The sequence below is a fragment of the Leclercia sp. LTM14 genome (assembly GCF_023736175.1).
In the GTDB taxonomy this organism is placed as follows: Bacteria; Pseudomonadota; Gammaproteobacteria; order Enterobacterales; family Enterobacteriaceae; genus Enterobacter; species Enterobacter barmai.
Genome location: NZ_JAIKTT010000002.1, coordinates 229,590 through 457,144, shown reverse-complemented (window position 1 = coordinate 457,144; position 227,555 = coordinate 229,590). Strand labels below are relative to the sequence as shown.

Annotated in this window: 223 protein-coding genes and 13 pseudogenes (1 of these 236 only partly in view); 113 read left to right on the top strand and 123 right to left on the bottom strand. The window is 57.0% G+C overall.

Annotated features, from left to right (window positions below):
- Positions 1–43: 43 nt before the first annotated feature.
- Positions 44–349: a DUF1161 domain-containing protein gene (locus K5I40_RS06630; RefSeq protein WP_103824474.1), complete on the bottom strand. Its 306-nt coding sequence runs from the start codon at positions 347–349 to the stop codon at positions 44–46.
- A gap of 100 nt (positions 350–449) precedes the next feature.
- Here K5I40_RS06630 and K5I40_RS06625 point away from each other — a divergent pair, with 100 nt between their 5' ends.
- Entirely contained in the window at positions 450–1,160 is a 711-nt protein-coding gene (locus K5I40_RS06625) for a YnfC family lipoprotein (protein ID WP_223074131.1), read from the top strand.
- A 39-nt stretch (positions 1,161–1,199) separates the two neighbouring features.
- Here K5I40_RS06625 and K5I40_RS06620 read toward each other — a convergent pair whose 3' ends face one another.
- On the bottom strand, positions 1,200–1,529 hold the full coding sequence (locus K5I40_RS06620; RefSeq protein WP_039029241.1) for a DUF1283 family protein: 330 nt from the start codon (positions 1,527–1,529) through the stop codon (positions 1,200–1,202).
- A gap of 147 nt (positions 1,530–1,676) precedes the next feature.
- Here K5I40_RS06620 and K5I40_RS06615 point away from each other — a divergent pair, with 147 nt between their 5' ends.
- The 7 genes and pseudogenes from K5I40_RS06615 to K5I40_RS06585 all read left to right on the top strand — a co-directional run bounded on the left by K5I40_RS06615 (position 1,677) and on the right by K5I40_RS06585 (position 9,724).
- Positions 1,677–2,003, top strand: coding sequence for a YnfA family protein (locus K5I40_RS06615; RefSeq protein WP_039029242.1), 327 nt, complete (start codon positions 1,677–1,679; stop codon positions 2,001–2,003).
- Between the two features lie 109 nt (positions 2,004–2,112).
- The gene (gene manD, locus K5I40_RS06610; protein ID WP_039029243.1) at positions 2,113–3,327 is read left to right on the top strand and encodes a D-mannonate dehydratase ManD; all 1,215 of its coding nucleotides are present in this window, start codon (positions 2,113–2,115) and stop codon (positions 3,325–3,327) included.
- 11 nt (positions 3,328–3,338) lie between these two features.
- Entirely contained in the window at positions 3,339–4,358 is a 1,020-nt protein-coding gene (locus K5I40_RS06605; protein WP_223074130.1) for a Zn-dependent oxidoreductase, read from the top strand.
- Positions 4,359–4,411: 53 nt separating this feature from the next.
- Positions 4,412–5,791 carry an MFS transporter gene (locus tag K5I40_RS06600; protein ID WP_223074129.1) on the top strand — a complete coding sequence of 460 codons (1,380 nt, stop codon included), beginning with the start codon at positions 4,412–4,414 and terminating at the stop codon, positions 5,789–5,791.
- A 119-nt stretch (positions 5,792–5,910) separates the two neighbouring features.
- Positions 5,911–7,454 (top strand): annotated as a pseudogene (locus tag K5I40_RS06595) (MFS transporter).
- 217 nt (positions 7,455–7,671) lie between these two features.
- Positions 7,672–9,135, top strand: coding sequence for a mannitol dehydrogenase family protein (locus K5I40_RS06590; RefSeq protein WP_223074128.1), 1,464 nt, complete (start codon positions 7,672–7,674; stop codon positions 9,133–9,135).
- 157 nt (positions 9,136–9,292) lie between these two features.
- Positions 9,293–9,724: a universal stress protein gene (locus K5I40_RS06585; protein WP_039029247.1), complete on the top strand. Its 432-nt coding sequence runs from the start codon at positions 9,293–9,295 to the stop codon at positions 9,722–9,724.
- Between the two features lie 46 nt (positions 9,725–9,770).
- On the opposite strand, the gene K5I40_RS06580 is transcribed toward K5I40_RS06585, so the two are convergent.
- Together K5I40_RS06580 and ydfG are read right to left on the bottom strand one after the other, a co-directional pair.
- Positions 9,771–10,457: a GntR family transcriptional regulator gene (locus K5I40_RS06580; RefSeq protein ID WP_039029248.1), complete on the bottom strand. Its 687-nt coding sequence runs from the start codon at positions 10,455–10,457 to the stop codon at positions 9,771–9,773.
- Positions 10,458–10,548: 91 nt separating this feature from the next.
- Positions 10,549–11,295 carry a bifunctional NADP-dependent 3-hydroxy acid dehydrogenase/3-hydroxypropionate dehydrogenase YdfG gene (gene ydfG / locus K5I40_RS06575; RefSeq protein WP_039029249.1) on the bottom strand — a complete coding sequence of 249 codons (747 nt, stop codon included), beginning with the start codon at positions 11,293–11,295 and terminating at the stop codon, positions 10,549–10,551.
- A gap of 153 nt (positions 11,296–11,448) precedes the next feature.
- On the opposite strand from ydfG, the gene dcp reads away from it, so the two are divergent.
- Positions 11,449–13,494: a peptidyl-dipeptidase Dcp gene (gene dcp, locus K5I40_RS06570; RefSeq protein ID WP_223074127.1), complete on the top strand. Its 2,046-nt coding sequence runs from the start codon at positions 11,449–11,451 to the stop codon at positions 13,492–13,494.
- Between the two features lie 46 nt (positions 13,495–13,540).
- Here dcp and K5I40_RS06565 read toward each other — a convergent pair whose 3' ends face one another.
- Positions 13,541–13,903 (bottom strand): hypothetical protein, encoded by a 363-nt coding sequence (locus K5I40_RS06565; RefSeq protein ID WP_251929561.1) that lies wholly within the window; start codon positions 13,901–13,903, stop codon positions 13,541–13,543.
- A 397-nt stretch (positions 13,904–14,300) separates the two neighbouring features.
- On the opposite strand from K5I40_RS06565, the gene K5I40_RS23905 reads away from it, so the two are divergent.
- The 9 genes from K5I40_RS23905 (at position 14,301) to zinT (ending at position 22,675) form a co-directional block, all read left to right on the top strand.
- Positions 14,301–14,435 carry a hypothetical protein gene (locus K5I40_RS23905; protein WP_255296466.1) on the top strand — a complete coding sequence of 45 codons (135 nt, stop codon included), beginning with the start codon at positions 14,301–14,303 and terminating at the stop codon, positions 14,433–14,435.
- Between the two features lie 137 nt (positions 14,436–14,572).
- Entirely contained in the window at positions 14,573–14,911 is a 339-nt protein-coding gene (locus K5I40_RS06560) for a hypothetical protein (protein WP_223074126.1), read from the top strand.
- Between the two features lie 298 nt (positions 14,912–15,209).
- On the top strand, positions 15,210–16,313 hold the full coding sequence (locus K5I40_RS06555) for a cobalamin-independent methionine synthase II family protein (RefSeq protein WP_223074125.1): 1,104 nt from the start codon (positions 15,210–15,212) through the stop codon (positions 16,311–16,313).
- Between the two features lie 203 nt (positions 16,314–16,516).
- The gene (urtA, locus tag K5I40_RS06550) at positions 16,517–17,788 is read left to right on the top strand and encodes an urea ABC transporter substrate-binding protein (RefSeq protein ID WP_039028836.1); all 1,272 of its coding nucleotides are present in this window, start codon (positions 16,517–16,519) and stop codon (positions 17,786–17,788) included.
- A gap of 25 nt (positions 17,789–17,813) precedes the next feature.
- On the top strand, positions 17,814–19,388 hold the full coding sequence (urtB, locus tag K5I40_RS06545) for an urea ABC transporter permease subunit UrtB (RefSeq protein ID WP_039028835.1): 1,575 nt from the start codon (positions 17,814–17,816) through the stop codon (positions 19,386–19,388).
- Complete coding sequence (gene urtC / locus K5I40_RS06540) at positions 19,388–20,461, top strand: urea ABC transporter permease subunit UrtC (RefSeq protein ID WP_138368896.1); 1,074 nt, start codon at positions 19,388–19,390, stop codon at positions 20,459–20,461. The genes urtB and urtC overlap by 1 nt, the downstream gene beginning before the upstream one ends.
- Positions 20,461–21,258 (top strand): urea ABC transporter ATP-binding protein UrtD, encoded by a 798-nt coding sequence (urtD, locus tag K5I40_RS06535; protein ID WP_039028833.1) that lies wholly within the window; start codon positions 20,461–20,463, stop codon positions 21,256–21,258. Before urtC ends, urtD begins: the two co-directional genes overlap by 1 nt.
- Positions 21,259–21,267: 9 nt before the next feature.
- The gene (gene urtE / locus K5I40_RS06530) at positions 21,268–21,966 is read left to right on the top strand and encodes an urea ABC transporter ATP-binding subunit UrtE (protein ID WP_223074124.1); all 699 of its coding nucleotides are present in this window, start codon (positions 21,268–21,270) and stop codon (positions 21,964–21,966) included.
- Positions 21,967–22,033: 67 nt separating this feature from the next.
- Complete coding sequence (gene zinT, locus K5I40_RS06525) at positions 22,034–22,675, top strand: metal-binding protein ZinT (RefSeq protein WP_223074123.1); 642 nt, start codon at positions 22,034–22,036, stop codon at positions 22,673–22,675.
- 161 nt (positions 22,676–22,836) lie between these two features.
- Here zinT and ydeE read toward each other — a convergent pair whose 3' ends face one another.
- On the bottom strand, positions 22,837–24,036 hold the full coding sequence (gene ydeE, locus K5I40_RS06520; RefSeq protein WP_039028830.1) for an efflux MFS transporter YdeE: 1,200 nt from the start codon (positions 24,034–24,036) through the stop codon (positions 22,837–22,839).
- Positions 24,037–24,229: 193 nt separating this feature from the next.
- Between ydeE and eamA the strand changes: the two genes are divergently transcribed.
- Positions 24,230–25,129: an O-acetylserine/cysteine exporter gene (gene eamA, locus K5I40_RS06515; RefSeq protein ID WP_223074122.1), complete on the top strand. Its 900-nt coding sequence runs from the start codon at positions 24,230–24,232 to the stop codon at positions 25,127–25,129.
- 32 nt (positions 25,130–25,161) lie between these two features.
- On the opposite strand, the gene marB is transcribed toward eamA, so the two are convergent.
- The 3 genes from marB to marR are packed head-to-tail and all read right to left on the bottom strand — an operon-like array spanning position 25,162 to position 26,243.
- Complete coding sequence (gene marB / locus K5I40_RS06510) at positions 25,162–25,377, bottom strand: multiple antibiotic resistance protein MarB (protein ID WP_039028829.1); 216 nt, start codon at positions 25,375–25,377, stop codon at positions 25,162–25,164.
- Positions 25,378–25,406: 29 nt separating this feature from the next.
- Positions 25,407–25,790, bottom strand: a complete 384-nt coding sequence (marA, locus tag K5I40_RS06505; protein WP_138369239.1) for an MDR efflux pump AcrAB transcriptional activator MarA — start codon at positions 25,788–25,790, stop codon at positions 25,407–25,409.
- Between the two features lie 18 nt (positions 25,791–25,808).
- A complete protein-coding gene (marR, locus tag K5I40_RS06500; protein ID WP_039028827.1) occupies positions 25,809–26,243 on the bottom strand; it encodes a multiple antibiotic resistance transcriptional regulator MarR in 435 nt (144 codons plus the stop codon).
- A 257-nt stretch (positions 26,244–26,500) separates the two neighbouring features.
- Between marR and K5I40_RS06495 the strand changes: the two genes are divergently transcribed.
- Positions 26,501–27,169, top strand: coding sequence for a MarC family NAAT transporter (locus K5I40_RS06495; protein WP_223074121.1), 669 nt, complete (start codon positions 26,501–26,503; stop codon positions 27,167–27,169).
- A gap of 36 nt (positions 27,170–27,205) precedes the next feature.
- Here the strand turns inward: K5I40_RS06495 and K5I40_RS06490 are convergent, their stop codons facing one another.
- Positions 27,206–28,402 carry a sugar transporter gene (locus tag K5I40_RS06490; protein ID WP_223074120.1) on the bottom strand — a complete coding sequence of 399 codons (1,197 nt, stop codon included), beginning with the start codon at positions 28,400–28,402 and terminating at the stop codon, positions 27,206–27,208.
- Between the two features lie 175 nt (positions 28,403–28,577).
- Here K5I40_RS06490 and K5I40_RS06485 point away from each other — a divergent pair, with 175 nt between their 5' ends.
- Positions 28,578–29,366, top strand: coding sequence for a PhzF family phenazine biosynthesis protein (locus K5I40_RS06485; protein WP_223074119.1), 789 nt, complete (start codon positions 28,578–28,580; stop codon positions 29,364–29,366).
- A gap of 15 nt (positions 29,367–29,381) precedes the next feature.
- Positions 29,382–30,176 carry a PhzF family phenazine biosynthesis protein gene (locus K5I40_RS06480; protein WP_223074118.1) on the top strand — a complete coding sequence of 265 codons (795 nt, stop codon included), beginning with the start codon at positions 29,382–29,384 and terminating at the stop codon, positions 30,174–30,176.
- 250 nt (positions 30,177–30,426) lie between these two features.
- On the opposite strand, the gene K5I40_RS06475 is transcribed toward K5I40_RS06480, so the two are convergent.
- The 6 genes from K5I40_RS06475 to K5I40_RS06450 all read right to left on the bottom strand — a co-directional run bounded on the left by K5I40_RS06475 (position 30,427) and on the right by K5I40_RS06450 (position 36,281).
- Positions 30,427–31,104 (bottom strand): SDR family NAD(P)-dependent oxidoreductase, encoded by a 678-nt coding sequence (locus tag K5I40_RS06475; protein ID WP_223074117.1) that lies wholly within the window; start codon positions 31,102–31,104, stop codon positions 30,427–30,429.
- 1 nt (position 31,105) lies between these two features.
- Complete coding sequence (locus tag K5I40_RS06470; protein WP_223074116.1) at positions 31,106–31,576, bottom strand: YhcH/YjgK/YiaL family protein; 471 nt, start codon at positions 31,574–31,576, stop codon at positions 31,106–31,108.
- Positions 31,573–32,742 carry an exo-alpha-sialidase gene (locus K5I40_RS06465; RefSeq protein ID WP_223074115.1) on the bottom strand — a complete coding sequence of 390 codons (1,170 nt, stop codon included), beginning with the start codon at positions 32,740–32,742 and terminating at the stop codon, positions 31,573–31,575. Before K5I40_RS06465 ends, K5I40_RS06470 begins: the two co-directional genes overlap by 4 nt.
- Before the next feature lies 1 nt (position 32,743).
- Complete coding sequence (locus K5I40_RS06460) at positions 32,744–34,156, bottom strand: sodium:solute symporter family protein (RefSeq protein ID WP_039028819.1); 1,413 nt, start codon at positions 34,154–34,156, stop codon at positions 32,744–32,746.
- A gap of 77 nt (positions 34,157–34,233) precedes the next feature.
- Positions 34,234–35,118, bottom strand: coding sequence for a dihydrodipicolinate synthase family protein (locus K5I40_RS06455; RefSeq protein ID WP_138368908.1), 885 nt, complete (start codon positions 35,116–35,118; stop codon positions 34,234–34,236).
- A 17-nt stretch (positions 35,119–35,135) separates the two neighbouring features.
- Positions 35,136–36,281, bottom strand: a complete 1,146-nt coding sequence (locus K5I40_RS06450; protein ID WP_223074114.1) for an iron-containing alcohol dehydrogenase — start codon at positions 36,279–36,281, stop codon at positions 35,136–35,138.
- Between the two features lie 169 nt (positions 36,282–36,450).
- Here K5I40_RS06450 and K5I40_RS06445 point away from each other — a divergent pair, with 169 nt between their 5' ends.
- From K5I40_RS06445 to K5I40_RS06430, 4 genes are all read left to right on the top strand, one after another.
- Positions 36,451–37,671: a D-threonate kinase gene (locus tag K5I40_RS06445; protein WP_223074113.1), complete on the top strand. Its 1,221-nt coding sequence runs from the start codon at positions 36,451–36,453 to the stop codon at positions 37,669–37,671.
- On the top strand, positions 37,664–38,650 hold the full coding sequence (locus K5I40_RS06440; protein ID WP_223074112.1) for a D-threonate 4-phosphate dehydrogenase: 987 nt from the start codon (positions 37,664–37,666) through the stop codon (positions 38,648–38,650). The genes K5I40_RS06445 and K5I40_RS06440 overlap by 8 nt, the downstream gene beginning before the upstream one ends.
- Position 38,651: 1 nt before the next feature.
- Entirely contained in the window at positions 38,652–39,413 is a 762-nt protein-coding gene (locus K5I40_RS06435; protein WP_139565045.1) for a DeoR/GlpR family DNA-binding transcription regulator, read from the top strand.
- Between the two features lie 95 nt (positions 39,414–39,508).
- Positions 39,509–39,991 (top strand): GNAT family N-acetyltransferase, encoded by a 483-nt coding sequence (locus tag K5I40_RS06430; RefSeq protein WP_039028814.1) that lies wholly within the window; start codon positions 39,509–39,511, stop codon positions 39,989–39,991.
- Here the strand turns inward: K5I40_RS06430 and K5I40_RS06425 are convergent.
- Positions 39,945–40,823: a putrescine utilization regulator PtrR gene (locus K5I40_RS06425; protein ID WP_039028813.1), complete on the bottom strand. Its 879-nt coding sequence runs from the start codon at positions 40,821–40,823 to the stop codon at positions 39,945–39,947. The genes K5I40_RS06430 and K5I40_RS06425 overlap by 47 nt on opposite strands.
- Before the next feature lie 99 nt (positions 40,824–40,922).
- Here K5I40_RS06425 and sad point away from each other — a divergent pair, with 99 nt between their 5' ends.
- The 13 genes and pseudogenes from sad to K5I40_RS06360 all read left to right on the top strand — a co-directional run bounded on the left by sad (position 40,923) and on the right by K5I40_RS06360 (position 57,070).
- Positions 40,923–42,305: a succinate-semialdehyde dehydrogenase gene (gene sad / locus K5I40_RS06420; RefSeq protein WP_223074111.1), complete on the top strand. Its 1,383-nt coding sequence runs from the start codon at positions 40,923–40,925 to the stop codon at positions 42,303–42,305.
- A gap of 277 nt (positions 42,306–42,582) precedes the next feature.
- Entirely contained in the window at positions 42,583–44,160 is a 1,578-nt protein-coding gene (locus K5I40_RS06415; protein ID WP_223074110.1) for a methyl-accepting chemotaxis protein, read from the top strand.
- Positions 44,161–44,223: 63 nt separating this feature from the next.
- Positions 44,224–45,150 (top strand): glutaminase B, encoded by a 927-nt coding sequence (glsB, locus tag K5I40_RS06410; RefSeq protein WP_223074109.1) that lies wholly within the window; start codon positions 44,224–44,226, stop codon positions 45,148–45,150.
- A gap of 158 nt (positions 45,151–45,308) precedes the next feature.
- Positions 45,309–46,759: pseudogene (locus tag K5I40_RS06405) on the top strand (diguanylate cyclase).
- 181 nt (positions 46,760–46,940) lie between these two features.
- Positions 46,941–47,933 carry a sensor domain-containing diguanylate cyclase gene (locus K5I40_RS06400; protein WP_039028808.1) on the top strand — a complete coding sequence of 331 codons (993 nt, stop codon included), beginning with the start codon at positions 46,941–46,943 and terminating at the stop codon, positions 47,931–47,933.
- Between the two features lie 55 nt (positions 47,934–47,988).
- Positions 47,989–48,954: a sensor domain-containing diguanylate cyclase gene (locus tag K5I40_RS06395; protein ID WP_223074107.1), complete on the top strand. Its 966-nt coding sequence runs from the start codon at positions 47,989–47,991 to the stop codon at positions 48,952–48,954.
- A gap of 84 nt (positions 48,955–49,038) precedes the next feature.
- Positions 49,039–49,563, top strand: a complete 525-nt coding sequence (locus K5I40_RS06390; RefSeq protein WP_223074106.1) for a GNAT family N-acetyltransferase — start codon at positions 49,039–49,041, stop codon at positions 49,561–49,563.
- Positions 49,564–49,681: 118 nt separating this feature from the next.
- Positions 49,682–51,133, top strand: coding sequence for a tagaturonate reductase (locus tag K5I40_RS06385; RefSeq protein ID WP_223074105.1), 1,452 nt, complete (start codon positions 49,682–49,684; stop codon positions 51,131–51,133).
- Between the two features lie 253 nt (positions 51,134–51,386).
- On the top strand, positions 51,387–52,301 hold the full coding sequence (locus K5I40_RS06380) for a bestrophin family protein (protein ID WP_039028876.1): 915 nt from the start codon (positions 51,387–51,389) through the stop codon (positions 52,299–52,301).
- A gap of 159 nt (positions 52,302–52,460) precedes the next feature.
- Positions 52,461–53,456 (top strand): alpha/beta fold hydrolase, encoded by a 996-nt coding sequence (locus tag K5I40_RS06375; protein ID WP_223074104.1) that lies wholly within the window; start codon positions 52,461–52,463, stop codon positions 53,454–53,456.
- 47 nt (positions 53,457–53,503) lie between these two features.
- Positions 53,504–54,244 (top strand): response regulator, encoded by a 741-nt coding sequence (locus K5I40_RS06370; RefSeq protein ID WP_138368920.1) that lies wholly within the window; start codon positions 53,504–53,506, stop codon positions 54,242–54,244.
- On the top strand, positions 54,241–55,542 hold the full coding sequence (locus tag K5I40_RS06365) for an ATP-binding protein (protein WP_223074103.1): 1,302 nt from the start codon (positions 54,241–54,243) through the stop codon (positions 55,540–55,542). The genes K5I40_RS06370 and K5I40_RS06365 overlap by 4 nt, the downstream gene beginning before the upstream one ends.
- A 337-nt stretch (positions 55,543–55,879) precedes the next feature.
- Positions 55,880–57,070 carry a cytochrome c biogenesis protein/redoxin gene (locus K5I40_RS06360; RefSeq protein WP_223074102.1) on the top strand — a complete coding sequence of 397 codons (1,191 nt, stop codon included), beginning with the start codon at positions 55,880–55,882 and terminating at the stop codon, positions 57,068–57,070.
- Here K5I40_RS06360 and tam read toward each other — a convergent pair whose 3' ends face one another.
- Positions 57,071–57,829 (bottom strand): trans-aconitate 2-methyltransferase, encoded by a 759-nt coding sequence (gene tam, locus K5I40_RS06355; protein WP_223074101.1) that lies wholly within the window; start codon positions 57,827–57,829, stop codon positions 57,071–57,073.
- Between the two features lie 86 nt (positions 57,830–57,915).
- On the bottom strand, positions 57,916–58,500 hold the full coding sequence (locus tag K5I40_RS06350; RefSeq protein ID WP_039028799.1) for an NUDIX domain-containing protein: 585 nt from the start codon (positions 58,498–58,500) through the stop codon (positions 57,916–57,918).
- Between the two features lie 87 nt (positions 58,501–58,587).
- Here K5I40_RS06350 and K5I40_RS06345 point away from each other — a divergent pair, with 87 nt between their 5' ends.
- The 6 genes and pseudogenes from K5I40_RS06345 to K5I40_RS06320 all read left to right on the top strand — a co-directional run bounded on the left by K5I40_RS06345 (position 58,588) and on the right by K5I40_RS06320 (position 62,401).
- Entirely contained in the window at positions 58,588–59,343 is a 756-nt protein-coding gene (locus K5I40_RS06345; protein WP_039028798.1) for a DeoR/GlpR family DNA-binding transcription regulator, read from the top strand.
- A 73-nt stretch (positions 59,344–59,416) separates the two neighbouring features.
- A pseudogene (locus K5I40_RS06340) lies at positions 59,417–59,730 on the top strand (helix-turn-helix domain-containing protein).
- A complete protein-coding gene (locus tag K5I40_RS06335) occupies positions 59,723–60,985 on the top strand; it encodes a type II toxin-antitoxin system HipA family toxin (RefSeq protein ID WP_223074100.1) in 1,263 nt (420 codons plus the stop codon). The pseudogene K5I40_RS06340 and the gene K5I40_RS06335 overlap by 8 nt, the downstream one beginning before the upstream one ends.
- Positions 60,986–61,053: 68 nt before the next feature.
- Positions 61,054–61,395 carry a hypothetical protein gene (locus tag K5I40_RS06330; protein WP_139565059.1) on the top strand — a complete coding sequence of 114 codons (342 nt, stop codon included), beginning with the start codon at positions 61,054–61,056 and terminating at the stop codon, positions 61,393–61,395.
- A gap of 160 nt (positions 61,396–61,555) precedes the next feature.
- A complete protein-coding gene (locus K5I40_RS06325; RefSeq protein ID WP_255588891.1) occupies positions 61,556–61,981 on the top strand; it encodes a YeeE/YedE family protein in 426 nt (141 codons plus the stop codon).
- A gap of 9 nt (positions 61,982–61,990) precedes the next feature.
- Entirely contained in the window at positions 61,991–62,401 is a 411-nt protein-coding gene (locus K5I40_RS06320; RefSeq protein WP_138368928.1) for a DUF6691 family protein, read from the top strand.
- Positions 62,402–62,411: 10 nt separating this feature from the next.
- On the opposite strand, the gene K5I40_RS06315 is transcribed toward K5I40_RS06320, so the two are convergent.
- Entirely contained in the window at positions 62,412–62,939 is a 528-nt protein-coding gene (locus tag K5I40_RS06315; protein ID WP_223074099.1) for an NlpC/P60 family protein, read from the bottom strand.
- A 229-nt stretch (positions 62,940–63,168) separates the two neighbouring features.
- Between K5I40_RS06315 and grxB the strand changes: the two genes are divergently transcribed.
- A complete protein-coding gene (grxB, locus tag K5I40_RS06310) occupies positions 63,169–63,804 on the top strand; it encodes a glutaredoxin 2 (protein ID WP_139565062.1) in 636 nt (211 codons plus the stop codon).
- Positions 63,805–63,853: 49 nt separating this feature from the next.
- Here grxB and K5I40_RS06305 read toward each other — a convergent pair whose 3' ends face one another.
- Positions 63,854–64,489 (bottom strand): helix-turn-helix domain-containing protein, encoded by a 636-nt coding sequence (locus tag K5I40_RS06305; protein ID WP_223074341.1) that lies wholly within the window; start codon positions 64,487–64,489, stop codon positions 63,854–63,856.
- 211 nt (positions 64,490–64,700) lie between these two features.
- Between K5I40_RS06305 and K5I40_RS06300 the strand changes: the two genes are divergently transcribed.
- Positions 64,701–66,677, top strand: coding sequence for an alkyl/aryl-sulfatase (locus K5I40_RS06300; protein WP_223074098.1), 1,977 nt, complete (start codon positions 64,701–64,703; stop codon positions 66,675–66,677).
- Positions 66,678–66,797: 120 nt separating this feature from the next.
- Complete coding sequence (locus K5I40_RS06295; RefSeq protein WP_223074097.1) at positions 66,798–67,724, top strand: LysR family transcriptional regulator; 927 nt, start codon at positions 66,798–66,800, stop codon at positions 67,722–67,724.
- Here K5I40_RS06295 and mdcH read toward each other — a convergent pair.
- The 8 genes from mdcH to mdcA all read right to left on the bottom strand — a co-directional run bounded on the left by mdcH (position 67,721) and on the right by mdcA (position 74,795).
- Entirely contained in the window at positions 67,721–68,629 is a 909-nt protein-coding gene (mdcH, locus tag K5I40_RS06290; RefSeq protein ID WP_223074096.1) for a malonate decarboxylase subunit epsilon, read from the bottom strand. The two genes, K5I40_RS06295 and mdcH, sit on opposite strands and share 4 nt — an antisense overlap.
- Entirely contained in the window at positions 68,626–69,246 is a 621-nt protein-coding gene (locus K5I40_RS06285) for a malonate decarboxylase holo-ACP synthase (protein ID WP_138368932.1), read from the bottom strand. Before K5I40_RS06285 ends, mdcH begins: the two co-directional genes overlap by 4 nt.
- Position 69,247: 1 nt before the next feature.
- Entirely contained in the window at positions 69,248–70,207 is a 960-nt protein-coding gene (locus K5I40_RS06280) for an AEC family transporter (RefSeq protein ID WP_223074095.1), read from the bottom strand.
- A 136-nt stretch (positions 70,208–70,343) separates the two neighbouring features.
- A complete protein-coding gene (gene mdcE / locus K5I40_RS06275; protein ID WP_223074340.1) occupies positions 70,344–71,144 on the bottom strand; it encodes a biotin-independent malonate decarboxylase subunit gamma in 801 nt (266 codons plus the stop codon).
- Positions 71,144–71,977 carry a biotin-independent malonate decarboxylase subunit beta gene (locus tag K5I40_RS06270; RefSeq protein ID WP_039028784.1) on the bottom strand — a complete coding sequence of 278 codons (834 nt, stop codon included), beginning with the start codon at positions 71,975–71,977 and terminating at the stop codon, positions 71,144–71,146. The genes mdcE and K5I40_RS06270 overlap by 1 nt, the downstream gene beginning before the upstream one ends.
- A complete protein-coding gene (gene mdcC, locus K5I40_RS06265; protein WP_039028783.1) occupies positions 71,970–72,269 on the bottom strand; it encodes a malonate decarboxylase acyl carrier protein in 300 nt (99 codons plus the stop codon). Before mdcC ends, K5I40_RS06270 begins: the two co-directional genes overlap by 8 nt.
- A 10-nt stretch (positions 72,270–72,279) precedes the next feature.
- Positions 72,280–73,140: a triphosphoribosyl-dephospho-CoA synthase gene (locus K5I40_RS06260; RefSeq protein WP_223074094.1), complete on the bottom strand. Its 861-nt coding sequence runs from the start codon at positions 73,138–73,140 to the stop codon at positions 72,280–72,282.
- A complete protein-coding gene (mdcA, locus tag K5I40_RS06255; RefSeq protein ID WP_039028781.1) occupies positions 73,140–74,795 on the bottom strand; it encodes a malonate decarboxylase subunit alpha in 1,656 nt (551 codons plus the stop codon). The genes K5I40_RS06260 and mdcA overlap by 1 nt, the downstream gene beginning before the upstream one ends.
- A gap of 232 nt (positions 74,796–75,027) precedes the next feature.
- On the opposite strand from mdcA, the gene K5I40_RS06250 reads away from it, so the two are divergent.
- The 3 genes from K5I40_RS06250 to K5I40_RS06240 all read left to right on the top strand — a co-directional run bounded on the left by K5I40_RS06250 (position 75,028) and on the right by K5I40_RS06240 (position 76,549).
- Positions 75,028–75,594 (top strand): TetR/AcrR family transcriptional regulator, encoded by a 567-nt coding sequence (locus tag K5I40_RS06250; protein ID WP_223074093.1) that lies wholly within the window; start codon positions 75,028–75,030, stop codon positions 75,592–75,594.
- 63 nt (positions 75,595–75,657) lie between these two features.
- Positions 75,658–76,134 (top strand): nuclear transport factor 2 family protein, encoded by a 477-nt coding sequence (locus tag K5I40_RS06245; RefSeq protein ID WP_223074092.1) that lies wholly within the window; start codon positions 75,658–75,660, stop codon positions 76,132–76,134.
- Positions 76,135–76,231: 97 nt separating this feature from the next.
- Positions 76,232–76,549, top strand: coding sequence for a YebG family protein (locus tag K5I40_RS06240; protein ID WP_039028778.1), 318 nt, complete (start codon positions 76,232–76,234; stop codon positions 76,547–76,549).
- Between the two features lie 100 nt (positions 76,550–76,649).
- On the opposite strand, the gene K5I40_RS06235 is transcribed toward K5I40_RS06240, so the two are convergent.
- The 24 genes from K5I40_RS06235 to K5I40_RS06120 form a co-directional block, all read right to left on the bottom strand.
- Complete coding sequence (locus tag K5I40_RS06235) at positions 76,650–76,934, bottom strand: type II toxin-antitoxin system RelE/ParE family toxin (RefSeq protein ID WP_223074091.1); 285 nt, start codon at positions 76,932–76,934, stop codon at positions 76,650–76,652.
- Positions 76,924–77,172, bottom strand: a complete 249-nt coding sequence (locus K5I40_RS06230; RefSeq protein WP_139565073.1) for a type II toxin-antitoxin system Phd/YefM family antitoxin — start codon at positions 77,170–77,172, stop codon at positions 76,924–76,926. Before K5I40_RS06230 ends, K5I40_RS06235 begins: the two co-directional genes overlap by 11 nt.
- Positions 77,173–77,545: 373 nt before the next feature.
- Complete coding sequence (locus tag K5I40_RS06225; protein ID WP_223074090.1) at positions 77,546–78,079, bottom strand: DUF2514 family protein; 534 nt, start codon at positions 78,077–78,079, stop codon at positions 77,546–77,548.
- The gene (locus K5I40_RS06220) at positions 78,076–78,576 is read right to left on the bottom strand and encodes a lysozyme (protein WP_223074339.1); all 501 of its coding nucleotides are present in this window, start codon (positions 78,574–78,576) and stop codon (positions 78,076–78,078) included. The genes K5I40_RS06225 and K5I40_RS06220 overlap by 4 nt, the downstream gene beginning before the upstream one ends.
- Positions 78,577–78,595: 19 nt before the next feature.
- A complete protein-coding gene (locus K5I40_RS06215; RefSeq protein WP_309241907.1) occupies positions 78,596–78,748 on the bottom strand; it encodes an HP1 family phage holin in 153 nt (50 codons plus the stop codon).
- A 33-nt stretch (positions 78,749–78,781) separates the two neighbouring features.
- Positions 78,782–79,120 carry a phage baseplate plug protein gene (locus tag K5I40_RS06210; protein ID WP_223074088.1) on the bottom strand — a complete coding sequence of 113 codons (339 nt, stop codon included), beginning with the start codon at positions 79,118–79,120 and terminating at the stop codon, positions 78,782–78,784.
- Positions 79,117–79,743, bottom strand: a complete 627-nt coding sequence (locus tag K5I40_RS06205; protein ID WP_223074087.1) for a phage baseplate protein — start codon at positions 79,741–79,743, stop codon at positions 79,117–79,119. The genes K5I40_RS06210 and K5I40_RS06205 overlap by 4 nt, the downstream gene beginning before the upstream one ends.
- A 238-nt stretch (positions 79,744–79,981) precedes the next feature.
- Positions 79,982–81,856 carry a tape measure protein gene (locus K5I40_RS06200; protein ID WP_223074086.1) on the bottom strand — a complete coding sequence of 625 codons (1,875 nt, stop codon included), beginning with the start codon at positions 81,854–81,856 and terminating at the stop codon, positions 79,982–79,984.
- Positions 81,853–82,467, bottom strand: a complete 615-nt coding sequence (locus K5I40_RS06195; RefSeq protein WP_251929559.1) for a hypothetical protein — start codon at positions 82,465–82,467, stop codon at positions 81,853–81,855. The genes K5I40_RS06200 and K5I40_RS06195 overlap by 4 nt, the downstream gene beginning before the upstream one ends.
- Complete coding sequence (locus tag K5I40_RS06190; RefSeq protein WP_223074084.1) at positions 82,467–82,886, bottom strand: phage protein; 420 nt, start codon at positions 82,884–82,886, stop codon at positions 82,467–82,469. Before K5I40_RS06190 ends, K5I40_RS06195 begins: the two co-directional genes overlap by 1 nt.
- 2 nt (positions 82,887–82,888) lie before the next feature.
- Entirely contained in the window at positions 82,889–84,256 is a 1,368-nt protein-coding gene (locus tag K5I40_RS06185; protein WP_223074083.1) for a DUF3383 family protein, read from the bottom strand.
- On the bottom strand, positions 84,257–85,042 hold the full coding sequence (locus tag K5I40_RS06180; protein WP_223074082.1) for a hypothetical protein: 786 nt from the start codon (positions 85,040–85,042) through the stop codon (positions 84,257–84,259).
- Positions 85,042–85,296, bottom strand: a complete 255-nt coding sequence (locus K5I40_RS06175) for a hypothetical protein (protein WP_182920033.1) — start codon at positions 85,294–85,296, stop codon at positions 85,042–85,044. Before K5I40_RS06175 ends, K5I40_RS06180 begins: the two co-directional genes overlap by 1 nt.
- A 101-nt stretch (positions 85,297–85,397) precedes the next feature.
- On the bottom strand, positions 85,398–85,871 hold the full coding sequence (locus K5I40_RS06170) for a hypothetical protein (protein WP_223074081.1): 474 nt from the start codon (positions 85,869–85,871) through the stop codon (positions 85,398–85,400).
- 58 nt (positions 85,872–85,929) lie between these two features.
- Positions 85,930–86,157, bottom strand: coding sequence for a hypothetical protein (locus K5I40_RS06165; protein WP_223074080.1), 228 nt, complete (start codon positions 86,155–86,157; stop codon positions 85,930–85,932).
- 121 nt (positions 86,158–86,278) lie between these two features.
- Positions 86,279–86,638, bottom strand: a complete 360-nt coding sequence (locus K5I40_RS06160; RefSeq protein ID WP_223074079.1) for a DUF4054 domain-containing protein — start codon at positions 86,636–86,638, stop codon at positions 86,279–86,281.
- A gap of 9 nt (positions 86,639–86,647) precedes the next feature.
- Complete coding sequence (locus K5I40_RS06155; RefSeq protein ID WP_223074078.1) at positions 86,648–86,902, bottom strand: hypothetical protein; 255 nt, start codon at positions 86,900–86,902, stop codon at positions 86,648–86,650.
- Positions 86,903–86,905: 3 nt separating this feature from the next.
- The gene (locus tag K5I40_RS06150; RefSeq protein WP_223074077.1) at positions 86,906–87,844 is read right to left on the bottom strand and encodes a major capsid family protein; all 939 of its coding nucleotides are present in this window, start codon (positions 87,842–87,844) and stop codon (positions 86,906–86,908) included.
- Between the two features lie 17 nt (positions 87,845–87,861).
- The gene (locus tag K5I40_RS06145) at positions 87,862–88,656 is read right to left on the bottom strand and encodes an Ig-like domain-containing protein (RefSeq protein WP_223074076.1); all 795 of its coding nucleotides are present in this window, start codon (positions 88,654–88,656) and stop codon (positions 87,862–87,864) included.
- On the bottom strand, positions 88,656–89,672 hold the full coding sequence (locus K5I40_RS06140; protein ID WP_223074075.1) for a DUF2213 domain-containing protein: 1,017 nt from the start codon (positions 89,670–89,672) through the stop codon (positions 88,656–88,658). Before K5I40_RS06140 ends, K5I40_RS06145 begins: the two co-directional genes overlap by 1 nt.
- Complete coding sequence (locus K5I40_RS06135) at positions 89,644–91,005, bottom strand: phage minor head protein (protein WP_223074074.1); 1,362 nt, start codon at positions 91,003–91,005, stop codon at positions 89,644–89,646. The genes K5I40_RS06140 and K5I40_RS06135 overlap by 29 nt, the downstream gene beginning before the upstream one ends.
- A complete protein-coding gene (locus K5I40_RS06130) occupies positions 90,992–92,371 on the bottom strand; it encodes an anti-CBASS protein Acb1 family protein (protein WP_223074073.1) in 1,380 nt (459 codons plus the stop codon). Before K5I40_RS06130 ends, K5I40_RS06135 begins: the two co-directional genes overlap by 14 nt.
- Positions 92,368–93,684: a PBSX family phage terminase large subunit gene (locus K5I40_RS06125; protein ID WP_251929557.1), complete on the bottom strand. Its 1,317-nt coding sequence runs from the start codon at positions 93,682–93,684 to the stop codon at positions 92,368–92,370. Before K5I40_RS06125 ends, K5I40_RS06130 begins: the two co-directional genes overlap by 4 nt.
- Before the next feature lie 78 nt (positions 93,685–93,762).
- Complete coding sequence (locus tag K5I40_RS06120) at positions 93,763–94,308, bottom strand: hypothetical protein (RefSeq protein WP_223074071.1); 546 nt, start codon at positions 94,306–94,308, stop codon at positions 93,763–93,765.
- 410 nt (positions 94,309–94,718) lie between these two features.
- Between K5I40_RS06120 and K5I40_RS06115 the strand changes: the two genes are divergently transcribed.
- From K5I40_RS06115 to K5I40_RS06095, 5 genes are all read left to right on the top strand, one after another.
- Positions 94,719–95,114 (top strand): hypothetical protein, encoded by a 396-nt coding sequence (locus K5I40_RS06115; protein ID WP_223074070.1) that lies wholly within the window; start codon positions 94,719–94,721, stop codon positions 95,112–95,114.
- 270 nt (positions 95,115–95,384) lie between these two features.
- Positions 95,385–96,935: an ERF family protein gene (locus K5I40_RS06110; RefSeq protein ID WP_223074069.1), complete on the top strand. Its 1,551-nt coding sequence runs from the start codon at positions 95,385–95,387 to the stop codon at positions 96,933–96,935.
- A gap of 17 nt (positions 96,936–96,952) precedes the next feature.
- Complete coding sequence (locus tag K5I40_RS06105; protein ID WP_223074068.1) at positions 96,953–97,471, top strand: Ref family recombination enhancement nuclease; 519 nt, start codon at positions 96,953–96,955, stop codon at positions 97,469–97,471.
- Positions 97,472–97,583: 112 nt separating this feature from the next.
- Entirely contained in the window at positions 97,584–99,692 is a 2,109-nt protein-coding gene (locus K5I40_RS06100; RefSeq protein WP_223074067.1) for a hypothetical protein, read from the top strand.
- Between the two features lie 2 nt (positions 99,693–99,694).
- Positions 99,695–99,901, top strand: a complete 207-nt coding sequence (locus tag K5I40_RS06095; protein WP_223074066.1) for a hypothetical protein — start codon at positions 99,695–99,697, stop codon at positions 99,899–99,901.
- 14 nt (positions 99,902–99,915) lie between these two features.
- On the opposite strand, the gene K5I40_RS06090 is transcribed toward K5I40_RS06095, so the two are convergent.
- The 23 genes from K5I40_RS06090 to K5I40_RS05980 form a co-directional block, all read right to left on the bottom strand.
- Positions 99,916–100,185, bottom strand: coding sequence for a hypothetical protein (locus K5I40_RS06090; RefSeq protein WP_223074065.1), 270 nt, complete (start codon positions 100,183–100,185; stop codon positions 99,916–99,918).
- An 85-nt stretch (positions 100,186–100,270) separates the two neighbouring features.
- The gene (locus K5I40_RS06085; RefSeq protein ID WP_223074064.1) at positions 100,271–100,903 is read right to left on the bottom strand and encodes a hypothetical protein; all 633 of its coding nucleotides are present in this window, start codon (positions 100,901–100,903) and stop codon (positions 100,271–100,273) included.
- Positions 100,903–101,139, bottom strand: coding sequence for a hypothetical protein (locus K5I40_RS06080; RefSeq protein WP_223074063.1), 237 nt, complete (start codon positions 101,137–101,139; stop codon positions 100,903–100,905). The genes K5I40_RS06085 and K5I40_RS06080 overlap by 1 nt, the downstream gene beginning before the upstream one ends.
- On the bottom strand, positions 101,136–101,369 hold the full coding sequence (locus tag K5I40_RS06075) for a phosphoglycolate phosphatase (protein ID WP_223074062.1): 234 nt from the start codon (positions 101,367–101,369) through the stop codon (positions 101,136–101,138). The genes K5I40_RS06080 and K5I40_RS06075 overlap by 4 nt, the downstream gene beginning before the upstream one ends.
- Complete coding sequence (locus tag K5I40_RS06070; RefSeq protein ID WP_223074061.1) at positions 101,362–102,117, bottom strand: hypothetical protein; 756 nt, start codon at positions 102,115–102,117, stop codon at positions 101,362–101,364. Before K5I40_RS06070 ends, K5I40_RS06075 begins: the two co-directional genes overlap by 8 nt.
- Positions 102,117–103,526 carry a baseplate protein gene (locus tag K5I40_RS06065; RefSeq protein ID WP_223074060.1) on the bottom strand — a complete coding sequence of 470 codons (1,410 nt, stop codon included), beginning with the start codon at positions 103,524–103,526 and terminating at the stop codon, positions 102,117–102,119. Before K5I40_RS06065 ends, K5I40_RS06070 begins: the two co-directional genes overlap by 1 nt.
- Positions 103,513–103,860 carry a hypothetical protein gene (locus K5I40_RS06060; protein WP_223074059.1) on the bottom strand — a complete coding sequence of 116 codons (348 nt, stop codon included), beginning with the start codon at positions 103,858–103,860 and terminating at the stop codon, positions 103,513–103,515. Before K5I40_RS06060 ends, K5I40_RS06065 begins: the two co-directional genes overlap by 14 nt.
- Before the next feature lie 214 nt (positions 103,861–104,074).
- Positions 104,075–104,455, bottom strand: coding sequence for a hypothetical protein (locus K5I40_RS06055; RefSeq protein WP_251929555.1), 381 nt, complete (start codon positions 104,453–104,455; stop codon positions 104,075–104,077).
- Between the two features lie 6 nt (positions 104,456–104,461).
- Complete coding sequence (locus K5I40_RS06050; protein ID WP_223074057.1) at positions 104,462–105,172, bottom strand: phage baseplate protein; 711 nt, start codon at positions 105,170–105,172, stop codon at positions 104,462–104,464.
- The gene (locus K5I40_RS06045) at positions 105,169–106,119 is read right to left on the bottom strand and encodes a hypothetical protein (RefSeq protein ID WP_223074056.1); all 951 of its coding nucleotides are present in this window, start codon (positions 106,117–106,119) and stop codon (positions 105,169–105,171) included. Before K5I40_RS06045 ends, K5I40_RS06050 begins: the two co-directional genes overlap by 4 nt.
- Positions 106,120–106,163: 44 nt before the next feature.
- On the bottom strand, positions 106,164–106,502 hold the full coding sequence (locus tag K5I40_RS06040) for a hypothetical protein (protein ID WP_223074055.1): 339 nt from the start codon (positions 106,500–106,502) through the stop codon (positions 106,164–106,166).
- A 700-nt stretch (positions 106,503–107,202) separates the two neighbouring features.
- Positions 107,203–107,460 carry a hypothetical protein gene (locus K5I40_RS06035; protein WP_182918398.1) on the bottom strand — a complete coding sequence of 86 codons (258 nt, stop codon included), beginning with the start codon at positions 107,458–107,460 and terminating at the stop codon, positions 107,203–107,205.
- Positions 107,457–108,341 (bottom strand): tyrosine-type recombinase/integrase, encoded by an 885-nt coding sequence (locus K5I40_RS06030; protein ID WP_223074054.1) that lies wholly within the window; start codon positions 108,339–108,341, stop codon positions 107,457–107,459. Before K5I40_RS06030 ends, K5I40_RS06035 begins: the two co-directional genes overlap by 4 nt.
- Positions 108,331–108,852 (bottom strand): hypothetical protein, encoded by a 522-nt coding sequence (locus K5I40_RS06025; protein ID WP_223074357.1) that lies wholly within the window; start codon positions 108,850–108,852, stop codon positions 108,331–108,333. The genes K5I40_RS06030 and K5I40_RS06025 overlap by 11 nt, the downstream gene beginning before the upstream one ends.
- A 2-nt stretch (positions 108,853–108,854) precedes the next feature.
- On the bottom strand, positions 108,855–109,013 hold the full coding sequence (locus K5I40_RS06020; RefSeq protein WP_223074053.1) for a hypothetical protein: 159 nt from the start codon (positions 109,011–109,013) through the stop codon (positions 108,855–108,857).
- 10 nt (positions 109,014–109,023) lie between these two features.
- Positions 109,024–109,290, bottom strand: coding sequence for a hypothetical protein (locus K5I40_RS06015; RefSeq protein WP_223074052.1), 267 nt, complete (start codon positions 109,288–109,290; stop codon positions 109,024–109,026).
- A 4-nt stretch (positions 109,291–109,294) separates the two neighbouring features.
- Entirely contained in the window at positions 109,295–109,549 is a 255-nt protein-coding gene (locus tag K5I40_RS06010; RefSeq protein ID WP_223074356.1) for a hypothetical protein, read from the bottom strand.
- The gene (locus tag K5I40_RS06005) at positions 109,549–109,917 is read right to left on the bottom strand and encodes a hypothetical protein (protein WP_223074051.1); all 369 of its coding nucleotides are present in this window, start codon (positions 109,915–109,917) and stop codon (positions 109,549–109,551) included. The genes K5I40_RS06010 and K5I40_RS06005 overlap by 1 nt, the downstream gene beginning before the upstream one ends.
- Complete coding sequence (locus K5I40_RS06000; protein ID WP_223074050.1) at positions 109,904–110,167, bottom strand: hypothetical protein; 264 nt, start codon at positions 110,165–110,167, stop codon at positions 109,904–109,906. The genes K5I40_RS06005 and K5I40_RS06000 overlap by 14 nt, the downstream gene beginning before the upstream one ends.
- Positions 110,167–110,448 carry a helix-turn-helix transcriptional regulator gene (locus tag K5I40_RS05995; protein ID WP_223074049.1) on the bottom strand — a complete coding sequence of 94 codons (282 nt, stop codon included), beginning with the start codon at positions 110,446–110,448 and terminating at the stop codon, positions 110,167–110,169. The genes K5I40_RS06000 and K5I40_RS05995 overlap by 1 nt, the downstream gene beginning before the upstream one ends.
- A gap of 11 nt (positions 110,449–110,459) precedes the next feature.
- Positions 110,460–111,182 carry a hypothetical protein gene (locus K5I40_RS05990; RefSeq protein WP_223074048.1) on the bottom strand — a complete coding sequence of 241 codons (723 nt, stop codon included), beginning with the start codon at positions 111,180–111,182 and terminating at the stop codon, positions 110,460–110,462.
- A 7-nt stretch (positions 111,183–111,189) separates the two neighbouring features.
- Positions 111,190–111,711, bottom strand: coding sequence for a hypothetical protein (locus K5I40_RS05985; protein ID WP_223074047.1), 522 nt, complete (start codon positions 111,709–111,711; stop codon positions 111,190–111,192).
- A gap of 8 nt (positions 111,712–111,719) precedes the next feature.
- A complete protein-coding gene (locus K5I40_RS05980) occupies positions 111,720–112,010 on the bottom strand; it encodes a hypothetical protein (protein ID WP_223074046.1) in 291 nt (96 codons plus the stop codon).
- Positions 112,011–112,366: 356 nt separating this feature from the next.
- On the opposite strand from K5I40_RS05980, the gene K5I40_RS05975 reads away from it, so the two are divergent.
- The 9 genes and pseudogenes from K5I40_RS05975 (at position 112,367) to K5I40_RS05930 (ending at position 119,701) form a co-directional block, all read left to right on the top strand.
- Positions 112,367–113,383, top strand: coding sequence for an HlyD family secretion protein (locus K5I40_RS05975; protein WP_223074045.1), 1,017 nt, complete (start codon positions 112,367–112,369; stop codon positions 113,381–113,383).
- Between the two features lie 10 nt (positions 113,384–113,393).
- On the top strand, positions 113,394–113,537 hold the full coding sequence (locus tag K5I40_RS05970; protein ID WP_223074044.1) for a hypothetical protein: 144 nt from the start codon (positions 113,394–113,396) through the stop codon (positions 113,535–113,537).
- A gap of 50 nt (positions 113,538–113,587) precedes the next feature.
- On the top strand, positions 113,588–113,920 hold the full coding sequence (locus K5I40_RS05965) for a hypothetical protein (RefSeq protein WP_251929554.1): 333 nt from the start codon (positions 113,588–113,590) through the stop codon (positions 113,918–113,920).
- On the top strand, positions 113,887–114,576 hold the full coding sequence (locus K5I40_RS05960; protein ID WP_251929553.1) for an MFS transporter: 690 nt from the start codon (positions 113,887–113,889) through the stop codon (positions 114,574–114,576). Before K5I40_RS05965 ends, K5I40_RS05960 begins: the two co-directional genes overlap by 34 nt.
- 141 nt (positions 114,577–114,717) lie before the next feature.
- The gene (locus K5I40_RS05955; protein ID WP_223074043.1) at positions 114,718–115,329 is read left to right on the top strand and encodes a fimbrial protein; all 612 of its coding nucleotides are present in this window, start codon (positions 114,718–114,720) and stop codon (positions 115,327–115,329) included.
- A gap of 54 nt (positions 115,330–115,383) precedes the next feature.
- A pseudogene (locus tag K5I40_RS24000) lies at positions 115,384–116,051 on the top strand (molecular chaperone).
- A gap of 53 nt (positions 116,052–116,104) precedes the next feature.
- On the top strand, positions 116,105–116,641 hold the full coding sequence (locus tag K5I40_RS05940) for a FimD/PapC N-terminal domain-containing protein (protein ID WP_251931007.1): 537 nt from the start codon (positions 116,105–116,107) through the stop codon (positions 116,639–116,641).
- Complete coding sequence (locus K5I40_RS05935) at positions 116,584–118,605, top strand: fimbria/pilus outer membrane usher protein (RefSeq protein ID WP_309487353.1); 2,022 nt, start codon at positions 116,584–116,586, stop codon at positions 118,603–118,605. The genes K5I40_RS05940 and K5I40_RS05935 overlap by 58 nt, the downstream gene beginning before the upstream one ends.
- A gap of 67 nt (positions 118,606–118,672) precedes the next feature.
- Positions 118,673–119,701 carry a fimbrial protein gene (locus tag K5I40_RS05930; protein WP_251931006.1) on the top strand — a complete coding sequence of 343 codons (1,029 nt, stop codon included), beginning with the start codon at positions 118,673–118,675 and terminating at the stop codon, positions 119,699–119,701.
- Between the two features lie 45 nt (positions 119,702–119,746).
- On the opposite strand, the gene K5I40_RS05925 is transcribed toward K5I40_RS05930, so the two are convergent.
- A complete protein-coding gene (locus K5I40_RS05925) occupies positions 119,747–120,652 on the bottom strand; it encodes a LysR family transcriptional regulator (protein WP_223074039.1) in 906 nt (301 codons plus the stop codon).
- 116 nt (positions 120,653–120,768) lie between these two features.
- On the opposite strand from K5I40_RS05925, the gene K5I40_RS05920 reads away from it, so the two are divergent.
- Together K5I40_RS05920 and K5I40_RS05915 are read left to right on the top strand one after the other, a co-directional pair.
- Positions 120,769–122,172: an MFS transporter gene (locus K5I40_RS05920; protein ID WP_223074338.1), complete on the top strand. Its 1,404-nt coding sequence runs from the start codon at positions 120,769–120,771 to the stop codon at positions 122,170–122,172.
- Positions 122,173–122,249: 77 nt separating this feature from the next.
- Positions 122,250–123,086: an alpha/beta fold hydrolase gene (locus K5I40_RS05915; RefSeq protein WP_223074038.1), complete on the top strand. Its 837-nt coding sequence runs from the start codon at positions 122,250–122,252 to the stop codon at positions 123,084–123,086.
- Positions 123,087–123,126: 40 nt separating this feature from the next.
- Here K5I40_RS05915 and K5I40_RS05910 read toward each other — a convergent pair whose 3' ends face one another.
- The 5 genes from K5I40_RS05910 to K5I40_RS05890 all read right to left on the bottom strand — a co-directional run bounded on the left by K5I40_RS05910 (position 123,127) and on the right by K5I40_RS05890 (position 129,175).
- On the bottom strand, positions 123,127–124,308 hold the full coding sequence (locus K5I40_RS05910) for a PLP-dependent aminotransferase family protein (RefSeq protein ID WP_039028768.1): 1,182 nt from the start codon (positions 124,306–124,308) through the stop codon (positions 123,127–123,129).
- 132 nt (positions 124,309–124,440) lie between these two features.
- Positions 124,441–126,435, bottom strand: a complete 1,995-nt coding sequence (locus tag K5I40_RS05905) for a TonB-dependent receptor domain-containing protein (RefSeq protein ID WP_223074037.1) — start codon at positions 126,433–126,435, stop codon at positions 124,441–124,443.
- Between the two features lie 10 nt (positions 126,436–126,445).
- Positions 126,446–127,507, bottom strand: a complete 1,062-nt coding sequence (locus tag K5I40_RS05900) for a YncE family protein (protein WP_223074036.1) — start codon at positions 127,505–127,507, stop codon at positions 126,446–126,448.
- A gap of 105 nt (positions 127,508–127,612) precedes the next feature.
- Positions 127,613–128,920, bottom strand: coding sequence for a type II toxin-antitoxin system HipA family toxin (locus tag K5I40_RS05895; protein WP_223074035.1), 1,308 nt, complete (start codon positions 128,918–128,920; stop codon positions 127,613–127,615).
- Positions 128,921–128,923: 3 nt separating this feature from the next.
- Positions 128,924–129,175, bottom strand: coding sequence for a helix-turn-helix domain-containing protein (locus K5I40_RS05890; RefSeq protein WP_138368950.1), 252 nt, complete (start codon positions 129,173–129,175; stop codon positions 128,924–128,926).
- Between the two features lie 827 nt (positions 129,176–130,002).
- Between K5I40_RS05890 and K5I40_RS05885 the strand changes: the two genes are divergently transcribed.
- The 3 genes from K5I40_RS05885 (at position 130,003) to iaaH (ending at position 136,053) form a co-directional block, all read left to right on the top strand.
- Positions 130,003–133,782 carry an NAD(P)-binding protein gene (locus K5I40_RS05885; protein ID WP_223074034.1) on the top strand — a complete coding sequence of 1,260 codons (3,780 nt, stop codon included), beginning with the start codon at positions 130,003–130,005 and terminating at the stop codon, positions 133,780–133,782.
- A 57-nt stretch (positions 133,783–133,839) separates the two neighbouring features.
- A complete protein-coding gene (locus tag K5I40_RS05880; protein WP_223074033.1) occupies positions 133,840–134,532 on the top strand; it encodes a LuxR C-terminal-related transcriptional regulator in 693 nt (230 codons plus the stop codon).
- 81 nt (positions 134,533–134,613) lie between these two features.
- Complete coding sequence (gene iaaH, locus K5I40_RS05875; RefSeq protein ID WP_223074032.1) at positions 134,614–136,053, top strand: indoleacetamide hydrolase; 1,440 nt, start codon at positions 134,614–134,616, stop codon at positions 136,051–136,053.
- Here iaaH and K5I40_RS05870 read toward each other — a convergent pair.
- Genes K5I40_RS05870 through K5I40_RS23995 form a run of 4 tightly spaced genes read right to left on the bottom strand, consistent with a single transcriptional unit; the run spans position 136,050 to position 140,803 of the window.
- Positions 136,050–137,033: a cytochrome d ubiquinol oxidase subunit II gene (locus K5I40_RS05870; protein ID WP_223074031.1), complete on the bottom strand. Its 984-nt coding sequence runs from the start codon at positions 137,031–137,033 to the stop codon at positions 136,050–136,052. The genes iaaH and K5I40_RS05870 overlap by 4 nt on opposite strands.
- A complete protein-coding gene (locus tag K5I40_RS05865; RefSeq protein WP_223074030.1) occupies positions 137,026–138,411 on the bottom strand; it encodes a cytochrome ubiquinol oxidase subunit I in 1,386 nt (461 codons plus the stop codon). Before K5I40_RS05865 ends, K5I40_RS05870 begins: the two co-directional genes overlap by 8 nt.
- Positions 138,408–140,327 carry a membrane-bound PQQ-dependent dehydrogenase, glucose/quinate/shikimate family gene (locus K5I40_RS05860; protein ID WP_251929599.1) on the bottom strand — a complete coding sequence of 640 codons (1,920 nt, stop codon included), beginning with the start codon at positions 140,325–140,327 and terminating at the stop codon, positions 138,408–138,410. Before K5I40_RS05860 ends, K5I40_RS05865 begins: the two co-directional genes overlap by 4 nt.
- On the bottom strand, positions 140,258–140,803 hold the full coding sequence (locus tag K5I40_RS23995; RefSeq protein ID WP_251929552.1) for a hypothetical protein: 546 nt from the start codon (positions 140,801–140,803) through the stop codon (positions 140,258–140,260). Before K5I40_RS23995 ends, K5I40_RS05860 begins: the two co-directional genes overlap by 70 nt.
- A gap of 305 nt (positions 140,804–141,108) precedes the next feature.
- Here K5I40_RS23995 and K5I40_RS05850 point away from each other — a divergent pair.
- Positions 141,109–142,385 (top strand): annotated as a pseudogene (locus K5I40_RS05850) (glycoside hydrolase family 10 protein).
- A gap of 10 nt (positions 142,386–142,395) precedes the next feature.
- On the opposite strand, the gene K5I40_RS05845 reads toward K5I40_RS05850, so the two are convergent.
- Together K5I40_RS05845 and K5I40_RS05840 are read right to left on the bottom strand one after the other, a co-directional pair.
- On the bottom strand, positions 142,396–142,956 hold the full coding sequence (locus K5I40_RS05845) for a nucleotidyltransferase family protein (RefSeq protein WP_223074027.1): 561 nt from the start codon (positions 142,954–142,956) through the stop codon (positions 142,396–142,398).
- Between the two features lie 23 nt (positions 142,957–142,979).
- Positions 142,980–143,390 carry an ASCH domain-containing protein gene (locus K5I40_RS05840; protein ID WP_223074026.1) on the bottom strand — a complete coding sequence of 137 codons (411 nt, stop codon included), beginning with the start codon at positions 143,388–143,390 and terminating at the stop codon, positions 142,980–142,982.
- 153 nt (positions 143,391–143,543) lie between these two features.
- Here K5I40_RS05840 and K5I40_RS05835 point away from each other — a divergent pair, with 153 nt between their 5' ends.
- The 3 genes from K5I40_RS05835 (at position 143,544) to K5I40_RS05825 (ending at position 144,554) form a co-directional block, all read left to right on the top strand.
- A complete protein-coding gene (locus K5I40_RS05835; RefSeq protein ID WP_039028757.1) occupies positions 143,544–143,771 on the top strand; it encodes a hypothetical protein in 228 nt (75 codons plus the stop codon).
- Between the two features lie 38 nt (positions 143,772–143,809).
- Complete coding sequence (locus tag K5I40_RS05830; protein ID WP_223074025.1) at positions 143,810–144,187, top strand: RidA family protein; 378 nt, start codon at positions 143,810–143,812, stop codon at positions 144,185–144,187.
- A gap of 82 nt (positions 144,188–144,269) precedes the next feature.
- Positions 144,270–144,554, top strand: a complete 285-nt coding sequence (locus tag K5I40_RS05825; protein WP_039028755.1) for a VF530 family DNA-binding protein — start codon at positions 144,270–144,272, stop codon at positions 144,552–144,554.
- Here the strand turns inward: K5I40_RS05825 and glgX are convergent.
- The 6 genes and pseudogenes from glgX to K5I40_RS05795 form a co-directional block, all read right to left on the bottom strand.
- Positions 144,551–146,626: a glycogen debranching protein GlgX gene (gene glgX, locus K5I40_RS05820; RefSeq protein ID WP_138368960.1), complete on the bottom strand. Its 2,076-nt coding sequence runs from the start codon at positions 146,624–146,626 to the stop codon at positions 144,551–144,553. The two genes, K5I40_RS05825 and glgX, sit on opposite strands and share 4 nt — an antisense overlap.
- Positions 146,627–146,653: 27 nt before the next feature.
- Positions 146,654–149,170, bottom strand: coding sequence for a malto-oligosyltrehalose synthase (gene treY / locus K5I40_RS05815; protein ID WP_223074024.1), 2,517 nt, complete (start codon positions 149,168–149,170; stop codon positions 146,654–146,656).
- Positions 149,170–150,954 carry a malto-oligosyltrehalose trehalohydrolase gene (gene treZ / locus K5I40_RS05810; RefSeq protein ID WP_223074023.1) on the bottom strand — a complete coding sequence of 595 codons (1,785 nt, stop codon included), beginning with the start codon at positions 150,952–150,954 and terminating at the stop codon, positions 149,170–149,172. The genes treY and treZ overlap by 1 nt, the downstream gene beginning before the upstream one ends.
- 293 nt (positions 150,955–151,247) lie before the next feature.
- Entirely contained in the window at positions 151,248–152,798 is a 1,551-nt protein-coding gene (locus tag K5I40_RS05805) for a methyl-accepting chemotaxis protein (protein ID WP_223074022.1), read from the bottom strand.
- Between the two features lie 198 nt (positions 152,799–152,996).
- Positions 152,997–154,228: pseudogene (locus K5I40_RS05800) on the bottom strand (diguanylate phosphodiesterase).
- Positions 154,229–154,427: 199 nt separating this feature from the next.
- On the bottom strand, positions 154,428–155,177 hold the full coding sequence (locus K5I40_RS05795; RefSeq protein ID WP_139565100.1) for an SDR family oxidoreductase: 750 nt from the start codon (positions 155,175–155,177) through the stop codon (positions 154,428–154,430).
- Positions 155,178–155,301: 124 nt separating this feature from the next.
- On the opposite strand from K5I40_RS05795, the gene K5I40_RS05790 reads away from it, so the two are divergent.
- Positions 155,302–156,207, top strand: coding sequence for a LysR family transcriptional regulator (locus tag K5I40_RS05790; RefSeq protein WP_251929551.1), 906 nt, complete (start codon positions 155,302–155,304; stop codon positions 156,205–156,207).
- 25 nt (positions 156,208–156,232) lie between these two features.
- Here the strand turns inward: K5I40_RS05790 and K5I40_RS05785 are convergent, their stop codons facing one another.
- A complete protein-coding gene (locus tag K5I40_RS05785; RefSeq protein WP_003857069.1) occupies positions 156,233–156,661 on the bottom strand; it encodes an OsmC family protein in 429 nt (142 codons plus the stop codon).
- A gap of 367 nt (positions 156,662–157,028) precedes the next feature.
- Here K5I40_RS05785 and bdm point away from each other — a divergent pair, with 367 nt between their 5' ends.
- The 3 genes from bdm to K5I40_RS05770 all read left to right on the top strand — a co-directional run bounded on the left by bdm (position 157,029) and on the right by K5I40_RS05770 (position 159,334).
- Entirely contained in the window at positions 157,029–157,244 is a 216-nt protein-coding gene (bdm, locus tag K5I40_RS05780; protein ID WP_039028747.1) for a biofilm-dependent modulation protein, read from the top strand.
- Positions 157,245–157,324: 80 nt separating this feature from the next.
- Positions 157,325–157,462, top strand: coding sequence for a stationary-phase-induced ribosome-associated protein (gene sra / locus K5I40_RS05775; RefSeq protein ID WP_039028746.1), 138 nt, complete (start codon positions 157,325–157,327; stop codon positions 157,460–157,462).
- Positions 157,463–157,636: 174 nt separating this feature from the next.
- Entirely contained in the window at positions 157,637–159,334 is a 1,698-nt protein-coding gene (locus K5I40_RS05770) for an NAD-dependent malic enzyme (protein ID WP_039028745.1), read from the top strand.
- A gap of 196 nt (positions 159,335–159,530) precedes the next feature.
- On the opposite strand, the gene K5I40_RS05765 is transcribed toward K5I40_RS05770, so the two are convergent.
- The gene (locus tag K5I40_RS05765) at positions 159,531–160,730 is read right to left on the bottom strand and encodes an MFS transporter (protein WP_223074021.1); all 1,200 of its coding nucleotides are present in this window, start codon (positions 160,728–160,730) and stop codon (positions 159,531–159,533) included.
- Between the two features lie 350 nt (positions 160,731–161,080).
- Between K5I40_RS05765 and K5I40_RS05760 the strand changes: the two genes are divergently transcribed.
- Positions 161,081–162,790 (top strand): ABC-F family ATP-binding cassette domain-containing protein, encoded by a 1,710-nt coding sequence (locus K5I40_RS05760; protein ID WP_223074020.1) that lies wholly within the window; start codon positions 161,081–161,083, stop codon positions 162,788–162,790.
- 37 nt (positions 162,791–162,827) lie between these two features.
- Here K5I40_RS05760 and K5I40_RS05755 read toward each other — a convergent pair whose 3' ends face one another.
- The gene (locus K5I40_RS05755; RefSeq protein WP_039028742.1) at positions 162,828–163,427 is read right to left on the bottom strand and encodes an inorganic diphosphatase; all 600 of its coding nucleotides are present in this window, start codon (positions 163,425–163,427) and stop codon (positions 162,828–162,830) included.
- A 267-nt stretch (positions 163,428–163,694) separates the two neighbouring features.
- On the opposite strand from K5I40_RS05755, the gene adhP reads away from it, so the two are divergent.
- From adhP to K5I40_RS05720, 7 genes are all read left to right on the top strand, one after another.
- The gene (gene adhP, locus K5I40_RS05750; protein ID WP_223074019.1) at positions 163,695–164,705 is read left to right on the top strand and encodes an alcohol dehydrogenase AdhP; all 1,011 of its coding nucleotides are present in this window, start codon (positions 163,695–163,697) and stop codon (positions 164,703–164,705) included.
- 226 nt (positions 164,706–164,931) lie between these two features.
- Entirely contained in the window at positions 164,932–166,551 is a 1,620-nt protein-coding gene (locus tag K5I40_RS05745) for a TIGR04028 family ABC transporter substrate-binding protein (protein WP_039028740.1), read from the top strand.
- 10 nt (positions 166,552–166,561) lie between these two features.
- The gene (locus K5I40_RS05740; protein WP_223074018.1) at positions 166,562–167,506 is read left to right on the top strand and encodes an ABC transporter permease; all 945 of its coding nucleotides are present in this window, start codon (positions 166,562–166,564) and stop codon (positions 167,504–167,506) included.
- Positions 167,503–168,354 carry an ABC transporter permease gene (locus K5I40_RS05735; protein ID WP_223074017.1) on the top strand — a complete coding sequence of 284 codons (852 nt, stop codon included), beginning with the start codon at positions 167,503–167,505 and terminating at the stop codon, positions 168,352–168,354. Before K5I40_RS05740 ends, K5I40_RS05735 begins: the two co-directional genes overlap by 4 nt.
- A complete protein-coding gene (locus tag K5I40_RS05730) occupies positions 168,351–169,952 on the top strand; it encodes an ABC transporter ATP-binding protein (RefSeq protein WP_223074016.1) in 1,602 nt (533 codons plus the stop codon). The genes K5I40_RS05735 and K5I40_RS05730 overlap by 4 nt, the downstream gene beginning before the upstream one ends.
- Positions 169,949–170,938, top strand: coding sequence for a putative FMN-dependent luciferase-like monooxygenase (locus K5I40_RS05725; RefSeq protein ID WP_223074015.1), 990 nt, complete (start codon positions 169,949–169,951; stop codon positions 170,936–170,938). The genes K5I40_RS05730 and K5I40_RS05725 overlap by 4 nt, the downstream gene beginning before the upstream one ends.
- Before the next feature lie 9 nt (positions 170,939–170,947).
- The gene (locus tag K5I40_RS05720; RefSeq protein ID WP_223074014.1) at positions 170,948–172,039 is read left to right on the top strand and encodes an alkylhydroperoxidase domain protein; all 1,092 of its coding nucleotides are present in this window, start codon (positions 170,948–170,950) and stop codon (positions 172,037–172,039) included.
- 148 nt (positions 172,040–172,187) lie between these two features.
- On the opposite strand, the gene araJ is transcribed toward K5I40_RS05720, so the two are convergent.
- Positions 172,188–173,363 (bottom strand): MFS transporter AraJ, encoded by a 1,176-nt coding sequence (gene araJ, locus K5I40_RS05715; RefSeq protein WP_223074013.1) that lies wholly within the window; start codon positions 173,361–173,363, stop codon positions 172,188–172,190.
- A gap of 200 nt (positions 173,364–173,563) precedes the next feature.
- Between araJ and ppk2 the strand changes: the two genes are divergently transcribed.
- From ppk2 to K5I40_RS05700, 3 genes are all read left to right on the top strand, one after another.
- Entirely contained in the window at positions 173,564–174,382 is an 819-nt protein-coding gene (gene ppk2 / locus K5I40_RS05710) for a polyphosphate kinase 2 (RefSeq protein WP_039028733.1), read from the top strand.
- A gap of 173 nt (positions 174,383–174,555) precedes the next feature.
- A complete protein-coding gene (locus tag K5I40_RS05705) occupies positions 174,556–174,744 on the top strand; it encodes a hypothetical protein (RefSeq protein WP_039028732.1) in 189 nt (62 codons plus the stop codon).
- Complete coding sequence (locus K5I40_RS05700; protein WP_039028731.1) at positions 174,744–175,067, top strand: CcdB family protein; 324 nt, start codon at positions 174,744–174,746, stop codon at positions 175,065–175,067. Before K5I40_RS05705 ends, K5I40_RS05700 begins: the two co-directional genes overlap by 1 nt.
- A gap of 99 nt (positions 175,068–175,166) precedes the next feature.
- On the opposite strand, the gene fdnI is transcribed toward K5I40_RS05700, so the two are convergent.
- Genes fdnI through fdnG form a run of 3 tightly spaced genes read right to left on the bottom strand, consistent with a single transcriptional unit; the run spans position 175,167 to position 179,759 of the window.
- The gene (gene fdnI, locus K5I40_RS05695; RefSeq protein WP_039028730.1) at positions 175,167–175,823 is read right to left on the bottom strand and encodes a formate dehydrogenase-N subunit gamma; all 657 of its coding nucleotides are present in this window, start codon (positions 175,821–175,823) and stop codon (positions 175,167–175,169) included.
- Positions 175,816–176,700 (bottom strand): formate dehydrogenase subunit beta, encoded by an 885-nt coding sequence (gene fdxH, locus K5I40_RS05690; RefSeq protein ID WP_138368982.1) that lies wholly within the window; start codon positions 176,698–176,700, stop codon positions 175,816–175,818. The genes fdnI and fdxH overlap by 8 nt, the downstream gene beginning before the upstream one ends.
- Positions 176,701–176,711: 11 nt before the next feature.
- Complete coding sequence (gene fdnG / locus K5I40_RS05685; RefSeq protein WP_223074012.1) at positions 176,712–179,759, bottom strand: formate dehydrogenase-N subunit alpha; 3,048 nt, start codon at positions 179,757–179,759, stop codon at positions 176,712–176,714.
- Positions 179,760–179,978: 219 nt separating this feature from the next.
- On the opposite strand from fdnG, the gene yddG reads away from it, so the two are divergent.
- Positions 179,979–180,866: an aromatic amino acid DMT transporter YddG gene (gene yddG, locus K5I40_RS05680; RefSeq protein ID WP_223074011.1), complete on the top strand. Its 888-nt coding sequence runs from the start codon at positions 179,979–179,981 to the stop codon at positions 180,864–180,866.
- 227 nt (positions 180,867–181,093) lie between these two features.
- Here the strand turns inward: yddG and K5I40_RS05675 are convergent, their stop codons facing one another.
- Complete coding sequence (locus K5I40_RS05675) at positions 181,094–182,026, bottom strand: LysR substrate-binding domain-containing protein (protein ID WP_223074010.1); 933 nt, start codon at positions 182,024–182,026, stop codon at positions 181,094–181,096.
- Positions 182,027–182,197: 171 nt separating this feature from the next.
- On the opposite strand from K5I40_RS05675, the gene K5I40_RS05670 reads away from it, so the two are divergent.
- From K5I40_RS05670 to K5I40_RS05640, 7 genes and pseudogenes are all read left to right on the top strand, one after another.
- Positions 182,198–183,148 (top strand): branched-chain amino acid ABC transporter permease, encoded by a 951-nt coding sequence (locus tag K5I40_RS05670; protein WP_039028724.1) that lies wholly within the window; start codon positions 182,198–182,200, stop codon positions 183,146–183,148.
- Positions 183,149–183,157: 9 nt separating this feature from the next.
- Positions 183,158–184,263 (top strand): annotated as a pseudogene (locus K5I40_RS05665) (branched-chain amino acid ABC transporter permease).
- The gene (locus K5I40_RS05660; RefSeq protein WP_223074009.1) at positions 184,260–185,027 is read left to right on the top strand and encodes an ABC transporter ATP-binding protein; all 768 of its coding nucleotides are present in this window, start codon (positions 184,260–184,262) and stop codon (positions 185,025–185,027) included. Before K5I40_RS05665 ends, K5I40_RS05660 begins: the two are co-directional and overlap by 4 nt.
- Positions 185,020–185,739 (top strand): ABC transporter ATP-binding protein, encoded by a 720-nt coding sequence (locus K5I40_RS05655; RefSeq protein WP_223074008.1) that lies wholly within the window; start codon positions 185,020–185,022, stop codon positions 185,737–185,739. Before K5I40_RS05660 ends, K5I40_RS05655 begins: the two co-directional genes overlap by 8 nt.
- Before the next feature lie 27 nt (positions 185,740–185,766).
- Positions 185,767–186,924, top strand: coding sequence for a branched-chain amino acid ABC transporter substrate-binding protein (locus K5I40_RS05650; RefSeq protein WP_223074007.1), 1,158 nt, complete (start codon positions 185,767–185,769; stop codon positions 186,922–186,924).
- A gap of 17 nt (positions 186,925–186,941) precedes the next feature.
- The gene (locus K5I40_RS05645; protein ID WP_039028719.1) at positions 186,942–187,424 is read left to right on the top strand and encodes an L-2-amino-thiazoline-4-carboxylic acid hydrolase; all 483 of its coding nucleotides are present in this window, start codon (positions 186,942–186,944) and stop codon (positions 187,422–187,424) included.
- On the top strand, positions 187,421–188,647 hold the full coding sequence (locus tag K5I40_RS05640) for a Zn-dependent hydrolase (RefSeq protein ID WP_223074006.1): 1,227 nt from the start codon (positions 187,421–187,423) through the stop codon (positions 188,645–188,647). Before K5I40_RS05645 ends, K5I40_RS05640 begins: the two co-directional genes overlap by 4 nt.
- A gap of 198 nt (positions 188,648–188,845) precedes the next feature.
- Here K5I40_RS05640 and K5I40_RS05635 read toward each other — a convergent pair whose 3' ends face one another.
- Positions 188,846–190,333: an MFS transporter gene (locus K5I40_RS05635; protein WP_223074005.1), complete on the bottom strand. Its 1,488-nt coding sequence runs from the start codon at positions 190,331–190,333 to the stop codon at positions 188,846–188,848.
- A gap of 115 nt (positions 190,334–190,448) precedes the next feature.
- Between K5I40_RS05635 and K5I40_RS05630 the strand changes: the two genes are divergently transcribed.
- From K5I40_RS05630 to mazF, 8 genes and pseudogenes are all read left to right on the top strand, one after another.
- Positions 190,449–191,024, top strand: a complete 576-nt coding sequence (locus K5I40_RS05630; RefSeq protein WP_039028715.1) for a TetR family transcriptional regulator — start codon at positions 190,449–190,451, stop codon at positions 191,022–191,024.
- Between the two features lie 196 nt (positions 191,025–191,220).
- Positions 191,221–192,612 (top strand): NarK family nitrate/nitrite MFS transporter, encoded by a 1,392-nt coding sequence (locus K5I40_RS05625; RefSeq protein WP_039028714.1) that lies wholly within the window; start codon positions 191,221–191,223, stop codon positions 192,610–192,612.
- 66 nt (positions 192,613–192,678) lie between these two features.
- Positions 192,679–196,417, top strand: a pseudogene (locus K5I40_RS05620) (nitrate reductase subunit alpha).
- Positions 196,414–197,958: a nitrate reductase subunit beta gene (gene narH / locus K5I40_RS05615; protein ID WP_138368996.1), complete on the top strand. Its 1,545-nt coding sequence runs from the start codon at positions 196,414–196,416 to the stop codon at positions 197,956–197,958. The pseudogene K5I40_RS05620 and the gene narH overlap by 4 nt, the downstream one beginning before the upstream one ends.
- A complete protein-coding gene (gene narW / locus K5I40_RS05610) occupies positions 197,958–198,653 on the top strand; it encodes a nitrate reductase molybdenum cofactor assembly chaperone (protein ID WP_223074004.1) in 696 nt (231 codons plus the stop codon). Before narH ends, narW begins: the two co-directional genes overlap by 1 nt.
- Positions 198,650–199,330: a respiratory nitrate reductase subunit gamma gene (gene narI, locus K5I40_RS05605; RefSeq protein ID WP_039028710.1), complete on the top strand. Its 681-nt coding sequence runs from the start codon at positions 198,650–198,652 to the stop codon at positions 199,328–199,330. The genes narW and narI overlap by 4 nt, the downstream gene beginning before the upstream one ends.
- Positions 199,331–199,649: 319 nt before the next feature.
- A complete protein-coding gene (locus tag K5I40_RS05600; RefSeq protein ID WP_405023079.1) occupies positions 199,650–199,964 on the top strand; it encodes an AbrB/MazE/SpoVT family DNA-binding domain-containing protein in 315 nt (104 codons plus the stop codon).
- Positions 199,964–200,290: an endoribonuclease MazF gene (gene mazF, locus K5I40_RS05595; RefSeq protein ID WP_223075295.1), complete on the top strand. Its 327-nt coding sequence runs from the start codon at positions 199,964–199,966 to the stop codon at positions 200,288–200,290. The genes K5I40_RS05600 and mazF overlap by 1 nt, the downstream gene beginning before the upstream one ends.
- A 28-nt stretch (positions 200,291–200,318) precedes the next feature.
- On the opposite strand, the gene nhoA is transcribed toward mazF, so the two are convergent.
- The 4 genes and pseudogenes from nhoA to K5I40_RS05575 form a co-directional block, all read right to left on the bottom strand.
- On the bottom strand, positions 200,319–201,164 hold the full coding sequence (nhoA, locus tag K5I40_RS05590) for an N-hydroxyarylamine O-acetyltransferase (protein WP_223075296.1): 846 nt from the start codon (positions 201,162–201,164) through the stop codon (positions 200,319–200,321).
- A 71-nt stretch (positions 201,165–201,235) separates the two neighbouring features.
- Complete coding sequence (locus tag K5I40_RS05585; protein WP_223075297.1) at positions 201,236–202,891, bottom strand: iron ABC transporter permease; 1,656 nt, start codon at positions 202,889–202,891, stop codon at positions 201,236–201,238.
- Positions 202,892–202,929: 38 nt separating this feature from the next.
- Complete coding sequence (locus K5I40_RS05580; protein ID WP_223075298.1) at positions 202,930–203,898, bottom strand: ABC transporter substrate-binding protein; 969 nt, start codon at positions 203,896–203,898, stop codon at positions 202,930–202,932.
- A pseudogene (locus K5I40_RS05575) lies at positions 203,895–204,586 on the bottom strand (ABC transporter ATP-binding protein). The gene K5I40_RS05580 and the pseudogene K5I40_RS05575 overlap by 4 nt, the downstream one beginning before the upstream one ends.
- A 136-nt stretch (positions 204,587–204,722) precedes the next feature.
- Between K5I40_RS05575 and K5I40_RS05570 the strand changes: the two are divergent.
- Positions 204,723–205,298 (top strand): flavin reductase family protein, encoded by a 576-nt coding sequence (locus tag K5I40_RS05570; protein WP_223075299.1) that lies wholly within the window; start codon positions 204,723–204,725, stop codon positions 205,296–205,298.
- Here the strand turns inward: K5I40_RS05570 and K5I40_RS05565 are convergent.
- Together K5I40_RS05565 and fusA are read right to left on the bottom strand one after the other, a co-directional pair.
- Positions 205,292–205,909: a trypsin-like peptidase domain-containing protein gene (locus K5I40_RS05565; protein ID WP_039028702.1), complete on the bottom strand. Its 618-nt coding sequence runs from the start codon at positions 205,907–205,909 to the stop codon at positions 205,292–205,294. The two genes, K5I40_RS05570 and K5I40_RS05565, sit on opposite strands and share 7 nt — an antisense overlap.
- Positions 205,910–205,923: 14 nt before the next feature.
- A complete protein-coding gene (gene fusA, locus K5I40_RS05560) occupies positions 205,924–208,026 on the bottom strand; it encodes an elongation factor G (RefSeq protein WP_223075300.1) in 2,103 nt (700 codons plus the stop codon).
- Positions 208,027–208,305: 279 nt separating this feature from the next.
- Between fusA and K5I40_RS05555 the strand changes: the two genes are divergently transcribed.
- The 3 genes and pseudogenes from K5I40_RS05555 to K5I40_RS05545 all read left to right on the top strand — a co-directional run bounded on the left by K5I40_RS05555 (position 208,306) and on the right by K5I40_RS05545 (position 209,501).
- Positions 208,306–208,788, top strand: a complete 483-nt coding sequence (locus tag K5I40_RS05555; protein ID WP_223075301.1) for an Hcp family type VI secretion system effector — start codon at positions 208,306–208,308, stop codon at positions 208,786–208,788.
- Positions 208,785–209,259, top strand: a pseudogene (locus K5I40_RS05550) (DUF2778 domain-containing protein). Before K5I40_RS05555 ends, K5I40_RS05550 begins: the two are co-directional and overlap by 4 nt.
- On the top strand, positions 209,259–209,501 hold the full coding sequence (locus K5I40_RS05545) for a hypothetical protein (RefSeq protein WP_223075303.1): 243 nt from the start codon (positions 209,259–209,261) through the stop codon (positions 209,499–209,501). Before K5I40_RS05550 ends, K5I40_RS05545 begins: the two are co-directional and overlap by 1 nt.
- A 167-nt stretch (positions 209,502–209,668) precedes the next feature.
- Here K5I40_RS05545 and K5I40_RS05540 read toward each other — a convergent pair whose 3' ends face one another.
- From K5I40_RS05540 to K5I40_RS05530, 3 genes are read right to left on the bottom strand one after another with little or no spacing between them, the layout of a single operon-like run.
- A complete protein-coding gene (locus K5I40_RS05540; RefSeq protein WP_223075304.1) occupies positions 209,669–210,931 on the bottom strand; it encodes a glycerate kinase in 1,263 nt (420 codons plus the stop codon).
- Between the two features lie 3 nt (positions 210,932–210,934).
- Positions 210,935–212,002 (bottom strand): tartrate dehydrogenase, encoded by a 1,068-nt coding sequence (locus K5I40_RS05535; RefSeq protein ID WP_223075305.1) that lies wholly within the window; start codon positions 212,000–212,002, stop codon positions 210,935–210,937.
- Positions 212,003–212,017: 15 nt separating this feature from the next.
- Positions 212,018–213,325: an MFS transporter gene (locus K5I40_RS05530; protein WP_223075306.1), complete on the bottom strand. Its 1,308-nt coding sequence runs from the start codon at positions 213,323–213,325 to the stop codon at positions 212,018–212,020.
- A 128-nt stretch (positions 213,326–213,453) separates the two neighbouring features.
- On the opposite strand from K5I40_RS05530, the gene K5I40_RS05525 reads away from it, so the two are divergent.
- Positions 213,454–214,350 carry a LysR family transcriptional regulator gene (locus tag K5I40_RS05525; RefSeq protein ID WP_223075307.1) on the top strand — a complete coding sequence of 299 codons (897 nt, stop codon included), beginning with the start codon at positions 213,454–213,456 and terminating at the stop codon, positions 214,348–214,350.
- 133 nt (positions 214,351–214,483) lie between these two features.
- Here the strand turns inward: K5I40_RS05525 and pptA are convergent, their stop codons facing one another.
- The 10 genes and pseudogenes from pptA to K5I40_RS05475 all read right to left on the bottom strand — a co-directional run bounded on the left by pptA (position 214,484) and on the right by K5I40_RS05475 (position 223,565).
- Positions 214,484–214,714 (bottom strand): tautomerase PptA, encoded by a 231-nt coding sequence (gene pptA / locus K5I40_RS05520; protein ID WP_138369011.1) that lies wholly within the window; start codon positions 214,712–214,714, stop codon positions 214,484–214,486.
- A gap of 32 nt (positions 214,715–214,746) precedes the next feature.
- Positions 214,747–215,366, bottom strand: a pseudogene (locus K5I40_RS05515) (glutathione S-transferase family protein).
- A 43-nt stretch (positions 215,367–215,409) separates the two neighbouring features.
- A complete protein-coding gene (locus K5I40_RS05510; RefSeq protein WP_223075309.1) occupies positions 215,410–216,297 on the bottom strand; it encodes a transporter substrate-binding domain-containing protein in 888 nt (295 codons plus the stop codon).
- A 9-nt stretch (positions 216,298–216,306) separates the two neighbouring features.
- On the bottom strand, positions 216,307–217,080 hold the full coding sequence (locus K5I40_RS05505; protein WP_223075310.1) for an amino acid ABC transporter ATP-binding protein: 774 nt from the start codon (positions 217,078–217,080) through the stop codon (positions 216,307–216,309).
- A pseudogene (locus K5I40_RS05500) lies at positions 217,064–217,986 on the bottom strand (amino acid ABC transporter permease). Before K5I40_RS05500 ends, K5I40_RS05505 begins: the two are co-directional and overlap by 17 nt.
- Positions 217,987–217,995: 9 nt before the next feature.
- The gene (locus K5I40_RS05495) at positions 217,996–218,505 is read right to left on the bottom strand and encodes a GNAT family N-acetyltransferase (protein WP_039028690.1); all 510 of its coding nucleotides are present in this window, start codon (positions 218,503–218,505) and stop codon (positions 217,996–217,998) included.
- Positions 218,506–218,514: 9 nt separating this feature from the next.
- A pseudogene (locus tag K5I40_RS05490) lies at positions 218,515–220,786 on the bottom strand (NtaA/DmoA family FMN-dependent monooxygenase).
- A 15-nt stretch (positions 220,787–220,801) separates the two neighbouring features.
- Entirely contained in the window at positions 220,802–221,923 is a 1,122-nt protein-coding gene (locus K5I40_RS05485) for an amidohydrolase (RefSeq protein ID WP_223075312.1), read from the bottom strand.
- Positions 221,920–222,915 carry an LLM class flavin-dependent oxidoreductase gene (locus tag K5I40_RS05480; protein ID WP_223075313.1) on the bottom strand — a complete coding sequence of 332 codons (996 nt, stop codon included), beginning with the start codon at positions 222,913–222,915 and terminating at the stop codon, positions 221,920–221,922. Before K5I40_RS05480 ends, K5I40_RS05485 begins: the two co-directional genes overlap by 4 nt.
- 110 nt (positions 222,916–223,025) lie before the next feature.
- Positions 223,026–223,565 carry an adenylate kinase gene (locus tag K5I40_RS05475; protein WP_039028685.1) on the bottom strand — a complete coding sequence of 180 codons (540 nt, stop codon included), beginning with the start codon at positions 223,563–223,565 and terminating at the stop codon, positions 223,026–223,028.
- Positions 223,566–223,908: 343 nt separating this feature from the next.
- Between K5I40_RS05475 and K5I40_RS05470 the strand changes: the two genes are divergently transcribed.
- Entirely contained in the window at positions 223,909–225,444 is a 1,536-nt protein-coding gene (locus K5I40_RS05470) for a methyl-accepting chemotaxis protein (RefSeq protein ID WP_223075314.1), read from the top strand.
- Positions 225,445–225,510: 66 nt separating this feature from the next.
- Positions 225,511–225,726, top strand: a complete 216-nt coding sequence (locus K5I40_RS05465) for a hypothetical protein (protein ID WP_251929606.1) — start codon at positions 225,511–225,513, stop codon at positions 225,724–225,726.
- Here the strand turns inward: K5I40_RS05465 and K5I40_RS05460 are convergent.
- Complete coding sequence (locus K5I40_RS05460) at positions 225,723–226,337, bottom strand: Fic family protein (RefSeq protein WP_223075315.1); 615 nt, start codon at positions 226,335–226,337, stop codon at positions 225,723–225,725. The genes K5I40_RS05465 and K5I40_RS05460 overlap by 4 nt on opposite strands.
- Before the next feature lie 233 nt (positions 226,338–226,570).
- Between K5I40_RS05460 and K5I40_RS05455 the strand changes: the two genes are divergently transcribed.
- Positions 226,571–227,555, top strand: partial view of an MASE1 domain-containing protein gene (locus tag K5I40_RS05455; protein WP_223075316.1) — the 5' portion only. The gene runs 260 nt beyond the window's last position; the window shows 985 of its 1,245 coding nt (coding positions 1–985); its start codon is at positions 226,571–226,573; the stop codon falls past the right edge of the window.

Sequence of the window (227,555 nt, the reverse complement as noted above, 5' to 3'; positions counted from 1 at the left end):
CATCAAAACAAAGGAGATTCCCCCGCGTTAACGGGGGTAAAACTCACTGCGGCTCGCGTGGCGCCGGGGCCTGATTGCCGCCTCCGCTGACCGGATAGTTGCCGCTGCTGGTGCGGGTATAGAGGATTTTGAGGGTGTCATTGGCGCAGTGGCCTACCACTTCGGCGTCGGGCTTATCGGCCTGATCGTTAGGCACAATGTTCAGCATAAAGCCGCTTTCCGGTACGCCGTTATTGATGATCCGCTGCTGGATGTCGCTTTTGATCCGTTCGCAGTTATCGGGTGCCGCCAGCGCGGCCGGGGCAATGCCCGCCAGCAAAAGTGCAGTAATCCAGGGTAACCGTTTCATATCTGCCTCCTTACGACTGTGTGTGACTATAATAATAGCCAATGTAAACGGTTGTATTTGTTAATATGCCTGGAATTATCTTCTGCTATCGGTAGGTCATGTGAATAAACACGCGCTTATGCTTGTCCTTGCAGCACTGTTGGCGGGGTGTGACAACACCGCCGCGCCGCTGTCGTTTACGCCAGAAATGGCCAGTTTTTCCAACGAGTTTGATTTCGATCCCCTGCGCGGGCCGGTGAAAGACTTCAGCCAGACGCTGTTCAATGAAAAAGGGGAAGTGGCAAAGCGCGTCAGCGGCACGCTCTCCACGGAAGGCTGTTTTGACAGCCTGGAGCTGCACGATCTCGAGGCCAACACCGGCATCGCCCTGGTGCTGGACGCGAATTATTATCTTGATGCACAAACCCAGCAAAAAAAGCTGCGGCTGCAGGGCAAGTGCCAGCTGGCGGAACTGCCCGCGTCGGGGATCTCATGGGATACCGATGACAACGGGTTCATCGTCAGCGCCCACGGCAAGGATATGGAAGTGAACTATCGCTACGATGCCGACGGTTATCCGCTGGGCAAAACCACCGTCTCCGGGGAGCAGCATCTCTCGATTACGGCGACACCGGCGGCAGACAAGCGCAAGAAGCTGGACTACACCTCGGTAAGCCAGTTGAACGAGAAGCCGCTGGGCAATGTGAAGCAGACCTGTGATTACGACAGCCACGATAATCCCGTGGAGTGCGAGCTGGAAGTGGTGGATGAAAGCGTTAAACCTGCGGTGTCGCGGAAGTACACCATCAAAAACAGCATCGAATACTACTAAGCACCGCGCAGAGTACAGCGCGGTGCCTGCGGGCAGAAGTCAGGGGGCCATCACGCGGCCGGTGCGGCGGTCGAGGCAGCGCAGGGTGTTGGGCTCCCAGTAGGCGTTGACGTTGGCGCTCTGCTGGCACTTATCCCGCGCGTCAAAGGCTACATCCTCTTTATCCCACTCTTTCTCAGCGCGAGTATTCACCTTGTGGCGCAGGCTGCGGGTGTCGTTCCATTGCTCTTTATCCATGGCGGCATTCTGACGGCTCTGGGCGCTGTCGCCGGATTCAATAATCAGTTTGCTGGTGTTGGCGGATACTGGCGCGATGACAACAGCGGCCAGCAGGGCAGCCATACAGAGGCGTGTGCTCAATTTACGCATAGCGATTTCCTTATTGGCGGTGGAAATTCGAATAACCACCGGGATTCTACAACAGTCCATTTTGAGGTCATACCCACATCAGGTATGTGGAAGGGTTCCTTTCACATTCAGGTATGATAACCCATCACTCATCAGACAACGTTAAATATGTTTAAAACAACTTTGCTCTTTTTCGCCACGGCGCTGTGCGAAATTCTCGGCTGTTTTCTGCCCTGGCTATGGCTGAAAAAGGGCGCTTCGGTGCTGCTGTTAATTCCCGCGGGCGTTGCCCTGGCGCTGTTTGTCTGGCTGCTGACGCTGCATCCGGCGGCAAGCGGGCGCGTCTATGCCGCCTATGGCGGGGTGTACGTCTGCACCGCGCTGCTGTGGCTGCGGGTGGTGGATGGCGTGAAGCTGAGCCTCTACGACTGGGCTGGCGCGGCGGTTGCGCTGTGCGGCATGTTAATCATCGTGGCAGGCTGGGGGCGCGCATAAGCGCCCAATCTGTGATCAAGCGACGATTTTTCGATCTTCATACTTGTATGGTAGTAGGGCGATTGCGTAAATTTCCTGCATCACAACAAAAGATGTAAGGAACCAGAACATGAAGATCGTAGGGGCTGAAGTATTTGTCACCTGTCCAGGGCGCAACTTTGTCACGCTGAAGATCACCACCGACGAAGGGATTGTCGGCCTGGGTGATGCCACCTTAAATGGCCGCGAGCTCTCCGTCGCGTCCTACCTGAAAGATCATCTCTGCCCGCAGTTAATCGGCCGCGATGCTCACCGTATCGAAGATATCTGGCAGTTCTTCTATAAAGGCGCGTACTGGCGTCGTGGCCCGGTCACCATGTCGGCGATTTCCGCCATCGACATGGCGCTGTGGGATATCAAAGCCAAAGCCGCCAATATGCCGCTGTACCAGCTGCTGGGCGGGGCCTCCCGTGAAGGGGTGATGGTTTACTGCCACACCACCGGACACACCATCGACGACGTGCTGGAAGATTACGCCCGCCATAAAGAGATGGGCTTCAAGGCGATCCGCGTTCAGTGCGGCGTGCCGGGAATGAAAACCACCTACGGCATGTCTAAAGGGAAAGGGCTGGCGTATGAGCCTGCCACCAAGGGCAACTGGCCGGAAGAGCAGCTGTGGTCAACCGAAAAGTACCTCGATTTTACCCCGAAATTATTTGACGCCGTGCGTAACAAGTATGGCTTTAATGAACACCTGCTGCACGACATGCACCACCGCCTGACGCCGATCGAAGCGGCGCGTTTCGGTAAGAGCATCGAACAGTACCGCATGTTCTGGATGGAAGACCCGACGCCAGCCGAGAACCAGGAGTGCTTCCGTCTGATCCGCCAGCACACCGTCACCCCAATTGCCGTGGGCGAAGTGTTCAACAGCATCTGGGACTGCAAGCAGCTGATCGAAGAGCAGCTGATCGACTACATCCGCACCACCATCACCCATGCGGGCGGTATCACCGGGATGCGTCGGATTGCCGATTTCGCCTCGCTCTACCAGGTGCGCACCGGTTCACACGGTCCGTCGGATCTGTCACCGATTTGCCACGCCGCGGCGCTGCACTTCGACCTGTGGGTACCGAACTTTGGCGTGCAGGAGTACATGGGCTATTCCGAACAGATGCTGGAAGTGTTCCATCATAACTGGACCTTCGAAGACGGCTACATGCATCCGGGCGATAAGCCGGGCCTGGGCATCGATTTTGATGAAAAACTGGCGGCGAAATATCCCTACGATCCCGCTTACCTGCCGGTTGCCCGTCTCGAAGACGGCACGCTGTGGAACTGGTAAAGGAGCAGATGATGAAAAGTATCGTTATTCAACAACCGAATGCGCTGGTGATCGAAGAGCGTCCGTTACCGTCTCCTGCCGCAGGCGAAGTGCGCGTCAAGGTGAAGCTGGCCGGGATCTGCGGTTCCGACAGCCATATCTATCGCGGCCATAACCCGTTCGCGAAATACCCGCGCGTGATCGGCCATGAGTTCTTTGGCGTGATTGATGCCGTCGGCGAGGGCGTCGACACCTCGCGCCTGGGCCAGCGCGTCTCGGTTGATCCTGTGATCAGCTGCGGGCACTGCTACCCGTGCTCGGTGGGCAAACCGAACGTCTGCACCTCGCTGGTGGTGCTGGGCGTACACCGCGACGGCGGCTTCAGTGAATACGCCGTGGTGCCGGCTAAAAACGCCTGGGTCATTCCGGATGCCATCAGCGATAAGCATGCGGTCATGGTGGAGCCGTTCACCATCGCGGCCAACGTTACCGGCCATGCCAGCCCGACAGAGCAGGATGTGGCGCTTATTTATGGCGCCGGGCCGATGGGGCTGGTCACCGTTCAGGCGCTGAAGGGCGTCTACAAGGTGAAACAGGTGATTGTGGTCGATCGCATCGACGAGCGCCTGGAGATGGCGCAGCGCTGCGGGGCCGACTGGGTCATCAACAATGGTAATCAGTCGTTGCAGGCTGTGCTGGAAGAGAAGGGCATCAAACCAACGCTGATTATTGATGCGGCCTGTCACCCCTCTATTTTGCAGGAAGCGGTCAATCTCGCCTCGCCGGGCGGGCGGATTGTACTGATGGGCTTCTCCAGCGATCCAAGCCAGGTTGCCCAGCAGGGGATCACCGGCAAAGAGCTCTCTATTTTCTCCTCACGCCTGAATGCCAACAAGTTCCCGGTGGTCATCGACTGGCTGGAGAAAGGACTTATCGATCCCGATAAATTGATTACTCACACCTTTGAGTATCAGCACGTTAAAGACGCCATTGAACTGTTCGAGAAAGACCAGCGGCAGTGCTGCAAGGTATTACTGACGTTCTCTGAATAATAATAGTGAATGCGGTTTAGCGGTACGCATCTTACCCTGTTGAGATAGCCAATATGACTCAAGTACAACATGAAAGATCCACATCTGACCTGATCAAAGCCGCCGTATCCGGGTGGCTTGGCACCGCGTTAGAGTTTATGGACTTCCAGCTTTACTCGCTGGGCGCGGCGTTAGTCTTCCACGAAATCTTCTTCCCGGAGCAGTCGGCCGCGATGGCGCTGATTCTGGCGATGGGCACCTACGGCGCAGGCTATATCGCCCGTATCGTCGGCGCCTTTATCTTCGGCAAAATGGGCGACAGCGTAGGCCGTAAAAAGGTGCTCTTTATCACCATCACCATGATGGGGATCTGCACCACCCTCATCGGCGTGCTGCCGACCTATGCGCAGATTGGTATTTTCGCACCGATACTGCTGGTGACGCTGCGTATTATCCAGGGGCTGGGCGCAGGCGCGGAGATCTCTGGCGCAGGCACCATGCTGGCGGAATATGCGCCGAAAGGGAAACGCGGGATCATCTCCTCCCTGGTGGCGATGGGCACCAACTGCGGCACCCTGAGCGCCACCGCGATCTGGGCGGTAATGTTCTTTGCCCTCGACCGTGAAGAGCTGATTGCCTGGGGCTGGCGCGTGCCGTTCCTCGCAAGCGTGGTGGTGATGATCTTTGCCATCTGGCTGCGTATGAACCTCAAAGAGAGCCCGGTATTTGAGCAGGTCGCTGAAGAGGCTCCGGCACAGGCCGCTGTTGCTCAGGAGAGCACCCTGGGTGCCATGCTGAAGAGCAAATCGTTCTGGCTGGCTACCGGCCTGCGTTTCGGCCAGGCGGGTAACTCCGGCCTGATCCAGACCTTCCTTGCCGGTTATCTGGTGCAGACGCTGCTGTTTGATAAAGCGATCCCGACCGATGCCCTAATGATCAGCTCGATTCTCGGCTTTATTACTATTCCGCTGCTGGGCTGGTTATCCGATAAATTTGGCCGTCGTCTGCCTTATATTCTGCTGAGCATTTCGGCCATCATTCTGGCCTACCCGATGATCTCGATTATTGTCGATAAGTCGTACAGCCCTGGCGTGATCATGGCCTCGATTATCGTTATCCATAACTTTGCGGTACTCGGTCTGTTCGCCCTGGAAAACATCACCATGGCCGAGATGTTTGGCTCGCGTAACCGCTTTACCCGGATGGCGATTTCAAAAGAGGCGGGCGGTCTGATTGCGGTTGGTTTTGGTCCGGTGCTGGCGGGTATCTTCTGCAACATGACCGACTCCTGGTGGCCAATTGTGGTGATGGTGATTGTCTACTCCTGCATCGGCCTGATTTCAGCCCTGCTGATGCCTGAAGTATGCGATCGCGACCTCAGCGCGCTGGAAGACGCCGCAGACGACAAATCTGCCGCAATGAGGGTGAGCGGTAAACACCGCGCCATCTCCTGATGTCCAAAGACTCCCCTGAAAACAGGGGAGTCTTTTTTTTCCTCTCAATAAAAACGATTAAACGCTAAATCAAAGAAGCATCGGGAATTCACTGAATTATTTTCAGGTAAGGAAACGTTATGTCTCGTGCAAATAAAAACATCACTATTCCGGTCAGTATTGGATACGGTCTGACCGATATTATGGGCGGCGGCGCATTTACCGTTATTGGCGCCTGGCTGTTATTTTTCTACACCACCTTTGTCGGCCTGTCGCCAATAGAAGCGGCATCGATTGTGGCCATCGCCCGTATTGTCGATGCGGTGGTCAGTCTGTTTATGGGCAGCCTAACGGACCACTTCTATAAAAACTATTTTGGTAAGAAATTTGGCCGTCGGCGTTTCTTCCTGCTGATCGCGCGCCGTTGATGCTGGTCTACGCCTTACTCTGGCTCGACGGAATGAGCTATGCGTTTTATCTGGCGGTCTACCTGGCGTTTGAGATCATCGCCGCCATGGTGCTGATCCCGTGGGAAACGCTGCCTTCCGAAATGACCAAAGAGTTTAATGGTCGCACTAAGTTATCCACCTGCCGGATGTTTATGTCGGCGTCCGGTACCTTTCTGGCAACCTTTATTCCGGGGCTGCTGATTGGTTATTTTGGCGAGCAGAGCGCGAATGCCTATCTGATAAACGGCGTGATTTTCGCGGTGCTGTTTATGGTCTGCGTCTTTATTTCATGGAAAGTGACCTGGGAGCGGGATATCACTCCGGAAATGCAGGTGGAACTGGAAAAATCAGCCTTACCCGGTAGCCTGTCTGACAAACTTCGCGCGGTCGTTGACCTGTTCAAATCCTACGCCTCGACGCTGAAAATCCGCGCTTTCAGAAAGCATCTGGCAATTTATCTCCTGTCGTTCACCGGCAAAGATGTCTATAACACCGTGTTTGTCTTCTTCTGCGTTTACTGCCTGAACGTCTCGTCGTCGCTGGCAGGGAGCCTGCTGTCGATGAGCATTGTCGGCCTGCCGGTGACGCTCATTGCCGGGTTCGGGATCATCAAATACGGTCCGGCCCGGCTGTACGTTTTCGCTTATGCCCTGATGATGCTGTGCCTGGCTGGTTTTCTGGCGGTGTATCAGATCCCGGCCCTGAATACCGTTGCCACGCTGTTCATCCTGGCTGGGGTGTATCAGGTCGGGCGCTGCGTACTGGAGTTCACGCCGTGGAACGTTTTCCCGTTTATTCCCGATATTGACGAAATGGTCAGCCGTCAGCGCCGGGAAGGGCTGTTCGCTGCGGTGATGACCTTCTCGCGCAAAACCACGGTTGCCATCGCCACCTTTGTGGTTGGCCTGCTGCTGCAAAACGGCGGCTTTGTGAAGGGCAGCCAGGTTCAGCCGCCGGAAGCCATTCATACGATCGCCATGCTGATGTTCGTCGGCACCGCCGGGCTGTTAATTCTGGCTATGTGGCAGGCTCTGACGTTCCGGCTGAATAAAGAGACTCACCAGATCTTTGTGGCGGAGGTTGATCGCCTCAGGGCCAATGGTTCAAAAGCGGCGGTCGAACCGCACGTACGGCGTATCGTGGAGGATCTGACCGGGCATGACTACGACACATTATGGACAGCACCGAATTCGCTGCCAGACCAACAGCGTGAAAAGGCCACCATTGCAGGATAAATGGTTTACAGCATTTTAATGCTGTCACACAACTTGCAATTGATGTCACACCAGATGGTGAAAAGTTAACGTAAATCAATATCGACGTACCAACAATCAGTATGGTTAACGGCAGAGAATTTTTTATTCTGCCTACCATTCTAGTTGGGTTAGTAAGCCGGGCCAGGTGAATCAACCGGCCCGGATCCATCGCTTAATCACATTAACGAGTACTATCATGAAAAATCCGTTATTACATGCGCAAGCCACGCTTCCTCAATATAACCGCGACAACCTGCAGACACGCATCGTGCATCTCGGGTTTGGTGCCTTCCATCGCGCGCATCAGGCAGTCTATGCCGATATTCTGGCCGCCGATCACGGCAGTGAGTGGGGCTATTGCGAGGTCAATCTGATTGGCGGCGAGCAGCAGATCGCGGATCTCAAGGCGCAGGATAATCTCTTCACCGTGGCGGAAATGTCTGCCGATGCCTGGACGGCGCGGGTTGTTGGCGTGGTCAAAAAAGCGCTGCATGCCCAGGTGGATGGGCTGGAAGCGGTGCTGGATGCCATGTGCGAGCCGCAGGTGGCGATCGTCTCGTTAACCATCACCGAAAAAGGCTACTGCCATGCCCCGGCTACCGGGCAGTTGATGCTCGATCACCCGCTGATCGCCGCCGATCTGCAGAATCCTCACCAGCCGGTATCCGCCGTGGGTGTGGTGGTAGAAGCGCTGGCGCGACGCAAACAAGCCGGGCTGCCGGCCTTCACCGTGATGTCCTGCGACAACATGCCGGAGAACGGCCATGTGATGCGCAACGTGACCTGCGCCTATGCCCGCGCGGTGAGCGCTGAGCTGGCGGACTGGATCGAAACGCACGTCACCTTCCCGTCAACCATGGTCGACCGTATTGTGCCTGCCGTCACCGCCGATACGCTGAACAAAATCGAACAGATCACCGGCGTGCGCGATCCGGCAGGCGTGGCCTGTGAGCCGTTCCGCCAGTGGGTTATCGAAGACAACTTTGTCGCCGGTCGTCCGGAGTGGGAGAAAGCCGGGGCTGAACTGGTGGCCGATGTGATCCCGTTCGAAGAGATGAAGCTGCGTATGCTGAACGGCAGCCACTCCTTCCTGGCCTACCTGGGCTATCTGGCGGGCTATCAGCACATTAACGACTGCATGGAGGACGCGAACTACAAGCGCGCCGCCCGTGCTCTGATGTTAAACGAACAGGCCCCGACCCTGAAAGTCACCGGTGTGGATCTCGAACGTTACGCCTATCTATTGATCGAACGCTACAGCAATCCGGCGCTGCGCCACCGTACCTGGCAGATCGCCATGGACGGCAGCCAGAAGCTGCCTCAGCGTATGCTGGATTCCGTGCGCTGGCACCGTGTCCATCAGAAGCCCTTCCCGCTGCTGGCGCTGGGCGTGGCGGGCTGGATGCGTTACGTCGGTGGGGTGGACGAGGGTGGTGAAGCCATCGAGGTGTGCGATCCGCTGCTGCCGGTGATTCAGGCGGCGGTCAAAGGCAGTGCGGAAGGCGAAAGCCGCGTAAAAGCGCTGCTGGGAATTGACACTATTTTCGGCCAGGAGTTACCGCAGGATAAGGTATTTGTTGATGCAGTGATGAATGCCTACGCGACATTATTAAAAGACGGGGCCAAAGCCACGGTCGCACAATACGCCGCACAGATTTAACCTCTCTTTATGCCGCCGTTCGCGGCGGCATAGTCAATAAACACTTCTTTACTTATCCCGCCTATTTCCTGACCGAGTCGTTTAAGTTTCGTTTCATAAAAACATGTCAATCTGAATATCGTTAACAAGCACATTGTCGATATAAGGAGAAGGGCGTATGTATAAGAAAATATTGATGCCTGTCGATGTCTTTGAAATGGATTTGAGTGATAAGGCCGTGCGTCACGCCGCATTTCTGGCCCGGGCGGATAATGCTGAAATCACGTTGTTAAATGTTCTTCCGGTCAACAGCCGCGCGCTGCTGCGGGGCTTTTCGTCGGATATCGCTAAGTTCGAAGCCTATATGACCGAAGAGTCAAAGAGAAAGATGAACGAATTAAAGCGGCTCTTTGATGTACCGCCGGAGAGAATGCATACCGAAGTGCGTTTTGGCAGCGTGCGGGATGAAATTATCGCGACGGGGACTGAAGGTAAATTCGATATTATTGTTATCGGTTCGAAAAAGCCTGGCGTGACGACCCATCTGCTGGGTTCGAATGCGGAATCGGTATTACGCTATGCCAAAATTCCGGTATTAGTGGTGCGTTAATCAAATAATTTGCCGCATCCCGAATATTCGACGGGATGCGGAAGTTTTACTCTTCGCTGAACCAGTCGCTGTTTTCCTGACGAATTAACTGCACTGACTCGCCAATTTCCTGCAGATGCAGGGTCATCGCTTTTTCTACCGCATCGGCGTCGCGCTTTTCCAGCGCATTAAAAATATCCAGATGCTGACGCAGCAGCATCTCCGGCGGCGAAACGTGGTCAAGACTCATGTAACGCACCCGGTCCATGGTCGCCTTGATGTTCTCGATGGTATCCCACGCCAGCTGGCAGCCGGCAATCTGCGCCAGCTTCTGGTGAAATTCGTCGTCGAGCAGGAAGAAATCATTCAGCTGTTTACGCTCAATGGCGATGCGCTGCTGGTGCAGGTTCTGCTCCAGCTGATAACACTGGTTGTCGTCAACCAGGCCTGCCGCACGACGGACCACGGCGCACTCGATGGCCTGACGGACAAAACAGCCGTTCTGCACCTGGCTGAGGGAGATCTTATTGACGTAGCTGCCGCGCTGGGGGCGGATCTGAATCAGGCCGTTTTCGGCAAGCTTAATAAAGGCTTCGCGAACCGGCTGACGGGAGACATCAAAACGGACCGACACCTCTTTTTCAGAAAGTGGGGTGCCCGGCGGGATCAGACAATGCACGATGTCGCTGCGCAGAATACGATAAATTTGCTGATTAACGGGTTGTGTCGGATTAAGTTGCGATTCAGCGGCCATTCGATGTGATTTCTCAGAGAGTTAACCGGGAAATACTACCATTCTTTTGCCTGGTATCCCAGTCCCGGCCCGCAGGCCGGGCGGGGAAAGATCATCCGCGATGGACGCTCAGGCCAGCAAAGCTCTGAGTCACCGGCATCATTTCAACGGTGTTGATGTTGACATGTTTCGGCAGGGTCGCCACCCACCAGACGGCTTCGGTAACATCTTCCGGGGTCAGGGCGGTGGTATTCTCGTAGGTTTTACCTGCTTTGTCGTCGTCGCCTTTAAAGCGGACGTTGGAAAACTCGGTGCCGCCAACCAGGCCCGGCTCGACATCCGTCACGCGGATGGCGGTACCGTGCAGGTCGGTGCGCAGGTTCAGGCTGAACTGGCGCACAAAGGCTTTGGTCGCGCCATAGACGTTGCCGCCCGCATACGGCCAGCTACCGGCAGTGGAGCCGATGTTGATCACGTGACCGCGGTTGCGCTCGACCATGCCAGGCAGCACGGCGCGGGTCATATAGACCAGGCCTTTGTTATTGGTGTCGATCATCGTTTCCCAGTCTTCGACGCTGGCTTTATGCGCAGGCTCAAGTCCCAGCGCCAGCCCGGCGTTGTTAACCAGAACGTCGATATCACGCCACTCAGCCGGCAGGTTGGCAATCATCTCTTCAATGGATGCGCGGTTACGCACGTCCAGCTGTGCGGTCAGAATGCTGTCGCCGAGCTCCTCTTTCAGCTCCTGCAGACGCTCCTGACGACGGCCGGTGGCAATCACCTTATGGCCGTTGGCGACGAAGCGACGCGTGATGCTTTCACCAAAACCCGCAGTTGCTCCGGTAACTAAAATTATCATCTCACTGTTCCTCAACGCTTTTTGTGTTGTACTACCATAGCATGTGATGTGACGCAGAGTAAGGTGACTTTTCATGCCCGTATGGCGGCAGATATTGCAGCGCATGTCGGGCTGGCCTACTCTGGTGAGATTCATCATATTCAGGAGTCTGATATGTCTGGCACCAATCCTTTTTTCGCTGACAGCTCGCTGCCGTACCAGGCACCGCATTTTGATCTGATCCGCGACGAGCACTACCGTCCGGCCTTCGACGACGCTATCCGTCAGAAGCGTGAGGAGATCGCGGCAATTGCCGGATCTGCGGATGCGCCCGATTTCGCCAATACCGTGCTGGCGCTGGAGAAAAGCGGCGCTCTGCTGAGCCGGGTGAGCAGCGTCTTCTTCGCTATGACCTCGGCGCACACCAATGACTATCTGCAGCAGCTGGAAGAGGCGGTCTCAACCGAGCTGGCGGCGCTGGCGAACGATATCTGGCTCAATGATGCGCTCTTTGCCCGCGTGGATGCCATCTACAACGATCGGCAGGCGATGGCGCCGGATGCCGAGTCTCTGCGCCTGATTGAAGAACTTCATCAGCGCTTTATTCTGGCCGGAGCCCGGTTGGGCGAGGCGGAAAAGCAGGAGCTGAAGGCGCTTAATACCGAAGCGGCCACTCTGATCAGCCAGTTTAACCAGCGCCTGCTGGCAGCGGACAAAGCGGGTGGGCTGGTGGTGGATTATCTGCACCAGCTGGATGGCCTGAGCCCGGCGGAACAGGCGGCGGCTGCCCAGGCCGCGGAGGAGAAGGGGCTCAGCGATCGCTGGCTCATTCCGCTGTTGAATACCACCCAGCAGCCGGCGCTGCAACAGCTGCGCGATCGTAAGATCAGGGAAAATCTCTTCAAGGCAGGCTGGCTGCGCACGCAAAAAAATGATGCCAACGACACCCGGGAGGTGATCGCCCGGCTGGTGGCCCTGCGTGCCCGCCAGGCGGAACTGCTGGGTTACAGCAACTATGCCAGCTGGAAAATCGCCGATCAGATGGCAAAAACCCCCGACGCCGCGCTGCAGTTTATGCGCGGGATCGTCCCGGCCGCACGGGGTCGCGCCCTGCAGGAGCAGGCCGACATTCAAAAGGTTATTGATGACGAGCAGGGGCATTTCCAGGTGCAGGCCTGGGACTGGTCGTTTTACGCCGAGCGCGTGCGTCTGGCGAAATACGCTCTGGATGAGACGCAGGTTAAACCCTATTTTGCCCTCAACAGGGTCCTGACCGACGGCGTATTCTGGGCGGCGACCCAGCTGTTCGGGATCACCTTCGCCGAGCGCAACGACATTCCCGTCTACCATCCTGACGTGCGCGTCTGGGAGATCTTCGATCACAACGGTGAGGGGATGGCGCTCTTTTACGGTGACTTTTTCGCCCGCGACTCGAAAGGCGGCGGGGCGTGGATGGGCAACTTTGTCGAGCAATCCAATGAGTTCAATACCCGCCCGGTGATCTACAACGTCTGCAACTATCAGAAACCGGCGGAAGGCCAGCCGGCGTTGATCTCCTGGGATGATGTTATCACCCTGTTCCACGAGTTTGGTCATACTCTGCACGGCCTGTTTGCCAGCCAGCGTTACGCCACGCTCTCCGGCACCAACACGCCGCGTGATTTTGTGGAGTTCCCGTCGCAAATTAACGAACACTGGGCCAGCCATCCTGATGTCTTTGCCCACTATGCCCGCCACTATCAGACCGGGGAGCCGATGCCCGATGCCCTGCGCGAGAAAATGCTCAGCGCTACCCAGTTTAATAAAGGCTATGACATGACCGAACTGCTCAGCGCCGCGCTGCTGGATATGAACTGGCACGGCATCGCCGCCAGCGAAGCGCCAGCAGACGTCGAGGCGTTCGAAACCGCAGCGCTGAAGCGCGAGCATCTGGATCTCCCCGCCGTACCGCCGCGCTACCGTAGCAGCTACTTCGCCCATATCTTCGGGGGCGGCTACGCGGCAGGCTATTACGCCTATCTGTGGACCCAAATGCTGGCCGATGACGGCTATCAGTGGTTCGTGGAAGAGGGCGGATTGACCCGCGAAAACGGGCAGACATTCCGCGAAGCGATTTTGTCACGCGGGAACAGCGCTGATTTAGCTGAACTTTATCGGGCGTGGCGCGGGCACGATCCGCAGATTGAACCGATGCTGGTGAATCGCGGCTTGAGTGCGTAAGGGATTTTTCAGGCTGAAAACAGAACCGGGCGCGATGCCCGGTTTTTTATTGCCACCTGAAACGCGTCGTTTGTGGATTAAACGTTATCGTGGCATGACTCCAGTTTTTATCGGTAAGAATGATCTCTATGCATTGGGTGGCGTAAAGATCGTCGGGTGGAGTGAAAGAGGCATATTCGCTATCACTGGTTAATTTGAATTCATGCGTAGCGGCAATAGCTGTACGTCCTTCACTGTCAATGTTACGAAAGCAGGAAATCCTTGCCTCATAGAATTCGTCAGGTAAACCTTCCAGCATGCATCCGGTAGCCCACTGGAGGAGTTGTTCGGTGGTGTACTCTTTTGGCTCTTCTGACGTTGCTGGAGGATTATCGATTAATCGCTTGAGGGTATTCAGGAATGAAAACATATTAACTCCTTGTTCTTATTGTCTTTAGCATATCATTTAGCGCTGATGACAGGCAGACCAAACGTAATCAGCATAATAGTACCGACACCATCGTGATAACTTATTACACGTTTTATCATTTAAGTTTGCATGCGCTAACCCATTGAACATTCATAAAATAAAATAATTGCTTACCTCTTTAAGCTCTCGCCTCGCTCGATATAACTATAAGCATGTCTTATATTTTAATGGCGGCAAGTTACCGCATCTACCCACAGGAGTTCAAAATGAAATCCAACGATCAAGGTGCTAACAAAGATCAGTCTAAGCAGTCTCAAAAGAACCCGAAAGACGATCAGTCCCAACAGAAACCGGGTAAAGCTAAGTAGTCTCTCATACTATGTTTGACGGAGGTTTTATGACCGATCGTCCAGATTACGTTGATCCTCTTCCTGATGATGAACCGCTTCCTGATGATGATATTCCTGACGTCCCCGATGTGAATGACCCGCCGGTCGTTGACGATCCTGACGTGACCAGGAAACCGCTATAAAAAACACTTAACCGCCTTCGGGCGGTTTTTTATGGCCATGTCTGCGATCAACACAATTTCTACCCTTCACCCGCGCCGACTTTACCCGTATGTTGCTGGGTTAACGTAGATATAAGAAGAGAGCGTCAGTCAGGGTCATGGATTTATCTCCTTTAATGCACGCGTTAGCGGCAGTCACTGTGCAGTGTTTATGCGGCCTGAAGTGGCGCCGGTGGGGCGTCGGCGGAGCGCTGGGGGCGGTGTGGTTTATCGCCCGGGAGCAGACCCAGGCGGAATACCGCTGGATTGCCCTTTTTGGACACGGCAAGCGCGCCAATATGCCGTGGTGGGGCGGGTTTGACTGGCAGGTCTGGAATATGTCCAGCCTGCTCGACTGGCTGGTGCCGGTGATTGCCTGCACCCTGGTGTGGCTGTTATCCCGTGCCTTGCGCCAGAAAAGTGCAATCAAACAGGGGGCACAGAGCAAGGTTGTTTAGCCTTCATTTATCTTCATCATGCTAGCTTGGTCAGGATCCGCAGCCTGGTATGGAATGCCGGGTCCGTAGATATCAAAATACAAATCTATCCATGCAAGCATTTACCGCCAGTCTCTGGCGGTTTTTTTTACCCTTCCGCTGCAACATGAATTTTTTTCAACACCGATGAATTTTTCTCGTTTGCCGCGGGGCCAGCGCTGTGACATCTTTTGGACATATAGCCATCCAGAAGTCTAAAAGTTCAAATAATGAATTATCACTGTCGGCAATTACCTGGCGGCAGTTAAAGGAGATAAGCATGCAGCGACAACACGCCCCGTACCGTGCCGATGTGGTAGGTAGCTTTTTACGTCCCGACGCCATCAAACAGGCGCGAGTGAAATTCGCCAGCGGCGAGATCGACGCCCAACAGCTGCGTGCGGTAGAAGATGAAGCGATTCGTCACGTGGTTGAACAGCAGTGCGCCTGCGGCCTGCATGTGGTGACGGACGGCGAGTTTCGTCGCGCCTGGTGGCACTTTGATTTCTTCGACGGTCTGCAGGGCGTGGAGCGTTACGAATCCGAGCAGGGGATCCAGTTTAACGGCGTGCAGACCAAAGCCCACGGCGTTCGCGTCACCGGCAAACTGGGCTTCGGCAGCCATCCGATGCTCGACGACTTCCGCTATCTGCAAAGCGTCAGCGGCAATGCTCAGCCGAAGATGACCATCCCGAGCCCGAGCGTGCTGCACTTCCGCGGCGGTCGCAAGGTCATCGACGCCACGGTCTACCCGGATCTGGATGTTTACTTTGATGACCTGGCCCAGACCTGGCGCGATGCTATCCACGCCTTCTATGCTGCGGGCTGCCGCAATCTGCAGCTGGACGACACCGTCTGGGCCTATCTCTGCTCGGACGATCAGCGCCGTCAGATCCTGGAGCGTGGCGATGACCCGGACCAGCTGGCTCGCACCTATGCCCGCGTGCTGAACAAGGCGCTGGAAGGCAAGCCGGACGATCTGACCATCGGGCTGCACGTCTGCCGGGGTAACTTCCGCTCGACCTGGATTTCTGAAGGGGGTTACGAGCCGGTGGCGGAGATCCTGTTTGGCACCGTCAATGTCGATGCGTTCTTCCTGGAATACGATAACGATCGCAGCGGCGACTTTGCCCCGTTACGCTTTATCCGTCCGGGCAAGCAGCAGGTGGTGCTGGGGCTTATCACCACCAAAAGCGGCGAACTGGAGAACCCGGAAGGGGTGAAAGCGCGTCTGGAAGAGGCAGCGAAGTATGTCGCGAAGGACCAGATCTGCCTCAGCCCGCAGTGCGGCTTTGCCTCTACCGAAGAGGGTAACGCCCTGACCGAAGCCCAGCAGTGGGACAAGGTTCGCCTGGTCACTCAGATCGCCAGCGAAGTCTGGTAATCGCTTTTCCACAGCGTTGCATTAATAAAGTGCAACGCTGTGCCATCCTGATCCGCACCTGCCTTTAAAAGACTCTCCCGCCCCCTGAATCTACAGATTTTTCGTTCTGGCATCCTTTTTGCTCTGTCTGATCCTGATTGCTTTTTCTGCGTCCACGCCGTAACGGACGATTTCGCACAGCTTTCTTTTCAGGAGTGAAAATTATGCATCGTCGTACCTTGTTAAAAGCCTTTGCTTTATCGGCCTCCGTCGTGGCCATGGGGATGAGTTTCAGCGTGCAGGCCGCTGACACCATTAAAATTGGCATCATGCATTCGCTCTCCGGAACGATGGCGATTTCCGAAACGCCACTTAAAGACGTGGCGCTGATGACCATCGACGAAATCAACGCCAAAGGCGGCGTGCTGGGCAAAAAACTGGAGCCGGTGGTGGTTGACCCGGCCTCTAACTGGCCGCTGTTTGCCGAGAAGGCCCGCCAGCTGTTAAGCCAGGATAAGGTGGCAGCGGTGTTCGGCTGCTGGACCTCGGTATCGCGCAAATCGGTCCTGCCGGTATTTGAAGAGCTGAACGGCCTGCTGTTCTACCCGGTGCAGTACGAAGGGGAAGAGATGTCCCCGAACGTCTTCTATACCGGAGCCGCGCCTAACCAGCAGGCCATTCCCGCGGTGGAGTATCTGATGAGCGAGGACGGCGGGGCGGCGAAGCGCTTCTTCCTGCTGGGCACCGACTACGTCTACCCGCGCACCACCAACAAAATCCTGCGCGCCTTCCTGCACTCGAAAGGGGTACAGGATAAAGACATCGAAGAGGTCTACACCCCGTTCGGCCACAGCGATTACCAGACCATCGTCGCCAGCATTAAGAAGTTCTCCGCCGCAGGTAAAACCGCGGTGGTCTCCACCATCAATGGCGACTCCAACGTACCGTTCTACAAAGAGCTGGCGAACCAGGGCGTGAAAGCCACCGACGTGCCGGTCGTCGCGTTCTCGGTGGGTGAAGAGGAGCTGCGCGGTATCGATACCAAACCGCTGGTGGGTAACCTGGCGGCGTGGAACTACTTCGAATCGGTGGATAACCCGGCCAACCAGACCTTCGTGGCGGCGTACAAAAACTGGGCGAAAGCGCAGAAACTGCCTAACGCCGATACGGTCGTGACCAACGATCCGATGGAAGCCACCTACGTGGGGATCCACATGTGGGCCCAGGCGGTGGAAAAAGCCGGAACCACCGACGTGGATAAAGTGCGTGCCGCCATGGCAGGCCAGTCCTTCAAAGCCCCGTCGGGCTTCACCCTGACCATGGATGCCACCAACCACCATCTGCATAAGCCGGTGATGATTGGCGAAATCGAAGGCAACGGACAGTTCAACGTGGTGTGGCAGACCGAAGAGCCGGTACGCGCCCAGCCGTGGAGCCCGTACATCGCCGGTAATGACAAAAAGCCCGACACGCCGATGAAAACGGCCAGCAACTGATTGCGGATCTTAAAGGGGTAAAGCCATGAACGTCATGCGCACGATCTTCGCTCTCGTATGGCTTGCCGGACTGCTGCCAGGGATGGCGCAGGCAACGGACGCCGATAACTTTGTTGCCGCCAGCCGCAGCCAGCAGGCCGTGCTGCTGGAGCAGTGGGCCGCCGCGCCGGATCCGGCCAGGCTGCCGCTGCTGCGGGCGCTAGAGCAAGAGAACCTCGTTGTCGACGACAACAAACACGCCTTTACCCGCCAGGATGGCGGGGTAATTGCCCTCGGGGATGCCGCTCAGGCGCAGGGCTCCACCAAAGCGGTGCGTCTGACTAACCGCCTCAGGGTGCTGGCCGCCACCGCGCTCGCCACCCATCAGCTCACCGGTGACAGTGTCACCGAAAGGCTGGCGGCCGCGCGGCAGCTGCAGCGCGATCCCCAGCCGCAGATGCTGCCTTTCTTACAGCGCCAGCTGGCGAGCGAAAGTGACGATACCGTGCGTCAGGTGCTGAGCCTCGCCGTCGCCAGCCTGCAACTGACCAGCCAGCAACCGGCGGTGCGTAAGCAGGCCGTGACGCTGCTGGGTGAATCGAGCGATCCGGAAGTGCAGGCCCGTCTGCTGCCTTACACCCGCGCGCAGACGGAGCCGGATGCCGGGGTCCGCGAAGCCGCAGCGGAAAGCCTGCGCCAGATCGAACATCGCCAGACGATTAGCGATCTGCTGGGCCAGGCCTTTATGGGCCTGTCGCTGGGCTCCATTCTGTTGCTGGCGGCGCTCGGGCTGGCGATCACCTACGGGCTGCTGGGGGTGATCAATATGGCCCATGGGGAGATGCTGATGCTCGGGGCTTATGCCACCTGGCTGGTGCAGCAGGCGATGGCGCAGTTTACCCCGCAGTGGCTCACCTTTTATCCGCTGGTGGCGCTGCCGGTAGCCTTTATGCTGACCGCGACCGTGGGCATGGCCCTTGAGCGCACGGTGATCCGCCATCTGTACGGCCGACCGCTGGAGACGCTGCTCGCGACATGGGGCATCAGCCTGATGCTGATCCAGCTGGTGCGGATGCTCTTTGGCGCGCAGAACCTCGAGGTGGCGAACCCGGCGTGGCTCTCCGGCGGCGTGCAGGTGTACGCCAGCCTGATCCTGCCGTGGAACCGGCTGGTGGTGCTTGGCTTTGTGCTGCTGGTGCTGTTCTTCACCTGGCTCATCCTCAATAAAACCCGTTTAGGGCTGAACGTGCGGGCGGTGACGCAGAACCGCAGCATGGCGGCCTGCTGCGGCGTGCCCACCGGACGCGTCGACATGCTGGCCTTCGGGCTGGGTTCCGGGATTGCCGGTCTCGGCGGCGTGGCGCTGTCGCAGCTGGGCAACGTCGGGCCGGAGCTGGGCCAGGGCTACATCATTGACTCGTTCCTGGTGGTGGTGCTCGGCGGCGTCGGGCAACTGGCCGGAAGCGTAGCGGCCGCCTTTGGGCTGGGGATTTTCAACAAGATCCTCGAGCCGCAGATGGGGGCCGTGCTGGGTAAAATCGTGATTCTGGTGGCGATCGTTCTGTTTATTCAGAAGCGTCCGCAGGGGTTATTTGCACTGAAAGGGAGGGTAATCGACTGATGAGCCAGCCAATGACCTTAACGCTGGCGCGCAAGGCGCCGCGCAGCGTATCGATACTCGGCGCCCTTATCCTTGCGGCACTGCTGGTGCTGCCGTTTCTGGCCCTGCTGCCGGCCAGCCATCCGCTGGCGGTCTCCACCTGGATGCTGACGCTGGTGGGGAAAATCCTCTGCTACGCCATTGTCGCCGTGGCTCTCGATCTGGTGTGGGGCTACGCCGGAATGCTGTCGCTCGGCCACGGCCTGTTTTTTGCCCTCGGCGGCTACGCCATGGGGATGTACCTGATGCGCCAGGCCGCGGGCGACGGCTTGCCGGCCTTTATGTCGTTCCTCTCCTGGAGCGAGCTGCCCTGGTACTGGTGGGGCACCCAGCATTTTGCCTGGGCGCTGGTGCTGATTGTGCTGGTGCCGGGCCTGCTGGCGCTGCTGTTCGGCTGGTTTGCCTTCCGCTCAAAAATCAAAGGGGTCTATTTCTCGATCATGACCCAGGCGCTGACCTTCGCCGGGATGCTGCTGTTCTTTCGTAATGAAACCGGCTTTGGCGGCAACAACGGCTTTACCGGCTTCACCACGCTGCTGGGCTTTTCCGTGACCGCCACCTCAACGCGCATCGGGCTGTTTATTGCCACCGTGCTGCTGCTGGCCGCGTCGCTGGCGGTGGGCTATGCGCTGGCGAAAAGCAAATTTGGCCGCATTCTGACCGCGGTGCGCGATGCGGAAAACCGGCTCACTTTCTGCGGCTACGATCCCCGCGGCTTTAAGCTGCTGGTCTGGACCTTATCCGCGGTGCTGTGCGGGCTTGCCGGGGCGTTGTACGTTCCGCAGGTTGGGATCATCAACCCCGGCGAGATGTCGCCCACCAACTCCATCGAAGCGGCGATCTGGGTGGCTCTCGGCGGACGCGGAACCCTGATCGGCCCGGTGATTGGCGCCGCGCTGGTGAACGGGGCGAAAAGCCTTTTTACGGTGGTGATGCCGGAGTACTGGCAGCTGTTTCTGGGGCTGATCTTTATTGCGGTCACGCTGTTTTTACCGCGCGGGGTCATGGGCCTGTTGCGCAAAGGGGATAAATGATGCAGCCAGCCGAAGCGTTATTTACCCGCCAGCTTCCCGGGGATCGCTATCGCGACCAGACCGACCCGGTATTGCAGCTGGAGGGGATCAACGTCAGCTTTGACGGTTTTAAGGCGCTGACCGACCTGTCGCTGAACATTGGCGTGGGCGAGCTGCGCTGCGTGATTGGCCCTAACGGCGCGGGCAAAACCACGCTGATGGACGTCATCACCGGTAAAACGCGGCCCCAGAGCGGGCGGGCGATTTACGATCAGTCCACGGATCTCACGACTCTCGATTCAATAGCCATTGCCCGCCAGGGCATCGGGCGTAAGTTCCAGAAGCCGACGGTGTTTGAAGCCCTGACGGTGTGGGAAAACCTCGAGCTGGCGATGAAAGGCGATAAATCGGTGTGGGCCAGCCTGCGCGCCCGGTTGAGCAGCGAGCAGGGCGACCGCATCAACGAGATGCTGAGCCTGCTGCGGCTTGGGGCTGAGCGTCATCGCCGGGCTGGGCTGTTGTCCCACGGCCAGAAGCAGTTTCTCGAGATCGGCATGCTGCTGGTGCAGGAGCCGCATCTGCTGCTGCTGGACGAACCGGCTGCCGGGATGACCGACGCCGAGACCGAGTACACCGCCGAGCTGTTTCGCACCCTGGCGGGCAAACACTCCCTGATGGTAGTGGAGCATGACATGGGCTTTGTCGAAACCATTGCCGATCATGTGACGGTTCTTCATCAGGGCCGGGTGCTGGCGGAGGGCTCGCTGCGCGATGTGCAGGCCAACGAGCAGGTGATTGAAGTCTATCTTGGACGCTGAGGAGCGCGGATGCTTGAGGTTAACGAACTGAATCAGTATTACGGCGGAAGCCATATCCTGCGCGGGGTCAGTTTTGAGGCGCTGCCCGGCGAAGTTACCTGTCTGCTCGGGCGCAACGGGGTGGGTAAAACCACGCTCCTGAAGTGCCTGATGGGGCTGATCCCGGCGCGCAACGGCGAGATCCTCTGGCAGGGCAAAAATCTCACCCAGGCCAGACCGCACCAGCGGGTGCAGGCGGGTGTGGCCTACGTGCCCCAGGGGCGGGACATTTTCCCCCGCCTGACGGTGGAGGAGAATCTGCTGCTGGGGCTGTCGCGTTTCCCGGCAAAAGAGGCGAAGCAGGTGCCGAACGAGATCTGGCGGCTGTTTCCGGTTTTACAGGAGATGAAGCAGCGCCGGGGCGGCGATCTCTCGGGCGGCCAGCAACAGCAGCTGGCGATTGGACGAGCGCTTGCCAGTCGTCCGCAACTGCTCATTCTGGACGAGCCGACAGAGGGCATACAGCCATCGGTAATCAAGGAGATTGGCCAGGTGATCCGCCAGCTCGCCAACCGTGGCGACATGGCGATCCTGCTGGTGGAGCAGTTCTATGACTTTGCCGCCGAACTGGCCGACAGCTATCTGCTGATGTCACGGGGAAGCATTATCCAGCGCGGACGCGGCGAGAATATGGAGCAGGAAGGGGTACGCGGACTGGTGGCGATTTAACAGGGTTGTTTTGTAGAATGTTATAATATAACATCCTGACTCTCTTAAACGGAGTGAGGACATTATCTTGGCAGGACATATTGGTAAATTTGCAATAACTCTGGGGGCAATGCTGGTCAGCGGCCAGCTCTATGCCCATTCGCATGGACATCAGATGACCGAAGCGGAACAAAAAGCGGCAAACGGCGTTTTTGAAGATAAAGACGTCAAGGATCGCCCGCTCTCCAACTGGGACGGCGTCTGGCAGTCGGTCTATCCGTTTTTGCTGAGCGGCGATCTCGACCCGGTATTTAAAAAGAAAGCCGAGAAAGACAATAGCAAAACCTTTGATCAGGTGAAGGCCTATTACCGCACCGGTTATGCCACCGACGTCGAGAGCATCGGCATCGAAAATAACGTGATGGAGTTTCATCGCGGAAAAAACGTCGCCAGCTGTGAGTATGTCTCTAATGGCTACAAGATCCTGACCTACGCGTCGGGCAAAAAAGGCGTGCGCTATTTGTTTGAATGTAAGGACGCCAGCAGCCAGGCACCGAAATTTGTCCAGTTCAGCGACCATATTATCGGCCCGCGCCAGTCCAGTCATTTCCATATCTTTATGGGCAACACCTCCCACGAGGCGTTATTAAAAGAGATGGATAACTGGCCGACCTATTATCCAAACGAAATGTATAAAGAGCAGGTTGTCGAGGAGATGTTGCACCATTAATTTTGGTGCGGCCTGTGTGCCGGGTGGCGGCTCCGCCTTACCCGGCCTACGTTTTGTGGCCTTTGTAGGCCCGGCAAGCATAGCGCCGCCGGGCGATATTTTGGTTGCGGCGTACGGTTTTGGACTTTGTAGGCCCGTGCAAGCGAAGCGCCGCCGGGCAATTACCGCGAGACTAAACCTGGCGCCTCAACCCACGCCTTCACCCGCATCCCGCGCAAAATCATCATCCACGCCAGCACGATGGCGACCATCATAATCACAAACAGCGACCAGTGCGGGAGATGGGTCAGGATCAGTCCGGTGATCATCGGGTTAAACGCCGCGCCGAGCCAGCCGAGCGCCTGGGCGGAGAAGTAGCTCGCTTTCATACCCGGCGGGGCGATGTTGTCAATCAGCATATACTCACCCGGCGCATAAATAATCTCACCGATGGTAAACACCGCCGCTGCGATCCCCCAGTAGACCAGGTTCTCGCCGGAGAGCATAAACCCCGCCAGACCGAGGACAAAAAACAGGGTGCCGAGAGTCATTAACGGGCGGATATTACGCGCCGACAGCTTGCGGCCAATGATGTACTGCAGCGAGACCACCATCGCCGCGTTCACGGGCAGCACCACGGCCACCACGTTCTGGGCAAAATCACTGTCGTAATCCGCCGCCAGCACGTACTGCGAAATACAGCTGGCGAACGAACCGCCCACGTAGGAGGCCAGCAGGCCGGAAAGGGTATACCAGAACAGCGCCCGATCGCGCAGCAGCACCGACGGCTGCCACGGCACCGGGGCGTGTTCACCGTCGGCCGCCACGCTTTTCTGCACATAGCGCTGAATCAACACCAGCGGCAGGGCGGCGCAGAAGGCCGCGACCCAGAACGGTAGCTGCAGGCTGTACATCACCAGCAGGGTGCTGAGCGGTGGCCCGATGGTCCAGCCAATGTTCAGAAAGCTGTAGTTCAGCGAGAACACCCGCGCCTTTTCCGCCGGGCTCAGCACGTCAGAGAACCAGGCTTTCAGCACCGTGGAAAAGACCGAATAGGCGCAGTTGATCAGTGAAAAGGCCAGCACCACCAGCACCACGTTATCCACCAGCGGGATCGCCAGAAAGCCCAGCGCCACCGCGAAAATGGCGATCAGCATGTAGCGGTTTTTATCGAACTTGTCGGCCAGAATGCCAAAACCCAGGCTGAAAACCACGCCAATCGTCAGGGCCACCGTCAGGGCATAACCAATATTCTCCACGCTCATGTTGAAGACGCGGGTCAGATAGATGGTCATGAACGGCAGCGTGGCGCCGCGTCCAATGGTGAGTAATAACGATGACGCCAGCAGCGCTGCGGTTGAGCGCCTGAGTGATGTGTTCATTTTCCTGCCCGACAATTGCGTGTGAATTTTTTGTTATGTCTTATCAGGATTATCACGCCATAAGGGGCTTGTATAGCACCAAATTTATCCCTAAGTGCTTCGCCTGACTGCCAGAAATAATGATCTGTTCCTCTTCGGATTTTTTCGTTACTTTGATAAGTGTTTACAAAAATTTAATAAACAGGGGCAGGGTATGACGCGTAAAGACGGGCTGCTGGCATTGCTGGTGGTGGTGGTTTGGGGGCTAAATTTTGTGGTGATCAAGGTCGGGTTGCACAATATGCCTCCGCTGATGCTGGCCGGTTTACGCTTTATGCTGGTGGCCTTCCCGGCGCTGTTTTTTGTTGCCCGTCCGAAGATCCCGTTTCGTCTGCTGCTGGGCTACGGCCTGACCATCAGCTTCGGTCAGTTCGCCTTCCTGTTTTGCGCCATTAACTTCGGCATGCCCGCCGGGCTGGCTTCGCTGGTGCTGCAGGCGCAGGCGTTCTTCACCATCATCCTGGGGGCGCTGGTGTTTGGCGAGCGGCTTCAGGGCAAACAGCTGGCGGGGATCGCCCTGGCGGTGGTTGGGGTGCTGGTACTGGCAGAGGCCAGTCTCAACGGACAGCACGTCGCGCTGCTGGGCTTCTTGCTGACCCTGGCGGCCGCCTTCAGCTGGGCGTGCGGCAATATCTTTAACAAAAAGATCATGCAGCTCGAGACGCGTCCGGCAGTCATGTCGCTGGTGGTGTGGAGCGCCCTGATCCCGATTGTGCCGTTTATGCTGGCGTCTTATCTGCTGGATGGCCCGACGGTGATGTATAACAGCCTGGTGACTATCGATGTGACCACCATTTTGTCGCTGGTCTATCTGGCGTTTGTCGCCACCATCATCGGCTACGGCATCTGGGGCACGCTGCTCGGACGCTACGAAACCTGGCGGGTGGCACCGTTGTCGCTGCTCGTTCCGGTCGTCGGGATCGCCAGTGCGGCGCTGCTGCTGGATGAAAAACTCGGGGCGCTGCAGCTGATTGGGGCCGTTCTGGTGATGGCTGGACTCTATATTAACGTCTTTGGCTTTCGCGTACGCCGGACGGCGCGGGTGAGGGGCTAAAAAAAAGCCCCGCGCGGGCGGGGCAAAACGAATTAATTGTGCTGATTGTAATACGGCACCCCTAACTCGTCGGATTTGTCGCTGCCTGCGCCCATATGGTTAAAATCGTGGGGCGACTGACCGTTAGCGGTCGGCAGGATCATCGTGTCGCGGCTGTGAGGCTGCGGCACAGAAGGCGTTTGCTCCGCAAAACTCTGGGCAGAGACCAGCACCAGTGCGGTGAAGGCGGCGGAAGCTAACAGTTTCATATATTCCTCGATACGTCTAATACAGGCGATTAGCAGTTACAGTGATTGATCGGAAGCAGATACCGGGATTCCCCGTGCATATTGGTAATGCGGTATTTATGCGGTGGCACATCGAAGTAGTTCTTGAACGTGCGGGTCAGCGTTTGCTGCGATTCAAACCCGTAACGCTCAGCCAGATACAGGATCGGCTCGTTACTTTCCTTCAGCTTCTGTGCGATTTCCGTTAATTTGCGGCTGCGGATGTACTGGCCTAATGAGTGGCCGGTCTCTTTTTTGAACATCCGTTGCAGGTGCCATTTTGAGTAACCTGAACGCTCAGACACTTTCTCAAGCGAGAGCGGCGACTCCAGGTTATCTTCGATCCAGCCCAAAATGCTATGAATAGTGATGGCGTCAGTATTGCGTCTGGACATCGTCATACCTCTTTCTGTTTACGGCAGGATTTTCTTAAGCAAGAGCTCAAGAGTTGCCACTTCGTCCGCCGTTAAGTTTTTTGTTAGTTCCTGGTGCAGTTCTTGTCCTACTAATTGATGACATTGTTCACACATTTCCGCGCCGTCACTGGTCAGTTGCAACAGCACGCCGCGTTTGTCATTCGGATTAGGGCGGCGCTCAATCCAGCCCCTGCAGACCAGCCTGTCGATCATTCGCGTCAACGCGCCGAGGTCGACGGATAAGATTTTCTTAAGCTCAACCGGGGTGATACACACCTCGCAGCGCACGGAGCAGAGCACTTTAAATTGCGTTGCGGTGATATCCAGCGGTGACAGATAGTCATTGAGCAGGCGGTCTTTCTTCTGGTTAACCATATAGATAAGGCGACCCAGCGGAATGATTTCGTTGAAGAGGTCACTGGTGCTTTTCACAATGGTTGCCCTGGCAAGTAGTTTAATCACGGCAGATATTATTGCTCAGGCAACTATAAGTCAACTGAATGCATTTGCTTATGACACGATTTGCTAAAGCGATTCAGATCACTTTTTTGCCCGCTTCGTAGAACGACATATCATCGTGGTGAATTGATTTCGGCGCGAAAATATTACTTACGAAGCGCGCGTAGTCGAAACAGGGGTTTTCACCCTATACTTGCGTGGTTCATTTTTGATAAGGACAACTCAGTAAAATGGTTGATTTAATTAAAGCAATTGGTCTTGGGCTGGTGGTTCTGCTGCCGCTGGCGAACCCATTAACCACCGTTGCGCTGTTCCTGGGTCTGGCGGGGGATATGAACCGTGAACAGCGTAATCATCAGTCGCTCATGGCCTCTGTTTACGTCTTCGCGATCATGATGGTGGCGTACTACGCCGGACAACTGGTGATGAACACCTTCGGGATCTCCATTCCCGGCCTGCGTATCGCCGGTGGCCTGATTGTTGCTTTTATCGGCTTCAGAATGCTGTTCCCGGCCCCGAAAGCGACGCATGCCAGCGACGCGCAGGACACGCTTGAGGATATGCAGGATAAAGAAGCACCGAACATCGCCTTTGTGCCGCTGGCCATGCCAAGCACCGCGGGTCCGGGTACGATTGCGATGATTATCAGTTCCGCCTCGACGGTGCGCAGCGGCTCTGACTTCCCGGACTGGGTAATTATGATTGCGCCGCCGCTGATCTTCGCCCTTATCGGCGTGATCCTGTGGGGGTGTCTGCGCAGCTCGGGCGCGATTATGCGCTGGGTGGGCAAAGACGGTATCGAGGCGATCTCCCGTCTGATGGGCTTCCTGCTGGTCTGCATGGGCGTGCAGTTTATTATCAACGGCGTGCTTGAAATTATTCAGACCTATCCGTCATAACCAAACCGGGCGGCGTCCTGCCGCCCGGACTTTTCTCTAACCGTGATGCGGCTGCTCTTCCAGCGTAACCGGCCATTTGCGGAAGATCAGCACCGACCAGATTAACGCCGCCAGCGCCGGTATCGCCCCCAGATAGCCAATCGACGCCATCGAAATATGCAGGCTAATCTGGTTCCCCACCAGCGCACCCGCGCCAATCCCCAGATTGAAAATCCCGGAAAAAAGCGCCATCGCCACGTCGGTGGCATCTGGCGCCAGGGCCAGCACCTTAACCTGCATCCCGAGACCGATGATCATGATCGCCACGCCCCAGACAACGCTCAGCAGCGCCAGATTCATCTCACTGCCCGACGCGGGCAGCAGAAGCAGCAGACACGCCAGCAGCAGGCCAATGGCGCTGCTCACCAGCAGGGAGGCGTGACGGTTACCGAGCTTACCGAACAGCACGCTGCCGATAATGCCTGCGGCACCCAGCAGTAACAGCAGGATAGTGGCGAAACGGGCGCTAAACCCGGCAACCGTCTGCACAAACGGCTCGATATAGCTGTAGGCGGTGTAGTGCGCCGTCACAACCACCACCGTCAGCAGATAGAGGCTCATCAGCGCCGGACGACGCACCAGCAGCGGCAGGCTTTTCAGCGATCCGGAGTGTTCGCTCGGCAGTTTCGGCAACAGTTTAATCAGGCACAGCAGGGTGAACAGCGCCCCAAGGCCGATAACGAAAAAGGTGGTGCGCCAGCCGAACATCTGCCCGACGATGCGCCCGAGCGGCAGGCCGAGCACCATCGCCAGGGCGGTGCCGGTCGCCAGCAGGCTCAGCGCCTGGGCGCGCTTCCCGGCCGGAGCCAGACGAATGGCCAGCGAGGCGGTAATCGACCAGAAAATCGCGTGGGCAAAGGCAATGCCGATCCGGCTAATCACTAGCACCCTAAAGTTCCAGGCCAGGAACGACAGCACATGGCTGGCGATAAACAGCACGAACAGCCCGATCAGCAGCTTGCGGCGTTCGATCTGGCTGGTGAGCAGCATAAAGGGCAACGACATCAGCGCCACGACCCAGGCGTAGATGGTGAGCATGATCCCCACCTGGGCGGTCTCCATGCCGAAGCTGCTGGCGATATCCGAGAGCAGGCCGACGGGAACAAATTCCGTGGTGTTGAAGATAAACGCGGCAACGGCGAGCGTCACCACCCGTAGCCATGCGACCCGGCGGGAAACTGTGTTGGTTGTCATAGGGATGTCCGGGATTGATTACGTAAATGAGGTGTGACGATCTTAAAACCTTCCCTGGTGGAAATACAATCATTTTGTGATGCAGATCTCACTGTGATGGCGCAGTAATCGCTGGTGAAATCGGTTCTTTTCCATGAATATAGGATGCAACATAACGTTAACAACAGGTAAAGCGATGCAGGATATCGAGTTTTTTCTGGTCGATGCGTTCAGCGATGGCGCATTTGGCGGTAACCCGGCGGCGGTGTGTCCGCTGCCGGAGTGGTTGCCGGACGAGACGCTGCTGAAGATGACGCAAGAGCATAACCAGTCGGAGACCGCTTTTTTCGTGCGCCATAATGACGGCATCGAACTGCGCTGGTTTACCACCCACGGCGAGGTCAATCTCTGCGGTCACGCGACCCTGGCCACCGCCTGGGTGCTGTTCAAGGAGATGGACTATCCCGATACCCGGATCCATTTTGATACGGCGTCCGGCAGGCTCACCGTCAGCCGCGACGGCGACTGGTTAACGCTCGATTTCCCGGCCTGTCCGACGCAAGTACAGACCCCGCCGCCAGAGATGCTCCGCGCGCTGGGGATAAGCCATTACGTCGAGGCCCGCAAGGGGCGCGCCTGGGTGCTGGTGCTGGAAAACCGCGAGCAGGTTGAGGCGGTAGCACCAAATATCCACGCCATGACGCCGGGCGAGCATAAAGTGTCGATCACCGCCAGGGGCGAGGGCGAGTACGATTTTGTCAGCCGCTTTTTCTCGCCGGGCGTGGCGCTGTGGGAAGATCCGGTCACCGGCTCGGCGCACACCATGCTGATCCCGTACTGGAGCGAAAAGCTCAACAAAACGTCGCTCTTTGCCCGGCAGGTCTCTGCCCGGGGCGGCGACGTGCGTTGTGAACTGAAGGGCGACCGGGTGCTGATGAGCGGCAAGGCATCGCTGTATATGAAAGGTCATCTGTTTTTGCGCTAAATAAGGGTTAACCCAATGAAAGAAATAGAATTCTATCTGGTCGATGCGTTTAGCGACCGCGCGTTTGGTGGGAATCCCGCAGCCGTTTGCCCTCTGGAGGCCTGGCTGCCGGATGACGTTCTGTTGAAGATGGCACAGCAGCACAACCAGTCGGAAACCGTGTTTTTCGTGCGCACCGACACCGGCTTTGAACTGCGCTGGTTTACCACGCAGTACGAAATCAACCTCTGCGGTCACGCCACGCTTGCCAGCGCGCACGTGATTTTTGAGTATCTCGACTATCCGCAGACCGAGATTGTCTTCTCCACCCGCTTTGTGGGCGACCTGAAGGTCAAGCGCAGCGGCGACTGGCTGACGCTGGACTTCCCGGCGTGGGGCTGCGAGCCGGTCGCTAACCCGCCGGAACTGCTGTTCAGCACCCTGGGTATCCGCGAGGCGAAAGAGGTGCGGGTAGGGCGCGATTACCTGGTGGTGCTGGAAAACCAGCAGCAGGTCGAGGCCTTAACCCCGGATATCGACGGCATGATGCCGCTGGACAAGATGGTCTGCGTCACCGCGCCGGGGGACGAGTATGATTTTGTCAGCCGCTTCTTCTGTCCGGGCGAAGGGGTGGCGGAAGATCCGGTCACCGGCTCCGCCCACAGCATGCTGATCCCATACTGGAGCGAGAAGCTGGGTAAAACCGCCATGCTGGCGCGGCAGGTTTCTCCCCGCGGCGGGGATCTGCGCTGCGAGCTGAAGGGTGACCGGGTGTTGATCGGCGGCCAGGCGGCGCTCTATCTGAAAGGCACCGTGTTCCTGCGGAGATAAAAGCAAAACGGCAACGCAAGTTGCCGTTTTTAGTGTTTGCACCCTCGGACCAAAGGAGAGGGCCGGGGTGAGGGCACCAGGCCGCACAATCCCCCTCGGCATCGCCCGGCGGCGCTGCGCTTGCACGGGCCTACTAAAACCGGGGGATTCCTCTGCGGTGGTTATGCACGGCGGCGCTGCGCTTGCACGGGCCTGGGATTTTGTAGGCCGGGTAAGGCGCAGCCGCCACCCGGCAAACAGGCCGCACAACTCACCCCAACGACGCCCCTCCGCACAGCACCAGCTCCTGCCCTGTGACGGGCGCGGCTTCGGCACTCAGCAGATAACTCACCATCGCCGCCACCTCTTCCGGGGCGATTAATCTCCCCATCGGCGGCACTTTTGGCGGGGACGTTTGCCGTCCCGGGGCGCTCAGCATCGGGGTCTGGGTCGCACCCGGGGCCACTACGTTGGCGGTGATCCCGCGCGGAGCCAGCTCCGCTGCCCAGCTGCGCACCATCCCCACCAGCGCGGCTTTGGTGGCAACATATTGTGAACGACCCGCCGCACCGCGGGAGGTGCGGCTGCCGATGGCCACCAGCCGTCCGCCCGCGCTCATCCGCGGCGCAAAGTGGTTAAACAGGATCTCGGCGGCGTGAATATGCAGCCCCCACAGTCTGGCGCTGACCGCATGGTCAAGCTCCCCGAGCGGGGCGGCGGCCATCATTCCTGCGGCGTGAACAATCGCCTGCGGCACCGGAAGCGCATTCAACGCAGTCGCAAACGTGACAGTGTCACTCAAATCCACGCTCAGGCTGGTGAAATTCGGATGCGCATTATCCACCCCGCGGCGGCTTAACCCCGTGACCTGCCAGCCCTCGGCCAGCAGGCGCTTCACGATGGCTTCGCCGATACCGGAACTGGCACCCGTGACGATGGCAGTGCGCATATCACACCTCCAGCAGCGCGCGCGGCACTTTGAATACCGCCTTGCGCACGGTCATCGGGGCATCAGCCGCACACAGCGCCTGATGCGGCTCGCCGGGCAGAAATACCGCGAAATCCCCGCGCTTCAGGGTAATGCTCACCGGATGTACCGCCCCGGGGGCGATATAAAGATCCGGCTTGCGCTCTTCGTCGCCCGCCTGCGCCAGGGACTGCATGCCGGCGTTGATGATTTCCACACCCGCCAGCACCACCTGAATATCCGCCCACTGATGGTGATATTCCGTATGGCGCTGCGCCTGCGGCTGGGTCTGCGCCGGGCCGATATGGCAGAACCATGAACAGCCTTCCGGCTGCCAGCGTCCGTCATCCCGGGCGGCCAGCGCCGCCAGAGAGCAGTCCGGGCGATCGAGTATCTCACGCAGAGCGGCGGGGAGCCCTGCCAGCGGCAGGGCGTTAAGGTGTCCGATAATCACCGTTGCGACTCCTTTACCCATTCCGGCGAGACGCGCACGTATTTGATCGCCTGACGGAAGTACGTATAGGCGATATGCAGCGACCCGTCGGCACCCTGTTTGATGCTCGGATAGGAGAACTCGCGGTTGAGTTTTTCCAGCGAGTTGTTGGTCATGCAGTAGCCGTCGCCCTCGTCGAGGTTGCGCTGCCAGGCCCAGCTTTTCCCGCCGTCGGCGGAAATCGCCACGGTCATTGGCGCGCGCGGGGCGCCCCAGAAGGCGGCGCGGCCGTGGGTGACCTCCGGCTCTTTACGCCCGTCGCCGTCGTCAATCTCGTCGTACAGCGAGGCGCGACGCTCCAGCGCACCCGCCGCACTCATGTGGTTGAACACCAGCGCCAGCTCACCGCTGGCAAGCGTCGTGACCTGAATCGACGAGTTGTTGTTCGGCAGCTCAGTCGGCTCAGGAACAGACCAGCTTTCGCCGCTGTCGAGCGACTGGCTGATGTAGATATTGTCCGCCCAGCGGCTACGGTACAGCGCCACCAGGTGGCCGTTGTTAAGGGCGGTGATGTTCATGTGCACGCAGCCCAGGCTTTCAGGCACCTCGACATCGCGCCAGCTCCGGCCCTGGTCTTCGGAGATTTTCACCGCGCTGATGTCGTCGTTGCCCACCCATTTTTCGCCCGGCTTCGTGCGGCAGTAAAAGACCGGCAGCAGCCAGTTGCCGTTATCCAGCACCACAATCGGCTGGCGGATAAAGGTGCCGGGCTTATCCAGCAGGGTGGCGATCTCGCCCCAGGTCTGGCCCAGATCCCGCGACTGGCGATAGCGCACGATGGCGGTATCCTGGTTGCCGGAGAGCTGGGCGGTCCACAGCAGCCACAGCACGTTGTCCGGGGCGAGGAACAGCACCGGGTTCTGCTCCGAGCGGCTGGCGTCGTCGGAGAGTTTCACCGCCTCGCTCCACTGGTTGCTGCCGGGGGCCAGGCGCGACCCCCACACCGAAATATCAGCGATCCCTTCCTGGGTGCCGCCGAACCAGACGCACATCAGGGTGCCATCCGGCAGCGGCAGCAGGTTCGCTGCGTGGTTCTGCGGGCAGGAAGAGGGCAACATCGCCGTTTCCACGCGGCCATCCTCTGGCTGCGGGCGAACAATCCCGTCACGGGTTACGGTTACAGACATATCAGACTCCATTATGTTGAACAGGGGCAGGCGCTTTGCGATCCGCTTTATTCGGGATCAGACGGTCGAGGACCATAATCACCGCCGGGGTGATCAGCGCGATATACATATTGTTGATGCCAAACGGGTCGCCGAGCAGATACCACAGGGAGGTCACGACGCAGGCCCCAATCAGACCAGCGTTCGCCCCGCGGGTGCTCTTAAAGAACGGCGCATAGAAGGCAATCACCGCCACCACCGTAATCGACAGACGAATGGCGCGGGTGAAGAACGACAGCTTCAGCACCTCCGGCACCAGCAGGACGAAAATCAGCGGCAGGAAGCCAATCAGCAGCGACATCCAGCGGGTGGCTTTAAACTCCTGCTCCGGGGTTGGGTTGCGGTACGGCACGTAGAAATCTTTCACCACCAGCGAGGCGATGGCCAGCGCCACGGTGCTCACGCTGACGAAAATCGACGCCACAAGTGACGTTGTCACAAGACCGGCCACCCACGGGTTCATGTCCTGCAGGAAGATAGGCATGGCGTACAGGCTGTCGATCTCCGGGTGGAGATACTTGGCGGCAACGCCAATCACCGCAATCGCCAGGGCGATCGGCAGGCAGAAGAAGAAGGCGACCCAGGTGGCGCGTTTGGCCGACTTCACGTCTTTGGTGGAGGAGATAGCCTGGATCACAAACTGGGTGCAGAAGATGGAGCCGATGGTGCCGATCAGCCAGGCAAAGATGGTGCTGGCCCCGATGTTGCCGTCCCAGGTCCAGTAGTATGACGGCATCTGCTCGATCATCGGCGTAAAGCCGCCGGTTTTCGAGAGCGCGAAGCCCATGATCACCAGGATACCGAAATACTTCAGGGCGCTGTGCAGCAGCGTCACCCAGGCCACGCCCTTCATGCCGCCAAAGGCGAAGTAGAAGGTACTGACGATAGCCGTGATAAAGGCGGCAACCGGCAGGTTGACCTTCAGGACGGTGGAGATCGCCGCCGCGCCAGAAACGTAGTTGCCGACGTTCACCAGCAGCAGGGCGTAGATCATGATAATCGAGATGATGTTTTTGGTGCTGGTGCCGTACTTCTCGGCAATCGCCCCGGAGATGGTGATTTTGCCGGTGTTATAGATGCGTTTCACCAGCAGCAGGCCAAACAGCGGGAAGCCGATGGCCGCGCCGATCACCGACCAGGAGGCGGCAAAACCGTCTTCGAACGCCGCCTGGGCGGTGCCGATGGTGGATTTAGCACCGATGTATTCAGACATCAGCAGGATCCCGACGATAAACGCCGGCATCGCCCGGGAGCCTTCCATAAAATCGCCGGAGTTTTTACTGCGCAACCGGAAGGTCAGCCAGGTGGTAAACAGGATGTAGACAATCACGATGCCTACGATGATCAGGGTATCTTCAGCGGTAAAATTGTTCATCTTTGCCTCTCTTCAGGGCGTAGGAAACCTGGGCACCCGTGGTGCCCGGTATTCTTATGGACGAAATCAAACGCCGGTTACTGCAGTGACTTCGTCACTATCTGGCGGATCTGTTCAGTCTGTTGCGCATCGAAAGCCACCGCGTAGCGGCTTTCACCCACCTCTTCGCCCATCACCTGCAGCGCTTTTTTCACCGCCGCCGGGGAGAAGGCCACTTTATACAAGCTGGTACGCAGTTCAGTTACTCCTTCCTGCGCCTGACGCGAGCCGTCGATATCCCCCGCATGGAAACGCGTCCAGATAGCGTTAATTGCCTCCGGGGCGACGTTCGCCAGCCCGGAAATACAGGCCGAACAGCCCTCGACAAAGCCCTGATGGATCAGCGAGTCCGGGCCGTTCAGCACGTCGAAACCGTCGATACCCTCGGCGGCTTTCAGGAACCCGCTCAGGCTCTCGTAGCTACCCGCGCTGTCCTTAATGCCGATGATATTCGGATGCGAGGCCAGCACCCGGGCGGTCTGCGGCTCAATGGTGTTGCCGGTACGCGCCGGGATGTTATAGAGGAATACCGGCACGCTCAGGGCATCGGCGATCGCGGTGTAGTGGCTGATGAGTTCCGCCTGGGTCAGGGGCACAAACCACGGGGTGATCACCGAAACGGCATCCACGCCCAGGGCTTCAACCTGCTTACCGAGACGGATAGTGGCCCGGGTGGAGATCTCCCCGATATGCGCCACCACCGGTGCACGCCCGGCGACCTCTTCCACGCAGGTGCGGGTGACGGCCACTTTTTCCTCTTCGGTGAGGACGAAAAACTCACCGTTGGTGCCGCCGCAGAAGATGCCGTTTCCCGCCGCCAGCTGCCGCTGGAGCTGACGCTTCAGCCCCGGCAGATGCAGGTCGCCGTCATCGGTAAAGGGGGTGACGATCGCCGTCAGCACGCCTTCAATCTTGTTACGCATTGTTCACTCCTTCGAGTTTAAATTTCGGGGAACAGGGTCTGGTAGATGCCCTGTACCTCGGCATGGCTGACCTGACGCGGGGCATTGTTCATCAGGCGTTTTACGTTCAGCGCGGCATCGCTCAGCGAAGCGATATCTTCCCGCGGTACGCCCAGCGTCTCGAGGTTGTCCGGTAAATTGAGGCGGCGCATCAGCGCAGCAAACCACGCCACCAGCGCGTGGGATTTCTCCTCCGCCGACAGGGAGGTATCGGCACCTGGCACCAGATCCCACACCCGGGCGAATTTTTCTACCGCGTCCGGGCGCACCACGCGCATGCAGGGCGCCAGCAGAATGGCGTTCGCCACGCCGTGCGGCAGGTGATATTTGCCGCCAAGCGGATAGGAAAGGGCATGCACCAGATGGGTCCCGGCATGGGCAATCGCCACGCCGCCGTAGTAAGAGGCCCACAGCATTTCGAGCTTCGCCATCAGGTTGTGCGGCTCGGCGCAGGCGGTTTCGATGTTATTCACCAGCTTGCGCAGTCCTGTCAGCGCCGCGTTATCGCTCACCGGGTTGGCGACGGTGGCGGTATAGCACTCGATCAGATGGCACAGGGCGTCGATCCCGGTAGAAGAGGCAATGTGCGGCGGCATGCTGGTGGTGAGTTCCGGCAGCAGCGCCACGTAATCCGGCAGCAGAACCGGCGAGATAATGCCGACTTTGGTGCTCTGCTCGGGAATGGCGAGGATGGCGTTTGGCGTGGCTTCGGAGCCGGTACCGGCGCTGGCCGGGATCAGCAGCGACGCGAGGCGCTCGGTCGGTTTTTCACCCGCCAGCAGGGCATCCAGCCCCGGCGATGCCGGATGACACAGCACGGAGAGCAGCTTCGCCACATCCAGTACGCTGCCGCCGCCCACGCCCACCACCAGATCAAAGGCGGTATCGTCGATCTCCGCCAGCAGGGCGCGGACGTCGTGATGCGTTGGCTCCGGCGGCACGCTCTCAATCACGCTGAGGCTACGGTTGTCGGCTTCCAGCAGGGCGCGGATGGCGCGGGCGGCGTCCAGACGGGCGATATTGCCGTCGGTGACCAGTAAAAGGCGCGTCTTGCCTGCCAGCAGTGGAGCAAGGGCCGGGATCGCACCCGCACCGCTGATAATCGTACTGTTAATGGTTAACACTTTGTTCTCCTGTTGCTGCGTCTGTGATTGATTTCGCTCAACGCAGCCAATCACAGTCATCGTGTGTCTAAATTTATAATTTATTCGTAAACCGAATAACTTGATCTTGCTCACATATAATCAATCATGATTGAATATAATCATTAACAGGAAATGCAAACCTCTGGGGATGAAAGTGAATAACCTGAACAGAGACATCGTGGTGATTGCCGACGACTTTACCGGTGCCAACGATGCGGGTGTGAGCCTGGCGCTGAGCGGCAAAAAGGTCAGCGTCGCCTTTAAGACACCCTTTACCGACGACACCGATGCGCTGGTTATTAATAGCGATAGCCGGGCGATGAAGGCATCAGAGGCCGCTGAAAAACTGGCGCAGTATGCCGCCGACGTTCACGCCGCTCACTGGCTTATCAAGAAAATTGACTCGACCCTTCGCGGCAACCCGGGCGCTGAGATTGAGGCGCTACTTGCGCTCAGCGGTAAACGGCAGGCGATTATCGCCCCGGCGTTCCCGGCGGCCGGGCGCACCACGGAAAACGGCGTCTGCCTGGTGAAGGGTGTGCCGGTGACCGACACCGAATTTGCCAGCGACCCGAAAACCCCGGTGCGCCACGCGCAAATCGCGGCAGTGCTGGCGGAACAAACCGCGCTTACAAGCGTGGTGATCACCCCAGAGCAGCTTGCGGCGGCTCTGGAGAGTGACGCCCGGTTAGTGATTGTGGATGCCCGCAGCGACGACGATCTGGATCGGATTATCGCTGCGGCGTTTGCCCGGGATGAGCGCCCGCTGCTGGTGGGCTCCGCCGGGCTGTGCGATGCCCTGGCCCGCCGTCTTGCCACTCCGCGCCAGCTGCTGGCGGTCATCGGTTCGATGAGTGAAATCGCTCAGCAGCAGATCCAGCGCGTGCGCGGTCAGGACAATGTCAGCACGGTACTAATAGATATCAATGATGTGTTTAACGCGGCGATGGACGGATACCAGCAGCAGATCGCGGCGGCGCTGGCGGCAGGCCAGCACTGCGTGGTGCATACCTGCGCCGATACCCATGCCCGTCATCAGATAGACGCGCTATGCGAGCAGCGCGGGTTAAGCCGCGCCGCGCTGGGGGAGACCATAAGCGCGTTTCTCGGGGAGCTGACGCGTAACGCCTTGGAAACCAGCCGTCCGGCGGCGCTGTATGTCTCCGGGGGCGACGTAGCCATGGCGGTCGCCAGCACGCTTAACGCGCAAGGTTTTGCCATAACCGGACAGGTGGCCCAGTGCGTGCCGTTCGGTCGATTTTTGGGTTGTCGCTGGCAGGGGCCAGTCATGACCAAAGCGGGCGGTTTTGGTACTGAAACCACGCTGCTTGAGGTTTTGCATTTTATCGAGGAGAAAATGAGTGACTAATATCATTGCTGTAACGATGGGTGACCCGGCGGGCATCGGCCCGGAAATCATTATCAAATCCCTGACCGAGGGCGAGTTGTCCGGCGCGCCGGTGGTGGTGGTCGGTTGCGCCAGAACCCTGCAACGGGTGCTGGAGAAGGGCATCACCGCCCCGGCAGAGCTGCGGGTGGTCTCCCGCGTCAGCGAGGCGCATTTTGGCCCGGCAATCATCAACGTGCTGGATGAACCCCTGGCCGATCCCGAGGCGTTACAGCCGGGCGTGGTGCAGGCCCAGGCGGGGGATCTGGCCTACCGCTGCGTGCGTCGCGCGACCGAGCTGGCTATGGCGGGCGAAGTGAAAGCCATTGCCACCGCGCCGCTGAACAAAGAGGCGCTGCATCTGGCGGGCCATCACTATCCGGGCCATACCGAGCTGCTGGCGCACCTGACCGACAGCAAAGATTACGCGATGGTGCTCTATACGGATCAGCTGAAGGTCATTCACATCACCACCCACATCGCGTTGCGCAAATTCCTTGATACCCTGAACCAGGATCGGGTAAAAACCGTGATTGGTATTGCGGATACCTTCCTCAAACGCGTCGGCTATGACAATCCGCGTATCGCCGTGGCCGGGATTAACCCCCACGCCGGGGAGAACGGCCTGTTTGGCGACGAAGAGATCAAGATTGTCGGTCCGGCGGTGGAAGCGATGAAGGCGAAGGGGCTGAACGTGTATGGGCCGTGCCCGCCTGATACGGTGTTTATGCAGTGCCACGAGGGCATGTATGACATGGTGGTGGCGATGTATCACGATCAGGGGCATATTCCGCTAAAATTACTCGGTTTTTACGACGGGGTGAACATCACCGCCGGGCTGCCGTTTATCCGGACCTCTGCCGACCACGGTACCGCGTTCGACATTGCGTGGACAGGTAAAGCGAAGTCTGAGAGCATGACGGTTTCTATCCAGTTAGCGATGCAAATCACACGGGAATAATATGAAGGGATATAGCCGGTTAGAACAGATAATGGACTACCTGAAAGGGCACAATCTGGTGACGGTGGATCAGCTGGTGGCGGCAACGGATGCCTCGCCCGCGACCATTCGCCGCGATCTGATTAAGCTCGATCAGGAGGGGGTTATCAGCCGTACCCACGGCGGCGTCACCCTGAACCGGTTCATCCCTTCGCAGCCCACCACCAGTGAAAAGATGCACCGCAGCCTGGCGGAGAAACACGACATCGCCTGCGCGGCGGCCAGTTTTGTCAAAGCCGGCGACGCGGTGGTGCTCGATGCGGGCACCACGATGATTGAACTCGCGCGTCAGCTGACCCATCTTCCGCTGCGCGTGATCACCAGCGATCTGCATATCGCCCTGTTTTTATCGGAGTTTAAGCAGATTGAAGTGACTATTATTGGCGGGCGCATCGACGATACCAGCCAGTCCTGCATCGGCGAGCATGGCCGCCGTATGCTGCAAAATATCTGGCCGGATATCGCCTTTGTCAGCTGTAACGGCTGGGATCTGGAGCGCGGCATCACCGCCCCGACGGAAGAGAAGGCGGCCCTGAAGCGCGATCTGATTGCCAACGCCCGACGCCGCGTCCTGCTGGCCGACAGCTCAAAATATGGCGCCTGGTCGCTGTTTAACGTGGTGCACCTCAACTCCCTGACGGATATCGTCACCGATAAACGTCTGGACGAGGGCGTGCAGCAGACCTTAAGCCAGCTGGATGCGACCTTGACCTTAGCGCCCTGAGGGCGCAATGGTCAGACGCAGTTATAAGTTAAAAATATGCCGCTCCGTTTGTCCGCCAGCGTTAAGGTGGAGAAAAACGACAAAAGGAGCCTGCCATGTATTCCATCACCTCTGAATCACCCGCCCATCCGGACATCACCACCCTGATTGCTGCTCTGGACCAGTATCAGAGCACGCTTTATCCGGCAGAGAGCAACCATCTGCTGGATCTGACCCAGCTTCCTGAGCATGCACTGATTATGATGGTGATCCGCGATCGCCAGCTTAACGCCGTCGGCTGCGGGGCAATCGTGCTGAACGGCGACGGCAGCGGGGAGATGAAGCGGGTCTATATTGATCCGACCCATCGCGGGCAGCGGCTGGGGGAAAAGCTGCTGGCGGCGCTGGAAGATGAAGCCCAGAGCCGCGGGTGTCATACTCTGCGACTGGAGACCGGGATCAAGCAGCTGTCGGCCATCTCTCTGTATGAACGCAGCGGCTACCAGCAGTGCGCGGCGTTTGCGCCGTATCAACCCGACCCGCTGAGCCTGTTTATGGAGAAGTTGCTGGTGGCTGACCTTCGTTTAGCAGTGCTATAAACGCCTCCAGCTGCCGGGTCATTGCGCCCCGGCGCCACACCAGCCAGGTGGTGAGCCAGCGCCAGTTTTCCGCCAGCGGCCATGCCTCTACCTGCTGATGACCAGGCATACTTTCCAGCATTGAGCGCGGCATCAGCGCGATGCCCGCTCCGGCAATCACACACGCCAGCATGCCGTGATAGGACTCCATCTCATGGATGCGTCCCGGCGTGGCGCGATCCGCATGAAACCAGCTTTCAAAGTGACGGCGATAGGAACAGTTCGCGCGAAAGGCATAGATGTCGCGCCCGCTGATTTCGGTGGCCCGTTTAACCTCAGGATCGCCAGCCGGTACCACCAGCATCATCTCCTCCCGGTAGACCGGCATGCCTTCAAGTTCGGGGTGGGACAGGGGCCCATCGACAAACGCCGCGCTCAGGGTGCCTTCCAGCACGCCATCAATCATCGTCCCCGACGGACCGGTCGCCAGCGCAAACTGAATGCGCGGATAGCGCTGGTTAAACTGCGCCAGCGAGGCCGGGATGCGCACGGCTGCGGTGCTCTCCAGCGAGCCGAGGGTGAACAGCCCCTGAGGTTCATCGCCCGCCACCACCATTCGCGCCTCATCCACCAGGGCGAGGATCTGCCGACTGTAGCGTAAAAAGTTATGTCCCGCCGGGGAGAGGCGCAGCCGCTGGTTCTCGCGGATGAACAGCTCGACGCCAAGATCTGCCTCCAGCTGCTTGATGCGGGTGGTCAGATTTGAGGGCACGCGATGCACCTTCTGCGCGGCCTGGGTAATGCTGCCGGTCTGGGCGACGGCGTTAAACATCTCCAGCTGGGTCAGATCCATATCGTTCTCGTTTCGTGAATAAGGTGGTTATTATTATTCATTTTTAAGAAATAGCAGAGTGCGCCACACTAAATCAACACTTAATACACGGAGCACATCATGACGACTTCATCTGCGACCCATGCCCTGTCCATTAATCCGACTAACGGCGAAACCCTGGCCTCATGGCCGTGGGCCACCGTGACCGACGTTGAACATGCGCTTGCCCAAAGCGATACCGCGTTTCGCCAGTGGCGCAGCGTGCCTGTAGAGGCGCGTGCGCAAAAATTACGCGATCTCGGTGCAGCCCTGCGCAACCGTGGCGAAGAGATGGCGCAGATGATCACCCGTGAGATGGGCAAACCCATCGCCCAGGCGCGCGGGGAGGTGGCGAAATCCGCCGGTCTTTGCGACTGGTATGCCGAACATGGCCCGGCGATGCTGAGCACCGAGGCAACCCAGGTGGCTGACGCGGTGATTGAATATCGCCCGCTGGGCCCGGTGCTGGCGGTGATGCCGTGGAACTTCCCGCTGTGGCAGGTGCTGCGCGGCGCGGTGCCGATTATCCTGGCGGGCAACAGCTATCTGCTGAAGCACGCCCCGAACGTACTGGGTGCCGCTAACCTGATTGAAGCTATTTTTACCGATGCCGGATTCCCGCAGGGGGTGTTTGGTCAGCTAAATGCCACCAACGACGGGGTAAGCCAGATGATTGCCGATCCGCGCATTGCGGCCGTCACCGTGACCGGCAGCCTGCGCGCCGGGGCGGCGATTGGTGCTCAGGCCGGGGCCGCGCTGAAAAAATGCGTCCTTGAGCTGGGCGGTTCCGATCCCTTTATTGTCCTTAACGATGCCGATCTGGATCTGGCGGTGAAAGCAGCGGTGACAGGGCGCTATCAGAACACCGGGCAGGTGTGTGCCGCGGCCAAGCGCTTTATCGTCGAAGCGGGAATTGCCGATGAGTTTACCCGTCGGTTTGTCGCCGCCACTGCGGCGCTGAAGATGGGCGCACCCGATAACGAGGAGAACTACCTCGGGCCGATGGCGCGTTTCGATCTGCGCGACGAGTTGCATCAGCAGGTGCAGGCGACGCTTGCCGAAGGCGCGACCCTGCTGCTGGGCGGCGAGAAGGTGGCCGGGGCAGGGAACTACTATGCGCCGACCGTGCTGGGCAACGTTACCCCGAACATGACCGCGTTTCGTCAGGAGATGTTCGGTCCGGTAGCGGCCATCACAGTAGCAACCGATGCCGATCACGCACTGGCCCTGGCCAACGACAGCGATTTTGGCCTGTCGGCAACGGTGTTTACCGCAAGCCAGGAGGCCGCGGATTGCTTTGCCCGTCAGCTTGAGTGCGGCGGGGTGTTTATCAACGGTTACAGCGCCAGCGATGCCCGCGTGGCGTTTGGCGGGGTGAAAAAGAGCGGCTTTGGCCGGGAGCTGTCGCACTTTGGTTTGCATGAGTTCTGTAATGTGCAGACGGTGTGGAAAGACCGGGTTTAATCCTCTGCCGATGTTTTGCCGGGTGGCGCTGCGCTTACCCGGCCTACGGTTCACCAGGCCCGCGCAAGCGCAGCGCCGCCGGGCAATGCCAGAGGAGCGAGCGTTACCCGTAGGCCCGCGCAAGCGCAGCGCCGCCGGGCAATGCCAGAGGAGCGAGCGTTACCCGTAGGCCCGCGCAAGCGTAGCGCCGCCGGGCGTCTGTCATCATTCTGAAATAGTTCTGTCATTTTCACTGCGTAGACTCGCCCACGTCTAAGTCATTGTTAATGAATAAATTATGAACTTAATGCAAATTTTTCGTCGCATTACTCCCCGGCAGTTTGGTTTGCTGGCGGGGATCTTCTGCATCATCGGGCTCTTTTCCGCGCTGCAAATCTCTTCATCGGTCTTACTTTCCGTCTCGCTGCGCGATGCCCAGCGCAATGAACAGCGTAACCAGATGGCTTATCTGCAACAGGCGAAGGTCGATCAGGCGCGCATCTCCCTGCTGGCGGCAAGCGATCTGCTTAACCGGGCGGGGGTTTACTTTATGCAGGATAAAGAGACCGGTTCGGACGGAAGCTGGCACAGCCTGATGGACGAGGCGCAACAGGCGTTACGCGATTCACAGCAGGCATGGCAGGCGTGGCAGGCGATGAGCCCGCCGCGGGATGAGGCGCTGCTCAACAGCTACCAGCTGTTTTTCGATGCCATTCGCGAACAGGCTGACGGGCTGGTGAACGGCCAGTCGATTGATGCCTTTTTTGCCGTGCCCGCCCAGGCGTTTCAGGCGGATTTTAATGACAACTATGCCCGCTATCAGCAGGCCAGCGCCCAGCGCGCAACCGAGGGGCGGCAGTTGCTAACCGCCAGTCTTTCGAAGCTGCAATCGCTGTTTTTACTGGCTCCGGTGGTGCTGCTGGCTATCGCAGTGGCGGTGTGGTTTGCGATGTCCCGCTGGGTGATCGTCCCGCTGCGTCGGCTGATCGCCCATATCAATCTGCTGGCGGCGGGGGATCTCTCTGCGCCTGCACCCACTGTTAAACGTTTTAACCGCGAGATTGCGCAGCTTGGCGACAGCGTGGATACCCTGCAGCAGGGGCTGCAGCAGCTGGTGACCCAGGTCAGCGAGGCCACCACCTCAATGGTGAGCAACATCGGCTCGCTGGCGCAGGGGAATCAGGATCTGTATCACCAGTCTGCGCGTCAGGCGCAGGAGCTGAAAGAGGTGACGGCGCATATTGCCGCGCTGGAAACGCACGTCGAGGGGAACAGCGGCTATGCCAGGCTGGCCAGCTCGCGGGCGGACGAGGCCCGGGAGATGGCGGCAGGCGGCGACCGGATGATGGAGACGGTTAATGCCTCAATGGCGGCAATCGTCGAGCGCTCCTCGGAGATGCGCGGCATCGTGGCGATCATCGATAACGTGGCCTTCCAGACCAACATTCTGGCGCTGAACGCGGCCATCGAAGCGGCCCATGCCGGTAATCAGGGACGCGGCTTTGCCGTGGTGGCGCGGGAAGTGGGCCTGCTGGCGCGCAAAAGCAGCCATTCGACCCAGACTATCCAGGAGCTGATCAACCACTCGTTGCAGGGCATTGAGGATGGCTCGAAAGCGGTCACCCGGCTGGAGGATAACCTGCAGCAGGTGATTGGTCTGGTGGGGAATCTCTGCAGCCTGCTGAATGAGATCTCCGTTGCCACCCTCAGCCAGGGCGACAGCATTCACCTTATGACCAATCAGCTGCAGGCGCTGAATCAGGTGGCTCGCCAGACCGATGTGCTGGTGAATACCGCCTCCGAAGCCTCCCAGCGGCTGCATGATGAGTCCGGTCTGCTGTTGCAGGCCGTCTCGCGGTTCCGACTTCCTGCCTGACGTCATCCATAAGCCTCTGTTATACTCGCAGGCCGTTTTTGGCCTGTGAGCAAGGAGCAACCGATGGCTGCGAACATCACTAATCAGATGCTGGACGCCATTCTGGCGCAAGTACGTCCTCTGTTGGGCAAGGGCAAAGTGGCCGATTACATCCCGGCGCTGGCCTCGGTCAACGGCAACAAACTCGGGATTGCCATCAGCACCGTGGGCGGACAACACTTTCAGGCCGGGGATGCCACCGAGCGTTTCTCCATCCAGTCGATTTCCAAAGTCCTGAGCCTGGTGGCGGCCATGCGCCAGTATGACGAGGACGAGATCTGGCAGCGGGTCGGGAAAGATCCCTCCGGGCAACCGTTCAACTCCCTGCTGCAGCTGGAGATCGAACAGGGCAAACCGCGTAATCCGTTTATCAACGCCGGGGCGCTGGTGGTGTGCGACATGCTGCAAAGCCGTCTGAGCGCACCCCGCCAGCGGATGCTGGAGATTGTGCGCCAGCTCTCCGGGGTGAGTGATATCGGCTACGATGCCGCCGTCGCCCGGTCCGAATTCGAACACTCGGCGCGCAATGCGGCGATCGCCTGGCTGATGAAGTCGTTCGGTAATTTCCATAACGACGTGCCGACGGTCCTGCAAAACTACTTCCACTACTGCGCCCTGAAGATGAACTGTGTCGAGCTGGCGAACACCTTTCTGTTTCTGGCTGCCCAGGGTTATGCCCCGCATCTGTCTGAGCCCGTCGTGACGCCGATGCAGGCCCGGCAGGTCAATGCCCTGATGGCGACGAGCGGAATGTATCAGAACGCCGGTGAGTTCGCCTGGCGGGTGGGGTTGCCGGCTAAATCGGGCGTCGGCGGCGGGGTGGTGGCGATTGTCCCTCATGAGATGGCGATTGCGGTCTGGAGCCCGGAGCTGGACGAAACGGGGAATTCCCTGGCGGGTGTGGCGGTGCTGGAACACCTCACCCAGCAGCTGGGACGTTCGGTCTATTAAGCCGCTGTGCCGTTATGCTGACGGCACAACTAATAAGCAGAGCTAAAGGGATGATGATCGTTATCCCATTAATGTGATATAAATTAATGCCAAACTTTTAACATTCATCCGCGCGATGCTAACTCAGTGTTAAAAGCAACCCTACGGATTGAAATTGCATGCCTTCTGCTAACACCAGAACATTCACATTATTTGACCCGCAATCCCCGTTCCGAAATGCAGCGGGTATATTTGTATTAACCACGCTGTTCTATTTTATTGGCGCGCAGCTGCGTCTGGTGGAATCCCTGTCGATGTTCTGGCCGCTGAATGGCGTGATGGCGGGCCTGTTTGCCCGTTACGCTTACCTGAACCGGCTGCATTATTATGCAGTATCCTATATTGCCATGCTGCTGTATGACCTTATCACCACCAACTGGGGCATTACCTCGCTGGGTATTAACCTGTCGAATATGGTGTTTATCGTTATTGTTGCCCTGCTGGTCCAGCGTGATAAACGGCTAAAAAATACCACTCCGGATCCGTGAATGCGCTGAGGCTGTTTAACTATTGTCTGCTGGCCGCACTGCTGTGTGCTCTGGTCGGGGCGGCAGTGTCGGGCGGGGTGGACAGTCGCGACTTCTGGCCACTGGTCGCCGACTGGTTTAGCGAACAGTTCTCCACCGGGGTGTTAATCGTGCCCTGCATGCTGACCATCACCTGGCCCAGGTTCAACCGGGCTATGCGTGCCGATCACCTGATGCCGGTCGTCGTGCTGATCGTCTCCGTCGTGGCCTCGGTGGCGATCGGCGGGGCCGGTGCGCTGGCGTTTCCGATGCCGGCGCTGATCTGGTGTGCGGTGCGCTATTCGCTGCCGGCCACCTGTCTTCTGACCTTTGTTACCGGCGCGGTGGAGATCACCCTGGTCGGCAACGCCATTATTACCATTGTGGCGACGACGCCGATCACCACGCCGATGATGTTCTCGGCCAGGCTTGGGATCGCCACCATGGCCATCTGTCCGGTCATGGTGTCGGTGAGCATGGCGGCCATCAACTCGCTGATCCGCCAGGTCTCCCTGCGCGCCGATTATGACTATCTGACCCAGGTCTACTCCCGCTCCGGGCTCTATGAGGCGCTTAAAAACAGTGAAGGGAAGCGCAGTAGCCCGCGTCTGACGGTGATGCTGCTGGATATCGACTACTTCAAAAGTATCAACGACAACTATGGTCACGAGTGCGGTGATACCGTGCTGGCCGCCTTTGCCCGCAAAGTGCAGGAGACGGTGGGCAACGAAGGGCTGGTGGCGCGGATGGGCGGCGAGGAGTTTGCGGTGGTGGTCAATTCCGCTTCCGCAGAGCGGGGGTACGCCCTGGCGGAACGTATCCGCACTACGGTTGAACAACATCCGTTCGAATGGCGCGGTCAGTCGCTGTTTTTAACCGTCAGTATTGGTCTGGGCAGTGGGAAATCGGAGCCGTCGCAGCTGACGGACGTATTTAATCGTCTGATGACCGAAGCGGATGATTATCTGTATCGTTCGAAAAAAGCAGGCCGAAATCGTACCAGCGCCCGAATGACAGAGATAAAAACTGCCGAACAAAACGCAACGGCTACGGAACAGCTGTAAACGTTTGCATGCCCATGGGACCGGCACCTGCCATATATTTACAAAACTGATAAATGCCTTGATACGCATTTTCATCGTCAATAATATAAAGGGGTGATTATATCGGAAAATTCGTGTGATGAACGGAACTGACAGACTCAGTAAACCCCCTCGCGTGCCTGGCAGTCGGTTTATCAAACGCATGTATCTGATGCGAGTGCTTGGAACCTTTCTCTGCTTTTTACCTATCCTCTCTGTCCTGCTGGAACAGCAACGTTCAGGCTGGCTTATAGGTCTTCTGGCGGTCAACGCTTTTGTCTGGCCGACGCTGGCCTGGTGGCGCGCCCGGCGCTCACCCTCGCCGCTGCGTACCGAACATCAGAACCTGGTGTTTGACGCCGGGGCAGGCGGCTTCTGGATCGCCATGATGGCGGCCAACCCGCTGCCCTCTGTCACCATTGCCACGATCTTACTTGCCGACCGGCTGGCGGCGGGTGGTTTCCCGTTGATGAAAAAAGCCGGTGCGGTGATGCTGGCGGTGTTTATGGCCAGCTGGCTGACCCAGGGGATGGCGCTGGTGCCGTGGGTTTCCCAGCGCACTATGTACGCCACGCTGCCGCTGATTGGGATCTATACCGTGGCGCTGAGCGTGCTCACTAACAGCATCGCCGTGCGGCTGCGCTTTAAATCCCGCGAGCTGGAGCGTATTGCGATGATGGATCCGCTCCTCGACATTGCCAACCGGCGTCTGCTGGAGAAACGCATCGATCATGAGCTGCATAAACTGCAGCAAACCTGTCGCGATTCGGCGCTGATGTTTATCGATATCGACAACTTTAAAGAGGTCAACGACCGCTTCGGCCATAAGGTGGGGGATATGCTATTAGTGACAGTGTCACAGATACTGCACATCGCCACCCGCCAGAGCGATACCCCGGCGCGTCTGGGCGGGGATGAGTTTGTGATCCTGCTTCCCGACACCACCCTCGACGAAGCACGAATGGTCGCCACGCGGATTATGGATGCGGCGGCGGTAATAGAAGATGTCGCCGAAGAGGCGGTTCAGTGCACCATGAGTATCGGCATTGCCTGCGCCACCCGGGAGATGGGAAATGTTACGGACTGGTTACAGGCTGCCGACGCCGCGCTCTATCAGGCGAAACGCGACGGGAAAAACCGCATATTTGCCCACTAACCGGCCTCAGGATGCGCTAAGCTTTTAAAAAGCCTGACGTCCGGACGGAGCCCGTATGAAATCACCAACACTCGCCAACAATGAAGCAGAGCGCCTCAGCGCTTTGCGCGAATCCGGACTGCTCGAACCTGAAAAACACCCGGTATACGACCGGATCACCCGGCTGGCTAAACGTCTGTTCAGCGTCCCGGTGGCGATGATAAACCTGGTGGACGAGCATGTCGTGGTTGTTAAATTCGCAGACGGTGGTGACAGCACCAACCTGCCGAGAAATCTCTCTTTTTGTGGCCACACCGTCCTCAGTAAAACCCCGCTGGTAGTGCAGGATACCCTGGACGATCCCCGTTTTGCCGATAACCCGCTGGTCACCGACGACAACCCGATCCGGTTTTACGCAGGCTGTCCGCTGCATCTGCCCGGTGGCGCCACGGTGGGCTCGCTGTGCATTATCGATCATCAGCCACGCATATTTTCGCCCGCCGACATCGAGGCGCTCGCAGACCTGGCCGCGCTGGTGGAGGTGGAGTTCGCCGCAACCTGCGCAAGGATCACTGACGACCTGACCGGGCTCTATAACCGCCGTGGCTTTCATCATCTGGCGACCTATGCCATTCGCGCCGCCCGCCGTCGGGCAGAGCCCCTGACCCTGGCCTGGCTTGATCTCGATCGCTTTAAGCAGATCAACGCGCGCTATGGCCGGGCCGATGGTGACCACGCCCTGAAGGCGGTGGCCGGTCTGCTGAAATCCACCTTCCGTGAAGCCGACGTGCTGGCGCGCTACGGCGGGGATGAGTTTGCCATCCTCTTCGCCAACAGCGACGAGAAGGGGGCGTGGATCGCGATGCAGTTTCTCACCGAACAGGCGGCGAGCTGGAACGAGCATGCCGAATATCCCTGGGCGCTGTCGTTTTCATGGGGAGTGAGCGAATTCAACCATGACCGCGACGATCTGGCGAGCTGGCTGAAAACCGCCGACCAGATGATGTACTCCATGAAACAGCAGCGCGGTACCGGCTGTTGAGATAAGAAAATCCTCTGTTAATTGTGCTTGTGTTGCAAAATTGTAACGCGCATGGTGATGCCGTTGATTAAAAGGAGAAAAACGATGTCATCACCTGCAGTCCAGATTTTTTCGCGCGAGGAGATTCTCGCGCATCTCCCTCAGTTAGCCGACATCCTTCACAGCTGCGTGACCGGCGGGGCCTCGGTGAGTTTTATGCTGCCTTACAGCCATGAGAAGGCCAGCGCGTTCTGGCAAGGCGTGGCTGACAGCGTCGGGCGCGGAGAACGCACCGTCCTGGTGTCGACCAACGCCGAGGGCGAGCTGACCGGCACCGTACAGCTGATCGTCGATCAACCTGAAAACCAGCCGCACCGGGCGGACGTCGCCAAACTGCTGGTTCACCAGAATGCGCGCCGCTGCGGTGATGCAGGCCGCCTGATGCAGGCCCTGGAAGTCGTCGCTCGCGAGCAGGGCAAAACCGTGCTGGTACTAGACACCGCCACCGGCAGCGGGGCGGAGACCTTCTATCAGCGGGCAGGCTGGCAGAAAGTGGGCGAGATCCCGCGCTACGCCCTGATGCCGGATGGCGAGATGACGGCGACCTCAGTGTTCTACAAGTTCTTATAGATCCTGTCACAATTCACACGAGGTTTGATCAAAACGGGGTTTCATGGTCGTTAAGTTTGATAAGTTATCGTACCAATCTTATCAGGCTGTATGACTAATCATTACAAGGACCCCCATTGTGAACACACTGAACCGTCGTGATTTCCCCGGTGCTCTCTATCCTGAACGTATCATCCAGTTTGGTGAGGGCAACTTCCTGCGCGCGTTTATTGACTGGCAAATCGACCTGCTCAACGAGCATACCGATCTGAACGCCGGTATTGCGATTGTCCGCCCAATCAAGAGCGACTTCCCGCCTTCACTGAGCACCCAGGACGGCCTCTATACCACCATCATTCGTGGCCTGAATGAGCAGGGCGAAGCGGTCAGCGACGCGCGCCTGATCCGCTCCGTTAACCGTGAAATCAGCGTCTACGACCAGTACGATGAGTTCCTGAAGCTGGCGCACAACCCGGAAATGCGCTTTGTCTTCTCGAACACCACGGAAGCGGGGATTAGTTATCACGCCGGGGATAAGTTTGAGGATGCGCCAGCGGTCAGCTATCCGGCGAAACTGACCCGCCTGCTGTTCGAACGTTTCAGCCATTTCAACGGTGCTACCGATAAAGGCTGGGTGATCGTGCCGTGCGAACTCATTGACTATAACGGTGACGCCCTGCGTGAACTGGTGCTGCGCTATGCCCAGGAGTGGGCGCTTCCTGCGGCCTTTACCCAGTGGCTGAACGACGCCAACACCTTCTGCTCCACCCTGGTTGACCGTATCGTCACCGGTTATCCGCGCGACGAAGTGGCGGAGCTTGAAGCCTCCCTTGGCTATCACGATGCCTTCCTCGATACCGCCGAGCATTTCTATCTGTTTGTGATCCAGGGGCCAAAATCGCTGGCGCAGGAATTGCGTCTCGACAAGCTGGCGCTGAACGTGCTGATTGTGGATGACATCAAACCGTACAAAGAGCGTAAAGTGGCGATCCTCAACGGGGCGCATACCGCGCTGGTGCCGGTGGCGTTCCAGGCCGGACTGGATACCGTGGGTGAGGCGATGAACGACACGGAGATCTGCGCCTTTGTCGAAAAAGCGATTCACGAAGAGATCATCCCGGTGCTGGATCTGCCGCGCGATGAGCTGGCCTCGTTTGCCAGCGCGGTAACGGGCCGCTTCCGCAATCCGTATATCAAGCATCAGCTGCTGTCGATTGCCCTCAACGGCATGACCAAGTACCGCACCCGTATCCTGCCGCAGCTTCTGGCAGGGCAGCAGGCCACCGGTAAACTCCCGGCGCGTCTGACCTTTGCCCTGGCGGCGCTCATTGGCTTCTACCGCGCGGAACGTAACGGCGAGAGCTACCCGGTGCAGGACGACGCGCACTGGTTAACCCGTTTCCAGCAGCTGTGGACCCGGCATCACGACCAGCAGATCGATACCACGGAGCTGGTGACGGCGGTGCTGAGCGTCAGCGAGCACTGGGAGCAGGACCTGACCCAGGTGAACGGGCTGGTAGACCAGGTTGCCCGCGATCTGGATGCCATTCTGCTGCAGGGCATGCGTGCCGCCGTAAAACCGCTGTGCTAAGAGCCTGATTTCTGCACCTACGATTCCCTCTCCCCTTTGGGGAGAGGGTTAGGGTGAGGGGAACAACCGCACCAGTCCTGGCTTTTTACCCTTTATAGTTACAACATACTGTAACTCACTTGCCATATCCCACACTTCAACTCCGTGCGGCCTGTCTCTGGCCTCACAAAATGTCATCATTTTTTAACACTCTTGCAACCGTGACCCCGATCACGTTTAATAGTCACGCTCTTTTTTTCCGATGAAGCTGACTATGATCGTTCGACCCCAACAGCACTGGTTGCGCCTTATTTTTGTCTGGCACGGTTCCGTGCTGACCAAAATCTTCTCCCGTTTGTTCCTCAACTTCTTGCTCTCCATCGTGGTGATCCTGATGTTGCCCTGGTACACCTCGCTGGGCATCAGGCTGACGGTTGCACCGTTCAGCATTCTTGGGGTTGCCATCGCCATCTTCCTCGGTTTTCGCAATAACGCCTGTTACGCCCGCTATGTTGAAGCGCGGCAGCTGTGGGGGCAGTTGATGATTGCCTCGCGCTCCCTGTTCCGGGAAGTGAAAAACACGCTACCGGACGACCCGGCGTTAGGGGAGTTTGTTCGTCTGCAGATCGCTTTCGCCCACTGCCTGCGCATGACCCTGCGCAAACAGCCGCAGGCCGAGCAGCTTTCAACGTACCTGTCGCCTGAAAACCTGCGCGTGGCAATGGATTCCAGCTCGCCCGCGAACCGCATTCTGCTGATTATGGGCGAATGGCTGGCGGTAAGACGCCGCAGCGGTGAGCTGTCGGATATTCTGTTCCACAGCCTGAACATTCGTCTCAATGATATGTCCACCGTGCTGGCCGGCTGCGAGCGCATCGCCAACACCCCGGTGCCGTTTGCCTACACGCTGATACTCCACCGCACGGTCTATCTGTTCTGCATCATGCTGCCGTTCGCGCTGGTCAGCGACCTGCACTACATGACGCCGTTCGTCTCGGTCCTGATCTCCTACACCTTTATCTCGCTCGATACCCTGGCGGAAGAGCTCGAGGAGCCGTTCGGCACCGAGAATAACGATCTGCCGCTGGATGCTATCTGTAATGCGATGGAGATCGACCTGCTGCAGATGAACGATGAGCAGGACATTCCGACCCGCAAACTGCCGGACAAGTATTATCAGCTGACATAACATCATGAGTTAACCGCTCGCCTGCCGGGTGTTTGTATCGCAGTGTATCTGAACGCCATCAGGATACAGCGCCTTGCAAAAAGGGCTGGTTTGCACATATTCCCCATACATCAGGGTGGTGAAATTAACGGGTCAAATACAAAACCCGGAGAGACCACCATGATGAACAAACTGGCTTACACAACCCTGGCAGTGACTCTTTCATTCGCGACCGTTTCGGCCTGTCAGGCCGAGGCGGCAGGCACCGACTTCAGCGCCGCATTTAAACAAATCCGCCAGATTGATGCGGGCGATCTCAATATTGGCTATGTCGATATCGGACCGAAAAACGGCGAACCGGTGATCCTGCTCCACGGCTGGCCGTACGATATTCAGAGCTACGCTCAGGTTGCTCCCGCGCTGGCGGCAAAAGGCTACAGAGTGATTGTTCCGTACAACCGCGGCTTCGGCACCACCCGTTTCCTGTCGTCCACCACGCCACGTAACGGACAACCGGCGGCAATGGCAAAAGATGTCGTTAACCTGATGGATGCCCTGAACATCAAACGTGCGGTGTTTGCCGGTTACGACTGGGGCGCAAGAACGGCGGATATCGTGGCGGCGCTGTGGCCGGAACGCGTGAAATCGCTGGTTTCGGTGAGCGGGTATCTGATTGGCAATCAGCAGGCCGGGGCAAAACCGCTGCCGCCGAAGGCGGAACTGCAGTGGTGGTATCAGTTCTATTTCGCCACCGAGCGCGGTGAGAAAGGGTATGCGGCCAACACCCACGACTTTGCGAAACTGATCTGGACTCTGGCCTCACCGGGGTGGAAATTCAGCGATGCAACCTTCAACGTCAGCGCCAGAGCGCTGGATAACCCGGATCACGTGGCGGTGACCATCAGCAACTATCGCTGGCGGCTGGGGCTGGAACGTGGTGAAAGCCGTTACGACAGCTACGAGCAGAAGCTGGCGGCCGCGCCAACCATCAGCGTGCCGACCATCACCATTGAAGGCGACAATAACGGCGCGCCGCATCCGGAACCTGCTGCGTACGCCGCAAAATTCACCGGCAAGTATCAGCATCGCACCTTTACCGGCAATATTGGCCACAATCCGGCCCAGGAAGATCCGCAGGATTTCGTCAAGGCGGTGGTGGATGCGGATAAGTTGTAAGCCAGCTATGCTATTTTTTGCCCATCGCTAAAAAACAGGAGCTTAGGGTGGAGACAACCGATCACATTCTTGTCGTGGATGATGACAGGGATATTCGCGAACTGATCGTCGATTATCTGGTGAAGTCTGGCTATCGCGCCACGGGCGCGGCCAACGGCAAAGAGATGCGCGCCGTGCTGGATAAGCAGGCGGTGGATATGGTGGTGCTGGATATCATGATGCCCGGCGACGACGGCCTGACGCTGTGCCGCCAGCTGCGTAGCGGTCAGCATAAAGATCTGCCGATCCTGATGTTGACCGCACGCCACGACGATATGGATCGCATCCTGGGCCTCGAAATGGGCGCGGACGATTATGTGGTCAAACCTTTTGTGGCGCGCGAGCTGCTGGCGCGGATCAAAGCGATACTGCGCCGGTTTCGCACGCTGCCGCCGAATCTGCAGGTGACCGAGGCCGGAAGGATCATCGCCTTTGGCGACTGGCAGCTCGATACCAGCGCCCGTCATCTGCTCGACGCCACCGGCACCATCGTGGCGTTGAGCGGGGCGGAGTACCGCCTGCTGCGGGTCTTTGTCGATCATCCCCAGCGCGTTTTAACCCGCGATCAGCTGCTGAATTTCACCCAGGGGCGGGATGCGGAGCTGTTCGAACGCTCAATCGATCTGCTGGTCAGCCGGGTGCGACAGCGGTTAAATGAGGATGCGCGCACACCACTGTATATAAAAACAGTACGTAGCGAAGGCTATGTCTTTTCGATGCCGGTTAGCATTCTTGAGGCGAAAGAATGAGGCTCTGGCCGCGTTCCCTCCATTACCGTCTGCTGCTGATCGTCCTGATGGGATTGCTGCTCGCCAACGGCCTGAGCGTGACGCTGGTGCTGGCCGAGCGGATGAGCAGCGCCCGGCACGTGATGCTGGGGAATCTGGAGGATGATGTCTCCACCAGCGTGGCGATCCTCGACCGGCTGCCGGCAAACGAGCGGGCGCAGTGGCTCCCGCGCCTCGAGCGGGGAAACTATCGCTATATTCTTGGGCCGGGCGAGCCGGGCGCGCCTCCCGCAGACGCCCGTTCCCGGGATGCGGTGCGCACCCTGACTGAAATCCTGGCGACGCACTATCCGCTGCGCTTCACGGCGGTGCCGGGACCGGTCTCGCATATTCAGGCCCACCTGACCCTGAGCGACGGCTCGCCGTTGACGCTGGATCTCACCCCACGCATGCCGCCGGTCGCCCGCTGGCTGCCGGTGGTTTTTGTGATCCAGTTGTTGCTGGTGGTGATCTGCGCCTGGCTGGCGGTGCGTCAGGTGGTACGTCCGTTTACCCATTTTACCCGGGCGGTGGATACCCTTGAACCCGCCAGCCCCCATCCGCTGACCCTTACCGAGCAGGGTCCGCTGGAGGTACGCCAGGCCGCGCGGGCCTTCAATGCCATGCAGGAGCGCATCCAGACGTCGTTAAAGGAGAGGGCGCAAATCCTGGCGGCCATTTCCCACGATCTACAGACGCCTATTACCCGCATGCGATTGCGCGTGGAGATGGCCGACCAGCCGGATCTGCGGGATAAGCTGACCCAGGACCTGGACAGCATGACGCGCCTGGTGCGGGAGGGGATCGACTACGCCCGCTCGTCCGGCGTCGCACCTGAACCGGTGCGCAACGTCGATCTGTATAACTTTATCGATACGTTGGTGTGTGATTACGCCGATACCGGTAAAAACGTGCAGTTTACCGCAGCCAGAAGCAACGTCCCTTTTGCCACCCGTCCGCAGGCGCTGCACCGCATTCTCACCAATCTGCTGGATAACGCGCTGAAGTTTGGTGATAAGGCAGACGTGACGCTGACAATGCGTGATGACAGAGTGCAGATCGCCGTGGAGGATAACGGCCCCGGCATTCCGGAGCATGAGCTTGCGGCGGTGTTACAGCCGTTTTACCGGGTGGAGTCTTCCCGTAACCGGGAGACCGGCGGGACGGGGCTGGGGCTGGCGATCGCGGTACAGCTTGCGGGGCAGCTCAACGGGGAGTTGCAGTTAGTTAACCGGCCCGAAGGTGGCCTCTCTGCACGGATCACCTTGCCATCTGCGTGAATTGCCGGGTGGCGGCGTTGCCTTACCCGGCCTACAAAACCAGCCCTTGACCTTGTAGGCCTGGCAAGCGTAGAGCCGCCGGGCGGTCAGGCCGCGATTTGGATCCACTTGCCTGCCGGGTGGCGGCGTTGCCTTACCCGGCCTACAAAACCAGCCCTTGACCTTGTAGGCCTGGCAAGCGTAGCGCCGCCGGGCGGTCAGGTCGCTCAATGTACCAGACTGTATCCACCCACAACACGCATACACCACCTGACAAAAACCCCCATTCCTCCACACACACCAGACACTTCCCCACGCTGTAATAGCTTCACTATCAACTGGTTTAGTGAGGTGTTTTATGTTTCTCGTGATTGCATTTTTAGGTGGTATGGTCAGCCTGCTCAGCCCCTGTACGCTGCCCGTTATTCCGCTGCTGTTCGCCGGATTTCGCGGTCAGCGGCGGCAGCTCATTGCCATGCTGTGCGGCATGGTGATCATGTTTACCGCTGTAGCGAGTCTTATTACCGTCGCCAGCGACTGGGTGGTGAATGCCACCATCGTCGGACGCTGGACAGCCCTGGCATTACTGAGCCTGGCCGCGCTGGCGCTGATCTTCCCGTCATTTGCCCAGCGCATCGCCGGGCCCGCGTTACGCCTCGGCAATGTCATTAACTCTCAGAGCAACAGCGCCCGGGGTATGGTTTCGGCGGTGCTGGCCGGGCTGGCGGTTGGGCTGCTTTGGTCGCCCTGCGCCGGGCCGGTGTTAGGAGCCATTCTCAGTCTGAGTCTCGCCGGGCATAACCCGGTAGCCACCGGCAGCCTGCTGGCGGCATACGGCAGCGGCTGCGCGGTGATGCTCGCGCTGTTGGGCTTTAGCGGGCAGGCGCTGATCGCACGGCTGAAAGCGAGATCGGGTCTGATGGACGGGCTGCGAAAAGCGGCGGGGGTTGCCATGCTGATGTCCGTCGCGTTTACGGCGTTTGGGCTTAACAGCGTCTTTCAGGGGGCAAACGGGGTGGCCGATCGGCTGGAGAAAACGCTCCTGCAGCTGGCGCCCGCCAGCAATCCTCAGCCGACGCTTCAACCGGTGGCGCAGCCGGTAACCACCAGCTCGATGCCGTCCCTGGAGGGCGGTACCGGATGGCTCAACGGCGAGCCCGTCAGCCCGGCGTCGTTAAAAGGCAAAGTGGTGCTGATCGACTTCTGGACCTGGGACTGCATCAACTGCCAGCACTCGCTGCCGTTCGTTCGCGACTGGGCTAACAAATATAAGGCGCAGGGTCTGGTGGTGATTGGCGTGCATACCCCGGAGTATCCGTGGGAAAAACCGCTGGCATCGGTGCAGAAGGCCATCGACAAATGGCAGCTTCCGTACCGGGTGGTGGCTGACAATAACTACAAAATCTGGACCGCCTTTGGCAATCGCTACTGGCCTGCGCACTACTTCTTCGACGCCAAAGGGCAACTGCGTTACGCCTCTTTCGGCGAGGGAAACACAGAGAAGCAGGAGCAGGTGATCCAGCAGCTGCTGAAAGAGGCCAAAGCCTGATTACGGCTCGCGTCTGGCGATAATAAACAGCCGTGGAAAGGCCAGCAGTATCTGCCCGTTCTCCTGCAGCGGATACTGCTCCACCAGCAATTGGTGATAGCGATGCAGATAGCGTTTTTGCTCGGTCTCATTCAGATCCTGAAGCCACGGGCGCAGCCCGGTGGCGCTCACCCAGTCAACGATCGCCTGGTGGGAGCTCATCTGGTGAAAGTAAGTGGTGCGCCAGATATCCACCTCGCAGCCCGCTTCGGTCAGGATATCGTAATAGGCATGGACGCCCGCCAGGAATGCGCGCCCGCGATCCGGGTAATCCTGTTCAAACGCCACTTCGCGCATTAAGACATGGGTCGGCTCAAGATCGTTATCCGGCATCTGAATAGCCAGCACGCCGTGCAGTTTCAACAGCGAGACCAGATGGGGCAGCAGCGCGTAGTGATCATCTACCCACTGCAGTGAGGCATTGGCGTAGATCACGCTCAGGGCATGCTCGGGGCGGTAGTGGCGAATATCCGCCTCAACAAAGCGACAGCCCGGCAGTGCGGCTCTGGCTTCTGCCAGCATGGCGGGTGAGGTGTCCACCCCGGTTATCTGCGCCGCAGGCCACCGCTGCTGCAACAGCGCCGTGCTGTTGCCCGGCCCACAGCCGAGATCAACCACATCGGTAACGTCATCCAGCGCAATTCGGGACAGTAATTCTAAGGCGGGTCGGGTGCGTTCCGCGCCGTATTGCAGATACAGGCCAGGGTTCCAGTCGGTCATGCAGGCATCTCCAGTTTGCTCTTTTCTGAAGTGTAGATGATGAGGTTTCAGAATTGACAGAAATCCCTTTCTGTCGGGAGATAACGTCAGACGATCTTTTTCAGGGCGACGTGGTAGAGCAGCATGATGGTTTTGCCATCGACGATAATGCCGTCATCGATGGCCTGTAAGGCCTGCTCAATCGGCCACTCCAGCACCTCGATGTCTTCGCCTTCGGCTTCGATGCCGCCGCCTGCGCCGGTACGATCGTCAGGGCGATATTCCGCGATGTAAAAGTAGAGTTTCTCGGTGACGGAGCCGGGACTCATAAAGGCTTCGAACACCTTTTCCACCTGGTCAATCTGATACCCGGTCTCTTCTTCCGCCTCGGCTTTGATGCGCTTTTCCGGCGACATGTTATCGAGCAGGCCTGCGGCGGATTCGATCAGATAGCCGTCGTGCCCGTTGATATAGACCGGAAAACGGAACTGACGGGTGAGGATCACCGTTCGTTTTTCGCGGTTATAGAGCAGGATGGTTGCGCCGTTGCCCCGGTCGTAGGCTTCGCGGTTCTGGCGCTGCCACTCCCCGTTGCGGCGACGCAAATCGAAGGTGTATTTTTTGAGTGTGTACCAGTCATCCGACAAGATTTTGCTGTCAAGAATGCGTACTTCTGCACGAATTGATTGCACGATGCCTCCTGTTTACGTAGAGTGATCATCATAATCTGCACATTCGTGCAAAATCAAGATCGAAACATGCAACTTCAGGAATATCTCATGCTCACCCGACAACGCAAACAGCTCATCCTTGAAAAACTGAGTTCCGAAGGGCAGGTGCTGTCCAAAACCCTTAGCCTTGAATTCCAGGTGTCGGAAGATACCATTCGCCGGGATTTGCGCGAACTGGCAGCCGACGGGCGTTTACAGCGGGTACACGGCGGCGCGTTGCCGGCGTCAAAGGCGGTGTCCAGCTTTGCCGAGCGCAGCCATCTCGGTATCGATGCCAAAAAGCGGGTGGCGCAGAAGGGAGTTGAGCTTATCTCCCCCGGCCAGATCGTGATGATTGATGGCGGGACCACCACCACGGAGCTGGTGCGCTGCCTGCCTGCGGATCTCTCTTTCACGGCCGTTACCCACAGTCCGGGCATCGCCCTCGCGCTGGTGGAGCATCCCCGGGTTGAGGTGATCCTCATCGGCGGACGCCTGTTCCGCCACTCTGTCGTCACGGTGGGCGCCGCCGCGATTGAGGGTATAGAGCGTATTCATGCCGATCTGTTTTTCATGGGCGTGACCGGTATTCACCCGGAAGCCGGACTCACCACCGGGGATTACGAAGAAGCGTGCATCAAACGTGCATTTTCCGGCAGAGCGGCCGAAACAGTGGTGCTGGCGTCGCCGGAGAAGATCAATACCGCTTCGCCATTCCTTATTGGCGACCTTTCGCTGATTAATACCGTGGTCGTTGAAGACGATACCGACAGCCGCTGGGTGGAGGCGGTGGTGGGCCTGGGGGTGTCGGTTGTTAAAGCGTGACATGGAAAAAGAGCATAGATAAATCTATAATATTGTGTGTTAACGCCAGAATTATGAGTTAAGAGACAATATAATGGATTTAAACTTCAGGAAGCCCGAGGAGATCGTTAAGTCGCTGAGCGAGCGGTTACGGCAGGAGCGTATAAGACGCCAGTTCACCCAGGCTGAGCTGGCGCAACGGGCTGGCGTAGGGGTCAATACGGTGTCAAATCTGGAGGCCGGGCGTAACGTCGGCTTTGAGGTCGTGGTGCGCGTGGCATGGTGCTGGGTCTTGGCCATGAGCTGGAAAACCTGTTTATGCCGAAACTGGAGAGTCTGGACGATCTTCGCCGCTTCGAAGTCAGCGCTTCGCGACAGCGAATAAGAAAAAGGAGTCATAATGCCTGATCGTGTCGAAGTCTGGTACGAGGGTTGGGGAGAGCGCTGGCTGTGGGGAACGCTGGCTACCACCACAGCACTAACCCGCCGTCCGTTGATCTTCTTTGAATACAGCCAGCAGGCGCTTGAGAAAGGGTTTGAACTATCAGCACATACTCTTGCGCTGAAGGGTGAAAAACTGCGGCGAAATTTTCCTGAGCATCAGTTAGGTCTGCCTGGGCCAGTATATGATTCCCTGCCAGATGGTTGGGGGATGCTACTGATGGATCGCCTCTTCAGGCAGCGCGGACTGAATGCGGCGCGCATTGGTCCACTGGAAAGGCTCAGCTGGATTGGCAGCAATGCCATGGGAGCAATGTCCTTTGTTCCTGTTCAGGATGAACTTGCGGTGCCACAAAGTGATATCCCGTTGACTCAACTTGCAGACGAGGTAAGGGAGGTACTGGAGGGCGAAGGCGGGGCATTTTTACATCGACTGCTACAAATGGGTGGTTCGCCACAGGGCGCGAGACCGAAAGCGTTACTGTATCGTGACGCTGCCACAATGCGATTCACCACGGTTCCTGTGAAAGACTATGAACCCTGGCTCATCAAGTTTCCCGCCAGAGGCGAACATGCCGAGGTGTGCGCTATCGAGAAGGTATATGCCCACTGCCTGCAGGAGTGCGGCATTGATACACCGCAAACGGAATATTTTGATCTGCCGGGAGGTCATGCGGCTTTTGCCAGCAAACGTTTTGACCGCGAATCAGGCATGCGCGTGCCAATGCAAAGCCTGGCGGCATTTACCGGGGCAGATTATCGCGTTCCCGGCTCCCTGGACTATGCCACCTTTTTGCGAGCCACGCAGGTTTGTACTAACGATGTACGCGAAAAGGCGCGCGCCTTTGCCCGCATTGTGTTTAACGTCATTTTCAATAACCGGGACGATCACCCGAAAAACTTTGCTTATCTGATGTCGGCTGACGGCACATGGACGCTGGCACCGGCGTTTGATGTTACGTGGAATGAAGGTCCGGGGGGATATCATCAGATGGACATAATGGGAGAGGCGCTGAGTATTCAGAAACAGCATTTGATATGGCTGGGCACGCAGGAAGCAGAGCTTAGCGAAACGCAGGTCAGGGAACTCATTTCCCGCATAGCCGATGTCGGCAGTAGATTTTCTGCTTATGCCGAAGCGCTACTCCCGGGAAAAATTACCCCGGCTACCCGTCGCGCAATCCAAACACAAATTGATGCCAATATAAACCCGCTCCGTTAATCCCAGGAAGAGCGCAGCCGTATAAGCTACGCTTTTGCAGTAACCTGTTCATTACTAAGGACTGCGTGATGCTGCAAAAACTTAGCGTTGTCACCCTTGCCTGTCTGCTCTTTACCGGGTGTATGTCCATGTCCAGTGAAGGCACCTCGCCGGAAGAGAAGAAGTTTCGTAAAGTCGAGGCCGCGGCGAAAGAGTGTTCTGAGATCGTAAAAAACCAGACCATCGAACTCACCGCCGAGGGCAAAGACGCCAATACCCGCTGGACGACCATTGACTACGTGGTGCCTGGTCAACAGGACCGCACCGTGGAGTACCGCACTTCATCGGTGCTGGATAACGGCGAGCCGGGCAAGGCGTGGCAAACCTGCATGTCGGACAAAAAAGCCCTGGTTCCGGAGCTGAAAATATAGGGGACTGAGCATCCCGGGGATGGGATAAAGTGGTTCCAGCTAACCGGCAGGCGCGCGCGCCTCTGCCGGTTTTTTTTATTTGTGGGCTGTGGCGGACTGGTCCTGCTGGCAATATGCTACAACACCTTATATGACCTGTACTGCCTGGAGGCACGAGACAATGATAGCGATTGATCTCTCTCACTTCACACCGCTCAGCAGTCTCGGCGGCGGATTGTTAATCGGCCTTGCCGCTATTCTGCTGATCCATTTTTGCGGACGCATCGCCGGTATCAGCGGCATTCTCTCGGGGTTGTTATCGAAGCCAGAAGGGTGGCGCATTGCCTTTTTAGCCGGTCTTATCGGTTCGCCTCTGCTGTATAGCCTTTTCTTTACCTTACCCGAGATAAACGTGCAGACCTCCTGGCCGATGATTATCGTCGCCGGCTTGCTGGTGGGCGTGGGAACCCGCCTGGGGTCCGGGTGTACGAGCGGGCATGGCGTCTGTGGGCTATCGCGTTTTTCTAAGCGATCTCTGGTGGCGACGCTGACCTTTATGGTGACGGGGATTGTTACTGCCACTGTCGTGGGTTTCTGGCTGGGTTAAGGAGGCATTATGTTGATGGTGATGGCGTTTCTGTGCGGTCTTATTTTTGGCGTGGGCCTGCTGATAAGCGGTATGGCGAATCCGGAGAAAGTGCTTAACTTTCTCGATCTCTCTCATCCCTGGGATCCCTCGCTGGCGTTCGTGATGATCGGGGCGATTGCCGTGGGGATCGTCGGTTTTGCCCTGGTCAAACGCAGAAAGATGGCGTTTTGCGGGGTGCCCATTGTCCTGCCGACGAATACGACCATAGACAGGGCGCTGGTGGTCGGGGCCATCCTGTTTGGTCTCGGCTGGGGGCTGGCGGGGATCTGTCCCGGCCCGGCTCTGGTATTAACCGGGACGGGCGCCGTGAAAGGGATACTCTTTGTGCTGTCGATGCTCACCGGCATGGTGCTGGTTAGCCGGTTTCGTTCATCCTGACCGGCACCACTCACGCATAGTGATTCTGAGATGTGCCGATCCGTCTGGCGGTCATATATCGCGTCTGCCAGTAAGGGTCGGACAGATGTGAGATCGCCACACCCTGACTTACCGAGGCGTGCATAAAGCGATCGTCCCCAAGATAAACCCCGACATGATGAACGCCCGGCTTAGTGATAAAGAACACCAGGTCGCCCGGCTGCAGTTCACGGGTTGATACATGACGTCCCGTCCGGCTCTGCTCGAGAGTGGTTCTTGGTAGCTGCAGGTGCCAGGCAGACATCATGACGCGTCGGGTAAAGGCAGAGCAGTCAATACCGCTATGGCTGTCACCACCCCAGCGGTAATGGGTTCCTCTCCACGCCACATACGCCGTTGCCAGTTTATTTTTGACGTTATCAGGTACAGAGCCGGAGTAGGCAATGTGTTCTGTCTTCAGCGGCGTATGATGGTGGCCGGTGGCGGGCACAAATTCGAAGGCACAGGCAAATTTTACTGGTAAACAGATTATAATCAGGGCTTTAATTAACGTCTTCATTACAGGATCGTTTCAGGGCTGGGTTAATTCTCCTTACGTATTGCGCAAAAGCGTCTTTAAGCCCGGTGACGATAAACCGGGGGTAAAGACTGAAATTCGTTAATTATTGTTTTCTGCCATGAACGTCATGCGCTCATTTATTGAGCGATAAAGTACACATAAAATCACCAACCCAGAACCTTTAATGAATCCACTTTTGGACCATTAATCGCTTGAGAAAGAGATCGCTATGAAACTCTATGTATATGAGCATTGCCCGTTCTGTATCCGCGCAAGAATGATCTTTGGCCTGAAAAAGGTGCCTCATGAATTAAACGTGATTATGGAAGGGGACGCCGAAACGCCAACCCGCATGGTCGGCAGAAAGGTCGTGCCAATCCTGCAAAAAGAGGAGGGCGTTTACATGCCGGAAAGCATGGATATCGTCCATTACGTCGACCAGCTTGATGGTGCGCCGGTTATTAAAGGTGAATGCGATCCGCTGATTGACGCCTGGTGTAAGGACAATACGCGTACCGTATTCAATCTGGCGATCCCGCGTTTTACCCGGGCTGATTTCAAGGAGCTGTCCACCCCCGCCGCGCGTGAGGCCTATACCCAACGTGAGATTAAGGCATTTGGCGATCTCGAGGCGTTAATGGCCAACAGTCAGACGTATATCGACACGCTGGTGGATGAGCTGGGTAAAATCGAGGCGTATTTACGCGCCCGAAACGCGATCGGCATTACCGATTTTTATCTTTTCCCGGTGCTGAACTCGCTGACCATTGTGAAGGACTTCCCGTATCCGGACGCCCTGAGCGGCTATCTGGAGCACGTTGCTACGTCCTGTCATGTCCCGCTGTTTACGGATAAAGCTCTGTAGTGAAAAGGGGGCTTGCCCCCTTAACCGAAGGCCGCGAAAGTTTCCGCTATCACCAGGCTTCTGGCAGCGGCCGGTCGATAGAAATCAGTTTTCCACGCTTCATCGTGATATAGCCTCCGGCTTTCAGATCTGCGAGCACACGAAAAACATGCGTACGTGACATATTCGTCCGTTTGATAATAAACAGCGCCAGCCCTTCGTTCTCTCCTTTATGGGTATTCTGCCGATAGAGATAGCGATACAGCATTGGTTTGATGGTCTGGTAGCTGCTCACCTGACGGCGTTCATTATGCAGATCGATAGTGAAGATCGACATATAGGTCAGAATGGTCGCTAATGCCTGCGCGCGCTCGGGGTCGCCGTTTAAAAACAGACGGTCGAAATCTTCCCAGGATATTTTTACCAGCTGTACCCTTGCGCTGCTGCGATAATCAAACTTCGCCAGAGGACAATATCTTTCCATCAGGCCTATTGGCATCAGCTCGATAGTATTGCCAATATTCAGGCCATTCTCAGGCATTAATATTGACAGCGAACCCTCGGTGCAAAAATAGATAAACCCAGCATCAAAAGCTAAGTTTTTATTTGCTGGAACGGTCACCGGTTCCCCTTCGGCAATTATTTGCGATAACAGGCTGTCAAAATTAAGTTGCTGATAATAAATGTGGATATCCTGAAAATTCACGCTATGCCTCTCGCTGCGCCCTGTGCCGTGGTACGAAGTATAGCAGCGATAGCCCACAAGACTTGAACGGATCTGACGGCAATAAATCATCAGTCCCATATGGGACTATTCACTGAAGCCATTCTCCTTAAAATATCCCTCAATGAGTCCGCATTTGAATTATCCGCCGCATAATATTGATGGCGGTACAAATAATCTAAGAGGCCGTTCAATGAAATTAAATAAAATTGCTAAACAACTGGCACTGGCCGGTGTTTTAACCTCGCTGTCAGTTTCTGCATTTGCTGAGATGCTCCCGCTGGATGCGACACCAGCAACCCGGGAGGCAAATAACGCGCTGTACAACAAACTGCCGTTCAACGATAAAACCGACTTTGAAAACGTGCATAAAGGCTTTATCGCCCCGCTACCCCAGACCGAGCTCAAAGGGCCGGAAGGTAACGTTATCTGGAACCCTGCGAAATATGACTTTGTGAAAGAGGGGGTGAAAGCGCCGGATACCGTTAACCCGAGTCTGTGGCGTCAGTCGCAGCTAATTAACGTGGGCGGTCTGTTTAAAGTGACTGACGGCGTTTATCAGATCCGCAACCTCGACCTCTCAAATATGACCATTGTCGAAGGTGAGAAAGGCATTACCATTATCGATCCGCTGCTGAGTGCCGAGCCTGCCAAAGAGGGGCTGGAGCTTTACTATGCAAACCGCGGTAAGAAACCGGTTGTCGCCGTCCTGTTTACCCACAGCCACGTTGACCACTATGGCGGTATTCGCGGCGTGGTTGACGAGGCTGATGTTAAGTCGGGTAAGGTGAAACTCTATGCGCCAGCAGGCTTCATGGAGGAAGCGGTGTCCGAGAACATTATGGCCGGTACCGCCATGAGCCGCCGCGCCAGCTATATGTACGGTAACCTGCTGAAACCTGATGCCAAAGGGCAGGTGGGCGCGGGTCTGGGGACGACCACTTCAGCGGGTACCGTGACGCTGCTCCAGCCGACCAACTACATCACCCATACCGGGCAGCAGGAAGTGATCGACGGTTTAACCTATGACTTTATGATGGCGCCGGGTTCGGAAGCACCGTCAGAGATGCTCTGGTACGTTAAAGAGAAAAAGATGATCGAGGCTGCTGAGGATGTGACTCACACCCTGCACAACACCTATTCTCTGCGCGGGGCTAAAATCCGCGATCCGCTGGCATGGTCTAAATACATCAATGACGCTATCGAACGCTGGGGCGGCGATGCGGAAGTCATTATCGCTCAGCACCACTGGCCAACCTGGGGTAACGACAATATCGTCAAGCTGATGAAAGGTCAGCGAGATATGTACCGTTACATCAATGACCAGACCCTTAGGATGGCCAACGAAGGCCTGACTCGGGACGAAATTGCCGCCAACTTTAAACTGCCGGAGTCGCTGGAAAAACAGTGGTCCAGTCGCGGGTATTACGGTTCTGTCAGCCATAACGTCAAAGCAACCTACGTCTATTACCTTGGCTGGTTCGATGGCAACCCGGCTACCCTTGACGAGCTCCCGCCGGAACAGGCCGCGAAGAAATTCGTTGAATATATGGGCGGTGCCGATGCCATCATGCAGAAAGCCAAAGCCGACTACCAGCAGGGTAACTACCGCTGGGTGGCGCAGGTGACCAGTAAAATTGTCTTTGCCGATCCTAAGAACGCAGATGCCCGCAACCTCGAGGCGGATGCGCTGGAGCAGTTGGGCTATCAGGCCGAATCCGGCCCGTGGCGTAACTTCTATCTGACCGGCGCACAGGAATTGCGTAATGGCGTGATGAAAGGACCAACCCCGAACACCGCCAGCCCGGATACCGTACGTGCGATGACGCCTGAAATGTTCTTTGACTATCTGGCGGTTCATATCAACGGCGAGAAAGCAGGTAAAGCGAAAGCGGTGTTCAATGTCGATCTTGGAAAAGACGGCGGCAAGTACAAGCTGGAACTGGAAAACGGGGTGCTGAACCATACCGCGAACGCACAGGCGAAAGATGCCGATGCCTCCATTACATTAGATCGCGCCGTGCTGAACAAAATCCTGCTGAAAGAGGAGACGCTCAAGCAGGCTGAAGGGAATGGGGACGTGAAGATTACCGGTGACAGTGCGAAGCTTGATGAAATGCTTGGCTACATGGACAAATTTGAATTCTGGTTCAACATTGTTACGCCGTAAGAGATTGTGCTCAGTAAAGCTGCCTCCGGGCAGCTTTTTTCGTGTGATAATTGAACCTGACGTCATCCTCCTGTGAAGCAGGTATACTCTGGGCTTCACAAAAGATGAAACCGGACCGCGATGAAAGACGATATCCATCAGGACATTACCTTCCGCAAGCTCAGCGTTTTTATGATGTTTATGAGTAAGGGTAATATTGCCCGTACCGCAGAGGCCTTAGGGCTCAGTAGCGTCAGCGTTCACCGGGCACTGCATACCCTTGAAGAGGGCGTGGGCTGTCCGCTGTTTGTCCATAAGGGGCGTAACCTGCTGCCGCTGCCTGCCGCCTGGACGCTGCTGGAGTACTGTCAGGACGTTATTAGCCTGATGAACAAGGGGCTGGAGGAGACCCGCAAAGTGGCAGGCGTCGGGCGCGGGCGGTTGCGTATCGGCACGCTCTACTCCCTGACGCTGGAAACGGTGCCAAAAATTATCATGGGCATGAAGCTGCGTCGGCCTTCGCTGGAGCTGGATTTAACCATGGGTTCTAACCAGATGCTGCTGGATATGCTGGAGGACGACGCGCTGGATGCGATCCTGATCTCCACCGACGAAGGTGAATTTGCCGGTTCTAAATTCGACGTTGTGCCGCTGTTTCATGACGATATCTTTCTTGCCGCGCCGGGAAGCGAAAAGCTCAACACCACGCAAACGGCAGATTTACGTGACTATGCGGATCGGAAATTTGTTTCACTGGCTGAAGGTTTCGCCACCTACGCTGGTTTCCAGGAAGCCTTTAATATTGCCGGATTTGAGCCGGAGATCGTCACCCGCGTAAATGACATTTTCTCGATGATAAGTCTGGTGCAGGCGGGGGTGGGCTTTTCCCTTATCCCCGGGCGAATGAAAAAGGTCTACGAGAATGACGTCCAGCTTCTGAAGCTGGCGGAGCCGTATCAGATGCGCCAGCTGATTTCGATTGTCTATATGCATCACCGCGAGCGGGACCAGGATCTGCTGGCGCTCGCGGCAGAAGGGCGGATGTACGCCCGTGGGCTGGTGGTTTAATCCTGGCGGTTAAGCCGTTTCACCAGATGCTGCACCACTTCAATGCTGTTACGTTCCCGGCAAATCGCATCGCCCTGCCAGCCTGCGAGATGGGTAAGCCCTGTCAGGACGCTGCCCGGCGGCATTTCGATTGCCAGACGCGCGTCGCGCTGGTTGGCAGAAACCATGGCGTCCTGCCACTGGACGGTGCGGGCCATATTAAACGCCAGATCGTCGGCGATTTTTTGCGGTTCCCACAGCACCCGCGCCGTCGAACCGCTCAGATAGGTGCAATGAGGGCGTGACAACGTCACGGATTGAAAGGCCTGCGCCAGCCTTGCCGCCGGTTTATCCAGCAATGCGCAGTGGGAAGGAACGCTGACGGCCAGCCGGGTGGCTTTACTGGCTCCCGCATCCAGCGCTTTTTGCGCGACGTTCGCCATCTCTTCATCGCGACCGGCGATCACAATCTGCGTTTCCGCATTGAGGTTAGCGATATACGTCTCGCTGCCCGCCATCAGTTTTTCCAGCTGCGAAAGCTGCAAACCCACAATGGCCGTCAGGCCGTAACCCTGCGGATAGGCCTGCTCCATCAGCTCGCCTCGTAGCGCCACCAGGCGAAGGGCATCGCGAATATCGAGGGCGCCAGCGATCACGGCCGCAGGATAAGCCCCAATGGAGAGGCCGCTGACCATATCCGGTTTGACGTTGTGGGCAATTAACTCGCGGGCCCAGGCGACACCGGCGATCAACAAACACAGCTGCACCGCACGGGTATGTTTCAGCGATGCTTCGCTGTCCAGTTGGTAAGTTTCATCTCCCAGAACGGCGCTCACGTCGTTGAGAATGGCTTCACGATCGGGGATATGTTGCAGCATGCCAGCGCGTTGCGTGCCCTGGCCTGGAAAGGTAAAGAGGATTTTCATTCTGGCTCCCTGTGCCATGGCGTGGCGGTCAGCTGCGGGCCGGTGGCCGTTTTAAGCAGGACGCGTCCTTCGCGCAGCCACTCATTAAGCGCAAAAGCGCCATAGGGTGTCTCCACCTGGGTATCGGCGCGGCAGGGCAATTTTTCGATCTGAGCCTGCCACTGGCGCAGTTCCTCGTCGGTCAACGGCTGCGGGGCGCGGATAAGCAAATCGAGATCGCTGTCGGCATGAAGCACAGGGATCTCCGTCGCCAGCGCATATGCCGTACTGCCGGTAATGCCCCAGTGCCAGGGCCATGCGAAGGTGGTAAGCAAAATAGCCGCCTGGAGAGGCGGCTGAGAAACAAAAGGCGAGTGCAGGAGGCGTTCGCGTTCAGCCAGCGTTTCCGGCGACATCACGCGGGAAACGCTTTCAGCCTTCACCCATCCCGCGGCGCGTTGTTCGCGCTTCATGCCGCGCACGCCAACCGGAATATCCTGCTGCGCATTCACATCGCGCCGGACCACAACCGGCAAACCGGTATGCCACTGGTTTGCTACCCATGCCTCCTGAATATCAAGGAGAGCATCGCGGCTTTTCAGCCACAGTAAGTCGTGAGGGCGCGGTGTGAATGTCATTTTAAATACCTGAAGTGAGTGTGATAAACAGCGGTAACGACAGGATACACAGAACGGAGCTCAACAGCAGCACGGCTTCTGCATCCGGTGACTGCACGCCAAAGCGGTTGCCGAACACCACACCGAAGAAACCGGCAGACAACGCAATCATCAGGATCGCGGTGATAGCCACGGAGCCATGCAGACCAAAGGCGATAACGATACCCCAGGCGATGAACGGCTGGATCAGCAGTTTGGTGACCGTCGCGATCCCGACCATTGCGTTCAGCTTCAGCTTGCGGGCCGAGAGGATCACACCGGTCAGGAACAGCGCCGCCGCGGTTGCCGAGAGGCCCAGAGGCTTGATCGCCGCCAGCAGCAGGTCCGGCATTTTGATACCGATTGCGGAAAGAATCACCCCGAGCAGCGGGCCCATCACGATAGGTTTTTTCAGTGAACGCCACATCAGTACCGGCAGCATCGCAAGTGTAGAACCGCTGTTTTCGCCCGCGTCCCGCGCTTTCTCACGCTCCAGGATCAGCAGACAGAACGGCGTCATCAGAACCGAACCACAGGCGATAGAGACCGCCACCGACAGCGAGGTGGCAGAGCCTTCGCCCAGCACGCTGCCCAGAATAGGCAGGCCCAGCGCGGCATAGTTTGGCAGGGCCACAGTCAGCGTCAACACGGCGGCATCCTGCGGTGACTTTTTAAAGATGCTGGTGGCGGTAAAGTAGATCGCCGCATAGGTGATCCACATTGCGCCTGTCAGCACCACAATCAGCGGAGACTGGGCAACAATACCCGCCCAGGGGGGCTGCACGGTAGCGCTGAACAGCGCAGCCGGCAGGGCAAAATCCATTACGAAAATATTCAGGAGCGACACATTCTTGTTGTCGACCATTTTGGCTTTACCGGCCCAGAAGCCGAGCAGCATGATGATAAAAATTGGCGCAAGGGCATGAACAATTACATAAGTCATAGATCACCTGTAGATAAAAAAATTAACACTGACGCGATGGTTATAATTTTCTAAAAGCGAGTTGACCGTGGGCGCTATGTTGCGCCCGACGGGACCGCTTTCGGCAGGTCTTTTTTTACGTACTTTGTACTGCTCGTTACCAGGCGGCGCGCATTTTCTCACGCACCAGCGCGGAGCTACGGCGATTTTCCGCGCCGAGGCGGTTTGTGAGGCCGGGATCTTTACGGGCATCGGCGATGGCTTTTTGCACGGTGATTTCTACCGTTGCCAGATCCGCATCAGAGGGTGCATCCGGATTGCTGAGGGTCAGCAGATCCGACAGCAGGCCCAGGGTGGCGTAGTTACTGACGTCATAAGCCATTGGCGGAATGGTTGCCGCCAGTTTTTCCAGGGCATCAACGGTACGCAGGGTGATACGTGCGGCGGACTCTTTACCCATCGCATGCACCAGCACGCCTTTATCGTTGATAGCGATCAGGCGGTTAGCCTGATAACCGTGCGCCAGAAACGCGCCGGACATCGCTTTACCAACGATAAGACCGATCACCGGATGGCCCGCCAGACGCGCTTTGGCATAGGCGCCAGCAGCCCCTGCCAGCGCCTGGTGGATCCCAAACGCTTCTTCACGGCGGCCATAGGCCTGGCTGGGGACGTCGATCACGGCCACAATCGGGCGCTTCACATCGCTGTTGGCATCAGCATCGATGGTCTCATTGACCACTTTGGCCAGCGTCCAGCCTTCGAGCAGGCCCACTTCGCCTTTCGCCGCGCGTGGATAATGGTTGTTGGCGTCGGGTACGACTGCGATAAAGCGGACGTTTTCGCCGTTCAGCGGCGCATCGGCCACCTGAACAGAAGGGCACAGGCCGCTCATGCGTGGGGCGTTCGGGGCCAGTTTTTCCAGCCAGATGGCGGCGCGGTTATTGGACTGAATCATCATTTCACCTCCCCGGCGAAAAGCTGTTTGATTTGCGCGGTATCGGCCTGCTGGCGCGTGTCGAAGTTCGACAGGCGAGCCAGGAAATCGGCATATTTATCGCTGCGGTGCTGAGCCGGAACGCCTTTGGCGATCGCCTCGTTCATGGCGGTCTTCACGGCGTTGACGCCGTCGCCCACCAGGGCATCCACCAGGCCGCTTTCGTAACGGATTTCGCCGCCGGTCATGCTCCAGATAAACGGACGGTCGCGGGAGTCATACTCTTCAATCCCGGCTTCCTGTTCGATAACCTGCGGACCGTTCAGGCCAAGCCGCGCTTCGCGGGTGACGATCAGGTAGCTGCACAGCGCCGCGGCGATAGACATCCCGCCGAAGCAGCCGACGGTGCCGGTAATAATGCCGACCACCGGGGTATAGCGACGCAGATCGACAATCGCGGCGTGAATATCAGCGATAGCCGCCAGACCGAGATTGGCTTCCTGTAAACGCACGCCGCCGGTCTCCAGACTCAGCACAGCCTGCGTCGGGATGCCGTTACGGTTATCTTCGGCAGCCAGCTCCAGCGCCGCCGCCATTTTGGCGCCGGACACTTCACCCATGCTGCCGCCCTGGAAGGTACCTTCGATGGCAATGACCACAGCGGACTGGCCATTAATGGTGCCGCGAGCAACCACCATACCGTCGTCGGATTGCGGAACCACGCCCTGCGGCGCAAGCCACGGAGACATAATGCCTTCGAACGGATCGAGCAGTTCGCGGTAGCTGCCTTCATCCAGCAGCGCGTGGGCACGCTCACGGGCGCGCAGTTCAATAAAGCTGCGATCGTTACGCATGGCTCACCTCTTCAAATACCTGTTCGATACGAATGCGCGCCACGCCAGGCGTTGCGCCGAAATCGTGGATCACCAGCTTGCCCGCAGGCAGACCGTTAGTCAGATTCAGGCGCTCGAACAACGCGTTCCAGCGGCGGGTACTGTTATCCACGGAGGTGGTGATATCGATGCTGAGGGCATCTCCTGCGGCGGCGGTGAACAGAACTTCCATATCACCGGAGCCTACAACGCCTGCCAGCGCTTTGCCCTGAAGGGTACGGCTGGCAGGAAATGACAATGTAATGTGTTCCATAACATCCTCTTTAAAATGAGCAAGACGCGGGCTGGCAAACCCTGTCGAGAAACAGCGTGGCGGCGAGCAGATCGGCGGCACCACCGGGGGACGCGTTAAGGGCCAGCATCTGTGAATCCAGACGAGCCAGCGCCTGACGGCCTTTCGCGGTTGCGCTGCCGCCCGCTGCAAGCACGGCACGGGCACCGCTCTGCATGGTTTCCAGTCCCGGCATGCCGGCACGCGAAAGCACGCAGGTGTCGCTGAGCGAGGTCATGATCGCCATCAGCGCGTCAATGCGGGCTTCGCTTTCGCTCGCACCCTGCGCACGGCTGCGCAATAGCTGCGGCAGCGCCAGCGTCATCACGTGGGGAAACGCCTGCTGGGCCTCTTCACGCGCGCCGGGCACCCGATACTGATGGGTGGCTTTCAACCCTTTGCTGAAGAGTTTCGGCGCCGCGTTATCGGGCAGACGGGCGAGGAGGGCGGCGGTGTCCGCCATCTGCTGCGCGCTGGCATTGCCGTTCAGCATGGCGGCTGCGCTGACCAACAGGCCGAGTGCCCAGATAGCGCCGCGATGGGTATTAACGCCCCCGGTGGCGGCCATCATCTGCCGTTCACCTTCACGCCCAAGACGACCCACGGTTTCGCGCAGGGCGATGTCGGCAGGACGTTGCCAGCTCTGTCGGGCCAGTTGCAGAAACGTTGGGGTCAGGCTGTGCGCAGAACGCTCCATCAGAGCTAAGGACAAATCGTGATGCGCCCCGTTTCCCCGGCTGTCTACCAGACCCGGTTTCGGGCTTAATCGCGCTTCGTCGATCAGGCAGTCGCGGGCAATCGTCGCCAGCAGCTGTGCCTGACCCTCTGACTGAGTCTGTGACAGGAGTTTCATTACCAGCTCCGGAATTTCGCAGGTGGGTTATACAGACCGTCGGACCACTCAACCAGATCCGCAACGCTGCTGGCAGCCAGCAGGGAACGGGTGGCTTCAGAACGGCGAATGCCGATATCTTCCGGATACACCACTTTGCCGCTCTTACGCAGTTCCGCCACGCGTTTCGCATCAACGCCAAGGCCGATATCGGTGATGCCAGCCACTGCGGCAACCATGGCGCGGCGCTCTTCAATGCTGTTTGCACGATACAGGTAGGCGATGCCCTCTTCGGTCAGAACGTGGGTCACGTCGTCGCCATAAATCATTACCGGTGCCAGCGGCATACCGGAGGATTTCGCCACCTCAACCGCATCCAGCTGTTCAACGAACGTTGGCTTAACGCCAGCCTGGAAGGTTTCCACCATCTGAACGACCAGTTTTTTACCGCGCTGCATCGGGTCGGGTTCGGTGATCATATTCAGCCATGCCGGGGTAGCGTGACGACGACCGTGAGGATCGTGGCCCATATTCGGCGCACCGCCGAAGCCGGAAAGACGGCCCCGGGTCACGGTTGAGGAGTTGGCCAGGCCATCCACCTGCAGAGTGGAACCGATAAACATATCGACCGCGTACTGGCCTGCCAGCTGGCAGAACGCGCGGTTGGAGCGCATGGAGCCATCGGCACCGGTAAAGAAAATGTCCGGGCGGGCACGGATGTACTCTTCCATCCCCAGTTCGCCGCCGAAGCAGTGCACGCTCTCAACCCAGCCGCTTTCAATCGCCGGGATCAGCGTTGGATGCGGGTTCAGGGTCCAGTGCTTACAGATTTTGCCTTTAAGACCAAGCTGTTCGCCGTAAGTGGGCAGCAGCAGTTCGATCGCGGCGGTGTTGAAACCGATGCCGTGGTTCAGGGACTGGACCTGATGTTCGGCGTAGATGCCTTTAATCGCCATCATCGCCATCAGGATATGTTCCTGCTTGATCAGGCGCGGATCGCGGGTGAACAGCGGTTCGATAAAGAACGGCTTATCGGCGACGACGACGTAATCAATCCACGAACCCGGAATATCCACGCGAGGCAGGTCGCATTCGTCATCGACGATTTCATTAACCTGGGCGATAACAATCCCGTCACGGAAGGCGGCGGCTTCTACCAGGGCCGGGGTGTCTTCGGTACTTGGCCCGGTGTAGAGGTTGCCTTTGCGGTCAGCTTTGTAGCCGGCAATCAGCGCCACATTCGGGCAGAGATCGACGTACAGGCGCGAATAGAGTTCGATATAGGTATGAATAGCACCGATCTCCAGCTGGCCGTCCTGCAACAGCTGTGAAATGCGCAGGCTTTGCGGGCCTGAGAAAGAGAAATCGAGCTTGCGGGCGATACCTTTTTCGAAGATATCCAGATGCTCGCTGCGACCCACGCTTGGCATGATCATATGCAGGTCGTGAATTTTTGCCGGGCTGACTTCTGCAAGCTTGCGGGAGAGGAAATCGGCCTGCTTCTGGTTATTACCTTCCAGCACCACGCGGTCGCCGGGGGCAATCAGTTTTTCCAGGGCATCCACCAGATCGTCGGTGGGGATGACTTTACCCTGCAACGGAAGGGAAGCGACGCGTCGGGCCTTTTCGCTGCGACGTGTGTTCCAGTTCCGGGCCGGACTTTGGCCAGCATTCATTTTTAACCTCCTGATTCAGCAAATCATTTTTGCCTAAATTTATGCTGCATTAAGTCTGCTCCGTAAGGAGTAGTGCATCAATTAAGCTAAGAAACAGATTGTTAGCCTGAGAGTAATGATTCCGTGTGACATTATGAGGGGGCGATCAAAGCAGGAAGGTTAAGTATGGACTACCTGCGAGAATGAGAAGATTTAACTTGCCTGGGTAGAACGATCGTTCTACCATTAAGTCATGAACAAAAACACGACAAACACCCGGGAAAAAATTCTCGCTACCGCTGAACAACTCATCTACGAGAACGGGATCCATGCGACCGGCATGGATCTTCTGGTTAAAACCTCAGGCGTGGCGCGGAAAAGTATTTATCACCATTTCGCCAACAAAGACGAAGTGGCGGCTGCGGCGCTGAACGCGCGGGATATTCGCTGGATGGAATGGTTCAGATCTGAGTGTGACAAAGCGGATACGCCGCAGGAACGCATCCTGAATATGTTCACCGTGCTCAAAGGCTGGTTTGAGTCAGAGGGATATCGCGGTTGCGCCTTCATCAATACTGCGGGAGAAGTAGGGGACAGTGCCGATCCGGTGCGCCAGATCGCCAGACTGCATAAACAGAAAATACTGGATTACGCCCTCGAACTGACCGGGCAGCTGAATATTGAACACGCCTCAACCCTGGCGAGGCAGTTACTGTTATTGATTGAAGGCGCCATCACCCTGTCACGCGTTATGGGTGATTACCGCGCCGCAGATGATGCCCGAAATATTGCTCAGTTATTACTGAAACAGGTTGCTTAAAAAAGACCTGCGTTCCGGGAATAAATACTCCCTGAAATATCCAATGATGCTGGAGGCTCCACCATGTCTGATGCACAAGTTCGTCCGCCGCTTCCTCCGTTTACTCGTGAATCCGCGATTGAAAAAGTCAGGCTCGCTGAAGATGGATGGAATAGCCGCGACGCGGAAAAAGTTTCGCTGGCTTACTCTCTGGATACCAAATGGCGTAACCGCGCTGAGTTTGCCAATAATCGCGAAGAAGCCAAAGGATTCCTGGAGCGCAAGTGGAAGAAGGAGCTTGAGTACCGTCTTATTAAAGAGTTATGGGCATTTGGGGAGAACCGCATTGCAGTCCGCTACGCCTACGAATGGCACGATGATTCGGGTAACTGGTTCCGTTCTTACGGCAATGAGAACTGGGAGTTCGGGGAGGATGGGCTGATGCAGCGCCGTTTCGCCTGTATTAACGACATGCCTATCAAGGAAAGCGAGCGCAAGTTCCACTGGCCGCTGGGGCGTCGCCCGGACGATCACCCGGGGCTGAGTGATTTGGGGCTGTAAGATTTAGATCTTTACCGTGCTCATGCAAGCACATTATGGCTGCAAGATAAGCCAGTAACTGCTATACTGTATGCATACACAGTATAGGGGGTGCAGAATGGCTGTTGAAACAAAATTTGTCGTCGTAAGAAAAGGTGAAGAGAAAATGACATTTGCCAGTAAGAAAGAGGCTGACGCTCACGACAAACTGCTTGACCTTGCAGAAGCGTTCACCGACTGGCTGTTGCAGAGCGGAATGCAGATGGATGAGACGCAGGCTGAAAATCTTGGGCTGTATCTCGCCGAGCAGAAAGAGGCCGTGCAGCATATTCTGCGTACCAGCAAGCTTCCCGATCTCAATGCCGCAACTGCAACAGAGAAAACAGAGTCTGATGTGGAAGGTGGTAAAAAAATCAGAGCCGTCAAAGCTGCCTGATTGCCAGAACACATCATTACTGAGTCTGATGCCGTGAGCGGGAAACTGCTTGCGGCTTTTTTTTGGATGGGTATTCAGATGTCCGGGGCAGGGTAAGGCTCTAATTTCTCTGTTGTGTCATTTTGTAGATGTCATCATTTTCACGCTTTCCAACACCAATCACAGTTACCGTGATAATTGCGTCTTCGACACGGTAAACCAGTCTGTATCCTGCGCCACGCAGTTTAATTTTGTACTGATCTTTTCGGCCATGTAACTGCGAAGCCGGAACACGAGGGTTTTGAAGCCGTTCCCGGAGCTTCTTTTTGAACTGTTCCTGTATGGTTTGTCCCAGTTTTTTCCATTCTTTTAATGCAGATTCGTTAAATGCCAGCTTATAGGTCATCAATATTGACCTCAATGACCCGTTCATTTGCTCGCTCATCAATGATACGACCCAGCTCTTCATCCTCAAGAATATCCATAAGCTGAGCATAAAGAGCCGGAGGAACACAGTAGAAAGCGGGTTCATTGCGGTTAAGAATGGCAACCGGGGCTCCTTCGCCAGCATTGAAGGTTCCCATTGGGTCGCGTTTAAGTTCGGTGATGCTCGCAGCAGTAGTAGTTAAAATTTGAAATGGCATGATGTGTCTCCTGGTTGATGCCTCAATTATAGCGCCTTTAATGGTGCCAATAATAGCGTCCTGAATGGCGTCCTGGTGCGAGGGCGTGATTCTTTATTACAGGAGGGGCATCATGGATTGAAAGTTCCAACAGAAAGCTACAACTACAACCTTAGTACGCATAATGTATATTATGTTAAATTGGCAGGAGCGCGATGTAATCCGCTTGTTATCTACGTTAAAACAGGAAAAGCCTTCTTTTCCATGAATCTAATCGTATATGTAGTTGGCCTCTGTTGCAACTACAAACAAGCGACAAACATCACACCCCCACCCTTTTCATTCACTCATAACCTGCATCAATGATAAACGGGCATTAATTGATCCGTTTCGATCACTCAACAGATCGCGTTACCGCGTCATAGGTGCGCTCGCAGACGCTCCCGGCGCTGACTGCTGCATCAGCATATTGAGCGAGTTCTCCCGCGCGGCGGTCAGATTCTTCGTACAGGTCGGCAAGCATATTGATGGCTTCGGCGGCTGTCTGCCTGCTGGCGACATTTGCGGAAAGCTTGCCTGTCTCACTGGCTGCGAGTTTACGCCGGATATCTGCGAGCGCTCCGCGCAACCGGCCAGCAACATCATTAGCGGCAGCAGCTTCAGCCAGCGCGTTCTGTTTCTCTTTTTCTGCATTCCTGACAATCTCCTCAGTTTCATCCTTACGGCGGCGTTCTTCGTCGCGCTGTGCTTTTTCCTGCGCCAACTGAGCGGCTTTATCGGCCAGATCCCGGTTAGCCCATTTGGTATTCCATTCCTGGTCGCTTGCGCTTTTACCAGCCTCATAGCTGTTATGATGGATAGCCCAGCCAGCACTACCCAAAGACGCGCCTACGAACAGGCAAATAACAACGGCGTACTTTGCTTTCATTTATCCAAACCCCAGCACGTTAATTCCGACTCCTGGTCACGCCGGATTACCTGACCAAAGCAGTTATTTTCCCTCACTCGACAATCTCGCCCGGCATCATGCACCCAGCGCTTTATTTCCGCGCACGCACCGAATCTGTCTCCGGCGTTTAACTTTCGGTAAAACGTCGAGGTAAAGCATTTACCGGGGCCGATATTCCACGGACAAAATGAAGCGATACCAACTTTTTGCGGTTCGGTTAATTGCACCCTGACATTTTTATCCACCCATGCCAGCGCCTTTGCTTGTTCCGCTTTATCAATTTTGTCGCACTGCGCTTGCGTTAATTTCATGCCTTTGATTACCGGCTTTCCTTCAACGTAAGTAACACCGCCGCAAATAGTCCAGACCCCCCGGCTTTTATCCTGATACGCTATTAAGCTGGTTCCTTCTTTTTCATGCTGGAATTGAGACATTAAAACCGGGGCGCTCGCTCCGACTGCAATTAACGCCAGCATAGCGGCACTGAGTTTTGATTTATTTCCCACTCACGGCCCCCTCTGCAATTAACGTCCTGCGGCGCTCGTAATACCAGTTCACGCCACAGGTAACGAGCGTACAGCCAATACCTATTAACACCGCCCATTCATTTAATGATAACGTCGCCATAGCTGCCGTTATTAACCCCACCCGATAAGTTATCCATTCCCAAAATCGCCCCACTTAATCACTCTCCACATCATCGTATAGATAAAGGCCGAACGACCCATTAAAGGCATCCACGCTGCCGAACGGAACATTAGGACGCAGACGCGCAACACCCACTGCACCCGCACCGGAATAGCCTGGCATCCGACCACTTAGCGGATGCCAGATGCCTGGACGCATGCAAATATGTGACAACGTAACGGTACGATCTGAATTAGAAATAGCCAGCCACCACAGCTTTGTGGTGTCGGAAAAATACAGCCTCATGTTCAAAATGAGGCCGTTTAAAGAGGTGGTAAATTCCTGGTCTGGGATGTCAGGGATGATATTGATTTCATAATGTGCAATGGTCATAGGAATATTTCCTTAACCCCACGCTCTACCGCTCGCTTCATTTTTGTAAGAGTGTCATATTTCTGCGGCTCCTTGGTTGCCACAACAGGCGCGGCGCTCTTTTTGCCTGCTGAAACTCTCCCCTGCCCTGCCGTGCTGGAACTTTTCGATTTAATGGATCTGGAGCGCTGAAAAGTCACCGTGTCGACTTTTTCAGCCGTCAGCTTTACGGTCAGATAGTTTTGCTTAGGTTCGCGGGAAATACTGAGAGAAGTGATTACCGCCTGCGGCATGGCGTTGAATGAGGTGTAAACGGACACGAATTCTTTGAGGTCATAGGCGGCCTCAATCTGCTGCGCCTGGTTCATTGCCAGAACCATGTTTTGCGTAGCGTTAAGCAGACCAAACCCATACGGCAGCATGGCCCCGGTAATAATTCCCTCAATGGTGATTACCTTCGGATCGTCAACCGTTCCGTCTGAGATTTTATAACCAGTTTCAACCTTGCCCTTGGCAACAGTTCGCTTGACGCTCAACTCCTCGCGCTTTTTAAGCCTTAGTGACACTGTAACGCCGGACTCAAAGACCATAACAGCCCTTTCATCACGCGGCGCAGTTATCGCGGCAATACCCATGTCAGACATAAAAGCCCCAAAAAAAATCCCCTGATACAGGGGATTCTTTCACTTTCTCTGACGTGGTTACATCGCGTTACCGCTGGGATAGATACTAGCTTGGTGGCATAATCAGTCCGCCCAACAAGCCAAACGATCTTCCTATTAGTAACACTTGCTGTATGGCCTTCTCACCAAATGATGCGTAAAGAACAACAGAAACCGCAATCAAACCCAATGCCAAAGCATATTTTTTTAACATTTTTATTTACCTTGCCCCAGTTACCTCATGCATATTACCACCTAGCTCACTATTCATTGTACCGGGATTAGTCAAATTATTGGCCGTTTCAGCTGCTTCTTTTGGACTGGCGACCTGAATGACTGTAGAGGTATTACCACTATTGGTTATCGTGGTCTGTGCATTGTTTTTGGCTGATGGCGGAACAATGGCGGGATTCATGAGATTTCCGCCACCACCGAACAGCCCTGTAATGCTTCCCCCCAAATCCAGCATAAACTTTGTAATTGAATTCAGCTTTGTATCTTCTGTTTTTATTCCCGCAATCTCATATACCTTTTGCTCCGCTACTCCAGATACCTCTCTAAGACCTCTGAGCATTTCAACTATTTTTGGATAGCGCTTTTCGAATTCATCAAAACTTCCAAATAGCTCATCAAAAATCGAACCGCCCTCACCATTCATCCAGTGTTTCCACTCAATAAATACCTCGCGTAAGAACCAGACAGCAGCACCAACAGCAAGGAAAGGCCAAATTGCTGCGATTATTGGCACTGCCAGCGCTGCGAATGCTGCGCCTACCGCACCCAGGATGCCAATCAGAATCGTCGATTTACTATCGTCGGACAGCGTTGACCAAAACTCCGCAACCTCTTTCTCCGCACTTCTGGCCACAGGAATAAGGGTATTTGCCGCCCAGTCAGTGAACCGTTGCCATTCGCCGCCGATCGTGGCTTTAGCCAGGAATGCTTGCCAGTCATTCGCCATTACCGTCGTTACCTGACCCCACGTCCAGCCCTGCTTTTTAAGCAGGTCGGCATTGTTTGCGGCCATTTTCTCAAAGGCTTTGAACATCGCATCCGCAGTCAGTTTGCCCTGCTCTGACATCTGGCGCAGACCCTTAACGTCCGTTCCGAATGCCTCTGCGACTTTTGGCGCCATCGTGCCGATCGCTTCCATGAATGAGCGGAATTCATCCCCACCGAACCGGTCAGAAGAAAACGCCTGGCCCATCTGATAAAGGGCTGCGCTTTTCGCTTCCTCACTTCCTCCGCCTAACTGTAGTGCGCCCACCAGCCCCTGCGTGGCTTTGATGGTTCGTTCCTGAGAATAGCCAAGCTTTTCCGTAGCCGTAGCCATATTGGTATAGGTGGAAATAAACGAGCCGCTATCGCTTCGCATATCGCTGGCCGCTGCATTCAGCGCGAAGAACGCCTCTTTAGCATCACCCGTCGTCTGTGCCAGCCTTGCCAGTTGCGCCTGCTGGCGCTGGATGGTGTCCATGCTGTCAGCCATTGCATTAGCCCCGGCCACCACCCCGGCAGTGAGGCCGGCACCCGCAAGCAGGTTATCCATTCCAAAGCGGAAACCGCCGCCCGTAGCTGTTTTTATTGCTTCAGCCGCTGGAGTAAGTGGCATATTTGAAAAACTTTTGGCTGAGGTGTCATATTTTGACAGTGGATTTCCTGCACGAGGATCCATTAATCCACCCGCTCGCCCAGCAAACCAGCCACCCTGTGGCGGAGGTGGCAAACCTAACCCTCCGCCACCCGGAGGAGATAGCAGACCTGCAACTCCGCCACCAGCCCCCTGCACGGCTGCGCGTGCGACCTTTTGAGCCTCTTTCCTTACTGTGTCGGCCAGAGGGGTACGGCTTATCAAATTTACGCCTGTCGCTGTGATAGCGGCGACGGCGGCGGTTGTCGTGGCAGATGGCATCGCTGACGCGCCCGACGGCGCATACGGACTGGAGGGCTTCAAATTATTGACGCGCTTGATAGCGGCGTCCAGTTGGTTAACTTTGGCGATCGCTTTATCAATAGCGGCATCAAAGCTATTCAACCCGGCGAGGTCAGGCAATACATCAATTTTCGTTACGAGGTCAGCAGACATGTCTGTCATTTTTTCACCTTGCTAAGCGCGTGCTGAACCGCGTTATCAAACTGGATAACGGCGGAAGCTCTCATGATGGAATCAAAGGAGGCGCGGCCTGTCACTACGTCTGCGTAGCTAATCAGGCCGCTTTCAATCACTCGCCAGATGACGAGTTCTGTGCGGACGGTGGGGTTAAGGTTTTCAACAAGGCGCTGAACAGTTGCCGCATGGCTCCCTGCATCGTTGCCGCTGTGTCCAGACCAATATTTTTTTAACCCTGCGGTAACGGGCAGAATGGAGAGCTTGAGGCACTCCAGCGCCAGCAGGTAAACATCAGCGATGTTATCAGGGGTAAAGTGGAGGTTTACTTCATCCCAACTGGTCAGGAAATTGCCGCTTTCCACGTCCTGAGCGCGGGATTTCTCCAGCAGCGTAAAGAGCAGTTCGTCGTGGTCTGCCCGGTTGAGCACGCCGAAAATCTTGGATGACATCGTCAGGATGCTTTCAACCTGGCTGATACCATGCTTCGACAGGATTTCCGCCACGCGCAGGTTAAAGTGGATCGCATCAAACGCGCTCATGCGAATGATGCAGTAGGCTTTGTCGTTGACTTCAACGTGTTTGATTCCGTTATCCATCAGACAGAGACCCCATTAATAACCGAATCCACTTCGCCCGTTACCAGCTTCCATTCCAGAGTCTGAGCACCAGCACCGTTATTCGCACCATCGGTAGGCTGGCGCGTAAACATGGCGTGGGTGAAACGGTGAACCGTCTTATTACGGGTATTGGTCAGAGTTACCGGAATAACAGCTTTGGTTTTCTGCATAAGCGCCAGAGCTGTGTTAGACGGGGAATTACGCTGCGTAACGAACGTCAGCGAGCCCTCATCAGTGGGATTGTCCACAAAAGACCAGTCACCGCCGATCCCTGATGTAACCGTGACCTGGTCATCAGCCATTTCCAGTGTGATGTTACTGTCTTTCGCCAGGCCGATGACCGGAAGGATCCCCACGGTAATCAGCCAGTCTTTGGATGACATTACGCCTAAATACATAATTAAACTCCGTAGGTCATGGCTGAGCCGATCGCATCAACATGCTTGATGGCGTAGCGGAGGTAGAAACTGAACGGAATACTGATATCACCGTTAATGCGCTGCGTGGCGCTAACCTGCTCCATAGTCGGGCGCGTTACGGTAAAGCCACGAACCAGATCGCCATCAGCATTGGTGAAGTCCAGGAGGATCCCGCCTGCGTCTTTACCGGCTTGCAGGGAGCTTTCCATTTTGGCGCAGACAACCTCATAGCCCGGCAGGTCATGACCGATTTTGTTACGGTTCACGAACAGCGTTGCGAGGTCTTTCTGCATGCGGTCAGCCTGCCAGAAGGCAAATCGCACAACCTCGATTGACTCACCAAAACCTGTTAGGCCGGGATAAGTCACCGTGACGCCAGACCCGTAGTCCTCAAAGGTATTGCCGTTAAGCGCGCGGATTTTCTGATAATCGGTTTCGGTGAAGTCATCCGCCTGCACTGCGTTAAGCGTCTTAAGCGCCCAGGTCTCAGAGCCCGGCTGCATAACCAGGCAACGCCCTGCAAGTGCCGCATCAAGGAAGTTTTTAGCCCGCTTAGTGCTGATGGCAAAAGAACCTGTCATGTTCTTATCGTGCAGATATTTGGTGATGCTGTCCGTAGCCCAGGTGGAAACGGAGTAATCATCAATAAACACGCCCATTTTGTTTGGTTGCGCTTCAACCCAGTCGGCGATCGCTTTCTGCACTGACAGAATACGAACCGGTGTCATGCACATGAAAAACTTGCTGTACTGGTTTTTGATTGCCGCAATAGCTGTCGGAACAGCCGCCGCCGACGCTGTAGATTCTGCGTGTACAACCTCCGCGCCCTCCAGATAGACAATGCGCCCATCCACAGTAAAGCGCCCGGCCCCGCCAGAGTCAGCCACGATGTCCGTTACCGCAGTTCCGCCGCTCTTCCATGCCGTGCCGTCATAGCTGGCGCTACGATAATCGTTGCCTTTGATATAACCAATGGTCGCTTTTGTAGCCGCTGGCGCACCAGCAACCGGAACGCCGTTAAGCGCAATCATGGTTTTGGTGTAGACCGCCGACAAATCACCGACGACCAGGGTATCCGGCGCGGGTTTCTGTGAGAAGTACGCCTGAACCGCCAGCAGGTTATCGCCGGAAATCCCATCCGTGGCCGCGTCGTTCGCCGCATTAGCGCCGCTATAGACCCGGTATAAATCGGTAAAATCACTGATATCTGCGGTATCGTAGTTTGAGTATTTCAGCCCAAAGAACGCCGCAGCAGGCGCAAGGATAATCCCCACGCCGAAAACCCCATACTGGGCCGCAGTCGCCTGCCGCCCAATCTTCACGCTAAAAAGCCTGCTTAAATCTGCCATTTATGCACCTTTGATGACGATCGTCACCTTGTTGCCCTTTTCCACTGTTGCGCTTTCAAGCCAGCGCTCCCGTTTGTAGTGCTGGTAAACAAATTGCAGTGACAGTGTCACCTGAGCCATTTGCTGGTAAACGAGGTTATCAATTAGCGGTGAGCTATTCTCGAAATCGCCTGAGCGGTCAATGGAGCAGTTGTTATTGAACTGCCAGAAATCGCCATCGGTGCTATCCACCTCTAGCATGAAGTTTTCCAGGAACTCCTGTGCGTCGTCGGCAGAACGGATAACCAGCACGCTGGCGTAACAGTTGTAGTGATATACCCTGTAATCACCATCCCACGTTTTCGCAAAGGGCTGCGGCTCCCGGCCAGAACTGAGCAGGTGAAGCGCAGTAAACGGATCCTTTGGCTCTGGTAGCTTCTGCATCGCATAGAGAGGGTTGTCACCCACCAGCTGCATCAGCGCCTGACGCAGGCGCACCAGCGCGACGTATGGCGCACCCGTCATGATTAATGCCCTGGCCTGGGTATCAGTGGGCTTTAGCGTGCCAGTGGGGAACTTCACCACACAGCCGACCGACAGCGCGAAATCGGCGGGGATCGTAATCGCCGGTGCGCTGCCGTCAGAGAGTTCGATTGCCGTGATGAAAGCAATATCGCTGCCGTTGTAAGGTGTGAAGAGAATATCTTTGATATTGCCGTTAGCGTTGAATGTCGCCTTTTCCGCCCTGTAATCCGGGTAAGCAACCTCCCCGCTAACGGTCATTAATTTGACCGTATAGCCAGCCATTATCCCACCAGCGCCAGCGCGTCCTGTTCTTTCATGACAAACAGCAGGTACTCATAGTGGTTAATCACGCCGTTAAGCCACTCCTGGCGCTGCACCACTTCGTAATATCTGCCACCACAAAGCACGATCGCCCCGTTATGCTCGCCCTCCTCAGTTACCAGGAGATCCGCTTCACCGATGGCCTCCAGATAGTCATGGGGCTTACGGCCAGCCAGGTACTGCCTGAACGAGCCATTACCATCAACAGGCTGCATGCTGAGAAACGCGGGTTGCTGGTCTGTATATTCCTGGCGGGTAATACCTCCCACGTTCTCAGCTGGTAGGGGTTGCCAATATTGAATTAATCGCCTCATTTTCAACCAACCTTGTAAGACACTGTATTGCCCATAACCCCGTCATTGACGAGCGGCGTAGATTTCCCTTTTTTGCGGGCGATCGTCTCAGGCGTGTTGGGCTTATAAAGGGATTTGGTTTTAATGGTTTGCCGTGTAGTTTGAACGGCTTTTGTGCCGATTCTGACTATCGCTTGTTGAACGGTTATCCGACCCTGAATGACATCACTTATCAACTCCCTATAAGCCGCTGTTTTCATCCACTCAGCGATATAGTCAGATGAATACGTCATAAACGGCCTGGCTGGTATCAGTTCCCACCCCATAGCGTTTTTGGTACCGAAGTTGTTCCATGCTGCGTAAGTCGCAACATCCATACCTTCATTCATTTTTCCACGGTGTATGCCGACCGTGAGGGTTACACCCGCCAGCGACTGGATACGCTGGCGGATAACACGGTCAGCGCCGCGAGTTTCGAGCTTTGCACCACCACGCATACAACCTCCATCATTAACACCATTATCAAGCCCACCCGCAGATGGGCTTTGTAATGGTTTATTCAGCGGCCTGAATGTCGATGAAATACTCTTTACCCTGCTCGAACAGCTCAAATGCTGCTGGGTTAGAGACAACCATCTGCAACTGCCCACCCGGCGTATACTTCGACCAGGTTTTATTTTCAGGGGTATCAGCCGTTACAGGGCTCATGTGGATTGTGCGATATGAGTCATCATCTGTTTTCTGAATGAAATGACAGCGGAATTTCGCGCGTACTTTAGACATAAGATCAAACTCCAAAACTGAAAGTTAAAAAATGGAATATTCATCTGGCATGATGGGCTTTGGCAGATTTTTAGCGGCGGGCGCCGCAGCTGGCCAACCCAATTTTTAGCAGAATATCCCGTTAAGATGCATGACCGATAACAATGCAGCCACCGGACAGATTGCCCATCGCGTCGAGGAACTCCTGGCCCCACTGCGTACCTTCCCAGCCAGCCTTTTGCGCTGCGGCGGTGAAGGTCATTGCCACCTTACCTTCACGCCTGCTGGCGACACCGCGCACACTGGCGCTGATTCCTTCCACTGCTATCGGGGCAAGATTAGCGGCCACGTAGAGCGCTTTAAGGCGGTCTGTGTCGTAACCGTATTCCGCAGCGGCCCGGAGGTCATAGAGCCGCTCACACTGAGAAGAAAGGGCGCTAACAGCGCCCGTATCAAGTGATATCCCCGGTAGCAGAATGGCTAACCATTCGTTTACCGTCATACGAGAGCCTTACTCGTCGTCAGAAGTGAGGATGCCGTCATGCTCTTTGGTGAGCTTTTTAGCCTCTGCAGCTGAGATAACTTTCAGCTTCTTCTCGTCCAGGAACTGCTTAACGCCGCCAATATTCAGCGTGGCTTTATCAACCTCCACCGCTTCCAGCGGGGCAACGGTGATAGTGATTACCGTGCCTTCGTCGTTTTTAGCACCGATGTGGATCGGCGCTTCGGTGGTGTTGGTCAGGAATGCCGTTTCTTTATCAGCCATGATTTAGATAACCTTTGAGGATTTAGCCGCAGCCAGCGGAGCGCGAACAATCACGCCAGCGGTTTTGGACAGGCAAGGGATAGACAGGTCGAGGCCAGAACGCTGAACCGGTAACTGGCGGAACAGGATCGGCGTAGCCTGGGCGAAGTGACGACGGGTGTTATCCAGCGCAATGCAGATGCCGTCATCATCCAGATCGGAGTTTTTGCGGAACTGAATTTCAGGGTAAGAGGCACGCAGGAACGACAGCACGGTGCCCAGCGTACCGGACAGGCGCAGACCCTGAATGCGTGACCAGGCTTTCGACGGCATATGGAACTCATTAACCTGGTAGATTTTGGTGGAGTTAACCGCCGAAATCAGCGCTGAGGCATCATCACAGATTTTGTCACCGTCACCTGCAGCCCAGCCACCAGCCAGCGCCACCAGCGGGATGTTTGGATGCTCGATAAAGCCGACAATCTGATATTCCTTGTTGCCGCGCCACAGCAGGTTGCTGACGGTGCGCTCATGCGCTTCGCGTGTATTCAGCGCCAGGATGTTATCAAGCGGTGTGCCGGACATTGCCGCCGCCAGAACGTCAGAGTAGGTGTAACCATAGCCCAGGCCAATATCGTACATCAGCGCGAAGAACTCGCGGCCTTTGGCACTCATCATCGGCATATCAGTGCCGTAAGCTGCCATGATTTTAGCCATGCCTGCGGCGGAGTACATGCGATACCCTGCCCACTTCGCCCCCTCACTGATGCCAGGCTCCTGCGCAAACATGGTCAGCGCCACAGGTGCTGGCATTTCTTCCATGTAAACGTCATTGGACATTGAAATCAGATCGCGGGCGAAAATCAGCCCCTGCTCATCCGTGTTGAGGTTCTGAATGGAGCCGCCCGCCTGCGCTTCCGCCAGCAGTTGCTGCATCATTTGAGCAATTAATTTCTCGTTCATTGTTTTTTTGTTCCCTGTTAGCTGACGGTAATTACAGAGGTGTCAGTAAAGCCGCCATCATCAGTTTTAACGGTGATGGTTGCGGTTTGTGCGGCAGTTGCGCCTGCTTTAACCGTCACCAGGCCGCTGGCATCAACCGTGGCGACATTGGCATTACTGGATTCATACGTAACACCTTTATTGGTTGCACCAGACGGGCTAATAGTTGGCGTTAACTGCTGAGTGCCGCCTGCAGCTTTGGATGCTGTTTTCGGCGCGATGGCCACACCCGTCACAGGCACGTCATGCGGATAACCCGTCGCCAGCGAATCACCGTCAGTGACCATCACGATCGCAGTGGGGATACGGCCACGCTGAGTGGGAGATTCAAAGCGGAAGCGGCTTTTTTCGCTGGCACCAGCTACGCCCCACTCCATGTAGCCATTGGCATTACGGCCCTTTGGCACAGCCAGGTCGCCCACTTTCGGTGATTCTCCGGATTTAACCGCAACACGAATCGGGCCCTCTTCGACAATGCCAATAGGACAGTTGAGCGTGACAACCCCCGGCTTAACATTGCTACCAAAGCCCGGCATAGCTGGCATATTGGAATGAGCGCCAACAGCAATACCGATAGCATCAGTTGCATCGCCGGAGCTTGGTAGCGCAACCACGGTCGAATCATTACCGGAAGTCAGCTTGACGGCGTCACCTGGTGCAATTTCGCCACCAGCACGATGGGATTGCACGCGGGCAGACGAACGGAAGGACATCAGCGTTACCAGGTCGCCCGGCAAGCCAGCATCAAAATCACTTTGAATAGTGGTCTGCATTATTTATCCGCCTGTTTTTTATGGCCGAAAGTGCGAGCCTGATAGTTCAGGTGCGCAGAGTTAGCGCCTGAGCCCTGCTCGTCGGTGTTAGGTGTGCGCGGGTTACGCGGGGTTTGTTCGAACTTCTTACCACAGGCCACCAGCGCCATAGACAGGGCAACATCAGTCTGTTCGTCGCTCCAGCCGTCCATGTTCACTTCCGGGTGGGCCTTACGGATGATGGCCTGCTTAACCAGGTTGATATCACCCAGGCTATCGGTATTGATGTTCAGGCGCTTCGCCGCTTCTTTAAGCTGATGCTCCTGACGGCCATCCGCAACGCCACGCTCATATGCTTCGTTGCTGGCGGAGTCCATATTGATGATTTGCTTATTTGCCTTAAGCAGATCGCCCTGCGTTTTGCTCAAGTCAGCCGTTAAGGTCTGATTCTTGGTTTTCAGTGCTTCGATTTCGGCTAGCGCCTCATCAAGTTCCATATCTTCACCATCCAGATTAAATTTTGCCGTTTTAACTCGTGGGTTACGCACAATGCTGAGGTGGTTGTAATTTATCCCCCTCTGCTCTGTGTCGTACTCTTGCCCGTCAGGAGATCGCCCCGTTACTTTGGGTTTTTCGTCACACTGATAACCCGCCGACGCGCCCCGCAATGTCTTATCCTGCTGAATCAGCCGGATAGACTTTTCGTCCTGAACCAGAGCACGTGCAAATAGCTCGTCGCCCTGGCGCATGACGGCGGTGACAACCCCGGCAGCAACGGAACGGTAATTTTTGGAAGTAACCAGACCATTGCGCGGATGTGACACCGTCACAGGCTTGCCAATTAAGGTATTCATTGAGTCCTGGTTAAACAATTCATCAGCTGAGCGGTACTCTTTTGCCGTGAATGCATCACCGCGTTTGCGGTCATAAACCAGTACGCCCGGACGGGCGATCGGGATATCAATCTGGAGATAACCCTCGGGGGTTATCGTCCATTGTCTGATTGCGTCATTGTTGACTGGGGTTTCTTGCTGCAATTTCTCTCTCCGCGTCTGCTACATCCGACGCAGAGAACAACCATTCAGGGAAGCAACGGCAACCGTGAGGCTGGCCGGGGTTTCCGTCTCGTGGCGGTCTGGTCGGCGTATAGGCCTGTCCTTCCCGCACAACATGCAGTTTTCGCTCGCGCTCGTCTAACATCCCGCGCCAGCGGTAATATTTCATCCCGGCAACGCGGGCGTTGGCCTCCTCCAGATTCCAGGCCTGATTACCAATCTCATTGCGGGCGACGTTGCGGGCGCGTCTCCAGGGGATCTCCATTTCGTCAGCAAGTTTGCTGGCGATATCGTCAACGCCCCGGCCCTCACGCAGCCCCTGCTGCATTGTCTTGATGCCGCGCTGCAATGCCTCTTCACTGACGTTCTGCATTCTCCCCATGCTGGCATCCAGCCAGTCAGAGGTTTGCTGCAACAGCTTTTTATCGCCATCATAGATATCAACCGAAATCAGGTCGGCCATGCTCTCATGCGGGAGCGTGATGCCGGGAGCGAGATCCACATCAGCAGCGGCGCGGATAATCAGCCTGAAATCGTCAACGGCTGAGTTGAGCACCTGCGTGCTGGCGGCGTCCATTGCGGCCAGCGACGTCACCGTGCTGGCCTCCCGCATGGTTTCGGTAAGTGACAGAAGCTGTTTTGATACGGCCCCGGCTGTGTCTGCCGTTGCCGCTGTGCCTGTTTTCAGGTCGATAAGCGGCACGCCGTCAACACGAAAACGCTGGTAATAGGTTTCGTAATAAGCGTCGGTAAAGCCGAACTTACCGTTGACGATCGCCGCCTGCACGTCATCGGCGGTTTTGTTGATGGCGCGGATAAAAGCGTCAGGCGTGGTGTTATTGGCCTTTGATACGGCTTTAGCCAGGCTGATAGCTGATTGCCTGCGCACCTCACTGATAGCGTAAGCCGGTACTGCGCCGAACTCGCCATCTTTCAGCAGCGCGGGAATGGCACGAAGGAAAAGCGCCGAATCCGGCGCAATCTCCATCGCAACGGCGCGGATAATAGATTCCTGCTTAGCGCGGGTCAGCTTCGAAAAGTTTTTCCCCATCTGCTGACGAATATAAACGCGCACTTTTTTAACCGTTGCCGCTGTGACCAGCTCACCCAGCAGGTCATCCGCTGAAATATCCCGACCGTCAGCCGCGTCAGTATTCACGACCGCGCCGGATTTCCCGATCGCGCGGTACGTCTTTAAACAGGCATCACGAACCCATTTACCATATTTCCTGGCGCTGTCACCCAGGCGCTGGGCGTATACCGACTCGATCGCCAGCGGATAACCAGCGTCATAGCGTGGCTCACTCTTTACCATTATTGGCCTCGCTTTGGCCCTCTTTGGTGCCGCCCTGGTTCGATTTATCATGATTCTGGTCTGAATCGTCGTCATTCTGGTCATCTATGGTGCCAGTGGCTGGCGGAGTGGTAGAGAGCAGGACGACAGCCCCTGTTTCCTGCGCCGTTGCCCGCGCCTCTTCGCTGGTTACGGCCCGCATGTTGTAGTAAATCTGCACCGTCTCCGCGACTTTCTTATCCCTCTCAACCTCACGGTCAATCTGCCCCTGGCTCTTGTTCGGCACGAACTCAGCCCGGATGCCCAGATAGCGCAGCGCCAGCTTTTTCAGCGCCGGAATAATGTCGTTGGTGGTGATGTGCGAAACCAGATTCTGCCATTGCGCATCTGCGCTGGTATCGCTGTTCGACAGGCCGCCTTTACGTTCGGCCAGCATTGCGATCGGGAAACCTGTTTCGGCGCAGACCAGCTTTATAGCCATATCGACCAGGTCAGCCGTTCCGGTCATGACAGTCTGCAGGCGCTCAATAGACTCGTCTTTATCCACTGCAATCATGTCGTTCAGGTGGCGTGTAGCTGCAATGCCACCTATGCGCCGGGCTACCTGCGCTTCACCTTTGGCAGATTTTAAATCTTCCGCCAGCTCCTCTTTTTTGTAGATGTCCTGAACCGACAGCGAGAGGATGCTGATAATCAGTTCATGGGAGAGCCCCAGGCGCTGTAAAGAGGCGTAAGGCTTGCTGAGCAGCGGAGCACCAAATTCAATGCCTGCGCAGGCGTAAATGGGCTGGTATTCTGGATCCCCGAAAAGGATAGAATCGCCCTGCTCAATGAATACCTCGCCACCGACCGGGCTTTTTAACTGGATGCGCCAGCCCTCCGGCAGCCCGAACAACGGCGAATTGTAATCGGTGAACCAGTCATCAGATGGGGTAATCCAGTTCGCACCGTGGCTGCGCACCCACTCTTCCCCCATGACAAGCACAGACCACCCCATGTGACGCTTAAGGACAACGGCTTTTTCAACGCACTGCCACACCCGCATATCACCAAACAGGTCTTTAATTTTCTCAGCATCATCCGGGTTATCAGTGACCACCGTGAACTGGTTCAGCATTGCCGCTGCAACCGGCTCAGTGATAATGCGCCAGCCAATGCCGGACGTTTCCGCAGCCATAGCCGCCACCAGCGGAATCATCCCCTCAGCAGAACGGGCTTTCATGCGGTTTGCGGTTGGCGAACCCATCCCGGCAGCGCCCTGTGAAAGACCGCCAGCCGCAACGCTGGTCATCATGCTGACATAACCGTCATGGTTGTACTGCGGGGGCATTACGCCCTCTTTGGTCAGGATCCCCTCTACGGGAATCAGGCTTGTTTTACTCGTCATTGGATAATTCCTGATTTCATGCGTACCAGATGCGGGAAAATGGCGTCGGCGTAGTCCGTGGACACGCCCAGCCGCTGTTTAACTTTTTTCTTCGCTTCGATGATGATTTTGTCCTCTGGGGTGGTTTCCCACATAACGCCAGTGGAGTCAGAGAGGATGCGATCGAGATAGCGGCGCGGGATATCGCTGGAGATGGCGAACAGGCCATCAGGCGGCATGATGTCATTGTCCAGCCAGCGCACCGTATCATTGACTGCGTCACGGTATGACCACCACGCCTGGGCGCGGAGGTTATGGAATGTTTCTTCGTTATTGCGGCCACCGCGATAGCGTGATTTTTTACGCAGCACCTCGCCCTGGGCAACGAATTTACGGAACTCAATTTCTGAGTCATCAAACTTATTCAGCTCACCTTTAACGCCGGAACCAACGCCCACAGAGTCATAAATCAGTACCGCGCAACCTTCCTCTGTTGCCAGTTTCAGCGCCTGCTGCGCCAGTTGCACGGTGTCACGCGCCTTGAGGCGCTCCATACGGTAAAGAAAACGACCGTTAAAGAACGCCAGCACAGAATCGTCATCGCCATCGTCGGCAACGTCGAGCACTGCTGTTTTAACGCCAGTGCGACACGCTTTCGCCAGGCGTGAATCGGGCTTAACGACCAGCCTTTCGAGATTACCGCGATGCACTACCGCGCCCGGCAGGTCATTGACCGGAACGCCGTTCCAGATGTTGTCGTAGCGATCGGGGTAATATTTCAGGGTGTAGAGGCGCTCTTTATCCAGCGTCGAGTTAAAAAACGGGTTGTGATACCAGTTCACCTCTTCAACGAACCAGTCATCCTCTGCATTGAGGACGAAACGTACATAGGTTTCATCCCAGGCAAACGCCGGGTTAAAGGTAATCCACAGCTCTGCACCTTCACGGCGTAGCGTTGGTGCCAGGGTTTCCCATGCCTCAGCAGAAATAGCGTGCGCCTCCTCCACCCAGCAAATGTCCACACCCTCAATGGATTTGATGCTGTCCAGGTTGGACTGGAACCCCAGAAACCGGAACTCAGCCCCAGATTTAGCCTTAATGCTGTTCTGAGTTATCGTGAACTCAGCCTCATAACCCAGACGGCGGATCGTGTCGGCCAGCAGCTTATGGGATGAAGCGTCGATAGACTTCTGTACCCGGCGCAAACACAGCACGCGCAGGTCATAACGTACAGTCAGCTCAATCAGTGCCTCAGCGATTCGCCATGACTTACTGGAACCACGGCCACCACGCAGGCATTTAACACGGTGCGGTTTGGTAGTTAAGGCACGCATAGTGCGCCGCCACTCGGCCATTTTCTTTTTTCGGTTAGCCAGTAGCTGCGCCGTTCTAAGTCATGCTCTGGTGTCGTCTCAATCGCTGTCATCGCCGCCTATATCCCTGTAAATCTCGGTCAGAGTTTCACGCGCAATACGTTTGCCCTCGTCTGAAATCGGCTTACTGATATCGACACCCGCAAGCGTGAGGATCCTTGCGGCCAGGTTCGACTTATCCAGCCCCTCCACCTGCCAGCCGTGTTTGGTTCGCTTTATGTTTTTGACGGCTCTGGTGTCGATCGCCGCCAGGCGGCTGCGGAATACTTCTGGCTCCAGCCTCTGCTTTTCCAGCGCCTGCAGTTCAAGCATCACCGCCGTTGCGTCCGGCGCACGGAAACGGGCCGACAGGTCAATCAATGCCTCCTGCCGACCAACAATGTCTTTGGCAATAATGTGCTTTCGGTAAACGCTAACCGCCTGCTGGATTTCGTTGTCTTTGAGCAACTTTTCAGCCTGGAAATCATCGTTAAACCCCTTGTAGTCTCTGCTGCGTGATTTCGCATAGCTAAAGCCCGGCGCTTCCCGCTCCTCGGCTACCAGCTTTGCAAAAGCATCATCTCGCTTACTTATCTTTATGGTCACAACGCCCCCTTTGTGAGGCTTGAAGCGTATCGGGGAAAAGGCAGGATCAAAAACGGCGTTACCGCTGGCATGTAGTACAAATAAAAAAAAGCCACTCCGGGGGCGGAATGGCTCAACATCACAAAGAGTAAAACAATGGCTATATCAATAAAGCAAAAGGCAATTTCCGATGAGAGCAAGCGGGAGTTCGCAACCGCCTGCTACGGGAAGGGATTATGCTGGTTTGTCAGAAAGACAACAAAATTAGATGTGAGCGGTAATGGAATCCTTATTTGTAGTTGATATAAGATATCCGAACTTAGCAGCGCCTAGACAACCAGATAAACCATAGGCAGGTAAGTGTATTACCTACAGCAATCCCCAAGGCCAACGTCGCTGCAAACTCTGCGTAAGACATAAGGATATCCCTCATGAGTTATAGTGATGTAGTGGCAACCATAGCCCTTTTCGTCTCAGTTCTGGGAACTTTCGCCAGCGGTTACATCAGCTATCACTTTGCAATCAAAGGCGAACGCCGAAAGGAATTTAATTTTATCGCAGACAAGATAACACTCTCTCTGGACCACCAGCAGGAATCAGCCGATCGCGGACACTACCCAACCAAAACCTTAAGCGAATCCGATCTCCACGCACTACTCCTCGTCAGCAATAAGCGTGATGCATCAAAAATAAGGAATGCGTTTACAAACTACATAACATCCCTTGAACGATGCGGCAACTGGGATTCAGGAACCTATGATTTTCACTCACCACAAGAAATCATCAAGTCTGCGGAGGAACTGAAACGCTGGACAAGGCATAAGTAATTACCTTGCATCTAATTTGTAGTTACTTTAAGATCTATATCAGGTGCTAGAAACACCTCAATACACAGCGGCATATCACCCCGTCAGCGTGATTTTTTTGCACCCAGAATTTATGCTCTGGTAGCTCCGGCTACGTGAGTGCTGAATTATGGGGTGGAGTGCGGCTAATAGCGCCTTGTGCGTAATACGCCCGCCGACTGTGTACGGTTTCTAACTCCACCCCGCCCATCTAGAAAGTGGGCTTCAGTCTCATACACAGGAGCAAACCAAATGACTACTTTACTGTCTATTCCTGACGCTGCCGAACTGCTGGCGCAAACCCTCACCTGCCTTAAAGCCGCTGGTTACGCCAGTGCTGCGATGATTCCCGCCGCTAAAAAGCCCTCAAATCAGGGTGAAGAACAGGAAGTGCAACCAGCTACCGCGCCAGAGGTGTATGTCGCGCCCGGTAAGCAGTACGCCAACGTTAACGAAGCGCTGGCGCACATGATTCACGAACTGAAAAACCCGCTGCGCGATCGTTATAACGAAACGCTGGATTTCACCCATGCAAGCCTGGCACAGATGCTGGACATGCTGCGTGACCCGATTTATCAGCATGGCCTGATGCTTAAGCAGGAGTTTGCGAAAGGCGACGAGCTGCCGCTTGAGATGGTGACTACCTTCCTGCATATCCCAACCAGCACGGAAGTGTCGTTCCGTCTCCCGGCGTACATGAAAGAGGACAAGCGCCTGGATGAATGCCAGAAAGTTGGCGCGACGTTCACCTATTTTCGCCGCTATGGTCTGCGCCAGGCTCTGGATATCACTGATGGTGATGACGATATCGACCAGGCCAGCCGTAAGCAGGAGCGCCGGAAAGCACGTGCGCTCAACACCAGCCGTGAATGGAAACCTACCACCAGCGCCCGCACCAAACCAGAGGCGATCCTCAACATGCTGGTTGCCGCTGGAGAGTTTACCGGGGCCGCTGCCATCGCCCAGGCGAAAGCGCGTAACCCGTTCCTGCGCACACCTGCAGAAGTCGCTGAGGACACAATTACCCGCCTCGATGGGCTGAAAAGTGATGCAGAGCAGGCGCGGGATATTGTCCTGCGCTACGGACTCACGGACGTTCACTGGCAGGGCTTTTATCAGGATGCCGGACAGTTCAGGGTTGACGGTGATGACCTTATCGACACCAGCATAGGCCAGCACGTCAGCGCTGAAACCGCGATGAATATTGCCGAATCACTGACAACCGTTGCGCTTTCCACCGCTGATAACAGCGACGTCCAGGACTCCAGCGACCGAATTATGCCGCCTCGCACGTTCATTCCTGACTGCACCCCGCTTAGCGAAGAGGAAGAGGCATTCGTTCTGGCTGTTGAGGCTGGCCACGACGATGAAATCATGGATATCGCCATGACCATGATGGAATCGCATGTTAATGCCGGACTCAACATGCGTGAGGTTCATAGCGACACCAGCTACCACCGCCGCAACTGGTATAACGCCTGCCGCGAGTTCTATACCCTGTCTCTGATGACCGGGAATATTAATTTTGAGGCACTGGCAAAGCCTGAGATGACGATTGCCCGCGAACTGGCCGACGACGTTGATTCTGATGCCGACCTGATGACTCAGAAAGCGGCGATCGCCATTGAGATTGCACGCGGCAACGCCAGCACTGACACAAAGCTCCAGCAGCTCCACGAAATCGCCAGCCGTTGTAACGCCTACACAGCCGGGTATATCGACACGCTTATCCTGTATGTGGAGACTGACGGGCTTACTAACGATTTCCCGGTATACGTTCCTGAATCTGACCTGCCTTACTGATATGTGGGGTAACGGTCATGAAAACCGAACAGGAAAAGTTACAGTGTCACTTTGCAAAACAGCGTGAGTACCAGGCGCGGGCCATCGCCCGCCAGCGTGCGAAGCAGGCAGACCCGGAATGGCGGGCCGAACAGTACGAAAAGCAGCGGGAACGACAAATCAAAAGCGCTGAACGGGCAAAAAACAAGCCGATTAAGTGCCGTGGATTAAAAGGACGGACGCCGACCGCAACCGAACGGCGCATGATGGACAAAATCGGATCCCTGCCCTGTATCGCCTGCTATGTGCATGGCGTGACGAATGAGAACGCCACCATCCACCACATCAACGGCAGAACGGCAGACGGCGCACACGCTTATGTGCTCTCGTTATGTGACTGCCACCACCAGCACGCCGCGCCAGCAGCAGTACGCGCGGTTTATCCCTGGCTGGTTCCGGTTCACGCTGACGGAACCTGCGGCGGCAAGGCAGAATTTGAGACGCTAAACGGCACACAGGAGCACCTCTACGCGCTTTGCCTTGAAATGATATCCTGAACACCCACCAAAGCCGCCAGCATCGCCTGGCGGCGTTACCGCTCGCCTGTTTACTGTATCCCTCTCTCCCCTTCGCTTTTAATCGCACCTGAGATTACTTAATGAGGTGCTTATGTCCGAAAATAATTATGGTGCGCTGATGATGAAATCGGAAATCGCCACCACCACAGATATTGACACCATCCTGGAGCCGGGTATTTATCCAGTTCCGGGAGGTAATACATCATCACCAGATCCCAATGGCGGAACGCTTACCATTTATCCCGGCCCACCAGTAACTCGTACTTTCATTTCAAATAACATCGTCATAATGGTTTCAACATACAACTATGCAACCAAAGCATGGACAAATGGTGAAACTCCAGTGTTAATGAAATCTCTTTCCAGTACTGAAACTGATTTAGGCGACGCTCTAATAGGTGTAAAACAGCCAATTGCAATGGCAATAGGCCGTACTCAGCACGGGAAAAACGCAGAGTTCGTCAGCGTATTTGATTTTGGTGCGATAGGTGACGGTACGCTTCACCCTTTGAGCGAACGCTTCACTACTCTGGCAATGGCTCAGATCGCTTACCCATTCGTAACCAGCCTTACACAGTCCATCGACTGGGCAGCTATTCAGGCAGCACTGAATAGTGGGCTGCGAGTACGCTTTACAAGCCTTGGTCGCGAGGTAAATCTCGCCGTTAATGAGGAGATGGCAGTCATCACCGCCGGTCAGGTTCTCGAGGCCGATAATGCCGGAGGTTATGGCTATGCTGATTACAATTTGGGGCTTACCTGGCAATACTCTGGCGTCCGAGTCACCGCAATGGGTACGTTTGCAAAAAGACTCAGAACAAGGAGATTGTGGCGAGGTTCGGCTTCAGATCCTCAGGACGCTCCGTTATCTGTGCTATTCAATGTGCAGGCAGAAGGGGTACGATTTCATGGACTTGGCCTGACACTTAAATGTGATTACAGCAATCTTTCTCCGACGAACTTTGGTGACGATTGTGATGTGGCTATTTTTGTTGGAACCAGAGTTGGTACACAGATTCACGACGTGACAATAACAGGCTATTTTAGAAAGACTGGAATATTGCTCGACGTAACTCAGTCTGATGAACTGCCACCATTCAATGACATTAACGGAAAACCCTTCCCGCTTGGCACTAATAGAAACCTTGGAGATGGGACCCATATTTTTAATCCGTTTATCAGGGGACCTCGTGTAGGACTCGCCATAATTGGCGCGAAACCCAAGCCAGGGCAGAACACATATTCAGACCCGTATTATGACGAGTTGCTTGGTACGGCAGTGCCTGACTTCCGTGGTCGCGGAGGTTTCTCAGACTTTATGTGCCTGGGTGGGCGCATCTTCGGGCCTGACCACCACAGCGGCTGGCGTCTACAGGACCCGACTCTTGTTGGTGGTGTGCTTACACAATCCGGGATGGAAAGCGAGCCTGATTTCTCACCAGCTGCGGTATGGATTGACGGACTATCTAACAATGCCAGTTCAAACCTTTGGGGCATGCGCTTCTTCGGCACTCGCATCGCGACATGGGAAATGTTCCGCGTTCGACTGGATAAAGCCAGCCGCGTAGTATTTGACAAATGTCATATTGAAGGCCGTAACAGCTCGGATATCAAAACTTCCACCGGAGCATCTTTGACAGGGGCGGGCACAAATGATTACACCCTCTACACCTACGGCTCAGTGGCGGGAACAAGTCGATCGACACGTTGCGCTTACTACGATGCAGTGACCTCTACGGTAGAAGACACAATTCCGCACTGGTACGGGACTCAGTTCCAGCTTCATGCGCGTGACGGCTCTAGAATTTATATGGCTAAAGGCGGATTTATCAGCTCTGTAGAAGGGAACACTGACATCAGAGCACCGGATGGATCGTCAATTTTACTTCGAATTGGCACATCGACAGTATGTCAAATCGCAGCGGATGGCATCGCTTTAAGCCGGGATGATACCTATCGACTAGGGTCGAGTGCGGCAAGCTTCACTGAGGCTTGGGCCAAAACATTCCGAACGACTCTTTCAACAGGAAGTGGTGGCCCAGGGCCTGGAATATACTCCGGAGAAGGATCCCCTGAGGGAATAGTCTCAGCTGTAACTGGCAGTAAATATTATCGAACCGGGCCAATAGCTAATGCAACTCTAGCGCGTGAATGGATAAAAGATAGTGGAAACGGCAATACTGGCTGGATTGCGAGGTAATTATGACTGAAAAAATGACGTGTTATTACGATGCCGAACATAAGCTGATTAATATCGGAGAATGGGATTACATGAAATATCCCATATACGACAACGATGGCTTTATTGAAGAGATCGTGGACGGCAACCCACTACCTGATGGTGCTTACAGTAAAAAAATGTATGTTGTCCTGAACGAAGACGGCAGCCGGGCGGTTGTTGATTTATAAACATACAAGGCCGCTTATGCGGCCTCTTCCTTTCTCGCTCCTTTGTGATGGATCTCCCAGAGCGTTATCCCTATCGAATCACAGAAATCCCCCAGGTGATTTAACCCTGACCACTCACGAATTCCACCGCGAGCAGCCTCGACAAATACCGCAGCATCAGCAGAACGGTGAAGCCCGAATAGCCGCCATTTACCGGCCTCTGTTTTGGTCGCCACCACACGGGCAAACATGCCGTTGCGGTAAAAGTCCGTGAAAACTGGCTTTTTTCTCGTTGTCACTTTCATAAAAAGACAAACCCCCGAAATGTTGATAACAAATCGGGGGTATGTTGGCACAAATCATCAAAATGACTTTTTTATTTCTCAGCGGTCACGATGCCTGAGCGATATCACGCGCTGACGGTAGCGGGTTGCTGTAGACCATGCCGCTGATTACCGGCGCGATGGTCATCTGTGATTCGTTTTTGCGCTTGAGGGTAATCGACAGAGCGCGGCTGGTTTCCTGGCTGGTCAGGGCGCGGGTGGACAGCAAAATCAGCGTCAGCGGAATCACCACCAGCCCGGACTGTTCCAGAAAACGGCGCTTGCCGCCCAGCTTATAGACAGGCGTTACGCCGGACACCGTCAGGCCAAAGAAATTGGCGGGTGCTGTATCATTGGCTGTCTTGGCCGGGCAGAAGATTACTGCCTTATCGAACCCGGTAACGGTTAACTGCAGCGCGGACAAATCAGGCGCGGCGTTTACCGGAGAGTTTTCACCGTGGAATATCTCCAGATCGCACACAACGCGCTGTAACGGGTTCTGGAAATTCAAGGACCATGCGCCTGCCAGTAAACCGCCAAACACGTCTATCGTCTGCTGTGGGTACGGAATGCCGTTAATTGGCGCTGCGCTTCCGCGCACCTCAGCTGGAAGCACCCAATCCGGCACAATGCCTGTGTCGGCAATAACCGCTTTCGTCAGGTCGGATATGGCGACCAGTTCATCAGATGTTAAGGCCATTATTTCCCCTTAGCCGTTAAAATTCGGTCAATATTGGCGGCCTGTTCGTACAGGTCGTTAAAGATGTAGTTGAGTTCAGCGACATCAATTGGATCGCCCGGCACCAGCTTATTACTGGCGTCGATGTAGGTCGGTTTAAACCCTACAGATTGCGATGTTGCTGATGGCTGCTTTTTGCTGGCGAACGCGCCACCATTAAATGGATAAACCCGGTCAATCGTCGCAAAGCTGTTCATGGCTGATTCGCCCGCGCCAACAGCGCTTTATATTTGGTGTACAGGTCGTTGAGAATGTAATTCATTTCCTGCGCACTGATGCCATCTCCAAACACCAGGTTACCCTGAGCGTCAAAATAGGTCGGCGCAAACCCTGTAGCTTGCTTCTCCTGCGATGGTTCCTGTCTGTTCGGGATATCTGCCCCACCCTGCCCGGCGTAAGTCTTATCTGTCGCTGCCCAACTATCCATTCAGTACCTTCACTTTTTTTACTGTAACGAGTGTATTGAACGGCTCGACAAGGTCGGCACCGCTCTCCGTTTTTGTTCCTGTGACCCTGGTCAGCAATGATTTAGTTGCCGTAACACGGATCCCCTTTGAGGCGGTGGCCATGACGGTTCTTTGTGTTTTCTCATATTTGATACCACCCCAGACAGCAGGGAACGCATTCCCAGGGAACATGGGGGCATGATTCGTCAACTTCACATTTGGCGGTACCGCGGCGCTATAGATATCAGCGCCGAACGTGGCAGAAACCAGCGTTTCCGGCAGTTCAATATCAGGAGCCATGCTGCCGCACTGCACAAACACCATGCGAAACGGCACGCGGTTGAATGCCGCGCCTACTGCGCCAGTGCTTAACCCGACTTTATCCAGCGTCAGCCAGGTCAGGTTATAAAGCTGGCGAATGTACGCGCCGATTGATGGTCGGGATTGCGCGGAAACCGACTGGCTACCCATTGCCTGGCGTATCGCCATACGGTATTCATCATCGTCACGCCCTTCGCGGTGAACGTCATACTCCTCGCCCCGCGCATCCAGCAACTGCCCGGTTGATTCATCCAGCGAGTAGCCTTTTTTGAGATACTCGATCGCCGCCGTCATGCTCGCATTGCTGGATTTCAACCCGGCGACCAGGTCAATGTTGCGCTGCTTGCGCACTTTTGATGTAAGGCGCTCTTTCGCTAGCTGCGCAGGGCTTTTGATTACCGGCTCCATCACGACACCGCCACGGACGAGTTATTGGTAACAGCAATTATCCCGCTCCCGATAGCAACGGTTTTGTCGGCAGGCGTGGAGGTTTTGCCGACCGTTACAGTGATATCCGTCAGTGTGGGAAATGCTGACAGCAAACGCGCATAAATTTGACCAGCAAACACATCACGCCCCACCTGCAACTGCGAGAAATAAGCAGTTACGGTGTTTCTCGCCACGCTGATGTAATCAGCAGGCTTTCCTGTGGTTTCAGCATCCCATATGGCCCCGGACACCGAAACGTAAACCAGTTGATAGCTCTGACGGCTGAAATACACCGTTTCCGTTGTGGTTCCGTCTGTGGCTGTTCCGGAAACGTCACCGTAAAATCCGCACTCACCCGCCGCCGCATCGTAAATCGCCTGGGCGATATCGTTATCCGCTCCGCCAGCGACAAAGGCATGTATTGATTTGCCTGGCACTCCATCAGCATTGGTCTGGAATCCGCGATTAACTTCAACGTCTGCATACGTCACACCGTCAACGGCCAGGATCGCATTTTTGATACCTGGACGTGACGAACTGATACTCACGCGCCGCGCCGCTGCAGCTGCCTGTATGCGCGGTCGGTAAATTTCATCATCCTCAATCAGGTAGCCTTTAAGACCATTCGACAACACCAGAATGTCATCAGTGGCAATATAGCCAAAAAGCGCCTCCGGAAACTCAGTGTCGCTCTGATACCAGGCCGTAGCCGGTATGCCGGTACGTACAACCTGGAATACGTCATCAGCAAAAGAGAACTGAATCAGCGAGCGCCCGTCTGCCGCATACAGCAAGCTACCGTAAGCTGTCGCATAGGTCGCCAGTGATGGCTCTCGCGCCACAATATCTGCGTATAGTCGGCTGATTATAGTGTCTGAGGTATCGCTGGTCTGATACTGCGTGGAATACGGCTTTCCGGAGATAGAGATTGTGAACGTGTTCCCCGCAGTAATAGCAGCCTGCTTCACGGACAACACAAAACCGGCTGCCGTCTTGCCGTTCTCTTTCACATCCCCGGTCGTTGTCCAGTCGCCCGAACTGCCGGAAATCGTGAACAGCTCACCCGCGTTAACGGTCTGCCCTGGTTGCAGCAGGTAGATGACGTAAGCGGAGGATCGCGTTAAGCCGTTGCGGGGAAGGTTAAAGCGCTCGCCAAACGCATCAAGCTGGGCTTTCTCTGCCTGAGAAATGAAGAACCCGGCAAACACCCAGCCGATCGCTTCAATGATGTTCAGGTCATCCTCTGCCACCACCGCGATTGTCTGTCCGACGAGTGAATCCCCATCAGGGTTAACGTTGCCAAGCGCCCCCTTTAACTTCTCGTATTTGTCGCCGCGTATCTCGGGCAACCTGGCACCGTGCCAGCCGCTGTCGTTAACTAATTCCACTGCTCACCTCTTTGGTTTCATTGCCGATGTAAACAGCGAAACGGATAGTAAAATCGCCTTTTACATCGCTGATGTTTGTTGCCCTGGCATCGGTGACACCTGGCGTGCGTTTGGCCTCGGCGTTAATCATGTTGGAGACGATAGAGGCCGGGAGTTTTGACCCCATGATGCCGGGTAGCCACGGCAGACCCTGCGATGTGTCCAGCCACCACTCACCCCTGTTGGTGGCGACGCGGATCTCCGCCTGCTGCGCAATGCCATCAATGCCCCCATCCAGCACAAAATCACCATTGACGAGGATTACACCGTCATCGTCCTGCATTATGTCCAGCATCAGTAATCCATCCCCTCGACATGCTTTAACCCATGCACCCAGACAAGGTGTCGATACATACCAACTGGCTCTATCATCTGAACTACGCCAACCGGGATAATTCTCCTACCCCGGCACGTTGGCATCACCAGCACCAACTCTTCCGCCAGCTTTGGGCGCTCGTCACTGATGAAGCAGCCTTTTCTGGCCTGACGATATTGCGTTGTTGTTATTTTCATTCTGTGTGCCGCCATTGCTCCAGGTGAACGATCGTCACCGCAGCGTCAAGTGACTCGATATCCAGCAGGTCATCCAGGTCAAAGCCCTCGCCCGCGTCGTTCAGCATCTGCGCCATAGCCGCCTGGTGCGGCAGCTCGAAAGGCAGATCGCAATAAAACGGCATGTACTGGTCTTTGCAGTCGCGGCATGTCGCCATCACCATTGCCAGCGGCGCGTTAATGAGGGGCACGCACTCCACGCACTCAACTACCAGCCCCGTGCGTTCGGTTACGCTGATAATGTCTCCCCTGCTGATTTCTTTGGTGTAGTCACCAGCCATCAGGAAACCGCGATTAGAAAGAGCAATTTGTGCAGCCTGGTCATTTAGTTTCATCATTGATTCCTATTGTGGTTTGCTGGTGGACTTGCCGTCGCCCTGCTCCAGATGGGTGTGATTGTTGAAGGACTTACCGCCGCTGATGTGGTCAGCCGCTTCGCTGGTTCCGGTGACTGTTACGTTGCCGCCGAACGTGGCATTAGACTTGCCGCCAGCGCCCTGGCTGATGGATCCCGAAATGGTCAAATTGCCGTTTATGGTGGTCATGGGGGCGGTTATATCCATGCCGCCTGGCGCGTTAATGGATGCTTTATTGCCCGTTAACTCGAATGTTGCGCCCTTCCCGGTGTTGCCTTTGATGGTGCCCTCGTCCATTTCGATGAAGGCGCTACCGCTGAACAAACGCAGCCCTGCGCCATCCGGCATCTGATGGCTGGCGAAGTCGGAAAAGCCGCAGAACGCCACGGCTGAGGACAGTGTTTTGTGGTCTGGTTCGTCGTCGTCACCGTGGGATAAAGCGACAAGCAGACATTCATCACCAGGCTTAACCCGACCGGATACGCCGGACTTGCCGCCATCCCAGACGAGAGACACCAAACGGACGTTTTCGACCTCGGCGTACTCAATGGGATCCGGGTTATCACCAAAGGTGCGTTTAGGTGTTGGCTTGACCGTTGCCCGACCACCCTTAACAGAGACAATCTTTGCCTCCAGCGCGAACAGCGCAGAGTTAAGCGCCTGGTCAACGATGGCCGCGATTTGGCTTGCCGCTCTCATGCGATAATTCCCTCCCATGAAGTTGTGCGGGGCTGAGAATCTCTGGTGCTGAACCGGTGCGAGATTTTTTTGACGATAATCTCCCAGTTCTCACCCATCGACGGGGAAGAGAGCACCACCTTTTCACCTATCTCCACACCACCGCGCAGCAGTGACTCCCACGTAATGGCCTCGATTACACCTATCTGGCGGCGTGCGCCCTTGCTGTAATCCACCTGTGAGTTTTTCGGGGGCCAGGCATACGTTTTGATGCTCTTTTCGTGTTTGGCCTGTATCTGCTCTTTCTCTGACGGCTTTTTCTTTTTCCGTTTCGGGGTATGGATTTTGAGAAGCGGAACGCCCAGCAGCCCGCTGTCAGGAGAGAACGCGGCAGCACCATCAAAGATGGAATCACCAGCTGTGACAGCAATCGACTGGTACTGGAGTGACCACGTGGCGTTTACCGGGCGGCAAAGGCTCGTCAGAACGTCGCGGGATAGCGCCGCAGCGCTGATATTTTTGGGGAGAGTCAGCGCAGCGGCCGCTTTTGACAGCTGGCAACCCAGCCCCATATCAGAGGCGACCTGCGCGATCGCCTCCTTGAGGGATTGCCCCTTACGGAACTTGCGTGATGTGACGCTGGCGCGGAACGGAATCAGGGCCTCGTACAACTTCATTTTCAGGCCGTAAACCTCGCTTGGTTTAACGTTCACGGCGCTGATGAGTTCACCCTGGAACAGCGTGAACATCCCTTCATCTATATAGCCACCTGCGAACGTGACCATAGAGCCAGCCTGGACGATCGCGTTATGCGTCTCAGGCGTCAGCCCCCAGATAGTTAAGTCGGCCTCGTTCGGCTCTTTCTCGTCATCGCGCACACAGGAAAAATCCACATCAACGCCGTCAATGTGGATCGTCTCACCATCGGTGCAGAAAACAGTTATCTCGTACTGCCAGCCGTAAGCCATAAATCGCCTCCTTATATAGGAGTGATTTTTAGGCATGCACCCGGCTAATTACAGAAACGCCGCCAGCGGTAACGATTGTCAATATATGGCACAAGGTTTGAACTGTGGATAACCATAAAATAATTGCGCCCTGCATGAATCATGTTAGTGGTCAATATCGCCCTGATGTCGCGCCAGCATTGTCTTTCAATGTGGATAACATTAATCGTGCCAACTTTATTGTTGTTATTTTGTTGGTTTTGTAGTGGTCGCTTTTCACTCAAATAATATGTAACAGCGCTAACATAATTAAACGGATAATTTATTGCCCGTTTCGCCGTAACGCCTAAAAATGATTCTCCGACCCCAGCAGGCGACGGAAACAAGCCCGGTGCGGGTTTCATGGGTTTATGCTCCCCCTCTCTCTCCACCTCTCCATTTTTCGCACTGCCTGCATGATGGCGTGTCAATACGTTAACGGGTCTGGTCGTACCAGAACGCAGAAACATATCTGAGCGAAACCATTATCAAAAGTCGAATGAATGCAGTTATGCATTTGAATGTGTTACTTTTTGTTGTGTTGTGATTTTCCCGGCTTTGTTTCTGTCTGAAATATTTATTAATACTTTCACCTTTTTTGCTGGTTTAATGGCCTGTTTTCGACATTTGGTCGCACTGTCAAACCTTATATATCCGTTTGCCTCACCTCTCTATCATCCTGAAATATCAGCCACTTTTCACAGCCAAAACTTTTTAATTTTCTGCCGTCTTAAATTACAAGTTATGGACATCAAAAAATGACCAGAAATCGCGCACAAAACAATCAAATTTTATATGTTATTGATAATATTGAAATTAATTATTCTGAGCGTTTATTCTCGAATTATTGATATATATCACCGTTTATCGCTCTGATTTGTGGTTCGTTTGTTTTTATCCACATAACAATTTATTTACTACTTACGTTACATTTGTAACATTAAGATGTTGAGTTTATGTTGCCGTGAATTTAACAATATATTCACATGTTCAGAGTGTCGCCTGGCGTTTTTCAGGCACAAAAAAACCCGGCATTAGCCGGGCTGCTATCACATCTGCGAAGTATCAGCACATGCTGGAGAAAGCCACCTCAACCTCTGAGGCGTTGAGCGTGCACAAATCGGTATAGAGCGCCATTGCGTCAGCCAGCAGCTGGCGACCACCCATTAATATTTTCTCGTTGTTCCGGTCGATTAATTCCACGCGGTAAATAGATGGCGCTGCTTTTAAATTAGTGCGCAACTGGAGGCATTTAAATACACATCCGCGCGGGTAATTCGTTTTATACATTACGTCGTTGTCTTTAATGGCCGCTGTTTTCATTTTTCTACCTTAACGCTGAGATAATCATCTATGGAGTTTTTTAACGCCTTGCGCATCGCTGAATATGGCGGAGACTGCAAATAAGCGGCAGGCACATCTTTAACTGCATGGTTAAGAATTAACTCCACCGCTAAATAATCCTCTCCGCGAACGGCTGAGGCAGTACGAAATACCTTTCTTAGATCGTGACTGCGCCATTTAATCCCGGCGCGAGATACCACCGTATTAAGCGTGTTGTATTTGATTTCTGAGTCCTCAATCACCCCTATCCACTCAGTTACCAAAGGTACGTATTCAAGCGGAACGGGCAGCAGCAGATCCGAATGCGTTTTTGTGTGTCTGTCAGGCACGAACAGGCGACCGCCAGCCAGCATGGAGGTGCGTTTAAGCGATAGCGTTTCTGATACCCTGAAACCGAAGCACAGCATCAGGCGCAGGACGCACCTGTAAGGCTCTCTGACCGATTCGATATCGCGCACCACATCAACGTATTCAGTGACGCTCACGCGGCCCGGCTTGCTCAGTGCGCGGTGCCGTTTGATACGTTTACCAATAGAACGGGCGGCAGTGCGCATGGCATCGAGCATTCGCCCCAGCGAACCCGGCGCGGCGGGTTTGAATTTAATATCAGCGTGAATCACCCAGGCGACGACCGCAGCCACACAGTCAATGCGCTGGCGGATTGTTGAGGCAGCAAGGCCATCATCAATGCAGCGGTCTGCGTAACGGATCCATGTATCCGGCACGCTGGCGGCGCGAACCCCCAGCGACAGAACCGGCTCAAGCATGCGCACGGCGTGACGTTCGTTAATGATGGTCTTTTCGCGCAAACTGACCGCCCTGGCGCGGCGGTCAACCATTACCAGTAAATCACTCAACATCACGACCACCCTTTAGCATGGCGGCGCGGCAGGCGTTCCAGCCATCGATGTAACCTGCCTGCATGTAGCGATTGAATCCTACGGCCATTCTCGCGTCATGCGCGGTTGCCTCTGGCGGCACCACCGCGGGCTGCGGTAACTGTGGTGCTGCGCGAAGGGCTTTAATGTGTACGCGACCACCGACAAAATGCCAGTCAACCTTGCACCCAGTTGCCGCCGAAAATCCACGGCAAATTGTCTCTGCTTCGTGTTTAGAGATGGCGAGCACGCAGGCAGTAATACCTCTCTCAAAAACATCATGATCACATTTATCTTTGTCGCTGACCCATGCCACCGGCTCCTGCTCCATGCCACCCGTCAGCGCTGCCAGTGCGATTTCATCCACAGCGAGATTCATTGCCACCTCTTTTGCTGTTGCCAGCTCCGGTGGCAGCCGTGTCAGCAAATATCGGTTAGCTTCCATTCTGGTTTTGGCTTGCTCGATCAGCTGCTCTTTGGTGAATTTGGTCATGATTACCTCGTTGCATTCAGTGCGCCTGATGCGCAGGCAATTAAAAGCGTCAATGCAGCAACGCCGCCGCACTCCGGCGTACCCCAATCAATACCTGATGCCAGCACCACAAAGGCACCACAAGCAGAAACGACGCTGAAAGGAAAAGTGAATTTGGTCATGGGTTAGTCCTCAACCTGCGGTGCTCAATACAGCGGATGGAAAATCAATCGTTTCGTCAAAATCCGCGCCGACATATACGGCAGCGGTTCCCCATTCGCCCGCTGCGCGGCTGTCCAGCGCGTGCTGTATTTCATTTTCCCGGCGCAGGTCATACAGGAAAATGTTGTTGTCGCCGATGGTGTAGTAACCGATTTTTTCCGGTGACGGGCAGCGATCGAGAACGGCTTGCAGCTCATCGATCCACGCCTGTTCTTTTTTGGTCAGTTTCTTAGCCATATCCCTACTCCCCCTTGATGCTGATGCCAGCGGCCTGCAATGCCCTTTCAACATCGCGTTCATAACGCAACGGCTGGAAAACGCCATCAATGAAATACTCATCATCAGCACAAGCTGCCGGAATGCTCACCTCCCGAGCCTCCAGTTCAGCGATCCGCGCATCCTTTTCGATTAATTGCTGAATTAACCCAGCAATGCGCCCATTCTGAAATTCCCAGGCCTGCTCTGCCGTCATACCAACCTTCAACTTCTCGCTCATTATGCTGTCTCACCTCGCACAGCCAGCGCGGTGCGGATCGCCTTTGCAATGCGAGCGTAAAGGCCCGCGTTTTCGTAGTCCTGTTCGCCAGCCCATTCAAAGATGACGGCGGTAAACTTCATGTTGCTGATGACCGTAGAGGTGGCATCACTGCGGGCGTACAGCGCTACCCACGCGCCCGGATTGGTTACTCGCTTCATAACCCCACCCAGCGCTGGGGTAACACCACGGATAGCAGCAGCGTGACGGCTGGCAGTGCCTTTGCTCACGCCCTCACGTTCTGCGCGATCGGCTACCAGCTTCAAACCCTCCTCAATAAAGCTCTTAGAGAGGCGGCGTTCGTTGCGTTTGGTTTTAATTTTGTCCATTTGAATCACCTTGCGTAATCATCCAGGCTGTAGCGTTCGGAGCCAGGCGCACCTCTGTAACCAGACCGCGCGTCGCCATGCTTTTCATCTTCTGGCGCACGTCATACTGGAGGATCGCCTTATCTGGAAGTTGGCGACACAGAGCCTCACGGATGAAGCTGGTGTACAACTTCTGGTTCTTCAGGCCGGGGCTAGACCAGCGCTGAAAGACCTGGAAAATGTCGGCGTCTTTAATGAGATATCTGCGCATTACCGGCTCCTTTTCGGCACTACTTCAACGTGACCGCACTCCGGGAAATCAATACCGATGCGAAGCGTGGCGGCAGTGTTTAGCACCATCCGCATGCTCGGTGTTCCCTCAAACCCTTCCACCCGTCGAACCGTGGCGCGCGTGACGTCTATCAACTCCGAAAAGTCTGTTTTGCTCAGACGCAGCTCTCGCCGCAGGTTTCCACTGATTAAAAGGTCAGTTAATTGACCAATGGTCATCCGGCGCTTTTCTGCCATTACCTTTTTAATGTTTTCATTCATCGGAATGCCCCTTATGAAATGCTTACAACGTATTGGTTATCAGTTAGCTTAAAGGCGTGAATCGCTGTTCGTGATGCAACCCAGTCGTCATCCCCGCGCAAAAGTAGCGGCACTGTTTTTTCTGTGTTAATTAATTTCTCAATTACCTTTTTTGCGTTTTCATCTTTAGACGTATCGAAAACAAAGGCTCTTTGTTTTGATTTGATAACGTCGATCTTTTCAGATCCTTTTAAATATCTTGTCAGAAATACTTCTTTTTCTGGCGCGGCATTTACCATCAGGTTTTCAATTGAATGCTTCATGTTCACCCTGTGCGGGTTTTTATATTCAACTTCCCCGGCAATGCTTCCGTTAGCCATTAGCCAGACAATGTCTTTTAACGGATAGTGATTTCCCTGAATTAAAACGCACTCCTCACCCTCGCGCGTTCTGACATAAACAGGCGTACCTTTTTCACCCATTCCTTTTCTGGATTTACGGAAAAGGCCACCGTCGCGGTATTCAAATAACTCATGACACTTCTGAAAGAGCCACGCCTGATTAAGGTAATCACTGCCAGAAGAAACCCCATTGATTAGGTCAGCAAGTGGGGAGACATCCGCATCAGCCACGGACTTAAGCGCCGCGCGCATCACGTCTGGCAGCAGTAAGCCGCAATCTTTCACGCGCTCTTGTGCGCGGGCATAAGTGTCTTCATCTGCGCGAAACTGGATAATCTGCGTTGCTCTTTTCATATTTTCCTCAAATTAAATTCGGTTCTACGTACACGCCAGTTCGCAGCGCGTTATGGAATGCATTAGCCAGCCTGCATGCGTTTATTTCTTCTTTGGACATGGCTGGCCGTGGTTTCACTGCTTTCTTTTTTTCTGGCCTTACGGATTTCAAGGCGCGAGTTATAGCCCCGCTCACAAAAAAGTTCTTTTGTGCTTTTTTCAGGTGGTAAAGAAATTTCCCCGTCTCAGGACATTTATCCTTTTCAATTTCCACATATGGGGATCGAAACATATTCCAGATTCGACGGGCGATATTCTTAGCCGTTTGTCGCTGGAATCTGGCGTTAACCTCTTCGCATATCTGGCTTACTGAGAGCCTGCGATTAATCATTATTTTCACAAGGTCACGTGCCGTTACGTTCCTTTTCAAACCGTCATACGCGAGACGCAGAGACTCGCGGAAATATTGACGCGCAGAACCGCCGTAAGTTGCGGCCCCTTTTTTTGCCAGCTCCCAGGCATGACGAAATACCAGCGCAAAATCGTGCATGATTTCCCTCACGTGTTCTTTTCCAGAGATTTGTAATTTTTGGCAATGAAAATGCCGTGTTTTCCGCTGTGTGGCGCAACGTGAAAAGCCATGCCACGGCGGGAAATTTCAGAAAGGATTTTTGCAGTACGAACAGGCAAGGCCTGGACGTAATCAGAGGGAGAGATGTTGGAAGCTTCATCGCCGAAAAGGTGGGCTACGTTATCGCCCTCACCCATCCGACCACAAATCAAGAGCAAAGCGCTAACAACATGCTTGATGTTGCTGCTTTTGGTTAACTTTACGCCTAAAACCGCCATAACATGACCCTATAAAAAGTAGGGATTACATGCTACGAACCTGCTGAATGTATATTATGTTAAATTGGATGTAAGGGTCACTCAGTCTACCAGCCGCAGCCATTCCCTCCTCTGTCCATCTTGCGTTTTCAATCAAGGTGAAATCGAATTCTCCTTTGTTCCAGTATCCCTGCAGAAACGGCTTTTACTTTCCAAAATTTATTTTTAAACAGCGAATAGCACTTCTTGCTCGGTTTACTATAAGTCCGCTTATTATATTTATCCTATCAATAAATCAATGATACCTCAGCGCATCGACCTGCTCTGCGCTCTGTTTTTTTTGTACCTCGGGTGTCACCACAATTAAGAGATTTGATATGACTATTAAAAAGTTACGCTTCATTTTATTGCTGGCCATTCCTGCTCTGGGCATCGCGTCTGGCGGCTGGTTTTATTTAAACAGTGGCCGTTATGTCGAAACCGATAATGCCTACGTGAAAGCCGACAAAACCGCGATCGGTGCGGAAGTTTCCGGGCGCGTTATTAATGTGGCGGTCAGAGAAAATCAGCACGTCAATAAAGGCGACCTTCTGTTCAGCGTTGATCCCAAACCCTATGAACTGGCCGTCTCGGAAGCCAAATCAGAACTCAATGATACGGTTATCGCGCTAAATACCATCAAATCCCAATACCAGAGCAAACTTGCCAACATCGCGGTATCGAAAAGTCAGCTTGCTTACGCGCAACGTGAAGAAGGACGTTTGCACAGGCTGAACGGTCCGGGATATGTATCTGCTTCTGATATGGATGGTGCTCACCAGAAAGTTTTATTAATGAAGCTCGAAGTTAATATGCTGCAAAAACAGTTGCAGGAAGTGGCAGACAGCTTTGGCGGCGATATTGCCACGCCAGTTGAGCAACATCCGCGTTATAAAAAAGCCCTGGCTGAACTTAATACTGCTAAAAACAACCTTTCCCATGTGAATGAATACGCCCCCTCCTCCGGCAGCATTACCAAAGTGCTGCAAGCCGGGGAATTTGTGCAGAGCGGAACAACGGCAATGCTGTTGGTTTCGGACAGCAATCTCTATGTCGAAGCTAACTTTACCGAAAAAGATCTGGCCCATATCCGTGACAACCAGCTTGCTGATATTAACGTCGACTATGCACCCGGCGTAACCTGGCACGGTAAAGTCAGTAGCATCAGCCCGGCAACAGGCGCGGAATACGCAGTGATCCCGGCGGAGAACGCCACCGGCAACTGGGTAAAAGTGACGCAACGTGTACCGGTACGTATCCGTCTGCAAACCGAATCGGATAAACCGCAGCTTCGGGCTGGTCTGAGCGCCACCATCAAAATTAATACCCAGGCTGATGCCGGTAGCGCTTCCTGAGGAGGGGCTTATGTCTGATGTCATTGCGGCTCCGCTGCCGCAAAAGAAAAGTGCGGACCACCGCATGTTGATTACCTTTTCGGTAATGCTGGCGACAATCATGCAGGCGCTGGATACCACCATTGCCAACGTTGCACTGCCGCAGGATGGTTAACCGAGTACTACAGTTGGCGCTGGGTATTCTATATCAACATTCCGTTTGGCGTGCTGGCCTGGCTTGGGATCACCGCCTTCGTCAAAGAAACGGTGATCGACAATAAGCGTAAGTTTGACCTGTTGGGCTTCTTTTTGCTCAGCGTGACGATTGGCAGCTTGCAGCTATTTCTCGACCGTGGTGAGTCGAAAGAGTGGTTCTCAAGCGGTGAAATTATTATTGAAGCCGCTCTCGCGGGCGCGGCACTGTACCTGTTTATCGCGCATATTTTCACCTCGAAAAAACCTTTTATTGAACCAGGGATTTCCGCGATAAAAATTTCGTTGTCGGACTGCTGTTCAGTTTTGGTATGGGCACCATTCTGCTGGCAACAATGGCGCTGATGCCGCCGCTTTTGCAGGGTTTTATGCACTATCCAGTGATTGATGTCGGTCTGCTGATGACGCCACGCGGGTTCGGCACCATGTTCAGTATGATGATTGTCGGACGTATCGCCGGCAAAGTGGATTTACGTTATGTCATTGCCGCAGGCGTGGTGATCATGGCTATTTCACTCTGGCAGATGACGCATTTCAGTATGTGGATGAGTCAATGGGATATTATCAGTAGCGGTGTGGTACAAGGTATTGGTATGGGGCTGACGTTCGTGCCGCTCTCCACCCTTACCTTCTCAACGTTGGCACCAAAATATCGTACCGAAGGGACCTCTCTCTATTCGTTAATACGCAATATTGGGAGCAGTATTGGCATCTCTGCAGTCACCACTTATTTAGCGCAACAGAGTCAGCGTAATCACAGCATTTTTGCTGAATTTATTAATCCCTTTAATAAGGCCCTGCATGAGAATATTCACCACGGAGCCTACAGTCTGCATAGCGCATCCGGGCTAATGGCGATTAATGGGGAAGTTACGCGTCAGGCGACAGTGCTGGCTTATTATCAGGATTTCCGCCTGATGATGTTCTTATGTTTACTACTCTTACCCCTGGTGCTGCTCTTTTCCAAACCGACACGTGTGGAAGAACCGATTCTGGAATAATGCGTTTTCCCACCTGCTCTGCTACGTAAAATTTATTTTTAAATGAATTTACGTTTAGGTCTTCACAATGAGTTTGTTAGCATTTCCGCTGTTTTTTATTCGCGGCAAATAAAGCCGTTTTAGAAAAAGGGAAAAGTAGGCATGATCAATAAAAAAAATATTGTGGCAGTCACCGTCTGTACGTTAATGATGACCAGTGCAAGTGCGCTGGCTGCTCTTCCGTCAGGTAACAGTGATAATGGCATGAATACGAATCCGGGCTCTGATACAGGTACTCAGGGCACCGGCGGCGTGGTCCATTTCACCGGAAAAATTACTGACGCATCCTGCAACGTCAGCACGGATACCGCGGGTCAGACTGTGGATTTGGGCACATGGGCCGCCTCTTACTTTGCAACCCAAAAAGAGACCACCCGTACCCCTTTCCATATTTCGGTGGAGGGATGCCCTGACTCGGTCAAATCCGTTGCCGTTCTGTTCGATGGTACAAAAGACGCTACCGATAATGCGCTGCTGGGCCTGAATTCCGCCGTAGACAGCGACGGAAATACGGCAACAGGCGTGGCCGTTAAGCTGTACGAAAGCGATCGTAATACTCAGATTAGAATTGGCGATGTCTCCAAAAGCGTCACTCTCGCCGAAGGCGAAGACTCTACAACCCTCAATTTTTACGCAAACTACAATGCCACCGCTGACAACGTCACCACCGGTGAAGCAGATGCAGATGCGAACTTCCTGATGGTTTATAACTAATTTGTCAAATAAGCAGACAATATTCTGCTTATTTAATTCTCAGCGGAAATCAACATGGATAAGAAAACATTAGCAATACTGTTTTTGTCATTGGGTTGTTCCCTTTCAGCACATGCCGGTGTTGTCATGGGCGGAACGCGTGTTGTTTACCCTCAAGGGCAACGGGAAGTTGCCTTTTCAATTACCAATATGGAAAAAGAGACTCCCTATTTAATCCAGTCCTGGATAGAAAACTTTAGCAGCACCGATAAATCAGCCCCTCCGTTTGTTGTCACGCCAACGTTATTTCGTCTTGATGCTGAGCAAAAAATACGCTGCGGATCAGCTATCTGGGGACCCCCTTGCCTTCTGACCGTGAGTCCGTTTTTTGGCTCAATGTCAAAAACATTGCGCCAACCAGGAAAGCAAACAGCAATAAATTACAGATTAACGTCAAATCGAAATTCAAACTCTTTTTCCGTCCATCTGGCTTAAAAGGTGATGCCGCTCTGGCCTATAAGCAGCTGAAATTTACCTGCTCCGGTAACAGATTGACCGTGAAAAATCCTTCGCCATGGTTCGTCTCCTTTTATCGGGTCAAGGTGGGTAATACAGAATTAAACGATCCTGGTATGGTGGATCCGTTTGCCGAGCGTAGCTGGAATACATCCTGTGCGGGAGCCATTAGCTGGCAAGCGATCAATGATTTTGGTGGGCTGACGCGCCTGGCCACTCAGTCCTGAAATGCGTCTGGCAACGAATCGTTTTTATAACGGTACCAGGCCAATCTCTGTTAATGAAAACCTCCCTCCTAAGCAGCGTCGACCGATTCAGTCTGGTTATTTTCACCGGCGCGCTAACCCTCAGCTGCGGCCTGCGACAGGCACAGGCAGATGACTATTTCGATCCTCATGCATTAGAGATCACCTCCGGGCAGCAGCAAACAAGTGACCTGAGCTGGTTTTCCCGGCAAGGCGGGCAAAAGCCCGGGCGCTACAAAGTTTCTGTTTTCGTTAACCAGACCCAGGTCGACGAACGCGAGCTGGAATTTATACAGCAAGATGCGCAGCTGGTACCGGCTCTGGATGCTGGCTACCTTTCCCGGCTGGGTGTGAACACCGGGGCATTTCCGGCGTTTCAGGCCCTGCATAAAGGCGATACCTTTTCCGACCCCGGAAAATTCATACCCGATGCGGCAGTCAAGTTCGATTTCGCCGCCCACCGTCTGGACTTCAGCATTCCGCAGGCGGCAATGCGGCAAAAAGCCGGGGTTTTATCCCGCCTGAACAGTGGGATGAAGGGATCCCCGCGGCCTTTGTCGATTACAACCTGACGGGATCGACAACCAATATCAACGACATTCACGACAGTGACAGTTTTCTTAGCCTCCGTTCCGGTTTTAACCTTGGCCCGTGGCGCGTCCGTAATGCCTCCTCGGTTGAATACGGCGCTGGTCATCACTGGCAAACGCAGGGTACGTCGGTCAAACGGGCAATTAAACGCTGGAAAAGCGAACTGATGCTGGGGGATGGATACACCTCCGGCGACGTCTTCGACAGTTTTCAATTCACCGGGATGCAGCTTGCCTCTGATGAAAATATGCTTCCCGATAGCGAGCGCGGTTTTGCGCCGACCATCCGTGGCATTGCTCATAGCAATGCCCGCATCACCGTTCGTCAGCACGGTTACATCATCTATGAAACTTACGTTGCGCCCGGCGCGTTTGTCATTAACGACCTGTTCCCGACAGCCCAGAGTGGCGACCTCGACATCACGATCCGCGAAAGTGACGGTAGCGAGCGAAACTTCACCCAGCCGTGGTCTGCTGTGCCCTTTATGCTGCGTGAAGGACGCGTCAAATTCAGCGCCAGTGCCGGTAAATTTACCCGCCCGGATACGGATGGCGAGACGCCAGCCTTTATCCAGGCATCTGCTTTCTATGGCTTGCCTTCAAGCCTCACGCTTTATGGCGGCGCGCAGTTATCCAACCACTATCAGGCGCTGGCCATTGGCGTCGGCAAGGATTTTGGCCAACTGGGGGCATTGGGTATCGATACCCTGGCTGCCCGCGCACAGCTAACGGAAAACAGACAAGGTCACGGTCAGCAGCTACGCGCCCAGTATCATAAAAATATTGCGACGACAGATACCTCTCTCGATCTGTTCAGTAACCACTACACAACCCGCGATTTTTACAGCTTTAGCGAAGCGAATAATTATCGGGATCCTGACCAGCACATTGAAAACCGCCGTCACCGGATAGAGCTCAGCCTGACGCAGGATTTTGGTGGCTGGGGCAACATCAGCGCATCGTTTTATCGACAGAAATACTGGAACTCTTCTGCCGTAGATCAGACCGTGCACGTGGGATATTACGCCAACTATAAGGGCATCTCCTGGAGCCTGGGCTACTACCTCACACGCTCAAGTTCAGATGACAGCGACAACGAGCGTTCGGTCAACCTGAGCGTGAGCGTTCCGCTAAGCCGCTGGTTGCCTGGCGGCACCACCAGTTACAGTCTCAACAACAATCTGAATGGCCACACCACGCAACAGGTTTCCCTGTACGGAACGGCGCTTTCACAGGATCAGCTCAGCTACAACATCCAGCAAGGTTTTGATAATCAGGCCCATGTTGCCAACAGCAATCTGGCGCTGGCCTGGCATGGCGGTTCGGGCAGCGCCAGCATCGGTTACAGCCACGATCGCTATAACGATCGTCTTAACTACGGTGCGGCCGGTGGCATTGTGGCGACGCAATATGGCGTGACGCTGAGCCAAAGCCTTGGCGACACCATTGGTCTGATCCGCGCAGAAGGCGCACCTGACGTGCAGATTGAAGGGGCTACCAATGTTCATACCGATTCTCGCGGCTACGCCGTCATGCCCACACTCTCGGCGTACCACAAGAATACGCTTTCACTGGATACCGAAACGCTGGCGGATGAGGTTGATCTTGAACAAAACAGTCAGACGGTCGTTCCTACCAGCGGCGCGGTGGTTCTGGCGAATTACCACACCCATGTTGGAGTAAGAACCCTGATTACGCTCACCTGGCAGGGGCGTCCCCTCCCGTTCGGTGCCAACGCCTTTGTCTCCGGCGCTGAAAACGCGACATCCAGTAAAGGGATTGTGGGTGATGGCGGACAAGTCTATCTGAGCGGCGTACCGCTGCGCGGTGTGCTTCATGCCAGCTGGCGCCAGCAGGGGCAGACAGTCCGTTGTTCGGCTCCCATCACACTGCCTGCAGCAACAGAATTCAGTCCCGTCAGGCTGCTGGTGGAAAAATGCGATTAAAGACAGAGGATGATGTGAAAAAATGACAACGCTATTTCGGGTAATAACAGTCCTGGCAGGCTGCATTATGTCTTTTCCCTTTCAGGCCGTTGCAGCACAGAGCTGTCCACCCACAATGAACGATGCGGTTATCAACTTCCAGAATTACTCCATTACGGATAACCCGTCACTTTCCCCGGGCTCAATGCTGTCTGGTGCGATTCTGGGGCAGGAGAATCGCTCATTTTATAACTGCGCTGAAGGCACGGGCCCGGTCACAATGCGTTTTGTCGCAGACAGCGGCTTAACCGTCTCTGGCGTGAGTGGCGTGGCGCCTAACGGGACGGGCGCACCGGCATCGGTTTATGACGTTCCCGATATTCCCGGCGTAGGGTTTGCCGTGGGCGTCAGGGAGACCACCCACTGCGCGGGCCAGCCGGTTCACTACATCGCGGCGGGTGATGACAGCGTGGCGGTATGTAACACCAGTGATCCTTCGCAAATGGCCACCCAGTTCTTCGTTGTGTTCTACAAAACCGCGCCGGAGATTATCTACGAACAGCCAAACAGTGGACAAATCAGGGCGGGAAAGCTGATCCTGGAGGATGCCAGTGGAGCGGTGATATCCGAGGCGGGTGTGACTGTAGAAGTGGCGGCAACGGACCTGAAAGTGCATAAATCGAGTTGTTACATCACTGATGCCAACATTAGCGTGAACATGGGGCAGACCAACGTCAGCGATCTTAATAATGGCATCGATGGGGAAAAACATCGCTTCACGATCCCCCTTTCCTGCGAAGCGTCGCAAACCAACACCGTAAAGATAGGCTTTTTTGGGCCCACGGAAAAAGACGGGGCAAATAATGATGTCTTTACCCTGAGCCAGCAAAACGGGGCGGCCACCGGCGCGGGGATCCGCCTCCTGTACGGTGACAGCTATGGCTCCGCACAGGGTAAGCCTGTGCCGCTTAACAGTACCGGTGTCGAAGCCTTTGCCAACAGTGCTAACCAGACGCAGTTCAGTCTGAATTATGATGCCCAGTATGTTCGCACGGCTCCGCAGGCGACCGCCGGGCAAGCCGACAGTCTGGCGACCTTTAGCCTGATTTATAACTGAGAAACAAGACCCCGAGGGAGCCACCTTCGGGTCTGTTTCGTTTCGTCACCGTACGTCCCGACACACCTCAAGCACTTTCTCTCTCAGCCAGCGATGCCCCGGATCCTTTTCCATTCTCGGATGCCACATCTGCGACACCGTTATGCTCCGGGTTTTAAACGGCAGCTCGAACACATGCAGTTGCTCCGTCATCTGCTGATTGAGCAAATAGAGCGCCGGCACCATGGCGATAAAATCGGATGCCAGCGCTACGGATAATGCCGTAGGAAAACCCGGTACCACGCTCGCCACTTTTCGCGTCAGGCCTGACTCCGCCAGCGCATCATCCACAAAGCCATGTAACGATCCGTCCGGCGCGGCCACCACATGGCCCCAGGCGACATAATCCTTCACACCGATTTCTGGTAATGATGCCAGCGGATGCGTCTTACGCACTGCGCCAACGAACCTGTCCTGAAAAAGCCGTTGCAGACGAATTTCAGGCCCCATGTTGCTCTGAACGCCAATTTCCAGATCAACCAGACCCTCCCGCAAATAGCGTGACGTTTTTTCAGGCTTCGGCGCAAATCGGAGACAGACGTCCGGCGCAGCCTCAGCCACGGCGGCAATCAGCGCCGGGCCAAACGCGACGACAAATCCATCATTGGCTCTGATGGTAAAAAGCCGCGCCAGTTTCTCCACCTGCAATGTCTCCATTGACGGCTGCAGCACCGCCCTCGCCTCCTGCACCGCATTTCTGACGCGCTCCCGGGAGGCTTCCGCCCAGGGCGTCAGCACCATATTACGTCCGGCCCGCACCAGGAGCGGATCGCCCGTCACTTCTCTCAGGCGGCTGAGCGTGCGGCTCATGGCGGAGGTACTCAGGTTTAAGCGGCGCGCGGCCCCCGCAACGCTGGCTTCTGCCAGCAGGATGTCGAGTGCGACCAGCAGGTTAAAATCGGGATCGGACATGATGAACCTCAGATAAGGCGTTACGTGCAATGATTAAGTGTAAACCATGCGTCTTCCGCCTTATATATCCCGCGCTTATAGTTTCGTCATCAAAACCGACTTCAGGAGTGCAGATGATGACGCTATTTTCATACCAACCCGGTGATGACGGGCTGCCAGGCCGGGAGCGCGCCCGGGTAATGTTCGCCGTAATGATGACCACATTGATGGGCGTTTTCGATGGCACCATGATTAACATTGCTCTGCCATCTATGGCACAGGCAATGCATGTGCCCGCAAGTTACGCGGTCTGGTTCGCCAACGGTTATCTGCTTGCCGCCGCCATGACGCTGATGATTTTCGCCTCGCTCGCCACCCTCTACGGCACCCGGCCTATTTTTCTGGCCGGTCTCGCCACCTTTACGCTGACATCGCTGGGTTGCGCGCTGGCAACAACCCCGGAAATGCTCACCGGGATGCGTGTCTTACAGGGGATCGGCGGCGCGGCCACGTTGAGTATAGCCCCGGCGATCCTGCGTTCCGTCTTTCCGGGCCGGTTGCTCGGTCGCGTGCTGGGCCTGCACGCCCTGCTGATTGCCTCCAGTACCACCGTTGCCCCTGTGCTGGGCGGCGCAATACTGGATATCCTGAGCTGGCAGTGGTTGTTTGCGATCAACATCATTCCCGGAAGCGTCGCGCTGCTGCTGGCTGGCAAAGCATTACCCGGAAAATCAACGACTGAAAAAGCGGCGTTCGACGCCCTCGGCGCGGTGCTCTCGGCGATGCTTTTAGGTGCGATGATTATGGCGGCGAACAGCCTTAATTTTGCAGCTGTCTGCTGGGGTATTGTCGCGCTGGCCAGCACGGTTCTGTTTATCTGGCATATCCGCCGTGCCCCGGCGCCGTTACTGCCCCCCGCTATTTTCAGCAACGGGCGTTTTACCCTCGCGGCATTAACCTCGTTAGCCTCGTTTATCAGCCAGGGAATTACCTTTATCGCCCTGCCTTTCCTGTTCCAGAGCGTATATGGCTACAGCCCTGTCGTTTCCGCACTGCTTTTTATCCCGTGGCCGATCGGCATCGTGCTGATCGCGCCTCATGCGGGCCGTTGGGCGGACACGATTTCTGCGCCGCTGATCTCAACCATCGGGCTGGCTATTTTTGTCGTGGGGTTGATCCTGCTGGCGATGCTGCCCGCCGCGCCCTCTGCCTGGGATATCTGCCTGCGCAGTCTGGTGTGCGGCATCGGATTTGGCTGCTTTCAGAGCCCTAACAACCGGGAAATGCTGTCGAATGTTTCTCGCGAGCACGCCAGCTATGCCTCCGGGGTGTTGTCTGTTGCGCGGACGTTCGGGCAGTGCCTGGGTGCCGCAGTTGTGGCCATCCTGCTGACCATCATGTCCCCCGAAACCGGCCAGACGTTGAATGAACGGGCCGTCCATTTTGCGCTGTGGGTGGCGGTGGCGACATCTGTCGCGTCGGTGGTGTGTAGCCTGAGTCGACTGCGCAAAACGCAGGCAGCCGTTAATTATCTCAACTAGACTTCTTAGCGGCTGTACGTCTTCACCTGAATACAGCCCACTTCACTCAGGTTCTTTCACTCCCCGAGAGGTCTACCATGTCATTTGTCACCACCAAAGATGATGTCAGTATCTTCTATAAAGATTGGGGTCCCAAAGATGCACAACCTATCTTCTTCCACCACGGCTGGCCATTAAGCGCTGACGACTGGGATAACCAGCTGTTGTTCTTTTTAGCTGAAGGCTTCCGCGTTATCGCCACCGACCGTCGCGGTCATGGCCGTTCTAGCCAGGTCAGCGACGGGCACGATATGGATCATTACGCCGCCGATGTTTCGGCCGTCGTTGAACATCTGGATTTACACAATGTGGTGCATGTCGGCCATTCCACCGGCGGCGGGCAGGTTGCACGCTATATGGCGAAATACGGACAACCGCAGGGCCGCGTGGCGAAAGCGGTGTTGATCAGCGCCGTGCCGCCTTTGATGGTGAAAACGCCGGATAATCCGGGCGGTACGCCGCTTGAGGTGTTTGACGGATTCCGTCAAGCGCTGGCCGCCAACCGGGCGCAATTTTACCTCGATGTGGCGACCGGCCCGTTCTACGGTTTTAACCGAACCGGAGCTGAAATATCGCAGGGAACCATCCAGAACTGGTGGCGACAAGGGATGATTGGCAGCGCGAAAGCGCACTATGAAGGTATTAAAGCGTTTTCAGAAACGGATCAGACTGAAGATCTGAAAGCGATTACCGTGCCGGTGCTTATTTTGCAGGGCGATGACGATCAGGTGGTGCCGTATAAGAACGCCAGCCTGCTTCAGGATGAGCTCATCAGCAACAGCACGCTTAAGGTTTATCCGGGCTATCCGCACGGGATGCACACCACGCACCCTGATACGATCAACAAAGACTTACTGGAATTTATTCGCAGCTGACAACCTGAAACGGGTGGCCTGTGCCACCCGCTCCGGGAACTTACAGCGAGGCTTTCAACCGCAGGACCGCTTCCTTCAGATTCTCATCCGTAACGCTGACATAAGACATGCGCAGCGTGGCGTGATCCGGCTCGTTGCAGTAGAAGAACTCGCCTGGCACATAGACCACACCGTTGTTGAGCGTCTTTTTCAGCCACTCGGTGGTGTTCATTTCGTATTTAAATTTCGCCCACAGGAACATGCCGCCCATCGGCTTGTGGAACGTCAGATGTTCGCCCAGCTCGCTTTCCACTGCCTGACAGAGGATCTCGCATTTATGTTTATAGGCGTCGCGGATCAAGGCGATTTGCCCCGTCAGACGGCCGGTCGTCAGATAGTGATAAGTGAGCGATTGCGACAAGGTGCTGGTGTGCAGATCGGTGGCCTGCTTCAGAATGACAACCTGACGTTTCACCCAGTCCGGCAGCACTAACCAGCCTACCCTTGCGCCCGGCGCGAGGATTTTTGAAAACGTCGAGGTGTAAATCACGTTATCGCTGCAGCCCATTTCCGCCGCCCAGGCTTTTAATGGGGTGAAGGTTTTGTCGGTAAAATTGATTTCGCCGTAGGGATCGTCTTCGATAATGACGAAATCGTATCGCTGCGCCAATTCCACTAACTGCTTGCGACGTGGCTCTGCCAGGGTCACGCCGCCAGGGTTGCCAAACGTCGGGACGATATAAACGGCTTTGATCGGCGTTGTCTTAACCAGCGCTTCGAGCTCATCGACGATCATTCCTTCGCCGTCGGTACCCACCGACATCAGGTTAGCTTCTGCTAACTGCAGAACCTGCAGGGCCGCGAGATAGGTTGGACGTTCGACGACCACAATATCGCCCGGATTAATCAGCGCCCGCGCCAGAATATCCAGCGACTGCTGTGAGCCGGAGGTTACAACCACCTCGTCAATACCGCAGCGAATGCCCCGGCCGCTCAGCAGCTGGCAAATTTCCCCGCGCAGCTCCGGGCTACCCTCGCTCAGGCCGTACTGGAAAGCGTCTTTCCAGGTGCTGGAGAGCACTTTTTCCATTGCCATTTCCAGCCCTTCGCGATCGAAAAGATCCGGGTTAGGAATGCCCCCACCGAGTGAAATCACCCCTTCCATCTTGCTGTGTTTTAATAGTTCTCTGATCGCTGATGACTGGAGGTTTTGTACTTTGTGGGCAATTTTGTTGTGCGACATCTTTTATTATCCTGGTTTGTTGTATCCCAGTTTAAGTATCACATGTCGGCGGCTTTGATAATCACTTTCTGCGGCAGAAAAACGAGGAATAACAATTGAAGAGGCCGGAGCACGACGGCTCCGGCAGAAGGATCAGAATTCGATACGGGCGCCGAAGTTATAGCGGCGGCCTTCCAGCATCGAAGACTGGTTATAGGAGGTGCGGTAAATCGGGTTAGCATCGAACAGGTTATAGATCCCGGTCATCAGCGTAACGTTCTTGTTCAGATGATAACGCGCCCCCAGATCGACCAGCGCATAGGCTTCGGTTTCGCTGGATTTGCCGATGTCCGGCGAGGTGCTGCGCCAGCTCGCTTTGGTCCACAGTTCGAGGTCGTTCACCGCGTTCCAGGTCAGAGAGACGTTGGCCATGCTTTCCGGGAAATCGCTCAGGGCATAGCCTTTGTAGTCGCCGCTTTTCTGCTCGCTGTGGGTATAGGTATAGTTCGCGTTGGCTCTTAACGATGACGTTACCTGCCAGTCGCCGTTCAGCTCCAGACCGTAGATCTCAGCGTCGCTGACGTTGGCGTACTGGAAGACGGAATCTGCGACGTAACCGTTATAAGTACACGTCTGCGTGTCCGATGCGGTACAAATCACGCGGTCGCTGATTTTGTCCTTGAATTTGGTGTAGAAGATGGTCGCATCCAGCGCCAGCGCGTCCTGCTGCCAGTACAGGCCCAGCTCGGTGTTAACGCTCTCTTCCGGTTTCAGATCATCATTACCGATGCCGATCTCAGAATAAGGATATGCGCCATACACGCTGGTGAAGCCTTCGTTATTCTGGCGCAGATCCGGTTTCTTATACCCGGCCGACACGCCGCCCTTCAGCGCCCAGCTCTCATCAATGGTCCAGTTGCCGTAGATCTTAGGCGTGACGTGATAACCGAAATAGCTGTCATGATCGAGACGCGCCGAGGTGGTCAGGGTGAAGTCCGGCACAATCATCCACGCGTCTTCAGCAAATACCGCCCAGCCATTACGCGAAATCTCGCTCACCGGCGTGACGCCCGGCGCTTCTTTATCCTTAATGCCGAACTCATCATCCAGTTCGTTGCGGGTAAAGTTCACGCCCAGCGTCAGCTTGTGGTCGCCCAGGGTAAAGATGTTGGCGCTGTTCGCTTCGTAGTTCTTCTGGGTAATAAACTGCGAGGACATCCCCGGCACGCGGTACTCGGTCTTCGCTTTCTCGTAGCTGACGAAGTTCTTCACTTCCAGTATGTCGCCGTACCAGGCATGTTGTGACAGCGAAGCCGCGTCGCGGTCAAAGCCCCAGTACCACTGCTTATCGTTATGCGTCTTCTCCTGATTGCCTTTGGTGGCGTTCAGATCCCACAGCTGGGTGTCGGTTGGTGACATGGAGATCGTCGCATCCAGATTGCCGGACTGATGCTTTACAAAACGCTCATCGTTGATGCTGTCATCGTCACGGCGATCGAGATAATCCGCGGCCAGGCTCACCCCAAGTTTACCGGGAATGACCGGGCCCATCACAAAGGCATTGGTCTGGTTGGTGTTACCGTACTCGCTCTTCTCCTGCAGGAAGTAGTTATCCTCCAGGACGCCGGTCCACTTCTCCAGGTTATAGGCTTTTTTGGTGATGACGTTGACCACCCCGCCGATGGAGTCAGACCCATAGAGTGAGGACATTGGCCCGCGGATCACTTCGATCCGCTCGATGGCGGCCAGCGGCGGCATAAAGGCCGCTTCGGTGCCGATATGGTGGCCGTACGGACGGGATTCACGGGTGGCCTGTTTGATGCCGTTCACCATGTACGAGGTATAGGTGGAGTCCATCCCGCGCATCTGGACATCGCCCGTCGCCAGGCTGCCGTGGCCGTTGCCCACCAGGACGCCCGGCATCTCGCGCAGGGCTTCCGTGACGTTCTGGTTCGAGCGGGTGTTCAGCTCCTTTTCATTTACCACGGAGATGGTTGCGGGTGCTTCGCGACGTTCCTGGCTGAAGCCGGTCGCGGTGACGACCAGCTCATCTTCGTTAACGGCGGTAGTTTCTGCGGCGAAAACGGCCGCAGGAAGGTTAGCCAGGGCGAGCGAAACCGCCACGGCCATGCGTGTCTGCTTTATCACAACAGGATCCTCAGAACTTAGTTAAATCAATCTTGAGCACGTAGTCAGCCTGGTTGGCTTTCTCATCCTGCTTGACGCTGGCATAGAGCGTGCTGGCATCGGCAGACAGCGCCAGGCTGTTTGGCATCGCCGTGGTTTTAATGGTGTGTTTCAGGCGATTGCTGGTTGCGTCGATTACGCTAATCTGGCGATCGTTACGGTGAGTGACGTAGACCTCTTCCCGCGCCGGGTTGTACAGCACGGCAACGGAGTTTGGGGTCGGAACGCGATGGAGCAGCTTGCCGGAGTCGAGCTGCACAACCAGCACGTCTTTGGTGTTGGTGTCGGCGATATAGCCTACGCCCCTGGCGGTGTTCAGCGCGATGTTGAGGAAATAATGTTCCGGATCGGCGGGATCGACCTTCACGCGGGTAAGCAGCTGCGACGTTTTGCCATCGAGGGTAATCAGTTCGCCGCTGCCGGAGACGACATAGACCCTGTCGCCCGCTTCATCTACCGCAAAACCGACCGGCTCCAGTTTTTGCAGGGTCTGGGCAAGTTCCTGCTTCTGTGTATCTACCACCCAGAGCAGGCCTTTATCCTTACGCCCTATCCCGGAGACGTACAGACGCTGATGCTTCTTATCCAGCACCACTTCACGTACGTGGGCTCTCTTTTCCGGATCGGAATTGTCGCTCAGCTGAAGGGTTTTGATGGCTTTGTCGGTGCGCGTATCGAGCAGCGTCACTGACCCTTCCAGCGCATTGCCGAGATAGAGAATGTGGTTTTCTTCATCCAGCGCGACGGCAAACGTGCGACGCTCCATCGGGATTTTCGCGTCAATTTGCAGCGACTGCGCCGCCAGCTTAAAGACTAACCCGTCCGTTTTGTCTTTATCGAATGAAGGCGCGGAGGCAGCGTAAAGCGCCTGCTGGCCTTTGTCCCAGGCCAGTTCGTAGACGCCATGCCCAAGCGGCTGGGAGACGAAATCCTTTTCGGTGAAGGTTTTGGCGAATACTGACCCCGAGTGCATCGCCAGGGAAATGGCGAGTGCACACAGAGTTTTGTTCATTACGGCAGAGGCTTTAATCATGTTATTTTTCTTTACAGTTGCTTACGTAAAGAAAAATGATAATGAAAATAACTATCATTAACAATTGCAAACAGGCGTAACTTCCCTACCAATTTTTGTACTGATCTACTCCATTCGCCCTATTTTTGCCGCCTGGCTTGCCAGACCGCGGAAAATCGCCCCGCTTATCTGCTCCGGGAAATTCGCAGGCAGTTCCGCCGTAACGGTCGCTATGACGTCGTCGGTGCGGCTGGCCATCTCTTTCATCAGTTTTAGCGCGGACTCCTGCGAATACCCGGCGTGCGCAGCGGTACTGATAAAGTGGCGCGGCTGGATCATCGCGAAATGGTATTGCCGGTTTTTGCCTTGTAAAGCCATGGCCATCTTCGCTTTTTTGGCCGGGATACTCCCCGCTTCAAACAGCGGAAATGCCGAAATCACATCGTATAAAGGGGTCATGCGAAACGAGGAGTCCGCTTCGATAAACAGGCTGAAATTCTTACCGTGACCATCTATCGCAGCCAGCATCCAGAACAGGATCTGCGCTTTAAAGAACATCTCACGATCCTGTCCGGCAAGGCGGGAGCCGAGCAGCAGCTTCATGGCGTCGGCGATGCCGGGACCGCCGTGGGATTCATATTTCAGTGCCGGAGAGACGCCCAGCGCCTGACAAAAATCCTCCTGCGGCAGACGCATCAACCAGCCGCTGCGGGCCCAGCGGCGATCGAAGCGCTCAATAATCAGCACCTTTTTGCCACTAAAGGTCGCCATTTCGGCCTGTGCAACGGGGAATCCAAAGGCTTTCGCTATCCGCAGGCAAAGCCACTCGTTTTCACAGCTCTCGCTCAGATCGATATTGTTCTGCTCTATCCTGCCGATCGGCAGCTTGAAGATATGGCTGGTTGGGGTACTGCCCTGGGGCCGCTGCCAGCGATCCTGATACCACAGCAGCGCTGTTTTCTCCTGCGCGCCGGCCAGCGAGATGCGGAAATCGGCCTCCTCTTCGCTCATGCCGAGCGGCGCCATCTGGTAGCCCTCAAGCAACGCCGCAATCTGCGCATCATCCAGCGGTTCGGCGACAATATCCGTCACCGACGGAATCTCCAGCCCCGGTGGATAGAGCTGAATGGCACCGACGCAGTCCCGTCCGACGCTGGCAAGCAGATCAAAAGGATGCGCCGTTTCGACCTGAAAGCGGGCCTGCATGCGGGCAATGATGGCCTCTGAATCGGGCAACAGGTTACTGAAAAAATTGAAGACCTGCTTTCCTCGGATCCTGCCATGCTGTAGCGGCAGAGACAGCGAGATAGAACGCGCGCCCGGCTCTGCCAGCCACCCGGGGGCATACTCAAAGGACATCGCACCGCTGCCATCACGATGCAGCGTACCCACCACGTCGCCGTTCATGGCAACCGTCAGACGTTGTGCGCGCATCGCTTACCACTCCTTGGTCCATGTAGTGTTATCGGGCAGCGAAGAGCCTCTTTTCACCACATGCAGTTCCAGATCCAGCGCCGAGAGGATTTTAAACAGCGTCTCCAGTTTGGTGGATTCCGGTTTGTTCTCGAAATCCGATACCGTGGTTTGTTTAATACCAACCTGTTCAGCCGTCTCAGATTGCGTTAACTTATTGACCTTACGCTGATCCCGGACAGCCTGAGCCAGCGCGCCAGCTGATGTCACCTTCATGCCTACCCCCCATAGCGGATATTCTAAGAAAATCCCCTGTAGGGGATAAAACAAGAATAACCCCTATAGCGGTTAAATTCAATTTATCCTCTATGACGGATAGAATAACGGTTATGCCCTTTCTACTCTGTTAAGCGATGTACTCTGGCACGATGTTGATGTCAGGTTATTGATGAAAGCATATTGTATGTTGTAACTAAAGAACATTGCTGACCATTTATCTGTATTTATGGATTGTCAGATGAGCCGCCTTATGTATATTCCACCAGCGTTAAGCCGCACAGATTTAATAACAAAAGCGGATCGGGTATATATTTTCCGGGCTAAGACGAAAGTACCAGACGCAGTTTTGAGACATCAGGACAGATATGCAGGAAACGAGCGTAGCGGGCAGCGATTATTTTAAGCTGTGGTTAGGGCGTAATATCGTTTAACCGAGCCGTAACGCATAAAAAAAGCGCCACCAGCACATGATGATTTTATTCGAATTTTTAATAACCGAAGCGAAGGCCGGTTGAAAAACCCCGCTCTGGAGCAGGATCCGCGACTATCATTGAAAGAGAAGGTAGCAGTGTTTTCGCATTGATACACAGGACGTAGACATAAAACGGGTGAACTCCGGGGTATTGCTATTGCCCTATTCCGCTGTTAACGAAATATGTGGAGGGGATGGTTATGGTTGAATGTTTTTGCAATAAACATGGCTCAGATTTTATTCTGCATTATTTTTCTCCGTAAGTATGGGTAATCAAGTATGGCCGGGCGTTTTAAATAACGAGGCTTAAAATATTTATTAAAAATACGATTACCCATTCCGGAGCAACAATATGCCGATATTCAGGTCGTTCTGGCAGGCAGGTTTTGAAGGTGCGGATTTTGTTACGCGGGCAGGTAACGCCCTTTCAATGGATAAAGCAACGGAGCATGACATACGCCATACAGAGGATTACCGCGCGCTAGAACCGTTCAACATTGCAACGGTAAGAGAGAGCGTTGGCTGGCGTCTTGTCAATAAATCAGGCGGTTACGACTTTACTACCGTTGCCAAAAAGATGATTTCGGCACAAGAAACGGGCGTGCAAATTTGCTGGACGATCTGTCACTACGGCTTTCCTGATGATATCGATTTTTTCTCCGAGGAATTTGTCTCCCGTTTCGCCCATTTATGCGGTTCTCTGGCCGCGTTTCTGCGCCCCTGGTATGACGAGCCGCCCGTCTATTCGCCCATCAATGAGATCTCATTCACAGCCTGGGGCATTGCGGTGGGGCTGTTCCCCACTTCTCCACCGGGCGCGGGTGAAAGCATGCAGGTCAAACGACAGCTGGTTCGCGCCACAATTGCCGCCTGCGATGCCATATGGGCGGCCGATCCGCGAGCGAGAATTTTACATTGCGACCCGTTAATCCATCTGATTTCGCCGGATAGCGATCCCGTAAGCATTGAGCAAACCGAGGCTTTGCGTACCGCGCAGTTTCAGGCGTGGGACATGCTTACAGGCAGACATGAGCCTGAACTGGGTGGTCATCCCCGCTATCTGGATCTGCTCGGGGCCAATTATTACCACGACAATCAGTGGATTATGGGCAACAACCAGCGCCTGCCGTGGCATCTGGGCGACCATCGCCGACGGCGGTTGCACGAAATGTTGCAGGAGACCTGGGAGCGCTATCAGCGTCCGATTCTGCTTGCCGAAACGAGCCATGTGGGTAGCGGGCGTGGCGCCTGGATTAAGGATATCGCTTCAGAGGTGGCGCAGGCGCAGCTTGCAGGCGTGGAGCTCGTAGGGATTTGCCTTTACCCGATTATTGACCGACCCGACTGGGAGAACAGCACGCTCTGGCACCACTCGGGCTTATGGGATTTGTCGCCAGAAAAAGAGAGGCAGCTTAATGCCGTTTATGCCCGTGCGCTTAAACAAACCCAGTCCCGACTGGAACACTTTCAACACTTAACTGGCGTCAATATTTGCACCAGCAAAGAGGTATCAGGCATGGAAAAAATTTATGTTTTTAGTCACCTGCGCTGGGATTTTGTTTTTCAGCGCCCGCAGCATCTGCTGACGCGGCTTGCTGAGCACTATCAGATTGTATTTATCGAAGAGCCGCTCTGGTCAGCGGGTAAAGCGGAGCTGAAGATGACCCAGCCCGCGCCTAACGTGACCGTCATCCAGCCGCATACGCCGTCTACAGAACCGGGTTTTCACGATGAGCAAATCGCCTGGCTGGAAACGCTGCTGTCAGAGATCCGCGATGAAGGTGAAACCCCGGTCGTCTGGTTCTACACGCCGATGGCGCTCCCCCTGCTGAAAGTCTTTACCCCGGCCGTCGTGGTGTACGACTGTATGGATGAACTGGCCGCCTTTGAGAAAGCGCCCCGACAGCTTCTGCAGCGTGAATCAGCCCTGCTGACGCGCGCGGATATCGTCTTTACCGGCGGGCCGAGTCTGTATGCCGCCAGGAAAGATCGCCATCCGAACATTCACTGTTTTGCCAGTAGCGTGGATGCGGTGCATTTTGAACAGGCGCTGGATCGCACGAATCACCATCCGCTGCAGGATGACATTCCCCACCCGCGGCTGGGCTATTACGGCGTGATTGACGAGCGGATGGATTTACGGCTTATCGCGACGCTCGCGGATGCGCATCCGGAGTGGCAAATCGTGATGGTCGGCCCGGTGGTGAAAATCGACCCGTCAACCCTGCCGCAAAGAAGCAATATTCACTATCCCGGCATGCAGCCATACCAGGCCCTGCCCCACTTCCTTGCCGGCTGGGACGTCTGCCTGATGCCGTTTGCGCTGAATGAGTCCACGCGCTTTATAAGCCCGACGAAGGTGCTGGAATACATGGCCGCGCAGCTGCCGGTAGTCAGTACCGCCATTGCCGATGTCGAAAAACCTTATGGCCACGTGGTTGCCGTCGCCCGGGATCATACCGCCTTTGTCGTGGCCTGCGAACAGGCACTGGCGTTATCAGAGGAGGAACGCGCCTCGCAGCGCGAGATCATGCAAGAGATTGTCGCCAGTACCTCCTGGGATAAAACCGTGCAGAACATGCATGAGCTGATTGAACAGGCGTTTGCCCGCCATCAGGCCCGGTCGACAGTCGCAGCGGAGGCCGCCAGCGACGACCTTTCTTCCCCGCCGGTTTTACGGCTGATCCCGCCCGCCAGAAGCGGTGCAGAAGCCGAACGCTGTTTAATTCTGGGAGCCGGGCCGACGGGTCTTAGCGCGGCCTACCATTTTGGCGAAGGGGCAACCTTGCTGGAGCGTAATGAAACGGTGGGAGGCCTGTGCCGCTCGGTTCAGGACAACGGATTTACCTTCGACTATGCGGGGCACATTATGTTTTCCGCCGATGAGGAGGTGCTGGCCCTGTACAACATCCTGCTGGGTGACAATATCCACTGGCAGATCCGCGAAGCCTGGGTCTATACCGACGGCGTGTATACCCGCTACCCCTTCCAGGGATCGCTTTACGGCCTGCCCGCGCCGGTGATTAAAGAGTGCATTCTGGGTGCCATCGAGGCGCGATATGGCACGGGTTCTGAGGTGAAAAGCATGGCCCCGACCTGCGGCAATAGCGCCCGTCACCATCATGACTGCTGTGCCGATGGCGCAGTGCCGGACTACACCAGCACAGGCCAGCAGACGCCGCCAGAAGGCAGTTTTGAAGCCTTTATCTATGAAACCTGGGGCAAAGGGATCGCCCGCCATTTTGCTATTCCCTACAACAAAAAATTATGGACGGTGCCGCTCTCGGAAATGGAGACCTCGTGGCTGGGTGGACGCGTCCCCTTGCCGGACCTGGATCAGATTATCGAGGGTGCGCTGGGTGAAACCGCGAAGCCCATGGGGCCCAATGCGCGTTTCGGCTATCCCCTGAAAGGCGGTTTCCAGGCGCTGATGTCCGGGTTTGTGCCGCATATTAAGGGCCGCATCGAGACGGGCGCGGAGGTCAGCAAAATTTACGTTAACCAGCATATCGTAGTGCTCTCTGACGGCAGACAGTATCGCTATGAACAGATGATCAGTACCCTGGTGTTGCCGGAACTTATCCGCCTGATGGGCGACGAAGTGCCCCCGGATGTTCGCAAAGCCGCAAAAGGGCTGCGTCATGTCTCTGTGCGCTGCGTCAACCTGGGGATTAATCGCGACAATCTGACCGATAAACACTGGATCTACTACGCCGGTAAGACGGTATTTCATCGTATTTTTGTGCAGGGCAACGCCAGCCCGTTCTGTAGCCCGGCAGGCGCGTGCGGCCTGACCTGTGAGATCAGCTACTCCCCGGATAAGCCTCTGCCGGCCGACGGCCAGGCGCTGATCGACAGATGCATTCAGGAGTGCATCGACGTGGGGATCATCTCGGAGAATGATGAGATCGTCACCACCAATCAAATCGACATCCCTTACGCCTACGTTATCTATGACCAGCAGCGCAAAGAGAACGTCGAAACGATCAGGAAATGGCTGTTGCTGCACGGCATTACCCTTGCCGGACGATACAGCGAATGGGAGTACTACAATTCTGACCACGCCTTTATCGCCGGAAAAGTGGCGGTTGAGAAGGTCCGGCAGTCTGCGTACCGGCACTCCGTTTCGTAGTGGTCTACACTCAGCTGCACAAAAAACAGCGAGAGTGCGGCAGAAATGGAGAGTGTTTTGAACGATCACGAGCTGAACCTGTTCTCGCAGCTCGTATGGCAACTCGGTTCTGGCCAGGGCAGCAACGCCCTGCGACAGCAGACGCTTGAGAATGTGTGCGCCCTGCTGCAGGCCGACTTTGCGGCGTCGTGCATCTGGTCTCCCGCCTCTAATACGTCCTCCCATGGCGTCAGCTGGAACATAGATGAACGCGCGATGCGGGAACATGCCAGCACCTGGCAGTACATCGACCCTATCACGCCGCTGCTGCGGGCAAAACAGCGTCCCACCCTGGTGGACGAGGTAATGAGTGCGCGCGAGCTTAAAAAGAGCGCCTTTTATAATGAGTTCCTGAAACCCTGCGGCATGCATCACGGGGTGAACGTCTACTTTTTACGTGATGGCGAAGATGTGGGCGATCTGCGCATCTGGCGATCTAAAGGCGCCCCGCCGTTCGGGCAACGGGAGTTGCACCTTCTGCACTTGCTGGAGCCCTGGTTCGCCAGAGCCTTACCGAAACGGGATAAAACGCCGCTGCTCACCGCCCGGGAGCAGGAGGTGGTTGATCTGGTCTGCAAAGGACTGGGTGATAAAGAGGTTGCCCGGCTGCTGAACATCGGGTTTACCACCGTGCGCACGCATCTCAATCACGCCCTGAAAAAGCTCGACTGCGCCAACCGGACGGAGCTGGCCTCCAGACTTAAGCATTAATCTCTCCTCAATCCTGAGGATGGCGCGCTAATTGCCGATTTGCCTAAATGTTCCGGACTACCACCGTCCGGAAATAGCCTAATGAAAACAATAAATGCCTCAGACCTGACACAACTGCACACCCTCACAGCCACCGACGCGGCACAACTCATTCAGGAACAGAAGGTGTCGAGCGAACAGCTTGTTCGCGCCTGTTTAGCCCGTATATACGCCCAGCCTCACCTCAACGCCTTTATTACGGTGAACGCGCAGCAGGCGTTAGCCCAGGCGAGAGCCTGGGACCAGCATCTCGCCGACGGCGGCGCGCCGTTGCCTCTCGGCGGTGTACCCATTGCGGTGAAAGATAATATTCACGTGGCCGGATTGCCCAATACCGCCGGTACGCCAGCCCTGAAGGACTTCGTGCCCACCACCACCGCGCCGGTGATCCAACGGCTGATCGACGCGGGGGCCATCGTGATTGGCAAATGCAATATGCACGAGCTGGCCTTTGGCGTAACCGGCTATAACGCGGCGTATCACTCGCCGGACGTTAAAGGGGTGCGCAACGCCTGGGATGCCAGCCGGATTGCGGGCGGTTCGTCGTCGGGCAGCGCAGTGGCCGTTGCCGCCGGAATGGTACCGGTGGCGATGGGCACCGATACCGGGGCGTCGGTTCGCCAGCCCTGCGCCCTGAACGGCTGCGTCGGTTTTCGGCCTACCACGGGCCGCTACTCTCAGGCGGCGATTACCCCGATTTCCCACACCCGGGATACCGCAGGCCCGATGGCCCACAGCGTGGCCGATATCACTCTTCTCGACAGCCTGATTACCGGTGCCACGATATTGCCCGCCAAACCCGCCAGTGAGATCCGCTTAGGGATGACGGACTATTTCTGGCAAACGCTGGATGACGAAGTCAGCGAGGAAGCCCACGTCGCGCTCGCCAGGCTGCGCGCCGCCGGGGTGACGCTGGTTGCCGTCGAAATGCCCGGGCTTGAAGAGGCCAACGCCGCCGTCTCGTTTCCGGTGGTGATGCACGAGGGTAAAGAGGATTTACAGGCTTACCTGGAAGCGCATAACACGCTGGTGAGCCTGGAGGAGATTGTCTGGCACATCGCCAGCCCGGACGTGCGCGCCATCTTTGAGCACGGCATTGTGCCGGGGCTGATCCCCGATCGCGATGGCAACCCTGTTCCACTCCAGCCGCTCTACGACCGGGCACTGTCTGAAGGGCTTCCGCGCCTGCTGAACATCTATGAACAGACGTTCCGGGAGAATCAGCTGGATGCGCTGATCTTCCCTACCTCACCGGTGGTCGCCCCGCTGGCCAATGATGAGGTCAGCTCGGCGGCAAACTTCGCCCGTCTGATCCGCAATGTCGATCCGGGCAGTAACGCCCGCCTGCCGGGGCTGACATTGCCGGTCGGTTATGGCGCCACCAGCCGGCTGCCGGTGGGGCTGGAGATCGACGGCCTGCCGGGCAGCGACGCATTGATTCTGGCGATTGGTGCGACGCTGGAGCAGATCCTGACGCGTTAACGGATCTTGCCGCTGAATAACCGAAATCCCCAGGTGTTATACAGCAGCGTCACCGGGGCCAGCAGCGCAAAGCTTATCAGCAGAAACTGTTGCGTCTCCGGGGGCGCTGCCGCCTGATGAACCGTTAGCGTGGTCGGCACAATCCACGGATAGAGGGTAAAAACCAGCGCGCCAAACGCGGAACTCACCAGCATGAGGATCGCCGCCAGCGGTAAAAAGTCATAGTGCCGCACCAGGCTGAACCACAATAAAACGGAGCCTGCCGCCACTGCCCCCGCAAACGGCAACCACACCCGGGGGTTTTGCAGATGCTGGCGCCAGGCCTCCTGTAACTGCATGCTCCAGAAGAGCAGCCCAAGCAATAACACCAGCGCTACCCCTGCCAGCCAGGGGATCGCCCGTCGTGACCGGGACGCCAGCGCCCCGGTCCCCCGCCAGTTCAGCCAGCCCTGCCCCATCAGGCAATACGCGACCACCAGCGTCAGCGCGCAAAATAGCGGGAACGGGCTGAACCACTCCCATCCGGTACCGGTAAACTGTTGACCATCACTGGGGATCGTCTGGATCAGACTGCCGACAATCACTCCCTGTGCAAGGGTGGCAAACAATGACCCTGCTATCAGGAGTTTATCGAACAGATGAGGAGCGTAATGACGATACTCAATTGCCATCCCGCGCACGACAAGCGCCAGTATCAGGGTAAACACCGGCACATATAACGCGCTCAGAATAATGGCATACGCCACGGGAAACAGGCCAAAAAGGCTGCCCGCCGCCAGCACCAGCCAGGTTTCATTGCCATCCCAGATGGGTAATAGCGACAGCACAATCTTATGCCGGGACGCCTCATCGCGCTGAAAGGCGCATAACATACCGCTCCCCAGATCCGTTCCGTCCAGCAGAACGTAGATCCACAGGCTCAGCACCAGAGACGCTGCCGACAACGCCTGTAAAATCGGTATTCCCATTATTTCATGCATCGTTTTCCCCTTTGCCCGTGCGGCGGGCCACATCGGGTTCTGCCCCCTCTTCGTCTGGTGCTGGCGGTCTGGCGAACAGACGCAGCAAAAACCACAGCCCCAGCCCGAACAGCACCAGATAAAGCGTGACGACCAGGATAAACGAGCCGAGAACGAATTGCGGTCCCAGAGGAGAGAGGCTCTCTGTGGTACGCAGCAGGCCGTAGACCGTCCAGGGCTGCCGCCCGGCTTCGGTAACCACCCATCCGGCCAGCATGGCAACAAAACCGGCGGGCGCCATCAGCACCATCAGACGCAAAAGCCAGCGTGTCTGCCATAATCGTCCCCGCAGCCGCACGACCAGCCCACCGACACCTGCCGCCAGCATCAGCAGTCCAAGCCCGACCATGATACGAAACGCCCAGAACACCAGCGGCACCCACGGCAATTCATCCGGCGGATATTGATTAAGACTGTGGATAGTCCCCTGCAGGTTATGGCGTAGATAAAGAGAGCCGATATCCGGGATCGCCAGCTCATAGTGATTACGGTGCTGCGCCATATCAGGGATCGCAAAGAGTCGCAAAGGTTCGCCATGACCCGGTGGCGGCGGATCCCAGCTTCCCTCCATCGCGGCCAGCTTCACCGGCTGGTGATCCCGGGTATTTTCCCCATGCAGATCCCCCAGCACGATTTGCAGCGGGGCCATTATTACCAGCGCCCACATTGCCAGCGAAAACATACGCCGTGCCGCCGGATGCCGGGGATCGCGCAGCAGATGCCAGGCCCCGCAGGCCGCCACCAGACAGGCGGTACCCAGCATCGCCGCTCCGACCATATGCGCCATCCGCCACGGGAAAGAGGGATTGACGATCGCCGCCCACCAGTCGACGGGACGAAAGCGACCGTCGGCGGCAATCAGATAGCCATCCGGCGTCTGCATCCATGAATTAGCGGCAAGGATCCAGAAGGCGCTAAAAAACGAGCCCAGCGCCACGATACAGGTCGCCATAAAGTGAATGCCCGGACGCACCTTGTTCATCCCGAACAGCATTACTCCCATAAAACCCGCTTCCAGAAAGAAGGCCACCAGCACTTCCATATACAGCATCGGCCCCAGTACCGCACCGGTGCGGCCAGCAAGACTGCTCCAGTTGGTACCGAACGAGAACTCCATCACTACCCCGGTCACCACGCCCACCGCCACATTCAGGGCAAACACCTTGCTCCAGTAGCGCCAGAGGCTGAGCCAGACCTGCTGCTTACGCCATAGCCAGAGCCCTTCCAGCACCATCAGAAACTGCGCCAGCCCAAGGGTGAACGCCGCCAGCACGATGTGAAAACTGATGGTAAACGCAAACTGACTGCGCGCCAGCAAAAGCGCGGTCTCCGGACTCATGGCAACGCGTACGCCATCAATGAATCACCGGAACGGGTACCGAGCCCGCCATGACCGCCAGCGGCAATGACAACGTATTGCTTGCCGTCTCCGGCCTGATAGGTCATTGGCGTGGCCTGCCCGCCTGCAGGCAGTCGGGCGCGCCAGAGCTCCTGGCCGCTGGCCTCATCAAAGGCTCGCAGGTAGTCATCCGCCGTGGCCCCGGTGAAGATCAGCCCGCTTTGGGTGATCACATTTCCGCCCATCATAAAGATGCCCGTTGGCAGCGGCACGTTGGTATGGGTGCCGAAAATGTTCATATCCCGGGTGGTGCCCGCCGGGCGCTCCCAGATGATTTTTTTACTCACCAGATCGATGGCATAGATTTTCCCCCACGGCGGTGCATTACAGGGGGCATCCAGCACGCTCAGCCAAGGTTTAACGATGGCCGCCCAGGGCGTGCCGTATTGCGGCCCGACGGCGAACTCTTTAGGTTTGGGATAGGGTTGTCCGCTCTGCCAGCCCGCCCACGTTTTCATTAGTCCCTTCTGAATAGCCTCTTCGCTTTTCATGATCTGCATGGTGAACGGGATATAGCTGGTGTTGGCAATCAGCACGTGGTGAAGCGGATCGACAGAAGCGCCGTACCAGTCAATCACCCCATCAAAGGCAGGATAAGCAATAGAGGTTCCCTCGGCGGGTGGGGTAAATTTCCCCTGATAGCGATACTGGTGAAACTGGATCCGGCACAGGAGCTGGTCAAACGCGGTGGCGCCCCACATATCCGTTTCCCGCAGATCGGCAGGGGAAAGATCCGGCATGCCAGCAGAATCTGGCTGAACGGGGGAAAGCCTTTCCCCGGGAAGTGACGGCGTCACAGCAACCGATTTTTCATTGACGGCGGCAAGGGGTTTTCCGCTTCGCCGATCCAGCAAAAACAGTTGCCCCATCTTGGTGGTTTGCACCAGCGCCGGGGTTATCCCCCCATTACCATCGGGCAGATCGACAAGCGTCGGGCCGATGGGAACGTCATAGTCCCAGACGTCGTGATGCACGGTCTGATAGTGCCAGCGCTCTGCGCCGGTCCGGACATCCAGCGCCACAACCGCACTGGAGTAAGTTTCGTCAAAGGGACGCCGCTGCGCCCCGTAATAGTCCGGCGTGGCATTGCCAAGAGGAATGTAAACCAGCCCCAGCGCGGGATCGGCGGTATAGGTTCCCCAGCCGTTAGGGGTACCCCGCGTATACTCTTCGCCGGGTTTCAGCGGCGCATTGGCGGGATTGCGCCCCATGTCCCAGGCCCATGCCAGGTTACCGCTTTTGGTGTCATACGCCCGCACCACGCCAGAGGGTTCGCCAGTGGACTGGTTATCATAGATCCAGCCCCCAAGGATGATACGTCCGTCCATAACCATCGGCTGTGAGGTGATGAAATGAAAACCCGGGGGAACCTCGCCCATATGGTCCGTCAGGCTGACAAATCCCTGCTTACCAAAGCTGGCGCAGGGTTTGCCCGTCTCCGCATTCAGCGCCACCAGCCGGGCATCGGCGGTGGTGGTGATCACTTTTTGCGGACAGTCCTTGTCAGTAGCGTCGTCGCTCCAGGCCACACCCCGGCAGGCCAGATACTCATTCGCCGAGGTATCGTTTTGCGGATCGAATGTCCACAGCGCTTTACCGGAGGTGGCGTTCAGGGCGATAACCTGACGATGCGGGGTGCAGATATAAAGCACATCGCCCACCTTCACCGGCGTGACTTCGACGTTAAATTCACGCCCGGCCTTGTCCTCCCCGTCACGTTTCACATCCCCTGAATCAAAACGCCAGGCCAGTTTCAGTTGGCTGACGTTCTGGGGAGTGATTTGCATCAGCGGCGAAAAACGCTGCCCGTCGGCGGTACGGCCATAATATTTCCAGTCACCATCGCTTTGCGATATTTGCGCCGCCTGCGCAGGTGGGAATGGCTGATGATGGACAAACCGCGTGCCGGAGATATGCCAGCCAAAGATAAGCATTGCCGCATAGCCACGACGTAGATCCCGCCTGCGGCCATCCCCTTCCGCCTGGCTGAGGGAACCAGGGTCAACTGGCGGATCACCCACGGCATGCTGATCCATACACCAAGGACCGCGACCACCAGCAGGCGGGGCATCAGTTGCCAGCCATCCAGCCCGACCTCATACAGCGCCCAGCCAGCGCAGGCCAGGAACATCAGCAGATAGAGCCAGACGCCGGAAAGCCGCTGGCGGAACATCAGTATACCGCTGATAAAAAAGCCGACGCCCAGCAGGATAAAGACAAAGGTCCCCCCGACGAATGCCAGCCAGCCGCCCAGAACACAATATGCAATCCCCACCAGCGCGACCAGCAAGCCAGTTAACACGGCCCAGAGACGAGATGTTATCTGTGGCATAACCCACCCTTTTGTAAAGACACGTCAATAAAGTTTAAGAAACCTTTGGGATGACGCATTAAGAAAGTGGCTATAAAGACAGCCCGGGAAAGGGAATGAGGCGTAACAGGATAAACAAAGCGTAGTTCGTCAAGATATGGCTTTTGTATGCTGCCTTTGTCGTCATTAAAACCTTACTGACGAGATTGACTTACCTCCGAATAGAACGACAATAAATGTTCCCGGCGAAAATTGTATAACTGGAGCTTATCATCATCGCCTGTTCACCTCGTTCTCAGCTAGCCACCCACCTTAAACGTTCCGGCATGCTTATCGCATGGGCGCTTTTACTGGTCAGTTGCAGCTCAACCCCACCTAAATCCCTGGTCACCCCGCTGCCGCCCGTGGCGAAACAGCCGCTGCCTGATAAAAACGCGCGCCACCAGCCGGTGCGCGGCGTCTGGCTGACGACCGTCTCCCGTCTCGACTGGCCACCGCAGGCATCCGTGAACGGCCGTAGCGCCGAATCGCGGATCGCCATGCAGCAAAAGGCCCTGACCGACAAGCTGGATAACCTGAAAAGCCTCGGCATCAATACCGTGTTTTTCCAGGTGAAACCGGACGGCACGGCGCTGTGGCCGTCAAAAATACTGCCGTGGTCAGATATGCTGACCGGAAAAATTGGTGAAGATCCGGGCTACGATCCGCTGCAGTTTATGCTCGATGAAGCGCACAAGCGCGGGATGAAAGTTCACGCCTGGTTTAACCCGTACCGCGTGTCGACCAATACCCGCCCCGGCACGGTCGCAGAGCTGAATCGTACCCTGACGCTGCATCCGCCGAGCGTTTACGTCCTGCATCGGGAGTGGATCCGCACCGCGAGCGATCGTTTTGTTCTCGACCCCGGTATTCCGGAGGCCCGGGACTGGATCACCAGCATCGTGGCGGAAGTGGTGTCGCGCTACCCGGTCGACGGGGTGCAGTTTGATGACTACTTCTATGCCGAGTCCGCGGGTTCGAAGCTGAACGACAATCAGACGTACCGCCAGTATGGCCAGGGATTTGACTCAAAAGCCGACTGGCGACGCAACAACACCCAGCAGCTGATTACCCAGGTATCGCGCACCATTAAGCAGTTAAACCCGAACGTGGAGTTTGGCGTGAGCCCGGCAGGCGTCTGGCGTAACCGCTCTCACGATCCGGCCGGCTCCGAAACCCGGGGCGCGGCGGCATACGACGAGTCCTTCGCCGATACCCGTCGATGGGTGCAGCAGGGTTTGCTGGACTACATCGCCCCTCAGCTGTACTGGCCTTTTGCCCGGGATGCGGCGCGCTATGACGTGCTGGCAAATGGTGGGCCGACGTGGTGAAGCCGACCCATACGCGCCTCTATATTGGCGTGGCGCTGTATAAAGTGGGAGAACCCTCGAGCAAAGAGCCCGACTGGACGGTAAACGGCGGCGTGCCGGAGCTGAAAAAACAGCTCGATCTGAATGAATCCGAACCGCATATTGACGGCACGATTTTGTTCCGTGAAGACAACCTGAACCAGCCCCAGGCGCAGGACGCGGTGCGGTATTTGCGCACGCGCTGGGGGTCGTAAAGGGAAACGCTCACTGTTTCAGAAAGAACTGCAGCCTGGGATAACGTTCCAGCCATCGCTTTGAGTCGATACGTTGTTTAAACACATTCAATTTATCGCGCTCAAATGCAGGTGTTGGACGCAGGCGCAGCTCGAACAGATCGCCGAGCCCATAGGGTGCAATTATCTCAATACGTTGATTATCACCTAATCTGACCGCTACAGCCGTAGCGGTTTCAGGCCAGTGCCGCAAGGCGTGTTCTGTCGAGAGGTAGGGATTATCACCGTTTCGCAGATGCATTCTGGCTTGATTCTTTACCGACCAGTCGAAGGAAGGCATTTGTTGTCTGAGTCTTTCTTCCAGAAAGCCATCATGTTCCGGACTGCAACGTTCTGAATCGAACCAGACCACATCCACATCACCCGAAACAGGGCGTTGACCCGAACCGTGTAAATGATCCCATACGGCATCTCGTACAAACCCCGCCCCGATCCAGCCGTCATTGAGTTTTAGTGCCCTCACTGCGAAGAGCACATCCATTCTGCCAGGATCATCAGACACTATTTTCTGCAATGACGTTAGATATTCCACAGGTGCCTCTGTCAGAAAACGAATTAAAGGAGTTCAACCACTTCAAACTCTTCCGCAATCAGCTCCATATCATCAGAAAAAGTCCCTTCCTGGGTAAAGAATCGCTGGTGCTCTTTGCACCAGTGTTCGAGGCTTAAATCACCTTCACCCTCTTTGCGGGCAAACTCAGCGGTGACATCACAAAAGCGCACCAGACGCGCCGAAACCACCCTGACTACGCATGCCGGTACCTCCTGCCCGTCAAGAACGATGACGTAACCGCCAATTCTGGATGCGGCACCTTCTTGTTGGTAAGAGGCTAAGGAACCACAGGTGGCTGTTTTAATTCCTTTTCTGATCAGGTCCGCAAGCTCGCTTGCCAGCGCCTGGCTGTCCCCCATCTGCCAGACATCCGCACCGGGAAACTTCATTTTTAATCCATCAAGCGTATGCATAAAAAACCTTATAAATTGTTATACGCAAAATGCCGGGGGCGCTTCGCTTGCCCGGCCTACATTCTCTTACCTGTAATACTTATCTGGTAGTAGCAACAAGGGTATCGTTCATTTAATGTGGATGAAATAACAATCCTGCAGGAATAATGCGCTATGGATAATGCCTTACTTCAAAAAGCCGTTGTTGCTTTTATTGTGGTGCTGTGGGTAATAAGTGAATTCAGGACCAGGGCAAAAAAACAACATGCTGACCCCGCAATTGCAGCAGCAGACGCCAGAGAACGACATGCATGGCGCTACGTCAGATGGGGCTACCGGGCACTACAGATTGCAATAATGGTGTATCTGTTCAAATCGCTGATTCAATATTTAGTGGCATAGCTCCAGCACAAAGGTAAACATCCAGAAGGGTTTTCAACATGAGTGAACTGGTAAGAAAGAACTATCCGGAGTTAGGGGAAGTGAAAGCCCCGTATGTCCATTCAGTCAGGCATGGAAACACGCTCTACATTTCCGGGTTAACCGCGTTTGGCACACCCGCCCAACACCAAGGCATCGCGGAGCAGGCCGAAGAGATATTCAGTCAGATACGGAAAATTATTGCAGCAGAAGGCGCTGATTTTTCGTCACTCATCAAAGTGACTATCTTTATCACCTCGTTCTCGGAGGTCAACGCGCTGCGGGAGGTGCTGTACCGTAATTACGGGGACCATTTGCCTGCCAGTTCGCTGGTAGAGGTCAGCCGCCTCTTTTCGCCGGACCTCTCTGTCGAAATTGAGACGATTTTTGCCCTGTAATGTCGACGGGTAACGTTGCTGGCCCCAGGCTTTTCTTGTAACCTTCCCCGCTTCCAACCCTGGCCTGATAATACGGACGCTTATGACCGCTCACCCTTCCAAAGATCCTCTGCATGGCGTCACGCTTGAGATGATGGTTAACGCCCTGGTGGCGCGCTACGGCTGGGCGCAGCTGGGAAAGCTGATTAAAATTAACTGCTTTAACAGCGATCCCAGCGTGAAATCCAGCCTGAAGTTTTTGCGCCGCACGCCCTGGGCCCGCGCCGAGGTCGAAGCCCTGTATCTGGACTCGCTGGAGGAGACCGCGCCGGACAATGCCGACGACGACTCCACCAGCCCGTGGGCCAGAGCGCGAGCCAACCGTTAAGGTCGGCGTAACAGCACGATACTGCGGCCCGCCAGCGAGAAGTCCGTGTCCGGGGTAACGGCCCGGGCCAGGTTGTCATCCTCCACCGTACTCAGCTCCAGCACCCAGCCACCTTCCCCACATTCCGGGATACGGAACGGGACGGCGGCCTCGTACGGGTTGATCAGCAGCAGCACCTCCTGCCACACCCCGTGTTGACCCTGCAGATCGGCCCGGGTGAGATAGAGCCCCAGCGTGGTGCCCTCATCCCAGTGCTCCGGCAGCTGAGGTCCACCGCCCGCGTTGTACCACTGGATCTCCATGCCGTCGCGCCAGCTTTCACGGCGCAACAGCGGCTGACTGGCACGCAGCTTGATAAGGTGACGGGTGAAGTTGCGCAGCGCGTCGGCGCTGGCGGGCAAATTCTCCCAGTGCACCCAGCTGATCTCGCTGTCCTGACAGTAGCCGTTGTTGTTCCCCAGCTGGCTTCGGCCAAATTCATCCCCGGCCAGCAGCATTGGCGTCCCGTGCGAGAAGAGCAGCGTGGTCAGGAAGTTGCGCTTCTGCTGTTCGCGCAGAGCATTAATCTGCTCGTCGTCAGTCGGCCCTTCCGCACCATAATTTGATGAACGGTTATCATTGTGGCCGTCGTTATTATCCTCGCCGTTAGCCTCGTTATGCTTCTCGTTGTAAGAGACCAGGTCGTTTAGGGTGAAACCGTCGTGAGCGGTAATAAAGTTGATGCTGGCCCACGGGCGGCGACCGCGCTGATCGTACAGGTCGCCGGAGCCGAGCAGTCGCGCGGCAAAGTCCGATGAGACGTTATCCCCGCGCCAGTATTCACGCACGGTGTCGCGGTATTTATCGTTCCACTCGCCCCAGCCGGGCGGGAATCCCCCCACCTGATAACCGCCGGGGCCGATATCCCAGGGTTCACCAATCAGTTTCAGCCTTGAGAGGAGCGGATCCTGCATCATGGCATCGAAAAAGCCGCCGCGCTGGTCGAACCCTTCCGGCTCGCGCCCGAGAATGGTGCCGAGGTCAAAGCGGAAACCGTCGATATGCATCGATTCAGCCCAGTAGCGCAGGGAGTCCATGACCATCTGCAGCACCCGGGGATGCGAGGTATTCACGGTATTGCCGGTGCCGGTGTCATTCACATAGTAGCGGTGCTGACCGGCAATAGTGCGGTAGTACGAGAAGTTGTCGATGCCTTTGAAGGACAGGGTCGGGCCGAGCTCGTTACCCTCGGCGGTGTGGTTATAGACCACGTCGAGGATCACTTCGATACCCGCATCGTGGAAGGCGCGCACCATGTCGCGGAACCCCTGAATGCCGTTCGGGCCGTAATAGCGCGACGCCGGAGAGAAGAAGTTCAGGGTGTTATAACCCCAGAAGTTTTTCAGGCCCCGGTCCAGCAGATGCTGATCGTCCGGGAAAGCGTGCACCGGCAGCAGTTCCACCGAGGTGATGCCGAGGCTTTTGATGTAATCGACAATCGCTTTATGCCCCATCCCCTCAAAAGTGCCACGTAACTCAGGCGGGATCGCCGGGTGAAGCTGGGTAAAGCCCTTCACGTGCGTTTCATAGAGAATCGTTTCAGACCAGGGCACCGTCGGGCGATGCGGATCCTGTCCGTCGAACACCCGCGGGTCGATCACCCGGCATTTCGGCGTGAAAGGCGCGCTGTCGCGGGTATCAAAGCTGAGATCGAGGTCGTCATGCCCCAGTTCATAACCAAAATGGGCGGCGTTCCACTTCAGCTCCCCGGTCAGGGCGCGGGCATAGGGATCGAGCAGCAGTTTATGCGGGTTAAAGCGATGGCCGTTTTCCGGATCGTAAGGGCCATAAACGCGATAGCCGTACAGGGCCCCCGGTTTCAGATCCGGAACGTAGCCGTGCCACACTTCGTCGGTGTACTCCGGCAGCTCCAGGCGGGCGATTTCATGCTGACCCGTCGGGTCAAAAAGGCACAGCTCAACGCGCTCAGCGCAGGCCGAAAAGAGCGCAAAGTTAACGCCCTTGTCGTCATAGTTTGCGCCGAGCGGGTAGCTCTGCCCCGACTGAATTTCATAGGATTTTGCATTTGCCATAAAAGTCTCTCCCTCGAACATTAATCATTAGCTGCAGGCGATTAACACCCGCCAGCAATCCTGTGCATCATGTAATCTCAGGCTTTCGCCAGGCATAACGATTTGACCGCTAAAACAGTCCTGATAACGGCGTCCAGCGAGTTCGGCAGGCAGAACGACCTCTGTCTCCCCCCACAGGGCCGCTCCGTTAACCGGGAACGTATCCTCAGCGCTGGCAAACGCCAGTCGCGGCGCCACCACAATCAAGGCGTCATCATCATCCATGCGGGCAAAGGCGATCGCCTTATCCGCCCTTTCGCCACGGGTCAGCAACGCCACATAGCTCCCCCAGCGGAACAGCGCCGGTTTGCGCTGGCGCAGGTGCAACAGCGTGCTGGTCACATAGACCTTTAGCTGTCCGTCCAGCCAGCTCGCCTCACGAGAGGCGGTGTGGCGGTCGGCGCTCTGGAGCTGCTGGCTCAGCTGCGTGAAATCCGGCTCGCGACGGTTGTCCGGATCGACGAGGCTGAAGTTGAGCCCTTCGCTGCCCTGATAAACATCCGGCACACCGGGCGCCGTCAGTTTGATCACCGTCTGGCTCAGGCTGTTCACCAGGCCTGCGCGAATAAACGGGCGTAACGAGCGGGTAAAGTCGCGCAAGAAATCCTGATTTTCCGGCGACAGCAGATGGCGGGCGTACTCCAGCACCACCGTCTCGTAGGCTTCGTTGCTGTCCACCCAGTCGGTGCGCAGCTTGGCTTCGCGCAGGGCTTTCTCCACGAAGGCGAGGAAACGCTCTTCCAGCGCCTTTAGGCCCGCTGCATCCTGTGGATCCAGCTCAGGTGGCCAGACCCCCGCCAGCGCCTGATACAGCATCCAGGTGTCGGCGCCTCTTGGTGCCGTACCGTCGTTCAGAAAACGGACATGGGTCTGATTAAGCTGCTGCCAGCGGGCCACGCACTCCGCCCACATCTCCGGGGCTTCGGTCAGGGTGTAGAGCCGGGCGCGGGCATCTTCCCCGCGCTTGGTGTCGTGGGTAGAGGTGCCGGAGAGCGCATCCGGCTGACGCTCACGCCGGGCCGCCATTTCGCTGTGAAAACGCGTCAGTGAGAAGGCGCGCGGCACCGGCTCGGCTCCCACCTCGTTGAGCGCCAGATCCATGTGCTGGCGGAAAAACAGCGTGTCTTCGACCGATTTCGCCATCAGCGGTCCGGTCAGCTGCTGGAAGCGGGTGCGGAACTGACTGGCGGTGTCGCGGGCCGCATCGGAGACCTCGCCGGTCAGAATGCGGGTCAGCAACTCAAGAGACGGCTGGTCGGCACTGACGTGCGCCAGCACGTTCTGGAGCAGGCGCACGTCCGCCGGGGACATCCCCTGCTGCGTACCGTAGGTGCGATACACCGGGAAGGCCACCAGCAGTTCGCGCAGCGCCAGGCGCAGCGGCTCCTCTTCAAGGGCAACGCCTTCCGTCAGCGCAAGGTCTGTTGCCAGCTTCACCAGGGTAGAAAATTCTCCGGCGAAATTGCGATCCACCATCAGCAGGCGCGCCGCCCGCAGTTCGGCATCCATATCCACCGGGCTGCCGATCACCGTGTCGTAGGCCTGGCGCAGACGGTCAATTTTGTCGTCATCCACCAGCACTTCAGAGAGCGAGGCGATAAATTCATACCCGGTGGTGCCGGAGATCGGCCAGTCTTTGGGAAGGTTCTCGCCTTTGCTGAGGATCTTCTCGACGGTGATATAGCACTCGGGGCCAGCCTCCTGCCGCAGACGCTGCAGATAGGCGCGCGGGTCGGCCAGGCCATCCACGTGGTCGATTCGCAGCCCGTCCACCGCCCCGGAACGCACCAGCTCCAGGATCAGCGCATGGCTGTCATCAAAGACCGCGTCATCCTCAACCCGCACGCCCACCAGGCCGGTGATCTCGAAGAAGCGCCGCCAGGAGAGGTCGTGCGGAGCATCGCGCCAGCTGCTAAGACGCCACGGCTGCTGGTCATGCAGACGGGTTATCGCGGCGGGCTCGCGCAGGCTCAGCACCTCCTCTTCACATCCCATCCAGCTGTCGGGGGTGAGCGGATAAAAATTATCGTAAACGGCCAGCGCCGGTTTGCCGGTATCGGGATCGCGCTGCACGCTGATGTCGCCGTTTGCCAGCACCACCTCAAAGTCATCGCCTAAAAACGGCAGCGTCAGGCGGCGCGACCAGTCGATATCAAAATGGCGGGCATAGCGGCTCTTCTCGCCGTGCTCAATCACGTCCCGCCACCAGGTGTTTTCCAGCGAGGTGGACATGTGGTTGGGGACGATATCGAGGATCAGCCCCAGGCCAGCCGCCTTCAGGGCGATGACCATGCGTTCAAATCCAGCGCGGCCGCCAATAGTCGGGTCGATCTCATTGGCATCGGTCACGTCGTAACCGTGGGTCGAATCACGGGCAGCGGTAAAAATCGGCGAGGCATACAGATGGCTGATGCCGAGCTGTTGCAGATAAGGCACCAGACTAGCGGCACGATCGAAGGTCATGCCATTACGAAACTGAATACGCCAGGTCGCTGTGGGGATCATTAATGTGTTTCTCCAGGGGCAAGTCGGACAATAAGGGTGTCGGGCCGTAATTCGGTGTGGATCTCAGGCCAGGCGAAGAGGGTTTCTCCCGGCAGGTCGGGCATCTCCTCCGTATGGCCGCCGACGTTAAACGCCAGCGACAACGTCCCCCGAGGAAACGTCCAGGTCACTGCCACGCAGCCGGGTCCTGTTTCCAGCACTTTGCCCCCGCCGCTGCGCGCCGTAGCCAGCAGCGGCACAATCGCTTGCTGACGCAGTTCCAGCAGATGGCGGGTAAAGTTCAGCCAGCTCTCGCCCTCCGGCTGGTTGAGTTTGTCCCAGTCTAGTTTCGACCGATTGAAGGTCTCCGGCGAATTCGGATCGGGCACCCCTTCTTCCTGATGGCTGGCATGATCGGCAAACTCTTTCGCCCGTCCTTCCCGTACTGCGCGGGCCAGCTCGCCGTGGAAATCGGTAAAGAAGAGGAACGGCCGGGTTTCGCCATACTCTTCGCCCATGAACAGCAGCGGAATGTGCGGCGACAGCAGCAGCGCGGCCAGCAGCACTTTGGTGCGCTTCTCCCCGATCAGGGAGAGCAGACGATCCCCGTGGGCCCGGTTGCCCACCTGATCGTGGTTCTGGATAAAGTCGACAAAGGCCACCGGCGGCTGGTCGATACTTTTCACCCCGCGCGGCTCCCGGTGCCGGGGCGTGATTTCCCCCTGATAGGAGAACCCTTCCGCCAGCGCCCGGGCGACCCATTTCTCCGGCTGATGCGCGAAGTCGCGGTACCAGGCGTGGGTTTCGCCACTCGCCAGCACGTGAATGGCGTTGTGCAGATCGTCATTCCATTCGGCGGTGAACAGCTCCGGCGTGCCGTCCTCCCGGTAAGGATGCAGGGAAATAATGTTGCGGCTGTCTTCGGTGGTGAGATGCACCGGACGGTCGGTAATCTCCTCCCGAATGCGTTCAGCAATTTCTTCCAGAACGTGTTTTTCAGACGAATCTGTAATGTGATCGATAGCGTCGAAGCGCAATCCGTCGAAGCGGAACTCTTTCAGCCAGTACAGCGGCACGTCGGTAATAAACTGGCGCACGGGGGCCACATCGTAGGCAATCCCGTTCCCCCAGGGGGTCATCCGCTCAGGATGGAAGAAGTCCGGCGACAGGCGCGGGAGGTAATTTCCTTCCGGGCCGAAATGGTTCAGCACGATGTCCAGCACCACCGACAGCCCCAGCCCGTGGGCGGCATCGACGAAGGCCTTCAGCTCATCCGGCGTGCCGTAGGCGCTGTGCGGGGCATAGAGCAGAACACCATCGTAGCCCCAGCCGCGATTGCCCCCGGCCTGGGACACGGGCATCAGCTCAATCATGGTGATGCCCAGCGACGCCAGATACGGCAGCCTCTCGGTGGCCGCGCGGAATGTGCCCTCAGGGGTGAAGGTCCCGATATGCAGCTCATAAACCACGCTCTCTTCCCAGCGTCGGCCTCGCCACTGGGTATTGCGCCAGACATAGCTGTCGGGATCGCACACCAGCGATGGGCCATTCACATCCCCTTGCTGGGCGCGGGAAGCTGGATCCGGCACGGCGGTGCCGTCAGACAGGATATAACTGTAGGTCGAACCGGGTTTGACGTAATCAACCGTCAGGTCGAAGCCGCCGTCACCGGTCGGGTGCATCGCCAGAGTTTCGTCGTTCAGGCGCAGGGAAACCTGCTCCTGGCCGCTGGCCCATAAATGAAAGCGAACCGTGTTCGCATCAACGTGTTCACAACCCCAATACGTAATAGATTTTGCTGTCATTCCACCACCTCGTTTGACCCGTGTTCCTCGGGTTGCTTAACGTTGAACGTTACGCAGAGGGAAAAAGAGAAAGTGCGGCGGCAATCCACCGCGCATGAACATCAAGCATAGACCAGGAAATTTAATGTGAGATGGGTCACGACGAAGCGGTTGAGGGGAGTAACGGTGCGGGGTTGCCGGGTGGCGGCAGCGCCTTACCCGGCCTACCGTAGGCCCGGCAAGCGGAGCGCCGCCGGGCCTACGGTAGGCCCGGCAAGCGGAGCGCCGCCGGGCAAGCAAACGATACCAGCGCCTTACGCCGGTTCCGGCAGGCGGAAGCTGGCGATACTTTGTGTGAGGTGTCTGGCCTGCTCTTCCAGCGACGCCGCCGCTGCCGCTGACTCCTGCACCAGAGCGGCGTTCTGCTGGGTCACGCCGTCCATCTCGGTCACCGCCTGCCCTACCTGCCCAATGCCGCGGCTCTGCTCTTCGGAGGCGACCTGGATCTGCTCCATCAGCGCATTCACCTTATTCACCGACGCGATGATGGCATTGATCACCTCACCCGAACGGTTCACCAGCTGCGAACCGTTTTTCACGCTGGAGACCGACTGGGCGATCAGGTTCTCAATGTCCTTCGCCGCCACGGCGCTTTTCTGCGCCAGGGTACGAACTTCGGTCGCCACCACCGCAAATCCACGCCCCTGCGTCCCGGCCCGGGCGGCTTCAACGGCGGCGTTCAGCGCCAGAATATTGGTCTGGAACGCGATGCTGTTAATCACGCTGGTGATATCTTCGATGCGCTGGGAGTTAGCGGCGATGGTGTTCATAGTCTCGATCACCTCGCGGGTCACCGCCTCCCCGGTGCGGGCATTGGTCACCGCATCCTGCACCAGCTTACCGGCCTGGTTGACGTTATCGGTGTTGTTGGCAACCGTGGCGCTCAGCTGTTCCATGCTGGCAGCGGTTTCCGTCAGGGCCGACGCCTGCTGTTCGGTTCGGGACGCCAGGTCGATATTGCCGGAAGCAATCTCCTGCGAGGCGTAGTTAACGGTACGACAGGCTTCACGTACCTGAGAGATGGTATCCAGCAGGGCCAGACGCATCTGCTCCATCGAGCCCATCAGCAGGTCGATCTCATTTTTCGACCCGGCTTTCTGCGGCACCGCTTCCGTCAACTGACCGGCGGCAATCTGGCTGCAGTGCCCGCGCGCCAGATTAATCGGCGCGAACACGAAGCGCTTCATCAGGACGCTGACCCCGATAATCACCACCACAAACAGCGCGGCAAAGGCGGCAATAATGATTAAGCCAGAGGCAAAGTGGGAACGCGCATCGTCGTTGAGCTGTTTCGCGTATTTCTGGTGTACAGAGAGCACCTGGTCGAGGACGATTTCATACTGACGGTCGAGACCGGAGATCTGCGGGATCAGGGCATCAAACTTTGCCTTGTCGTGGGCGACGGCCGCGTCAATCAGCGGGGCCAGGCCGCGATCGCGGTAGGCCAGCCAGGCCTCGTCGTAGTCTTTCACTAACGGCGCTTCATCCGCCAGACGCGGTGCCGCATTAAACGTCGCAAACGCCCCGTCCGCTTTGGTCAGCGCCAGCTTAACGGAGGCCAGCTTTTCGTCGAGACCGGTGGTATCCCCGCTCTCCACCTGCTTCATATACTCCATGACCCGCACCCGCAGGGTACGGCTGTGGTTGATAGGATCGATAATGGATAACACCACCTGAATCTCTTTATTGACGTTATCGAGGGAGTTATTGCTCTTAATCGCCAGCCAGACGTTGGTTGCGGCGCTGGCGACAAAGAAAAACAACAGGGCAAGAAGAATCGCAAGGGAAGATTTTTTTAACGACATAAATACCTCAGAAACAATAGGGCCTGAGGTATTATCGGCAGCGAAAATTTAAGATTGAGTTAAAGTTATTTATTTATAACAAACCCACACAATAATTAAATTTATTAAAATCACGGCATTACAAAATTATTGCTAATATTCTAACCCGTGATGCATTGAAAATATTCAACTATTCCCCCGGTTATCATTGCCGACTATTTAATCGCTCAAATAAGCAGCGCTGGAAAATTGCGGCCAGTGAATATCGCCCACCCCGTTTAATTTAGGTCGGGAGAAGAGAAAACCCTGAAAACGCTTGATGCCTGCCGACTCCAGCCAGCACCACTCCTCGATTTTCTCGATGCCCTCGGCCACCAGCGCAATCTCCAGATCGGTGCAGCAGCTGACTATCGACTTAACAATCGCCTGCTTGGGGCCGCTCAGGTGAATATTGCTGACAATCTCGCGATCGATTTTAAGTTTATCCGGCTGGAAGCGCGTCAATAACGAGAGCCCGGCATAGCCTGAGCCAAAATCATCAATCGCCAGACCAATACCCGCCGCCCGCAACTGCTTAATGGCGCTGTTAAACTGGTTGAAGCCGGAGATCATTTCGTTTTCGGTCACTTCAATCACCACCTGCTCCGGCTGCAGGCCATGGATAAGGATCTGGTCCATCAGATAATCGACGGCGCCCGGGACGTTCACCAGCGACATCGGCAGCAGGTTAATGGCGATTTTATGATCGCCAATGCCGATTTTCTCGGCCAGCGCAAAGGCGTAGGCCTTGGTCTGCAGATCCACTTCGTACACTTTGTCCTGATCGATGGCATTAAAGAATCGCTCCGGGCTTCCGCCGTCGTTACCGCGGATCAGCGCCTCGAGCGAGGAGATTTTCCCTTCGCCAGGCTGCACAATCGGCTGCAGGGCAAACTGACAGACCTGGTTATCAATCAGCCCGTTGATGGAATTACCAAACGGGGCATGTTCCGGGGTCAGGGTCCATTTATCCGGCAGGAAGGCCGAGCCATTGCTCGTCTGTTTCTGCTGGGTGATAAACGACTGAATAAATTTAAATACCCTGTCTTCCGCCGCCAGATAATTATCCAGCTTGCTGTAGCGCAGGACGGAGGAACGTACCGATTTTGCCGTATCGATCCGCAGATCGAACAGCAGCATGCCAACGTTCTCGAAGCGGCGGCGCGGGGCGTAATCACGCATCAGCTCCACCACGCCGAAGTGGCGCTTGTCCTGGCCTATCTTCACGAACAGATTTTCGATGACCTCTTCCGACCCTTCGAGGATCTGCAAAAATCAAGGCCGTTAAACAGCAGAATGCCCGTCACATCCAGCGCGGCATTGCTGTATTTGGCTTTTTCAACAAGTGAGAGAAGGGATAAAGATTTGCAGGATGGATTTAACTGGCTTTTGTAAATGAGAGTTGTCAGCACAGCCATTGTTCCCGGTCGAATGTGAAGTCTTATAAGCTATTGTTTAGCATAAATTACATTTGTCGACTAATAGTATTAAAAGGATATATCAGGAAAGAAGCGATTCGGCTCAAAAATAAGCGGTATGAATGTTTACGCACAGGCAGCTGAAACGTCCATGTTGCTGCGAGCTATCCAGCCGTCCGTGGCAGAATTTAGATTAAATCTGTGCCATCCCGCCATCGACAAAAAGCTCAACGGCGTTGATAAAGCTGGCAGCATCTGAGGCGAGGAACGCAACCGCTTTGCCCACCTCTTCCGGTTCACCGATGCGGCCCAGCGGTACCGTGGCGGCTAACGCATCGAACAGACCCTGACGCTGATCTTCCGGCACCAGCTCGCCCAGCCCTGGCGTTTTAATCGGGCCCGGGCTGACCACGTTCACCCGGATGCCGCGCCCCTGTAAATCCAGCGCCCAGGAGCGGGCAAAGTTTCTTACTGCCGCCTTGCTGGCGCTGTAGACGCTAAAGTTGGCGGTGCCTTTAACCGAGACCGTGGAGCCGGTCAGGATCACCGAGGCTTTATCCGCCAGCAGCGGCAGCGCCTTCTGCACCGTAAACAGCACGCCGCGGACGTTGGTGGCAAAAATACGGTCGAAGTGCTCTTCGGTAATCGCCCCCAGGGGCTGCATGTCGCCGCCACCGGCGTTAGCGAACAGCACGTCCAGCCGCCCGGACTGTTCGGCGATTTGTGCATAGACCGTGTCGAGATCCGCCAGTACCGAGGCGTCGGCGCGAATGCCGGTGACCTGCCCGCCGAGGGTGGCTACGGCCTTGTCCAGCTCCGCCTGACGGCGACCGGTGATATAGACCTTCGCACCTTGATCTTGTAATTCTTTAGCCGTTGCCAGACCGATACCGCTGGTGCCGCCGGTAACCAGAGCGACCTTACCTGTTAATGTTGTATTCATGTGATTTTCCTTCCGCGTTGTGGGTGTGGATGCACTGTAGCGCTTGCGGGATTACGGAAAAATCAGCAAAAATGGAAATCACTTTTTCTCTGGGGAAATAATCCCCGTTTCACTGAGTGCCTCTATGGATCAATTACTGGCCATGCGCGCCTATACCCGCGTAGTGGAAACCGGCAGTTTTACCCGGGCGGCGGACTCGCTCAACATGCCTATCGCCACCCTCAGCAAGCTGGTCAAGGCGCTGGAGGCGCATCTCGACGTACGCCTGTTGCAGCGCACCACCCGGCGGGTGACGGCAACCCCGGAGGGACAGGAGTATTACGAAAAGGCCCGCCGGGTGCTGATTGATATCGAAGATATCGACACCTCGTTCAGCTCGGTAAAACAGCAGCCCCAGGGGCATCTGCGCATTGACGTCGGCGGCTCAACGGCGCGGGACGTGCTGATCCCGGCCCTGCCGGATTTTATGCGCCGCTACCCTGAAATCCGTATCGATCTCGGCGTGGCCGACCGGCCGGTGGATTTAATCAGCGGCAATGTGGATTGCGTTATCCGCGGCGGCGCGCTGGAGGACTCCTCCCTGATTGCCCGGCACATCGGCAATGCGGAGATGGTCACCTGCGCCACGCCGGGCTATCTGAAGCAGTACGGCCTTCCCGCCTACCCTGAAGAGCTTCGCAACGGCCATAAGCTGGTCTGTTATCTCTCGCCGGTGACCGGGCGCGCCGTGCCGTTTCGCTTAACCCAGGAGGGTGAGATCCGCGAGATTAACCTGGTGCATCGTATCGGGGTAAACGAGAGCAACGCGCACCTGGCGGCCGCGGTAGCTGGAATGGGGATTGTTCAGACATTTCGGTACTCCGCAGGCGCCCTGCTGGAAGCGGGAACGCTGGTGGAGATCCTCGATAAATGGCGTCCGCCACACTACCCGTTTTACGTGGTTTATCCGCAAAACCGGCATATGACGCATCGTCTGAAGGTGTTTATCGCGTGGCTGGCGGAGGTGTTTCCGGACGCGGTGAAGGGATAGCCGGGCGTAGCGCCCGGCTGGACGGTCAGTTCAGCTTATAGTCGAGGGTGATTTCAGCTTTTAGCAGCTGCGACACCGGACACCCGGCTTTCGCTTTCTGAATGATTCCGTCGAACTGCTGCGGGTCGATCCCCGGAACGGTCACTTTGCTCTGCAGGGCCACTTTGCTGATGGCAAAGCCGCTGTCGGTTTTATCCAGCGAGACATCCGCCGTGGTATCGATAGAATCCGCGGTATAACCTGCTTCACCCAGCATCAACGACAGCGCCATGGAGAAACATGCCGCATGCGCCGCACCGATCAACTCTTCCGGGTTGGTGCCCTTCTCCCCTTCAAAGCGGGTATTGAAGCCGTAGGGTTGCTGATTAAGAACGCCGCTCTCGGTAGAAACCGTCCCCTTGCCGCGCTTGATATCGCCAGACCAGTGTGCTGAACCGTGCTTATGAATTGTCATTATTGCTCTCCTTTTGGCTTACAAAGCCTTCAGTATAGACCACGCAGCGAGGGCAGCCCGAAATAGTGAAATAACAAGAAAATTCTGTGACGCCAGAGCGGTTAGACGTATTGCAAATCCTTTTTTTCCGTGTAATTTAAATTCGTCTTCGGCAATATTTATTTTCGGGTAACCGAATGGCATAAAGATATATTCAAAGGTTAGGGAGAATATATTCTGTTTTTTAAGATCATGAAAAAGCATGATTTTATGACACTAATATTTCTGAGACGATTCTTAAACACAGCGGCATAAATATTTGCCATTCTGAATACCACTGATGTTTTTGCGAGCCGGACCATTAAACAGAAAACGACACGGAGGCAACATGTTTAATTATTATTCTGCAAATACAACATCCGCACAGCCGGAGCTGGTTAACGCTATTGCACAGGGTCTGCGCGCTGAAATGGGCGCTGTCACTGAAGATGACATTTTGATGGAACTGACAAAGTGGGTGGAAGCCTCAGATAATGACATCCTCAGTGATATCTACCAGCAGACCATTAACTACGTTGTCAGCGGCCAACACGCCAGTTTCTGAAAACCTGCTATGCTGGATCAGCAACCTAAGGGGTTACATTTCGTTCGCCTTATCAACATCAACAGGATGGAGGAGTCAATATGAAATCGAACCGTCAGGCACGCCATATTCTGGGACTGAACTACAAGCTGTCTAACCAGCGCAAAGTGGTGATTGAGGGTGACAGCGAAACGCAGGTCACCAATGCCACCGGCAGAAAACGCCACGAACCGAAGTAAGTTCGCCAGTGAGATACCGACACCACCGCTTAGCCGGTGGTGTTTTTGTTTGTATGTTGCGGCATTTAACATTCACCTCCTTTATACTACCCGCCTGACACCCCCTAAGGGCACGACAGCAACGATGATTAACAACAGTGCCAGGGACGGATATGCACAAATTAAGTGAGTAACATGGACAACAAAGCCAAAAAACATCGCTCCCTCTATATTCCTTACGCCGGTCCGGTTCTGCTGGAATTCCCTCTCCTGAACAAGGGCAGCGCCTTCAGCATGGAAGAGCGCAGCAGTTTCAACCTGCTGGGTCTGTTGCCAGAAGTGGTCGAAACCATCGAAGAGCAGGCCGAACGCGCGTGGATCCAGTATCAGGGATTCAAAACCGAGATCGACAAGCACATCTACCTGCGCAACATCCAGGACACTAACGAAACCCTCTTCTACCGCCTGGTGCAAAACCACCTCGACGAGATGATGCCGGTGATTTACACCCCAACCGTCGGTGCCGCCTGCGAACGTTTCTCGGAAATTTATCGCCGTTCCCGGGGCGTGTTTATCTCGTATCAGAACCGTCACAACATGGACGACATCCTGCAGAACGTCTCCAACCACAACATCAAAGTGATCGTGGTAACCGACGGCGAGCGTATTCTCGGTCTTGGCGACCAGGGGATCGGCGGGATGGGAATTCCAATCGGTAAACTGTCGCTGTACACCGCCTGCGGCGGCATCAGCCCGGCGTACACCCTGCCGGTGGTGCTGGATGTCGGGACCAACAACCAGCAGCTGCTCAACGATCCGCTCTATATGGGCTGGCGTCACCCGCGCATCACCGACGACGAGTACTATCAGTTCGTGGATGATTTCATCCAGGCGGTGAAGCATCGCTGGCCGGACGTGCTGCTGCAGTTCGAAGATTTCGCCCAGAAAAACGCCATGCCGCTGCTGAATCGCTATCGCGATGAAATCTGCTCCTTTAACGACGACATTCAGGGCACTGCGGCGGTCACGGTCGGCACGCTGATTGCGGCCAGCCGCGCGGCAGGCAACCAGTTAAGCTACCAGAAAATCGTCTTCCTCGGTGCAGGCTCCGCCGGGTGCGGTATCGCCGAGCAGATCATCGCCCAGACCCAGCGCGAAGGCTTAAGCGAAGAGCTGGCCCGTTCCCGCGTCTTTATGGTGGATCGCTTTGGCCTGCTGACCGACGCCATGCCGAACCTGCTGCCGTTCCAGACCAAACTGGTGCAAAAGCGCGAGAACCTGAAAAACTGGGATACCGACAGTGAAGTGCTCTCCCTGCTGGATGTGGTGCGTAACGTGAAGCCGGATATTCTGATTGGCGTCTCCGGCCAGACCGGGCTGTTCACCGAAGAGATCATCCGCGAGATGCATAAATACTGTGCGCGTCCTATCGTAATGCCGCTCTCTAACCCGACCTCGCGTGTGGAAGCGACCCCGCAGGACATCATCGCATGGACCGAAGGTAACGCCCTGGTCGCCACCGGCAGCCCGTTTGCACCTGTGGTCTGGAAGGACAAAATCTATCCGATTGCCCAGTGCAACAACTCCTATATCTTCCCGGGTATCGGCCTTGGGGTGATCGCCTCCGGCGCGTCGCGCATCACCGATGAGATGCTGATGTCCGCCAGCGAAACTCTGGCGAAGCACTCTCCGCTGGTGAACAACGGCGAAGGGCTGGTCCTGCCGGAGCTGAAGGATATCCATGTGGTGTCGAAAGCCATCGCCTTTGCGGTGGGGAAAATGGCCCAGCAGCAAGGCGTGGCGGTAAAAACCTCTGCCGACGCCCTGCAGCAAGCAATCGACGAGAACTTCTGGAAGCCGGAATACCGCAGCTACCGCCGGACGTCTATTTAACTCCTGCAACGCCGGGCGGCGCTCGCGCTTGCCCGGCCTACAAAATCGTCACGCCAGGCCGGGTAAGGCGAAGCCGCCACCCGGCAACACCGCACCGAACCCGTAGGCCGGGTAAGGCAAAGCCGCCATCCGGCAAGACCGCACCGACCCCGTAGGCCGGGTAAGGCGAAGCCGCCACCCGGCAAAATACCGCACCTTACCTCCCCCGCGTCACCCACCAGAACACCAGCGCCAGCATACTCATTCCCGCCCCCAGCAGGCACACCCCCTGCCAGCCGAAATGGGCATAGGTTATGGTCGTACCGATCGCCCCCAGCCCGCTGCCCATCGCGTAAAACAGCATATACAGCCCCACCAACCGGCTATGTGCCTCTGGCCGGGTGGGGAAAATCAGGCTCTGGTTTGTAACATGCAACGCCTGGCCGCCAAGATCGAGCAACACGATGCCGATCGCCAGCGCCCACAGCGACACGTCCATTAGCGATAGCGGCCACCAGGCCAGCAGCAGCATCGCCAACGCCATTGCGCTGGTGCGTTGCGCCAGCCCATGGTCCGCCCACTGCCCGGCCCGTGATGCGGCCAGGGCGCCAATGACCCCCACCAGCCCGAATGCGCCAATAGCGGTATGGGAAAAGTTATAGGGTGGCGCGCTCAGGGGCAGCACCAACGCGCTCCAGAAAATATTAAAGGCAGCAAACATCAGCAGCGCGAGCGTGCCCCTGACCTGAAGCACCTTTTCCTCCCTCAGTAGCGTCAGCATTGAAGCGAGCAGGCGCGGATAAGTGAGCGAACCGGCAGGCGGCAAGGCAGGCAGTCGTCGCCAGAGCGGGATCGCTATCCCCAGCATCAGAAATGCGGCGCAGAAATAGACCCCGCGCCAGCCCGCCAGATCGCTGACGCCACCGGCAAACACTCTCGCCAGCAGCAATCCGATAAAGACCCCGCCCTGCGCCACTCCTACCACCCGCCCCTGTTCATGAGGGGCAGCGGCGCTGGCCGCGCAGGCTATCAGCCCCTGGGTCATCGCCGTACCGAGCAGGCCGACGGCAAGCATACCCGCCAGCAGCACCGGGGCGGATTGCGCCGTCCCCACCACCACCAGCGCGGCAACCAGCGCCAGTAGCTGTATCGCCATCAGTCGACGACGATCGACCCTGTCACCCAGCGGCACCAGAAACAGCAGAGCCAGCGCACATCCGATTTGGGTTGCGGTAACAACGCCGCCGATTGCCGCCTGACTGATGGCAAAATCCTGCGCCAGCGCATCAAGCAGCGGCTGCGCGAAATAGACATTTGCCACGCTCATGCCGCTGGCGATGGCGAAGAGCCACACCAGGCTGCGTGACAGACCTGCGGATATCGCCTGGCCAGGCAGTAACGTCAGTTGTGCTTTCATGCTCCCAAGACTCCTTTAATGGTTTCATAATAAAACCACTGTAAGGCTAGGTCAGATAGTTTTAAAATGCAACCAAATAGCTTGCCTTGCTGAAAGCGCGCTTCCCCGCTAAACTCGCTTCATCCATCAACCTACTGAATACTAAGGAGGCTAATTATGCTGTGCTGTGAAATTTTTGATATTTCACTTCACCTTGGTGATCGCATCTGCTCAAGCGTTATCGGTTTCGTGCTGCGATAACTTCGGCTTGAGCGAAGACACCTAAGACAATCCCTTCTCTCGGGCTTACCGGGTTATCGTCAGCGTTGATTGACGAGGCGTTTTTACGCCTGTAACTCTTGAGTAAGCAAATGAGCACATTACTGACTGCACAATTTTTACGTGTTGATACCGCTTTCGACACCCTGTTCGACAACCTCTCCTTTAGCCTGAAAAAAGGCGACCGCATCGGTTTGCTGGGCGATAACGGCTGTGGCAAAAGTACCCTGCTGAAGATCCTCGACGGCACCGACACGCCCCTTTCCGGCACGGTGGCGCTGGCCGGTCATTGCCTGATGTCGCGGGTGGAGCAGCATCTTCCTCCTGAGATTTATCCCTTAACCATGCTCGACGCGGTTCTGGCGCAGCTGCCGGTTGCTGAGCGTGAGAGCCTGCGCTGGCGGGCGGAGACCCTGCTGGCGAACATGGGTTTTACCCCGGAAGACACTGCCCTGCAATCGGCCACCCTCAGCGGCGGGCAGCACACGCGACTCCTGCTGGCGCGGGCGCTGATTAGCGAGCCGGATCTGCTGCTGCTGGATGAACCCAGCAACCACCTGGATCTGCCCACGCTGCTGTGGCTGGAGCAGTTTTTACAGAGCTGGTCCGGCAGCTTTGTGCTGGTGTCCCACGACAGGCAGCTGCTGGATGCCGTCACCAACGGCAGTTGGATCCTGCGCGACAAAAGGCTGCACTACTTCGCCCTTCCCTGCACCCGGGCGCGTCAGGCCCTGGCGGAGAAAGACGAGAGCGACGCCCTGCGCCATAAAGCAGAGCAAAAGGAGATCGACCGGGTCACCGCCAGTGCAAAACGGCTGGCGACCTGGGGCAAGGTCTACGACAACGAGGATCTGGCCCGTAAAGCCAAGCAGATGGAGCGCCAGGTGGAACGTCTGAAGGAGAGCCAGACGTCGCTGACGGCGGGCAGCCCCTGGACCTTAACCCTGCGCGGCGATGCCCTGCGGGCCGACCGGTTGCTGGAGATCGCGTCGCTCGACGTGGCCCCAGCCCCGGGCCTGCCGCCGTTGTTCTCGGCGGAAAACGTCCGTCTAAAAAGCGGCGACCGGGTGGCCATCGTCGGGCGCAACGGCTGCGGCAAATCCTCGCTGATGCGGCTTATCTGGCAGCAGTTTATTGCCGCGGAAAGCCATGTCGGATTAGCCCTCCACCCACGCGTCGCGCCTGGCTACTACGACCAGACGCTGCACCAGCTGGCGGATGAAGCCACGATGATCGACGCCCTGGAGCCGTTCGCCCCGAACATTCAGGATCGCAAGATGGCGCTGATCTCCGCCGGGTTCGCCTGGGCGCGGCACGGACAAAAGGTCAGCACGCTGAGCGGCGGCGAGCGCTCGCGGCTGCTGTTTATTGGCCTGACGCTGGCGCGCTTCAGCCTGCTGATGCTTGATGAGCCAACTAACCATCTGGATATGGAAGGCAAAGAAGCGCTGGCGGAAACGTTACAACAGTTTGAGGGCGGCGTGCTGCTGGTCAGCCACGATCGGCAGTTAATCAGCCAGAGCTGCAACCGCTTCTGGCTGATTGACAATGGCGTGCTGAGCGAATGGCATGACGCGGATACGGTTTTTGCCCGCCTGCGCGATGACAGCGGTTTGCGTGACCAATCGGCAAAGGCTGTGACGAAAGCAGGCCAGGCAGAACCCGCTGAGGATCTGTTAGAGCGGCTGATTATGCTGGAGAAACTGCTGGAGGAGGATCGGCTGCGTAAGCCTAAAAATCAGAAGCCTCAGCTTCAGGCGCAGTGGCAGGAGGAGATTGCCGCGCTGACGGCGCAGCTGTAAGGCAATGCCCGGCGGGTAGCCGCCGCCGGGCAATTGTTTATTTCGGTTGCTGCGTTTTCCAGGCATCCCATGCCTGTTTAATTTCCTGCTTCGCGGTGGCGGCATCGTTGAAGCCGTTCAGCTCCACCGATTTGCGCCCTTCCGGCAGCTGTTTATAAACGCGGAAGAACGACTCCAGGCGCTGCTGTTCAATTTTCGGCAGATCGCTTAACTCTTTAATGTCATCGTAGGTCGGATCGATTTTGCTGGCCGGCACGGCAACGATTTTGTCGTCCTTCTCGCCGCCGTCGATCATCTTCAACACGCCAATGGCGCGCAGCTTAATCAGGGTGCCCGGCGCCATCGGCGCGCGGGTATAGAAAATCACGTCCAGCGGATCGCCATCGCCCGCCAGGGACTGGGTCAGCGAGCCGTAGTTGGCCGGGTAAGCCACCGGCATCGACTGGAAACGGTCGGCAATAATAAAGCCGGTTTTGGCGTCAGTCTCGTACTTAATAATCCCGCCCGCAGGAATTTCGGTAACGGCGTAGAACTCTTCCGGGTTGTTATCAGGCTGTGGGAATTCGAGGATGTTTTGCGCCTGTACGGAAGCGGACAGAAGAACGCTCACTGCGAGAAGTTTTTTTACCAGATGCATTGTCTTTTTAACTCTTCGGTTATTGAGAAGACAACACCTTACGGGCTGGTTATGTCAGAAACATGACATATTTGCTGCAGAAATAATAACCACACAATTAGTGAAACCATTAATTTTCATGCGCGACCGAAGCCGCAAAATAGCAATTAAATTATTACATTATGTTGCTGCGACCTTGTCACATCCATTAAAAAACTTAATCCTTAATAGGTATATCGTCTTATCTAACCTGCATTGCAGATCCGCAATATGAAAATGGAGAAACATATGAAAGCTGCTGTCGTGACCAAAGACCATCAGGTAGAAGTGACCGAGAAAACCCTGCGCCCGCTGAAACACGGCGAAGCGCTGCTGAAGATGGAGTGCTGTGGCGTGTGCCACACCGATCTTCACGTAAAGAACGGCGATTTTGGCGATAAGACCGGGGTGGTCCTCGGACATGAAGGCATTGGTGTGGTGCAGGAGGTAGGCCCTGGCGTCGTCTCCCTTAAACCCGGCGATCGCGCAAGCGTGGCGTGGTTCTTCGAAGGCTGCGGTCATTGCGAATACTGCAACTCCGGCAACGAAACCCTGTGCCGTACCGTGAAGAACGCGGGCTACTCGGTGGATGGCGGTATGGCTGAAGAGTGCATCGTGACTGCCGATTATGCGGTAAAAGTGCCGGACGGACTGGACTCCGCCGCCGCGAGCAGCATCACCTGTGCCGGGGTGACGACCTATAAAGCCGTCAAAGTCTCGGAGATCAAGCCGGGCCAGTGGATCGCTATTTATGGCCTGGGTGGTTTGGGCAATCTGGCGCTGCAGTACGCGAAAAACGTGTTTAACGCCAAGGTGATCGCCGTGGACGTGAATGACGAACAGCTGAAACTCGCCGAAAGCATGGGTGCCGATCTGGTGGTTAACTCTCGTAACGAGGATGCCGCTAAATTCATTCAGGAAAAAACCGGTGGTGCCCACGCTGCGGTGGTCACGGCGGTGGCGAAAGTGGCCTTTAACTCCGCGGTGGATGCCGTTCGCGCCGGTGGCCGCGTGGTGGCAGTCGGCCTGCCGCCGGAAGCAATGAGCCTGGATATTCCGCGTCTGGTGCTTGACGGCATTCAGGTAGTGGGTTCGCTGGTCGGCACCCGTCAGGATCTGACCGAAGCCTTCCAGTTTGCCGCCGAAGGCAAAGTCGTGCCGAAAGTGGCGCTGCGTCCGCTGGGCGATATCAATGCCATCTTCAAAGAGATGGAACAGGGCCAGATCCGTGGCCGTATGGTGATTGATTTCCGTTCATAACGATCTTCCCTCTTCCTTATGGGGAGAGAGCGAACATCGCGGAATCAGCATGCATTACGCCGATCCGCTGGCAAAATTCGTTTAGCCCCACAAACCGCGCCACTCCCGGCGCGGTTTTTTATTGCCACTTTCCGCAAATCCTTAGCTCAATTCCTTTGTTCCCTTCTTTTCGGCCCCACCCGAAGATGCATTCGACGCTAACAAGAAGATTACAAAGGAATTCACTATGCAAACCCCATTTCGTCTGCCGCTGCTGACGGCTTTAATTCTTGCGACGACGGCGGCTTATGCTGCCGATACGCCGGTTAAGGGCGGCACGCTGGTCTATCTGGAGCAACAGGCCCACACCAACCTTTATCCCCCGGCGGGCGGGTTTTACCCCAACGGCGGGATCCTGAATCAGATCACCGACAAGCTCACCTGGCAGAACCCAAAGACGCTGCAGGTTGAGCCGTGGATCGCCGAAAGCTGGACCACCAACGCCGATAAAACCGAATACACCTTTAAGCTTCGCCCTGGCGTTACCTTCTCTGACGGCACGCCGCTGGACGCGAACGCGGTGGCGAAGAACTTCGATACCTACGGCAAAGGCAATAAGGCCCAGCGCCTGCCGGTGTCTGAAGTGATCAACAACTACGACCGCAGCGAAGTGATCGACCCGCTGACCGTAAAGTTCTACTTCAAAAAACCCTCGCCGGGCTTTTTACAGGGTACTGCGACCATCGGCTCCGGTCTGGTCTCTCTGAGCACCTTACAGCGTAACTTCGAGGCGTTGGGCGACGCGCGCCATATCATCGGCTCCGGCCCGTTCGTGGTGAAGGATGAGAAGCCCGGCCGGGAGGTGAATCTCCAGGCGCGTAAAGATTACGCCTGGGGCCCGAAAAACCTCGCCCAGCAGGGACCGGCGAATCTGGACGGCATTACTTATCTGGTCACGCCGGAAGACAGCGTTCGCGTCGGCGCACTGCTGGCGGGCCAGGCCGATTTTATCCGCCAGGTGCAGGCCTATGACGAAAAACAGGCCACCGACCAGGGGTATCACATCTACGCCGCCCCTACCCGCGGGGTGAACGACAGCATCAGCTTCCGCCCGGATAATCCGCTGGTAGCCGACGTGCGGGTGCGCCAGGCGCTGCTGCATGCCACCAACGCGAAACAGGTGGTGGAAACCCTGTTCTCACCCAACTATCCGCAGGCCAAATCGGTGATTGCCGACTCTGCCGCAGGCTATGTCGATCTGAGCGACAAACTGACCTTCGATCCGGCCAAAGCCAGCGCCCTGCTGGATGAAGCCGGGTGGAAAGCGGGCAGCGACGGCATTCGCGCCAAAGACGGCCAGCGTCTGGCCCTGACCATCTATGAGTCCCTGCCCCAGCCGCAAAACAAAGAGGTGTTACAGCTGGTCGCCCAGCAGTGGCGTCAGGTGGGCGTCGCCCTGAGCGTGAAGGCCGGTGACGCCGGAAGCCGCGTTATCGACAACCTCGACCCGCTAAAAACCCCGCTTACCGTGTCGGAAGTGGGCCGCGCCGACCCGGACGTGGTTAAGAGCATGTTCTACCCCAATAACCGCGACGCTCTGCTGCAAAAAGGCGGCTCCAGCGACAAGGTAAACAGCTTCCGCGATGACAAGCTCAACGAGCTGCTGGTGAACATCTCCGCTGAAGTGGATCCGCAAAAGCGCCTCCAACTGACCGGCGACGCCCAGCGCTATCTGCTGGATAACGCCTATGTGATCCCGATTTTCGAAGAGCCGCAGGTCTTTGCCGGTGCGCCGTGGCTGAAAGGGGTGAGTTTTGAAGCGGTCGGTCGCCCGTCGTTCTACGGCGCGTGGCTTGAGAAACACTAAGGAGGCAACGATGAGCCACTATCTGCTGCCACGGGCCGGGCTGGGGCTGCTGGTGTTATGGGCGGCGTTTACCCTGTCGTTTGTGCTGCTTCAGGTGCTGCCGGGAGATGCGGTGCTGATCAAGTTCCAGAACCCGGATCTGGGCCTGAGTCCGGCGCAAATCGAAGAGATGCGCATCGCCTACGGGGCCGACAGCCCGCTGTGGCAGCAGTATCTGCACACCCTGGGGGCGATGCTGCGCGGCGATTTTGGCTTCTCGGTGCAGGCGGGGTTGCCGGTGAGCGAGCTCATCATCACCAACCTGCCGGACACCCTGAGCCTGGCGCTGCCCGCCTTTGCGCTGGCGGTGGCGCTGGCCTTTGCCCTGGCGCTGGCCTCTCGCCTGCCAGGGCTGCGTTTTTTGAGTAACGCCATTCAGTCCCTGCCGGTGCTGTTTATCTCCCTGCCGACCTTCTGGTTAGGGATTGCCTCAATTCAGCTGTTTTCATTCCAGCTGCGGCTGATCCCGGTGATTAACCCAGGCCCGCTACAGGGGCTGATCCTGCCGATTATCACCGTCGCCATTCCGATCTCCGCCCCGCTGGCGCAGATCCTGATGCGCAGTCTGGATCAGGTCGCCGCCCAGCCGTTTGTAGCGGTAGCACGGGCCAAAGGGCTGAGCGAAACCGCCGTTCTCTGGCGTCACGTTACCGGCAATGCCCTGCTGCCGGTGCTGAATATCGCTGGCCTGCTGCTGGGCGAGCTGATCGCCGGGGCGCTGATCACCGAAACCGTCTTTGGCCGCAGCGGGCTGGGGATGCTGACCCAGCAGGCGGTCAATAACCAGGATATCGCCGTGTTACAGGCGGTGGTGATGATCTCCGCCCTCGGCTTTGTGTTGATTAACCTGCTGGTGGATCTGCTGATGCCGCTGTTCGATCCCCGGCTGAAAACCGTTACCGGAGGTGCTGTATGAGCCTTGTCGATTACGCCGCCGCAGCGCGCAGACGCGTGCCCGCCTGGGGGGCATTTCGCTGGCAGCCGGGGCTGTGGTTTGCCTGGGCGATTATTGCCGTCGCCGCGCTGGCGGCTATCGCACCGGATCTCTTTACCCACTTCAGCCCGATTGAAGGCATTCCCGGCGCGCAGCGCCTGGCACCGCAGGCCGGGTACTGGCTCGGCACCGATCAACTGGGACGCGATCTGTACACCCGCATCATCTATGGCGCGTCCCACTCGCTGAGCGCCGCCCTGGTGGCCGTGGCGATGGGGCTGATCGTGGGCACCGCCATCGGTGTGATTGCCGGGGCGTTCGCCGGACGGGTAGAGTCAGTGCTGATGCGTCTGGTGGACGTGCTGCTCGCTATCCCTTCGCTGCTGCTCTCCCTGACGGTGATTATTTTGCTCGGCTTTGGCACGGTGCATGCCGCCATCGCCGTTGGGGTGGCGTCCATCGCCAGCTTTGCCCGACTCGCGCGCGGTGAAGTGGTGCGCATCCGCCACACGGACTATGTCGAAGCGGCGTTTGGCAGCGGCGGCACCTTCTGGACGGTGCTGTGGCGTCACATTCTGCCCAACTCCCTGACCGCAGTGCTGGCCTTTGCCACCCTGCAGTTTGGTCAGGCGATCCTCGCCCTCTCGACCCTGAGCTTCCTCGGCTACGGCACCCCGCCGCCGATCCCGGAGTGGGGATTGCTGATTGCCGAAGGACGTAACTATCTCTCTACCGCCTGGTGGCTGACCACCCTCCCCGGCCTGGTGGTGATCGCCGTGGTGCTGGCCACCAACCGTATCAGTCGTCAGTTAAGCGGAGGTCGCTCATGACGGTTCTCTCTGTTGAAAATCTGACTATCAGCTACCGCACGGGCCGCCAGTGGCGCGAGGTGGTGCATAACGTCAGCTTTACCCTCGGGCGCGGCGAGATGCTGGCCTTTGTTGGCGAGTCCGGCTCCGGTAAAACCACCACCGCCCAGGCGATTATCGGCCTGCTGGCGGACAACGCCCGGCGCGACGGCGGCAGCATCCGTCTGAACGGCGAAGATCTCAGCCAGTGGTCGGCGAAACGGCTCAACAACCTGCGCGGGACGCGCATCAGCCTGGTGCCGCAGGATCCGGGTAACTCCCTCAACCCGGTGAAAACCATCGGTGCCCAGGTGGGGGAAATCATTCGCCTGCACCAGAAAATCAGCCCCGCCGCGTGCGACCAGCAGGTGCTGGCTCTGCTGACCAAAGTGGGTCTCAGCCATCCGGAACAGCGGATGAAGCAGTTTCCGCACCAGCTCTCCGGCGGGATGAAACAGCGGGTGTTGATTGCCATCGCCATCGCCCTGCGACCGGATGTGATTATTGCCGATGAACCCACCAGCGCGCTGGACGTGACGGTGCAAAAACGCATTCTCGATCTGCTGGACGTGCTGCGCCGGGAATCCGGTACGGCGGTGCTGTTTGTCACCCACGACCTGGCCCTGGCAGCCCAGCGCGCCGACCGGCTGCTGGTGTTTCGCCACGGCGAGGTGCAGGAGCACGGGGCTACCGCCGACGTGGTACGCGCCCCGCAGCACGCCTATACCCGCCAGCTGCTGAGCGATCTTCAGGGCCAGCGGTTAACCATTGCCCCGGTGGCGGGTCGTCCGCTGGCTTCGCCTGCGATCCGCGCCATCGATATCAGCAAACGCTTTGCGCTGGGTAAAGGCCATCAATTGCAGGCGCTGGATAACGTCAGCTTCGCCGTGCAGCGCGGCAGCACCCACGCGCTGGTAGGCGAGTCCGGCTCAGGCAAAACCACCCTTGCCCGCATCCTGCTGAGCTTTGAGCAGGCCGACCGGGGTCAGGTGATCATCGATGATATCGACGCCTCCACCCTCAGCCACGAGGCGCGACGTCAGCTGCGGCAGAAGATCCAGTTTGTTTATCAGAACCCCTTTGCCTCGCTGGATCCACGCCAGACGCTGTTTGAGATCATCGAGGAGCCGCTTAAAAATTTTGCGCCCGTCGACAAAGCAGAACGTGCCGCCCGGGTAGAGAACGTTGCCCGGCGGGTGGCCCTGCCGCCGGAGCTGTTAAGCCGCACCGCGCGGGAGTTGTCGGGCGGCCAACGCCAGCGCGTGGCTATCGCCCGGGCCTTAATTCTTGAGCCGACCATTCTGGTGCTGGATGAGGCCACCTCGGCGCTGGACGTCACCGTACAGGCGCAGATCCTCGCCCTGCTCCAGCAGCTTCAGCAGCAGCTGGGCCTGACCTATCTGTTCATCACTCACGATCTGGCAACCGTCCGGCGGATTGCCCACAGCGTGACGGTATTGCGCAGCGGCCAGGTGGTTGAACAGGGCGCGGTCGACACGCTTTTCGCCGCGCCGCAGGACAACTACACCCGCGAGCTGATCGACGCCATCCCCCATTTTTCACACAAGGAGTACGCATGACGCGTAAACGCCTGGGTTTCTTCACCCGACTGCTGGACGATGCCCCAGCCAAAGAACGTTATCGCCTGGCGACTGAGCAAATCCGCCATGCCGAGCGCTACGGTTTTGACAGCGCATGGATTGCCCAGCACCATTTCCACGAGCATGAAGGCGGCCTGCCGTCGCCGCTGGTATTTCTCGCCCACGTAGCGGCGCACACCACCCGCATTCGCCTGGGCACCGCCATTATCACCCTGCCGCTGGAGAACCCGCTGCGGGTGGCGGAGGACGCGGCGGTGCTGGATCTGCTGGCCGACGGGCGTCTCGAGGTCGGGTTTGGCTCCGGCGGCACGCCCACCTCGTTTTTGCCGTTCGGGCTGACCATTAACGAGCGGGCGGCGACCTTTGCTGACAACCTGCATCTGATCCAGAGCGCCTGGCGCGGGGACTCCCTGACCCATCCGGATAACCATCTCTATCCGCCCGCGCCCGGGCTGACGGAGCGGGTGTGGATCGCCACCTTTTCGGTGGAGGGCGCAGTACGGGCCGCACAGCAGGGTCACGGCCTGATGCTCTCCCGCACCCAGCCGCGCCCGGCGGATAACCTCTCCCTGACGCTGGATCAGATCCAGAACCCGATTATTGATGCCTATCTCGACGCCCTGCCGTCCGGCGTGGCCCCGCGCATTCTGGCCTCGCGCACCGCCTTTGTCGCCGACAGCGATGCCTATGCCCTGAAGGTGGCCGAACCGGGCCTTACCCGTCAGGCGCAGCAGCACGTGGCCGCCGGACACGCGCTTACTGGTGACACTGTCACGGATTATAGTCGCCAGTTCGATGCGCACATCGGCGCGCCGCAGACGGTGCTTGCCTCGCTGGCGAAGGATTCGGTACTGGCGCGCGTCACCGATATTTCATTCCAGGTGCACTCCGTAGAGCCGTCGCACCAGGACACGTTACGTTCGATTGAGTTAATTGCAGAGCAGATCGCCCCTCATCTTCTATAAGGAGTCACCATGGCATTAAGTCAGGATATTCTCGCCGAACTGGCGGAGATTGCCCCCGGTTCCCCACTGGAACAGGCGCGACAGACCCGGGATGCGGCAACGCGTCACGCTCAGGGGAGCTTCGAAACGTTATTCAGTCAGCAGGACGCCGACTTCGCGCTGGACGAGCGCTTTGCCGTGGCGGCAAAAGTGGCAAAATGGCACAACGCCGACGCGCTGGCAGCCCATTACGCCGGGTTTGGGCTGGCGGATCCCACCTCGGTGCGCCTGACGCCCGCCCTGACCTTTGCTCGTCTGCTCACCTTCTCGCCGGTCCAGGCGACGCCGGGGGCGATCAACGCCCTGACCCTGGCAGGCTGGAGCAAAGAAGGGATAGTCACCCTGGCGCAGCTGATCGCCTTTGTCAGCTTCCAGAGCCGCCTGATCGTAGGGTTACGTCTGCTCAATGACAAACCGGTGGCGGCAAGCGACGCCCCCGTGGTGGCGGGCCACTGGCACACCGTGCCGCTGACGAAAAACGGCAAAGCGGCGCCGGTGCAGTTCACCCAGCTGGAGCTGGGCTGGGAGCCGTGGCTGGCGCCAAAACCGCTGGCGGAATTTAGCGCCGAGGAGCAGGCGATCCTGGCGAAATTCGGCCATACCGATTCCGACTATTTCCGCCTGCTGGGGCGCAATCTGCCGGTGCTGGAGCAGCGCACGCTTACGGATAAAGGGATTTTCTATACGTCAGGCGGGCTGTCACGCGCCGAGCGGGAGCTGGCCGCCGCGGTCACCAGCAAGATCAACGGCTGTATTTACTGCGCCTCTGTCCATGCGCGTAAAGCCAGCCAGCTTTCTAAGGATAATGATGCGGTGGAAACGCTGCTGGCGGTGCAGCCCGGGGAGTCGCTGAGCGCCGGACAAACGCCGCGCTGGCAGGCAGGCATTGATTTTGCGGCCGCTCTCTCGGTGACGCCGCCCGCGGTGACGCCTGGGCATCTCGCCGGGCTGGAACGCGAGGGGCTGGATACCCTGGCCCAGCTGGACCTGGTGCAGTCCGCAGCGTTCTTTGCCTGGGCTAACCGCCTGATGTTAACCCTGGGGGAGCCGTCGCTTCCGTGAGGGGGTTTATGCCGGGTGGCGCTACGCTTACCCGGCCTACGTGACGGATCATGTTGTGCCCGCATTTTTGCCGGGTGGCGCTACGCTTACCCGGCCTACCAAACCCGTAGGCCCGTGCAAGCGCAGCGCCGCCGGGCGATTGGCGTGCTCAGGCTAACGCCTGCGCAGAGTCTCCCGACCGCCGGGCTTTCAAATACCCATAAACCAACAATGACGACATCGCCAGAAACGACAGCAGCGCCGCCGGTAACGTCACGTAACTCCAGCTGAAGCCGAGGGTAATCATCATCCCGCCAAAGTACGCTCCAATGGCGCTACCGAGGTTAAACGCCACCTGACCGCCTGCCGCGCCAAGCATCTCCCCGCCCTGCGCATTTTGCAGCAGCAGGATCTGCAGCGGTGCCGACAGCGCGAACAGCCCGGCACAGCAGATAAAGCCCATCCCCAGCGAGGCCGCAGGCAGATCGCCAAAGGCAAACAGCAGCAACAGGGAGAGCACAATCACCAGGTCGGTCATCGCCGCAATCCGCAGCGGACTGTAGCGCCCGGACAGCTTGCCGCTGAACAGGTTTCCCAGCACCATGCCAAGGCCCATCAGCATCATGATCGCGGTCATCATCCCTTCGGAAAAGCCGGACACGTTGAGCATAAACGGCTTCACGAAGCTGAACCACGCAAAGACCCCGGCGTTACCGAACATGGTGGCGGCAAAGATGAACCAGGGCTCAGGCTTTTTCAGAAAGTGAAACTGTTCACTCAGGCGGGTCTGCGATTTGTCGAACGTCTGCGGCACCCACAGGACGACAGAGAGCAGCACCAGCAGGTTAAACGCAGCGATCAGGAAGAAGGTATAGCGCCAGCTGAACTGGTGTCCAAGCCAGGTGCCCAGCGGCACGCCCGCCAGATTGGCCACCGTCATCCCGGCGATCATCCCCGCCACCGCCAGGGTCACTTTGCCCGGCGGCACAATGCGGGAAAGAATAATGGTGCCGACACCGAAGAACGCGCCGTGCGGAAAGCCCGAGACCAGCCGTCCAATCGCCAGCATGGTGTACGAAGTTGAAAAAGTGAAAATCGCATTGCCGATAAGACAAAGCGTCAACAGGAACAGCAGAATGGTTTTCAGCGAGAACTTGCTGGAAAAGATCGCGATAATCGGCGCGCCAATCACCACCCCAAAAGCGTAAAACGAAATCATATTTCCGGCCGAAGGAATGGAGATCCCCACGTCCCGCGCCAGCTCGGTGAGTACGCCCATAATGCCAAACTCGGCCATCCCCAGACCGAAGGTACCAAGTGCTAACGAAAAGACCGTCTTTTTCATACCACAACCACTTGTTAAAAAATTGCGACAGCCATTATTGAACAATCTTGTATGGTGAGCCAGTTCAAATCACCTCCCTGGCAGCTTCATCCATTATTTCGGGTGGAGTGTGAATATTTTCCACCACTCCGCCCAGCCCTGATTACACTTCAAAGTGTTATGTCACACCGTCCCGGTTGAATCCCAGAAAGGAACGCATCATGGCAGATAAAAAGAAGAGCAAAACCGTTGCGACGACCACGCCTCCCGCCCCTCTTAAACGCACGGAGTATGAAAAAGAGCTGCATCGCCTGCATGTGGAGCTGGTTAAGCTTCAGCGGTGGGTGGTCAGTAAAGGCCTGAAGGTCTGTATCGTTTTTGAAGGTCGCGACGGCGCGGGCAAAGGCGGCACGATTAAGGCTCTGACCGAACGCGTCAGCCCGCGCGTATTCCGGGTGGTGGCGCTGCCAGCCCCAACCGAAAAAGAGAAAAGCCAGCTCTATTTCCAGCGCTACGTGCCGCACCTGCCTTCAGCAGGAGAAATCGTCATTTTCGACCGCAGCTGGTACAACCGCGCGGGCGTGGAACGCGTAATGGGGTTCTGTACCGAAGAGCAGGTTGAAAAGTTCCTCGACGGAGCCCCTATCATCGAACGGGCGATGGTCGATGCGGGCATTATTCTGATCAAATACTGGCTGGAAGTGACGCCGAAAGAGCAGGAGCGCCGCCTGCGCGACCGCATCAACGACGGGCGCAAAACCTGGAAGCTCTCCCCGATGGATATCAAATCCTTCACGAAATGGGATGAGTACACCGAAGCGCGAGATGCCATGTTCGCCGCCACCGACACCGCCTGGGCTCCGTGGTTCGTCGCCCGCTCGGAAGATAAAAAGCGCGTGCGGCTGAATATTATCTCGCACCTGCTGTCGCAAATTCCGTATAAAGACCTACCGGAAGAAGAGGTTAAATTACCTAAGCGCAAAATCGGCAAAATTAAACCAACGGCTTATCCGTTCCGTTATATTAAAGAGAAGTTTTGAATATAACCTCCCGGTAAAACATCGGGAGGGATATTCACACTTATTATTCCAATTTTCAGAACGTTGCATTTGTCTGGACGCCGCCTCGCATTTTTTAAATTACCAGGCGAAACAGTATTGTTTTAAATTGTTGGCGATTGATAATGGCTGCACCAACAGAGGAGACAATAACAATGAAAGTGGATGCACCGCAAAAAACCGCCGTTAAAGAACACTTAACCGGCGTCACGCCGCGCCCGGCATTGACCCCGGAGGAACGAATCGAACAACGGAAACGCGATAAGGAATTCATGCGAGCTATGAATGAGTTTGTCGCGAAAGCAGGGTTGCTATCTGACGATCCTTTTTTCGGAGGGATCTAATGTGCTTCCAGTTTGACGTTTACCGTAATCCTTCGGCCAGAACCAGTGAATTACACCCTTATCTGATGGTGATTCAGCATGATTATTACGATGACCTGTCAACCCGTTTAATTCTGCCATTAAGTTACAGGAATAATCTTTCAGGACATATTAATCCGGCTTCTGCCGTCATTAATATCGATTTCCTGACGCTATTCATTAATACGCCTGGTATTACCAGCGTTGAGAAAAAGAAACTTACCAGTAAATATTATGTGACTAACATGCAGAGTGCGAGAACCCGGGTTGTTGCTGCCATTGATGCCTTAATCACCAACACCTGACCTCCCATAAAACCCGCTCCGAACCACAGCCCGGAGCGGGGGAACCTGACCCGTAGGGCCGCGCAAGCGCAGCGCCGCCGGGCACAGCAGGCGATGGGATTACTTCATTCCTTCACGACTCTCTTTCTGCGCTTCCATACGCTCTACGTCCCGGTACCAGCGGGGATGGTGTTTCTGCGCCCAGCGGCGGCTCACCTTCCCTTCGATCATCCCTTTAATCGAGCCCTTAACCCAGAAAGCCATATACATATGAATAAGAATGGCGTGGATCAAGATAATGGCCGACGTGGCGTGGATCAGCAGGCTGTAGCGCACCACCTGCATCGGGAAGTACTGCGCAAAGTACGGGCGCCAGATAATCACCCCGGTCACCAGCAGCACAAAGATCATGCTCATGATGGTCCAGAACATCATCTTCTGCCCGGCGTTGTATTTACCGACTCTGGCGACTTTATGCTCGTTGCCCTTCAGCACTTCAACAATGCCCTTCACCCAGGGAATATCCTGTTTATCGGGAATGTTGTGATGCACAAAACGCACAAACATAAACATCAGCGCCACGAAGATCAGCACGCCAAAGAACGGATGCAGAATACGTCCCATCTGCGGGGTGCCGAAAGTCTCCGTCAGCCACTGCAGGGTCGGGAAAAAGAACGAAATCCCCGACAGCGACACCAGGAAGAAGCAGATCACCACCGTCCAGTGACAGGCGCGGTCGATAAACTTCGTGCGCACAATCATCTTCGACTTACTCATGGTGCTCCTCCTCATCGTCATCCACCTCTTTGTTCGGCCCAATCCCAATGTAGTGATAAATAAGCCCGGCAAAGGTGGCGATAAAGCCCGCCGCCGAGAGCGGTTTCAGCGCCCCTTTCCACAGGTTGATGGAGGTATCGATAGCCGGATCCTTCGGCAAATTGTGATACAGCTCCGGCTGGTCGAGATGGTGCAGGACATACATCACGTGCGTCCCGCCCACGCCCTGCGGGTTATAAACCCCCGCACTGGCATAGCCGCGCGCTTTCAGCTTGTCGACGCGCTGCTGCGCCACTTCCAGCATCTCTTTCTTGGTACCGAAGTGAATGGCCCCGGTCGGACAGGTTTTCACGCAGGCCGGCTCCTGACCGACGCTGACGCGATCCACGCACAGGGTGCATTTGTAAACCCGGTTATCCTCTTTGCTGAGGCGCGGCACGTTGAACGGACACCCGGCGATGCAGTACCCACAGCCGATGCAGTTATCCTGCTGGAAATCCACGATGCCGTTGGCGTACTGAATGATCGCCCCGGCGGACGGACAGGCTTTCAGACAGCCCGGGTCCTCGCAGTGCATACAGCCATCTTTGCGGATCAGCCACTCCAGCTTGCCGTTCTGCTCGGTTTCGCTAAAACGCATCACCGTCCAGGATTTGGCGCTCAGATCGGCCGGGTTATCGTAAACACCGACGCAATGCCCCACCTCGTCGCGGATATCATTCCACTCGGAACAGGCCACCTGGCAGGCTTTACAGCCCACGCAGGAGGAGACATCGATAAGCTTTGCCACTTCCGCTTTGTAATCCCGCGCACGAGGCGCGGGGGTAAAGCCGTTGGTGGCGGAGCGTTTGATGACGTCTTGTGTTTCCATCGACATGTTTTCGCTCCTCAGGCTTTCTCGATGTTGACCAGGAACGCCTTGTACTCCGGCGTTTGCGAGTTGGAATCCCCGACCGCAGGCGTCAGGGTGTTGGCGATATAGCCCTTCTGCGCCACCCCTTCAAAGCCCCAGTGCAGCGGAATACCGACGGTTTCCACCTGCTGGCCGTGAACGTTCAGGGCCTGCAGGCGACGGGTCACCACCGCCACGGCGCGAATAAATCCACGCTGGCTGCTGACCTTAACGCGATCGCCGTTGGCAATGCCTTTGGCCTGCGCCAGGGTTTCGCTTATCTCCACAAACTGCTCCGGCTGGGCGATGGAGTTCAGTCGCGCATGCTTGGTCCAGGTGTGGAAATGCTCGGTCAGGCGATAGGTGGTGCCGACGTACGGGAATTTATCTTTCTTACCCATGCGCACAGCGTCTTCCTGGTACACACGTACTACCGGACTTGAGACTACGTTCGGGTGCAGCGGGTTAGTCCCGAGCGGCGTTTCCATCGGCTCGTAGTGTTCCGGGAACGGCCCTTCCGCCAGCTTGTCGATGGCGAACAGACGTCCCAGCCCTTCCGGCTGCATGATAAACGGCCCGGTGTTGCTGCCCGGCGCGGCGGTGTTGTAGTCCGGAATATCGTTCCCGGTCCACTTGCTGCCGTTCCACTGGATCAGCATCCGTTTCGGATCCCACGGCTTACCGTTGACGTCCGCCGAGGCGCGGTTGTAAAGCACGCGACGGTTCAGCGGCCACGCCCAGGCCCAGCCCAACGTATTGCCCAGCCCTGACGGGTCGGCATTGTCGCGGTTAGCCATCTGGTTGCCCTGTTCGGTCCAGCTCCCGGTGTAGATCCAGCACGACGACGCGGTAGTACCGTCATCACGCAGATGGGCAAAGCTGCTCAGCAGTTGGCCTTTCTTCGCAATCAGCACGCCGTTGGCGTCGTAGAGATCGGCCAGTGCACAGCCGTTGTTCTCTTTTGCCACCTCTTCGGACTCCGGGTGATCCGGCTGTTTGTAGTGCCAGTTCATGCGCAGCAGCGGCTCGACGCCTTTGCCGCCTTCGGTGCGGTACATCTCGCGCAGGCGATGGAAGATCCCGGCGAGGATTTCGCCGTCGTTGCGCGCTTCACCCGGCGCGTCCTGCCCCTTCCAGTGCCACTGCAGCCAGCGGCCGGAGTTGGCGATGGAGCCGTCCTCTTCCGCGAAACAGGTCGACGGCAGACGGAACACTTCGGTCTGAATCGAGGCGGGATCCACGTCGTTCATCTCACCGTGGTTCTGCCAGAAGGTCGAGGTTTCGGTCACCAGCGGGTCGATCACCACCATGTACTTGAGCTTGCTCAGGCTGGCGACAATCTTATTCTTATCCGGGAATGACGCCACCGGGTTAAAGCCCTGGCAGATGTAACCCATTACCTTGCCCTTCGCCATCATGTTGAAATACTTGATGACGTCGTAAGACTGATCCCACTTCGGCAGCCAGTTAAAGCCCCAGTCGTTCTCCTTCTGCGCCGCGTCGCCATAGAAGGATTTCATCAGGCTGACGAAGAACTTCGGATAGTTGCTCCAGTAGTTCACCTGGTCCGGCAGCGTCGCTTTCGGCGTACTGGCCGTCAGGTAGCTTTGCAGATCGGTCTGTTTCTCCGACGGCAGGGTCAGATAGCCCGGCAGGCTGGTCGACAGCAGCCCCAGATCGGTTAACCCCTGAATGTTCGAGTGACCGCGCAGGGCGTTCACCCCGCCACCGGCCATACCCATGTTGCCGAGCAGAAGCTGGATCATCGCCATGGTGCGGATGTTCTGCGCACCCACGGTGTGTTGCGTCCAGCCCAGCGCATAAAGGAACGTGGTGGTCCGGTCTGCGGCACTGGTGGAGGCCAGCACTTCGCACACTTTCAGGAAGTCGGCTTTTGGCGTTCCGCAGATGTTCTCCACCACCTCTGGCGTATAGCGGGAGACGTGCTGTTTCAGCAGGTTCCACACGCAGCGCGGATCGGTCAGGGTTTCATCGCGTTTCGCGTAGCCGTTCTCATCGAACTGATAGTTCCAGGAGGACTTATCGTACTGGCGTTTTTCGGCGTCATAGCCGCTGAACAGCCCGTCATCAAAGGCAAAGTCTTCCCGCACCAGCAGGTTAGCGTTGGTGTAGTGCTTAACGTACTCGGCGTTAATTTTATTGTTTTCAATCAGGTACAGCAGCACGCCGGAAAGGAACGTAATGTCCGTACCGGAGCGTATCGGCGCATAGATGTCCGCCACCGATGCCGTACGCGTAAAGCGCGGATCGACGACGATGAGCGTCGCATCGTTGTTGTTTTTCGCTTCCATCGCCCAGCGGAATCCCACCGGATGGGCCTCAGCGGCGTTACCGCCCATCACCACCACGACGTTGGCGTTTTTGATATCAACCCAGTGGTTGGTCATCGCACCGCGACCAAATGTTGGAGCAAGACTTGCTACCGTTGGTCCGTGTCAGACGCGCGCCTGGTTGTCTACTGCCAGCATGCCGAGTGAGCGCACAAATTTTTGCGTCAGCATGCCGGTTTCATTACTTGCCGCAGAAGCGCACAGCATCCCGGTTGAGAGCCAGCGGTTCACCGTCACGCCCTGCTCGTTGGTCTCGATGAAGTTGGCGTCTCGGTCGGCTTTCATCAGCTTCGCGATGCGCGTAAAGGCCTCATCCCAGGAGAGCCGCTGCCATTTGTCGGAGCCCGGCGCGCGGTATTCCGGGTAACGCAGACGGTTATCACTGTGGACATAATCCAGCAGGCCGGCCCCTTTCGGGCATAACGCCCCGCAGCTGACCGGATGATCGGCGTCGCCTTCAATATGGTAAATCGACTCTTTAGCGTTCTTCGCGCCATCACCCAGGCTATACATCAATAGCCCGCATCCCACGGAGCAGTATGTGCAGGTGTTACGGATCTCTTTGGCACGCAGCAACTTATAGTTGCGCGCCTGAGCCAGCGCCATTTTGGGGGCAAACCCCAGAGCAGCGACTGTTGTTCCGGCCATACCGCCCGCGCAGATTTTAAAAAACTGTCTGCGACTGACGTCCATCGTTGTCCTCGTTAGAAATTGAGAAGTCCGGCGGAAAACTAACAGCAAAGCCCCTGTTTTTTTGCGGCAAATCAATATCGCCGATCTTCGCCCTCTTAATAGTCAGCGCTGGCGGCTTTTACTAACGCTAAAGGGTTACTGCAGCGCAGATTAATTCGCGGAAGGTACTGAAACAGTGCTATAAATTTGCCCCTGAAATGTTTAGCCAGTGGAAAGATGATGGACAGAAAAAGAGCCACCCTGATCGGTCTGGCCGCGATTGTGCTCTGGAGCACGATGGTGGGTCTGATCAGAGGTGTCAGCGAGGGGTTAGGCCCGGTCGGGGGCGCGGCGGCAATTTATACGCTCAGTGGATTACTCTGTCTGGTAACGGTGGGCTTCCCCAACCTGCGTCGTTTCTCGCCCCGCTACCTGATTGCCGGCAGCGCGCTGTTTGTCAGCTACGAGATCTGCCTCGCCCTGTCGTTAGGCTATGCTGCCACCCGCCACCAGGCGATTGAAGTAGGAATGGTAAATTATCTCTGGCCGAGCCTGACCATCGTGTCTGCCATTTTATTCAACGGCCAGAAATCGACCCTGTGGGTGATCCCGGGTCTGATTATCGCCCTGCTGGGCGTCAGCTGGGTTTTGGGCGGCGAAAACGGGCTCAACCCGGCGGATATTATCCGCAACGTAGTCTCTAACCCGCTGAGTTACGGCCTCGCCTTTGCGGGGGCCTTTATCTGGGCGGCCTACTGCACCGTTACCAGCAAATACGCCAACGGCCAGAACGGGATCACGCTGTTTGTGCTGCTGACGGCGCTAACCCTGTGGCTGAAATACGCCTTCAGCGATCAGCCCGAGATGGTGTTTAGCGTGCCGGTGGTGATCAAACTCCTGATGTGCGGCGTGGCGCTGGGGTTTGGTTATGCGTCGTGGAATATTGGTATTTTACACGGCAACGTGACGCTGCTGGCGGCGGCGTCCTATTTTACCCCGGTGCTGTCGGCAGCACTGGCGGCCGTGCTGCTCAACGCCCCGCTGTCGTTTAGTTTCTGGCAGGGTGCGATGCTGGTGTGTGCGGGGTCGCTGTTGTGCTGGTATGCGACCAGGTCGCGGGTGGGTTGACGTTTCTGCGGCCTGCAACGCCGGGCGGCGCATGCGCTTGCCCGGCCTACAGGTTTCGTAGTTTCGTAGGCCGGGTAAGGCGAAGCCGCCACCCGGCGTTTTACCCCGGCATTCCCGGTCACAGATAATGGTCCCTCTTTCGTAGGCCGGGTAAGGCGAAGCCGCCACCCGGCAAGGGGGCAACGCCGGGCGGCGCATACGCTTGCCCGGCCTACATTACGGTGTATCTATTCCTGCTCCGCCGCCCGCCTCAACCAGCTCTGCAACAACTTCCCGTCCTGGGTCATCTCTCCGTCCTGGCGCACGCACAGGTAATAATCCCGGCCATCATCAATCGGTAAATCGAAAATCTTCACCAGCTCGCCGCTCTCCAGATATGGAGCGATCAGCGGCTCGCGCATCAGGGCGCAGCCCAGCCCTGCCTGAACCCCCGCCAGGGTTAAAAGCCCATCCTCGAACATCGGGCCGCTGCGGCGCGGCGGGCGTTTTACCCCCTGCTGAACAAACCACTGCTGCCAGGTCACACGCTCCTCATCGTGCAGCAGCGGCATCTGCAACAGTTGTTCCGGGGTGTCGATATGGCCATGCAGGCGCAAAAACGCCCGGCTACAGACCGGCACCATCTGCCCGGAGATCAGCTTTTCGCTCTGGTATCCCGCCCACTGACCGTTGCCAAAGCGGATGGACATGTCCGAGGCGTCGCTCAGATAGTTGCGATGATTGGCGTAAACCACATTAATCTCGGTCTGCGGGTTAGCGCGCATAAAGGCAGGCAGACGCGGGATAAACCACCCCATCCCAAACAGCGGGATCAGGCTGATAGTGACCTGGCGGGTCTGTACCTGCTCCACCAGATGCTCTGTGGCCTGGCGCAGCACGTTAAACGCCGCGCGGATCGAGCGGTAATAGTCCCGGCCCTGCTGGCTGAGGATCAGCCTGCGCCCCTGCCGCTCGGTCAGCGGCATCTGTAAGTACCCTTCCAGCACCTTCAGCTGATGGCTCACCGCCGACGGCGATATCGCCAGCTCCTGCGCCGCAAGCGTCACGCTACCCAGCCGGGCAATCGCCTCGAAAGCCCGTACCGCCCGCAGGGGTGGATCGTTCGCCAGTCGGCTCTCGGCAAAGGCCGGTAAACCCATTGATTGTTCTGTTTTATTCATATGTTGATCTGTTGTGGATAATCAGGTGAATCAGCCATTTATCATCATCTTTAAAATCAATCAGATAAAGCAAGCTCCAGATGTCATAAGAAAGAATATATGCGTATTTCACAATTTAATTCAATTAATAGATGTTATCCGCTGAAAAGAGCAATTTGTCGGGTAATAACGTTGGACACACTCATACAACAACTGATCAACGGCGTGATGCTGGGCAGCATCTACGCGCTGATCGCGCTGGGCTATACCATGGTGTATGGCATCTTGCGCATTATTAACTTCGCCCATGGCGATATTTTGATGGTCGGCGCGCTGACCACCCTGTCGGGGCTGAATGTGCTGAACAGCCATTTCCCGGCCATGCCTCAACTGCTACAGCTCGGCTTTGCGCTGCTGATCGCCATGGCGGTCTGCGCCCTGCTGGCGATGGCCGTTGAACGCTTTGCCTATCGTCGCCTGCGCAACGCGCCGCGTCTGGCGCCGCTGATCTCCGGGATTGGGGTGTCGGTGCTTCTGCAAACCGTAGCGATGGTGATCTGGACGCGTAACCCGCTGATGTTCCCGCAGATCCTGCCGATGGACCCGATTGCCGTCACCGCGGGCAGCGAGGCGCATCCGCCCGCCATCATTACCGTTACCGGCATCGTCACCGTGGCGCTGGCCCTGATCGTCATGACCGCGCTCTGGCTGCTCGTGGAGTACACCCGCCTCGGACGCGGCATGCGCGCGGTGGCCGAAAACCCGCGCGTCGCCACCCTGATGGGCGTCAATCCGAACGCCATCATCACGCTCACCTTCGCTATTGGCGGTATTTTTGCCGCGCTCGCCGGGGTGATGATGGCCAGCAACTACGGCAACGCCAGCTTCTCGATGGGCTTCCTGCCCGGCATTAAAGCCTTTACCGCGGCGGTGCTCGGCGGCATCGGCAATATTCGCGGGGCGATGATTGGCGGGATCCTGCTCGGGATTATCGAAGCGCTGGGCGCCGGATATCTCGGCGAACTGACTCATGGCGTGTTCGGAAGTAATTACCAGGACGTCTTCGCCTTTATCGTGCTGATTCTGGTACTGGTCTTCCGTCCGGCGGGCCTGCTGGGCGAGCGCGTGGCGCACAGGGCATAAGGGAAAATCATGACTGCTATTGAAATCAAAACGCCTGCGGCCAGCCGTAAATTCTGGTCCGGCATGACGCTGTTCGTGCTTGCCCTGCTGCTTGCGCCGGTTATCGCCACCCAACTGGGCGGCAACTACTGGGTGCGGGTGATCGACTTCGCCCTGCTCTACATCATGCTGGCGCTGGGGCTGAATATCGTGGTGGGCTACACCGGCCTGCTGGATATGGGCTTTATCGCCTTTTACGCCGTCGGTGCCTATCTGGCGGCGCTGCTGGCCTCGCCGCATCTGGCGGAGGTGTTCCCGATCCTCAACGTCTGGTTCCCGGACGGGCTGCATACCTCTTATCTGCTGATTATCCCCATCGCGGCGCTGGTCGCGGCGGTGTGCGGCATTCTGCTGGGTGCGCCGACGCTGAAGCTGCGCGGCGATTACCTGGCAATCGTGACCCTCGGCTTCGGGGAGATCATCCGCATTCTGATGCGTAACCTCGACCGCCCGGTGAACATCACCAACGGCGCGAAAGGCATTACCGGCGTCGATACCCTGAACCTGTTCGGCCTCAAGTTCAGCGGCGTTTACCACTGGTTCGGCTTCAAGGTGCCCGCCCTGTGGCTGTGGTACTACCTGCTGATGCTGGTGATTGTGGGGATTATTTTCGTCTGCCTGCGCCTGCAGCACTCCCGCATTGGCCGGGCCTGGCACGCCATCCGCGAAGATGAAGACGTCGCCCGGCGATGGGCATCAACGTGCGCAACTTTAAGCTGCTGGCCTTTGCCATGGGCGCCTCCTTTGGTGGCGTGGCGGGCGCGCTGTTTGGTGCCTTCCAGGGCTTTGTCTCCCCGGAGTCCTTCATCCTGCAGGAGTCCATCGCGGTGCTGGCGATGGTGGTGTTGGGCGGGATGGGCCATATCCCTGGCGTGATCCTCGGCGCGGTGCTGCTGACCGCCCTGCCGGAACTACTGCGCAGCCAGGCGGCCCCGGTTCAGCAGGCGCTGTTTGGCTCGGTGCTGATTGACCCGGAGATCCTTCGTCAGCTGTTCTACGGCCTGGCGCTGGTTCTGGTGATGCTGGTTCGCCCGTCGGGCATCTGGCCGGTCCGTCATAAGGAGATGAAAGCATGAGCCTGTTAACCGTGCGCAACATGTCCAAACGCTTTGGCGGCCTTACCGCCGTGGACAACGTCTCGCTCTCCATTAATAAGGGTGAGATCTACGGTCTGATCGGCCCTAACGGCGCGGGCAAGACTACCTGCTTTAACCTGATCACCGGCCTCTACCCGGCGGACAGCGGGGAGTTTGCCATTGCCGATAAAGCCTATTTCCCGACGCAGATCGAGAAAGTGACCGCCGCAGGGATAGCCCGCACCTTCCAGAACGTGCGTCTGTTTAACGAGATGTCGGTACTGGAGAACGTGATGGTCGGTCGCCACGTCCGCACCCGCAACGGGCTGTGGGCGGCGCTGAGTCGGCACAAGCGCGCCCGGGAAGAAGAGGCGCAGACGCTTGAGCAGGCCTGGCACTGGCTGGAGTACACCGGCATCGCAAAGTTCGCCTACTACCGCGCCTGCGACCTGGCCTACGGTCATCAGCGTCGGCTGGAGATCGCCCGGGCCCTGGCCACCGATCCGCTGTTGCTGGCGCTGGATGAACCCGCCGCCGGGATGAACGCCGCAGAAAAAGTCGCGCTGGGGGAACTGCTGACCCGCATTCGTGACGACGGGAAAACGCTGCTGATGATTGAACACGACGTCAAGCTGGTGATGGGCATTTGCGATCGCCTGACGGTACTGGATTACGGCAAAACCCTGGCCAGCGGCACGCCGGACAGCGTGCGCCGCGACCCGGCGGTGATCGCCGCCTGGCTTGGAGGCAATGCCCATGTCTGAATTACTGAAAGTGGAACGTCTGGACGTGCATTACGGCGGTATCCAGGCGGTGCGGGACGTCTCCTTTACCCTGCGCGAAGGTGAACAGGCCACGCTGATTGGCGCGAACGGCGCGGGTAAAAGCTCCACCGTGCGGGCCATCACCGGGCTGGAGCGTTTTGGCGGCAACATCGAATTTAAGGGCCAGCCGGTACGCAAGCAGAAAGCCGAAGCGCTGCTGCGCGACGGGCTGGTGATGGTCCCGGAAGGACGCGGCATCTTCGCCCGCATGACGGTACTGGAAAACCTGCAGATGGGGGCCTGGCTCCGGCGTGACACTGTCACGGTGAAGCAAGAGATGAACGAGATTTTCGTACGCTTCCCGCGCCTGGGCGAACGCCAGCACCAGCTGGCCGGGCTGCTCTCCGGCGGGGAGCAACAGCTCTTAGCCCTTAACCGCGCCCTGCTCAGCCGTCCACGCCTGCTGATCCTCGATGAACCTTCGATGGGCCTCGCGCCCAAAATGGTCGAGAACATATTTGCGGTCATCGCCGGGCTGCGCGAGCGCGGCGTGGCTTTGTTGCTTATCGAGCAAAACGCCCGGCTGGCGCTTGAGGTGACCGACCAGGCCTGGGTAATGGACAGCGGCAGCATCGTCCATCACGGCGAGTCCAAGGCGATGCTCGAAGACGACCAGATTGCACAGATTTATTTGGGCGAAATGCCCGCTTAACACACCAACCAATATCAGGGAAAAACAATGAAAAGCATAAAAATCAGTGCGCTCAGCGCCGCCATTCTGCTCAGCGGGTTTGCTTCAACAGCGGCCTGGGCCGCCGATAGCGAAACCGTGGTGATCGGCCTGGCGGGCCCGCTGACCGGCCCGTCTGCCCGTATCGGTAAAGATCTGGAGAACGGTGCGCAGCTGGCAATTGACGACATCAACAAGCAGCACCCGATCATCGGCGGCAAGGCGGTGACCTTCAAGCTGCAGTCTGAAGATGACCAATCGGATCCGCGCACCGCCGTGGCCGTGGCGCAGCGCCTGGTGGACAGCGGCGTAGCGGGCGTGGTCGGCCACTGGAACACCGGGACCAGCATTCCGGCGGCGCGTGTTTATCACGATGCCGGTATTGCCCAGGTCGCGCCGGTCGCCACCGGTCATGCCTATACAAAACAGGGCTTTGACACCAGCTTCCGCGTGATGGGCCACGACGATGATGGCGGCCAGTTTGCCGGGCAGTACGCCATCAACACCCTGAAAGCGAAACGCATCGCGGTGATCGACGACCGTACCGCCTTTGGTCAGGGTCTGGCGGACGAGTTTATTAAATCGCTGGAAGCGCAGGGCGTGAAGATTGTCGACCGTCAGTACGTTGACGACAAGACCGTCGATTTTAGCGCCGTATTGACCGCCATTCGCAGCAAAAACGCCGACCTCATCTTCTTCGGCGGCGTGGACAGCCAGGCAGCACCGCTGGCGCGTCGTATCAAGCAGCTGGGCATGAACACCACCCTGATGGGCGCAGGCGGCTTTGTCAGCCAGACCTTCCTCCAGCTGGCGCAGAAAGAGGGTGAAGGCGTTGTCGCGCTGGAGCCGGGCCTGCCGGTGGATCAGATGCCGGGCGGCAAAACCTTCGAGCAGGCGTATCAGTCCCGCTACCACACCCATATCGAGCTCCACGCTCCGTTCGCCTACGACGCAACCCGCGTGCTGGTGGCGGCAATGGAGAAAGCTGACTCGGTTGATCCTTCAGAGTACCTGCCTGCCCTGCGCGCCATCAGCTACTCCGGCGTCACCGGGCAGATCGCCTTTGACGCTCAGGGCAACCTGAAAGCGCCGTCGTTCACCGTCTATAAAGTGGTCGATGGAAAATGGCAGCCGCAAACCGTGCTCGGCGGCGCAAAAGCTAAATAACGCAGTGAGGCAATGTGATGAGTGATAATAATGAGCTGGGCATTCTCGCCCGCCGCAAAATTGAAGCAGAAATTATTAAGCCAATTTACGAGATTCTGGTGCGTGAGATCGGTAAGACCCGCGCCCAGGCAGTGATTGGCGAGGCCATTGAGCAGGCCGCCATTAACGCCGGGAAAGAGTTTGCCAGCAAGGAGCCGGACGGCGCGGACGTGAAGAGCTTTATCGCCCTGCAGTATCTGTGGGAGAAGGATAACGCCCTCGACGTGAAGGTGATCGACGCCGACGACCAGCAGTACAACTACAACGTTACCCGCTGTCGCTATGCCGAGATGTATCACGAGATGGGCCTCGGCGAGATTGGCCACCTGCTCTCCTGCGCCCGCGACGAGAAATTTATCGTCGGCTATGCCCCGGACGTGGAGCTGACCCGCACCACCACCATTATGCAGGGCGGCGCATGCTGCGACTTCCGCTATCGCAGCACCAGGGACAAAGCATGATCCGCGTTAACGCAGACCGTCTGTGGTCGACGCTGGAGATGATGGCGCAGATCGGTGGCACGCCCGCGGGCGGCGTCACCCGTCTGGCGTTGAGCGACGAAGACCGCATTGCCCGCAACCTGCTGCGCGACTGGGCGCTGGAGGCCGGTTTTACCTGCGAGGTGGACAGCATGGGCAATATGTTTATCCGCCGCGCGGGTAAAAACCCGGCGCTTGCCCCGGTGATGACCGGTTCGCACGTGGACTCCCAGCCGCTCGGCGGCAACTATGACGGGATCTACGGCGTGCTGGCCGGACTGGAGCTGCTGCGCACCCTAAACGATCGTGAGGTCGAAACCGAGCGCGATATCGTGCTGGTGAACTGGACCAACGAAGAGGGCGCGCGCTTTGCTCCGGCGATGCTCGCCTCTGGCGTCTGGGCGGGTCAGCTTAGCGAAGAGTTTGCTTACGCCAGGATGGACAGCAAAAAGGTCACGGTGCGCGATGCCCTTGAGGCCATCGGCTATCGTGGCGAGCGCCCTGCCCGCGCCTTCCCGATCCACGCCTGCTATGAGCTGCATATCGAACAGGGTCCGATTCTGGAAGATGAAGCCATTGATATCGGGCTGGTGCGTGCGGCGATGGGTCAGCGCTGGTTCACCATCACCCTCGACGGTTTTGCCGCTCACGCCGGCACCACGCCGATGCACAGCCGCCGCGATGCGTTGACCGCCTTTGCGGAGCTGGCGTTGAAGGTGGAAGAGATTGGCTATCAGCATACCCCTGATGGCCGGGCGACCATCGGCATGGCGAACGTGACCCCCAACTCGCGCAACGTCGTTCCGTCCCGGGTGGTGTGTAGCGTCGAGTTCCGTCATCCGCAAAGTGAAGCGCTGGAGGCGATGGAAGCAGCACTGCATCAGGCGGCGGCGGATCTCTCTGCCCGTGGCGTCAGCGCCAACGTCGAGCGCATCTTCGACTATGCGCCGATTGCATTTGACGAGGCCTGTCTTGCCCGCACGGAAAACGCCGTGGCCGCGCTGGGCTATTCCTCGAAGTCGATGGTTTCCGGCGCCGGGCACGATACCTGTTACGTAAGCAAAATCGCCCCGGCCAGCATGATCTTTATCCCCTGCGTGAAAGGCATCAGCCATAACGAAGCGGAAAAGATCCTGCCAGAGTGGTCCGAGAAAGGGGCAAACGTGTTGTTGCACAGCGTGTTGAGTGCGGCGCAGGAATTGTAGAGCATTGCCGGATGCGCTGCGCTTATCCGGCCTACGGTTCGTGCCTTGCTTGCAGTTGTAGGCCCGGCAAGCGCAGCGCCGCCGGGCGTTGGCTCCCGTGCATGAATATATTGCCGGATGCGCTTCGCTTATCCGGCCTACGGTTCATGCCTTTCTTGCAGTTGCAGGCCCGGCAAGCGCAGCGCCGCCGGGCGTTTTTTACCGCTGCGACACCTTCTTCAGACTAAACCAGATCCCCACCGCCAGCACCAGCAGCATCCCGCCCGCACTGCCCAGCGCCAAGCTGTGAGAGGTGATAAACGCCGTTTTCGCTGCCTCAATCACTGATTCCGCCAGAGTCGGCGGCAGATCCTGCGCGATTTTCACCGCTTCGCCAATTGAAGATGAAGCCTGTCCTGCAAGGGATGCATCCAGCCCCGGGGGCAGCTCAATCGATGCCGAAAAACTGCGGGTCAGCAGCAGGCCGAAAATCGCAATCCCCAGCCCCGCACCCAGCTCATAGGACATGGTCTCAATCGCCCCTGCGGCGGCGGCTTTCTCTTTTGGCGCAGCGGCCATGATCGCCGAGGTGGACGCCAGCAGCGCGCTCGCCGCGCTAAACCCCAGCAACACCATCAGGCTCCAGGCCTGCCACTGCTGGGTGCTGAAATCGAGCATCGACAGGCCAGTGAAGCTGAGCGCGCTTAACCCCATGCCGCCGGTCGCCACGATCCGCAGCCCAAGAAGCCCTACCAGCACCCCGGCAATCGGCCCGCTGAAACCGCTGGCCACCATCAGCGGCAGCATAAACATTCCCGCTTCAAACGGCGTGAAGCCGTGGACAAACTGCAGCTCCTGGGCCATCAGCAGTTCGAAGCCCACCAGGGCGATCATCGCCGTCATCGCCATCACCACGCCGCTTAAAATCACGCGATGGCCGAACAGCCGCATGTCGATCATCGGCATGCGGGCGCGCAGCTGGATGCGCACAAAAGCAAACAGCATCATCCCGCCCGTTAAGAGCGTAACCGCTACCAGCCACGGCGAAAGCGCCCCTTTCAGCGCGGTTTTAGCGCTGAAGACCAGCAGCAAAATCGCCACGATCAGCATAAGGGCATGGGTGATGTTCAGCGGCTGTTCGGGCCGCCCTTCCTGCGCAGGCACAAAACGCGCCGCCAGAGAGACCACCAGCAGCACAATCGGGACGTTGATCAGAAAAACCGCGCCCCAGTAGAAGTGCGCCAGCAGCATGCCGCCGATCAGCGGGCCAAAGGCCGCACCGCCCGAGCCCACCGCCGCCCAGACGCCGAGAGCGATATTGCGCTGGCGCGCGTCGGCAAACAGCGTGCGGATCCCGGCGAGCGTGGCGGGAATAATCATTGCCGCACCGATGGCCAGCAGCGCCCGCGCCGCAATCAGCCACCCGGCCGTCGGCGCAAACGCCGCCGCCAGCGACGAAAGCCCAAACAGGCTACTGCCCAGAATCAGCAAACGCTTAAAGCCAATCCGATCCCCAAGCGCCCCCATCGGCAGCACCATACCGGCCATCACCAGCGAGTAAATATCAATGATCCACAGCAGTTCATTGCCGCTGGCATCCAGGGTCATACTCAGCGTCGGCGCGGCGACGTGCAGCACCGTGGCGTCAATCGCGACCGGGATATAGACCAGCACGATAATCACTAACGCTAACCACTGACGAAACATAAATTTCCTTATTTTCCGAAACTGGACACATGTCCAGAACCGGATCCTACGTAAAGTTGAACGCATGTCCAGCTTTTTGTTACACTCGTTGTCCCCGGGTTGAGAGTGAAAAGAAATGAGCTATCTGAGCAAGGACGAACGGCGGGAAGAGATTTTGCAGGCCGCCATGCGCGTGGCCCTAAGCGAAGGCTTTACCGCAATGACCGTCAGACGTATCGCCGCCGAGGCAAAAGTGGCGACAGGTCAGGTCCATCACCACTTCTCCTCCGCAGGCGAACTGAAAGCCCAGGCCTTTGTGCGCCTGATTCGCACCCTGCTGGACGCCGACGTGGTGGCAGAAAACGCCAGCTGGCGTGAACGCCTGCATTCTATGCTCGGCAGCGACGACCGCAGTTTCGAGCCCTATATCCGCCTGTGGCGCGAAGCGCAGCTGTTAGCTATTCGCGACGACGAAATAAAAGGCGCCTACGTATTAACGATGGAGATGTGGCATCAGGAGGCGGTAGACATAATTCGCGCCGGGGCAGACGCAAAGGCTTTTACGCTTAACGATCGCCCGGAAAATATCGCCTGGCGCTTAATTGGTCTGGTCTGCGGTCTCGATAGTTTTTACGTGTTAAATATGCCGGAAATGGACGAGGCCGCATTTAATCAGCATCTCGAAACCTTAATTACGCTTGAGCTTAATTAACCATTAATTTCATTTAACTGTTACGATTTGTAACACATTAAGCGAATCCTCTTCTCCCTTCTTTTCTCAGGGGTTCGCTTTTTTATCTATCCTTTCAGAAGACTCCCAAAACCACTCAAAAAATTCTCATCAGAATTTCAGGCATCTGCCTGAATGTATTTCTCTTTCTGCCATTTATGGAATGCAAGAGGGTAATATGTCGCAACAAACTGAGAAGAATAATCATTATCTTTTAAGTAACTGGAAACCGGAAAACGCTGCATTTTGGGAAAATAAAGGTAAGGCGATTGCGCGACGAAATTTGGTTATCTCCGTCGCCTGTTTGCTGCTGGCATTCTGCGTCTGGATGCTATTTAGCGCCGTTGCGGTGAATCTGAATAAAGTCGGATTTAATTTCACTACCGATCAACTATTTATGTTAACCGCCCTGCCGTCACTCTCCGGGGCAATATTACGCGTCCCCTACTCCTTTATGGTGCCTATATTTGGCGGTCGCTACTGGACGGTATTAAGCACCGTTATTCTGATTATTCCCTGCGTGTGGCTGGGTATTGCGGTACAAAATACATCTACCCCCTATTCGGTATTTATTATCATCGCCCTGTTATGCGGTTTTGCCGGGGCCAACTTCGCCTCCAGCATGGGCAATATCAGCTTCTTCTTCCCCAAATCGAAACAGGGCAGCGCCCTCGGCATTAACGGCGGGCTGGGCAATCTGGGCGTCAGCGTGATGCAGATGGTCGCCCCGGTGGTGATCTTCCTGCCGATGTTTACCTTTCTCGGGGTACACGGCGTGCCGCAGGAGGATGGTTCCAGCCTGTTCCTGGCGAACGCCGCCTGGATCTGGGCCCCGCTACTGCTGCTGGCGACCGTTGCCGCTTTTTTTGGCATGAACGATATCGCCAGCTCGAAGGCCACCATCGCCAGCCAGCTCCCGGTGCTTAAGCGTCTGCACCTGTGGCTGCTGAGCCTGCTCTATCTGGCAACCTTCGGCTCGTTTATCGGTTTTTCGGCAGGCTTTGCCATGCTGTCGAAAACTCAGTTCCCGGACGTTAACATCCTGCACCTGGCCTTCTTCGGTCCGCTTATCGGCGCGCTGGCCCGTTCTGCAGGCGGGGTGATCTCCGACAAGCTCGGCGGGGTGCGCGTGACCCTGGTCAACTTCATCTTTATGGCGCTGTTTAGTGCCCTGCTGTTCCTCACCCTGCCGGGCACCGGTTCCGGCAGCTTTACCGCCTTCTATCTGGTGTTTATGGGGCTGTTCCTCACCGCTGGCCTCGGCAGTGGATCCACCTTCCAGATGATCGCTGTCATCTTCCGGCAAATCACCGTTTATAGAGTGAAACTCCACGGCGGCACCGACGAACAGGCGCAGAAAGAGGCGGTTACCGATACCGCCGCCGCGCTGGGCTTCATCTCGGCCATTGGCGCCGTCGGCGGGTTCTTCATTCCCAAAGCCTTCGGCACTTCGCTGGCGATGACCGGCTCGCCGGTCGGCGCGATGAAGGTCTTCCTGGTGTTCTACATCGTCTGCGTGTTCGTCACCTGGCTGGTGTATGGCCGTCGACAAAAGCACGTCAAATCATAACGATATTCAATACTTTGTGAGCAGTGTAACCCCGGGGTGGTGCGTCGCCCCGTCAGGAGAAACGTCATGAGTAAACTGTTGGATCGCTTTCGTTATTTTAAACAAAAAGGCGACACCTTCGCCGATGGACACGGTCAGGTGATGCACACCAACCGCGACTGGGAGGACAGCTATCGCCAGCGATGGCAGTTCGACAAAATTGTGCGATCCACCCACGGGGTGAACTGTACCGGCTCATGCAGCTGGAAGATTTACGTCAAGAACGGGCTGGTCACCTGGGAAACCCAGCAGACCGACTACCCCCGCACCCGCCCCGACCTGCCCAACCACGAGCCGCGCGGCTGCCCGCGTGGGGCAAGTTACTCCTGGTATCTCTACAGCGCCAACCGCCTGAAGTATCCGCTGGTGCGCAAGTCGCTGATTGAGCTCTGGCGCGAGGCGCTGGCTCAGCACAGCGATCCGGTCCTGGCCTGGAACGCCATCCAGAACGATCCGCAAAAGAGCCAGAGCTACAAACAGGCCCGCGGCCACGGCGGGTTTGTCCGCTCGAGCTGGAAAGAGCTGAACCAGCTTATCGCCGCCGCTAACGTCTGGACCATCAAACACTACGGCCCGGACCGGGTGGCGGGTTTCTCGCCGATCCCGGCGATGTCGATGGTCTCCTACGCAGCAGGTACCCGCTATCTCTCCCTGCTGGGCGGCACCTGTCTGAGCTTCTACGACTGGTATTGCGACCTGCCGCCCGCCTCGCCGATGACCTGGGGCGAACAGACTGACGTGCCCGAATCCGCCGACTGGTACAACTCCAGCTATATCATCGCCTGGGGCTCCAACGTGCCGCAGACCCGCACCCCGGACGCCCACTTCTTCACCGAGGTGCGCTACAAGGGCACCAAAACCATCGCCATCACCCCGGATTTCTCGGAAGTGGCGAAACTCAGCGACCAGTGGCTGGCGCCGAAACAGGGTACCGACAGCGCCTTAGCCATGGCGATGGGGCATGTGATCCTGAAAGAGTTCCACCTCGATAACCCCAGCGACTACTTCCTCAACTACTGCCGCCGCTATACGGACATGCCGATGCTGGTGATGCTCGATCCCCGGGACGACGGCAGCCTGGTCCCAGGCCGGATGCTGCGCGCCTCCGACCTCGCCGAGGGGCTGGGCGAAGCCAATAATCCGGAGTGGAAAACCATCGCCTTCACCCTCACCGGGGATCTGGTAGTGCCAAACGGCTCTATCGGCTTCCGCTGGGGTGAGAAAGGCAAATGGAACCTCGAATCGCAGGCGGCAGGCCAGGAGACCGAGCTGGCGCTCTCCCTGCTCGGCACCCACGACACCGTCGCCGGGGTGGCTTTCCCCTATTTTGGCGGCAACGAAAACCCGCATTTCCGCAGCGTGAAGCAGGAGCCGGTGCTGGTGCGCCAGCTGCCGGTCAAAACCCTCTCCCTTGCCGATGGCCGCCAGCTGCAGGTCGCCAGCGTTTACGATCTGGTGCTGGCGAATTACGGCCTCGACCGGGGGCTGGAGGATAACCTCGCGGCAAAAGATTACGCCGAGATCAAAGCCTACACCCCGGCCTGGGGCGAGCAGATCACCGGCGTGCCGCGTCGTCATATCGAACAGATTGCCCGGGAGTTCGCCGATACCGCCCATAAAACCCACGGCCGGTCGATGATCATCCTCGGGGCCGGGGTCAACCACTGGTATCACATGGACATGAACTACCGGGGGATGATCAACATGCTGGTCTTCTGCGGCTGCGTGGGCAAAAGCGGCGGCGGCTGGTCGCACTATGTCGGCCAGGAGAAGCTGCGCCCGCAAACCGGCTGGCTGCCGCTGGCCTTTGCCCTGGACTGGAACCGTCCGCCGCGCCAGATGAACAGCACCTCCTTCTTCTACAACCACGCCAGCCAGTGGCGCTATGAAAAACTCACCGCCAGGGAGCTGCTCTCCCCGCTGGCGGACGCCTCGAAATTCACCGGGCACCTGATCGACTTCAACGTGCGGGCCGAGCGCATGGGCTGGCTACCCTCCGCGCCGCAGCTCAACCTCAACCCGCTGCACATTAAGGCCCAGGCCGATGCCGCAGGACTGTCGCCCCAGGAGTACACCGCCCGGGCGCTGAAATCCGGCGATATCCGCATGGCCTGTGAGCAGCCGGACAGCGGGCACAACCACCCGCGCAACCTGTTCGTCTGGCGCTCGAACCTGCTTGGCTCCTCCGGCAAAGGCCACGAGTACATGCTCAAATACCTGCTCGGTACCGAAAACGGTATTCAGGGTGAAGAGCTGGGCAACACCGATGACGTGAAGCCGGAAGAGGTGGAGTGGCAGACCGCCGCCATCGAAGGCAAGCTGGATCTGCTGGTCACCCTCGACTTCCGCATGTCCAGCACCTGTCTGTTCTCGGATATCGTCCTGCCTACCGCCACCTGGTACGAGAAAGACGACATGAATACTTCGGACATGCATCCGTTTATTCATCCCCTCTCCGCCGCCGTGGACCCGGCCTGGGAGTCGCGCAGCGACTGGGAGATCTACAAGGGCATCGCCAAAGTCTTCTCGGAGGTGTGCGTCGGCCATCTGGGAACGGAAACCGACGTGGTGCTGCAGCCGTTGCAGCACGACTCTCCGGCGGAGCTCTCCCAGCCGTTCGACATCGCCGACTGGCGCAAAGGCGAATGCGATCTGATCCCCGGCAAAACCGCGCCGACTATCGCCGTGGTGGAGCGCAACTATCCTGACACTTACGAGCGCTTTACCGCCCTCGGCCCGCTGCTGGACAAACTCGGCAACGGCGGGAAAGGCATCTCCTGGAACACTCAGGACGAGGTCGATTTCCTCGGCAAGCTCAACTACGTCAAGCTCGATGGCCCGGCGAAAGGCCGCCCGCGCATCGAAACGGCGATTGACGCCTCGGAAGTGATTCTCGCCCTCGCCCCGGAAACCAACGGCCAGGTGGCGGTGAAAGCCTGGGAAGCGCTGGCGGAGTTCACCGGGCGCGAGCACAGCCATCTGGCGCTGAACAAGGAAGACGAGAAGATTCGCTTCCGCGATATTCAGGCCCAGCCGCGCAAAATTATCTCCAGCCCGACCTGGTCCGGCATTGAGAGCGAGCATGTCTCCTACAACGCCGGGTACACCAACGTTCATGAGCTGATCCCGTGGCGCACCCTTTCCGGGCGTCAGCAGCTCTATCAGGATCACCTCTGGATGCGCGCCTTCGGCGAAAGCCTGGTGGCCTATCGTCCGCCGATTGATACCCGCAGCGTCAGCCATATGCGCGAGATCCCGCCGAACGGCTTCCCGGAAAAAGCGCTGAACTTCCTGACCCCGCACCAGAAATGGGGCATTCACTCCACCTACAGCGAAAACCTGCTGATGCAGACCCTGTCGCGCGGCGGGCCGATTGTCTGGATCAGTGAAACCGATGCCCGGGAGCTGGGCATTGAGGATAACGACTGGATCGAGTGCTTCAACGCCAACGGCGCGCTCACCGCCGGCGGTGGTCAGCCAGCGCGTGCCGCCGGGGATGACCATGATGTACCACGCCCAGGAGCGCATCCTGAACATTCCGGGGTCCGAAGTGACCGGACGGCGCGGCGGCATCCATAACTCGGTGACCCGCGTCTGCCCGAAACCGACGCACATGATCGGCGGCTACGCCCAGCTGGCGTACGGCTTCAACTACTACGGCACCGTAGGCTCCAACCGCGACGAGTTCATCATGATCCGCAAAATGAAGAACATTAACTGGCTGGACGGCGAAGGTAGGGATCAGGTACAGGAGGCGAAAAAATGAAAATCCGCTCACAGGTTGGCATGGTTCTGAACCTTGATAAGTGCATCGGCTGTCACACCTGCTCGGTGACCTGCAAAAACGTCTGGACCGGGCGCGAAGGGATGGAGTACGCCTGGTTTAACAACGTCGAAACCAAGCCGGGCATCGGCTATCCGAAAAACTGGGAAGATCAGGAGCAGTGGCAAGGCGGCTGGATCCGCGGCATCTCGGGCAAGCTGACCCCGCGCCTGGGCGGCAAACTGGGCGTGCTGTCGAAAATCTTCGCCAACCCGCAAATGCCGCAGATTGACGACTACTACGAACCCTTTACCTTCGACTATCAGGATCTGCACCGCGCCCCGGAAGGCGGCCATCTGCCGACCGCCCGCCCGCGCTCGCTGATCGACGGCAAGCGCATGGACAAAATCAAATGGGGGCCCAACTGGGAGGAGCTGCTCGGCGGCGAGTTCGAGAAACGCGCAAGGGATCGTAACTTCGACCGGATGCAGAAGGAGATGTACGGCCAGTTCGAAAACACCTTCATGATGTATCTCCCGCGCCTGTGCGAACACTGCCTGAACCCGAGCTGTGCGGCAACCTGCCCGAGCGGGGCCATCTACAAGCGCGAAGAGGACGGCATTGTGCTGATCGACCAGGACAAATGCCGCGGCTGGCGTCTGTGCATCAGCGGCTGCCCGTACAAAAAAATCTATTTCAACTGGAAGAGCGGTAAGTCGGAAAAATGCATCTTCTGCTATCCGCGTATCGAATCCGGCCAGCCGACCGTCTGCTCGGAAACCTGCGTCGGACGCATCCGCTACCTCGGCGTGCTGCTGTATGACGCCGATCGTATCGAAGAGGCGGCCAGCACCGAGCACGAAACCGATCTCTACGAGCGTCAGTGCGACGTGTTCCTGGATCCGCACGACCCGGCCATCATCGAGGAAGCGGTTAAGCAGGGCATCCCACAGAACGTCATCGATGCGGCGCAACGTTCGCCGGTCTACAAAATGGCGATGGACTGGAAGCTGGCCCTGCCGCTGCACCCGGAGTACCGCACCCTGCCGATGGTCTGGTATGTGCCGCCGCTGTCGCCGATCCAGTCCTACGCCGATGCCGGTGGTCTGCCGCAGACCGACAGCATTCTTCCGGCGGTGGAAAGCCTGCGCATTCCGGTGCAGTACCTGGCGAATATGCTTAGCGCGGGCGACACCGGCCCGGTACTGCGTGCCCTGAAGCGCATGATGGCGATGCGCCACTACAAACGCTCCCAGACCGTCGAAGGGGTGACCGATACCCGCGCCATTGAAGAGGTGGGCCTCAGCGTTGAGCAGGTGGAGGAGATGTACCGCTATCTGGCTATCGCTAACTACGAAGACCGCTTCGTGATCCCGACCAGCCACCGGGAGATGGCCCGCGACGCCTTCCCGGAGCGCAACGGCTGCGGCTTTACCTTTGGCGACGGCTGCCACGGTTCCGACACCAAATTCAACCTGTTCAACAGCAGCCGCATCGACGCCATCAATATCACCGAGGTGCGCGAACATGGGGAGGGAGAGTGATGCAGATCCTCAAAATTATCGCCCTGCTGATTGAGTACCCGGACGAGGCGCTGTGGGAGAGCCGCGACGAGGCGCGGGCCCTGGTGGCGCAGGACGCCCCGGCGCTGCTGCCTTTTGCGCAGGCGTATCTCAGGGCCCCGCTGCTCGACCGGCAGGCGTCGTGGTGCGAGGTGTTCGAGCGCGGGCGCGCCACCTCGCTGCTGCTGTTCGAGCATGTGCATGCCGAGTCGCGGGATCGCGGCCAGGCGATGGTCGACCTGATGAACCAGTACGAGCAGGCCGGGCTGCAGCTTGACTGCCGCGAACTGCCGGACTATCTGCCGCTCTATCTGGAGTATCTGAGCACTTTGCCGGAAACCCAGGCCCGGGAGGGGTTGCAGAACGTCGCGCCGATCCTGGCGCTGATTGGCGGGCGGTTGAAGCAGCGGGAGGTAGCGCAGTATCAGCTCTTCGACGCCCTGCTGAAATTTGCCGGCAGTAAGCTATCCAGTGACAGTGTCACCAAACAGGTGGCAGGCGAAAAACGGGACGACACCCGCCAGGCGCTGGACGCGGTCTGGGAAGAGGAACAGGTAAAGTTTATTGAAGATAACGCCACGGCCTGCGACAGCTCGCCGATGCAGCAGTATCAACGACGCTTTAGCCAGGACGTCGCGCCGCAGTACGTGGACGTCAGCGCCGGAGGCCCAAAATGACACAGCATCTGAACGTCTTTTTCTTCGATATCTACCCTTACATCTGCGCCGCGGTCTTTTTCCTCGGCAGCTGGCTGCGGTATGACTACGGGCAGTACACCTGGCGCGCCTCCTCCAGCCAGCTGCTGGACAAGCGCGGCATGAACTGGGGCTCGAACCTGTTCCACATCGGCATTCTGGGGATTTTTTTCGGCCATCTGTTCGGGATGTTAACCCCGCACTGGATGTATGCCTGGTTCCTGCCGATGGCGGTTAAACAGCAGCTGGCGATGATTGCCGGGGGGATTTGCGGGGTGCTGACGCTGATTGGTGGCTCGATGCTGCTCTACCGCCGCCTGTTCAACCAGCGGGTACGGGCGACGTCAACCACGCCGGATATCATCATCATGAGCATTCTGCTGACCCAGTGCGTGCTCGGCCTGACGACCATTCCGTTCTCGGCGCAATACCCGGACGGCAGCGAAATGCTGAAGCTGGTCGGCTGGGCGCAGGGGATCTTTACCTTCCAGGGGGGCTCGTCTGAAATGCTGACCGGCGTGGCCTTTATTTTCCGCGTCCATCTGGTGTTGGGGATGACAATCTTCCTGATCTTCCCCTTCACCCGACTGGTGCACGTCTGGAGCGCGCCGTTCGAGTACATTACGCGACGTTATCAGCTGGTGCGATCGCGGCGTTGAGTCCGCGTCACGCCGGGGTTTGCTCCCTCTCCTCTTTGGGGAGAGGGTTGGGGTGAGGGGAAACATGCGACTCTGGTGGTGCTTCCGCTCACTCCAGAACATCATGCCGCATAAAAACGCCGGGTGGCGGCTGCGCCTTACCCGGCCTACCAAACCGCACCACACCGTAGGCCGGGCAAGCGCACGCGCCGCCCGGCGTTGTTGGCCCCATCCCGCCGGGTGGCGGCTTCGCCTTACCCGGCCTACCCAACCGCGCCAAACCGTAGGCCGGGCAAGCGCAAGCGCCGCCCGGCGTTGCAGGCCGACAAACGTATCGACAATGTTGACACATAAAATCTATGCGCTTTATGATGTCGATACTATGTATCGACATCTGGAGTGCTTATATGCCACAAGTCACCGTAAAAAATGGGGAAACAGCCCTTCTGTCAGGCTACCCGTCGCGGTCATGCGTGAGGCTGAATTGAACGTTGATGATGTAGTAAACGTTAACGTAGACGAAGAAGGACGAATTATTTTGACACCGGTCAGGAAGGACGAACCGACACTTGAATCGCTGCTTGCGGCAATCACTGACGACAATCTGCATCATGAAATCTCATTTGGGGAACCGCAAGGTAAGGAGCTGCTGTAATGGACTACATCCCGGAAGCGGGTGATATTGTCTGGCTGGATTTCGATCCGCAGTCAGGACATGAACAGGCAGGACATCGCCCTGCGCTGGTCATATCACCTGCAACCTACAACGGACGCACCGGCCTGATGCTTTGCTGTCCAGTCACGTCACAAATTAAAAATTATCCCTTCGAAGTCAGCATTAGCGGCTCACGCCCTAACGTCGCCCTCGCCGACCAAATTAAAAATCTGGACTGGCGGGCACGCAACGCAGTGAAAAAGGGAACCGCAACCGTCGAAGAGTTAAATGCCGTCAGAGCACGCGCAAAGGTTCTCATCGGCTAACAGAAAGGGGCTAACGCCCCTTCCCACTCTATTTCCCCGCCTGCGGATGGGTTTCAAACCCGGCCATCACCGCCGTCAGTTCGGCCAGGGTAAAGCCGTGCTTCGGATCGTCCACGCCCAGCCCAAAGCGCTCCTGCATCACCTGATATAACGCTGCCGCATCCGGCAGGTTAACCTGCTCAACCGCGTGACCGTCCTGCCAGTGGGTAAAGTGGAAGTTGGTGATGGTCAGCTTGCCACCGTCGGGCAGGTGGCGGCACATCAGCAGATGGTGGCGGAAATGGGACTGCGGCCAGTGCGCGGACCAGAAGTTGCCCATCACGTAATCGGCCTGATATTGCGCGGTGAGATCGAAGTGATACATCGACTGCCAGTGCTCGTGATGGCGGAACTGCAACACCCAGTCGCTGCCGTCGTTGATCAGCCGGTACAGCCCGTGGGGCGTCGCCTGCTCCTCTTCGGCGATCAGACGAATCGGCGCGGTCAGGGTCTGTCCGCCAAAGCCGACGTCGGCTATCCAGGATTCACCGTCGAGCTCCACCAGCAGCAGACGGTGGGTGCGCGGCGGCATGTGCGGCGGGTTCGCCAGTACCACCCTGCCCAGCAGGCTTCGCACGTTAAAGCCCACCTCGCGAAGCACCCGCTCGAACAGGCCGTTCTGCTCAAAGCAGTACCCGCCGCGTCGGGCGGTGACCAGTTTATCGACCAGGGAGTGATCGTCGAGCTGGATCTCGCGCGGCAAAACCACATCGATATTCTCAAACGGGATGGCGCTGTTGTGATGCAGGTGCAGCGCCCGTAGGGTGGCGATATCCACGGAAACCGGCTGCTGCCAGCCGGTACGGGCGAAATAAGCGGTCAAAAACGGGGTCATGATGGGCTCCTTTAACATTTCTTCCTTGTTTATAAACTATATTTTTCAGCCCACTGTCGCAAAAGTGCTTTTTACCCACGCGTTGAGCGCTGCATGATCCCCAGCGCCGTCAGCATCAACACTAGCCCGGTCAGCAGCGTCAGGGTGGCCATCGCCATTCCCTGTCCGACGGAGCCCTGCTCGAACTGCCGCCATATAAACACCGACACGGTCTGCGTACCCGCCGGAGCCAGCAGCAGCGAGGTGACCAGCTCGCGGGAGGCAATAGCGAATACCATCAGCATCGCCGCCAGCATCGCCGGAGAGACCAGCGGCAACACAATAAAACGCAGCGCCTGCAATGCCGACGCGCCATGCACCCGGGCGGCAGGCTCGAGATTGCCCCCCAGCTGGCGCAGCGCGCTACCGACATAGCGCACCGGCCAGGGCAGCAGCAGGCAACAATAGGAGAGCAGCAAAATCGCCCAGCTGTTATAAGGCGATACCGGCCAGAACGGGCGGTTCCACAGCAGGATCAGCCCCACCCCGACCACCACGCCCGGCAAAGCAGCGGGCATCAGGGAGAGCGCATCCAGCAACCCCCGACCTTTGATCTTCTGGACCACCACCAGCCAGGCGGCCAGCAGCCCCAGCACCCCGGTGATACAGGCCGCGCCCAGCGCCAGGGACAGGCTGGTGCCTAACGCCGAGAGCGCATCTCCGTGCTGGCTGAACAGCGCAACATAGTGAGCGCCGGTCAGATTGGCCAGCGTCACCCCGCCGGACAGGGTCCCTAGTACGCCGGAAAGCGCCATCGACGCACCCGGCAGGATCACCGCAATAACCCCCACCAGCGCCATGAGCGCCACCACCGGCAGCGTAAACACCCCGGCGTTCGCCCCCATATTCTCCGTCGGTTTGCCGGTAATGCTGGTCACATCCTGATGACCGGTCAGCTTTTTCTGCAGCCACCAGGCGCTGAGCGCGATAGCCACCAGTACCACGGACAGCATCGACGCCCCCGAGAGATCGATCGGCCAGTCGGCGAGCTTTTTCTCGATATCGGTGGTCAGCATCAGCACGCCTGCACGCGTCCCCAGCGCGGCGGGCACGCCAAACTCTTCAATCGCCAGGGTGAAAGCCAGCAGCATTCCCGCCGCCAGCGACGGCGAGAGCATTGGCAAGGTGATATGCCAGAATGCCCGGCCGGGGCTGGCACCGTGAACGCGGGCCACCAGAGCAAGACGCTGCCCGCTCGCCAGCAGGCTGCGCGACACGGCAAAATAGACCACCGGGAAGATATTGAGCGCCATCACCAGCACAATCCCGGTCTTGCTGAACAGCAGATCGTTGAGGTTGAGCCCGGTCAGTTGTTGCAGATAGCCGTTGGTTTGCAGCACCAGCATCCACGACAGTGCGGCAATGTACGGCGGGGTTAAAAACGGGATCAGAAACAGCAGATCCCAGAGTTTCGGTAGCGGCAGATTAAACAGGCCGCGTGCCACCCCGAGTGGAAAACCAATAAGAGCACTGACCAGCGCCACGCCGAGGGCGATTTGCAGCGTCCCGCCCAGCATGCCCGGTAGCTGCGGCTCGGCCAGCAGCGTGCTGATACCGCTAAACGCCCCGGAGAACTGCCCGGCGCTGAACTGCGGGAACACCGCCTGCAGCAGAATAAAGGTCAGCGGAAACGCCACCAGGATCAGCAGTAGCCCCAGCGTCGTCAGCGAAAGATATTTAGGATTCACAAAGCAGTCCTGAAGACGGGGTTGCCCCCGTCGCATGATTATAAGGTGAAGAGCGTGTTGAAACGCTTGAGGATATCGCTACGTTCACTGGAACCGTCGCTTTTGGTCGGCAGGATTTTCAGGTCGTTAAGCAGCGGACGTTTGGCCTGCACGTCGCCACGGGCGGGCATCAGCCAGGCATCGGCTACCATCGCCTGACCTTCTGGCGACAGAACGTAATCCACGAACGCTTTGGCGTCATCCGCATGCTGGCTGGATTTGAGGATCATCATTGGACGCGGGGCAATCACCGTGCCGCTGGCCGGGAAGATAACCTTCAGGGATTCGCCCTGGCTGATGTTGCCATACGAGACGTAGTCCACCGCGCCAAAGACCGCCGCTTTCGCCCCCTGCATCACCGGCGTCACCGCCTGCGCATTCGGGCCGCTCACCACCATGCCGTTCTTTTTCAGCTCATCAAACAGGGTCCAGGCCTTATCGCCCATACCATTTTGCAGCCCGATCAGCAGATCCAGCGACGCCCCCGACAGCGCCGGGTCCGGCGTAGTGACTTTATCTTTAAAAGCGTCGGTGGTCAGATCGCGCCACTCTTTCGGCTCCGGGGTGCCGCTTTTGGTGTTCCAGACGATGCCTAACGCCGACACGCCCTGGGCGACAAAGTCGTCTGATTTCAGTTCCGCAGGCACGTTGGCCGCGTTAGCGCTCTGGTACGGCAGCAGCCAGCCACGGTTGTGCAGATCTTCTGCGGTATCCCATGAAGCGGAGATCAGAATATCGGCCTGCGGGTTGGCCTGCTCTGCCTCGAGGCGGGCCATCACTTTACCGGTGGTGGCCTGGAAAATATCCACCTTCACGCCGGTTTTCTTCTCAAAACCGCTGGCCAGATTTTTGGCAAGCGACCCCGGCCCCGCGGTGTAGACGGTCAGCGCGTGGGCGCTGGACATCATAACGGACGATAACGCCATGGCTAACAGCACTCCTTTTTTGACGGACATTGCAGCTTTCATGCGAACTCCCCTGAGGTGGTAATCAAACGATCGGCAGCAACGCTGCCAGCAGACAAATGCACGATGCGATCGGCCAGGATTTCAGCCTCCCGGCGGTCGTGGGTAACATAGACGGCGGTGGTGCCGAGCTGGCGCAGCAGCGTGGCCATCTCGTGACACAAGGTTCCACGCAGTTCGCTGTCGAGGTTGGAGAGAGGCTCGTCAAACAGTAGCACCCGCGGCTCGGCGACAATGGCCCGGGCCAGCGCCACGCGCTGTTGCTGCCCGCCGGAAAGCCCGGCCGGTTTGCGTTCGGCAAAATCGCTTAAGCCAACGCGCGCCAGAGCCTGCGCCACGCGGCTGTCGCGTTCCTGACGCGGGACATTGCGCATTCTCAGCGGGAACATCACATTCTGTGCCACGGTCATGTGCGGCCAGAGGGCGTAATCCTGGAACACCATGCCGATGTCCCGGGCTTCCGGCGGCAGTGCCCATCCGGTTTTGCCACCAGGCGATCGCCAAAATGGATCTCCCCCTCTGCGGGCTGGGTTAACCCCGCCAGCAGACGCAACAGGGTACTTTTCCCGCAGCCCGACGGCCCCAGCAGCGCAACCACGCTACCCGGCTCGATATGCAGATCGATTTGATTCAATACGGTATTCGCGCCAAAAGCGTACGACACGCCTTTGAGCGAGATGGAAGTGAGCATATTGTTATCCTCTTTGGGATTTGATGCTCGCCACTGTAGGCAGCTTATGTGACGTAAATATGACGTGTTTGTTGCATATTGATTTCTGATGGCTTTCAGGCGTTTAATGCCTGCACCTGTCCTGCGAGGAAAATCGATGAGCCACTTCCGCCCCGTTGAGTTAATGCACGCCAGCCGCCTGTTGAATCACGGCCCGACAATCCTGATCACCAGCCGCGACGACACCCTTGAACGGCGCAACGTGATGGCCGCCGCCTGGTCGATGCCGGTCGAGTTCGAACCGCCGCGCATCGCCATCGTGGTGGATAAAAGCGCCTGGTCGCGGGAGCTGATTGAGCGCAGCGGCATGTTCGGGATTGTGGTTCCCGGCGTGGCGGCCACCAACTGGACCTACGCCGTGGGCAGCGTCAGCGGGCGCGAGGAGGATAAGTTTAACTGCTACGGTATCCCGGTGATTAACGGCCCGGTGCTGGGGCTGCCGGTGATCGAAGAGAAGTGCCTGGCCTGGATGGAGTGCCGTCTGCTGCCCGCCACCTCCGCCGCAGAAAAATATGACACCCTTTTTGGCGAAGTGGTTTCTGCCGCCGCAGACGAGCGGGCGTTCGTGGCCGGACACTGGCAGTTTGACGACGATAAACGCAATACCCTGCATCATCTCGGCGCGGGGACTTTTGTCACCAGCGGTCGGCAGGTGAAAGCGCCCGGTCAGTAAGTTTTATAGGGGATGCGCATCCGGTCCAGCACGTTAGTAAAATCCTGCACCGCGATAAAGACCACCGCTCCTTCCCCCGGGATGACGTTGGTGATGATCCCCACCGTCTCCCCGGTCAGGCTGTCGATCACCGGCCCGCCTGACATGCCGGATACCGCCCCCGCCCCGGTGACAATCCCGTAATAGCAGCCGTTGCGCTTAACGAAGCCGTCGATCTTGCCCCGGCTGGATTTCGGCAGGCTGTTGATGGCGCTGTAGCCGAACAGAGTGACGTTGCGCCCGGCCCGGGCGTAGGCCAGTTGATGCACGATCTTTCCGAGGTTGTTATCGGCAATCACCGCCACATCGCAGATGGGGTGCTGGGCTTTGATCGGCTTCAGAAGCGGCACCGCGACGTGCGCGGCGGTGAGCGACAGGGTGCTGGAGACCGGAAACGTGGTGCCCTGCATCCCGGCCACAAACCAGTTCAGCGGCGCCGGCAGGCCGATAAAAACCATGTCCGCCTGTTTCGTGGCGGCAAAGTCGGTTTTGCTGGTACCGGACATCACCACGCACCCCAGCAGCAACAGGGGGGCGGCGGTGACGGCGAGAGCGAGATGCAGGCGCTTCATGGTTCGCCCGGTCTCTACTTTTTCGAGCGTCCGGCGATGATCTCATCGGCCACAACGCGCGGCGCTTCGGCGTAGTGGTGGAACTCCATGCTGTAAGTCGCCCGCCCCTGCGACATCGACCGCAGCGTGGTGGCGTAGCCGAACATCTCCGCCAGCGGCACGTCGGCGCGGATTATCTGGCTGCCGAACTGCTCCTCCATCCCCTGCACCAGCCCGCGCCGGGACGAGAGGTCGCCCATGATATTCCCGGCGTACTCTTCCGGGGTTTCGACCTCCACGTGCATCATTGGCTCCAGGATCACCGGGTCGGCCTTGCGCGCCGCGTCCTTGAAGCCAAAGATCGCCGCCATACGAAACGCCATCTCCGAGGAGTCGACGTCGTGATAGGAGCCGAAGGTCAGGGTCGCTTTGATATCCACCACCGGATAACCCGCCAGCACGCCGCTGTTCATCGCCTCGCGCAGCCCTTTCTCAACCGACGGAATATACTCCCGCGGCACCACCCCGCCCTTGGTGGCATCGACAAAGGCGAAGCCGCTGCCCGGCTCCTGCGGTTCGAGGCTCAGCACCACGTGGCCGTACTGCCCTTTGCCCCCGGACTGGCGGACAAATTTGCCTTCAACGTCGCTCACCGCTTTGCGGATGGTCTCCCGGTAGGTCACCTGCGGACGGCCAATGTTGGCCTCGACGCCGAACTCGCGCTTCATGCGGTCGACAATGATCTCAAGATGCAGTTCGCCCATCCCGGAGATAATGGTCTGGCCGGATTCTTCATCGGTATGCAGGTGGAAGGAAGGATCTTCCGCCGCCAGACGATGCAGGGCGATGCCCATTTTCTCCTGATCGGCCTTGGTTTTCGGCTCGATAGAAAGCGAGATCACCGGGTCCGGGAACTCCATCCGCTCAAGGGTGATCACCGCATTGGGGTCGGTCAGGGTATCGCCGGTGGTGACATCCTTCAGCCCCACGCAGGCGGCGATATCCCCGGTTCTGAGCTCTTCGACATCATGACGGTCGTTGGCGTGCATCAGCACAATGCGCCCGATGCGCTCCTTTTTGCCCTTCACCGGATTAAACACCGCGTCGCCTTTTTTCAGCACCCCGGAGTAGACGCGGATAAAGGTCAGCTGGCCGACGTAGGGGTCCGACATCAGCTTGAACGCCAGCGCCGAGAAGGGTTCGTCGTCGTTGGGGTGACGCTCGGCGTGCTGGCCTTTTTCATCCACGCCGTCGATAGCGGGCACGTCGAGGGGCGACGGCATAAACTCGATCACCGCATCGAGCATCCGCTGCACCCCTTTGTTTTTAAAGGCGCTTCCGCAGAGCATCGGCTGGATCTCCCCGGCCACCGTGCGTTTACGTAAGCCGCGGATGATTTCCGCCTCGTCGAGATCGCCGGTTTCGAGGTATTTATCCATCAGCTCGTCGCTGGCTTCCGCCGCCGCCGAGACCATTTTTTCCCGCCAGGCTTGCGCCGTCGCCAGCAAATCGTCCGGCACTGGGGCATAGCTGAAGGTCATCCCCTGTGTAGCGTCATCCCAGAGGATGGCCCGCATATGGATCAGGTCGACTACCCCGGTAAAGTGATCTTCCGCGCCGATGGGGATGACAATCGGCACCGGATGGGCTTTCAGCCGGTCGATCATCATCTGCACAACGTGAAAGAAATCGGCTCCCGGCCGATCCATCTTGTTCACAAAGGCAATGCGCGGCACCCGGTACTTGTTGGCCTGCCGCCAGACCGTTTCCGACTGCGGCTGCACCCCGCCCACCGAGTCGTACACCATCACCGCGCCGTCCAGCACCCGCATGGAGCGCTCCACCTCAATGGTGAAATCGACGTGCCCGGGGGTGTCGATAATGTTGATGCGGTGCGGCTCAAACTCGCGATCCATGCCGGACCAGAAACAGCTCACCGCCGCCGAAGTGATGGTAATCCCCCGCTCCTGCTCCTGCGCCATCCAGTCGGTGATCGCCGCGCCATCATGGACCTCCCCCATCTTGTGACTCACCCCGGTATAGAACAGGATGCGCTCGGTAGTGGTGGTTTTACCGGCATCAATATGTGCCGAGATACCGATGTTGCGATAACGCTCGAGAGGAATGGGCCGGTTCATGATGCATCCTTATTTAATGGACATGAAAATCACGCGCTGGGTTAGCGCGTGGAGGTATGTAGATCAGTGTAGTGCCCTGTAAACCGGGGGACGGGTGATTTGGCGGTGGGAAGTCTGAGAAAATTTGAATGCGTGTGATTTTAGATGCCTGCCAGTTCAGTTGAATTTACTTTCATAAATGCAAAACCGCATCTGTTATCTGACTAAATATTTTTGCAAATAAACCTTATTTTAAGTATGGTTTTATTGAATTTATCAACTGTATAAAGGATTACATAAATGGCAATTCCCGCTTACTTATGGATGAAAGATGATGGTGGTGCTGATATTAAAGGATCGGTTGATGTTAAAGATCGTGAAGGAAGCATAGAAGTTCTGGGTTTTAGTCATGGATTACACTTACCGACTGATAATAGCGCAGGTAAAATCACTGGAACGCGGTTACATGCGCCATTAACATTCCAGAAAGAATTTGATTCCTCAAGCCCATATATTTATAAGGCTGTAGCAAAGGGACAAACACTCAAAAGCGTAGAAATAAAATGGTATAAAATTAACTACTCAGGGCAAGAGGAAGAGTACTTCAACATGTTACTTGAGAACGTTAAGGTTATTTCAATTTGCCCTATGATGCACGATTGTAAAAATCCAGCAACTGAAAAGCATAATCATCTGGAAGCGGTCTCCTTGAGATATGAAAAAATCACATGGAAATATTGTGATGGAAACGTGATTTTCTCGGATAGCTGGAATGAACGATGATCCAATGCACCTTTCATCTAAATGGCAATCAACTCAGTAATCTGAGCTGCCCGGGATAGTTTTTTCCCTGCTTATTCTGGTACAGGCACGTCACGCAACAATGCTAATGATATTGCAATACCCTCTATCGGGCCGCTACCGCCAGGTTTGTACTACATTGTAACGCGTGGTACTGGCGGCATATTAACAGGGTTAAGTGATGCTTTTGCGTCATTTGTATCAGGCTCTGACAGGTCAGTATGGTTTGCTTTATACAGACATGACGCACAAATTGACGATATTACATTCATAGGACATGTAGAAAGAGGACACTTTCGTTTACATCCTGCAGGTTATAAGGGCGTAAGTGAAGGTTGTATTACTATGCCGCGTCTATCTGATTTTATGCTTTTACGTGATGTTTTGCTTAAAACGCCAACCATACAAGTAACGTCCTCATTAACTGCTTTCGGTACTATACAGGTGTACTAATGAAGCCTATGCATTTCGTATTTTTATGGATTGGGGAAGCATTTCTGTTCACTCTGGCATTGATAACCTTGTATTTATTTATACCAGAAATGAAAGCCTATGATTTAATAAGATTGTATACTGGCGTTATTCCTGGTGATACATGGGACAAATATTACTTCCTTGCTCTTTGCATCACTGCATTATTAACAGTTAGCGTCATTGTTTATATCCTTGCATTGTTTAAGAAAAGACAACATTAAAACATTTGTATAATTGACTGATATCAATATACAACAAGAGGAATTTCCTGAAGTAGCCTCGCAAATCGTTGAGAAAAACGCCGGGTGGCGGCTGCGCCTTACCCGGCCTACAGGGTTCGTGCTGTTGTAGGCAGGGCAAAGCGAAGCTGCCGCCCGGCGATACCCCCTCACCTGACCACTACCACCCGTATATCATTCACGTTGGTTAACGTCGGGCCGGTCACCACCAGATCCCCCAGCGCAGCGAAGTAGCTGTAACTGTCGTGTCCGCGCAGCATCGCCTTCGCATCCAGCGTAGTGCGCGACAGCGTATCCGGCGTGACGATGGCCCCTGCGGCATCCTCGGTGCCGTCGATACCGTCGCTGTCCCCCGCGATGGCGTAGATCCCCTCCTCGCCCTTCAGCGCGCAGGCCAGCGCCAGCAGGAACTCGGTGTTGCGCCCGCCGCGTCCGCAGCCGGTGTCGCCAATGGTCACCGTGGTCTCGCCGCCACTCAGCAGCACCGCAGGGCCTTTCACCGGCAGGCCGTGCTGCTTCACGGATTTCGCGATCCCGGCCATAACAATCCCCAGTTGGGCGCTTTCGCCCTCCAGCGCATCGCCCAGAATCAATGGGGTGTAGCCCATCCGCCGGGCAACCTCTGCGGCGGCGGCCAGCGCCCCGGACGGCGTGGCGATCAGGCGGATATCCTCGTCAATGTCCGCAGGCGTCACCGGCGCGCGCGGGGTTCGCATCACCCGCATCACCGGCTCCGGCAGATCCAGACCGTAGCGGGCGATAATCTCCAGCGCCTCTTCGGTTGTTGAGCTGTCCGCCACCGTTGGGCCGGAGGCGATGCTCTGGGGATCGTCGCCGGGCACGTCGCTGATGATAAGCGTGATCACCCGGGCGGGTCTGGCGGCCAGCGCCAGGCGGCCGCCTTTAATGTCAGAGAGCTGCTTGCGAACGGTATTCATCTCGTTGATGGTCGCCCCGCTCTTCAACAGCGCCTTGTTCACCGCCTGCTTGTCGGCAAGCGTGATCCTCTTACGCGGCAGCGCCAGCAGCGACGAGCCCCCGCCGGAGATCAGCGCGATCACGCAGTCGTCGGCGGTAAGATTTTTCACCTGCTCCATCATCAGCATCGAGGCCACTTCGCTCATCGCGTCCGAGACCGGGTGCGCCGCCTCGACGATGCGGATTTTTTGCGTCGGAGCCGCGTGACCGTAACGGGTCACTACCACACCCTGCAGATCCACATCCGGCCAGGCGGCCTCCAGCGCGGCGGCCATGGCGGCGCTGGCTTTCCCGGCCCCGACCACAATGCAGCGGCCGCGCGGTTTTTCCGGCAGAGCTTTGAGTAGCGCTTCGTGGGGATCGGCACTCTTCACTGCCGCCATGAAGATCTCAGTAAGCGCCCCTCTCAGGGCGCTGTCGTCGTGTTGAGCCATAAGTCAGCCTTCTGCGATGGCGCGGATCACCGCCTGGGTGACCTCGCGGGTATTGGCCGTGCCGCCCACGTCCGGGGTCATGATCCCCTCTGCGCAGACCTGCTCCACGGCGGTCATCAGACGGGCGGCGGCTTCGCCTTCACCCAGATGCTCCAGCATCTGCGCCGCGGTCCAGAAGCTGGCGACCGGGTTGGCGATGCCCTTGCCGGTGATATCAAACGCCGAGCCGTGGATCGGTTCGAACATCGACGGGAAGCGGCGCTCCGGGTCGATATTAGCGGTCGGCGCCACCCCCAGGCTGCCCGCCAGGGCGCCTGCCAGATCGGAGAGGATGTCGGCGTGCAGGTTGGTGGCCACGATGGTGTCCAGCGACTCCGGGTGCAGGGTCATACGGACGGTCATGGCATCCACCAGCATTTTGTCCCAGGTGACGTCCGGGAACTCACGGGCGACTTCGGCGGCGATCTCATCCCACATCACCATCCCGTGACGCTGGGCGTTGGACTTGGTCACCACGGTTAACAGCTTTCGCGGACGCGTCTGCGCCAGACGGAAGGCATAGCGCATGATGCGCGTCACCCCGGTGCGGGTGAAAATCGCCACCTCGGTGCCCACCTCTTCCGGCAGACCGCGGTGCGCCCGCCCGCCGTGACCGGAGTATTCCCCTTCCGAGTTCTCACGCACAATCACCCAGTCGAGAGTGCCCGGCACCGCCTTGCGCAGCGGAGACTGAATGCCCGGCAGGATTTTGGTCGGTCGCACGTTGGCGTACTGGTCGAAGCCCTGGCAAATCGGCAGACGCAGCCCCCACAGGGTGATGTGGTCCGGCACGTCCGGGGCACCCACCGCACCAAAGTAGATGGCATCAAAAGCTTTTAACTGCGCCAGTCCGTCCTCCGGCATCATCACGCCGTGGGTTTTGTAATAGTCCGAACCCCATTCAAAGGTGTGTACCGAGAAACGCATATTTCCCTGACGCTGCGCCAGCGCATGTAACACCTCTACCCCTGCGGTGATCACTTCCGGACCGATACCGTCTGCGGGGATGGCTGCAATCGCGTAATCTTTCATCTGTGTTTCCTTTAATTAATGTTTTGACTGAACTAAGGGTTCGCTGGTCTGGGTTTTACGGCTGGATGCCGACAGCCAGAGCACAACAAGCGAGGAGAGGATCAGTAACGCGGCGACAAACCACAGCCCCCAGGTGTAACTGCCGGTGTGCTGCTTAATCAGGCCAATCATGAACGGGCCGACAAAGCCGCCGAGATTGCCGAGTGAGTTGATGGTGGCGATACCTGCAGCCGCCGCTGAACCGGAAAGGAACAGCGTTGGCATGCTCCACAGCGGCGGTTTAGAGGCGCTGATGCCGCAGTTAACGATGGTCAGAGCCAGGATCACGCCGACGATGCTTGCCGTACTGCCCGCCATAAACAGCCCGGCAGCAGCCACGATGCAGGCGGCAATCACGTGCCACGAGCGTTCGCCGGTTTTGTCCGAATGACGCGCCCAGAGCACCATCGCCACCACCGCAATCACCGCCGGAATAGCGTTCAGCAGGCCGACGGTCATGGAGGAGACGCCGAGGGTTTTGATGATCTGCGGGGACCAGATACCCAGGGTATAGAGCCCGGCGGAGGTGCCGAAGTAGACCAGGGAGAGCGCCAGCACGCGTTTATCCAGCAGCCCTTTCCAGACGCTGTGCTGCGCCGTGGCCTGTTTCGCCGCCTGCTCGCGTTGCAGGGTGCCAATCAGCCAGCCGCGCTCCTCTTCGCTGAGCCATTTCGCTTTTTCCGGGCGGTCGGTCAGCCAGAACAGCACCACCACGCCGAGGATCACCGCCGGAACCGCTTCCAGAACAAACATCCACTGCCAGCCGGCAAAGCCCATCATGCCGTGCATCTCCAGCAGCGCGGCGGAGATCGGCGAGCCGAGCGCGGTGGAGATGGGGGCCGCCGCCATAAAGATGGCTGTGACCTGGGCGCGCTTCTGTGCCGGGAACCAGTAGCTTAAGTAGAGGATGATCCCCGGGAAGAACCCGGCTTCCGCCACGCCGAGCAGGAAACGCAGGGTGTAGAAGCTGGTGGTGCCCTGAACAAAGGCCATGCCACCAGAGACCAGCCCCCAGGTGATCATCACCCGCGCAATCCAGATGCGCGCCCCGACCTTGTGCAGGATGAGATTGGACGGGACTTCAAACAGGAAATAGCCGAGGAAGAAGATCCCGGCCCCAAAGCCAAACACCGCCGGAGAGAAACCGAGGTCGGCATTCATGGTGAGCGCCGCGAAACCGATGTTCACGCGGTCAAGGAAGGCGATGAAGTACAACAGCATGATGAAGGGCACGATGCGCAAGGTGATTTTGCGCATTACCCGTTGTTCGATTGTGCAGGTCATGTGAGGTGTTCCTCTAATTATTTTGTAGGGTACGCAGTCGGGCTGCTTTGATGAGTATGCTGATATTTCTTGCATGATCATGCGCATCGGTTTATACAAAAAAATGCAATAATCACGAGCGAGCCAAAATGGAACTACAACACCTGCGCTGTTTCCTGGCGGTGGCGGAGACCCTGCATTTCGGCCAGGCGGCACAGCGCCTGGATATGCTGCCCTCCGCCCTGGGAAGAAATATTCGTCTTTTAGAAGAGGCACTTGGCACACGTCTGTTCACCCGATCGACCCGCCGGGTGGCGCTTACCGAGAACGGCGTCCTGCTGCGGGAAGAGGCGCGAAAACTGCTCGCCCATGCCGACGCGATTATGTTGCAATTTCGTCAAAATCCGCGCCGTTCGCAGCCGCTTTTACGCGTCGGAACTATCGACAGTGCGGCCATCGGCTTACTGCCCGGGCTGCTGCAGCTGTTCCGCCAGCACTACCCGGAGGTGGAGATCCAGCTGTTCGAGGATAAGACGGTGCATCTGCTGCCGAAGCTGAAAAGCGGCAGGCTGGATCTGGTGTTTATCCGCCCGCCTGCCCAGCTCGACGTGCAGTTTGGCCGGGCGTTTTTGTGCAACGAGCCGGGTATTCTGGCCCTGCCCGCCAGCCATCCTTTTGCGGAGCGCGACGCGGTAGATATTGTGGAGCTGGAAGGGATGCCGATGATCCTGCCCGAGCGGCGTTCACGCCCGCACAGCCACGACCTGACCATGAAGCTGTTCCATCACGCTGGCATTGAGGTGACAGTGTCACAGATGGCGGATGAGAAGCAGACCATTATCAATCTGGTGGCGGCGGGAATTGGGCTGGCGATTGTGCCCGCATGGAGCAGTCGCTATCTGATGCCGGGGGTAAAGTTTGTGAAGCTGAACGGTGCCGATCGGATGGGAATGCCGCTGGAGGCGGTGTGGATGACCGGAGCCCAGGATGAGATTCGGGATAATATGCTATTGATGCTTGACGAGCATCCGGAGTTGTATGTTTAGCACCGTGCGGTCTGTTTGCCGGGCGGCGCTGCGCTTGCCCGGCCTACGGGTTCCGCGCCTTTGTAGGCCCCGGCAGAACAACGCACGGTCCTTTGTAGGCCGGGCAAGGCGTAGCCGCCGCCCGGCAAAAAACTTACATCGAATAACCCGGCTTCTTAATCAGCTCATCCAGCTTCGGGCCAATCTCCGTATCCCAGACCTGCGCTTTCCAGTCCGCTTCCTGAACTTCGTTCAGGGCCACGGAGATGGAGCGATCTTTACTGTTCAAATGACGGGTGATCACCTCGGCGATATCCGCCGCCAGGGCGCTTTTTTGTTCGTCGTTCAGGTCGCGGGGAAAACATTTGATATCAACGTGTGGCATATGCAGGGCTCCTTTTGAATGTGCATTCCAGACTAGCAGAGAATGTGGTTGTCTTTTAGCACCTTGTGCAGTTTCGGGAGCTTGCACAGGCTATCGGCAATCGCCGTGATGTTCGGCGTGTCGGCGGCAAACCAGTCCGGGCGGGGTCCCCAGATGCGCATCACGCACAGGTAGCAGTCCACCAGCGTGATCTCTTCGCCAAAGGCATAGGGGGCGGCCTTCAGGTGATTATCCAGCCACAGATAGAGCGATTTACGGTATTCAATGCAGTTTTTTGCAACTGGTCAGGCGCATCCGGCGCCCAACGCTCCGGGTAATCCGCATAGGTAAAAGTGGGATAAACGTTAGCGACCAGCCAGATCAGCAGGCGCTGAAACTGCTGACGCTCCGCGCGTCCGACCGGGGGCGCCAGCTCCGGACAGCGGTCGAGGATCATCAACGCGATCGCCGCCGTTTCTGTCATGATCTCGCCATTTTCCAGCTCGAGGGTCGGGACCTGACACAGAGGATTGAGTTTTTCCAGCAGCTCTCGCGTGGCACCCGGTTTATCGAAACCCTCGACGTCGATGAACTGATAGGGAATGTCGGCCAGGGTCAGCATCACCTCACTGATGGCTGAGCCCCAGCCCGGTACGCCATAGACTTTAATCATGCTCTCTCCACTTGCGGGTCAAAACCCTAAGTGTAGAGCAGCATCAGTAGGTGATCCCCGGCGGATTGACCACCGACTGCGCCACCGCTTCACCCTGTTCGCCCCAGCGCGCCAGCACCTGCTGGTATTCACCCCGCTGGATAGCCCCGTCCAGCGCGGCCTGTAAGGCATACACCAGCTCGTTACCCTTTTTGGTGGTGGTCGCCACATAGGCTTTTTTCGGCCCCAGCCCCACCACCTTTGTTTTGCCGGTCAGCGCCGCTTTATAGGCCGAGACCGACTGCGGGCCAAAGAACACATCCGCCCTGCCGGACTGAATATAGAGATTGCCGGAGGCATCGTCGGTCAGGTAAACCGGTAGCGCAGGCTCGCGCCCGGCGTTTTTGTTCTCCTCGTTCCAGCCCAGCAGGATGCGTTCCTGGTTGGTGCCGGACCCGACAATCACCTTCTTGCCCGCCAGATCGGCGGCGTTTTTGATCGTCTGCACGTCACTGGTGGATTTCACCGAGAAGGCCAGGTTATCGACGCGATAGGTGGCGAAATCAAACTTCTGTTTACGCTGCTCGGTCACCGCAATGTTCACCAGCGCCACGTCATAGCGCCCGGAGGTGATGCCCAGCGGCCAGTCCTCCCACGCCGTCGGCACCAGTTTGAGCTTTAAGCCGAGGCTGCCCGCCAGCAGCCGGGCGATGTCCGGGTCGCTGCCGATGCGGGTACGGTTGTCACTGGCCAGCAACGCCAGCGGCGGCGAGTTGAGGGCCGATATCGCCACGGTTAAGGTTCCCGGCTCAACAAACTTATAGCTGGCCGGGATCTTCGCCACCGCCTGTGGGTCTACCGTCACCGGCAGCGGCTGCTCGTTGGCCTTTAAATCAATCTCCGCGTGGCTTGCAGAGGCCACCATTAACAATGCCAGTACTCCCTTTTTCATCTTCTCTCCTCAAAGCACTTTGGACAGGAACTGCCGCGTTCGGGCGTGGGACGGACGGTTCAACACCTCGTCGCTGCTACCCTGCTCAACAATTTTGCCATCGACCATAAACACCACCTGATCCGCCACTTCACGGGCAAAGCCAATCTCATGGGTCACCACCACCAGCGTAGTGCCGGAGCGGGCCAGCTTTTTGATGACGTCCAGCACTTCGCCCACCAGTTCCGGGTCCAGCGCCGAGGTCGGTTCATCAAACAGGATCACCCGTGGGCGCAGCGCCAGAGCGCGGGCAATGGCGATACGCTGCTGCTGACCGCCGGAAAGATGGCGCGACCAGGCGTCGGCTTTATCCCGCAGCCCCACCACGTCCAGCAGATCGTAAGCCCGCTCGATGGCCGCTTTACGGCTCAGCTGTTTATGGGCGATGGGGGCCTCAATCAGGTTCTCCAGCACCGTCAGATGCGGGAACAGGTTGAAGTTCTGGAACACGTAGCCCACGTTAACGCGCTGCTTGAGAATTGCCTTCTCCTTCAGCTCGTAGAGCGTGTTGCCCTCCCGGTGATAGCCGATGTAGTCCCCGTCAATCTGGATAAAGCCTTCATCCACGCGCTCAAGGTGGTTGATGGTGCGCAGCAAAGTCGATTTACCCGAGCCGGACGGCCCGAGGATCACCGTTACCGAGCCCGGGGGGATCTCCAGCGAGACGTTATCCAGCGCCTTGTGGCGGCCAAAAAACTTGCTTACGCCGGTAATGGAAATATGTCCTTCAGGAGAGGCTTGCATGTACGGGCTCCTGCGTCGATTGGGTGGTCACGGAACGGCTGCGGGTGGCGCGGGTGCTGTTCACCGCCGAGCGTCGCTCGCTGCGGGCCAGACCGCGTTCAACCAGATGCTGAATGGCGGAGAGCACGGTGGTGATCACCAGATACCAGACGGCACCGACCATCAGCAGCGGGATCACCTCCTGGGTGCGGTTGTAGATCATCTGGATGGTGTAGAACAGTTCCGGCATCGCCAGGACGTACACCATCGCCGTGCCCTTGGCGAGGCTGATAATTTCGTTGAACCCGGCCGGAGAATGGTGCGCAGCGCCTGGGGCAGAATGATGCGCAGGGTGCGGCGCGAGGCCGGTAGACCCAGCGCTGCGGCGGCTTCGTACTGGCCGTGATCGACCCCTAAAAAGCCGCCGCGAATGATCTCCGCGGTATAGGCGCTCTGCACCAGCGTCAGCCCGACCACCGCGGTGGAGAATTGCCCCAGTACGTTGATCGTTTCAAAGCTGCCCCAGGTGATGCCGGTAAAAGGCACGCCAAGGGAGAGCGTGTCGTACAGATAGGAGAAGTTGTAGAGGATGATCAGGACCACAATCAGCGGCAGGGAGCGGAACAGCCAGATATAGCCCCACGCCAGGCTGCTCAGCAGCCACGAGGAGGAGAGCCGTGCCAGCGCCAGCATGCCGCCGATCACCACGCTGAGCGCGGTGCCGATCAGCGTCAGCAGCAGCGTCTGCCCCACCCCTTCGAGGATCACCGGGTCAAAGAACCAGCGGGCAAAGACCGCCCATTCCCAGCGCGGATTAAAGGCCACCGACTGGATGACCACCGCCAGCACAAACAGCGCGACAACGGCGCCAGCGGTGCGCAGCGGGTAGCGCGCCGGGACCACTTTGATGGTTTCAACGTTGCTCATTGTCGTTCCTCATGCCGATTTACTGAACGCTTCGCGTACCAGCGTTTTGGTGAAGCGCAGCCGTCCATCGAACGGCGGCTGGCTGTACTCTTCCGGGTCGCGGGACAGGTCGAACTGCGCCGCGTAGCCCTGGCTCAGGTAGAGCCGTACCGCTTCCGGCTGGCGAAAGCCGGTGGTGAGGTAGATCTGGCTGTAGCCGGCAAGCACAGCCCGCCGCTCCAGCTCCTGCACAACCCGGGCGGCAAGCCCCTGCTGACGCAGGGATTTGTCGGTCCAGATACGTTTGATCTCAGCGGTCTGCGCATCGAAAGGTTTATATGCGCCGGTGGCGATAATTTTTCCGTCGCGCTCCAGCACAATAAACAGCCCCTGAGGCGCCAGATACCACTCGGTCAGTTCCACCTCGGCATCTTTAGAGAAGTAATCGCCGTAGCGCGCCGCGTACTCGCCGAACAGCCCCTCGATAATGGGCTGAAGATCGGCGTCCTCCGGCGATACGTCGCGAAAAAGGTCGCTCATGGGATCTCCTTAGTCGCCGAGGCCGGCCGGGTTAACTTCTGAATTCGGGATGCGCTCCACGCCTTCACCCCAGCGGTTCAGCACCTTGTCGTAGTCGCCGTTCTTGATCACGCCGTTGAGCGCGGTCTGCACCGGCTCCGCCAGGCCGCTGCCTTTTTTCAGGGTCACGGCGATGTGCGCCGCTTTCGGCCAGCCGCCGTCCACGCTGCCCACCAGTTTGGTCTTCCCGTTCAGGGCTGCTTTCCAGGCACCAATCACGTTCGGGCCAAAGTAGGCGTCCGCGCGGCCAGACTGCAGCGCCAGCGTCTGGGCGGCATCATCCTTGGTGTAGATCGGCGTGAACGGCTTCAGCCCCTTCTTCTGGTTTTCGGCATCCCACGCCAGCAGGATCGCTTCCTGGTTGGTGCCGGAACCCACAATAATCCGCAGCCCGGCGATGTCTTCCGCCGTCTCAAGTTTCTTGATTGGACTGGTGGATTTCACGTAGAAGCCCAGCGAGTCTTTGCGGTAGGTGGCAAAGTCGAACTTCTCTTTGCGCTCTTTGGTGACGGTGATGTTGCTGATCGCCGCGTCGTATTTCCCGGACGTCACGCCCAGCGGCCAGTCCTCCCAGGAGGTCGGCACCACATTCAGCTCCAGCCCGAGGCTGTCAGCCACCAGGCGGGCAATATCGGCCTCGCTGCCAATCAGGGTTTTGTTGTCATCGGCAAACACCGTCAGCGGCGGCTGGCTGAGCCCGGCGATCGCCACGGTGAATTTTCCCGGCACCACCGGCTTGAAGCTGGCCGGGAGCTGGGCGATAGCTTCCGGGTTTTTTGCGGTGTTGATCGGCGTTTTGTTGGCCTCGAGGCTCACCCCGGTGCCGTTGATATTGACGTTCTCTGCCCAGACGGCAGGGGTAAAGGCCAGCGCGAGCGCCAGAATAAGCGATGATTTTTTCATGGCAGGTTCTCTTAAGATTTCATTATTGTTGTGTGAACTGATTTACAGGCTGCACTAACCCCAGGCTCTCACGCAGGGTGGTGCCGGGATATTCAGTGCGGAACAGGCCGCGCGCCTGTAACAGCGGCACCACCTGGTCAACAAAACGCGGGAAGGTGTCCGGCGTGCCGCCCTGGATGATAAAGCCGTCCGCCGCATAGCCTTCAAACCACTGCTGCAGGCCGTCGGCCACCTGCTCCGGGGTGCCGGAAAAACGCGGGCGCGGCGAGGCGGCTTCCAGCGCCACCTGACGCAGGGTTAAGTTGCGCTCCCGGGCGTTGCGTTTGATCTCGTCCGTGGTGCTGCGGAAGCTGTTTTTGCCCAGATCGCCGATATCCGGAAAGGCCTCATCCAGCGGGTACTGGCTGAAGTCGTGATGCTCGAAGTAGCGGCCAAGATAGTTCAGGGCATCGTTGATCGAGACCAGCGCCGCGGTGGTCTGGTACTGCTCCTCCACGTCGTCGGCATCGTTTCCGACAATGACGCTCACCCCCTGGAAAATGTGCAGCTCGTCGGCACTGCGACCATGCTGTTTGAGCTGGCTTTTCACGTCGTGCCAGAACGCCTGGGCCTCCTCAAAGGTTTCGTGATGGGTGAAGATGGCGTCGGCATGTTTCGCCGCCAGCTTTTTGCCGTCGTCAGAGGCCCCGGCCTGGAAGACAATCGGCCTGCCCTGTGGGGTGCGGCCAATGTTCAACGGCCCCGCCACCTTAAAGAAATCACCGTGGTGATCGAGGGTGTGCAGCTTTTCAGGGTCGAAGAACTGCCCGGTCTCTTTGTTGCGCACAAAGGCATCGCCCTCCCAGGAATCCCACAGCCCTTTCACCACGTCGAGATACTCATCGGCGATGCGGTAACGCAGGGCGTGCTCGGGGTGCTTGTCGCGGGAGAAGTTCTTCGCCGACCCTTCCAGCGGCGACGTCACCACGTTCCAGCCTGCCCGGCCGTTGCTCAGGTGATCGAGGCTGGCAAACTGGCGCGCCACGGTGAAAGGCTCGCTGTAGGAGGTGGACAAGGTCCCCACCAGCCCCAGCCGTGAGGTGACGGTCGCCAGCGCCGACAGCACGGTGAGGGGCTCAAAGCGGTTGAGGAAATGCGGGATCGACTTCTCGTTGATGTACAGGCCGTCGGCGACAAAGATAAAGTCGAGCTTGCCCGCTTCGGCCTTCAGGGCCGTCTCTTTGACGAATTCAAAATTGATGCTGGCATCGGCGGGAGCCGCCGCGTGACGCCAGGCCGACATGTTCCCCGATGCGCCGTGCAATATGGTGCCAAGACGCAGCTGTCGTGTTGCGGACATATTCACTCCTTACCCTTAAAGTTGATTCAGTGCTTTTTCCGCAAGCCGGGCGAAGTATCGCGCGGCGGGTTCGATTAAGGCTTCGTCCGGGTTAAAGGCCGGATGATGCAAACCATACTGGCTGGCGCTGCCGATGCTGACGAAGGCGCCGGGGATCTGCTGCAGGTAGACGGCGAAATCCTCCCCGCCCATGTGCAGCTCGGCCTGCTGCGTTTCGTAGCCGGTTTCCCGCGCCACCGAGGTGGCGAACTCGGCCCAGGTCGCATCGTTGACCAGCGCGGTGGGCCCGGCGTACCAGGTGATATCGATCTGCGCGTTAAAGGCGCTGGCGAACCCGGCGGCGATCTCCGCCACCCGGGCCTTCACGTTCTGCTGCACTTCGGTGCGATGGGTTCTGAGGGTGCCTTCCAGCTCGACGCTTTCCGGCAGGACGTTCCAGGTGTTGCCCCCGGTAATGCGCGTCACGCTCAGCACCACCGAATCAAGCGTGTTTACGTTGCGGCTGGCGACGCTTTGCAGCGCAGTCACCAGCTGGCTGGCGATCACGATGGCGTCGTTACCTTCATGCGGGCGTGCGGCATGCGCCCCTTTGCCGGTAATGCGAAATACAAAGCGGTCGACGTTGGCGTAGAACGGGCCGCCACGGGTGGCAAAGTGCCCCACCGGTAAGCCCGGCTCGTTATGCATGCCGAAGATGGCGCTGACGTCGCGCAGGGCACCGGCGCGGACCAGGCTTTTCGCGCCGCCGAAGTTCTCCTCCGCGGGCTGGAACAGGATCCGCACACTGCCGTTAAGCTCGCTTTCACGCGCTTTTAGCTTCAGGGCCGCGCCGAGGATCACGCTGGTGTGAACGTCGTGGCCGCAGGCGTGCATGACGCCGGCGCGCTGAGAGGTAAAGGCCACGCCGCTGCGCTCCTCAATCGGCAGGGCATCAATATCCGCCCGCAGGGCGATCTGTTTGTCGCCCTTGCCCACTTCGGCCACTACGCCGGTCGCCAGGTCGTAAGGCAGAACCTTAATCCCGGCATCCCTCAGCCACTGACGCAGGCGGGCGGTGGTTTCCACTTCTTCGCCGGAGAGCTCCGGGTTCTGGTGCAACTCGCGGCGCCAGGCGATCAGCTGTTGTTCGAGGCTCATACCGCCACCTCCCGCAGCTGTCGGGCCTGGGCCAGCAGTCGCAGGGACTGCACGCGGGCCGCGCCGTCGGCGACCGGGGTATCGATGATGAACTCATCAATGCCCCACTGCTGATGCTGCGCCTCCAGCTGTTCGAGTACGGATTCGGCGGTGCCTGCCAGCAAAGACTGGGCGCGACGGGCGATACGCAGCGGCTCGCTGCCCGCCTGACGGGCAAAGGCGTAAGCCTGCTCTTCGCTGGCGACAGTTACGCGCTGGCCGTTGGCAAGCTCAACGCCCCACACTTCTACTGCGCTTGCCAGCGATTCGGCCTGCTCCTGGGTTGGGGCCACGATGGCCTGCACCGCGACAATCACCTCCCGGGCGCTGTGGGCGCGCCAGGTGCCAATCACCTCGCGCAGCAGATCGGGATCGCCATTCAGATGGGCGGCAAACACAAAGTCCCAGTCGAGGCTGGCGGCAAGGCGCGCGCTCTCCGTGCTGGCTCCCAGCAGGAAACCCGCCGCAGGCACCTGCGGCTGCGGGGTGGCGCGAACCGCCTCCTCCTGTGACGTCGGCTTGATCCAGCCGTTCAACTGAGCCAACTGGGACGCGAAATCGCCCTTCTCCTGCTGGCTGAGGCCGAGCTGTAACGCCCGGGTCGAGAGCGGAAGACCGCCGGGCGCTTTGCCGACGCCCAGATCCACCCGACCGGGGGCGATGGCCGCCAGCAGGTTGAAGTTTTCCGCCACTTTGTACGGGCTGTAGTGTTGCAGCATCACCCCGCCGGAGCCGACGCGAATGCGACGCGTTTGCCCCAGGATCCAGGCAATCAGCAGCTCCGGCGATGGGCTCGCCAGCTGAGGGGTATTGTGGTGTTCGGCAATCCAGAAGCGGTGATAACCCAGGGTTTCGGCCTGCTGCGCCAGGCTCAAGGTGCGCGCCAGCGCATCGGCGGCCGTTTCGTGTTCTGCGACAGGACTTTTATCCAGAATGCTGATTCGCCAGGACATGTTGCAATCTCGTTTGACTAAACATGTCGCCATTATTAAAGGGCGATTTCACCTCTGAGAAACAATTAATTTACATTTGGTTTGCCGGATTTCAGATATACAGCACTGGATTACAGCGAAGAACGCAGCCCGGCGATCAGGGCGTCGGCCTGCTGACGGGAGGTGATGCGCACGAAGCGGATGTGGGCATAGTTCGGGTTGTGCATGTCTGATTCATAGCGGGCCCGGTTGCTGCGCCAGGTTTTGATGGTCCACAGCAGGATTGAATCACGGCTGAAGAAGGAGCGGCGAAAGCTCTCCCGGTTGCCGGTACCGGGCCACAATTCCTGCTGCGTCCAGGCGCGTTTCGCGGCGCGGGTCACCGCCTGTCGCAGGGTGCGGGCGAAGCCGTAATCCACCCACACCACCAGATCGACCTCACGCCACTTCACGGGCCGGGTGCGGTTGTAGTTACCGTCCAGCACCCAGCCGGGGCTGGCGCTGAGGGCGGTCTCCAGCTTCGCGAAGAGGACGTCATCCGGGGTGCCCTGCCAGTCAGGGCGCCAGTACAGGGTGTCCATTTCGATACAGGGAAGCGCCAGTTCGGCGGCAATTCTGCGGGCCAGGGTGCTTTTCCCGCTGCCGCTGGTGCCAATAATATTAATTTTCATCGTTTCATCGCGGATCGGATAACGGGGTCAATATCATAATGTTTAATCAGTGTTAATGAAACGCTATTTCTGGTAGTCCGGTTTTGTCATGGATCCATTAATTCCTTTATATTTGGCTTAAGTCGGGTTATTCCCCGTCGGACTTAATATCTGCGCTTTGTTGATTGCATTTTTATTACATCAGATGCCGTTAACAGATAAAAAATAGTTAATTGTGACGCTATCCAACTGATTAGATTTTGTGGAGAATACGCCGTCCGTTCTTTTTAAAAATAACAATTTTCTCTTGCCTGAACTCTTTTTGGGCGGCTTTACTTTACTCAGACATCACCCGGAGTTATTCATGAGGCGTAACATTCACGTTACACAAAACGAGTATTTGCTTAACGAAGGCTCGACCTTAATGTCGACCACCGATACACAAAGTCATATTACGTACGCGAATTCAGCCTTTATTGATGCCAGTGGTTATAAAGAAGAACATCTTATTGGTGAGCCCCATAATGTGATCCGCCACCCGGATATGCCCCCGGAGGCGTTCGGCGATATGTGGTTTACCCTGCAGCAGGGCGAGAGCTGGACCGGCATGGTGAAGAACCGTCGTCACAACGGGGATCATTACTGGGTGCGGGCCAACGTGACGCCGGTTTATCAAAATGACGCCCTGACCGGTTATATCTCGGTGCGAAATATACCCTCGCGCCAGGAGATTGACGCCAGTGAAGCGGTTTACGAGCGGGTGCGAAATAATGAGTTAAAAGGCCACCGTTTTTATAAAGGCGTGCTGGTACGCCGGGGCATGCTCTCTTTTCTTTCACTATTTAAACGGCTCAGAATCACGAAACGCGTTAATTACGCCCTTGGGATTACCGCCCTGCTCACTTTCGCCGTTTCTTTATTTATTCCTGCCGGGATAATACAGGCAGCGGGGCTGGCGCTGCTGTTTATTATGCTTGGGCTGTTTCTTAACAACCAGATTTGTCAGCCGTTAAAAACCATCGTAAAACAGATGCAGCGTGTGGTTTCGGGTCGCAAAACGGATCACAGCCATTTCGATCGCGTCGATGAAATAGGCTTAATGATGCGGCTGGTTAATCAATCCGGCTTAAACCTCAACTCGCTGGTGGATGATGTCGGGGCCCAAATCGGCGGCATTCGCGATATCAGCCAGCAGGTGGCGCAAGAAGGCGATGCGCTGCAGGCGCGCTCGGAGGAGACGGCGGACGATCTGCAGCAGACCGCCGCCGCGGTGGAAGAGATTGCCAGCGCGGTTAAGCAGACCGCCGAAACCGCAGAAGAGGCGATCCAGATGGCCGACCAGACCAGCGCCAGCGCTTACCGCGGCGAGGCGGTGATGAAGCAGACCATCGGCGTGATGCAGTCTGTTTCGCGCGATAACGGCCAGATCGTCGATATCATCGCGGTAATCGACCGTATCGCTTTCCAGACCAATATCCTGGCGCTCAATGCCGCGGTGGAAGCCGCCCGCGCCGGTGAAGCCGGACGCGGATTTGCGGTGGTGGCCGCAGAAGTGCGTAATCTGGCCCAGCACTCAGCCTCTGCGGCGAAAGAGATCGCGGCGCTGATCGAGAAAAACGTCGCCAGCGTCAATGCCGGAGTCGATATGGTGGAGCAGACCGAAACCCAGCTGACCACCATGATTGGCAACGTGCTGAATATGTCATCTCTGATAAAAGAGATTGGTCACGCCACCCAGGAGCAGACCCAGGCCCTGAGCCTGATAAATGAATCCATTTCCCGTATCGGGGTGATGACCCACAACAACAGCGGGATGGTGGAGCACGTCACCCAGGCGGCTAACCACCTGACCCAGCGCACCACCCGCCTGCAGCAGGCGATTGCGGTGTTCGGGGGCTAAGATCGTGGGGGCGAAAATGTATTTTCGCCCTAATATTAAGAGAAGTGGTATCTGGACCTGGGTAAATTGACGAACCACCTTGCTAAAGGTTATGTTCATCCCTGGAATTTCCAGAATCGTTCAGAAGGTAACTGGCATGAGAAAAAAACCGTCACAAAAGCGCAAATTTATCGTTCCGTTGCCAGTTCAACAGCGATCGAAACAGGCGTGTCTGTGCAAAAAATTGAGCAGCAACTTAAACAGAATCTGGCTCAGGCTAAAGCCGTTGGTCTCGCCCGTTAATCGGGCAAAATATCGTTAACCAGTTGCATCATTGGGCTGTAGTTCCCCGCTACACCGGCCTGAATAGCCCTGAAATAGAAATCTTTATGCTCGTCCCACAGGCTGTAATCCAGTACGCCTTTTCCCGCCAAAACCGACATTACATCGCTAAGTAGCCGCGACAGACGCCCATTACCCTCTCTGAATGGATGGATTAAAATAAACTCAACATGACATTCAGCCAGATACTTCACCAGCTCAATACGAGTCAGAGATTGTAGTCCGTCGGAACGGGTAAGAAACTGCTTCTCGAAGCCAGCAATCAGTAAAGGGATCCTGTCGGCTGCGGCAAACTGAAAACCGTCTTTCCTTAGGTTGGCATTGCGCAATCTCCCGGCCCAGTCGTACACATTCCCCAGCCACTGGCGATGCCACTCCCGGGTATGTTCAAAAGTCAGCGGTGCAGTTGGTCGGTCTTCGATAAACAGCTGTTCATACAGCAACAGCAATAAGCCGGACTCCAGTGCATCCATTTCACTGGCATCAATGATCCCTAACCTGTTCACCAGAACCGAGTCATCTGAGCCAGGCTGGTAACGCTCTTCAGCGGAATTAAGTTCATATTTTGGCAAGCAATAACCTCCCCTCCAATAAATTCACAACGTTGCATCCTGCATGATCTGGATGGTAATCGAACGATCGTAGCGTTTTGGATTCACCTTATCTACCGCGATTCAGTGAATGGTCGCTGCGTGGTCTGATATCTTACGCCCTGTTCCTGACAACACACCACCGCCGCAAAAATGGCTAACCCGGCGAAAAGGTCATATCTTTTTATAGCGACGATCGCCGCCGGGGGCCCTGAATGAATGCAGAGAAACTGACGTTAGCGTGCTCACTGCTCGCCTGGGGGGCGCTCTATTATCTGCTGGGATGGCTCTCACTCTTCCTTGACGGGCCCGACATCCGGACCGCCTTTATCTGGTTGCCATCTGGCGTCGCCGTCGCCGCTTTTCTGCTCACCGCTAAAAAACAGTGGCTCGCGCTGGGGCTGGTGCTGTTTATCGCCCGTCTTGCACTGGGCATAACCTTCCACCATACGTTTCACGTATCGCTGGTGCTGGGGACGTTTTCACTCCTCAGCCATCTGGGTATCGCCTGGTCGGTGCGCCACTTCTCCCGGGGTTACGATCGGCTGCACAAAATCGTCAACTGGATCATTGCCACGGTTGTCTTCAGCACCCTGAGCGCGCTGGCGGGCGTCGTCTGGCTCTCTTACCTTGCGGGCACCCTGCAGATGGCGTGGTTCTGGCTCGCCTGGAGCGCCAACGTTACCGGCACGCTGTTCGTCACGCCGCCACTGATGGGTCTGCTGGCACTGGATAAAGACCCGCGGCGCGAGTCGCTGGGGGGCGTTTGTCTGGTGTTCGCGATCCTGCTGGCCACGCTGTTTATCTTCAGCGAGGTGCCCGACCGCAGCGACAATATCGCCCTGATCTACTCTCTGGCCTGCCTGCCGCTAATTCTGCTCACCGCCACCACCGTGGTGTGCGGTAATCGCCTGGCGTCGCTGGCGTTTATCCTGTTCAGCGCGGTGGTGATCTACGCCTCCTGGCGGGAAACCGGTCCCTTCTGGCTCGCCCGCCTGACGGCTGAAGAGTCGATTTTGCTGGCGCAGTGTTATCTCTCCGCCGCCGCCCTGCTTCTGGTCTTTATCCGCGCCCAGAAAACGCACCGGCAAAGGGATATTCAGGCCCGGAGTATTGCCTACTCCCTCGATCCTGAGACCGGCAGGCTGGCGTGGGATCCCCATGCTGACCCGACACTTGCCGCGGCATTAGCTCCGGTTA

Bases quoted from the DNA above. Each gene is read 5' to 3' on its own strand.
- K5I40_RS06630 (WP_103824474.1), bottom strand. From the start codon at position 349: ATGAAACGGTTACCCTGGATTACTGCACTTTTGCTGGCGGGCATTGCC.
- K5I40_RS06620 (WP_039029241.1), bottom strand. From the start codon at position 1,529: ATGCGTAAATTGAGCACACGCCTCTGTATGGCTGCCCTGCTGGCCGCT.
- K5I40_RS06615 (WP_039029242.1), top strand. From the start codon at position 1,677: ATGTTTAAAACAACTTTGCTCTTTTTCGCCACGGCGCTGTGCGAAATT.
- manD (WP_039029243.1), top strand. From the start codon at position 2,113: ATGAAGATCGTAGGGGCTGAAGTATTTGTCACCTGTCCAGGGCGCAAC.
- K5I40_RS06605 (WP_223074130.1), top strand. From the start codon at position 3,339: ATGAAAAGTATCGTTATTCAACAACCGAATGCGCTGGTGATCGAAGAG.
- K5I40_RS06600 (WP_223074129.1), top strand. From the start codon at position 4,412: ATGACTCAAGTACAACATGAAAGATCCACATCTGACCTGATCAAAGCC.
- K5I40_RS06590 (WP_223074128.1), top strand. From the start codon at position 7,672: ATGAAAAATCCGTTATTACATGCGCAAGCCACGCTTCCTCAATATAAC.
- K5I40_RS06585 (WP_039029247.1), top strand. From the start codon at position 9,293: ATGTATAAGAAAATATTGATGCCTGTCGATGTCTTTGAAATGGATTTG.
- K5I40_RS06580 (WP_039029248.1), bottom strand. From the start codon at position 10,457: ATGGCCGCTGAATCGCAACTTAATCCGACACAACCCGTTAATCAGCAA.
- ydfG (WP_039029249.1), bottom strand. From the start codon at position 11,295: ATGATAATTTTAGTTACCGGAGCAACTGCGGGTTTTGGTGAAAGCATC.
- dcp (WP_223074127.1), top strand. From the start codon at position 11,449: ATGTCTGGCACCAATCCTTTTTTCGCTGACAGCTCGCTGCCGTACCAG.
- K5I40_RS06565 (WP_251929561.1), bottom strand. From the start codon at position 13,903: ATGTTTTCATTCCTGAATACCCTCAAGCGATTAATCGATAATCCTCCA.
- K5I40_RS23905 (WP_255296466.1), top strand. From the start codon at position 14,301: ATGACCGATCGTCCAGATTACGTTGATCCTCTTCCTGATGATGAACCG.
- K5I40_RS06560 (WP_223074126.1), top strand. From the start codon at position 14,573: ATGGATTTATCTCCTTTAATGCACGCGTTAGCGGCAGTCACTGTGCAG.
- K5I40_RS06555 (WP_223074125.1), top strand. From the start codon at position 15,210: ATGCAGCGACAACACGCCCCGTACCGTGCCGATGTGGTAGGTAGCTTT.
- urtA (WP_039028836.1), top strand. From the start codon at position 16,517: ATGCATCGTCGTACCTTGTTAAAAGCCTTTGCTTTATCGGCCTCCGTC.
- urtB (WP_039028835.1), top strand. From the start codon at position 17,814: ATGAACGTCATGCGCACGATCTTCGCTCTCGTATGGCTTGCCGGACTG.
- urtC (WP_138368896.1), top strand. From the start codon at position 19,388: ATGAGCCAGCCAATGACCTTAACGCTGGCGCGCAAGGCGCCGCGCAGC.
- urtD (WP_039028833.1), top strand. From the start codon at position 20,461: ATGCAGCCAGCCGAAGCGTTATTTACCCGCCAGCTTCCCGGGGATCGC.
- urtE (WP_223074124.1), top strand. From the start codon at position 21,268: ATGCTTGAGGTTAACGAACTGAATCAGTATTACGGCGGAAGCCATATC.
- ydeE (WP_039028830.1), bottom strand. From the start codon at position 24,036: ATGAACACATCACTCAGGCGCTCAACCGCAGCGCTGCTGGCGTCATCG.
- eamA (WP_223074122.1), top strand. From the start codon at position 24,230: ATGACGCGTAAAGACGGGCTGCTGGCATTGCTGGTGGTGGTGGTTTGG.
- marB (WP_039028829.1), bottom strand. From the start codon at position 25,377: ATGAAACTGTTAGCTTCCGCCGCCTTCACCGCACTGGTGCTGGTCTCT.
- marA (WP_138369239.1), bottom strand. From the start codon at position 25,790: ATGTCCAGACGCAATACTGACGCCATCACTATTCATAGCATTTTGGGC.
- K5I40_RS06495 (WP_223074121.1), top strand. From the start codon at position 26,501: ATGGTTGATTTAATTAAAGCAATTGGTCTTGGGCTGGTGGTTCTGCTG.
- K5I40_RS06490 (WP_223074120.1), bottom strand. From the start codon at position 28,402: ATGACAACCAACACAGTTTCCCGCCGGGTCGCATGGCTACGGGTGGTG.
- K5I40_RS06485 (WP_223074119.1), top strand. From the start codon at position 28,578: ATGCAGGATATCGAGTTTTTTCTGGTCGATGCGTTCAGCGATGGCGCA.
- K5I40_RS06480 (WP_223074118.1), top strand. From the start codon at position 29,382: ATGAAAGAAATAGAATTCTATCTGGTCGATGCGTTTAGCGACCGCGCG.
- K5I40_RS06475 (WP_223074117.1), bottom strand. From the start codon at position 31,104: ATGCGCACTGCCATCGTCACGGGTGCCAGTTCCGGTATCGGCGAAGCC.
- K5I40_RS06465 (WP_223074115.1), bottom strand. From the start codon at position 32,742: ATGTCTGTAACCGTAACCCGTGACGGGATTGTTCGCCCGCAGCCAGAG.
- K5I40_RS06460 (WP_039028819.1), bottom strand. From the start codon at position 34,156: ATGAACAATTTTACCGCTGAAGATACCCTGATCATCGTAGGCATCGTG.
- K5I40_RS06455 (WP_138368908.1), bottom strand. From the start codon at position 35,118: ATGCGTAACAAGATTGAAGGCGTGCTGACGGCGATCGTCACCCCCTTT.
- K5I40_RS06445 (WP_223074113.1), top strand. From the start codon at position 36,451: ATGAAAGTGAATAACCTGAACAGAGACATCGTGGTGATTGCCGACGAC.
- K5I40_RS06435 (WP_139565045.1), top strand. From the start codon at position 38,652: ATGAAGGGATATAGCCGGTTAGAACAGATAATGGACTACCTGAAAGGG.
- K5I40_RS06430 (WP_039028814.1), top strand. From the start codon at position 39,509: ATGTATTCCATCACCTCTGAATCACCCGCCCATCCGGACATCACCACC.
- K5I40_RS06425 (WP_039028813.1), bottom strand. From the start codon at position 40,823: ATGGATCTGACCCAGCTGGAGATGTTTAACGCCGTCGCCCAGACCGGC.
- sad (WP_223074111.1), top strand. From the start codon at position 40,923: ATGACGACTTCATCTGCGACCCATGCCCTGTCCATTAATCCGACTAAC.
- K5I40_RS06415 (WP_223074110.1), top strand. From the start codon at position 42,583: ATGAACTTAATGCAAATTTTTCGTCGCATTACTCCCCGGCAGTTTGGT.
- glsB (WP_223074109.1), top strand. From the start codon at position 44,224: ATGGCTGCGAACATCACTAATCAGATGCTGGACGCCATTCTGGCGCAA.
- K5I40_RS06400 (WP_039028808.1), top strand. From the start codon at position 46,941: ATGTATCTGATGCGAGTGCTTGGAACCTTTCTCTGCTTTTTACCTATC.
- K5I40_RS06395 (WP_223074107.1), top strand. From the start codon at position 47,989: ATGAAATCACCAACACTCGCCAACAATGAAGCAGAGCGCCTCAGCGCT.
- K5I40_RS06390 (WP_223074106.1), top strand. From the start codon at position 49,039: ATGTCATCACCTGCAGTCCAGATTTTTTCGCGCGAGGAGATTCTCGCG.
- K5I40_RS06380 (WP_039028876.1), top strand. From the start codon at position 51,387: ATGATCGTTCGACCCCAACAGCACTGGTTGCGCCTTATTTTTGTCTGG.
- K5I40_RS06375 (WP_223074104.1), top strand. From the start codon at position 52,461: ATGATGAACAAACTGGCTTACACAACCCTGGCAGTGACTCTTTCATTC.
- K5I40_RS06365 (WP_223074103.1), top strand. From the start codon at position 54,241: ATGAGGCTCTGGCCGCGTTCCCTCCATTACCGTCTGCTGCTGATCGTC.
- K5I40_RS06360 (WP_223074102.1), top strand. From the start codon at position 55,880: ATGTTTCTCGTGATTGCATTTTTAGGTGGTATGGTCAGCCTGCTCAGC.
- tam (WP_223074101.1), bottom strand. From the start codon at position 57,829: ATGACCGACTGGAACCCTGGCCTGTATCTGCAATACGGCGCGGAACGC.
- K5I40_RS06345 (WP_039028798.1), top strand. From the start codon at position 58,588: ATGCTCACCCGACAACGCAAACAGCTCATCCTTGAAAAACTGAGTTCC.
- K5I40_RS06335 (WP_223074100.1), top strand. From the start codon at position 59,723: ATGCCTGATCGTGTCGAAGTCTGGTACGAGGGTTGGGGAGAGCGCTGG.
- K5I40_RS06330 (WP_139565059.1), top strand. From the start codon at position 61,054: ATGCTGCAAAAACTTAGCGTTGTCACCCTTGCCTGTCTGCTCTTTACC.
- K5I40_RS06325 (WP_255588891.1), top strand. From the start codon at position 61,556: ATGATAGCGATTGATCTCTCTCACTTCACACCGCTCAGCAGTCTCGGC.
- K5I40_RS06320 (WP_138368928.1), top strand. From the start codon at position 61,991: ATGTTGATGGTGATGGCGTTTCTGTGCGGTCTTATTTTTGGCGTGGGC.
- K5I40_RS06315 (WP_223074099.1), bottom strand. From the start codon at position 62,939: ATGAAGACGTTAATTAAAGCCCTGATTATAATCTGTTTACCAGTAAAA.
- grxB (WP_139565062.1), top strand. From the start codon at position 63,169: ATGAAACTCTATGTATATGAGCATTGCCCGTTCTGTATCCGCGCAAGA.
- K5I40_RS06300 (WP_223074098.1), top strand. From the start codon at position 64,701: ATGAAATTAAATAAAATTGCTAAACAACTGGCACTGGCCGGTGTTTTA.
- K5I40_RS06295 (WP_223074097.1), top strand. From the start codon at position 66,798: ATGAAAGACGATATCCATCAGGACATTACCTTCCGCAAGCTCAGCGTT.
- mdcH (WP_223074096.1), bottom strand. From the start codon at position 68,629: ATGAAAATCCTCTTTACCTTTCCAGGCCAGGGCACGCAACGCGCTGGC.
- K5I40_RS06285 (WP_138368932.1), bottom strand. From the start codon at position 69,246: ATGACATTCACACCGCGCCCTCACGACTTACTGTGGCTGAAAAGCCGC.
- K5I40_RS06280 (WP_223074095.1), bottom strand. From the start codon at position 70,207: ATGACTTATGTAATTGTTCATGCCCTTGCGCCAATTTTTATCATCATG.
- mdcE (WP_223074340.1), bottom strand. From the start codon at position 71,144: ATGATTCAGTCCAATAACCGCGCCGCCATCTGGCTGGAAAAACTGGCC.
- K5I40_RS06270 (WP_039028784.1), bottom strand. From the start codon at position 71,977: ATGCGTAACGATCGCAGCTTTATTGAACTGCGCGCCCGTGAGCGTGCC.
- mdcC (WP_039028783.1), bottom strand. From the start codon at position 72,269: ATGGAACACATTACATTGTCATTTCCTGCCAGCCGTACCCTTCAGGGC.
- K5I40_RS06260 (WP_223074094.1), bottom strand. From the start codon at position 73,140: ATGAAACTCCTGTCACAGACTCAGTCAGAGGGTCAGGCACAGCTGCTG.
- mdcA (WP_039028781.1), bottom strand. From the start codon at position 74,795: ATGAATGCTGGCCAAAGTCCGGCCCGGAACTGGAACACACGTCGCAGC.
- K5I40_RS06250 (WP_223074093.1), top strand. From the start codon at position 75,028: ATGAACAAAAACACGACAAACACCCGGGAAAAAATTCTCGCTACCGCT.
- K5I40_RS06245 (WP_223074092.1), top strand. From the start codon at position 75,658: ATGTCTGATGCACAAGTTCGTCCGCCGCTTCCTCCGTTTACTCGTGAA.
- K5I40_RS06240 (WP_039028778.1), top strand. From the start codon at position 76,232: ATGGCTGTTGAAACAAAATTTGTCGTCGTAAGAAAAGGTGAAGAGAAA.
- K5I40_RS06235 (WP_223074091.1), bottom strand. From the start codon at position 76,934: ATGACCTATAAGCTGGCATTTAACGAATCTGCATTAAAAGAATGGAAA.
- K5I40_RS06230 (WP_139565073.1), bottom strand. From the start codon at position 77,172: ATGCCATTTCAAATTTTAACTACTACTGCTGCGAGCATCACCGAACTT.
- K5I40_RS06225 (WP_223074090.1), bottom strand. From the start codon at position 78,079: ATGAAAGCAAAGTACGCCGTTGTTATTTGCCTGTTCGTAGGCGCGTCT.
- K5I40_RS06220 (WP_223074339.1), bottom strand. From the start codon at position 78,576: ATGCTGGCGTTAATTGCAGTCGGAGCGAGCGCCCCGGTTTTAATGTCT.
- K5I40_RS06210 (WP_223074088.1), bottom strand. From the start codon at position 79,120: ATGACCATTGCACATTATGAAATCAATATCATCCCTGACATCCCAGAC.
- K5I40_RS06205 (WP_223074087.1), bottom strand. From the start codon at position 79,743: ATGTCTGACATGGGTATTGCCGCGATAACTGCGCCGCGTGATGAAAGG.
- K5I40_RS06200 (WP_223074086.1), bottom strand. From the start codon at position 81,856: ATGACAGACATGTCTGCTGACCTCGTAACGAAAATTGATGTATTGCCT.
- K5I40_RS06195 (WP_251929559.1), bottom strand. From the start codon at position 82,467: ATGGATAACGGAATCAAACACGTTGAAGTCAACGACAAAGCCTACTGC.
- K5I40_RS06190 (WP_223074084.1), bottom strand. From the start codon at position 82,886: ATGTATTTAGGCGTAATGTCATCCAAAGACTGGCTGATTACCGTGGGG.
- K5I40_RS06185 (WP_223074083.1), bottom strand. From the start codon at position 84,256: ATGGCAGATTTAAGCAGGCTTTTTAGCGTGAAGATTGGGCGGCAGGCG.
- K5I40_RS06180 (WP_223074082.1), bottom strand. From the start codon at position 85,042: ATGGCTGGCTATACGGTCAAATTAATGACCGTTAGCGGGGAGGTTGCT.
- K5I40_RS06175 (WP_182920033.1), bottom strand. From the start codon at position 85,296: ATGCAGCCTGTTGATGGTAATGGCTCGTTCAGGCAGTACCTGGCTGGC.
- K5I40_RS06170 (WP_223074081.1), bottom strand. From the start codon at position 85,871: ATGCGTGGTGGTGCAAAGCTCGAAACTCGCGGCGCTGACCGTGTTATC.
- K5I40_RS06165 (WP_223074080.1), bottom strand. From the start codon at position 86,157: ATGTCTAAAGTACGCGCGAAATTCCGCTGTCATTTCATTCAGAAAACA.
- K5I40_RS06160 (WP_223074079.1), bottom strand. From the start codon at position 86,638: ATGACGGTAAACGAATGGTTAGCCATTCTGCTACCGGGGATATCACTT.
- K5I40_RS06155 (WP_223074078.1), bottom strand. From the start codon at position 86,902: ATGGCTGATAAAGAAACGGCATTCCTGACCAACACCACCGAAGCGCCG.
- K5I40_RS06150 (WP_223074077.1), bottom strand. From the start codon at position 87,844: ATGAACGAGAAATTAATTGCTCAAATGATGCAGCAACTGCTGGCGGAA.
- K5I40_RS06145 (WP_223074076.1), bottom strand. From the start codon at position 88,656: ATGCAGACCACTATTCAAAGTGATTTTGATGCTGGCTTGCCGGGCGAC.
- K5I40_RS06135 (WP_223074074.1), bottom strand. From the start codon at position 91,005: ATGGTAAAGAGTGAGCCACGCTATGACGCTGGTTATCCGCTGGCGATC.
- K5I40_RS06130 (WP_223074073.1), bottom strand. From the start codon at position 92,371: ATGACGAGTAAAACAAGCCTGATTCCCGTAGAGGGGATCCTGACCAAA.
- K5I40_RS06125 (WP_251929557.1), bottom strand. From the start codon at position 93,684: ATGCGTGCCTTAACTACCAAACCGCACCGTGTTAAATGCCTGCGTGGT.
- K5I40_RS06115 (WP_223074070.1), top strand. From the start codon at position 94,719: ATGAGTTATAGTGATGTAGTGGCAACCATAGCCCTTTTCGTCTCAGTT.
- K5I40_RS06110 (WP_223074069.1), top strand. From the start codon at position 95,385: ATGACTACTTTACTGTCTATTCCTGACGCTGCCGAACTGCTGGCGCAA.
- K5I40_RS06105 (WP_223074068.1), top strand. From the start codon at position 96,953: ATGAAAACCGAACAGGAAAAGTTACAGTGTCACTTTGCAAAACAGCGT.
- K5I40_RS06100 (WP_223074067.1), top strand. From the start codon at position 97,584: ATGTCCGAAAATAATTATGGTGCGCTGATGATGAAATCGGAAATCGCC.
- K5I40_RS06095 (WP_223074066.1), top strand. From the start codon at position 99,695: ATGACTGAAAAAATGACGTGTTATTACGATGCCGAACATAAGCTGATT.
- K5I40_RS06090 (WP_223074065.1), bottom strand. From the start codon at position 100,185: ATGAAAGTGACAACGAGAAAAAAGCCAGTTTTCACGGACTTTTACCGC.
- K5I40_RS06085 (WP_223074064.1), bottom strand. From the start codon at position 100,903: ATGGCCTTAACATCTGATGAACTGGTCGCCATATCCGACCTGACGAAA.
- K5I40_RS06080 (WP_223074063.1), bottom strand. From the start codon at position 101,139: ATGAACAGCTTTGCGACGATTGACCGGGTTTATCCATTTAATGGTGGC.
- K5I40_RS06075 (WP_223074062.1), bottom strand. From the start codon at position 101,369: ATGGATAGTTGGGCAGCGACAGATAAGACTTACGCCGGGCAGGGTGGG.
- K5I40_RS06070 (WP_223074061.1), bottom strand. From the start codon at position 102,117: ATGGAGCCGGTAATCAAAAGCCCTGCGCAGCTAGCGAAAGAGCGCCTT.
- K5I40_RS06060 (WP_223074059.1), bottom strand. From the start codon at position 103,860: ATGCTGGACATAATGCAGGACGATGACGGTGTAATCCTCGTCAATGGT.
- K5I40_RS06055 (WP_251929555.1), bottom strand. From the start codon at position 104,455: ATGATGAAACTAAATGACCAGGCTGCACAAATTGCTCTTTCTAATCGC.
- K5I40_RS06050 (WP_223074057.1), bottom strand. From the start codon at position 105,172: ATGAGAGCGGCAAGCCAAATCGCGGCCATCGTTGACCAGGCGCTTAAC.
- K5I40_RS06045 (WP_223074056.1), bottom strand. From the start codon at position 106,119: ATGGCTTACGGCTGGCAGTACGAGATAACTGTTTTCTGCACCGATGGT.
- K5I40_RS06040 (WP_223074055.1), bottom strand. From the start codon at position 106,502: ATGAAACCCGCACCGGGCTTGTTTCCGTCGCCTGCTGGGGTCGGAGAA.
- K5I40_RS06035 (WP_182918398.1), bottom strand. From the start codon at position 107,460: ATGAAAACAGCGGCCATTAAAGACAACGACGTAATGTATAAAACGAAT.
- K5I40_RS06030 (WP_223074054.1), bottom strand. From the start codon at position 108,341: ATGTTGAGTGATTTACTGGTAATGGTTGACCGCCGCGCCAGGGCGGTC.
- K5I40_RS06025 (WP_223074357.1), bottom strand. From the start codon at position 108,852: ATGACCAAATTCACCAAAGAGCAGCTGATCGAGCAAGCCAAAACCAGA.
- K5I40_RS06020 (WP_223074053.1), bottom strand. From the start codon at position 109,013: ATGACCAAATTCACTTTTCCTTTCAGCGTCGTTTCTGCTTGTGGTGCC.
- K5I40_RS06015 (WP_223074052.1), bottom strand. From the start codon at position 109,290: ATGGCTAAGAAACTGACCAAAAAAGAACAGGCGTGGATCGATGAGCTG.
- K5I40_RS06010 (WP_223074356.1), bottom strand. From the start codon at position 109,549: ATGAGCGAGAAGTTGAAGGTTGGTATGACGGCAGAGCAGGCCTGGGAA.
- K5I40_RS06005 (WP_223074051.1), bottom strand. From the start codon at position 109,917: ATGGACAAAATTAAAACCAAACGCAACGAACGCCGCCTCTCTAAGAGC.
- K5I40_RS06000 (WP_223074050.1), bottom strand. From the start codon at position 110,167: ATGCGCAGATATCTCATTAAAGACGCCGACATTTTCCAGGTCTTTCAG.
- K5I40_RS05995 (WP_223074049.1), bottom strand. From the start codon at position 110,448: ATGAATGAAAACATTAAAAAGGTAATGGCAGAAAAGCGCCGGATGACC.
- K5I40_RS05990 (WP_223074048.1), bottom strand. From the start codon at position 111,182: ATGAAAAGAGCAACGCAGATTATCCAGTTTCGCGCAGATGAAGACACT.
- K5I40_RS05985 (WP_223074047.1), bottom strand. From the start codon at position 111,711: ATGCACGATTTTGCGCTGGTATTTCGTCATGCCTGGGAGCTGGCAAAA.
- K5I40_RS05980 (WP_223074046.1), bottom strand. From the start codon at position 112,010: ATGGCGGTTTTAGGCGTAAAGTTAACCAAAAGCAGCAACATCAAGCAT.
- K5I40_RS05975 (WP_223074045.1), top strand. From the start codon at position 112,367: ATGACTATTAAAAAGTTACGCTTCATTTTATTGCTGGCCATTCCTGCT.
- K5I40_RS05970 (WP_223074044.1), top strand. From the start codon at position 113,394: ATGTCTGATGTCATTGCGGCTCCGCTGCCGCAAAAGAAAAGTGCGGAC.
- K5I40_RS05960 (WP_251929553.1), top strand. From the start codon at position 113,887: ATGGGCACCATTCTGCTGGCAACAATGGCGCTGATGCCGCCGCTTTTG.
- K5I40_RS05955 (WP_223074043.1), top strand. From the start codon at position 114,718: ATGATCAATAAAAAAAATATTGTGGCAGTCACCGTCTGTACGTTAATG.
- K5I40_RS05940 (WP_251931007.1), top strand. From the start codon at position 116,105: ATGAAAACCTCCCTCCTAAGCAGCGTCGACCGATTCAGTCTGGTTATT.
- K5I40_RS05930 (WP_251931006.1), top strand. From the start codon at position 118,673: ATGTCTTTTCCCTTTCAGGCCGTTGCAGCACAGAGCTGTCCACCCACA.
- K5I40_RS05925 (WP_223074039.1), bottom strand. From the start codon at position 120,652: ATGTCCGATCCCGATTTTAACCTGCTGGTCGCACTCGACATCCTGCTG.
- K5I40_RS05920 (WP_223074338.1), top strand. From the start codon at position 120,769: ATGACGCTATTTTCATACCAACCCGGTGATGACGGGCTGCCAGGCCGG.
- K5I40_RS05915 (WP_223074038.1), top strand. From the start codon at position 122,250: ATGTCATTTGTCACCACCAAAGATGATGTCAGTATCTTCTATAAAGAT.
- K5I40_RS05910 (WP_039028768.1), bottom strand. From the start codon at position 124,308: ATGTCGCACAACAAAATTGCCCACAAAGTACAAAACCTCCAGTCATCA.
- K5I40_RS05900 (WP_223074036.1), bottom strand. From the start codon at position 127,507: ATGATTAAAGCCTCTGCCGTAATGAACAAAACTCTGTGTGCACTCGCC.
- K5I40_RS05895 (WP_223074035.1), bottom strand. From the start codon at position 128,920: ATGCGCGCACAACGTCTGACGGTTGCCATGAACGGCGACGTGGTGGGT.
- K5I40_RS05890 (WP_138368950.1), bottom strand. From the start codon at position 129,175: ATGAAGGTGACATCAGCTGGCGCGCTGGCTCAGGCTGTCCGGGATCAG.
- K5I40_RS05885 (WP_223074034.1), top strand. From the start codon at position 130,003: ATGCCGATATTCAGGTCGTTCTGGCAGGCAGGTTTTGAAGGTGCGGAT.
- iaaH (WP_223074032.1), top strand. From the start codon at position 134,614: ATGAAAACAATAAATGCCTCAGACCTGACACAACTGCACACCCTCACA.
- K5I40_RS05870 (WP_223074031.1), bottom strand. From the start codon at position 137,033: ATGCATGAAATAATGGGAATACCGATTTTACAGGCGTTGTCGGCAGCG.
- K5I40_RS05865 (WP_223074030.1), bottom strand. From the start codon at position 138,411: ATGAGTCCGGAGACCGCGCTTTTGCTGGCGCGCAGTCAGTTTGCGTTT.
- K5I40_RS23995 (WP_251929552.1), bottom strand. From the start codon at position 140,803: ATGCCACAGATAACATCTCGTCTCTGGGCCGTGTTAACTGGCTTGCTG.
- K5I40_RS05840 (WP_223074026.1), bottom strand. From the start codon at position 143,390: ATGCATACGCTTGATGGATTAAAAATGAAGTTTCCCGGTGCGGATGTC.
- K5I40_RS05835 (WP_039028757.1), top strand. From the start codon at position 143,544: ATGGATAATGCCTTACTTCAAAAAGCCGTTGTTGCTTTTATTGTGGTG.
- K5I40_RS05830 (WP_223074025.1), top strand. From the start codon at position 143,810: ATGAGTGAACTGGTAAGAAAGAACTATCCGGAGTTAGGGGAAGTGAAA.
- K5I40_RS05825 (WP_039028755.1), top strand. From the start codon at position 144,270: ATGACCGCTCACCCTTCCAAAGATCCTCTGCATGGCGTCACGCTTGAG.
- glgX (WP_138368960.1), bottom strand. From the start codon at position 146,626: ATGGCAAATGCAAAATCCTATGAAATTCAGTCGGGGCAGAGCTACCCG.
- treY (WP_223074024.1), bottom strand. From the start codon at position 149,170: ATGATCCCCACAGCGACCTGGCGTATTCAGTTTCGTAATGGCATGACC.
- treZ (WP_223074023.1), bottom strand. From the start codon at position 150,954: ATGACAGCAAAATCTATTACGTATTGGGGTTGTGAACACGTTGATGCG.
- K5I40_RS05805 (WP_223074022.1), bottom strand. From the start codon at position 152,798: ATGTCGTTAAAAAAATCTTCCCTTGCGATTCTTCTTGCCCTGTTGTTT.
- K5I40_RS05795 (WP_139565100.1), bottom strand. From the start codon at position 155,177: ATGAATACAACATTAACAGGTAAGGTCGCTCTGGTTACCGGCGGCACC.
- K5I40_RS05790 (WP_251929551.1), top strand. From the start codon at position 155,302: ATGGATCAATTACTGGCCATGCGCGCCTATACCCGCGTAGTGGAAACC.
- K5I40_RS05785 (WP_003857069.1), bottom strand. From the start codon at position 156,661: ATGACAATTCATAAGCACGGTTCAGCACACTGGTCTGGCGATATCAAG.
- bdm (WP_039028747.1), top strand. From the start codon at position 157,029: ATGTTTAATTATTATTCTGCAAATACAACATCCGCACAGCCGGAGCTG.
- sra (WP_039028746.1), top strand. From the start codon at position 157,325: ATGAAATCGAACCGTCAGGCACGCCATATTCTGGGACTGAACTACAAG.
- K5I40_RS05770 (WP_039028745.1), top strand. From the start codon at position 157,637: ATGGACAACAAAGCCAAAAAACATCGCTCCCTCTATATTCCTTACGCC.
- K5I40_RS05765 (WP_223074021.1), bottom strand. From the start codon at position 160,730: ATGAAAGCACAACTGACGTTACTGCCTGGCCAGGCGATATCCGCAGGT.
- K5I40_RS05760 (WP_223074020.1), top strand. From the start codon at position 161,081: ATGAGCACATTACTGACTGCACAATTTTTACGTGTTGATACCGCTTTC.
- K5I40_RS05755 (WP_039028742.1), bottom strand. From the start codon at position 163,427: ATGCATCTGGTAAAAAAACTTCTCGCAGTGAGCGTTCTTCTGTCCGCT.
- adhP (WP_223074019.1), top strand. From the start codon at position 163,695: ATGAAAGCTGCTGTCGTGACCAAAGACCATCAGGTAGAAGTGACCGAG.
- K5I40_RS05745 (WP_039028740.1), top strand. From the start codon at position 164,932: ATGCAAACCCCATTTCGTCTGCCGCTGCTGACGGCTTTAATTCTTGCG.
- K5I40_RS05740 (WP_223074018.1), top strand. From the start codon at position 166,562: ATGAGCCACTATCTGCTGCCACGGGCCGGGCTGGGGCTGCTGGTGTTA.
- K5I40_RS05735 (WP_223074017.1), top strand. From the start codon at position 167,503: ATGAGCCTTGTCGATTACGCCGCCGCAGCGCGCAGACGCGTGCCCGCC.
- K5I40_RS05730 (WP_223074016.1), top strand. From the start codon at position 168,351: ATGACGGTTCTCTCTGTTGAAAATCTGACTATCAGCTACCGCACGGGC.
- K5I40_RS05725 (WP_223074015.1), top strand. From the start codon at position 169,949: ATGACGCGTAAACGCCTGGGTTTCTTCACCCGACTGCTGGACGATGCC.
- K5I40_RS05720 (WP_223074014.1), top strand. From the start codon at position 170,948: ATGGCATTAAGTCAGGATATTCTCGCCGAACTGGCGGAGATTGCCCCC.
- araJ (WP_223074013.1), bottom strand. From the start codon at position 173,363: ATGAAAAAGACGGTCTTTTCGTTAGCACTTGGTACCTTCGGTCTGGGG.
- ppk2 (WP_039028733.1), top strand. From the start codon at position 173,564: ATGGCAGATAAAAAGAAGAGCAAAACCGTTGCGACGACCACGCCTCCC.
- K5I40_RS05705 (WP_039028732.1), top strand. From the start codon at position 174,556: ATGAAAGTGGATGCACCGCAAAAAACCGCCGTTAAAGAACACTTAACC.
- K5I40_RS05700 (WP_039028731.1), top strand. From the start codon at position 174,744: ATGTGCTTCCAGTTTGACGTTTACCGTAATCCTTCGGCCAGAACCAGT.
- fdnI (WP_039028730.1), bottom strand. From the start codon at position 175,823: ATGAGTAAGTCGAAGATGATTGTGCGCACGAAGTTTATCGACCGCGCC.
- fdxH (WP_138368982.1), bottom strand. From the start codon at position 176,700: ATGTCGATGGAAACACAAGACGTCATCAAACGCTCCGCCACCAACGGC.
- yddG (WP_223074011.1), top strand. From the start codon at position 179,979: ATGGACAGAAAAAGAGCCACCCTGATCGGTCTGGCCGCGATTGTGCTC.
- K5I40_RS05675 (WP_223074010.1), bottom strand. From the start codon at position 182,026: ATGAATAAAACAGAACAATCAATGGGTTTACCGGCCTTTGCCGAGAGC.
- K5I40_RS05660 (WP_223074009.1), top strand. From the start codon at position 184,260: ATGAGCCTGTTAACCGTGCGCAACATGTCCAAACGCTTTGGCGGCCTT.
- K5I40_RS05655 (WP_223074008.1), top strand. From the start codon at position 185,020: ATGTCTGAATTACTGAAAGTGGAACGTCTGGACGTGCATTACGGCGGT.
- K5I40_RS05650 (WP_223074007.1), top strand. From the start codon at position 185,767: ATGAAAAGCATAAAAATCAGTGCGCTCAGCGCCGCCATTCTGCTCAGC.
- K5I40_RS05645 (WP_039028719.1), top strand. From the start codon at position 186,942: ATGAGTGATAATAATGAGCTGGGCATTCTCGCCCGCCGCAAAATTGAA.
- K5I40_RS05640 (WP_223074006.1), top strand. From the start codon at position 187,421: ATGATCCGCGTTAACGCAGACCGTCTGTGGTCGACGCTGGAGATGATG.
- K5I40_RS05635 (WP_223074005.1), bottom strand. From the start codon at position 190,333: ATGTTTCGTCAGTGGTTAGCGTTAGTGATTATCGTGCTGGTCTATATC.
- K5I40_RS05630 (WP_039028715.1), top strand. From the start codon at position 190,449: ATGAGCTATCTGAGCAAGGACGAACGGCGGGAAGAGATTTTGCAGGCC.
- K5I40_RS05625 (WP_039028714.1), top strand. From the start codon at position 191,221: ATGTCGCAACAAACTGAGAAGAATAATCATTATCTTTTAAGTAACTGG.
- narH (WP_138368996.1), top strand. From the start codon at position 196,414: ATGAAAATCCGCTCACAGGTTGGCATGGTTCTGAACCTTGATAAGTGC.
- narW (WP_223074004.1), top strand. From the start codon at position 197,958: ATGCAGATCCTCAAAATTATCGCCCTGCTGATTGAGTACCCGGACGAG.
- narI (WP_039028710.1), top strand. From the start codon at position 198,650: ATGACACAGCATCTGAACGTCTTTTTCTTCGATATCTACCCTTACATC.
- K5I40_RS05600 (WP_405023079.1), top strand. From the start codon at position 199,650: ATGTTGACACATAAAATCTATGCGCTTTATGATGTCGATACTATGTAT.
- mazF (WP_223075295.1), top strand. From the start codon at position 199,964: ATGGACTACATCCCGGAAGCGGGTGATATTGTCTGGCTGGATTTCGAT.
- nhoA (WP_223075296.1), bottom strand. From the start codon at position 201,164: ATGACCCCGTTTTTGACCGCTTATTTCGCCCGTACCGGCTGGCAGCAG.
- K5I40_RS05580 (WP_223075298.1), bottom strand. From the start codon at position 203,898: ATGAAAGCTGCAATGTCCGTCAAAAAAGGAGTGCTGTTAGCCATGGCG.
- K5I40_RS05570 (WP_223075299.1), top strand. From the start codon at position 204,723: ATGAGCCACTTCCGCCCCGTTGAGTTAATGCACGCCAGCCGCCTGTTG.
- K5I40_RS05565 (WP_039028702.1), bottom strand. From the start codon at position 205,909: ATGAAGCGCCTGCATCTCGCTCTCGCCGTCACCGCCGCCCCCCTGTTG.
- fusA (WP_223075300.1), bottom strand. From the start codon at position 208,026: ATGAACCGGCCCATTCCTCTCGAGCGTTATCGCAACATCGGTATCTCG.
- K5I40_RS05555 (WP_223075301.1), top strand. From the start codon at position 208,306: ATGGCAATTCCCGCTTACTTATGGATGAAAGATGATGGTGGTGCTGAT.
- K5I40_RS05545 (WP_223075303.1), top strand. From the start codon at position 209,259: ATGAAGCCTATGCATTTCGTATTTTTATGGATTGGGGAAGCATTTCTG.
- K5I40_RS05540 (WP_223075304.1), bottom strand. From the start codon at position 210,931: ATGGCTCAACACGACGACAGCGCCCTGAGAGGGGCGCTTACTGAGATC.
- K5I40_RS05535 (WP_223075305.1), bottom strand. From the start codon at position 212,002: ATGAAAGATTACGCGATTGCAGCCATCCCCGCAGACGGTATCGGTCCG.
- K5I40_RS05530 (WP_223075306.1), bottom strand. From the start codon at position 213,325: ATGACCTGCACAATCGAACAACGGGTAATGCGCAAAATCACCTTGCGC.
- K5I40_RS05525 (WP_223075307.1), top strand. From the start codon at position 213,454: ATGGAACTACAACACCTGCGCTGTTTCCTGGCGGTGGCGGAGACCCTG.
- pptA (WP_138369011.1), bottom strand. From the start codon at position 214,714: ATGCCACACGTTGATATCAAATGTTTTCCCCGCGACCTGAACGACGAA.
- K5I40_RS05510 (WP_223075309.1), bottom strand. From the start codon at position 216,297: ATGAAAAAGGGAGTACTGGCATTGTTAATGGTGGCCTCTGCAAGCCAC.
- K5I40_RS05505 (WP_223075310.1), bottom strand. From the start codon at position 217,080: ATGCAAGCCTCTCCTGAAGGACATATTTCCATTACCGGCGTAAGCAAG.
- K5I40_RS05495 (WP_039028690.1), bottom strand. From the start codon at position 218,505: ATGAGCGACCTTTTTCGCGACGTATCGCCGGAGGACGCCGATCTTCAG.
- K5I40_RS05485 (WP_223075312.1), bottom strand. From the start codon at position 221,923: ATGAGCCTCGAACAACAGCTGATCGCCTGGCGCCGCGAGTTGCACCAG.
- K5I40_RS05480 (WP_223075313.1), bottom strand. From the start codon at position 222,915: ATGTCCTGGCGAATCAGCATTCTGGATAAAAGTCCTGTCGCAGAACAC.
- K5I40_RS05475 (WP_039028685.1), bottom strand. From the start codon at position 223,565: ATGAAAATTAATATTATTGGCACCAGCGGCAGCGGGAAAAGCACCCTG.
- K5I40_RS05470 (WP_223075314.1), top strand. From the start codon at position 223,909: ATGAGGCGTAACATTCACGTTACACAAAACGAGTATTTGCTTAACGAA.